Annotated in this window: 147 protein-coding genes and 6 pseudogenes; 89 read left to right on the forward strand and 64 right to left on the reverse strand. The window is 63.3% G+C overall.

The annotated features are described in order from the left end of the window. From bcsA to bcsR, 3 genes and pseudogenes are all read left to right on the forward strand, one after another. On the forward strand, positions 1 to 2389 hold a 2389-nt coding region (bcsA, locus tag NCS58_RS25805), incomplete at its 5' end, for a UDP-forming cellulose synthase catalytic subunit (RefSeq protein WP_409241829.1). A gap of 57 nt (positions 2390 to 2446) precedes the next feature. Continuing rightward, positions 2447 to 4012, forward strand: coding sequence for a cellulose biosynthesis protein BcsG (gene bcsG, locus NCS58_RS25810; protein ID WP_061116253.1), 1566 nt, complete (start codon positions 2447 to 2449; stop codon positions 4010 to 4012). Next, positions 4009 to 4191 (forward strand): annotated as a pseudogene (gene bcsR, locus NCS58_RS25815) (BcsR/BcsP family cellulose biosynthesis protein); the annotation flags it as partial. The gene bcsG and the pseudogene bcsR, both read left to right, overlap by 4 nt. Before the next feature lie 188 nt (positions 4192 to 4379). Here bcsR and NCS58_RS25820 read toward each other — a convergent pair. The 3 genes from NCS58_RS25820 to NCS58_RS25830 form a co-directional block, all read right to left on the reverse strand. Then, on the reverse strand, positions 4380 to 5162 hold the full coding sequence (locus NCS58_RS25820) for a DUF4239 domain-containing protein (RefSeq protein ID WP_061116254.1): 783 nt from the start codon (positions 5160 to 5162) through the stop codon (positions 4380 to 4382). A 122-nt stretch (positions 5163 to 5284) separates the two neighbouring features. After that, a complete protein-coding gene (locus NCS58_RS25825) occupies positions 5285 to 5911 on the reverse strand; it encodes a dihydrofolate reductase family protein (protein ID WP_061116255.1) in 627 nt (208 codons plus the stop codon). A gap of 184 nt (positions 5912 to 6095) precedes the next feature. After that, a complete protein-coding gene (locus NCS58_RS25830; RefSeq protein ID WP_061116515.1) occupies positions 6096 to 7133 on the reverse strand; it encodes an SGNH/GDSL hydrolase family protein in 1038 nt (345 codons plus the stop codon). A gap of 377 nt (positions 7134 to 7510) precedes the next feature. Here NCS58_RS25830 and NCS58_RS25835 point away from each other — a divergent pair. From NCS58_RS25835 to NCS58_RS25885, 11 genes and pseudogenes are all read left to right on the forward strand, one after another. Beyond that, a pseudogene (locus tag NCS58_RS25835) lies at positions 7511 to 7807 on the forward strand (phosphopyruvate hydratase); the annotation flags it as partial. 115 nt (positions 7808 to 7922) lie between these two features. Next, positions 7923 to 8117, forward strand: a complete 195-nt coding sequence (locus tag NCS58_RS25840) for a hypothetical protein (RefSeq protein WP_250477792.1) — start codon at positions 7923 to 7925, stop codon at positions 8115 to 8117. Positions 8118 to 8373: 256 nt separating this feature from the next. Further along, positions 8374 to 9570 (forward strand): annotated as a pseudogene (locus NCS58_RS25845) (type VI secretion system Vgr family protein); the annotation flags it as partial. Next, positions 9563 to 11566, forward strand: a pseudogene (locus NCS58_RS25850) (ImcF-related family protein); the annotation flags it as partial. The pseudogenes NCS58_RS25845 and NCS58_RS25850, both read left to right, overlap by 8 nt. Continuing rightward, positions 11563 to 13143: a type VI secretion system protein TssA gene (gene tssA, locus NCS58_RS25855; RefSeq protein ID WP_061116262.1), complete on the forward strand. Its 1581-nt coding sequence runs from the start codon at positions 11563 to 11565 to the stop codon at positions 13141 to 13143. The pseudogene NCS58_RS25850 and the gene tssA, both read left to right, overlap by 4 nt. A gap of 7 nt (positions 13144 to 13150) precedes the next feature. Next, positions 13151 to 14998 carry a type VI secretion system baseplate subunit TssF gene (tssF, locus tag NCS58_RS25860; RefSeq protein ID WP_250477793.1) on the forward strand — a complete coding sequence of 616 codons (1848 nt, stop codon included), beginning with the start codon at positions 13151 to 13153 and terminating at the stop codon, positions 14996 to 14998. Continuing rightward, positions 14995 to 16092, forward strand: coding sequence for a type VI secretion system baseplate subunit TssG (tssG, locus tag NCS58_RS25865; protein WP_250477794.1), 1098 nt, complete (start codon positions 14995 to 14997; stop codon positions 16090 to 16092). Before tssF ends, tssG begins: the two co-directional genes overlap by 4 nt. A 31-nt stretch (positions 16093 to 16123) precedes the next feature. Next, positions 16124 to 16645, forward strand: a complete 522-nt coding sequence (gene tssJ / locus NCS58_RS25870) for a type VI secretion system lipoprotein TssJ (RefSeq protein WP_311394679.1) — start codon at positions 16124 to 16126, stop codon at positions 16643 to 16645. Continuing rightward, entirely contained in the window at positions 16642 to 17358 is a 717-nt protein-coding gene (locus NCS58_RS25875) for a hypothetical protein (protein WP_250477795.1), read from the forward strand. Before tssJ (NCS58_RS25870) ends, NCS58_RS25875 begins: the two co-directional genes overlap by 4 nt. A gap of 21 nt (positions 17359 to 17379) precedes the next feature. Further along, positions 17380 to 18135 (forward strand): type VI secretion system lipoprotein TssJ, encoded by a 756-nt coding sequence (tssJ, locus tag NCS58_RS25880; protein WP_061116266.1) that lies wholly within the window; start codon positions 17380 to 17382, stop codon positions 18133 to 18135. Between the two features lie 44 nt (positions 18136 to 18179). After that, complete coding sequence (locus NCS58_RS25885) at positions 18180 to 18698, forward strand: OmpA family protein (protein WP_061116267.1); 519 nt, start codon at positions 18180 to 18182, stop codon at positions 18696 to 18698. A gap of 217 nt (positions 18699 to 18915) precedes the next feature. Here the strand turns inward: NCS58_RS25885 and NCS58_RS25890 are convergent, their stop codons facing one another. After that, positions 18916 to 19965, reverse strand: coding sequence for a glycosyl hydrolase family 28-related protein (locus NCS58_RS25890; RefSeq protein ID WP_061116268.1), 1050 nt, complete (start codon positions 19963 to 19965; stop codon positions 18916 to 18918). Between the two features lie 260 nt (positions 19966 to 20225). Here NCS58_RS25890 and murJ point away from each other — a divergent pair, with 260 nt between their 5' ends. Further along, complete coding sequence (gene murJ, locus NCS58_RS25895; protein WP_250477797.1) at positions 20226 to 21596, forward strand: murein biosynthesis integral membrane protein MurJ; 1371 nt, start codon at positions 20226 to 20228, stop codon at positions 21594 to 21596. A 59-nt stretch (positions 21597 to 21655) separates the two neighbouring features. Here murJ and NCS58_RS25900 read toward each other — a convergent pair whose 3' ends face one another. Next, positions 21656 to 24793, reverse strand: a complete 3138-nt coding sequence (locus NCS58_RS25900) for an acetoacetate--CoA ligase (RefSeq protein WP_250477798.1) — start codon at positions 24791 to 24793, stop codon at positions 21656 to 21658. A 423-nt stretch (positions 24794 to 25216) separates the two neighbouring features. Between NCS58_RS25900 and NCS58_RS25905 the strand changes: the two genes are divergently transcribed. The 6 genes from NCS58_RS25905 (at position 25217) to NCS58_RS25930 (ending at position 31465) form a co-directional block, all read left to right on the forward strand. Beyond that, the gene (locus NCS58_RS25905) at positions 25217 to 26029 is read left to right on the forward strand and encodes an alpha/beta hydrolase (protein ID WP_250490618.1); all 813 of its coding nucleotides are present in this window, start codon (positions 25217 to 25219) and stop codon (positions 26027 to 26029) included. A gap of 98 nt (positions 26030 to 26127) precedes the next feature. Further along, entirely contained in the window at positions 26128 to 26565 is a 438-nt protein-coding gene (locus NCS58_RS25910) for a MarR family winged helix-turn-helix transcriptional regulator (RefSeq protein ID WP_061116272.1), read from the forward strand. Positions 26566 to 26621: 56 nt separating this feature from the next. After that, positions 26622 to 28091 carry an efflux transporter outer membrane subunit gene (locus NCS58_RS25915; RefSeq protein WP_061116273.1) on the forward strand — a complete coding sequence of 490 codons (1470 nt, stop codon included), beginning with the start codon at positions 26622 to 26624 and terminating at the stop codon, positions 28089 to 28091. 28 nt (positions 28092 to 28119) lie between these two features. Continuing rightward, on the forward strand, positions 28120 to 29313 hold the full coding sequence (locus NCS58_RS25920; protein WP_061116274.1) for an HlyD family efflux transporter periplasmic adaptor subunit: 1194 nt from the start codon (positions 28120 to 28122) through the stop codon (positions 29311 to 29313). A 58-nt stretch (positions 29314 to 29371) separates the two neighbouring features. Next, on the forward strand, positions 29372 to 30925 hold the full coding sequence (locus NCS58_RS25925; RefSeq protein WP_061116275.1) for a DHA2 family efflux MFS transporter permease subunit: 1554 nt from the start codon (positions 29372 to 29374) through the stop codon (positions 30923 to 30925). 345 nt (positions 30926 to 31270) lie between these two features. After that, on the forward strand, positions 31271 to 31465 hold the full coding sequence (locus NCS58_RS25930; RefSeq protein ID WP_035505105.1) for a hypothetical protein: 195 nt from the start codon (positions 31271 to 31273) through the stop codon (positions 31463 to 31465). A gap of 145 nt (positions 31466 to 31610) precedes the next feature. Here NCS58_RS25930 and NCS58_RS25935 read toward each other — a convergent pair whose 3' ends face one another. Next, positions 31611 to 32438, reverse strand: a complete 828-nt coding sequence (locus NCS58_RS25935; RefSeq protein WP_061116276.1) for a MetQ/NlpA family lipoprotein — start codon at positions 32436 to 32438, stop codon at positions 31611 to 31613. 213 nt (positions 32439 to 32651) lie between these two features. Here NCS58_RS25935 and NCS58_RS25940 point away from each other — a divergent pair, with 213 nt between their 5' ends. The 4 genes and pseudogenes from NCS58_RS25940 to NCS58_RS25955 all read left to right on the forward strand — a co-directional run. Next, positions 32652 to 33638, forward strand: a complete 987-nt coding sequence (locus tag NCS58_RS25940; RefSeq protein ID WP_086960749.1) for a sulfonate ABC transporter substrate-binding protein — start codon at positions 32652 to 32654, stop codon at positions 33636 to 33638. Between the two features lie 156 nt (positions 33639 to 33794). After that, positions 33795 to 34943, forward strand: coding sequence for an FMNH2-dependent alkanesulfonate monooxygenase (gene ssuD / locus NCS58_RS25945; protein WP_061116277.1), 1149 nt, complete (start codon positions 33795 to 33797; stop codon positions 34941 to 34943). Beyond that, positions 34940 to 35722, forward strand: a complete 783-nt coding sequence (gene ssuC, locus NCS58_RS25950; RefSeq protein ID WP_061116278.1) for an aliphatic sulfonate ABC transporter permease SsuC — start codon at positions 34940 to 34942, stop codon at positions 35720 to 35722. The genes ssuD and ssuC overlap by 4 nt, the downstream gene beginning before the upstream one ends. Then, a pseudogene (locus tag NCS58_RS25955) lies at positions 35686 to 36516 on the forward strand (ATP-binding cassette domain-containing protein); the annotation flags it as partial. The gene ssuC and the pseudogene NCS58_RS25955, both read left to right, overlap by 37 nt. A gap of 39 nt (positions 36517 to 36555) precedes the next feature. Here the strand turns inward: NCS58_RS25955 and NCS58_RS25960 are convergent. Then, a complete protein-coding gene (locus NCS58_RS25960; protein ID WP_061116280.1) occupies positions 36556 to 37029 on the reverse strand; it encodes an Lrp/AsnC family transcriptional regulator in 474 nt (157 codons plus the stop codon). A gap of 178 nt (positions 37030 to 37207) precedes the next feature. Here NCS58_RS25960 and NCS58_RS25965 point away from each other — a divergent pair, with 178 nt between their 5' ends. Next, complete coding sequence (locus NCS58_RS25965) at positions 37208 to 38581, forward strand: amino acid permease (RefSeq protein ID WP_061116281.1); 1374 nt, start codon at positions 37208 to 37210, stop codon at positions 38579 to 38581. 166 nt (positions 38582 to 38747) lie between these two features. On the opposite strand, the gene NCS58_RS25970 is transcribed toward NCS58_RS25965, so the two are convergent. The 4 genes from NCS58_RS25970 to NCS58_RS25985 form a co-directional block, all read right to left on the reverse strand. Continuing rightward, positions 38748 to 39953, reverse strand: a complete 1206-nt coding sequence (locus tag NCS58_RS25970; protein WP_061116282.1) for a benzoate/H(+) symporter BenE family transporter — start codon at positions 39951 to 39953, stop codon at positions 38748 to 38750. A gap of 17 nt (positions 39954 to 39970) precedes the next feature. Continuing rightward, the gene (catC, locus tag NCS58_RS25975; RefSeq protein ID WP_061116283.1) at positions 39971 to 40249 is read right to left on the reverse strand and encodes a muconolactone Delta-isomerase; all 279 of its coding nucleotides are present in this window, start codon (positions 40247 to 40249) and stop codon (positions 39971 to 39973) included. A gap of 33 nt (positions 40250 to 40282) precedes the next feature. Beyond that, positions 40283 to 41410, reverse strand: a complete 1128-nt coding sequence (locus NCS58_RS25980; protein ID WP_061116284.1) for a muconate/chloromuconate family cycloisomerase — start codon at positions 41408 to 41410, stop codon at positions 40283 to 40285. 105 nt (positions 41411 to 41515) lie between these two features. Next, positions 41516 to 42439, reverse strand: coding sequence for a LysR family transcriptional regulator (locus NCS58_RS25985; protein WP_061116285.1), 924 nt, complete (start codon positions 42437 to 42439; stop codon positions 41516 to 41518). 177 nt (positions 42440 to 42616) lie between these two features. Here NCS58_RS25985 and catA point away from each other — a divergent pair, with 177 nt between their 5' ends. From catA to NCS58_RS26020, 7 genes are all read left to right on the forward strand, one after another. After that, a complete protein-coding gene (gene catA / locus NCS58_RS25990) occupies positions 42617 to 43552 on the forward strand; it encodes a catechol 1,2-dioxygenase (RefSeq protein ID WP_061116286.1) in 936 nt (311 codons plus the stop codon). 115 nt (positions 43553 to 43667) lie between these two features. Continuing rightward, a complete protein-coding gene (locus NCS58_RS25995; RefSeq protein ID WP_061116287.1) occupies positions 43668 to 45026 on the forward strand; it encodes a Rieske 2Fe-2S domain-containing protein in 1359 nt (452 codons plus the stop codon). Further along, positions 45023 to 45511, forward strand: a complete 489-nt coding sequence (gene benB, locus NCS58_RS26000) for a benzoate 1,2-dioxygenase small subunit (protein WP_061116288.1) — start codon at positions 45023 to 45025, stop codon at positions 45509 to 45511. Before NCS58_RS25995 ends, benB begins: the two co-directional genes overlap by 4 nt. Positions 45512 to 45546: 35 nt before the next feature. Further along, positions 45547 to 46575 carry a benzoate 1,2-dioxygenase electron transfer component BenC gene (benC, locus tag NCS58_RS26005; RefSeq protein ID WP_061116289.1) on the forward strand — a complete coding sequence of 343 codons (1029 nt, stop codon included), beginning with the start codon at positions 45547 to 45549 and terminating at the stop codon, positions 46573 to 46575. Then, on the forward strand, positions 46572 to 47348 hold the full coding sequence (benD, locus tag NCS58_RS26010; RefSeq protein ID WP_061116290.1) for a benzoate diol dehydrogenase BenD: 777 nt from the start codon (positions 46572 to 46574) through the stop codon (positions 47346 to 47348). Before benC ends, benD begins: the two co-directional genes overlap by 4 nt. 20 nt (positions 47349 to 47368) lie before the next feature. Further along, the gene (locus tag NCS58_RS26015; RefSeq protein WP_061116517.1) at positions 47369 to 47764 is read left to right on the forward strand and encodes a RidA family protein; all 396 of its coding nucleotides are present in this window, start codon (positions 47369 to 47371) and stop codon (positions 47762 to 47764) included. A gap of 232 nt (positions 47765 to 47996) precedes the next feature. Further along, positions 47997 to 49343, forward strand: a complete 1347-nt coding sequence (locus tag NCS58_RS26020; protein WP_061116291.1) for an MFS transporter — start codon at positions 47997 to 47999, stop codon at positions 49341 to 49343. Between the two features lie 26 nt (positions 49344 to 49369). Here NCS58_RS26020 and NCS58_RS26025 read toward each other — a convergent pair whose 3' ends face one another. Beyond that, positions 49370 to 49564 (reverse strand): hypothetical protein, encoded by a 195-nt coding sequence (locus tag NCS58_RS26025; protein WP_061116518.1) that lies wholly within the window; start codon positions 49562 to 49564, stop codon positions 49370 to 49372. A 162-nt stretch (positions 49565 to 49726) separates the two neighbouring features. On the opposite strand from NCS58_RS26025, the gene NCS58_RS26030 reads away from it, so the two are divergent. From NCS58_RS26030 to NCS58_RS26040, 3 genes are all read left to right on the forward strand, one after another. Continuing rightward, on the forward strand, positions 49727 to 50767 hold the full coding sequence (locus NCS58_RS26030) for a zinc-dependent alcohol dehydrogenase family protein (RefSeq protein WP_061116292.1): 1041 nt from the start codon (positions 49727 to 49729) through the stop codon (positions 50765 to 50767). 97 nt (positions 50768 to 50864) lie between these two features. Continuing rightward, entirely contained in the window at positions 50865 to 51338 is a 474-nt protein-coding gene (locus NCS58_RS26035) for a universal stress protein (RefSeq protein WP_250477801.1), read from the forward strand. Positions 51339 to 51512: 174 nt separating this feature from the next. After that, positions 51513 to 51818, forward strand: coding sequence for a DUF1488 domain-containing protein (locus NCS58_RS26040; protein WP_061116294.1), 306 nt, complete (start codon positions 51513 to 51515; stop codon positions 51816 to 51818). A gap of 43 nt (positions 51819 to 51861) precedes the next feature. On the opposite strand, the gene NCS58_RS26045 is transcribed toward NCS58_RS26040, so the two are convergent. The 4 genes from NCS58_RS26045 to NCS58_RS34390 form a co-directional block, all read right to left on the reverse strand. After that, entirely contained in the window at positions 51862 to 52953 is a 1092-nt protein-coding gene (locus NCS58_RS26045; protein ID WP_086960712.1) for a PAS domain S-box protein, read from the reverse strand. Positions 52954 to 52999: 46 nt separating this feature from the next. Further along, positions 53000 to 53230 (reverse strand): hypothetical protein, encoded by a 231-nt coding sequence (locus NCS58_RS26050; RefSeq protein WP_061116296.1) that lies wholly within the window; start codon positions 53228 to 53230, stop codon positions 53000 to 53002. A 57-nt stretch (positions 53231 to 53287) separates the two neighbouring features. Next, complete coding sequence (locus NCS58_RS26055) at positions 53288 to 53548, reverse strand: hypothetical protein (RefSeq protein WP_061116297.1); 261 nt, start codon at positions 53546 to 53548, stop codon at positions 53288 to 53290. Positions 53549 to 53676: 128 nt separating this feature from the next. Continuing rightward, positions 53677 to 54069 (reverse strand): hypothetical protein, encoded by a 393-nt coding sequence (locus NCS58_RS34390; protein ID WP_250477802.1) that lies wholly within the window; start codon positions 54067 to 54069, stop codon positions 53677 to 53679. Between NCS58_RS34390 and NCS58_RS26065 the strand changes: the two genes are divergently transcribed. Both NCS58_RS26065 and NCS58_RS26070 read left to right on the forward strand, forming a co-directional pair. Further along, on the forward strand, positions 54056 to 55570 hold the full coding sequence (locus tag NCS58_RS26065) for a pyrrolo-quinoline quinone (RefSeq protein ID WP_250477803.1): 1515 nt from the start codon (positions 54056 to 54058) through the stop codon (positions 55568 to 55570). The genes NCS58_RS34390 and NCS58_RS26065 overlap by 14 nt on opposite strands. Positions 55571 to 55637: 67 nt before the next feature. Beyond that, on the forward strand, positions 55638 to 56210 hold the full coding sequence (locus NCS58_RS26070; protein ID WP_061116299.1) for a DUF1993 family protein: 573 nt from the start codon (positions 55638 to 55640) through the stop codon (positions 56208 to 56210). A gap of 12 nt (positions 56211 to 56222) precedes the next feature. On the opposite strand, the gene NCS58_RS26075 is transcribed toward NCS58_RS26070, so the two are convergent. The 4 genes from NCS58_RS26075 to NCS58_RS26090 form a co-directional block, all read right to left on the reverse strand. After that, positions 56223 to 57548, reverse strand: coding sequence for an MFS transporter (locus NCS58_RS26075; protein WP_061116300.1), 1326 nt, complete (start codon positions 57546 to 57548; stop codon positions 56223 to 56225). Positions 57549 to 57690: 142 nt separating this feature from the next. Next, the gene (locus NCS58_RS26080) at positions 57691 to 58623 is read right to left on the reverse strand and encodes a 3-keto-5-aminohexanoate cleavage protein (protein WP_061116301.1); all 933 of its coding nucleotides are present in this window, start codon (positions 58621 to 58623) and stop codon (positions 57691 to 57693) included. A 17-nt stretch (positions 58624 to 58640) separates the two neighbouring features. Continuing rightward, a complete protein-coding gene (locus NCS58_RS26085) occupies positions 58641 to 59432 on the reverse strand; it encodes an SDR family oxidoreductase (protein ID WP_061116302.1) in 792 nt (263 codons plus the stop codon). Between the two features lie 108 nt (positions 59433 to 59540). Then, entirely contained in the window at positions 59541 to 60260 is a 720-nt protein-coding gene (locus tag NCS58_RS26090; protein ID WP_061116303.1) for a GntR family transcriptional regulator, read from the reverse strand. A gap of 182 nt (positions 60261 to 60442) precedes the next feature. Between NCS58_RS26090 and NCS58_RS26095 the strand changes: the two genes are divergently transcribed. The 8 genes from NCS58_RS26095 (at position 60443) to NCS58_RS26130 (ending at position 68397) form a co-directional block, all read left to right on the forward strand. After that, on the forward strand, positions 60443 to 61132 hold the full coding sequence (locus NCS58_RS26095; RefSeq protein WP_061116304.1) for an ABC transporter ATP-binding protein: 690 nt from the start codon (positions 60443 to 60445) through the stop codon (positions 61130 to 61132). Continuing rightward, the gene (locus tag NCS58_RS26100) at positions 61129 to 63672 is read left to right on the forward strand and encodes an FtsX-like permease family protein (RefSeq protein WP_061116305.1); all 2544 of its coding nucleotides are present in this window, start codon (positions 61129 to 61131) and stop codon (positions 63670 to 63672) included. Before NCS58_RS26095 ends, NCS58_RS26100 begins: the two co-directional genes overlap by 4 nt. Continuing rightward, positions 63672 to 64757 (forward strand): lipocalin-like domain-containing protein, encoded by a 1086-nt coding sequence (locus NCS58_RS26105; RefSeq protein ID WP_061116519.1) that lies wholly within the window; start codon positions 63672 to 63674, stop codon positions 64755 to 64757. The genes NCS58_RS26100 and NCS58_RS26105 overlap by 1 nt, the downstream gene beginning before the upstream one ends. A gap of 141 nt (positions 64758 to 64898) precedes the next feature. Further along, entirely contained in the window at positions 64899 to 66038 is a 1140-nt protein-coding gene (locus NCS58_RS26110; protein WP_061116306.1) for an iron-containing alcohol dehydrogenase, read from the forward strand. A 136-nt stretch (positions 66039 to 66174) separates the two neighbouring features. Then, positions 66175 to 66381 (forward strand): hypothetical protein, encoded by a 207-nt coding sequence (locus NCS58_RS26115; RefSeq protein WP_061116307.1) that lies wholly within the window; start codon positions 66175 to 66177, stop codon positions 66379 to 66381. A gap of 131 nt (positions 66382 to 66512) precedes the next feature. Further along, positions 66513 to 67424, forward strand: a complete 912-nt coding sequence (locus tag NCS58_RS26120; protein ID WP_061116308.1) for an urea transporter — start codon at positions 66513 to 66515, stop codon at positions 67422 to 67424. Next, the gene (locus tag NCS58_RS26125) at positions 67402 to 68178 is read left to right on the forward strand and encodes a class II aldolase/adducin family protein (protein WP_061116309.1); all 777 of its coding nucleotides are present in this window, start codon (positions 67402 to 67404) and stop codon (positions 68176 to 68178) included. Before NCS58_RS26120 ends, NCS58_RS26125 begins: the two co-directional genes overlap by 23 nt. A gap of 33 nt (positions 68179 to 68211) precedes the next feature. Further along, entirely contained in the window at positions 68212 to 68397 is a 186-nt protein-coding gene (locus tag NCS58_RS26130) for a 4-oxalocrotonate tautomerase (RefSeq protein WP_016347879.1), read from the forward strand. A 51-nt stretch (positions 68398 to 68448) separates the two neighbouring features. Here NCS58_RS26130 and NCS58_RS26135 read toward each other — a convergent pair whose 3' ends face one another. The 5 genes from NCS58_RS26135 to NCS58_RS26155 all read right to left on the reverse strand — a co-directional run bounded on the left by NCS58_RS26135 (position 68449) and on the right by NCS58_RS26155 (position 76818). Next, positions 68449 to 70626 (reverse strand): malate synthase G, encoded by a 2178-nt coding sequence (locus tag NCS58_RS26135; RefSeq protein ID WP_061116310.1) that lies wholly within the window; start codon positions 70624 to 70626, stop codon positions 68449 to 68451. Between the two features lie 487 nt (positions 70627 to 71113). After that, positions 71114 to 73342 (reverse strand): xanthine dehydrogenase family protein molybdopterin-binding subunit, encoded by a 2229-nt coding sequence (locus NCS58_RS26140; RefSeq protein ID WP_061116311.1) that lies wholly within the window; start codon positions 73340 to 73342, stop codon positions 71114 to 71116. Positions 73343 to 73363: 21 nt separating this feature from the next. Further along, positions 73364 to 74368, reverse strand: coding sequence for a xanthine dehydrogenase family protein subunit M (locus tag NCS58_RS26145; RefSeq protein ID WP_061116312.1), 1005 nt, complete (start codon positions 74366 to 74368; stop codon positions 73364 to 73366). 10 nt (positions 74369 to 74378) lie between these two features. Beyond that, positions 74379 to 74945, reverse strand: a complete 567-nt coding sequence (locus NCS58_RS26150; protein WP_096031945.1) for a (2Fe-2S)-binding protein — start codon at positions 74943 to 74945, stop codon at positions 74379 to 74381. A gap of 556 nt (positions 74946 to 75501) precedes the next feature. Next, positions 75502 to 76818 (reverse strand): MFS transporter, encoded by a 1317-nt coding sequence (locus NCS58_RS26155; RefSeq protein ID WP_061116313.1) that lies wholly within the window; start codon positions 76816 to 76818, stop codon positions 75502 to 75504. Positions 76819 to 77012: 194 nt separating this feature from the next. Between NCS58_RS26155 and NCS58_RS26160 the strand changes: the two genes are divergently transcribed. From NCS58_RS26160 to NCS58_RS26170, 3 genes are all read left to right on the forward strand, one after another. Further along, complete coding sequence (locus tag NCS58_RS26160; protein ID WP_061116314.1) at positions 77013 to 77909, forward strand: LysR substrate-binding domain-containing protein; 897 nt, start codon at positions 77013 to 77015, stop codon at positions 77907 to 77909. Positions 77910 to 78005: 96 nt separating this feature from the next. Then, the gene (locus tag NCS58_RS26165; protein ID WP_061116315.1) at positions 78006 to 79199 is read left to right on the forward strand and encodes a M20 aminoacylase family protein; all 1194 of its coding nucleotides are present in this window, start codon (positions 78006 to 78008) and stop codon (positions 79197 to 79199) included. 10 nt (positions 79200 to 79209) lie between these two features. Beyond that, on the forward strand, positions 79210 to 80277 hold the full coding sequence (locus NCS58_RS26170; RefSeq protein ID WP_061116316.1) for a M14 family metallopeptidase: 1068 nt from the start codon (positions 79210 to 79212) through the stop codon (positions 80275 to 80277). Here the strand turns inward: NCS58_RS26170 and NCS58_RS26175 are convergent. Next, the gene (locus tag NCS58_RS26175) at positions 80274 to 81146 is read right to left on the reverse strand and encodes an endonuclease/exonuclease/phosphatase family protein (RefSeq protein WP_061116317.1); all 873 of its coding nucleotides are present in this window, start codon (positions 81144 to 81146) and stop codon (positions 80274 to 80276) included. The two genes, NCS58_RS26170 and NCS58_RS26175, sit on opposite strands and share 4 nt — an antisense overlap. A 170-nt stretch (positions 81147 to 81316) precedes the next feature. Between NCS58_RS26175 and NCS58_RS26180 the strand changes: the two genes are divergently transcribed. Next, positions 81317 to 81823 carry a DUF4019 domain-containing protein gene (locus NCS58_RS26180; RefSeq protein WP_061116318.1) on the forward strand — a complete coding sequence of 169 codons (507 nt, stop codon included), beginning with the start codon at positions 81317 to 81319 and terminating at the stop codon, positions 81821 to 81823. A 7-nt stretch (positions 81824 to 81830) separates the two neighbouring features. Here the strand turns inward: NCS58_RS26180 and NCS58_RS26185 are convergent, their stop codons facing one another. The 3 genes from NCS58_RS26185 to NCS58_RS26195 form a co-directional block, all read right to left on the reverse strand. Then, positions 81831 to 82136 carry a high-potential iron-sulfur protein gene (locus tag NCS58_RS26185; protein WP_061116319.1) on the reverse strand — a complete coding sequence of 102 codons (306 nt, stop codon included), beginning with the start codon at positions 82134 to 82136 and terminating at the stop codon, positions 81831 to 81833. A gap of 721 nt (positions 82137 to 82857) precedes the next feature. Beyond that, positions 82858 to 82995 carry a hypothetical protein gene (locus NCS58_RS26190; RefSeq protein ID WP_061116320.1) on the reverse strand — a complete coding sequence of 46 codons (138 nt, stop codon included), beginning with the start codon at positions 82993 to 82995 and terminating at the stop codon, positions 82858 to 82860. A gap of 21 nt (positions 82996 to 83016) precedes the next feature. Next, positions 83017 to 84414: an OFA family MFS transporter gene (locus NCS58_RS26195; RefSeq protein WP_061116321.1), complete on the reverse strand. Its 1398-nt coding sequence runs from the start codon at positions 84412 to 84414 to the stop codon at positions 83017 to 83019. 532 nt (positions 84415 to 84946) lie between these two features. Here NCS58_RS26195 and adh point away from each other — a divergent pair. Together adh and NCS58_RS26205 are read left to right on the forward strand one after the other, a co-directional pair. Beyond that, positions 84947 to 86467 (forward strand): aldehyde dehydrogenase, encoded by a 1521-nt coding sequence (gene adh / locus NCS58_RS26200; RefSeq protein ID WP_061116322.1) that lies wholly within the window; start codon positions 84947 to 84949, stop codon positions 86465 to 86467. Between the two features lie 56 nt (positions 86468 to 86523). Beyond that, the gene (locus NCS58_RS26205; RefSeq protein WP_061116323.1) at positions 86524 to 86913 is read left to right on the forward strand and encodes a DUF779 domain-containing protein; all 390 of its coding nucleotides are present in this window, start codon (positions 86524 to 86526) and stop codon (positions 86911 to 86913) included. Positions 86914 to 86918: 5 nt separating this feature from the next. Here the strand turns inward: NCS58_RS26205 and NCS58_RS26210 are convergent, their stop codons facing one another. The 5 genes from NCS58_RS26210 to NCS58_RS26230 all read right to left on the reverse strand — a co-directional run bounded on the left by NCS58_RS26210 (position 86919) and on the right by NCS58_RS26230 (position 91660). Next, positions 86919 to 87698 (reverse strand): enoyl-CoA hydratase, encoded by a 780-nt coding sequence (locus NCS58_RS26210; protein WP_061116521.1) that lies wholly within the window; start codon positions 87696 to 87698, stop codon positions 86919 to 86921. 14 nt (positions 87699 to 87712) lie between these two features. Next, positions 87713 to 89356, reverse strand: coding sequence for an acyl-CoA synthetase (locus tag NCS58_RS26215; RefSeq protein WP_250477806.1), 1644 nt, complete (start codon positions 89354 to 89356; stop codon positions 87713 to 87715). A gap of 93 nt (positions 89357 to 89449) precedes the next feature. Beyond that, entirely contained in the window at positions 89450 to 90085 is a 636-nt protein-coding gene (locus tag NCS58_RS26220) for a glutathione S-transferase family protein (protein WP_061116325.1), read from the reverse strand. A gap of 16 nt (positions 90086 to 90101) precedes the next feature. Further along, positions 90102 to 90728 (reverse strand): glutathione S-transferase family protein, encoded by a 627-nt coding sequence (locus NCS58_RS26225; RefSeq protein WP_061116326.1) that lies wholly within the window; start codon positions 90726 to 90728, stop codon positions 90102 to 90104. Positions 90729 to 90844: 116 nt separating this feature from the next. Beyond that, complete coding sequence (locus NCS58_RS26230) at positions 90845 to 91660, reverse strand: NAD(P)H-dependent oxidoreductase (RefSeq protein ID WP_061116327.1); 816 nt, start codon at positions 91658 to 91660, stop codon at positions 90845 to 90847. A gap of 92 nt (positions 91661 to 91752) precedes the next feature. On the opposite strand from NCS58_RS26230, the gene NCS58_RS26235 reads away from it, so the two are divergent. Together NCS58_RS26235 and NCS58_RS26240 are read left to right on the forward strand one after the other, a co-directional pair. Beyond that, positions 91753 to 92649, forward strand: coding sequence for a LysR family transcriptional regulator (locus NCS58_RS26235; RefSeq protein ID WP_061116328.1), 897 nt, complete (start codon positions 91753 to 91755; stop codon positions 92647 to 92649). Between the two features lie 331 nt (positions 92650 to 92980). After that, positions 92981 to 94117, forward strand: coding sequence for a porin (locus NCS58_RS26240; RefSeq protein WP_250538910.1), 1137 nt, complete (start codon positions 92981 to 92983; stop codon positions 94115 to 94117). 7 nt (positions 94118 to 94124) lie between these two features. Here NCS58_RS26240 and NCS58_RS26245 read toward each other — a convergent pair whose 3' ends face one another. Continuing rightward, a complete protein-coding gene (locus tag NCS58_RS26245) occupies positions 94125 to 95150 on the reverse strand; it encodes an aldose epimerase family protein (protein ID WP_250477807.1) in 1026 nt (341 codons plus the stop codon). A 13-nt stretch (positions 95151 to 95163) separates the two neighbouring features. Further along, positions 95164 to 95838: an HAD family hydrolase gene (locus NCS58_RS26250; protein WP_061116331.1), complete on the reverse strand. Its 675-nt coding sequence runs from the start codon at positions 95836 to 95838 to the stop codon at positions 95164 to 95166. 166 nt (positions 95839 to 96004) lie between these two features. Between NCS58_RS26250 and NCS58_RS26255 the strand changes: the two genes are divergently transcribed. Next, entirely contained in the window at positions 96005 to 97123 is a 1119-nt protein-coding gene (locus NCS58_RS26255; RefSeq protein ID WP_061116522.1) for a 3-deoxy-7-phosphoheptulonate synthase, read from the forward strand. A gap of 100 nt (positions 97124 to 97223) precedes the next feature. On the opposite strand, the gene NCS58_RS26260 is transcribed toward NCS58_RS26255, so the two are convergent. Both NCS58_RS26260 and NCS58_RS26265 read right to left on the reverse strand, forming a co-directional pair. Then, entirely contained in the window at positions 97224 to 102098 is a 4875-nt protein-coding gene (locus tag NCS58_RS26260; RefSeq protein WP_061116332.1) for a response regulator, read from the reverse strand. Between the two features lie 63 nt (positions 102099 to 102161). Beyond that, positions 102162 to 102551 carry a hypothetical protein gene (locus NCS58_RS26265; protein WP_143756270.1) on the reverse strand — a complete coding sequence of 130 codons (390 nt, stop codon included), beginning with the start codon at positions 102549 to 102551 and terminating at the stop codon, positions 102162 to 102164. A gap of 103 nt (positions 102552 to 102654) precedes the next feature. Between NCS58_RS26265 and NCS58_RS26270 the strand changes: the two genes are divergently transcribed. Beyond that, a complete protein-coding gene (locus NCS58_RS26270; protein WP_061116334.1) occupies positions 102655 to 102909 on the forward strand; it encodes a DUF6723 family protein in 255 nt (84 codons plus the stop codon). Positions 102910 to 103198: 289 nt separating this feature from the next. Beyond that, positions 103199 to 104593: an MFS transporter gene (locus tag NCS58_RS26275; RefSeq protein ID WP_061116335.1), complete on the forward strand. Its 1395-nt coding sequence runs from the start codon at positions 103199 to 103201 to the stop codon at positions 104591 to 104593. Between the two features lie 160 nt (positions 104594 to 104753). Here NCS58_RS26275 and NCS58_RS26280 read toward each other — a convergent pair whose 3' ends face one another. The 5 genes from NCS58_RS26280 to NCS58_RS26300 form a co-directional block, all read right to left on the reverse strand. Next, positions 104754 to 105707: an ABC transporter permease gene (locus NCS58_RS26280; protein ID WP_061116523.1), complete on the reverse strand. Its 954-nt coding sequence runs from the start codon at positions 105705 to 105707 to the stop codon at positions 104754 to 104756. Positions 105708 to 105714: 7 nt separating this feature from the next. Continuing rightward, entirely contained in the window at positions 105715 to 106695 is a 981-nt protein-coding gene (locus NCS58_RS26285; protein WP_061116336.1) for an ABC transporter permease, read from the reverse strand. After that, positions 106685 to 108247, reverse strand: coding sequence for a sugar ABC transporter ATP-binding protein (locus NCS58_RS26290; RefSeq protein ID WP_250477809.1), 1563 nt, complete (start codon positions 108245 to 108247; stop codon positions 106685 to 106687). Before NCS58_RS26290 ends, NCS58_RS26285 begins: the two co-directional genes overlap by 11 nt. A 69-nt stretch (positions 108248 to 108316) precedes the next feature. Next, on the reverse strand, positions 108317 to 109324 hold the full coding sequence (locus NCS58_RS26295; protein WP_061116524.1) for an ABC transporter substrate-binding protein: 1008 nt from the start codon (positions 109322 to 109324) through the stop codon (positions 108317 to 108319). Positions 109325 to 109450: 126 nt separating this feature from the next. After that, positions 109451 to 110539, reverse strand: coding sequence for a LacI family DNA-binding transcriptional regulator (locus tag NCS58_RS26300; protein ID WP_250477811.1), 1089 nt, complete (start codon positions 110537 to 110539; stop codon positions 109451 to 109453). 211 nt (positions 110540 to 110750) lie between these two features. Between NCS58_RS26300 and NCS58_RS26305 the strand changes: the two genes are divergently transcribed. Together NCS58_RS26305 and NCS58_RS26310 are read left to right on the forward strand one after the other, a co-directional pair. Continuing rightward, positions 110751 to 111551 (forward strand): phytanoyl-CoA dioxygenase family protein, encoded by an 801-nt coding sequence (locus NCS58_RS26305; protein ID WP_061116339.1) that lies wholly within the window; start codon positions 110751 to 110753, stop codon positions 111549 to 111551. After that, the gene (locus tag NCS58_RS26310; protein WP_061116340.1) at positions 111548 to 112480 is read left to right on the forward strand and encodes an aldose 1-epimerase; all 933 of its coding nucleotides are present in this window, start codon (positions 111548 to 111550) and stop codon (positions 112478 to 112480) included. The genes NCS58_RS26305 and NCS58_RS26310 overlap by 4 nt, the downstream gene beginning before the upstream one ends. 12 nt (positions 112481 to 112492) lie before the next feature. On the opposite strand, the gene NCS58_RS26315 is transcribed toward NCS58_RS26310, so the two are convergent. The 3 genes from NCS58_RS26315 to NCS58_RS26325 form a co-directional block, all read right to left on the reverse strand. Further along, positions 112493 to 112801, reverse strand: a complete 309-nt coding sequence (locus tag NCS58_RS26315) for a hypothetical protein (RefSeq protein ID WP_250477812.1) — start codon at positions 112799 to 112801, stop codon at positions 112493 to 112495. A gap of 299 nt (positions 112802 to 113100) precedes the next feature. Beyond that, positions 113101 to 113394 carry a hypothetical protein gene (locus NCS58_RS26320; protein ID WP_086960751.1) on the reverse strand — a complete coding sequence of 98 codons (294 nt, stop codon included), beginning with the start codon at positions 113392 to 113394 and terminating at the stop codon, positions 113101 to 113103. Positions 113395 to 113542: 148 nt separating this feature from the next. Beyond that, a complete protein-coding gene (locus NCS58_RS26325) occupies positions 113543 to 113764 on the reverse strand; it encodes a hypothetical protein (RefSeq protein WP_061116342.1) in 222 nt (73 codons plus the stop codon). Positions 113765 to 113881: 117 nt separating this feature from the next. Between NCS58_RS26325 and NCS58_RS26330 the strand changes: the two genes are divergently transcribed. Further along, the gene (locus NCS58_RS26330) at positions 113882 to 115093 is read left to right on the forward strand and encodes a putative DNA modification/repair radical SAM protein (RefSeq protein WP_061116343.1); all 1212 of its coding nucleotides are present in this window, start codon (positions 113882 to 113884) and stop codon (positions 115091 to 115093) included. Next, positions 115093 to 116508 carry a UdgX family uracil-DNA binding protein gene (locus NCS58_RS26335; RefSeq protein ID WP_250477813.1) on the forward strand — a complete coding sequence of 472 codons (1416 nt, stop codon included), beginning with the start codon at positions 115093 to 115095 and terminating at the stop codon, positions 116506 to 116508. Before NCS58_RS26330 ends, NCS58_RS26335 begins: the two co-directional genes overlap by 1 nt. A gap of 13 nt (positions 116509 to 116521) precedes the next feature. On the opposite strand, the gene NCS58_RS26340 is transcribed toward NCS58_RS26335, so the two are convergent. Next, positions 116522 to 117310: an SDR family NAD(P)-dependent oxidoreductase gene (locus NCS58_RS26340; protein WP_061116345.1), complete on the reverse strand. Its 789-nt coding sequence runs from the start codon at positions 117308 to 117310 to the stop codon at positions 116522 to 116524. 386 nt (positions 117311 to 117696) lie between these two features. Between NCS58_RS26340 and NCS58_RS26345 the strand changes: the two genes are divergently transcribed. From NCS58_RS26345 to NCS58_RS26365, 5 genes are all read left to right on the forward strand, one after another. After that, positions 117697 to 118506, forward strand: coding sequence for a DUF4410 domain-containing protein (locus tag NCS58_RS26345; protein WP_061116346.1), 810 nt, complete (start codon positions 117697 to 117699; stop codon positions 118504 to 118506). Between the two features lie 78 nt (positions 118507 to 118584). Beyond that, a complete protein-coding gene (gene cls, locus NCS58_RS26350) occupies positions 118585 to 119856 on the forward strand; it encodes a cardiolipin synthase (RefSeq protein WP_061116347.1) in 1272 nt (423 codons plus the stop codon). Between the two features lie 106 nt (positions 119857 to 119962). Further along, positions 119963 to 122032 carry a bifunctional diguanylate cyclase/phosphodiesterase gene (locus NCS58_RS26355; protein ID WP_061116348.1) on the forward strand — a complete coding sequence of 690 codons (2070 nt, stop codon included), beginning with the start codon at positions 119963 to 119965 and terminating at the stop codon, positions 122030 to 122032. A gap of 171 nt (positions 122033 to 122203) precedes the next feature. Further along, positions 122204 to 123082, forward strand: coding sequence for a ParA family protein (locus tag NCS58_RS26360; protein WP_250477814.1), 879 nt, complete (start codon positions 122204 to 122206; stop codon positions 123080 to 123082). Further along, complete coding sequence (locus tag NCS58_RS26365; protein WP_250477815.1) at positions 123079 to 123468, forward strand: hypothetical protein; 390 nt, start codon at positions 123079 to 123081, stop codon at positions 123466 to 123468. The genes NCS58_RS26360 and NCS58_RS26365 overlap by 4 nt, the downstream gene beginning before the upstream one ends. 5 nt (positions 123469 to 123473) lie before the next feature. On the opposite strand, the gene NCS58_RS26370 is transcribed toward NCS58_RS26365, so the two are convergent. Further along, positions 123474 to 125015, reverse strand: coding sequence for a DHA2 family efflux MFS transporter permease subunit (locus NCS58_RS26370; protein ID WP_061116351.1), 1542 nt, complete (start codon positions 125013 to 125015; stop codon positions 123474 to 123476). A 143-nt stretch (positions 125016 to 125158) separates the two neighbouring features. On the opposite strand from NCS58_RS26370, the gene NCS58_RS26375 reads away from it, so the two are divergent. The 3 genes from NCS58_RS26375 to NCS58_RS26385 all read left to right on the forward strand — a co-directional run bounded on the left by NCS58_RS26375 (position 125159) and on the right by NCS58_RS26385 (position 128078). Then, positions 125159 to 125602, forward strand: a complete 444-nt coding sequence (locus NCS58_RS26375) for a MarR family winged helix-turn-helix transcriptional regulator (RefSeq protein ID WP_061116352.1) — start codon at positions 125159 to 125161, stop codon at positions 125600 to 125602. 134 nt (positions 125603 to 125736) lie between these two features. After that, positions 125737 to 126024, forward strand: coding sequence for a DUF4148 domain-containing protein (locus tag NCS58_RS26380; RefSeq protein ID WP_250538911.1), 288 nt, complete (start codon positions 125737 to 125739; stop codon positions 126022 to 126024). 146 nt (positions 126025 to 126170) lie between these two features. Beyond that, on the forward strand, positions 126171 to 128078 hold the full coding sequence (locus NCS58_RS26385) for a M60 family metallopeptidase (RefSeq protein WP_061116353.1): 1908 nt from the start codon (positions 126171 to 126173) through the stop codon (positions 128076 to 128078). A gap of 80 nt (positions 128079 to 128158) precedes the next feature. On the opposite strand, the gene NCS58_RS26390 is transcribed toward NCS58_RS26385, so the two are convergent. Both NCS58_RS26390 and NCS58_RS26395 read right to left on the reverse strand, forming a co-directional pair. Next, positions 128159 to 129043, reverse strand: coding sequence for an EAL domain-containing protein (locus NCS58_RS26390; protein WP_061116354.1), 885 nt, complete (start codon positions 129041 to 129043; stop codon positions 128159 to 128161). Positions 129044 to 129342: 299 nt separating this feature from the next. Next, positions 129343 to 130464, reverse strand: coding sequence for an ABC transporter ATP-binding protein (locus NCS58_RS26395; RefSeq protein ID WP_061116355.1), 1122 nt, complete (start codon positions 130462 to 130464; stop codon positions 129343 to 129345). A 175-nt stretch (positions 130465 to 130639) separates the two neighbouring features. On the opposite strand from NCS58_RS26395, the gene NCS58_RS26400 reads away from it, so the two are divergent. Genes NCS58_RS26400 through NCS58_RS26430 form a run of 7 tightly spaced genes read left to right on the forward strand, consistent with a single transcriptional unit; the run spans position 130640 to position 137790 of the window. Continuing rightward, complete coding sequence (locus NCS58_RS26400) at positions 130640 to 132010, forward strand: sugar ABC transporter substrate-binding protein (protein ID WP_061116356.1); 1371 nt, start codon at positions 130640 to 130642, stop codon at positions 132008 to 132010. 28 nt (positions 132011 to 132038) lie between these two features. Continuing rightward, positions 132039 to 132968: a carbohydrate ABC transporter permease gene (locus NCS58_RS26405; RefSeq protein ID WP_250477816.1), complete on the forward strand. Its 930-nt coding sequence runs from the start codon at positions 132039 to 132041 to the stop codon at positions 132966 to 132968. 11 nt (positions 132969 to 132979) lie between these two features. Next, positions 132980 to 133831: a carbohydrate ABC transporter permease gene (locus NCS58_RS26410; protein WP_061116528.1), complete on the forward strand. Its 852-nt coding sequence runs from the start codon at positions 132980 to 132982 to the stop codon at positions 133829 to 133831. Positions 133832 to 133877: 46 nt separating this feature from the next. Continuing rightward, complete coding sequence (locus NCS58_RS26415) at positions 133878 to 134858, forward strand: sugar-binding transcriptional regulator (protein WP_061116358.1); 981 nt, start codon at positions 133878 to 133880, stop codon at positions 134856 to 134858. A gap of 10 nt (positions 134859 to 134868) precedes the next feature. Next, complete coding sequence (locus NCS58_RS26420; RefSeq protein WP_061116359.1) at positions 134869 to 135615, forward strand: SDR family oxidoreductase; 747 nt, start codon at positions 134869 to 134871, stop codon at positions 135613 to 135615. 29 nt (positions 135616 to 135644) lie between these two features. Then, complete coding sequence (locus NCS58_RS26425) at positions 135645 to 136682, forward strand: NAD(P)-dependent alcohol dehydrogenase (RefSeq protein WP_061116360.1); 1038 nt, start codon at positions 135645 to 135647, stop codon at positions 136680 to 136682. A gap of 34 nt (positions 136683 to 136716) precedes the next feature. Beyond that, on the forward strand, positions 136717 to 137790 hold the full coding sequence (locus NCS58_RS26430) for an alcohol dehydrogenase catalytic domain-containing protein (protein ID WP_061116361.1): 1074 nt from the start codon (positions 136717 to 136719) through the stop codon (positions 137788 to 137790). Positions 137791 to 137795: 5 nt separating this feature from the next. Here the strand turns inward: NCS58_RS26430 and NCS58_RS26435 are convergent, their stop codons facing one another. From NCS58_RS26435 to NCS58_RS26450, 4 genes are all read right to left on the reverse strand, one after another. After that, on the reverse strand, positions 137796 to 138161 hold the full coding sequence (locus tag NCS58_RS26435; RefSeq protein ID WP_061116362.1) for a VOC family protein: 366 nt from the start codon (positions 138159 to 138161) through the stop codon (positions 137796 to 137798). 84 nt (positions 138162 to 138245) lie between these two features. Then, entirely contained in the window at positions 138246 to 139370 is a 1125-nt protein-coding gene (locus NCS58_RS26440; protein ID WP_250477818.1) for a VIT1/CCC1 transporter family protein, read from the reverse strand. A gap of 116 nt (positions 139371 to 139486) precedes the next feature. Continuing rightward, on the reverse strand, positions 139487 to 140053 hold the full coding sequence (locus NCS58_RS26445; RefSeq protein ID WP_061116364.1) for a cytochrome b: 567 nt from the start codon (positions 140051 to 140053) through the stop codon (positions 139487 to 139489). A 79-nt stretch (positions 140054 to 140132) separates the two neighbouring features. Then, on the reverse strand, positions 140133 to 140309 hold the full coding sequence (locus NCS58_RS26450; protein ID WP_250477819.1) for a hypothetical protein: 177 nt from the start codon (positions 140307 to 140309) through the stop codon (positions 140133 to 140135). Between the two features lie 58 nt (positions 140310 to 140367). Here NCS58_RS26450 and NCS58_RS26455 point away from each other — a divergent pair, with 58 nt between their 5' ends. Together NCS58_RS26455 and NCS58_RS26460 are read left to right on the forward strand one after the other, a co-directional pair. Next, positions 140368 to 140958, forward strand: coding sequence for a chromate transporter (locus tag NCS58_RS26455; protein ID WP_061116365.1), 591 nt, complete (start codon positions 140368 to 140370; stop codon positions 140956 to 140958). A 4-nt stretch (positions 140959 to 140962) separates the two neighbouring features. Then, a complete protein-coding gene (locus NCS58_RS26460) occupies positions 140963 to 141490 on the forward strand; it encodes a chromate transporter (RefSeq protein WP_061116366.1) in 528 nt (175 codons plus the stop codon). Between the two features lie 10 nt (positions 141491 to 141500). On the opposite strand, the gene NCS58_RS26465 is transcribed toward NCS58_RS26460, so the two are convergent. After that, on the reverse strand, positions 141501 to 142505 hold the full coding sequence (locus NCS58_RS26465) for a zinc-dependent alcohol dehydrogenase family protein (protein WP_061116367.1): 1005 nt from the start codon (positions 142503 to 142505) through the stop codon (positions 141501 to 141503). Between the two features lie 100 nt (positions 142506 to 142605). On the opposite strand from NCS58_RS26465, the gene NCS58_RS26470 reads away from it, so the two are divergent. The 4 genes from NCS58_RS26470 to NCS58_RS26485 all read left to right on the forward strand — a co-directional run bounded on the left by NCS58_RS26470 (position 142606) and on the right by NCS58_RS26485 (position 147716). Continuing rightward, complete coding sequence (locus tag NCS58_RS26470; protein WP_250477821.1) at positions 142606 to 143481, forward strand: LysR family transcriptional regulator; 876 nt, start codon at positions 142606 to 142608, stop codon at positions 143479 to 143481. A 264-nt stretch (positions 143482 to 143745) separates the two neighbouring features. Continuing rightward, positions 143746 to 144201, forward strand: a complete 456-nt coding sequence (locus NCS58_RS26475; protein ID WP_061116368.1) for a (2Fe-2S)-binding protein — start codon at positions 143746 to 143748, stop codon at positions 144199 to 144201. A 1-nt stretch (position 144202) separates the two neighbouring features. Continuing rightward, entirely contained in the window at positions 144203 to 146437 is a 2235-nt protein-coding gene (locus NCS58_RS26480) for a xanthine dehydrogenase family protein molybdopterin-binding subunit (protein ID WP_250477822.1), read from the forward strand. A gap of 10 nt (positions 146438 to 146447) precedes the next feature. Next, the gene (locus NCS58_RS26485) at positions 146448 to 147716 is read left to right on the forward strand and encodes a cytochrome c (RefSeq protein ID WP_061116370.1); all 1269 of its coding nucleotides are present in this window, start codon (positions 146448 to 146450) and stop codon (positions 147714 to 147716) included. Here NCS58_RS26485 and NCS58_RS26490 read toward each other — a convergent pair. Continuing rightward, entirely contained in the window at positions 147713 to 148162 is a 450-nt protein-coding gene (locus NCS58_RS26490) for a DUF1488 family protein (RefSeq protein ID WP_250477823.1), read from the reverse strand. The genes NCS58_RS26485 and NCS58_RS26490 overlap by 4 nt on opposite strands. 369 nt (positions 148163 to 148531) lie before the next feature. Between NCS58_RS26490 and NCS58_RS26495 the strand changes: the two genes are divergently transcribed. Further along, the gene (locus NCS58_RS26495) at positions 148532 to 148873 is read left to right on the forward strand and encodes a DUF3331 domain-containing protein (RefSeq protein ID WP_250477829.1); all 342 of its coding nucleotides are present in this window, start codon (positions 148532 to 148534) and stop codon (positions 148871 to 148873) included. Between the two features lie 346 nt (positions 148874 to 149219). Further along, a complete protein-coding gene (locus NCS58_RS26500; RefSeq protein ID WP_061116373.1) occupies positions 149220 to 149693 on the forward strand; it encodes an H-NS family nucleoid-associated regulatory protein in 474 nt (157 codons plus the stop codon). An 8-nt stretch (positions 149694 to 149701) separates the two neighbouring features. Here NCS58_RS26500 and NCS58_RS26505 read toward each other — a convergent pair whose 3' ends face one another. From NCS58_RS26505 to NCS58_RS26530, 6 genes and pseudogenes are all read right to left on the reverse strand, one after another. After that, positions 149702 to 151174 carry an amidase gene (locus tag NCS58_RS26505; protein WP_061116374.1) on the reverse strand — a complete coding sequence of 491 codons (1473 nt, stop codon included), beginning with the start codon at positions 151172 to 151174 and terminating at the stop codon, positions 149702 to 149704. A gap of 27 nt (positions 151175 to 151201) precedes the next feature. Beyond that, complete coding sequence (locus NCS58_RS26510; RefSeq protein ID WP_061116529.1) at positions 151202 to 152161, reverse strand: LLM class oxidoreductase; 960 nt, start codon at positions 152159 to 152161, stop codon at positions 151202 to 151204. 103 nt (positions 152162 to 152264) lie between these two features. Beyond that, positions 152265 to 153746, reverse strand: coding sequence for a monocarboxylate uptake permease MctP (mctP, locus tag NCS58_RS26515; RefSeq protein ID WP_061116375.1), 1482 nt, complete (start codon positions 153744 to 153746; stop codon positions 152265 to 152267). Then, positions 153743 to 153943, reverse strand: coding sequence for a DUF3311 domain-containing protein (locus NCS58_RS26520; protein WP_061116376.1), 201 nt, complete (start codon positions 153941 to 153943; stop codon positions 153743 to 153745). Before NCS58_RS26520 ends, mctP begins: the two co-directional genes overlap by 4 nt. Before the next feature lie 211 nt (positions 153944 to 154154). Beyond that, a pseudogene (gene mnmD, locus NCS58_RS26525) lies at positions 154155 to 154871 on the reverse strand (tRNA (5-methylaminomethyl-2-thiouridine)(34)-methyltransferase MnmD); the annotation flags it as partial. A gap of 3 nt (positions 154872 to 154874) precedes the next feature. Further along, positions 154875 to 155582 (reverse strand): YceH family protein, encoded by a 708-nt coding sequence (locus tag NCS58_RS26530; RefSeq protein ID WP_061116378.1) that lies wholly within the window; start codon positions 155580 to 155582, stop codon positions 154875 to 154877. Positions 155583 to 156001: 419 nt separating this feature from the next. Between NCS58_RS26530 and NCS58_RS26535 the strand changes: the two genes are divergently transcribed. Next, positions 156002 to 157474: a circularly permuted type 2 ATP-grasp protein gene (locus NCS58_RS26535; protein ID WP_061116379.1), complete on the forward strand. Its 1473-nt coding sequence runs from the start codon at positions 156002 to 156004 to the stop codon at positions 157472 to 157474. Between the two features lie 72 nt (positions 157475 to 157546). Then, positions 157547 to 158566: an alpha-E domain-containing protein gene (locus NCS58_RS26540; RefSeq protein WP_061116380.1), complete on the forward strand. Its 1020-nt coding sequence runs from the start codon at positions 157547 to 157549 to the stop codon at positions 158564 to 158566. A 10-nt stretch (positions 158567 to 158576) separates the two neighbouring features. Here NCS58_RS26540 and NCS58_RS26545 read toward each other — a convergent pair whose 3' ends face one another. Then, positions 158577 to 159650, reverse strand: a complete 1074-nt coding sequence (locus NCS58_RS26545) for a putative zinc-binding metallopeptidase (RefSeq protein WP_061116381.1) — start codon at positions 159648 to 159650, stop codon at positions 158577 to 158579. Between the two features lie 161 nt (positions 159651 to 159811). Here NCS58_RS26545 and NCS58_RS26550 point away from each other — a divergent pair, with 161 nt between their 5' ends. The 3 genes from NCS58_RS26550 to NCS58_RS26560 are packed head-to-tail and all read left to right on the forward strand — an operon-like array spanning position 159812 to position 166802. Continuing rightward, positions 159812 to 163246, forward strand: coding sequence for a DUF2126 domain-containing protein (locus tag NCS58_RS26550; protein ID WP_061116382.1), 3435 nt, complete (start codon positions 159812 to 159814; stop codon positions 163244 to 163246). Positions 163247 to 163284: 38 nt separating this feature from the next. Next, the gene (locus tag NCS58_RS26555; RefSeq protein ID WP_061116383.1) at positions 163285 to 165909 is read left to right on the forward strand and encodes a circularly permuted type 2 ATP-grasp protein; all 2625 of its coding nucleotides are present in this window, start codon (positions 163285 to 163287) and stop codon (positions 165907 to 165909) included. Next, on the forward strand, positions 165906 to 166802 hold the full coding sequence (locus NCS58_RS26560; protein ID WP_250477827.1) for a transglutaminase family protein: 897 nt from the start codon (positions 165906 to 165908) through the stop codon (positions 166800 to 166802). Before NCS58_RS26555 ends, NCS58_RS26560 begins: the two co-directional genes overlap by 4 nt. A gap of 164 nt (positions 166803 to 166966) precedes the next feature. On the opposite strand, the gene NCS58_RS26565 is transcribed toward NCS58_RS26560, so the two are convergent. Beyond that, a partial coding sequence (locus NCS58_RS26565) for an IS30 family transposase (RefSeq protein ID WP_250477828.1) occupies positions 166967 to 167475 on the reverse strand: 509 nt, incomplete at its 5' end.

The raw sequence follows: 167475 nt of genomic DNA on the forward strand, positions 1-167475 counted from the left end.
GCGCGTGGGGGGGGGTGGGTTGGTGTGGGGGGGGGGGGGGCTGTGGGGCGTCACCCACGGCCGCCGGCGGGGGGGGGGGGGGGGGCGCGCGCCCCCCCCCCCCCCCCCCCCCCGCGCCCGCACGCTGTCGATGGTCGAGCGCGTGCGCGCCGCGCTGGACCGCATCGAGCGCATTCTGTCGCCGGGGGTCTATGCGTTCGTGTGGATCAGCCGGCGCGCCGGCGCGCTGCTCGACGCGCTGCCTTGGGCGCGCTGGGGCGACGAACTCGAAGGCGGCGCGAAGCGCGTCGGCCGCGCACGTGTCGTGCTGCCGGCGGTGGTCGCGGCGGGCGCGCTGCTCTGGACCGTGGTCGGCACATCGCCGCTCGCCGCAGGCGGCCAGTTCGTGTTCTTCGCCGTGCTGACCGGAATCGCGCTGATGATCCGCCGCCTGCCGGGCCGCATGCCGGTGCTGATTCTCGCCTCGCTCGCGCTGCTCGTGATGGTGCGCTACGTCTGGTGGCGCACCACGCAGACGCTCGACTTCCGCACGCCGGGAGAGGCCATCGTCGGCTATGCGCTGTTCGGCGCGGAAGCCTATACGTGGATGGTCATGCTGTTCGGCTTCGTCCAGACCGCGTGGCCGCTGGCGCGTGCCGTCTCGCCCCTGCCCGACGACCCCGCCGACTGGCCGAGCGTCGATGTCTACATTCCGACCTACAACGAGCCGCTTTCCGTCGTGAAGCCGACGCTGTTCGCCGCGCAGGGCATCGACTGGCCCGCGGACAAGCTGCGCATCTACCTGCTCGACGACGGCCATCGCCCCGAGTTCGAGGCGCTCGCGCGCGAGGCGGGCATCGGCTACGTGACGCGCGACGACAACCAGCATGCCAAGGCGGGCAACATCAACCGCGCGCTCGCGAAGACCCAGGGCGAGTACATCGCGATCTTCGACTGCGATCACGTGCCGACGCGCTCCTTCCTGCAGGCGACGATGGGCACCTTCTTCGCCGATCCGAAATGCGCGCTCGTGCAGACGCCGCATCACTTCTTCTCGCCCGACCCGTTCGAGCGCAACCTGAGCACGTTCCGCCGCGTGCCGAACGAAGGCAACCTGTTCTACGGGCTCGTGCAGGCCGGCAACGACCTGTGGAACGCGACTTTCTTCTGCGGCTCCTGCGCGGTCATCAAGCGCGCGCCGCTGGAAGAGGTGGGCGGCATCGCCGTGGAGACCGTGACCGAGGACGCGCATACGGCCCTCAAGCTGCACCGGCGCGGCTACACCACCGCGTATCTGCCCACCGTGCAGGCCGCGGGCCTCGCCACCGAGAGCCTCGCGAGCCACATCAAGCAGCGCACGCGCTGGGCGCGCGGCATGGCGCAGATCTTCCGCATCGACAATCCGTTTCTCGGCCGCGGGCTCGGCTTCTTCCAGCGCCTTTGCTACGGCAACGCGATGCTGCACTTTTTCTATGGCATCCCGCGTCTCGTCTTCCTGACGATGCCGATGTGGTACCTCTTCTTCGGGATGTACTTCATCAACGCGGCCGCGACGACCATCGCGAGCTTCGTGCTGCCGTATATCGTCATCGCGAATATTGCGAACTCGCGCATGCAGGGGAAGTTCCGTCATTCGTTCTGGGCGGAGGTGTACGAGTCCGTGCTCGCGTGGTACATCGCGCTGCCCACCACGATCGCGTTCTTCAGCCCGAAGCACGGCAAGTTCAACGTGACCGACAAGGGCGGGCGCATCGACGAGACCTACATCGACTGGGCGATGAGCAAGCCCTATCTCGTGCTGCTCGGCGTGAACGCGCTCGCGATGGCGTTCGGTCTGCTACGCCTCGTGTCGGGCGCGGGCGACGAAGGCCCCACGATCCTGATGAACGTGTTCTGGACCATCTACAACCTGGCGATGCTCGGCGCGGCGGTGAGCGTCGCGCGGGAGGCGAAGCAGGTGCGCGTCACGCACCGCATCGCCATGCGCATGCCGGCGACGCTGGTGTTCCCGGACGGCAGCACGCTCGCGTGCAGCACGAGCGACTACTCGACCGGCGGTCTCGGCCTCGTCGTCGATGCGGACCTGCCGCTGCAGCCGGGCGACACGCTCGGCGTGGTCGTGAGCCGGGGTGAGCGGCAGTTCCACTTTCCGGTGCGCGTGACGCGCAGCGCAGGCTCGCATCTCGGCGTGCGCTTCGACGCGCTGAGCCTCGAGGACGAACGGCGCCTCGTGCAATGTACGTTCGGGCGCGCCGACGCGTGGCTCGACTGGGACGAGCGCACCGACGAGGACGCACCGCTCAAGGGGCTCAAGGAAGTGCTGCTGATGGGAGTCGAAGGCTACGTTCGGCTGTTCGAAGGCGCGCGTCGCGCGCTCGCGGCAAGACTCGCGCCGGAACGCGCGCCATAAAGATTCGGCCGTTCGTGCCGAAGAACAGCTGCGAACAAACGCATAGAAAATTCGACGATGACGTTCTGGAACCTGTATTTCATCATCAAGCTGGCATTGTTTTCGACGGGCCACCTGAAGCCGCTGTGGTTTGCGAACATCGGCTTTGCGGTCGCGCTCGCGGCAAGCTCGCCGGTGCGCTCGCGTGCGATGCGCGCGTTGCGGCTCGTCGCGGGCCTCGCCATCGGCCTGCCGCTCATGTACCGCGAGGCAAACGTGCCGCCGTTCGCGCGCGTGATCGAGGAGTTCGGGAACCTCGGCACCTTCAGCTTCGGTTACTGGATGGAACTGCTGCCGCGCTTTCTGCCGCCGATGGTGCTCGGCGTCGGGCTGTGCGTCTTCGTCGCGTACCTGATCGTCAACCGCTGGCTGCGCGTCGCGACCTTCGTGATGATCGCGCTCGTCGTGCTGCCCATGTGGCAAGGGGCGAACGCCGTGCTCGCGCGCATGCAGGCGAATCCGCAAGGCGCGGCGGCCGTCGCGGCCGCACAGGCGAACGGTCAGCCCGCGGGCCCGGCCGACTACGAGGCGACGCTCGCCGCGTTCCGCAAGACGGAGGCGCCGCGCCAGGTGGCGTTCGGCCATCTCGCCGCCGATCCCCAGTCGCAATTCGACGTGATCGTGCTGCACATCTGCTCGCTCTCGTGGGATGACCTCGATGTCGCGAAGACGCGCAATCATCCGATGCTGTCGCACTTCGACTATCTGTTCACCGACTTCAGCACGGCGGCGAGCTACAGCGGCCCGGCGGCAATCCGCGTGCTGCGCGCGTCGTGCGGCCAGCAAGCGCACGCGGACCTGTACAAGGACACGCCCGCGCAATGCCATCTGATGGCGGATCTCGCGCAAGCGGGCTTCACGCCGCAGGTCGCGTTCAATCACGACGGCCACTTCGACAACTTCACGCAGGTCGTGAAGGACAACCTCGGCGTGCCCAACGTGCCGTTCATCTCGAATACGTCGGTGCCGGTCGCGATGCACGCGTTCGACGGCTCTCCGATCATGGACGATTACGGGACGCTCGCCCACTGGTATGCGCAGCGCGCGCAGGTGCCGGGGCCGGTCGCGCTGTACTACAACACGATCAGCCTGCACGACGGTAACCGCCTGCCCGACAGCAAGCTGTCGAGCCTGGATTCCTATCCGATTCGCGTGAACAAGCTGATGAGCGACTTCGACCGTTTCGCGGATCTCGTCAGCCAATCGGGCCGGCGCGCGGTGATCGTCTTCGTGCCGGAGCATGGCGCGGCGCTGCGTGGCGACAATAACCAGGTCGCGGGCCTGCGCGAGATTCCGACGCCGAGCGTCGTGCACGGGCCGGTCGGCGTGCGTCTCGTGGGCTTTAACGGCGATCACGGACCGACGACGGTCATCGATCAGCCGACGAGCTTCCTCGCGGTGGCGCAACTGCTGTCGAACCTCGTGTCGAACAGCCCGTTCAAGCCCGGCGTGACGCTGTCGCAATACGCGGCCAGTCTGCCGCAGACGCAGATGATCGGCGAGAACGAAGGGACCGTCGTGATGAAAACGGCGGCGGGCTATGTCGTGAAGACGCCGGACGGCGTATGGGTGGAGCAGAAATGAGCGCGGAGACCGGCACGCTCGACGCTCAGGCGCAGGCGCGCGGCGTGCATGACGTCGCGGCGCTCGCCAGGAAAGTGAGCGGGTTCGATGCCGGGCGCTATTTCGATGCGCAGGCGCAGAATGAATATCACGGCGCGCTCGAGCGCTGGCCCGTGCTTGCGCGGCTCATGGGGCTCGCGCCGCCGTCCGCGGCGCAGAAAGCGCTTGCCCCGCGCGAAGAAGGTACGGCGCGAACACCCGTCCCTTACGCTTCCGAAGCCTGCCCTTGACGGGAACGAGCGACCCGGCAGGGATGAGTCGAACACTGTCCGACGCATGGAACCGGCCTGCGAATTCGGAGAGTCTTTATTCATGCCATCGGCGGCCGTCACCGATCCTCGGGGATGACCTGCCAAAGCGGATCGGGCGACACGGCTATCGCGCCCAAGAACGGGCGGTCGTGCGACAGGATCAGCAACACGGTCGTGGCGAGGCTCGCGCAGAACAGGCCGATCGCGAGGGCGGACGTCAGGCGGTTTTCGCAATGAATCAGGGCGATCGCGAACACGAGGCAGGCGGCGAGAAAACTCAGGCATAGCCACTTGACGCCGCTGACTTCGGAGCGGCTCACCAGAATGCGCTGGCGACGAGCTTCGAGCGCCTGTTCGAGCGACACCGCCACCTGGCGCTGCGCGGTCTGCTGTCCGGGCGTGTTCGCCGGCAGCGAGAGCGTGAACTGCAGCGCCTTGTTCAGTGTGGGCGGGCTGATCTTCAGCGTGGCGGCGCCTTGCGCCATCGACGTCCATTCGATCGTGGCCGTGTACTCGATGTATTCGCGGATCAGCGATCGCAGTCGCATCTGCGCGTCTTCCGGGAAAACGGCGGACAGGACGACCACGGAGCGAAGCGCGCCGGCTTCCGTGTCGACGGCGGCGTTGGCCTGCGCCGTATCGTTCCAGACTTGCGCGGCGGTAAAGGCGATGAGCAGGCCGAAGATGACGCCGATCGGAGAAAGCAGGCCGGGCGAAAGCGCGGTGAACGACCGCCGGTGCCCACTCGCGGCGAGCCGGCGGCCCACGAAGTGGATGCCCGCTCCCACGATGCCGACCGCGCCGAAAACGACGACGGTCATTTGCCATAAGGGAAGGCTATGCAACCAGGTGCTCGTCATCGGGCGCGCTCCGCGGACACACGACGAATGGACGCAGACCTCACGGCGTCCCGGCCAAACAGAAAGCACATTTAATCACAAGCGGGGCCGGCTCGACGCCCGCGCGGCCGACGGCCCGTGCGTCACTCGGCGTCTTCGAACGTGCCCGTGCGCACCTCGCCGTCGCGGACATAGCGGGTGATGAGCACACCGCCGGGCGTCTGCGTCGAATGCGCCAGCGTGAACGCGGACACGTGGGCGTCGTCGCCGAACATGCGCTTGCCGCGTCCCAGCATGACGGGATAGATCAGAAGACAAAGGTGGTCCACGAGGCCGGCCGCGAGCAGTTGACGCACCATGTCGCCGCTACCGAAGGTCAGCAGGTCGGGGCCGTCCTGTCGTTTGAGCGCGCGGACCGCGTCGGCGAGATCGCCTTGCAGCGCGCGACTGTTCTCCCAGTCGAGATCGTCGGGCCGATGCGTGGCGACGTGCTTCGCGACACGGTTGAGCACCTCGGCAATGGTGCGGCTCTTCGAATCGGCCGGGACGTGCGGCCAGTACGACGCGAAGATGTCGTACGTGCAACGTCCGAGCAGCAGGTCGAACGGCTGCGCGAGCAGGCTCTGCACGTGCTCGCCGATGGCTTCGTCGGCGTAGGGCACGATCCAGCCGCCGAGACGGAACTCGCCGCTCGGATCTTCTGTCGGGCCGCCGGGGGCCTGAGTCACGCCATCCAGGCTGATGAAAGCGGAAACGATGAGCTTGCGCATGAACGTTCTCCATGTTCGCGGACGCGATCCGTTTTTATAGACGACGAACGAAGCGCCGGAAATCGACAGGCTATCGGGTCGACGACGCGCAGCCGCGAGATATCGAATCGCGAGCGCTCTTCATCGAGATTCGCCGCGCCGGGTTTTCGCTTTCGACGCGCGGCGAAACACGCTCACGCGCGAGTCAGTGCCCGAGCCCGCTCGCCGCGAGCTGCTGCTCGACGTATTGCGCAAAGAGCAGATGCATGCGCGTCGTCGGGTGAAGATTGTCGGCGAACATGTAGGTCTGGTCCGCATTCGACGAGACGTAGGTCGCCGGTGAGCAGAGCAGCGACGTGTCGTGCGGAGTTCTCGATGCGTCGCAGGCCTGCCCGGTGTTGGACACGGTGAATCCATTGGCCTGATAGTTCCCGATGGTCTGCGTGGTCCATGCGTACGAGTCGATCACGATGACCTTGCCTTGCAGACCGTTGGATTGCAGGGCGGCGTTCAGCGTCGCATTGAAAAGCTGCGACAGTTGCGTGAGGTTGCCACCGCCATCCGACGACTTGATGCCATCGGGCGAAAGGCCGATATTCGGCACGTTGACCACCACGACATGCGCGGCTCCGCTCTGCACGATCTTCGCGACGAGTTGCGCGAGCGTGGTCGCCGCGGTCTGCACCGTCGCGTTTGCGGCGGGCGGACTGCCCGCGCGCAGGACGTCGTTCGCGCCGGCCCAGACGAGCACGAGCTGGCCGGAATTGAAACTGCCGTGAGCGGACAGATAGCTCGAGATTTGCTGATTGACCGGCATTTCGACATCGCCGATCACGTCGGTGAGGAATTGATTCTGGTCGGCAGGTGTTGCGACCGTCGATCCGCCTTGCGCGTACCCCAATCCGCTTTGCGGCTTCAATTCGTGCCCGAGGTCGATCGTGAACGCGGCAGTGAGCGTGTCGCCGTAATACTGCGCGACGTCCTGCGTCCAGACCTGGCCCGGATTCGTCGTGAAACGGCCGCCGCCGACCGCGCTCGCGACGGGCGCATACGTGCCGACATCCGACAGGCTGTCGCCGAACGCCACGACCTGCAGCTTGACGCCGCCCGCAGGTGCCGACGAAGTGCTTCCGCCCGAGTCGCTTCCGCCCGAGTCGCTTCCACCGCCGCATGCGGTAAGCAGTGCAATCAGCGCGGCAGAAATTGCGTGACGAATGCCGGGTGTGATTCGGATATGACGCATCGCTCCTCCGTGCCGCCCTTGGCCGGGGCGGGTTTGCCCCTCGGTGGCGGTTCGCCGCGGGCGCGCGTGAGTGGCGGCCTCGACCATCGTTAAGCAAGAAAGATGCGCCACGGGTGCCACGCCGCGCCGACGGAACCGATGCGCGTGCTGTGAGGGCGCTTCGAGCGTTGATGGCTCGCTGAACGGGCGAGCGATTCGGCTACCATTGGCCGACGGCTCGTTCGGATTCCGGCCGCGAGGACGGCAAAGCGGATCCCTGTATCGATCTTGCTGACGACCCCCGCGCGCTGGCGCACCTGCTGCGCCGACTTCGCCTGGCCCATGAGACGGCGCGCACGCGCGAAGCGCTCACTCATGGCGATGTCAGCCCGAAGAACATGCTGCTGGGATCGGCCGGGCCGGTGTTGCTGGACGTGCTGGTCGCGTCGATCGAAGCGGCGGGGTTCGTTCCGGGCGCGGACGTGGGCATCGCTCTGGATATTGCCGCATCGGAGTTCGGCAAAGGCGGGCAGTACACGCTCGGGCTGGACGACGTCCGGTTCGACACCGACGCGATGATCGAAAAATTGTTGAAGTGGATCGAGCGATACCCGATCGTCTCGATGGAAGACCCGCTGTCGGAAGACGATGAAGCGGGCATGATCGCGTTCACGCGCGCGGCGGGAAGCAAGGTGCAGATCGTGGGCGACGACTTTCTCGTTACGCGCGCCGCGCTCGTCGATGAAGCCGCCACGAACGTAAACGCTCGCCGCGCTAGAGGCCGCGCGAAGAAACGGCTATGCGTCGATTGTGTCAGCGAGATCGGGGGAGACCGAGGACGTCACGATAGTCCACCTCGCGACCGGCTGGAACGCGGGGCAGTTGAATGTCGGAGCGTTCTCGCGGGTCGAGCGCATGGCGACGTGGAACGACGGCATTCGTATCGAGGATGGTAGGGATGCGCCGGCGAGGTTTGCTTGTGCGTCGGTGTTGTTTCGAGGCTGAAGGGTTGCGCGTTGCGCGGGCGGGAAGCGCCTTCCATTGCCGAGGCGCATGGCGCAGAACTCCAGGGGCGCCTCGCTCACCGGAAAGGATTCGGACTATTCTGAAAATTGAAGATCCCGTAATATCCACGAGTTTTTAATCGTATGTAATCCTTCGCAAAACATTCGGACCGCGAGATTTCGAAACATCCTGAAAGAGCATTTTTGGGTAATAATTCCCGGCGCTAAACGGCGCCACTTCAGGGAGCTTCTTTCGCATGTCGATGGTCGTACCGGGTCAGGCATACAGCTTGACCCTCAAGCCGCAACCGGGGCCGATTTCGGTCCTTCGATTCAATGGCCGCGCAGACATCAGCGCGCTGTATGAATATCGAATCGAATTCACGAGCCCCGCTGCCGACATTCCGATGGATGAGGTTGTAGGCAGACCCGCGACGTTCACCATCGAACCTGTCGATCCAGCGCAAGGTTATCTGGAGCAGATGTTCGGGTTGCGCTGGAAAGATTTCAGCAAGATGCCGTTGAAGTACGCGACTCACGGCATTATCCAGCGCTTCGAGAACCTCGGTTCATCGGCCGACGAGACGCGGTATCGTGCCACGCTCGTGCCCAAGATCGCAGATTTGGCGAGAGCGAGGAAGAGCAGGCTGTTTCAGAAACAATCGGTGGTGGAGATCATCACTGACACGTTGCGCCACTACGGCTATCGCTTGGGCGTCGATTTCGATTTCAAGAGCCTGCGCGGCAAATACAAGCGATTCGAATACGTTACTCAGTTTCACGAAACCACATTCGCTTTTATTCAACGGCTCTGCGCTGAATCGGGGATCTGGTTCCGCTTTGAGCAGAAGCACGATCGCACGGTCATCATCTTTGGCGATGATCTGGATGCGTACGCCCGCAAACAACGTGTCGTGCCGTTGCGCTCTCATTCGGGCTTGGAAAGCGCAGGTGCGGAGTCCATTCGGTCTCTACGGACCATCACGCAGCGCGTGCCTGAAGCAATTCAACTGAACGACTATAACCATCGTCAGTCGGATGTGTCGCTATTGGTCGAGCAGAACGCTGCGCCCGGCGACAAGACCACGGATGGCGTGGATAACCACTGGGGCGAGCATTACGAGACGCTGGAAGAAGGTCGCGAAATCGCGCGCCGGCGTCATGAAGAGCATCTGGCCACGCAGATCAGCTACCGGGGCCGGGGCAATCCCTTCTCGCTCGAAGTAGGCGAGGTGATGGGGCTTGACGTGAATCCCAAGGATGCGCCGCACGGGTTGTTCGTCACGTCGATCCGCTGTGGTGGTGGACGTGGCACGTCGTACTGGACGGCGTTCCGTGCGATTCCGGCGGATCGTCGGTGGCGCACGAGCATCGACTCGGTCAAGCAACCGAAGATCGAAGGCATTCTTCCGGCACGAGTCGATTCTCCCGGAAAATACCAATACAGCTGCCTACGACACGCTGAAGACGTACTTGATGCTCGCGCATCCCGAGCACGCCGATGCCGCGTTCCTGAGCACGCAACTGCTGGCGACCAACGCACCGGCGCGTCCTCAGAATGCGTCGATCACGCCCGGCACCTGGGAAGACGTGCGCCAGCATGTGATTGCGTTCTATGCGAGCCACCTGAAGCGCGACGCGACAACTGCAATAACGCCAGACGTCGGACTTGTGGCGTCCGCCCGTCAGACGATCGTCGGGGTGCGGGGCTTGCAGAACTCGACCGATGCGATCTACCAGCAGATCATTGAGGAAGCGAAACCGAAGTACCCACCGATCACGCTGGCGACGCTCCTGGGCGATCACCCGAGCCGCGGCCTCTTCAACACGACGGCCACCGTCGCCGGCGTATTCACCCGCGCCGCATGGGACGAGCGCATCCCGAAAGCAATCGACGAAGCGAGCGAACATCGCACCGTCACAGGCGACTGGGTGTTGTTCGATGCGAAGATCGACAACACAGCGCCCTCTACGCTCAAAGCCGAACTACGCCAACGCTACTTCGATGACTACGCCCGTGCCTGGGCGCAGTTCCTGAACAGCATCCGCTGGCAAAGCACGTCATCGCTGTCGGGCACGGTGGATCAGTTGACGCTGCTGGGCGATCCTCAGCGTTCGCCGCTCGTCGCGCTCATGAACGCAGTCGTCTATCAGGCGAGCGCGGGTGCCTCGACGCAATCGCTGTCGGACAATCTGATCTCGAAGGCCCAGTCATGGGTTGGCAAAGACGAAAAGGATCCGTCCAAGCAGGCGCAGCCGCAACTCGCGCCCCTTGCTGCGGCGTTCGGTCCGATCCTGCGATTGACCGGCGCCGATCTCACCGCGCCCGTGCCCGCGAACGGCAAGACGTCCGTACAGACCGCCGCCTTGGGTGAACTGAGCCTCCCTCGCTATCTGGAACGTGTGACGGCGATGCGCCTGAAGACGCAGCAGATGATGCAGAGCGCCGACCCCGACGCGATGTCGCGCGCCGCCGCCCAGGCGGTGCTGCAAGGCAAGACGTCGGACATCGCCGACAGCCGCGACTACGCGAGCCGTCTGGCGGCCAGCCTCGGCGAGCAATGGTCCGGCTTTGGCAAGCTCTTCGAAGCGCCGCTCGATCAGACATGGCAAGTCGTCGTGCAGCCCGCTTCGTCAAGTCTGAACGACATCTGGCGCACGTCGATTCTGGCGGACTGGAATCGTGCCTTCGGCGGGCGCTATCCATTCGCGAACTCGGACAACGACGCCTCGTTGCCGGACATGGCGCGCTTCATGCGCATCGACAACGGCGTGATTGCAAAGTTCGTCTCGACGCAACTAGCGGGAGTGATCGAACTCCAGGGCGATCACTGGGTGCCCGCACAGGGCGCGAACCAGGGAGCGCTGACACTCGATCCAGCGTTCCTCACGGCGCTCAACACGCTCACGCGTGTCTCAACCGTGCTGTTTCCTACGGGCGACGCCCGCCTACGCTTCGAACTGCGCGGCGTGCCCACGCCGGGCATCACGGACATGAAGCTCGTGGCATCCGGACAACAGCTGCACTACTTCAACCAGATGGAGCAGTGGGTGCCCTTCGAGTGGCCGGGGCAGGCGCTGGACAACAACGCTCAGTTGCAATGGCAAACGGAGGAGGGCGGCCTGCGCTCGACGATGTACGCGCAGGGCCGCTTCGCGCTGATTCGCTTGTTCGAACGCGCGAGGGTGACGCAGCAGGACAACGCGCGTTACGTGCTGTCATGGATGCCCGATCAGGGGCTGAGCCCGCCGCTTTCGGTGCAACTGCGTGCAGAGGCGGACGCAGGGCCGCTGAATGTGCTGCAGTTGCGTCACTTCACCCTGCCCACGCGGATCTTCGTGACGAAGACCGCTGCAGACAAACCAACAGGGCCGACACCTCCGCCTCTGCCGCCGGGCGCGCTCGCCGCCGCGCAAAAGGTCGGCGTGCCCTTGCCGGAGACGAAATGATGTTGGCTGGATTGTTGAAGACGTTGCTCCCGTCGCGCGATGCAGAGCAAATGAACCGTGCGCGACTCGAAGCATGGAGCGGATGGCTCACGCCATTGGCAGGCGATGTCGCTGTCGGCCGCGACCCTGGCTACGAAGACGCCTTTTTCGAGCTGAAGGATGAAGCGGGCAAGCTGTCCGATATCGACGACGTCCTGATCATCCGCTCCTGCGAGCAACTGACCATGGATGTCGGCAAGGATCTGCGCGTCGCGGGTTTCTACGCGTTCGCGCGCCTGCGCCAGGACGGCACGGCCGGTTTCGCCGACGGGCTGGAGCTCGCCGCCGCGCTGATCGATCGTTTCGGCGAAGCGCTTCACCCCGCGCGCGCCGAAGCGAAGAAAGGCGCGCTCGACATGCTCGCGACGACGCGCATCCTCGATCTGCTCGATGCACGCGGCGCATTCGCACCCGCCGATCTGGCGCGCGCGATCGCCGCGCTCGATGTGATCGTCGGGCGCACGAACGCGTGGAACGACGCTGCGCGCCCGAATCTGCAGACGCTCGTCGCGCGTTTCGAGCGTAAGGACGATGCGGTCCAGAGCGCCGAGCCGAGCGCGACCGCTCCCATTCCGGTCAGCTCGACGCTGCCGGCATCGGGCCCGATCGCCTCCACGCGTGATCTGCTGGATCAGGCGCGCACGATGGCCGCCTGGCTGCGCGATCAGGAGAACGGCTATCTGCCATCGGCGCGGCTCGTGCGCGGCATCCGCTGGGACACGCTGCATGAAGTGCCGCCCGCGGACGCCAGCGCACGCACGCGGCTCGTGCCGCCGCGCAGCGAGATCCGCCAGCAATTCAAGCGGCTCGTGCTGCAGAAGCAGTGGAACGAACTGCTCGAACGCGTCGAAGGCGCATTCATGGAAGGCGTCAATCACCTGTGGTTCGACCTTCAATATTTCCAGCACGTGGCGCTGGATAACGTGGGCGCACCTTACGCCGCATGGCGCGATCTGCTGCGCGCCGACTTCGCCCTCTTTCTCGAGCGCTTGCCCGGCATCGAGCGGCTCGCCTTCAACGACGGCACGCCCTTCGCCGACGACACCACCCTCGAATGGATCGCGCGGCACGCAGTCGTGCGCGATCTGGAAGCGGGCGAGAGCGTGGCGACGTTGCCCGTGTCCGCCGATCAGGACGGCGCGACGAGCGACTGGCCCGAGATAGAGGCGCAGGCGCGAGATCTCTCGACGCGCGAGGGCATCGAAGCCGCTTTCGCGTGGCTCGAGGCGCTGCCCGGCATGAAAACGGAGCGCCATCGTTATTTGCAGCGGCTCGTGATGGCGCGCGTCGCGGACAACGCCGGGCGCGTCGATACGGCGCTCGCCCTCCTGACGGAACTCGACATTGCTGCCAACGCGTTGCCGCTCACCCGTTGGGAGCCGGCGCTGATCTTCGAGGTGAAGCAGCAACTGATGCGTGCGCTCAAGGCGCAAGCCACGCGCAAGGACGCCGACAAAACTGCGCTGGCAAATCGTGTCAACGAATTGCGTAACGAACTGACCGTGCTCGACCCGGCGCGCGCCCTGACCTTGTCGTAACAACCCAATGAATAAAGACACATCGATCGACGTCCACAACGACGCGGCTCAACCCGACCCGGTCCTGCGCTACTACGAAGCCGAGATGCGCTACCTGCGAGAAGCGGGCCGCGAATTCGCGCGCGCGCATCCGGACCGTGCACGCATGCTCAATCTCGATCGCGTCGGCGACCGCGATCCGTATGTCGAGCGCCTCTATGAAGGGTTTGCATTTCTGACCGGGCGGCTTCAGCAAAAGCTCGACGACGAATTGCCCGAACTCACCGAAGGCCTCGTGAGCCTTTTGTGGCCGCACTACCTGCGGATGATTCCATCGCTTTCGATCGTGGAGTTGAGTCCGCTCGGCGAGAAACATCAACGCACCGAGCACGTGCCGGCGGGCGTCGCGGTGCGCTCCGCGCCGATTCCTGTCGGCAAGGATTCGAGCGACGGCTCGTCCGCGAAGACCGTGCAGTGTCTGTATCGCACGACGCAGCCGGTCGATCTGCATCCGTTGCGGCTGTTGCGCGCAGGACCGTCGGTGCGCCACGATGGCCGCTCGGTGATTCGCCTGGCCTTCGAGCTGGACCATTCGGCCAATCGCAAGGAAACGGATCTCTCGCGCCTGCGCCTGCACCTGAGCGCGGATCTGCCGACGGCGTTTGCCATGCATCTCGCGCTCACGCGTCAGGTGCACGCGATCGAATGGCGCATCCCCGAAGTGCGCGATGGTGAAGCGCTGCCGCTGGCTGGCGTGACGATCGAACCGGCGGGTTTCGCGCCCGGCGAACGCCTGTGGCCCAAGTCCGATGCCGCGTTCTCCGGCTATCAACTGCTGCTCGAATATTTCACGTTCCGCGAGAAGTTCCTGTTCGTCGATCTGTGCGGGCTCGACCTCGACGCGCTTCCCGAGAATTCGACGCACTTCGAACTGGAGATCGTGCTCGACCAGACGTATCCTTCCGATCAGCGCTTCAGCAAGGACAACGTCAGGCTCTTTTGCACGCCGGTCATCAATCTGTTCGAACTGGATGCTGAGCCGGTCGTGATCGATTATCACGAGACCGAGTATCGCGTGGTGCCGGCAGGGCATCAGGGCGAGCACGTCGAAACCTATTCGGTCGATGCGGTCGAAGCGTTCGATCACCTCACCTCCGAGCGATACGAGTACGTGCCGTTCGCAACCTTCCGGCATCGCGGCGGCATGTTGCGGCACGAATCGCCCGAACGGTATTTCCATACACGCGTGCGCCCGGGCATGGATGGACTGCACGAGACGTGGCTGATCCTCGGCGGCAACGCATGGGAAGCCATGGACGACTTGCCCGAGGAAAGCGTGTCATTGAGAGTAACCGGCACGAACGGCATGTTGCCGCGCAAGGGTATGCGCGAAGCGCGCCTCGACGAGCTCGCGGAAAGCACGCCGAACGTGGCAGGCGTGAGGAACCTCATCGCGCCGACGCTGCCGCTGTATCCGCCCACGGGCGACCGCTTCCAGTGGCGCGTGCTCTCGCATCTGGCGCCGAACTTCCTGTCGATGATGAACGCGGAAGTGCTGCGCGGCGCCCTCGCGCTTTACGACTGGACCAATGACGAGCTCAATCGACGGCGTCTGGAGGGCATCCTGCACGTGTCGGAAGAGTTGCTCGAAGAGGTCACGGGCGGGGCGGTGGAGCGCGGCGTGCTGATCGAAGTAACGCTCGACTCGCAAGCGTTCTCGGGCGAAGGCGACGTGATGCTCTTCGGCGAACTGCTGCATCGCTTCTTCGAGCTGTACGCCGAGGTCAATCTGTTCACGAAGCTCGCGATCGTGAGCCTGCCGACGCAGGCGCGCATCGTTTGGCCGCGCAGCAAGACGCATCGGGTGCCGCTATGAAGCCGCGCGTTATTCCCGACGTCGAGCCCCTGGTCGCGGCGCTCCTTGCGCGCGCCCCGCGCATGAACTTCATGCAGTTGTGCAGGCTGCTCGAAGCACGCGCGCCGGATCAGCCGGGCTTCGGCCAGCGTGACACGCCCGAACACGAGCCAGTGCGATTCCGGCCACGCCCACGGATGGGTTTCCCGGCGGGCGAGATCGCAGGCGTCGAGTTCGACGACAGCGACGACGACTACAGCGCCCCCTTGCCGCCGACCGTGCGCACGACCTTCATGGGTCTATACGGCGTGGACGCGGTGATGCCCACGCACTACCTCGACGATATCGTCCAGCGCGAGGAAGGACACGAAGCGGTCGAAGCGTTTCTCGATCAGTTCAATCACCGCATCGTCACGCTGCTGTACCGCGCGTGGAAGAAGTATCGCTATCCCGAGACGTTCCGCCACGGCGGCGCGGATGCGCATTCGCGCAATCTGCTGTGTCTGGCGGGCCTCGGATGGGGTAACAAGCCCGCAAGATCGGGCTTGCCCGATGCGCGCGCGCTGGCGCTGCTCGGGTTGATGATCCAGCGCACGCGTACACCGGAGGGACTGGCGGGCGTGGTGGCGTTGGGCGCGCCGGGCATCGATGTGCGTGTCGATGAATTCTGGCCGGTGGCCAGGCGCGCGGGCAAGGCGCAGCCGTTGACGGCGAAACGCTCGAACGAAAGCGACAAGCGAGGCGGTCTCGGCGGTGCCTACGTCCTCGGCAAGCGTCTGCCTTATCGCAGCCGCGCGGTGCGCGTAACGCTCGCCCCGCAAGACGCGCAGCAGGCGCGGGACTTGTTGCCCGGCGCATGGCTGCATCGCGATGTCATGGCGCTGCTCAAGCTCTATATCGGCACCAAGGCGGACGTTCATCTGCGTATGCAGATGTCGTCGCGCTTCGCGCCGGAACCGGCGGTGGGCAAGCAGCGGACCGAAGTCGCGCCGCGTCTCGGCTGGACGGTCGTGCTGCCCGCGCAGCAAGAGCGCGTCATCACAGTGGAACTGGGCGTGTGCGAGGCGTTTCCGTCGCCGCAGCACAATCCGTATCTGCAACATCGCGCCGCCTGAAAGACCAGCAACCATGTTGAATCGACAAACAATGGCCCTCGCGGCCTCAGTGCTCGTGACGCTCTCACTGTCGGGATGCGGCGCGTGGCAAGCCGCTTCCGACTCGACGGTGGCCGCCTACGACACGGTGTTTCACAACCGCGGCAAGACCGTCGACGTCGATCTGACCGCATGCGCGGACCCGAATCAGGATGACGCGGGCCATGCGAGATCGGTCGCGGTGCGCGTCTATCAATTGAAGGACCGCAAACGTTTCGATGACGCCTCGTACAACGACCTCCTCAACAGCGACAACGCCGTGCTCGCACAAGATGTGCAGGCGAGCATGGCGGCAGTGATCAATCCCGGCGGATCGGCAAGCACGTCACAGCCGATGGAACGGGACACGAAATTCGTCGCGATCGCCGCGTTCTACCAGACCGCCGCCAGGACAGGAACGTGGAAGCTCGTCGTCCCCAAAAAGAAGCTGCCCGACGATGCGCCGCTGAAGCTGACCGTGTCGGGCGGAACGCTCGACATCTCCGATGACCACACGAAAGCCGGCAAGAAATGACCGATGTCTCGTCTTCGGAAGGCAACCTGAATCTGGAGAGGCGGCGCGCGCGGCGAGCGCTTCTTCAAGACGGTTTGCAACATCTTCAAAGCGTCGCTCGTGAACGCAACGGCGAATGTCTCGATACCGCTTACTCTGGACCGCAGAGCTACTACAAATTCCGCTGCGCCGAAGGGCATGAATGGGAGCAGACGGCCGTCAAGACATTTCAGGGCAATTGGTGCAAGACCTGCGTGAGGCTCGAAAGGCAGACGCCGCTCGGCGTGATGCACGCAATCGCCGCGTCGCGGGGGGGACGTTGCCTCTCGGTGGAGACGCAGACGGCCAAAGGCATATTGACCTGGAAATGCCGCCTGGGTCACGTGTGGGAGGGCCGGCCGGAAAGTATCAGACACGGCGCCTGGTGTCCGGAGTGCGCCGCGCTTGAACGCCAGAAGCTCCGCGCGAATCACGTCCGCGACGCGGCGCTGCAATCTCGAGCAAGAGCGGCTGCTGCTGACCCATCACTCCATCCCGCATTGGCAAGATTGCGTGAATACGCATCCAGGCTCGGATGGCGCTGTCTCGCTCAGGCATGGTCCGGCTACTACACGCACTACGAATTCGAATGTGCGAACGGTCATCGACAGATGCGCGCAGGGGCGCAATTCCTGTTCGGCAAGCGTCATCGTCCTCGATGCGCTCAGTGCGAATCCAGTCAAAAAACAACGTAGCGAAAGCAGGATCACGAAACGATGCAAAACAGATTCAACGCTTCAGGCAGTCGAAGTTTCATCACGTGCGCGCGCGGGCGGCTTGTCACGGCGGTCGCCATCGCGACCCTTGGGCTGTCCGCCTGCGGCGCATGGCAGGCCACGAAGGACAGCACCGTCGACGCCGCGCAATGGCTCTTCACGACGCAAGTCAAAACGATGAACGTCGATCTCGACGCGCGCGCCGCATTGAACGAAACCACGAGCGGTCGGCCGCTCTCGACCGTCGTGCGGCTCTACCAGTTGAAGGACTCGAAGACCTTCGCGCAGCTCGAATACGTGCAGTTGCAGAACAACGACCTCGAGTTGCTCAAGACGGATCTCGTCGCGACGAAAGACGTTGTGATCCGTCCCGGCGCGAGCGCGAGCATCAGCGAGCCGATGGACAAGGACGCCGGGTACGTCGGTGTGGTGGCGTTCTTCCGTGCGCCGGGCAGCGACGGCGTATGGAAGCTGCTGATTCCGAAGCGGCAATGGAAAGACACAGATCCGGTGAAGATTCATGTACAAGGAAACCGGCTCGCCTATGAGGGCGCGAAACCCAGGCCTGTGACACGCGATACGCCGCAGCAGTCCGTCCCCGCTGTGGCAGCGTCGGCGGCATCCGGTGTTTCGGAGGCTTCGGCGGCGGCCAAGGCTGCGTCGCCAAGCCTCGAGTCCGCGGCCGATTCGGTCAAGAGTGCGAAAGCGGGCGCGAGCGCCGTGGCCCGCAGCGCCGGCGGACTGCTCTCGAACTGAGCCGTGTCTGAATCTCAACCTTTACCACCACATCAGGAAGCAAGATGAAGCAGTTCCTCTCTCTCACCGCGTGCGCGCTTTCGATATCCCTCTTGGCAGGCTGCGCCACCGGACCGGATCGCGACAAGGAAATCGCCCTCAATCAGCAGGTGGGCATCGAAGTGACGCAAACGACCGAGGGCGTGCAAGTGCGTCTGCCCGACCGCGTGCTGTTCGACTTCGATAAATCGACGCTGCGCAGCGATTCGGGAACCGCCATCCAGCGCGCGGTCGTGCTGCTCGAGCGCAGCAAGAAGTCCGTGATCGTCGAAGGGCACACCGACAATACCGGCACGCACGAGTACAACCGGGCGCTCTCCGAAGAGCGTGCGCAGACCGTCGCGAGCGCACTGGAGGAGCGGGGCATCGCGTCCTCGCGCATCGCCACGAAGGGTTTCGCGTATGACCGGCCGGCGGCGAGCAACGACACCCCGGAGGGGCAGGCGAAGAACCGCCGCACGGAAATCGTGGTGATCGGCGAGTCGCTCGACGCGATCATGGGCAAGGCGGCGACGCGGAATTGACGAAGGCTGCGGTCGGCGCATGCTGAACGTTCATGCCGACGAACACATGCGCCTGAGCGCTGCTCACCAGTCCGATACCGAACACCGTAGCGACAGCGACATAACCGATCTATTTCATGATCCTTCTCCGGGAAACGCGGTGCGGCGTGTTCGCGCATCGGTCGAGAAGGATTCTGGACGTCGGGAATGAGCGCATGAGGGCGGCCGCGCAACGCGCTCATTCAGTGCCGCAGTCGTTGCAGGTGTTATCGATATACCTGGCGGGCTTTCCGCGCTCCGGCGGGCTGACCTGCATATAGCCGCCGTCGAGGATGTTATGCCGCACGACGTTCCCGCTATAGTCCACGCCGCCCTCGCCATTGGACCCGCCGGTGATATTGCCGCCGTTGATCATGCGGTTGCATTCGAGGACGTTGCCGCCGGAGTCCTGCGTGGCGTCGTTGTTCTCGGGACCCATGCGGCAGTTATCGGCCAGATTGTAGGCAACGCGTCCTTTGACCGACCCCACCAGCGCAATGCCGTAAAGCGGGCAGTTGGCGAACGAGTTGAACACCAGCACGGCGCCGGTTCCGCCGCCTTGCCCTTCGGTCTGAAACATCGACTGGCCGAAGAAGTCGCGGAAGCTGTTGCCCGCGAGCGTGAAGTTGTCCACCGCGCCGTTGGTCTGCACAGGAATATCGTAGTGTCCGGGTTTTTCCCAGTCACGGATGCGGGTCGGATTGGCACCCACGAAGTTGCAGCCGACGAGACTGTTCCCCGTCGACGGACCCTCGAAGTTGAACATGTTGCTGTCCTCGCGGACCGTCTTTTTGAGCGTCGCGCCGGGCTCGCACTGGATATGCCGGTGACTGGCCGTGATGACGACCGTGTGATTGAGCAGATACGTTCCGGCGGGCACGAGCACGTCGCCGGCATCGACCGCGGCCTGGAACGCCCTGGTGTCGTCGGTTTTGCCGTCGCCGGTCGCGCCGAACGCCTTCGGGCTGCGCGGGTCGACCAGTTTGGGCGGCGTGAAGGACGTCTCCGGGCAACTCGCCGTCGCCGGGACGGGCGAACGGGTGAGGCTCGCGCGATAGCCGCCGCTGTCGCGCCCGTCTCTGAACTCGCGCCACCAGCGCATGACGTTGCTCAATGTAAGGCGATCGAGGATGCGGCCATCGTCCCAGGCAGCGTAGACCGTCTGAAAATGCCTCGTCACGCCTGGCGTATCGATCACGAGCAAGGAAACGACAATCACTATCACGCCAACCACGATCGATTTCTTCATTTACATCCCATGCACGCTTTGATTTTCACGATGACGAGGCTTCGGTAAGGCGTCTCGCAGCCGCAACTCTCGCACCTATGATCGCGGACTTCTGCCCGGTAGCACACCAGGCGAGGCGCGAAAATGCCCGCGCAAAACTGCATCATCGCGCGCCGGTGGCATGGCGAACAGTCCGACCGTTGCGTTTGATGCACGCTCCCTCGGTGCGCAGGCGGCCAGCCGGTCCTGCGCGGATCGAGATCCAAATTGCCGGAGGAAGTGTGCTGACCGCAACAGTGCAATCGCTAAGAGAGCGTCTGCTTGGCGTTCATCAGGACCACAAGCGCATAGCAAGGAGCGCCTTCGTCCTGCTGATATTCGTGCTCGCCGGGAAGTTCATCGGCGCATCGAAGGAAATGGCGATCGCGTATCGGTACGGGATCAGCGGCACCGTCGACGCCTATCAGCTCGCGCTCACGCTCGTCACCTGGCTCCCCGCGACGATCACGAACCAGTTGAGCGTGCTGCTCGTTCCCGCGCTCGTCGCGCTCAGAAACGACAAGGCCCGGCAGAACCAGCTTCTCGGCGAACTCGAAGGAGCGGGGCTTGCCATCGGCATCGTGTTTTCGCTGCTGCTGTACTTTTTCTGGCCTCACATGGTGGGCTTCTTCTCGGGAAGCCTCGCCGAGTCGACGCGCGAGATGTGCCGTCAAATGGTCGTCGGCATGACGCCGGTCGGCGTGCTGGCCTTCACGATCTGTATCTCGGCGGCGCGGCTCCAGGCATCGGAGAAGCACATCAACACGCTGCTGGAATGCGTGCCGGCCATTGCACTGCTCGTCTTCGTGCTGAGCGCGCGCGACAACACGTCGGTCATGCCGCTCATCGTGGGGACGACGATCGGCATCGTGATTCAGGCGGCGTGGCTGCGGATTCTCGCGAAACGCGCCGATGCCGTGCCCGCGCGTCCGCGTCTGTCGCTGCGCGCGAAGGAATGGCCGGGCATGACACGCTCGATGGGCATGCTGCTGATCGGCTCGGTGGTCGCGAACCTTTGGCTTCCCGTCGATCAGTATTTCATGGCGCATATGGGCGATGGCGCCATCGCGACGCTCGGCTACGCTAACCGCCTGCTCTCGCTGCTCGTGAGCATGGGGGCGATCGCCATCAGCCGGGCAACGTTGCCGATTCTTTCGGAAATCCTGCATCGAGGCGATCATGCGCGGGCGCGCAGCACGGCCATCAAATGGTCGTTCGTGATGCTGGCGGTGGGATCGATCGGCGCCGCGCTCGCCTATCTCCTCGCGCCGTATGCGATCAAGCTGTTCTTCCAGAAGGGCGCATTCACGAGCGAGGACACGATTGCGGTCACGAGCCTCTTTCGCTTCGGGCTTTCGCAGATACCGTTCTCTTTCGGGATGTGCGTGCTGATCCAGTTGTTCGCAAGCGAAGCGCGCTACAAGGCCATCACCGTCATCTCCGTGCTTGGCTTCGCGACCAAGCTGGCCGCCAATGCGGTGCTGATTCGCTTTTACGGTCCGCTGGGCGTGCCGCTCGGTACCGGCGTGGGCGCAGCCAGCGTGCTGGCCTGCTATCTCTTCTGGACCCGCTTCGCGCCGCCTTACGTCGGAACCGGCGAGCAAAGGTCATAACGGCCGCTGGTCGTCAGCCGCTCATGTCTGCGAGCGGCTGACGATCCGGCCACTGCTTCTCACGCGCCCCGCACCATGACGCCGTGACCGCGGCGCTGCACTTCCGACTCGTCCTCGACGCTGTAGTCCCTGTCCAGCACGGCCGCGGCGGCATAGACGCCCGGTTCCTCGATGACGCCCGCGTGATTACCCGGCACTTCCGCGACCGTCAGCCCGCCGCGTGCAATCTTGCGATACAGCGGCAGCGGGTCGCCCCGGTCCTCGTCGCGCAAGGCGGCGCGCACATAGACGATCCGTCCGCCCGCATACGGCTTCGGCCGATAGTTGTTCATCGCGGTGCGACACGTATCGCGCATGCGCCGCAACACCGGCGGCATCGGATCGGCGAGCGGCGCGGCCTGCGCCTGCGCCTGCGGCACGCGGCCGAGCCGCATCGATACCTTGTTCACGGCGGCGCGAAACTTGCCCGCCGCGAAAGTCACGCGCGCTTTCGGCGGCATGCCCGAGAGCGTCTTCCACAGCCGGCTCGCATAATCGCGCCGGAATTCGAGCAACGAGAACCACGGCAGCCAGCGCTCCTGGACGTAGGTGTCGAGCAGGCACACGAACTCCGTCTGCTCGCCCGCGCCGAACAACTGCTGCGCGATTTCGAGCGCGACCAATCCGCCGAAGGAGAAGCCGGCGAGCGCATAAGGCCCGCTCGGCTGTACCTTGCGAATCTCCTCGACGTACGTTTTCGCCATGTCCTCGACGCGGCGTTGCGGCGGCGTTTCACCGTCGAGTCCGAGCGCCTGCAGACCGTACACCGGACGCTGCTTGCGCAGACTCCCGATGAGCTGGGTGCATTCGAGCACCGAGCCCGTCACGCTGTGCACGAAGAAGAGCGGCGCGCCGTCGCCTTCGCGCATCGGCACGAGCACTTCCGATGTCTGTGGCAGCGCGCCGTTATCGATCACGTCGGCGAGTTTCGCGATGGTCGGCGCACGCAGCATGGTCGCAAGCGGAATCGGGCGTCCGATGATCGGCTGCAGTTCCGCGAGCAGCCGCGCCGCCAGCAGCGAATGCCCGCCGAGCTCGAAGAAATTGTCGTCGCGGCCGATCGGTGCGAAGGCGAACAACTGCTCCCATTTCGTCTGCAGCAGCCGTTCCAGTTCTTCGCGCGTGGCGTAGGACTGCGGCGATTCGGCCGGGCGGGGTTGCAAGGCGGGGTGCGCGCGGATTGCATCGAGCGAGGCGGGATTGCGCAGCGCGGCGGCGTTGGTCACGTCGAGTCCGTTGACCGCGTTGCGCACCGCCGCTTCAGTGAGCTTGCCGCTATGCGTGACCGGCAGGTCGTCGACGGCCGCGATCACATCCGGCACGTGCGCCGCGGACGTGCGGCGCACGAGATCGCGGCGAATCCGCGCGATCAGCGGCCCGCTGAGCCGCGCGCCCGGCTTCAGCGTGACGAGCAGCACGAGACGCTCGCCGACGGGATTGCCCGGTCCATCGGCGTTGGCGGCATCGCGCATGCGTTGTTGAACGACGATGCCCTCGCGTATCTCCGGAATATCGTTCAGCACGCCGTAGATCTCGCCCGGTCCGACATTGATGCCGCGCACGACGAGCACGCCATCGCTGCGCCCATGCATACGCGCGGTGCCTTCCGGCGGAAGCTCGATCTGGTCGCCGTGTGTCCATACGCCGGGATTCGCGCTGAAATACGCCTTGTGGAACCGCTCGCCGTCCGGGTCGTTCAGGAACCCGAGCGGGCGCGACGGGAACGGATTCGCGCACACCAGTTCCCCGGTTCCTTGCGTGCGCGCTCCGTCGCGCCACGCCTGAACGTCGAATGCGAGGCTCTTGCACTGCGCTTCGCCCGCGTACACGGGCAGGTTCGGATTGCCGAGCACGAAGCAGCCGAGGATATCGGTGCCGCCTGAAATGGATTGAAGCCGCAGCGGCTTCACGTTGTCGCGCACCCATTCGAACTGGGCGTCGAAGAGGATCGCGCCGGTCGACATCATCGCGCGCAGGGCGCTCAGGTCGAATTCGCGCGATGGCACGAGTCCGGCGTCCTCGCACATCTTCAGGTACGCGGGGCTCGTGCCGAACACGTCGACGCGTTCTTCGGCGACGAGCCGCCACAACGTATCGACCGATGCGATCGGCCCGTCGTAGGTCACGATTTCGACGCCCGATGCGAGGGCCGACAACTGCCAGTTCCACATCATCCACGCGCAACTGGTGTGGAAGAACATGCGATCGCCCGGCTTCAGATCGCAGTGCAGCCGGTGCTCCTTCAGATGCTCGATCAGACTGCCGCCCGTGCCATGCACGATGCACTTGGGCTTGCCGGTCGTGCCCGAGGAGAACATGACGAAGAGCGGATGATTGAAGCCGAAGCGCTTCCATTCGACGCGGCGCGGATCGCCGGCGGCGAGCAGCGCCTCGAGCGATTTGACGGGCGGCGCGGCGCGCACGGCCGACGGATCGCCGTCGAGGCAGACGACGCCCGCAAGCGTTGGCAGCGCGTCGGCGAGGATCGACAGCTTGTGCGCGAGCGGCGTGCCGGTGTCGAAAGACTGTGCGGCGGTATGCGCGAACAGGAAGCGCGGTTCGAGTTGCGTGAAGCGGTCGAGCAGCGTTTCGATGCCCATTTCGGTCGCGGCGGTCGACAGCGTCGCGCCGATCGCGGTCACGGCAAGCGCGGTGACGATCGCATCGGCGTCATTGCGCATCACGCCCGCGACGCGGTCGCCTTCGCGCAAGCCCAGTTGGGTAAGCGCGTCGGCGAGGCGAGCCACGCGCGCGCGCAACTCGCCGCGCGTGAGATGCACGCGGCGTCCGTCGGCATGGCAGGCGGTGAGCGCGGGCGCATCGGCGGGTGCGATGGAAAACCCGAGCAGGTTCTCGGCATAGTTCAGCTTGACGTTTGGAAAAAAGCTTGCGTGCTCGCATAGATCGCCGACGCACACGGGCTCCGCTTCGCCCGACCACTGCAGTCCATGCGTCCATTGCATGAAGCACTTCCAGAAAACGCGAAAGTTCCTGACCGAGAAGTCGTGCAATTCGCTGTAGCGCGTGAAAGGCTGACCCGTGTGTGCCTGCAGCGCCGCGGTGAACGCGGTCATCTGTGACTGTGCGGTGCGAACGGGGTCGTGGTCGAAAATCGGCAGACGTGTTCTCGCCTCGTTGGGCGATTCCGAACGATCCATGAAATGCTCCCTCAGCGGTTATGGCAATACCGGGTCCCTTCGGCTTGCCTTCTGTTTTTTCTTGACTCTTCGAGTTATGCGCGGCGCCTCTGGGCGCTCTGATTCGTCGAGGTCCGATTCCGGGCGGACGCGTGTCATCGACGATGAAGCGTATCGAGCCGAATCGCGCCGTAATGTGCGCAGAGGAACAAAAGACGTGGGCTGGCTGAAGGCGTCTGTCGGAAATCGGTAGGATTGACGCGGCTGTTGTGCAACAGATTGGAGAACGAACTATATGCTTGCAATAACCTTTCGAGCGGTCGATCGGCAGTGCGCTCTGAACGATGTCTTGCGCACGGACGCTTGCATGTTTCACATCGTCTAATGACTGTCTGAAAGAAGAGGTTCGACGGCAACATGTATTTCCCGGCACGAAGAAAATTCATGACCCTGGCACTGGCAGCATGCGTGGGTGGCGTGGTCGCGAGTCGCGCGTTCGAGCGCGATGGCGAGCGGGCGGATGGCATCGCCTATGGCAAGGCGCAACGCGAGCGGCTCGACGTCTATGCACCCGAATCGCGCGCGCGCGCGAACCTTCCCGTGGTCGTGTATTTCTACGGCGGCGGCTGGCAAAGCGGGCATCGTTCGGATTCGCGCGACATTGGGGAGGCGCTCGCCGAGCATGGCATCGTGACGGTAGCGCCGGATTACCGCATTTATCCGGACGTCGTTTTTCCGGGCTTTCTCGATGACGCCGCCGCGGCCGTGCGCTGGGCGCGCGATCACGCGGCCGAATTCGGCGGCGATCCCCGGCGCATCTTCCTGATGGGTCATTCCTCGGGCGCGCACATGGCCGCGATGCTCGCAACCGATCCGCGCTATCTGGCCGCGCAGGGCATGGCGAACACGTCGCTTTCGGGAATGATCGGACTCGCAGGCCCATACGCCGCCATCCCGACGAGCGACCCTCACATGGACGAGATCTTTCCGGCGGCATTGCGCCAGAGCGCGCTGCCCATCGCGTTCCTTTCGGGCGACAAACCGCCGATGCTGCTCGCCGCGGGCACGGCGGATACCGATGTCGATCCGCGCAACAGCGATCGTTTCGCCGACGCGTTGCGCGCGCATCACGACGCCGTCGTCCTGAAAAAATATGCGGGATACGGCCACGATACGATCATCAAGTCATTCTCGGCGAAGCGGCGCAAGGACTCGCCCGTTCTCGCCGATGTCACCGCGTTCATCGACGCACACTGAGCACATGGCGGTCTCCGAGCACAGAAATAAACTTTGACAAAATCTGACTTTGCAGTAAAGTTACGTGCCATGGCGGTTCGCCGCACCGGAGAACAGGCATGGACCATTACACGCCCGAAAACTTCACCCTCACCCAGAGCGTCGGTTTCGCCGTCAACAAGGCGCGCAACCTTCTGGCCGCGGAACTCGACGCCGCCCTGAAAGATCTCGGCATCACCGCGCAGCAAATGGGCATTCTCATGTCCATGCGCGGCGGCGAGACGCAGACGCCGTTCGAACTGTCGAAACTGCTCGGCATCGACACGGGCCTCATGACGCGCATGCTCGACAAGCTCGAAGACAGAGGCCTGCTGCAACGCACGCGCAGTCTGGAAGATCGCCGCGTCGTGAATCTCACGCTGACGCGGGCCGGCGAGAAAATCGCGGAGGAATTGCCGCATATCGCGCCGGTCGTGGTGAACAGGCGTCTCAGGAAGTTCACCAAAAGCGAGTTTCAGGAATTCCGCCGGCTGCTGAACAAGTTTCTCGAAGACTGAGCGCGCGGCGCAAGGCGTCCGCGCATTTTTTCTCCATTTATCTGACGAGTCAGAAAATGAAAAAGCAACTAAATCGCCGTACGTTCGGTTTGCGGGTCGCGAGAACCGGCGTCACGCTGATGTTCGCCGCTGTGCTCGCGGCGTGCGCGAACTATTCCGGCATCCATAGCGACAAGGCATTGGCGCAGCCGCAAGACTACGCGACGCAGCAGAGCCTGCCCGCCGGCGAGGGCCGCTGGCCGGCGTCCGACTGGGCCGATCAGTTCGGCGATGCGCAACTGCGCGCGCTGCTCGACGAAGCACTCGCCGGCAGTCCGACGCTCGAACAGGCGCGCGCCCGCATCGCGGCGGCGTCGGCGTATAGCGAAACCGCGAAGGCGGGCACGCTGCCGCGCGTCGATGCGTCCTACTCCTACACGCGCCAACGCTATTCCGAGAACGCGCTCGTGCCGCCGCCGTACGCCGGTTCGTGGCAGTCGGAGAACAAGGGGCTCCTGTCCGCTTCCTACGATCTCGATCTGTGGGGCAAGAACCGCGCGGCGCTCAAATCCGCCGTGTCGCAAGAGCAGGCGAGCCGGGCCGATTCGGAGGCGGTGCGGCTCGCGCTCGACACGTCCATCGCGCGCACGTACAACCAGCTCGCGCGGCTCTATGCGTTGCACGACATCGCGCAGAACGAAGTCGACGAGCGCGAAAAGATCATGCGTATCACCGCGGGCCGCATCGCCAACGGGCTCGATACCGAAGTCGAACGCAAGACCGCGGAGGCCGACCTCGCATCGAGCCGTTCGGCGCTGTCCGCGCTCGATGGCCGCATCGTCGTGACGCGCTATCAGATCGCGGCGCTGCTAGGCAAGGGTCCGGACCGTGGCTTGTCGCTCGCGCGTCCGCAGCTCGGCATCGGCGATGAAGTGCGTCTGCCCGGCAATCTGCCCGCCGACCTCGTGAGCCGCCGGCCGGATATCGTCGCGGCGCGCTGGCGTGTCGGCGCAATGACGCACGACATCAAGGAGGCGAAGGCGGAGTTCTATCCCGACATCAATCTGAGCGCATCGCTCGGACTCGACGCCTTCGGTTTCGGCCGGCTGCTGACGGCAGCGAGCCGGACGATGTCGGCGGGCCCGGCGATCCATCTGCCGATCTTCGACGGCGGCGCGCTGCGAGCACAACTCAAGGATCGCTACGCCGAATTCGACTATGCCGTCGCGACCTATGACCAGACGCTCGTCACCGCACTGAGCGAGGTCGCCACGAACCTCTCGCAGATCCGCTCGACGGATGCGCAACTCGTCGATGCAAACGTCGCCCAAGACGCCGCGCACGGCGCGCAACAACTGGCGCTCACGCAATATCGCGCGGGCCTCGCGAATCAGTTGACGGTGCTGAACGCGCAGACCAACGCACTCGCGGCCGACCGCGCGGTCGCGAATCTGAAGATGGACCGGCGCGATCAGCAGATCGCGCTCGCGGCCGCACTGGGCGGCGGCTATACGGATACATCAGCCGATGCGCTCGCCGCGCGCTGATCGACAAACAGGGAACCGGAGCACCGACATGAGCGACATCACCACCACCGAACGCACGGACGCGAATCAATCGCCATCCGACACGACGACTCGCCCCCGCAGCAAGCGCAAGCTGCTGCTCTCGCTGCTCGCGGCGGCCATCGTGATCGGCGGCGCGGGCTGGGGCGGCTATTACTACACGACGGGCCGCTTCTTCGAATCGACCGACGATGCGTATGTCAGCGGCAATCTCGTGCAACTGACGCCTCAACTGAGCGGCACGGTGATTGCCGTGAACGCCGACGACACGCAGATCGTCCATCAGGGCGCGCCCGTCGTCACGCTCGACGCCGCCGACGCGAAAGCCGCGCTCGCCAATGCCGAAGCGAATCTCGCGCAAACGGTACGGCAAGTGAGCAGCCTGTACGTCAACAACGCGTATTACGCGGCGACGGTCGCGCAGCGCCAGTCCGATCTGACGCGCGCGCAGGCGGACCTGAAGCGCCGCATGGCGGTCGCCGACACCGGCGCGGTCTCCGTCGAAGACATCGCTCATGCGCGCGATGCCGTGAGCGCCGCGCAGGCCGCGCTCGACGCCGTGCGTCAGCAATCCGAGGCGAATCACGCGCTGACCGACCGCACGTCGATCGAACGCCATCCGAACGTGCAGGCCGCCGCGGCGAAGGTGCGCGACGCGTGGCTCGACAACGCGCGCAACACGCTGCCCGCGCCGGTGACGGGGTACGTCGCGCGCCGCTCGGTGCAGGTCGGCCAGCGCGTCGCGCCCGGCACGCCGCTCATGGCAATCGTCCCGCTCGACGGCGTCTGGGTCGATGCCAACTTCAAGGAGGTGCAGCTCGCGCATATGCGTATCGGCCAGCCGGTCACGCTGACCGCCGATGCGTACGGCTCGAAGGTGAAGTACCACGGCCATGTCGAAGGTTTTTCGGCGGGCACGGGCGCGGCCTTCGCGGTGCTGCCCGCGCAGAATGCGACCGGCAACTGGATCAAAGTAGTGCAGCGTCTGCCGGTGCGCATCCGGCTCGATCAGCGCGAACTGGACGCGCATCCGCTGCGCATCGGCTTGTCGATGCAGACGGAAGTGGAGACGCGCGATCAGTCCGGCACGCAGCTCGGCGCGGCATCGACGACTTCGTATCGGACCGATGTCTTCAGCCACTACGGCGCCGAGGCGAACGCGGAAATCGAACGGATCATCGCCGGGAACGTGACGGCTCATTGACGCGCATTTTTTCGTCGAAATATCTGACAGGTCAGTCATTAACGAATCAGGTAATGCCATGAACCCGACCACGCAACCCGCGCCGCTGCAAGGCGGCAAGCTCGTCCTCGCGACACTTGCCGTCGCGCTCGCGACCTTCATGAACGTGCTCGACTCGTCGATCGCCAATGTCGCGATTCCGACGATCGCGGGCAATCTCGGCGTCTCGGTCGACGAGGGCACGTGGGTCATCACGCTGTTCGCCGCCGCCAACGCCATTTCGATTCCGCTGACGGGCTGGCTCACGCAGCGCGTCGGCCAGATCAAGTTGTTCGTCTGGGCGATCCTGCTGTTCGTCGTGTCGTCCTGGTTGTGCGGCATGGCGCCGAATCTGCCCGTACTGCTCGCGGCGCGCGTTCTGCAAGGCGCGGTGGCCGGCCCGCTGATTCCGTTGTCGCAGGCCATTCTGCTCGGCTCCTATCCGAAGGAGAAAAGCTCGACCGCGCTCGCACTCTGGGCGATGACCGCGACCGTGGGCCCGATCGCAGGCCCGGCGCTCGGGGGCTGGATCACCGACAGCTATTCGTGGTCGTGGATCTTCTACATCAACATTCCGGTCGGGCTGTTCGCGGCGGGCGTGACATGGGCGATCTATCGCGAGCGCGAAACGCCGGTGAAGCGCGTGCCGATCGACAAGGTCGGGCTGATCTCGCTGATCGCGTGGGTCGCGTCGCTGCAGATCATGCTCGACAAGGGCAAAGACCTCGACTGGTTCAATTCGCCGGTGATCGTTGCGCTGGGCGTTTTCGCGCTCATCAGCTTCGTGTTCTTTCTGATCTGGGAGCTGACGGAGCGAAACCCCGTGGTCGATATCAAGCTGTTCGCGGGGCGCAACTTCCTGGGCGGGACCGTCGCGATTTCCGTCGCGTATGCGGTGTTCTTTTCGAACCTCGTGCTGCTGCCGCAATGGATGCAGGAATATCTCAACTACCGTTCCGTCGATGCCGGCCTCGTCACCGCGCCGCTCGGCATCTTCGCCGTGATCCTCGCGCCGGTGATGGGCAAGCTGATGCCGCGCTCAGACGCCCGGGTGCTCGCCACGCTCGCGTTTCTCGGTTTCGCCGCAGTGTTCTTCATGCGCTCGCACTACACGACCGGCGTGGACACCTTCACGCTCGTCGTCCCGACACTGCTGCAGGGCATTCCGACCGCGCTCTTCTTCGTGCCGCTGACGGCCATCATCCTGTCCGGCCTGCCGCCCGCGAAGATACCGGCGGCGGCGGGCTTGTCGAACTTCGTGCGCGTGTTCGCGGGCGCGGTCGGCACATCGCTCGCGAGCACGGGCTGGAATGACCGGACCATCCTGCATCACTCGCAACTCGTCGAGCAGGCGAGCGTGCATAACCCCTTGTTCGTCGATGCGATCGCTTCGGTGCAGAGCACGCTCGGCGGCAGTCCTTCGCAGGCGCTGGCGTTCTTCGAGCGTTCGTTGACGGCGCAGGCCGCGATGCTCGGCCTCAACGACATCTTCTGGCTGTCCGCGGTGATCTTCATCGCGATCGTGCCGCTCATCTGGCTGACCAAGCCGGCCAAGGGCACGGGGGCGGGCGCGGCAGGCGCTGGCGGGCACTGAGCAGTGGCGCGGGATCAGTGCTCGCCGCGAAAGACTGTTCGGCGAGCAGCCTCGCTTCGATCATCGAGGGGACACGCGCCGATACGGTGGACTGCGAAAGCCCGATGCGTCGAACGCGGCGTGCGCCTGTAAATGTCGCGTGATTTTCTCCGCTATCAACTCTCAATATCCGGGACGACCCGAATTGCCGGGGATGAGACGCCCGTCCTACTATCAAATCCCGCTGCCATCGCGGCCCGAGGTACCCCCGGGTTACACGTCCTGAAGCGCGCGCTGAAATCATGCGCGCCCCGCCTTCAGCCGACGCAAACCTACATTAGTTATTCGAACAATCGGGAGACAGGTATGCTCAGCGCACACGAATTCGCAACGCTCATGCTAGTCAAGGATGCCGCCGACCAGATCGGCGACCGCCACGAACTGGACACGCTTCTCGAACGTCAGCTCATCGCGATGGAGCAGCTCGTGAGCGGCGCACGGCTGCCTCGCATTACCGAAGACGGCGATCTGCTGCTGCGTGCGGTGCGGCGTCTTCATTGAAGTGTCGCGTGGGGCCCGCGTCATAGGCCTGATCGACGCTCCCCCGCGCGAATGCGCTGCGGGCCGGCAAGCAGCCGGCGTCATTCCCTGTCCCACGCCGCCGTGAGCGTCGCTCGTGCGTCGCGGCGGCATCCATGGGAGCGAGTCAACGCTGCGGTGCGCCCTCCCACGCGGGCAGCGTCGCACCGTGATACACGCTCAGAATCGACGAGGCGACATTGGCCTGCTGATAGCTCTCGACCAGGGCCTTGACCCACGGCGCCTGCGCATCCTTCGCATTCACCGCGATGAAGTTGCGATACGGATTGTTCGGCACCTTTTCCTGCGCGATGCGTTCCTGCGGAATCTTGATGCCGGCCTTGATCGCCCAGTCGGTGTTGACGACGGCCGCGTCGAGATCACCGATCGCGCGGCCGACGATGCCCGCATCCAGTTCCTTGATCTGCACGTGCTTCGGGTTGCTCGCGATATCGCGCGCGGTCGGCAGCAGGCCGACATTGTCCCGCAGCTTGATCACGCCGTTGGCCTGCAACAGCAGGAGCGCGCGCCCTTCGTTGCTCGGGTCGTTCGGCACGCCGATGGCCGCGTTCTGCGGCAGCGCATCGACTGATTTCCATTTGCGCGAATACAGGCCGATCGGCTGCACATAGGTGTAGCCCACGGGCACTATGTCGTAATGACGGGCCTGGATCTGCGCATCGAGATAAGGCTTGTGCTGGAACGAGTTGGCGTCGAGGTCGTGCTGCGCGAGCGCTTCGTTCGGCTGCGTGTAGTCGGCGAAGGTCGTGACCTTCACCGTGATGCCGTGCTTTGCGGCATTGGCGGCCACGGCGCGCCACACATCCTCGTCTTCGCCGGACATGATGCCGACGCGCACGGTCTGATTCGCCGCGAGCGACGGTTGCGCGCTCACGACGCCGCACGCGAGCAGGATCGAGAACAGAGTGGCTTTAAATGAATGCTTGATCTTCATGATGCACACGCATGCTGATGGAGGGAAGCGTGATGCTAGAGGCGCCGCGCGTGCACGACAAATAATATCGGGCACTATCGATATGCGTGACGAAGGAGGTTCGCGGCGAGCACTATCGATAGCACGATTTCTCATTTAGCCGCACAGGCGCGCGTTGTTAACATCGTCGGCGTGGGCATCGATAAAGATGCTTTTTTGAACGAGGAACAACGCATGTCCGACCGAAAGAACACGCCCTTCATTCCCGCGCGTCGCCGCACGCTTTTCACGCTCGCCGCGCTCGGTGCGGGGCTGTCGGGCGGACTCGCCGGGCGCATCGCGCAGGCCGCCGATGCGCCGAAGACCTTACGCATCGGCTACCAGAAGTACGGCAACTTCGTGGTGCTCAAGGCGCGCGGCTCGCTCGACAAGCGTCTCGCCGCGCAGGGCGTCAACGTGCAATGGCTCGAATTTCCCGCCGGGCCGCAACTGCTCGAAGGGCTCAACGCGGGCGCGGTGGATATCGGCACGGTGGGTGAAACGCCGCCGATCTTCGCGCAGGCGGCAGGCGTCGACTTCGTCTATATCGGGCACGAGCCGCCCGCGCCGCACGCCGAGGCCATCGTCGTGCCGAAGGATTCGAAACTCCAGTCGGTGGCGGAATTGCGCGGCAAGAAAGTCGCGCTCAACAAGGGATCGAACGTTCATTATCTGCTCGTCGAGGCGCTCAGAAAATCGAACCTGACGTGGTCCGACATCCAGCCGGTCTATCTCGCCCCCGCCGATGCGCGCGCCGCGTTCGTGCAGGGCAGCATCGACGCATGGGCGATCTGGGATCCGTATCTCGCCGCCGCCGAGAAGCAGGCCAGCGCCCGTCAGCTCACCGACGCGAGTGGGCTCGTGCGCAACGTGCAGTACTACCTCGCGACGCGCAAGATCGCCACGGCGCAGCCGCAACTCGTGCATGCGGTGCTCGAAGAACTGGATCAGGTCGATCGCTGGGCGCGTGACAACGTGCCGGCCGTGGCCGCGCAACTGTCTCCGCTCGTCGGGCTCGATACGGAGATCATCGAAACCGCGCTCAGGCGCACGTCATACGGCGTGCAGGCGATCGAGCCGGCCACGCTCGCTTATCAGCAGCAGATCGCCGATACCTTCACCGGGCTCAAGCTGATCCCGAAGAAGCTCGACGTGACCGAGGCGCGCTGGAACGTCGCCTGATCGCGGTTCCGGCGTTAGCACGATCGCGCATATCCTTCACGCGAAACGTTGGTTCGGCTGCGCGCGGTGCGTCGTTAGACTCGTCGGAGCGCCGCTGCCATCGCGCGCGGCAAGCACTCTTTCAACATACGACGAACAGACGAGGCAGATTCCGCGATGAATGTTTTCTGGTTCATTCCCACTCACGGTGACAGTCGCTATCTCGGCACGTCGCAAGGCGCGCGCGCTGCGAATTACGATTACTTCCGCCAGATCGCGGTAGCCGCCGATACGCTCGGCTATGAAGGCGTGCTCCTGCCCACGGGCCGTTCCTGCGAGGACGCATGGGTGGTCGCGTCGAGCCTCATTCCCGCGACGAGGCGCCTCAAGTTTCTCGTCGCGATCCGTCCGGGCCTGAGCTCGCCGGGATTGTCGGCGCGCATGGCATCGACATTCGACCGGCTTTCGAACGGGCGTCTGCTCATCAACGTCGTGACGGGCGGCGATCCGAACGAGCTCGCCGGCGACGGCGTCTTCCACGATCACGACACGCGCTACGAAATCACCGACGAATTCCTCACCATCTGGCGCGGCCTGCTCGAACAGTCGCACGACAACGGCAGCTTCGATTTCGACGGCAAGCACCTGCAATCGCAAGGCGGCAAGGTGCTCTATCCGCCGGTGCAGAAGCAGCACCCGCCGCTGTGGTTCGGCGGTTCGTCGGCGGCGGCGCATGAGATCGCGGCGAAGCACATCGACACGTATCTGACATGGGGCGAGCCGCCCGAGGACGTCGAAAAGAAGCTGGCCGACATTCGCCGCCGCGCCGCCGACGAAGGCCGCACGATCAAGTTCGGCATTCGCCTGCATGTGATCGTGCGCGAGACGGAGCAGGAAGCATGGGCGGACGCTGACAAGCTCATCAGCAAGCTCGACGATGAAACCGTTCGCCGCGCGCAGGCGCAGTTCGCGAAGATGGATTCGGAAGGCCAGCGCCGCATGGCCGCGTTGCACGGCGGCAACCGCGACAAGCTCGAGGTGTATCCGCATCTGTGGGCGGGCGTCGGGCTCGTGCGCGGCGGCGCGGGCACAGCGCTCGTCGGCAATCCGGAGCAGGTCGCCGGCCTCATGAAGCAATACGCGGAACTCGGCATCGACACCTTCATCCTGTCGGGCTATCCGCATCTGGAAGAGTCGTATCGCTTCGCCGAACTGGTGTTTCCGCTGCTGCCCGGTCGGCAGCGCGAACAGGCGAGCGGGCCGCTTTCGGGGCCGTTCGGTGAAGTCATCGGCACGTCGGAGCTGCCGAAGGTATCGGCATCATGACGCTGAATTCCATCGCTCGCCGCGCGCTGCCGTGGCTCGTGCCGGTGCTGATCCTGATCGCATGGGAAAGCGCCGCGCGCACGGGCGGGCTGTCATCGCGCGTGCTGCCCGAGCCGCTCGCGGTGGTGAAGGCGGCGTGGTCTCTGATCGAATCGGGCGACCTGTGGGCCAATGTCAAGGTCAGCGCGGGCCGCGCGCTCGCGGGCTTCGCGATGGGCGGCGGCATCGGCTTCGTGCTCGGTCTGGCGACCGGTCTCTTCAAGCCCGCCGAGGTCGCGCTCGACTCGACCGTGCAGATGATCCGCAACATCCCCGCGCTCGCGATGATTCCGCTCCTGATCCTGTGGTTCGGCATCGGCGAGGAAGCCAAGCTCGTGCTGGTCGCGCTGGGCGTGTTTTTTCCGGTCTACGTCAACACGTATCACGGCATCCGCTCGGTCGATCGCGATCTGATCGAGATGGCGAAGAGCTACGGGTTGTCCGGCTTCGCGCTGTATCGGCATGTGATCCTGCCGGGCGCATTGCCGTCGATTCTCGTCGGCGTGCGCTTCGCATTCGGCCTCATGTGGGTGATGCTGATCGTCGCCGAGACGATTTCCGCGCAATCGGGCATCGGCTACATGACGATGAACGCCCGCGAGTTCCTGCAAACCGATATCGTCGTGGTCGGCATTCTGCTCTATGCGCTGCTCGGCAAGGTCGCCGACATGGCCGCGCGTGCGATCGAACGCGCGACGCTGCGCTGGCATCCGGCCTATCAAACGAAGGCGCAATCATGAATCTCATCGACATCGACACACTGGCGCCTGCGTTCAGGCGCGTCGACACGCAAACGCCGCACGCACGCGCGCCATTCGCGGGGCGCGACCTCGCCGTCTCGCTGCGTGGCGTGGAGAAGCGCTTCGGCGAGCGCCGCGTGCTGGATCAACTGGATTTCTCGATCGAGCGCGGCAGCTTTGTGTCGATCGTCGGGCGCAGCGGCTGCGGCAAGTCGACCTTGCTGCGGCTCGTCGCCGGTCTCGATCGGGCGACGGCCGGCGTCGTGCAGCGCCATGCACCGGCGGCGGCGCGCGAACTGCAAGTGCGCATCATGTTTCAGGATGCGCGCCTCTTGCCGTGGAAGAGCGTGCTCGACAACGTGATGATCGGATTGCCGCGCAGCAAGCGCGATGACGCCCGCGCGACGCTCGCCGAAGTGGGTCTCGCCGAGCGAGAGAAGGACTGGCCGTCGCGACTGTCGGGCGGGCAGCGTCAGCGTGTGGCGCTCGCGCGGGCGCTCGTGCATCGGCCTGATCTGCTTCTGCTCGATGAGCCGCTCGGCGCGCTCGATGCGTTGACGCGCATCGAGATGCAGGGGCTGATCGAGCGCCTGTGGCGCGAGCACAAGTTCACCGCGTTGCTCGTGACGCACGATGTGCAGGAGGCGGTGTCGCTCGGCGATCGCATCGTGCTGATCGATGCAGGGCGCATCACGCTCGATACGGCGGTGTCGTTGCAAAGGCCGCGCACGCGCACGGCGCCCGGCTTCGCCGAACTGGAAGAGCAGGTGCTTTCGCGCGTGCTTCAACGTAGCTGACCGTGCGGTGCGCGCTTTGCGCGAGCGCGGGCCGCACTATGCATCCAGCGGCACCGCGCTGACGCACTTCAATTCGTCGAGACACACGCTCGACTTCACACCGCTCACGCCGGGAATGCGCATCAGCGTGTCGAGCAGAAACTCCGACAGGCCCTTCAGGTCCCGCGCGATCACCTTCAGCATGTAATCGATATCGCCGGTCACGGCGAAGCATTCCTGTATCTCCGCGAGCTTGCCCACGACGCTCTTGAATTTCGCCAGATCGCGCACGTGGCCGCGCTCCATCGTCACCTGGATGAAGGCCACCACGCCGAAGCCGAGCACCTGCGCATCGAGCCGCGTCTCGTAGCCCTTGATGACGCTCAGTTCCTCCAGCCTCCGATGACGCCGCAGCGTCTGCGCGGGCGACAGATTGATCGCTTCCGCCAGCTCGAGATTGGAAATGCGGCCGCGAGACTGCAGAATCCCGAGCAAACGCAGGTCGATACGATCGAACTCGATAGTCTGCAATTTTCTTTCTCCTATATCCTCAATGACGAAATCCGGATGCGGAAACTAGGGTTTGTCTGCGCGTCGTAGGAAATCATATTGTGGCGTAACAAATTTACACTGATTCCCCTAAATCGAGCGGGGACGTCCGAGGTCGGAGGCGTCCGGAATTCACCGCAGCACACAAGGAGAGAGACACGTGGCACATGAGGGAAAAGGCACGCTCAAGCGCGGCCTGAAGAACCGTCACATTCAGCTGATCGCGCTGGGCGGCGCGATCGGGACCGGGCTGTTTCTCGGCATTGCGCAGACGATCAAATCGGCGGGACCGTCGGTGTTGCTCGGCTACGCGATCGCGGGCATCGTCGCATTTTTCATCATGCGTCAGCTCGGCGAGATGGTCGTCGACGAGCCGGTTGCGGGTTCGTTCAGCCACTTCGCGGACAAGTACTGCGGGCAATACGCGGGCTTTCTGTCGGGCTGGAATTACTGGGTGCTCTACATTCTCGTGTCGATGGCCGAGCTTTCGGCCGTCGGCATCTATGTGCAGTACTGGTGGCCGGGCATCCCGACGTGGGTATCCGCGCTCGTGTGTTTCTGCTTGATCAACGCGATCAATCTCACGAGCGTGAAGTCGTATGGCGAGCTGGAGTTCTGGTTCGCGATCGTGAAGGTGGTCGCGATCGTCGGCATGATCGGCTTTGGCGGCTATCTGCTCGTCTCGGGCAGTGCGGGACCGGAAGCGAGCGTCACGAACCTGTGGCGTCATGGCGGCTTCTTCCCGAACGGCGTCTCCGGTCTCGTGATGGCGATGGCCGTCATCATGTTCTCGTTCGGCGGGCTGGAGCTCGTGGGCATCACCGCGGCTGAAGCGGATGACCCCACGCACACCATTCCGCGCGCGACCAATCAGTTGATCTACCGCATTCTGATTTTTTACGTGGGCGCGCTCGGCGTGTTGCTTTCGCTGTATCCGTGGCAGAAGGTCGTGACGGGCGGCAGCCCGTTCGTGCTGATCTTTCATGCGATGAACAGCAACTTCGTCGCGCATGTGCTCAATGCGGTGGTGCTCACGGCGGCGCTGTCCGTCTATAACAGCGGCGTGTACTGCAACAGCCGTATGCTCTACGGTCTCGCGCAGCAAGGCAACGCGCCGCGCGCGCTGCTCAAGGTGAACAAGCGCGGCATTCCGCTGATCGCGCTCGGCGTTTCCGCCATCGCGACGGCCGCGTGCGTGCTCATCAACTACCTGATGCCCGGCAAGGCGTTCGAGTTGCTGATGGGCCTCGTCGTATCGGCGCTCATCATCAACTGGGCGATGATCAGTCTTATCCATCTGCAATTCCGCCGGGCGAAGGCGCGTGCCGGTGAGACGACGGTGTTCAAGAGCCTTGGCTATCCGCTTACAAACTATCTGTGTCTTGCGTTCCTTGGCGGCATTCTCGTGGTGATGTGCATGATTCCCGATTTGCGCATTTCGGTGTATCTGATTCCGGTTTGGCTCGTCGTGCTGGGCGTGGGGTATGCCGTTCGCAATCGTCGTCGCGCGAGTGCGGCGTTGTCGCGCGTTTGAAGGGGGCCGTCATGTTCGAACACATCGAAGCCTATCCCGGCGATCGGATCCTTTCGCCGCCGGCTGCCGCGTGCCGCATGCCGGGCAGGGTAAGGTGAATCGGCATGCGGGGAAGGAAGACTTCGCATGCAGCGCGTCGAAGAACCCGCCAATCCCTAACACGGCTCTAGCTCTTCTCTTTCGCGCTCCCGAGAACCAAATGCGCGAGCGTCCCCAACACAATGCCCCAGAACGCCGACCCCAGCCCCAGAAAACTCATATTCGAAGCCGTCGCGAGAAACGTAATGAACGACGCTTCGCGATGCGCCTCATCCTTCACCAGCCCGACGACATTGGCCACGATCGCACCCAGCAACGCAAGACCCGCGAGCACGGCAACGAACGCATTCGGCAGCGCGCCGAACAGCATCACGACCGTTCCGGCGATGCATCCGCCCACGAGATAGAAGAGTCCGTTCGCGATCCCGGCGACATAGCGGCGCGCCGGGTCGCGATGCGCATCGGGTCCGGTGCACAGTGCCGCCGTGATCGCCGCGATGACGATCGTGATGCCGCCCGAGAACGCCACCAGCATCGACGCGAGGCTCGTCGTCATGAGGACCGGCCGCGTCGGCGTGTGATAACCGGAGGCGCGCAAGATCGCGAAGCCGGGCAGGAACTGACCCGTCAGACTGACGATGACGAGCGGCACCGCGAGACTCACGACCGACTGCCAGGTCCACGTCGGCATCATGAATACGGGGCGCGTGAGATGGAAGCTGACCGACGAAAAATGCGTCAGGCCGAGCGCCACGGCCAGCGCGACACCGGATGCCAGAACCAGAATCAGGCAATAGCGCGGCGCCCATCGGCGGAAAACGAGGAAGCTCGCCAGCATGCCGAGCGCGAGCCAGGGCGTGACGGCAACAGACTTGAACAGGCTGGTGCCGAACTGAAACAGGATGCCCGCCATCATCGCGCAGGCGATGCCTTTCGGTATGCGCTCGACGATCTGGTCGAACCACCTCGACACGCCGAGCACGAAGATGCATGCCCCCGCGACGAGATACGCGCCGATCGCCTCGCTCACCGGCATGCCGGGGAACAGCGTGACGAGCAAAGCCGTGCCGGGAGCGGACCAGGCCGTGATGATCGGCTGCTTCAGCCACAAGCTCAATGCGATGCCCGAGACGGCCGCGCCCATCGAAATGGACCATACCCAGGACGCGATTACATCGTTGCCGACATGCGCCGTATGCGCGGCCTGAAAGAAGATCGCGAGCGGCCCCGCATACGAGATGATGACCGCAAGCAATCCGGCGCTCACCGCCGCCACGGACCCGCTACCCTTCGGCGCGGCCGACATCAAACCGGGTTCCGTGTCGCGCTTCATGAAATCCTTTCGCCGATTCAGCGGATGGACGAAGGATGACGCGCGAGCGCGGTCACTTTCATCGTCATATACGCAAACAAGGGCAGGCCCGAGAGGATGGTGTGCAGTTCATCGTGCGAATCGACATCGAAGACGCTGTAGTTCGCATACTCGCCGACGATGCGATGCAACTGCTGCCATTTGCCTTGCCGTTGCAGTTCCTGAGAGTACTCCTTCTCGCGCGCCTTGATTTCATCGGCCTTCGCGGCGGGCATGTCGTGCGGCAGGTGTACGTCCATTCTTACGAGATAAAGCATGTCGTCCTCGGATCAGGTGTTGAGTGTGAGCGTTCAGGCGCGTTTGTCGCGGCGATAGAACGCGAGCTTTTCTTCATCGATCTGCAGACCGAGGCCCGGGCCTTCCGGCATGTGCAGGTCGAAGTCGCGATATTGCGGGCGCGCCGTGACGATGTCGTCCTTCAACAGCAGCGGCCCGAACAGCTCGGTGCCCCATGCGAGTTGCGGTAGCGCGCTGAAGCCATGCGCCGATGCAATCGAGCCGATGCTGCCTTCGAGCATCGTGCCGCCGTAAAGCGACACGCCCGCCGCATCGGCGATGGCGGCCGTGCGCATCATCCCGTAGATGCCGCCCGACTTCGCGATCTTCAGCGCGAACACGTCGGCGCATGCATGACGCACGAGTTCGAGCGCGTCTTCCGGTCCCGTCACCGCTTCGTCGGCCATGATCGGCACGATGAAACGCGCCGCGAGCCGCGCGAGCGCTCCGCGCTGCTCGCGCGGAGTCGGCTGCTCGATGAGATCGATGCCGGCCGCTTCCAGCGCTTCGATGCCGAGCGCCGCATCGGTTTCGCTCCAGGCCTGGTTCACATCGACAGTGACCTTGGCGCGGTCGCCGAGCGCGGCCTTGATCTTCGCTACATGCGCGACGTCATCGCGAACGCTGCGCCGGCCGATCTTCAGCTTGAACGTGTTGTGACGACGTTCGGCCAGCAACATTTGCGCTTCTTCGATATCGCGCTGGGTATCGCCGCTCGCGAGCGTCCAGAGCACGGGCAGCGTCTTGCGGACCGCGCCGCCGAGCAGTTCGGCTATCGGCACGCTCAGGCGCTTGCCCTGCGCATCGAGCAGCGCGGTTTCGATCGCGGACTTCGCGAAGCGGTTGCCGCGCGCGACCTTGTTCAGCCTGAGCATCGCGCCGTTGATGTTGGTCGCATCCTGTCCGACGAGCGCCGGCGCGAGATAAGTATCGATGGTCAGCTTGATGCCTTCGGGACTTTCATCGCCGTAAGACAGGCCGCCGATCGTCGTGGCTTCGCCAAGGCCCTCGATGCCGTCGCTCGTGCGCAGACGGACGATGACGAGGGTCTGGTGCTGCATCGTCGCCATTGCGAGTTGATGCGCGCGAATGGTCGGGAGGTCAACCAGGATCGCTTCGACGGAAGTTATTTGGGCGTTCATACCTGAAATGTCGGAATGGAAGGGTTGATGGAGTATTGCGCGCCCGTTTGCCGCCTGTCCAACACCGTTGACGTCTAGTGCCATACCCCCGAGGTATGACGCGCGTCATCGCCCCCGATCTGTGCGCGGCGTATAGACGATCCGCTCCTCCTCGTACAGCCGGTAGATGAGTTCGAGCATTTCCTTGATGTCGCGCGACTCGTCGAGCGCGCGCATGCTCATGATGATGGGCGACACGAGCGTCGGGTCGTCCAGTTCCTTGTAGCTCACGTCGTCGCGTTTCAGGCCGTAGACGCTGCTCGGCACGACGGAAATGCCTTCGCCCGCCGCGACGAGCCCGAGCGCGATCTGCAACTCGCGCACTTCATAGATCTTGCGCGGCGCGAGTGCGCGGTCCTGGAAGGCGGAGAGCACCTGATCCGCATAACTGGGGCGCGGCGCCTTCGGGAAGATGATCAGCGTCTCGTTGACGAGATCGCGCAGCGACAGCACGGGCTTCGCGAGCGAGAGCGGATGGCCGACCGGCAGCGCGACGATCATCTGCTCCTCGCGCAGAATCACGCGGCGGATGTTCGCATCCTCATGCCGAATGCGGCCGAAGCCCACATCGATGCGGCCGTCCTTGAGCGCGCGGATCTGGTCCATCGTCGACATTTCGTGAAGACTGAGCTCGACGGTGGCGTTCTCGTCCCTAAAGCGCCGGATGATCTTCGGCAGCATCCCGTACAAGGTCGAGCCCACGAAACCCACCGACAGACTCCGTTCGATATTGCCCACGCGACGCGTCATCGATTCGAGCTCCGCGGTCTGCGCGAGCAGCTGCACCGCGTGCGAATAGAAGAACTTGCCCGTCTCCGTGAGCTTGAGCGGGCGCGAGTTGCGTTCGAACAGTTGCACGCCTAGCGTCTCTTCGAGTTGCTGTATCTGACGGCTCAAAGGGGGCTGGGCGATATGCAGCCGCTGCGCGGCGCGCGTGAAATTCCGTTCTTCTGCCACCGCTACGAAATAGCGGAGATGTCGCAGCTCCATCTCTATACCTCCTGGATATGGCCCAATACTAAATCAGTGTTGGACTGGCCTTCTTTAGGTCCATTATCCTGCCTTCACGCTCTGTTTCAACACCCGACTATACCTTCCGAGCATATCTACACCGGTGCTGAAGCAAGGGTTAACCCCACCAGAAAATTGCGAGATTCAGGAGCAGACATGAGCATCGAAGTGTTCGATACGAAGGAAGTGCAGGAACTGTTGAAGGCCGCTGCCAATCTCGGGAGTCAGGACGGCAGCGCTCGCGCCAAAGAGATTACGCATCGCCTGTTGAGCGACCTGTTCAAGGCCATCGACGAACTCGACATGACGCCCGATGAAATCTGGGCTGGCGTCACTTACTTCAACAAGCTGGGTCAGGACGGCGAAGCTGCGCTGCTCGCCGCCGGCCTCGGTCTGGAAAAGTATCTGGACATCCGCATGGATGCCGAGGACCGCGAGGCCGATATCCACGGCGGCACGCCGCGCACCATCGAAGGCCCGCTGTATGTCGCCGGTGCGCCGGTGCGCGACGGCGTGTCGAAGATCGACCTCGATCCCGATGCAGACGCGGGTCCGCTCATCATTCGCGGCACCGTCACCGGCGCAAACGGCAAGCCCGTCGCGAATGCCGTGGTCGAATGCTGGCACGCCAACTCGAAGGGCTTCTATTCGCACTTCGACCCGACCGGTGCGCAGAGCGACTTCAACCTGCGCGGCGCGGTCAGGACGGGCGCCGATGGCACCTACGAATTCCGCACGCTCATGCCCGTGGGCTACGGCTGTCCGCCGCACGGCGCGACGCAGCAGCTGCTGAACGCGCTTGCGCGTCATGGCAATCGTCCCGCACACGTGCACTTCTTCGCGACCAGCGAGAACCATCGCAAGCTGACGACGCAGATCAATATCGAAGGCGATCCGCTCATCTGGGACGACTTCGCTTACGCGACTCGCGAGGAACTGGTGCCGCATGTCGTCGAAAAGACGGGCGGCACGGCGCTGGGACTCAAGTCCGACGCGTACAAGGAAATCGTGTTCGACATTCAGTTGACGCCGCTTGTGCAGGGCAAGGACAACCAGATCGTCCATCGCCCGCGCGCCGCAGCCGCTGCGTAACAGCGCGAAGCGCGCCTGAAGCGGCGACAACTCTGTCGCCGCCAGAATCTCTGCACCAATCATTCGACACCGATGCATGTGCTCCGTCACGGGAACGCGCATAGGGAGAACTCATATGTCCGCCATCACCGACAAAGCCAGTCAGCTCGACGAACTGCTGCAAACGGCCGTTCAGGACGACAAGGAAAGCGGCGTATTCCGCTGCCGCCGCGATATCTTCACGAACGCCGATCTCTATGAACTCGAGATGAAGCACATCTTCGAGAGCAACTGGGTATATCTCGCGCACGAAAGCCAGATCCCCAACAACAACGATTACTACACGACGTGGATCGGCCGCCAGCCCGTGGTCGTCACGCGCGACAAGACCGGTGAACTGCACGCGGTCATCAACGCCTGCGCACACAAGGGCGCGATGCTGTGCCGTCGCAAGCATGGCAACAAAGGCAGCTTCACGTGCCCGTTCCACGGCTGGACCTTCTCCAACACCGGCAAGCTGCTGAAGGTGAAGGACGAAAAGACCACCGAGTATCCGATTCAATTCAACACGCACGGCTCGCATGATCTGCGAAAAGTGCCGCGTTTCCAGAGCTATCGCGGTTTCCTGTTCGGCAGCCTCAATGCGGATTCGATGCCGCTCGAAGACTACCTCGGCGAGACGAAGGTCATCATCGATCAGATCGTCGATCAGGCGCCGAACGGACTCGAAGTGCTGCGCGGCAACTCCTCGTACATCTACGACGGCAACTGGAAGATGCAGATGGAGAACGGCTGCGACGGCTATCACGTCAGCACCGTGCACTGGAACTACGCCGCGACGATGGGCCGCCGCAAGGTCGAAGGCACGAAAGCGGTCGATGCCAACAGCTGGAGCAAGTCGGTCGCGGGCGTGTATGGCTTCGATCATGGCCACATCCTCTTGTGGACCCGGACGATGAATCCGGAAGTGCGGCCGGTCTACCAGCATCGCGAGGAGATCAAGGCGCGCGTGGGCGAAGTGCAGGCGGATTACATCGTCAATCAGACGCGCAATCTGTGCCTCTATCCGAACGTGTTCCTGATGGATCAGTTCAGCACGCAGATTCGCGTGGTGCGGCCGCTCGGTGTCGACAAGACCGAAGTCAGCATCTTCTGCTTCGCGCCGAAAGGCGAGAGCGCCGAGGACCGCGCGACGCGCGTCCGCCAGTACGAAGACTTCTTCAACGTGACAGGCATGGGCACGAGCGACGACCTCGAAGAGTTCCGCGCATGTCAGTCGGGTTATGCGGGCATCACGGCCATGTGGAACGACCTTTCGCGTGGTGCGCCGCTGTGGGTTCACGGTCCGGACGAGAACGCGAAGAACATGGGTATCAAGCCGCTCATTTCGGGCGAACGCAGCGAGGACGAAGGGCTTTTCGTCGTGCAGCACGAATACTGGGTGAACGTGATGCGTGACGCCCTGAAGAAGGAACAAGGGGAGGCACTGGCATGAGCTTCGATTACCAGAAAATCTGCGCGACGCTGTATCGCGAGGCGCGCCTGCTCGATGACCGTCAGTGGGACGAGTGGCTGGGCTGCTATGCGGAAGACGTCACGTACTGGATGCCCGCATGGGACGACGACGATCAGCTCACGGACGATCACGAGAGCCAGATCTCGTTGATGTATTACCCGGATCGCGGCGGACTCGAAGATCGCGTGTTTCGCATCAAGACCGAGCGCAGCGGCGCATCCATGCCCGAGCCGCGCACGAGCCACAACGTCACCAATGTCGAAGTGCTCGCCGAACGCGAGAACGAGGTCGACGTGCGCTACAACTTCGACACGCTCAATCATCGCTACAAGATCACCGACCATTTCTTCGGCACGATTTTCCTGACGCTGCGAAAGGCCGACGACATTCTGCTGATTGCGCACAAGAAGATTGTGCTTAAGAACGACTATATCCGTCAGGTGCTCGACGTCTACCACGTCTGATGCCCCCGGTGATGAGACACGAAGTAGGAGGCAACATGTCCAGCTACAACATTGCACTCAATTTCGAAGACGGCGTGACGCGTTTCGTCGAATGCAAGGCGGGCGAGAAGGTGCTCGACGCCGCGTTCCGCGCCAAGATCAACCTGCCGATGGATTGCTCCGACGGCGTATGCGGCACCTGCAAGTGCCGCGCCGAAAGCGGCAGCTACGATCTCGGCGACGACTACATCGAAGACGCGCTCTCCGACGACGAGAAGGAAACCGGTCTCGTGCTCACTTGCCAGATGGTGCCGTCGAGCGATTGCGTGATTGCGGTGCCGGCTTCGTCCACCGCATGCAAGACCGCGCAAAGCAAGTTCGCCGCGACGGTCACGAAGATAGAGCCGCATAACGATGCCGCCGTCGTGCTCGAACTGGACGTCGATGCCGCCACGCCCGCGCCTGTTTTTCTGGCGGGCCAGTACGTGAATATCGACGTGCCCGGCAGTGGTCAGCATCGTTCGTATTCGTTCTCGTCCGCGCCGGGGCAGACGAAGATCAGCTTCCTCATCAAGAAGATACCCGGTGGCGTGATGAGTACGTGGCTCGAATCCGCGCGGGCGGGCAGCACTGTCGAGTTGACGGGACCGCTCGGCAGCTTCTATCTGCGCGCCGTCGAGCGGCCGCTTCTGTTCCTCGCGGGCGGCACGGGCCTCGCGCCGTTCCTGTCGATGCTCGAAGTGCTCGCGCGCGCCGGCTCGCAGCAGAAGATTCACCTGATCTACGGCGTGACACGCGACCTCGATCTGGTGCAGGTCGACGCGATCGAGGCGTACACGGCGAAGCTGCCGAACTTCACGTTCAGCACCGTCGTCGCCGATGCGGACTCGAATCATCCGCGCAAGGGCTGGGTGACGCAGCATATGCCCGCAGAATCGCTGAATGACGGCGATGTCGATGTATACCTGTGCGGTCCGCCTCCGATGGTCGATGCAGTGCGCAAGCACTTCGACGACAACGGGGTGAAGCCCAACAGCTTCCACTACGAGAAGTTCACTCCCAACGCCGCGCCGGTGACCGCATGAGCACACAACGATTTGCCGGCAAGGTGATGATCGTCACCGGCGCGGCGCAGGGCATCGGACGCGGCGTGGCGCTGCGTGCGGCCGCCGAGGGCGCGAAGGTGCTGTTCGTCGATCGCGCGGACTTCGTATCCGAAGTGTCCGCCGAAGCGCCGGGCGCGGAGACGGCAGGCTTCGTCGCGGATCTCGAGACCTATGAAGGCGCAGCCTCGGCGATGGCTTTCGCGGCGCGCAAATTCGGCGGCATCGATATTCTCGTGAACGGCGTCGGCGGCGCGATCCGCATGCGTCCATATGCCGAGTTCGAGCCCGCGCAGATCGACGCCGAAATCCGACGCTCGCTCATGCCTACGCTCTACGCCTGTCACGCGGTGTTGCCGTATCTGCTCGAGCGTGGTCGCGGAACCATTGTGAACGTGTCTTCGAATGCCACGCGCGGCATTCGACGCGTGCCCTATTCGGCCGCGAAGGGGGGTGTCAACGCGATGACGCAGGCATTGGCGATGGAATACGGCGAGCGCAATATTCGCGTGGTCGCGGCCGCGCCGGGCGGCACCGAAGCGCCTGTGCGACGCGTCCCGCGCAACGCGAGCGGCGATAGCGAGCAGGAAAAAATCTGGATGGGCGAAGCGGTGAAGCAGGTCACCGAATCGACCTTCTTCAAGCGCTACGGCACGCTCGAAGAACAGGTCGCACCGATTCTCTTCCTCGCTTCGGACGAAGCGAGTTATATCACCGGCGCGGTATTGCCGGTCGCCGGCGGCGATAACGGTTGAGTCTGCAGGAGACACATGCCATGAGTGAACACAAAGCTATCGTTCCGGCGGGAATGGAAGCGGTCTATGAAAAGATTCGCTACGCGCCCGCGATCAAGGCCGGCAACACGATTTACGTGTCCGGGCAGATCGGTCGTGATGCGGCCATGCAATTGGTCGAAGGCCGCGAGGCGCAGATCGTGCAGGCATTCGAGAATCTGAAGCGGGTGCTGGAAGCGGCGGGGGCGTCATTGAGCGATGTCGTCGACGTGACCACCTTCCACACGGACATGCGCGATCTGCCTTTGTTCATGCAGGTGCGCGACCGCTATCTGAACACGCATCCGCTGCCTGCGTGGACCGCCATCGGCGCGCACATGCTGGGCGGCGCGGCGGGTTATGTCGTCGAAATCAAGGCAGTCGCGGTATTGCCTTAGTCAGGAAACTGAACGCCGCGCAATTCCCGGCCGCATAGCGGGAAACCAGACCGGGAACGGACGCTGGTATCAGATAAGAACGTCAACGCGGGTATTCATCGGTGAGCCCCGGCTTTTTGCTGCGCTTTCAGTGCGGCAAGGGAAGCGCGCGTGCGCGTGCATCGAGCCGTCGAATCAATCCAGAAAGAAAATCGCGGAAATCAAAGCAAGTCCTACATTAATGGAGACAACCATGCGTCCTATCGACGTTCAGAAGTTATGCGACGATGCCCGGTTCACGAAATTTCATTTGCTACTGCTTTTCTGGTGCGCGCTCATCATCATTTTCGATGGATACGATCTCGCGGTCGTCGGCATTGCGCTTCCATCGATCATGAGCGACATGGGCATTCAGCCGACGAGCGCCGGATTCATGGTGAGCTCCGCCTTGCTCGGCATGATGCTCGGCGCGGTGTTCCTCGGAACGATCGCCGACCGGATCGGCCGGGTGCCCGCAATCGTCATTTGTCTCGTGCTGTTCAGCGTCTTCACGGCCGCCGCGGGACTGACCCGGGACCCCGTGATCTTCGGTGTTGCGCGCTTCCTTGCGGGACTCGGCATCGGCGGTGTCATGCCGAACGTCGTGGCGCAGATGACGGAGTATTCTCCGCGCAAGATCCGCAGCACCATGGTGACGTTGATGTTCAGCGGATACTCCGTCGGCGGCATGCTTGCGGCGCTCGTCGGCAAGGGCATGATCGAGCGCTACGGCTGGCAGTCGGTGTTCATTGCCGCAGGCGTGCCCGCGCTTCTTGCTCCGGTGATTCTCAAGTACATGCCCGAATCGCTCGCGTTCCTGGTGCGAAACAATCGCGCGGAAAGCCTGAAGAGCATTCTTGCGCGCGTCAATCCCGCCTACGTGCCGCAGCAAGACGACACCTTTTCGCTTTCCGACCGCGAAGCCGCGCCCGGTTCGACGATCGCAAGGCTCTTTGCCGAGGGCCGCGGACTGAGCACGGTCATGTTGTGGATCGCGTTTTTCATGTGCCTGTTCATGGTCTACGCGCTGAGTTCGTGGCTGACGAAACTCATGGCGGGCGCCGGACACAGCCTCGGCTCGGCCCTCACGTTCGTTCTCGTCCTGAACTTCGGTGCGATGATCGGGGCGATTGGCGGCGGATGGCTCGCTGACCGCTTCAACATCAAGCACGTCCTCATCGCGATGTACGCGCTCGCGGCCATCTCCATCAGCTTGCTGGGCGTGAAGGTTCCGACAGGCGTGCTGTTTGTCCTGGTCGGGCTCGCGGGCGCTTCGACCATCGGCACGCAGATCGTCACCTATGCGTTTGCCGGACAGTTCTATCCGATGGCCATTCGATCGACAGGCATCGGCTGGGCGTCGGGCATCGGACGCAGCGGCGCGATTCTCGCGCCCATTGTGATCGGCTTTCTCGTCAGCAGGGCGCTGCCGCTCCAGCAGAACTTCGTCGCCATTGCCATTCCCGGCGTCATCGCGATGCTGGCGGTCTGCCTGATCGATTCACGTCGTTCCAGGCGCGACGCTGGCCCGGCCGTCGCGCCACAGGCCGATCCGGTTTGACGCACTCGCCCGAGCACGCCCCGCACTCATTCCTTTCGGGATGTCGGCTGCCGGGGCTTCTGTGGCTCGGAAGGCGCGCCGCGTTGCGTCGGCGCTCGCGTGCACGCGTCCGGCGGCGTGACATAGGGCAAGTCGTCGCAGCAGCATGCGTAGACCGGAAAGCCATACGCGTTGGTGCGGATGATGGTCGTCGGCCCGTGCAGCGGGCACACCGCTTTCATGGCGCCTCCTGAAATTCGATAGTCGACGCGTCTATCGTACACGGCGCGCGCGGTCATCGGCGCCAATGCGCTGCCGATTGACCCAAGTCAAATTCCCGCTGCGGGCACCGCGATAAAGTCGGAAACGTTCATCCACTTCGCGCCATGCCAGGGAGCTCGCAGATGAAGGCACTCGTCTATCACGGTCCCGGAAACAAATCCCTCGACGAGCGGCCCCAGCCGACGCTTGCCGCGGCCACCGATGCGATCGTCCGCGTGACGCGCACGACCATCTGCGGCACCGATCTGCACATCCTCAAGGGCGACGTGCCCACCTGCGAGCCCGGGCGCGTGCTCGGGCACGAAGGCGTGGGCATCGTCGAGGAGGTGGGCGCGGCGGTATCGGCATTCAAGCCGGGCGATCACGTGCTGATCTCGTGCATTTCTTCGTGCGGCAAATGCGAAGCGTGCCGGCGCGGCATGTATTCGCATTGCGCGACAGGCGGCTGGATCCTCGGTAACAAGATCGACGGCACGCAGGCGGAATTCGTGCGCATCCCGCATGCCGATACGAGTCTCTATCCGATTCCGGCGGGCGTCGAGGAAGACGCGCTCGTCATGTTGTCGGACATTCTTCCGACGGGCTTCGAATGCGGCGTGCTCAACGGCCGCGTGCAGCCGGGCAGCACGGTCGCGATCGTCGGCGCGGGACCGATCGGTCTGGCCGCCTTGCTCACGGCGCAGTTTTACGCGCCTGCGCAGATCATCATGATCGACCGCGACGCGCATCGGCTCGAAGTCTCGCGCACGTTCGGTGCGAGCGCGTGCATCGACATCACGGGCATGGAGCCGGTCGCCGAAATCATGCGTCTGACCGATGGCGCGGGCGTCGACTGCGCGGTGGAGGCGGTCGGCGTTCCGGCGACCTTCGAGCTATGCCAGCAGATCGTCGCGGCGGGCGGGACGATCGCGAACGTGGGCGTGCACGGCGTGAAAGCCGATATCCATCTCGAATCGCTCTGGGATCGCAACATCACGATCACGACGCGCCTTGTCGATACGGTCAGCACGCCGATGCTGCTCAAGACCGTGCGTGCGGGACGGCTTCAGCCGAAGCAACTCATCACGCACCGCTTCACGCTCGAGCGCGCGCTCGATGCTTACGATACCTTCAGCCGCGCGGCGCAAACCCAGGCGCTGAAGGTCATCATCGAAGTGGCGTGACCATGGAAAGCGTGAGCGTGCCGACAGTGCTCATCGGTGTCTTCGTGGAGCGCATCGAACGCAAGCTCGGGCGCGTCGACAATCTGAAGGGGGCGGCGTGAGCGGAAGCAAAGGCCGGGTGACCATGTACCGCAAGATCATGGTGGCGCTCGATGGCAGTGCGTGTTCGCAACGCGCGCTCGACGAGGCGATTCGCATCGGCGCGCGCGCGAGGGTGCGGGTCGTGCACGTCATCGACGTGGCCGCGCTTTCGTCGTATCCGGCGCAGTACCGTGTGAGCGTTCGTGAGCAAGGCGCGCACGCGCTGGAGATCGCGTATGCGCGTGCGCTCGATGCGGGCATCGAATGCGAAACCGAACTTGCCGAAACACGCGATGTGACCGACACGATCGCGAAATGCCTGCAGCGCCGCGCGGTGCAGATGCTCGCGGACGTCGTCGTCATGGGCACGCACGGCCGCACCGGATTGCGCAGGCTTGCGCTCGGCAGTGTCGCCGAAGCGTTCGTCAGGCGCTCGACGTGTGCCGTGCTGCTCACGCGCGAGACGAGCGGTGCGTCGGGACATGCGTGAGGATCGCATGCTCTGACCGGAGAAGCGGCCGGCTCACGATCAAAACTCGTCTAACGCCGGTCCACGCGGCCGTATTGATCCAGATCAATACGCACCACGAATCCGTGGCAGAGACTGAGGGGATATGTCCTGAACGTCGAACCACCCCGCATCGATGCACCACGAGGTATCGGCATGAACATTACGTTTGCAAGCCAGCCGCCCGTCTATCAGGGCGATGTCCCTTCACTCACCTTCGCCGCGTTCGCCGACGGCGAGCGCATCGCGTGCACCATTTCCGCCGAGGCGCTGGAGGATCACTTCGGCGCGGCCTCCTGGCGGGAGGAAGATTTGCAGCAGGCTTTCGAAAGCCATCGCTCGTCGATCGAAGGCGCTGCCGAACACCTGCTGAACCGCGTCGGCGGCACATCGGTCATGCTGCGCAGCGGATTTTTCCGGTTTCGCCGGGCGCGCGCTCAGACGTCGTCGAGCCGGGCCTGACCGGGAAACCGCACGCACGCGCGATCCGCCGCGTTCGACTGACTCAAGGTGACGCCGGGACGCCGTTGTCGGCGCGACGTGTGAGCGGAATTTCCACGAGGATGCGAAAGCCTTCGCCGGGCGCGCTGCGAAACTCGATGACGCCGCCCAGCTGACGTACGCGCTCGCCCATTCCGAGCAGGCCGAACGTCCCGGCGGCGCGCCCGCGTGTGACGTCGGCGCCGCAACCGTCATCTTCGATCGTCAGCGTGCAGCGCGACCGCGTGCAGGCGATCGCGATGCGTACTTCGCTCGCCTGCGCATGGCGCACGACGTTCGTGAGCGCTTCCTGCACCAGCCGGAAAACCGACGTGGAGGCGCTCGTGTCGATTCCGCCTTCCTCACCTTCGATATGCAGTTGGATCGTCAGATCGTAACGCCGGCGAACGTCGCAGACGAGCCAGTCGATCGCGGCGAAGAGCCCGAGATCGTCGAGCACGGGCGGGCGCAGGCCAGCCGCGATTCGCCGCACCGATCCGATGATCGTGTCGATCTGCGTCTGCATCGCGGCGATCTGCGCGCCGGCGTCGAGCGTCGATAACTGCATCTTCAGCGCGGCGAGCTGCTGGCCGAGATCGTCGTGCAATTCGCGGGCAATCGACGCGCGCTCGTTTTCGAGCGCGCTCTGCACGTGCGCGGACAGTTCGCGCGCGTGCTGCAACTCGGTGAGCCGCAGCCGGTCGGTCATGTCGCGCGTGACCTTGGCGAAGCCGAGCAGATTGCCGCGCGCGTCGCGCAGTGCCGTGATGACGACATTCGCCCAGAAGCGGCTCGCATCCTTTCGGACGCGCCAGCCTTCGTCTTCCACGCGACCGGCCTGCGCCGCTATCGAAAGCTCGTTTTGCGGCTTGCCCGCCGCGATGTCGTCGGGCGGATAGAAGACGGAAAAATGACGGCCGACGATCTCCCGCGCGTCATAGCCTTTGATCCTCTTTGCGCCGGAGTTCCACGTCGCGACGTTGCCGTGGGCGTCGAGCAGGAAGATCGCATAGTCTTCGACGGCCTCCACGAGAAGCCGGAAAGACGCATCGTTCTGCAGCGCGGACGAGAGCGGGGCGCGTGGATCGTCGGGTACGGCTGCTGAGGCGTTCGTCATCGTTGCTGGGCCCGGTCGCGCAAGCAACGTCCGACGCGTTGCAATGCTATTGCGTGGTCAACGTGAAAGGCGGCAACGGCATATCGTCACCGTCCAGAAAAGCGGTCGCACAGCGAACCGCGAAACCGAGCGCGCCATCCCTGCTCGCGAAGGCGCCGAGATTGCCGAGCGAGGTGGCATGGCCGTCCTCTTCCAGAATGGACGCGGTTGCGACGAATGCATTGCCTACTTGAGTGACGGAGGGCTGAAAAGCCGCTCCCCGATGATAGATGATCATAGATTGTGCCGAAGTGGTCGAAGCGCGAGCGGCATGCATGCCGCCGGGTGCGCGGGATCAGGCGTGCTGGACAACGCGAGCGCCGTTCGAATGGGGCGGATGTCGCATGGATTGTCGATGATCGATTTCGGCCATGCCATAGGCAAATGCATAGCGCACGGCGCCTGTCGCGCTCGTAAATTCGCCGAGCATGCCGCTCGAACGGCGCGTGCCGTCCGGTTCGCGCACGATGAGCATTGCCGTGTAGCGATCCTGTTCCAGCACGGCCGTCGCGCTCAGCACGTGGCCTTTGTAGATGAGATCTGTGGTTTGGGTCATCGGTCTCTCAGGTTTTATGTTTTCGATGTACCGCGTGTCAGTCCTACATTTCGTAAGCAATAAGCCTAACCGTTCAATTTTTGTCGTCTTACCCGATTTAAGCTTTTTTACTTTTTTCCGGTGATCGCTTAAGTCGGATGAAATAAATACGCGTGGACATGGATCGCGCGCATCGTTCCGCCAATTCCTAGCCGTCGCCCGACGATCTTTTCCCTTGTTAAGCCGGCACAGACAATAATCGCCACAGCACCGGGTCCGAGCCCGGTGAACGGAGATCCACAGATGAAAGGGCATTTATCGGTTGGCGTAACCGCAGTTGCCATTGCAGCGATCATCGGTGGATGCAGCGGGGGAAGCTCCAGCTCCGATCCGTCCACGGCTTCGGGAGGCTCGTCATCGGCATCCGGCCCGGCTGCGGCGTCGGGTCCATCGTCGCCGGCAAGCGGCGCGAGCGCGCCGTCCAGTGCAAGCACGCCCGCGACGACCAAGCCGTCCGCATCGACGCCGATGGATGTCACCACGTATCACAACGACATCCGGCGCACCGCGCAGCAGCTCGCGGAGACCCGGCTCACGCTCGCCAACGTGAACGCATCGACGTTCGGCAAGCTCGGCTTCTATACCGTCGATGGCCCCGTCGATGCCCAGCCGCTCTTTCTCGGCAACGTGCCGATCGCGGGCGCAGCGCATAACGTGCTGTACGTCGCAACCGAGAAAGCGAGCATCTACGCGTTCGACGCCGATACGGGCACCGTGCTCTGGCACGTCTCCACGCTGCTCGCGGGCGAAGTGCCGAGTGACGATCGCGGTTGCGACCAGACCACCCCGAGCATCGGCATCACGGCGACGCCCGTCATCGATCGCGCGCGCGGGCCGAATGGCGCGATGTATGTCGTCGGCATGTCGAAGGACAGCGGCGGCGCGTATCACCAGCGCATTCACGCGATCGACATCGCGACGGGCGCGGAACTCTTCGGCGGCCCGACGGAAATCACCGGCTCGTATCCCGGCACCGGCTCGGGCAGCGTGAACGGCGTCGTGCCGTTCACGCCCGCTCAGTACATCGAGCGGGCGTCGCTGCTGCTCTTGAACGGCGTCGTCTATACGGCATGGAGTTCGCATTGCGACGCGTTGCCATACACGGGCTGGGTCATGGGCTACAGCGCGGACACGCTGAAGCAGACGGGCATCCTGAATGTCACCCCGAATGGCCAGATGGGCGGCATCTGGATGGGCGGCGCGGGTCTCGCATCGGATGGCACGTCGATCTATTTCCTCGACGGCAACGGTACCTTCGATCCGACCACCAACGCGCAGGAGATGCCCAACAAGAACGACTTCGGCAATGGCTTCCTCAAGGTCACGCCGACGCCTGCGCTGGCACTTCGGGTGACCGATTACTTCGAGCCGTCGGACACCGTCGCGGAATCGAACGCGGACCTCGACCTCGGCTCGGGCGGCGTGCTGGTCCTGCCCGATGTCACCGATATCAACGGCAACGTGCAGCATCTCGCGATAGGCGGCGGCAAGACGCGCGTGCTCTATGTCGTGAATCGCGACGCGATGGGCAAGTTCGATTCGAATGCCGATCACATCTATCAGCCGCTGTACTCGACGATCACCGGCCCGCTGTTCACCGCACCCGCGTTCTACAACAACACGATCTATATCGGCCCGGCGGGCGATCACCTCAAGGCGCTGCCGGTCGTGAACGCGGTGGTGGCGGCGGCCGCGTCGAGTCAGACCACGAGCCCGGCGGGCAACTGGAATTTCCCGGGTCTCGCGCCCGTCATCTCCGCGAACGGCAACACGAACGGCATCGTATGGGGCGTCGAGAACACGTCGCCCACGGCCGTGCTGCATGCGTACGACGCGAGCAATCTCGCGACCGAGCTCTACAACAGCAATCAGGCGGGCACGCGAGATCAGTTCGGCAATAACAAGTTCATCTCGCCGACGATCGCGAACGGCAAGGTCTACGTGGGCACGAAAACCGGCGTCGCCGTATTCGGCTTGCGATGAAGCGTTCCGTATGGGAAACGTCCGCATCGGGATAAGATCGCGGAACTTCAACCCGTGGAGCGATTTCATGCAACTGACCCGTCTTCTCGTTCCGACCTTCGTCCAGACGCTGAAGAACCTTTCGACGTGGCTCGACAAGGCGGCGGCGCAGCAGCAGGAGAAGGACGCGAACCCCGATGCGCTCATGACCCTGCGTCTCGCGCCGGATATGTATCCGCTCGCGGCGCAAGTGCGCTTCGTGTGCTTTCAGGCGCAGGAGCCGGCGTACAGATTGCGCGGAGAAAACGTGCCGCAGAGCTTGCTTGGCGTGCGTGAAGAAGGATGGAAGTCGAACGAGGAGCCCGGCTCGTTTGCTGACGCGCAGGCGCGCATCGCCGGGGCGATCGCATTTCTTTCGAGCCTTGCGCCCGATGCGCTCGATACCGGAACCGACGCGCAGATCGCGCTCGATCTGCCGAACGGCATCGTCTTCGATATGACCGGCGAGCAGTACGCGCGCGACTGGTCCTTGCCGCAGTTCTATTTTCACGCCGTGACCGCGTACGCGATTCTGCGCCATCACGGCGTGCCGCTCGGCAAGCCGGATTACGTCGCGCATATGTTCGCGTATATCCGGCCCGGCACGTTGCCGCAGGGTTGAAGCGTCAGGGCGTCACGCGTTCGACATCACGCCGCGTTGGTCGTCGGCACGATCCTCGTTGCCGTGACGCAGGCGCGTGCTGCACACCGCGGCGAACAGCAGCGCGATCGCGAGACACACGAGCCCGTTCATCGCGCGGCCGGTCGTCTGTTCGATGATGCCCATCACCGTCGGTCCGACGAAGCCGCCCAGCAGGCCGCACGAATTGACGAGGCCGAGGCCGCCCGCGAGCGCACTGCCCGAAAGACGCGACTGCGGGAAGGTGAAGATGATCGACTGCACCACGAAGAACATCAGCGCAGAGAGGCACACGCCGAGCAGCCCGATCACCGGCGACGCCCATGCCGCGATCAGCATGCCCGAGGCCATGATGACGAGCCCGGCGATCAGGATGCGACGGCTCTTCGACGAATCGCTCGCGAAGCGCGGCAGCGTGGCTGCGCCGATGGCGGCGGCGACCCACGGCGTCGCGCTGAGCAGGCCGATCGTCAGCGGAGAAAATTTCCCCGACGCGCCGATGATGCCCGGCAGGAAGAAGATCACCGTGTAGATCGTCAGCTGATGGCAGAAGTAGACGAGAATCGCGAGCCACACCTGACGGTCGCCGAGCACGCTGCGCAACGCGCCCGTGCCGTGGCGGCCGCCCTGCGCGTCCTGTTCGGCGGCGAGGCGGCGTTCCAGCGCAATGGCGTCCTCGCGTGAAAGCCACGGCGCGCTCGTCGGGCGATCGGGCAGCATCTTCCACACGACGAACGCCAGCAGGATCGCGGGTACCCCTTCGATCACGAAGAGCCATTGCCAGCCGTGAAAGCCGAGGCTGCCGTCGAGTTCGAGCAGCGCGCCGCCGAGCGGACCGCCGACGATATTCGCCACGCACACGCCGAGCAGGAAGTAGCCGGTGGCGCGGGCGCGTTCCTCGCGTCCGAACCAGTACGTCAGATAGAGCATCACGCCGGGGAAGAGTCCGGCTTCGGCCGCGCCGAGCAGGAGGCGCATCACGTAGAACGAAGTCTCGCCGGTGACGAAGGCCATCGCGACGGAGAGCGCGCCCCACGTCACCATGATGCGCGTGATCCAGAAACGCGCGCCGACCCGGTGCATGATCAGGTTGCTGGGAATCTCGAAGGCCGCATAGGTCAGGAAGAACAGACCCGCGCCGAGTCCGTATGCCGCGGCGGAGATGCCGAGATCGATGCTCATCGAATGCTTCGCGAGCGCGATATTCGTGCGATCGAGAAAGCTGATCACATAAACGATTACCAGCAGGGGCATCAGCTTGCGCAGCATCAGGCGGTTGAGCGACGCGTGCGAAGCGCTCGTCGTGGTGGGCTTGGACATGATGACTCCCGGAATCAGAATGGGCGCGGGATGCGCGCGGGTAATGCGGTGTCGGGAAGGCGTTTCAAGAAAGTGTCTCCGTAAGCGTTGTATTTTTAATGGCGTGAGCACGCGCCGATCGCGCGGCGCGTGCGCTCGAAAATCAGAAGTTCACGTTGTCGCCGCCCTTGAGCGAGAGCATCTGACGCGCTTCGGCGGGCGTCGCGACGTCGAGCGACAAGCCTTCGATCACTTGACGGATCTTGCGTACCTGCGCCGCGCTCGACTCGGCGAGCTGACCCGGCCCGATCCACAGCGAATCTTCGAGACCCACGCGCACGTTCGACCCCTGAGCGACGCCGATCGAGCCGAGCGGAATCTGATTGCGCCCCGCGCCGAGAATCGACCAGACATAGTCGTTGCCGAAAAGACGATCGGCGGTGCGCTTCATGTGCGCGAGATCCTCGGGATGTCCGCCGATGCCGCCCAGCAAGCCGAATACGCTCTGCACGAAGAACGGTCCCTTGACGAGCCCGCGATCGACGAAGTGCGCGAGGTTGTACAAATGCGAGATGTCGTAGCACTCGAACTCGAAGCGGGTGCCATTGGCCGAGCACGACGTCAGGATGTATTCGATATCGGCGAACGTGTTCTTGAACACGAGATCGCGGCTCTTCTCGAGATGCTGGCGTTCCCAGTCGTGCCTGAGTTCCTTGAACCGGTCGAGCATCGGATAGAGGCCGAAGTTCATCGAGCCCATGTTCAGCGATGCCACTTCCGGCTGGAAGTGATGCGCGGGCTTCAGGCGTTCCGCGACCGTCATGTGCGGACTGCCGCCCGTCGTCAGGTTGATGACTGCATCGGTCTGCGACTTGATGCGCGGCAGGAAGCGCTGGAACACGGCGGGGTCTTGCGTCGGGTGACCGTCTTCGGGATCGCGCGCATGCAGATGCAGAATCGCCGCGCCTTCCTTCGCCGCGGCGAGCGCGGCTTCGGCGATCTCGTCGGGCGTGACCGGCAGGTACGGCGACATCGAAGGCGTATGGATCGCACCCGTCGGTGCGCACGTAATGATGACCTTGCGTTTCGTTGCCATGTGATCCTCGATGTTCTTCAGAGTGTTTCGACGTTGCCGCAGACGGAGAGCGCCTGACCCGAAATCGCGCTGCCCGCGGGCGAGCTGAGATAGAGCACGCTCGCGGCGATTTCCTCCTGCGTGACCATGCGGCGCAAGGAAATTTTCGCGAGATACTGCTTCTCCATCTCCTCGTAACCGATGCCGAGCTGTTTCGCGCGCGCGGCGATCACGCCTTCCATGCGCGGGCCCTTGACGATGCCCGGCTGCACCGCATTCACGCGAATGTTGTCGGGACCGAGCTCGATGGCGAGACTTTTCGCGAGACCGACCACGGCCCACTTCGTCGCGGAATAGGGCGTGCGAAAGCCATAGCCGAGACGACCCGCGACCGACGACATGAACACGATCACGCCGCCATCGATCGCCTCGCGCAGCATCGGCACGGCCTCGCGCGAGAAGTAGTAGTGGCTATTCAGATTCACGTCGATGGTCTTTTCCCAGTCGTCGGAATCGATCGCGTCGATGCCGCCCGTCGGGCCCGCGATGCCCGCGTTGTTGATCAGCACGTCGAGGCCGCCGAGTTCGCGCCGCACGTCTTCGAAAACGCGCTTCACGTCGTCCTTGTTCGCGACGTCCGCACGCGTGCCGGTGATCGACGGCGAAACGGTCGAGACCGCGTCGATGGCTTTCGGATCGACATCGCAGACATGCACGCGCGCGCCCGTCGACACGAACGCCTTGGCAATCGCGAGACCGATGCCGGACGCGCCGCCCGTGATCAGCACACGCAGGCCTGCGCGCGGGGTGAGCAGTTTCATGAAATCCATCGGGTGACTCCTTTGTGGTTATGTTTTGCGGGACGTGCGCCGTCCTCGCTCGGGGCGATCAGTCATACTAAAAATCGTGTGAACAGGCGCGTCTTGCGCCTTCTTCGTTCAGCTTTGCGCGTGACGCCGCACGCGCGTCTCCTGCGAACGAAGATGCGCTTCGAGATCGCGCGCGGCGTCGCGGATGTCCTTTGCGATACCTTCGCGCGCGGCGGCGCCGTCGTGTTTCCACAGCGCATCGATGATCTGCCGGTGCGCCTGCATCGACACGCGCATGTGCGCCACGTCGGGCGCCACCATGTTCAGGAACGGACCGATGCGCATCCACATGTTCTGGATCGTCGCGAGCGTCATGTCGCTTGCACCGTGCCGATAAATGCGCGTATGGAACGCGAAGTTGCAGCGCAGATAGGCGCGTGCGTCGCCGGCTTCGACGTGTGCATCCATTTCGTCGAAGATGCGCTGAACGGCGGCGACGTCGTCGTTCGTCATGCGGGCGGCCGCGCGTTCGGCGACGCAGCCTTCCAGCGCGACACGCACGTCGCGCAATTCTTCGAGCAGCTCGAGCGTCATCGGCGGGACCATCAGGCCGCGCGACGGGCCATCCACTAGCGCGCCTTCCGCGCGCAGACGCGTGAGCGCGGCGCGCACGGGCATCGTCGAGAGGCCGACTGCTTCCGCGACGCCGCGCAGGCTTAGCGGCTGACCGGCGGCGAAGCTGCCGCTCATGATCGCTTCGCGCAGTTGCTGATAGACCTTGGTCGCCATCGTCTCCGTCGCGATGACTTCGAGCTGCGGCAGGGGTTGTGTCAGAGAGCGGGGCGCCAAGTGTGTTTCCTTGCTGATCTATGATCTGTGATCACAGTTTGATTTCGCGACGAGGTTTAGTCAATGCGAACGGAATCAGGGATAACCCGACAGGGCGCGCAACGCATTTGGGCTGAAAGTGCGAGCGTTGGGCACAATGCTTGCGGACTCCCGAACCGCGACATCGCCCCCGCCAATCCGCAATGCGACCCACCGACTCCGACGTTTCTCCCGCCCTCGAATGCCGCCGCCTCACGAAGAAGTACGCTGGCGGCCGCATCGTGCTCGACGCGCTCGACTTCGCGCTCGGCGCGGGCGAGTTCGTCGCGATCATGGGCGATTCGGGCGTCGGCAAATCCACGCTGCTCAATCTGATCGCGGGTCTCGATACGGCCGACAGCGGCGACGTGCTGATCGACGGCACATCGATTTCCACGCTTTCCGACGATGCCGCCACGCGCCTGCGCCGGCAAAAGCTCGGCTTCGTGTTCCAGGCGTTTCATGTGCTGCCGCATCTGACGCTCTATCAGAACGTGGCGGTGCCGCTCTTGCTGAACGGCATGCCGCCCGCGCCGGCGTACGCAATGCTCGCCGCGGTCGGCCTCGACGGACGCGGCGACGACATGCCGCGCCAGCTTTCCGGCGGCGAACTGCAACGTGTGGCGATTGCGCGCGCGCTGGTGCATCGGCCGCGATTGCTGCTTGCCGACGAACCCACGGGCAATCTCGATCCGCAAACCGCGCACGAAGTGCTCGAATTGCTGCGCGCCGAAACGCGGGCGACGCGTGCCGCGACCGTGATGGTCACGCATTCGGAAGCGGCGGCCGCCTTTGCAGATCGCATCGTGATTCTGAGCGATGGCGCGTTGCACGCCGCGACGCTCGCGCGATGAGCGATAGGGCGGTCCCGCGCCGCGGATTCGACACACTCACGCGCTGGCTGCTCGGCGCGCAATGCCGCAGTCACCGGGGACGAGCGCTCGTCGCCATGCTGACAATCGCGCTGGGCGTCGGACTGGGCTATGCCGTGCAGCTCATCAACGGCGCGGCGTTCAACGAGTTTTCCGCCGCCGCGCGAAGCCTGTCGGGACAAGCGGACTTGCAGGTGCGCGGCGCGCAGCTTTTCATCGACGAGAACATCTATCCGCAACTCGCGACGTATTCGGGCGTCGCGGTCGCGAGTCCCGTGCTCGAAGTCGATGCCGCCGTGCCCGGCAGGAACGCGCCGCTCAAGGTGCTCGGCATCGACGTGTTCCGCGCGAAACGCGTCGCGCCGGATCTGACCGGCGTGCCGCGTCCGCAAGCATCGCTCGATGTGCTCGCCGGCGACGCCATCTTTCTTTCTTCGGCCGCAAAGACGTGGCTCGGCGCGCACGATGACGGATACGTCGAGTTGCAGAGCGGGACCTCGCCGGTGAAGCTGCGTGTGGCGGGCGGCATCGCGCGTACGCGTCCCGGGCAGCGCATCGCGGTGATGGATATCGCCGCGGTGCAGACGCATTTCGCGCTCGTCGGCAGGCTGTCGCGCGTCGATCTGCAACTCGCGCGCGGCGTCGATCGCGACGCGTTCCGGCAGACGCTGCAACGCGAACTCGGCGCGCGCCTCGTCGTGACGGAAACGCAGGATATCGAAAGCCGGACCGACCGCCTCTCGCGCGCGTATCGCATCAACATGAACGTGCTTGCGCTCGTCGCGCTCTTCACCGGGGCGTTTCTCGTCTTCTCCACGCAGGCGGCGGGCGTCGTGCGCCGCCGCGCGCAGTTCGCGATGCTGCGCGTGCTCGGCATGACGCGCGCGTCGCTCGTGCGGCAGATCATGCTCGAAGGCGCGCTGCTCGGCGTCGTGGGCGGCGTGCTCGGCATCGCGCTCGGCTTCACGGTCGCGGCGCTCGCGCTGCGCTTTTTCGGCAGCGATCTCGGCGGCGGATATTTTCCGGGCGTCGAACCGCGCGTCGTCTTCGAGCCCGTGGCCAGCGCGATCTTTCTGGCGCTCGGCATCGGCGTCGCGCTCGCGGGCACGCTCGTTCCGGCGCTCGAAGCGGCGCGCGCGCGTCCCGCGCCGGCGCTGAAGGCGGGCAGCGAGGAAGCCGCGCTCGCGCCGCTCGGCAGGCCGTGGCCCGCGCTCGCGTGCCTGGCAGCCGGCGCCGCGCTGACGCAGGCGCCGCCTGTCTTCGATGCGCCCGTTGCCGGATATCTCGCGGTCGCGCTGCTGCTCGTCGGCGGCATCGCGTTGATGCCTCGACTCACGGCGATCGTGTTTCGTCGCGCGATGAAGCCGCGCGGCGCCGTCGCGACGCTCGCGCTCGCGCGTCTTGCCAACGCGCCCGGGCAGGCGTCCATCGCGATGGGCGGCGTGCTGTCGAGCTTCACGCTGATCGTCGCGATGGCGATCATGGTGACGAGCTTTCGCGTATCGGTGGAAGACTGGCTCGTGCATCTGCTGTCGGCGGATCTCTATGTGCGCATGGCATCGAGCGGCGATACAGGCGGATTGCGGCCCGATCAGCAGATGCAGCTCGCCGCGGCGAACGGCGTCGCGCATGCGGCATTCACGCGGGCGTCGAAACTGACGCTCGATGCCGCGAAACCGCCTGTCGCATTGATCGCCCGCGAGCTCGACGCCGCCGATCCCGGCGCGACATTGCAGATGACCGGCGCGGTGTTGCCGCCTTCCTCATGGCGCGCCGATGAAACGCCGGTCTGGGCCTCGGAAGCGATGGCCGATCTGTACGGCTATCGCGTGGGCGAGCGCGTGACGCTGCCTGTCAGCGAGGCGAACGAGCGCTTCGTCGTCGCGGGAATCTGGCGCGACTACGTGCGCCAGACGGGCGCGCTGCAAATGCGTATCGCCGATTACCGCAGGCTCACCGGCGACACGACCGCGACCGATGTCGCGATCACGCTGCGCGCGGGTTCGAGCGCGGCGCAGGTCATCGGCGCGATCAGGAAACTTCCCTTCGGCGATGCGCTCGAGTTCTCGCAGCCCGGCGAGATTCGCGCGCGCACGCTGACCATCTTCGATCGCAGTTTCGCCGTGACGTACCTGCTGGAGGCGGTGGCGATCGTCATCGGCCTTTTCGGCGTCGGCGCGACGTTTTCGATGCAGACGCTCGCCCGCTCGCGCGAATTCGGCATGCTGCGGCACGTCGGCGTGACGCGCGCGCAGATTCTCGCGTTGCTGGCATCGGAAGCGGGGTGGCTCACGCTGCTCGGCATCGCGATGGGCTGCGTGCTCGGTTTCGCGATCAGTCTGATTCTCGTGTTCGTCGTGAATCCGCAGTCGTTTCACTGGAGCATGTCGCTGCATGTTCCATGGACGATGATCGCGATCATCGCGTGCGTGATGCTGGCGTCGTCGTGCGCGACTGCGGTGCTGTCGGGCCGCCGCGCCGTGTCGGTGGATGCGGTGCGCGCCGTGCGGGAGGACTGGTGATGCGCATTCTGCTGCTCGCGTGGCTGTTCTTGCCGTTGGCCGCATTCGCCGATGAACCGACGTTCGCGCCCGTCACGCCGGGACACGCGATCGAATGGCCGAAGGATAGCGGCGCGCATCCGCCGTATCGCACGGAATGGTGGTACGCGACGGGCTGGCTCGAGACGCCCGATCATCGGCCGCTCGGTTTTCAGATCACGTTTTTTCGCTCGAATACGGGACAGAAGCAGGGCGCGAGCGCGTTCGATCCCTCGCAACTGATCATCGCGCACGCGGCGCTGTCGGATCCCGCGTACGGACGGCTCGTGCACGATCAGAACGTCGCGCGGCAGGGCTTCGGCCTGGCGTATGCGAAAGACGGCAACACGGACGTCAAGCTCGACGCGTGGCGCATGACGCGCGAAGCGGACGGCCGCTATAAGGTCGTTGCCGATGCCGCCGGTTTCGCGCTCCATCTCACGTTCACCCCGACGCAGCCGCCGATGATCCAGGGCGAGCAAGGTTATTCGCGCAAGGGCCCGTCGCCGGAACAGGCGAGCTACTACTACAGCGAGCCGCAACTGACGGTAACGGGCAGTGTCACGCGGCCCTCGGCATCGGGGAAGGCGAATGCGAGCGTCGCCGTGACGGGGCGCGCGTGGCTCGATCACGAATGGTCGAGCACGCTCTTGTCGTCCGATGCGGCCGGCTGGGACTGGCTGGGCGCGAATCTCGACGATGGCTCGGCGCTGATGGCCTTCAAGGTCCGCGCGCGTGATGGGCACGCGGTGTGGGCGCATGCCGCGATGCGCGACCGCGACGGTCGAACGCGGCAATTCGGCCCGGGCGATGTGGAGTTCACGCCGGAGCGGCGGTGGCGCTCGCCGCGTACGGATACGGTCTATCCGGTGGCGATGAATGTGCGCGTTGGTGGGATGCGGTGGCGGTTGACTCCGCTGATCGACGATCAGGAGCTCGACTCGCGCGACTCGACGGGGGCGTTGTATTGGGAGGGTGCGGTCACGCTGGCCGGTGACGGCTCGAATGGACGGGGATATCTCGAACTGACCGGGTATGCGAAGACGCTGGAGGTGGAGAAGCGCTGACCGCGGCTGGAACACGATGCGAGAAAAAGCCGTCGATCCGGCGCCCCGATGCACGCTCTGTTACAGGCACCTATACTGACTCCGCCGGAGGTCACCAAAAAAGGCCCCACGGCAACGACGATAACCTTCAGCCAGAAACCCATGTCCCTCATCAACTACATCACGCAGATTCAGTTCGATTTCGGCGCGGTGCGCCTGCTTCCCACCGAGTGCGAGCGCATCGGCATCCGCCGTCCGCTGATCGTCACCGACGCCGGGATTCGCGCAGCGGGCCTGCTCGATACGGTGATCGATGCGCTCGGTGCGTCATCGCCCGTGCCGGTCTTCGATGCAACGCCGCCCAATCCGAACGAGGCCGCCGTGCGCGAAGCGGTTGCATTGTTCAAGGCGAATCAGTGCGATGGCGTGATCGCGGCAGGCGGCGGCTCGTCGATCGATCTCGCGAAGGGCGTGGCCGTGTGCGCGACGCACGATGGCCCGTTGCAAAGCTTCGCGGTCATCGAAGGCGGCCTCGCGCGCATCACGGCGAAGACCGCGCCTGTCATCGCCATCCCGACGACCGCGGGCACCGGCAGCGAAGTGGGCCGCGGCGCGATCCTGATCCTCGACGATGGCCGCAAGGTCGGCGTGATCTCGCCGCATGTCGTGCCGAAGGTTGCGATCTGCGATCCCGGGCTGACGATGGGCCTCCCGCCGGCGCTCACCGCCGCGACGGGCATGGACGCGATCGCGCATTGCCTCGAAACCTTCATGGCGCCCGTGTTCAATGCACCCGCCGACGGCATCGCGCTCGACGGGCTGTGGCGCGCGTGGCGCCACATCGAGCGAGCGACCCGCGACGGCTCCGACCGCACCGCGCGCTGGAACATGATGAGCGCATCGATGCAGGGCGCGCTCGCATTCCAGAAAGGCCTCGGTTGCGTGCACAGCCTGAGCCACTCGCTCGGCGGCATCAATCCGAAGCTGCATCACGGCACGCTCAACGCAATCTTTCTGCCGGCGGTGATCGCGTTCAACAGCAGCGCGCCGACGATGCAGGACGAAGGCAAGCTCGACCGCATCGCCCAGGCGATGGGCCTGACGTCCGGCGATGAAGTCGGCGAGGCGGTGCGCCGGATGACCGCGACGCTCGGCTTGCCGCGCGGCCTCTCGGAACTTGGCGTGACGCGCGAACTGTTCCCGCGCATCATCGCGGGCGCGCTGAAGGACCACAGTCATAAGACGAATCCGCGCGAAGCGTCGAGTGAAGATTACGAGGCGATGCTCGAAGCATCGATGTGACTCTGCCTCAACGCGTCCGGCGAAAGAGGGCCGGAGCGCTAACGCAATAACGGCGGCGCATTTGCGGCATTGCAACATGCTAGTAGGGGAAAACCCTTAAGTTTGTTAAAATGTCGCAAAGTTTGAGGACCCGATCATGCGCCGCCGTTACGAAGTACTGGAAAAAATCGCCTTTGCGTTGCTCACGCTGTCCGCCGTCATGGACGCGAGCTACATCACTTGGGAAAAGCACCCCAATTTCCGCGAAAACGTCACGCAAATCGTGAAAATAAGCACAGAGCTGTCGTTGGCCAATCCCGGTGTGGGCGATCAGACGCCGCTGGTGCCGATGGCCTTCAACTAAGCCTCAACGCCTGCCGGCGCGACGTTCGTCGCGCGCTCTGCTTCAACTCGCATACAGGTTATTCGGCCCGCCGCCGCACGGCGCGCCGGGCTGCTTTATGCTGGCGGCTTCCCGTGCCGTCGTCGCCCAGCATGACCTCCGCTCTCCATTCGAACGCCGCCTTCGGCGATCAACTTCGCAGCTTCGCCCGCGCGATTGGGCAAATCGTGCTCCAGCGCAATGCCGCGACCGGCGCGCTGCTGTTTCTCGCGGTCCTCTGCGCGAGCCCGCGCCTCGCGTGCGGCCTTCTGATCGGCACGCTGACGGGCAACGTCATCAGCGTGATCATCGAAGATGAGGAGGCGCCCGCGTTCCGCGCCGATCTCTACGGCTTCAATGGCGCGCTCGCGGCGCTCGCCGCGTTCGCGTTCATCGGCGATGCATCGCAAGCCGCCGCCGTCGCGATCGTCGCGGCGATGTTCGCGACCGTCCTCGCCGGCAAGCTCACGCGCATACTCTCCCAATACCGGTTGCCGGCCTTTTCGAGCCCCGCCATCATCGTCACCTGGTGCTGGCTGCCGCTGTTCGCTGATTGCGGCGATACGGGCGCGATCCCGCAAGTCGCCGCCGGTGTCATCCCGATGCTTCAGGCCGCGTTCGCAGGTCTTGCGCCGATCACGTTCGCGACCGGCGCGCTCGCGGGCGCATTGACCGCAGCGGGATTGTTCGCGTCGCGGCCGTCGCGGGCGGGCTGGGCGCTCGCGGGCAGCGCGCTCGGCGCGGCACTGCACGGGCTCGGCGGCGCGAGCGATGCGGTCGTGCTCTCGGGCGCGTGCGGCTTCAACGCGGCGCTTGCGGCGCTCGCCGCCGCGCCGCTCGGCAAGCGCTATGCGATCATCGCGATCGTCGCGGCGGTGCTGATCGAACGCTTGATAGATTGCATCGGCATTGCTGCATTGACCGCGCCGTTCGTGCTGGCGTCGTGGGCCGCGATCGCCTTGCAGCGGCGCCTGTCGGGAACATCGGAACAAGGAGATTCGCATGTCGTTCACCCACACGCCTGAGCGCAGGATCGCGGAAAGCGGGCCTCGTTCGGCGGCCGAAGCCGCGACACGCGTCGAGCTCGCGGCCGCGTATCGCCTCGTCGCGCTCAACGGCTGGGACGATGTCGTCTACACGCATATTTCCGCGAGCGTGCCGGGCGAGCCGGGGCGCTTTCTGATCAATCCGTTCGGGCTTTCATTCGATGAAGTCACGGCGTCGAATCTCGTGAAGATCGATATCGACGGCAACGTGATCGGCGCGAGTGCGCATCCGGTGAACGCAACGGGCTTCGCGCTGCACGGCGCCGTGCACGCCGCGAGGCAAGACGCCGCGTGCGTGATGCATCTGCACGTGCGCGAGGCGATCGCCGTCTCGGCGCAGCCGCATGGCCTGCTGCCCGCCTCGCAACACGCGATGCGCTTTCACGGCCATCTCGCGTATCACGACTACGAAGGCCTCGCGTTTTCGCCGGCGGAAGGCGAACGCCTCGTCGCGAGCCTCGGCGTGCATCGGGCGATGCTGCTGCGCAATCACGGGCCCCTCACGCTCGGGCGCACCATCGCCGAGGCTTATGTGCTGATGGATATGCTCGTCAAGGCATGCGACATTCAACTTCGCGCGCTCGCGGGCGTGAGCAAGGTGATCGTGCCGACGCCGGACGTCGTCACGCGCACGGCGGCGCAATTGCACGACGACGACGCCATCGAAGGCGCGCTCGAATGGCCTGCGCTATTGCGCAAGCTCGACCGCATCGATGCGTCGTATCGCGACTGATTACCGGTTCAACTCAAACAGGAGATCAACGGCATGCCGACATTCAACATTCAATTGTTCGAAGGCCGCACGGCGGAAGAGAAGCGCAAGTTCGTCGAGGCGATCACGCGCACGACGTGCGAGACGCTCGGCTGCGAGCCGGGCTCGGTGGACATCATTCTGACGGACGTGAAGCGCGAGAACTGGGCGACCGCGGGCAAGCTCTGGTCGGAGCAGTAAGTCGTCGATGCGCACATACGGCGCGATGCCGCATGTGCGCGATCTATCGCGTTACGTCGATGCCTTCACGGCGAGACGGAACTTGTGCAGCAGCGGTTCCGTATAACCGCTCGGCTGCGTGCGTCCTTCGAACACCAGCGCGCACGCGGCCTTGAAGGCGAACGAGCTGTCGAACGAAGGCGCCATCGGGCGATAGTACGGGTCGGCTTCGTTCTGCTTGTCGACGACCGCGGCCATGCGCTCGAGCGTCTGGCGAACCTGCTCTTCCGTGACGATGCCGTGCCGCAGCCAGTTCGCGATGTGCTGGCTGGAAATGCGCAAAGTCGCACGGTCTTCCATCAGGCCGACATCGTGAATGTCCGGCACCTTCGAGCAACCGACACCCGAATCGACCCAGCGCACGACATAACCGAGGATGCCCTGCGCGTTGTTCTCGATCTCGTTCCTGATGTCATCTTCCGACCACGTGGGCTTGTCGACGACGGGAATCGTCAGCAGGCCATCGAGCAACTCGTTCTTCTGGCTGTCGTAGTCGACGCTTTCGAGTTCCTGCTGAACCTGCTGCACATCGACCATGTGATAGTGCAGCGCATGCAGCGTGGCTGCCGTGGGCGAGGGCACCCATGCGGTGTTCGCGCCGGCCTTCGGATGCGCGATCTTCTGCTCGAGCATCGCGTGCATCAGATCGGGCATCGCCCACATGCCTTTGCCGATCTGCGCGCGCCCGCGCAAGCCGGTGTTCAGGCCGACGAGCACGTTGTTGCGCTCGTACGAGCTGATCCATTTCGACGACTTCATGTCGCCCTTGCGCATCATCGGGCCGGCTTCCATCGACGAATGCATCTCGTCGCCGGTGCGGTCCAGGAAACCCGTGTTGATGAACGCGACGCGCGCGCCCGCCGCAGCGATACATGCCTTGAGGTTGACGCTCGTGCGACGCTCCTCGTCCATGATGCCCATCTTGATCGTGTGGCGCGGCAGGCCGAGCAGATCTTCGACGCGCGAAAAGAGCTCGTCCGCGAACGCGACTTCAGCGGGGCCGTGCATCTTCGGCTTCACGATATAGATGGAACCCGTGCGCGAGTTCATCTGGTTCTTCAGATCGTGCATCGCGCCGAGCGTGGTCATCACGGCGTCGAGGATGCCTTCGGGAATCTCGTTGCCGTCGCGGTCGAGCACGGCGGGGTTCGTCATCAGATGGCCGACGTTGCGGATGAACAGCAGCGAACGTCCGTGCAGCTTGATGGTCGAGCCATTCGGCGCGGTGTATTCGCGATCCGGGTTCATGCTGCGCGTGAAGGTCTTGCCGTTCTTCGTCACCTGCTCGGCGAGATGGCCCTGCATCAACCCGAGCCAGTTGCGATAGAGCTGCGTCTTGTCGGCGGCATCGACGGCCGCGACCGAATCTTCGCAGTCGATGATCGTGCTCACCGCCGCTTCGATCAGCACGTCCTTCACATGCGCGGCATCCGTCTTGCCGATGGAGTGGCTCGCGTCGATCTGGATCTCGAAGTGCAGGTCGTTGTGCTTGAGCAGAATGGCGGACGGTTCTTTCGCGTCGCCCTGATAGCCCGCGAACTGTTCGGCGTTGGCAAGGCCGGTCTTGACGCCGTCCTTCAGCGTGACGACGAGCTTGCCTTGCTCGACGCTGTACTTCGTCGCATCGGCATGCGAGCCGTGGTCGAGAGGCGCGTTGTCGTCGAGGAATGCGCGCGCATAGGCGATCACCTTCGCCCCGCGCTTCGGATTGAACTGCGCGGTGCGCTCGGCGCCGTCGCTTTCGTCGATTGCATCGGTGCCGTAGAGCGCATCGTAGAGGCTGCCCCAGCGCGCATTGGCGGCATTGAGCGCATAGCGCAGGTTGGAGAGCGGCACGACCAGTTGCGGGCCGGCCTGCTCCGCGATCTCGCGATCGACGTTGGCGGTGCTCGCCTGCACATGCGCGGGCGCGGGCACGATATAGCCGATCTCTTCGAGAAACTTGCGATAGGCGCGCAGATCGCGAACCGGGCCGGGATTGCTGCGATGCCAGTTGTCGAGCTCGGTCTGGAGGCGGTCGCGCTCGGCGAGCAGCGCGCGGTTCTTCGGCGCGAGATCGTGAACGATGGCATCGAATCCCTTCCAGAAGGACGCGCTGTCGACGCCCGTGCCGGGGATGGCTTCTTCATCGACGAATTTCGCGAGACTCGCGTCGACCTGCAGGCCGTGTTGTTTGATCATGTCGGTCATGGGCACTCCGGCTGAGTTTGCTGCTGCACAGGGTTTGGGGATGGGCTGGGCTCTATGGTAGCGCGTCTTGAGGGAGGATCGAAGCGCGGGGGATTTGCAAGTCGCGTGCCTGCAGGGGTGCGTGGCACGCGCGGGGCATCGGAGGCGCAAGCAACTGAAACGGCACCTCGGGATACGCTCGATCGCCGTGCGGACGTGGTCGACGTACTCGGGCAAAGCCGATGCGTCTCGGCTCATGCCGGAACGGCACCTGCAATGTTTGCATCGCGCGTGCGATCAGGTAGCGCGCGGGGGGATCTTCGCGCGATGAGCTTTTAGGGCGATCGAATGCACGTATCTTCGGTTCGGTCGCACGGGGTGAAGACCTTCAGTGAATGCAGCTTCAGTCCGGGTGCCAGATCGTTCTCAGCCAGGAATGGACGGCTGTCCGAGCCCGGCATTCGTGCCGATGAAAGACACGAAACACCGGGCTCAACGAGATCTACAGCTACGCCTTCAGCAAATCTTCAATCATCACCGGCAGCTTTCTCACCCGCACGCCCGTTGCGTGATACACCGCACCGGTGATCGCCGCCGCGATCCCCGCGAGCCCGATCTCCGCGATACCGCGCGCGCCCAGCTCGTTGAAGACCGTGTCCGGATGATCGAGGAAGGTGACGTCCATCTTCGGCGTATCGGCGTTGGTCGCGACGACGTAATCCGCAAGGCTGCTGTTGACCGGCGCGCCGCTTCGTTCGTCGTAGACGGTGTGCTCGAAGAGCGCCATGCCGACACCCATCACGACCGCGCCTTCGATCTGATTGCGTGCCGCACGCGGATTCAGGATCTTGCCCCCGTCGATGACCGTCACGACGCGGCTCACCCGCAGCCGCGCGGTCGCCGGCTCCCACGTCACTTCGGCGAAGTGCGCGCCGTACGAGTGGATCGACCACTTCTTCTTCAGCGGATCGTCGAAGCCGCCTTTCGCACTGCCGCTGCCCGATGCCGCATGCAGCTTCGCCGCTTCGAGAATGCGCGCGTACGGCACGCCGCTTTCGGGCCGCTCGTTCTTGCGATGCACGTAGCCGCCGCTCATCGCCAGCTCTTCGGCTTTCGCGCCCGCGAACGGCATTTCTTCCGCCTTCACGGCGCGCGCGAGGAGCGTCTTGATCGCCGCACGAACGGCATCCGATACCGCCGGGATCACCGATGCGGTCGCCGCCGATCCGCCCGATACCGGACCGAGCGGCAGCGACGTATCGCCGAGGCCGACTTCGATCCTGTCGAGCGGAATGCCCGTATGTTCCGCGACGAGCTGCGCGAGGATCGTGTACGTGCCCGTGCCGATATCCTGCGTCCCGCACGCGACGCGCGCGGTGCCGTCCGAACGCAGATCGACGGTCGCCTCCGCCGAAAAGCGCAGACCCGGCCAATTGCACGCGCCGACGCCCCAGCCGAGCGTGAGACCGTCGCGCGTCATCGAGCCGACTTCCGGCGTGCGCTTCGACCAGCCGAACTTCTCCGCGCCCGTCTTCAGGCACTCGACGAAATGCCGCGACGAAAACGGCAGGCCGCTGCTTTCGTCGACGCTCGGTTCATTGCGCAAGCGCAGTTCGACAGGGTCGATCTTCAAGGCGACGGCCAGCTCGTCCATCGCCGATTCGAGTGCGTACAGGCCGGGCACCGCGCCTGGCCCGCGCATCGACGTGGGCGAGCCGACATTGCGTTTCACGGTGCCGCCCGTCACGCGCAAATTCGGCGTGCTGTACATCGACGGCGTCGCTTCGCCGCAGTCTTCCAGGTAATCGTCGGCGATGGCCGCGTGGTTCAGGAAGTCGTGCCGCAGCGAGACGAGCTTGCCGTCCTGCGTCGCCGCGAGCCGCACGCGTTGCTGCGTCGTCGGCCGGTGCCCGACGTTCTGAAACATCATCTTGCGCGAAAGCACGAGCTTGACGGGACGCTCCAGTTGCCGCGTCGCCGCCGCGGCGAGCAGCGAATGCGGCCACATCCACAACTTGCCGCCGAAGCCCGAGCCGAGATAGCGCGAGATCACGCGCACTTTTTCTTTCGGCAGGCCGAGCATCTGCATGAGCGTGCCCTGATGGTTGGCGACGGCCTGACTCGTTTCATAGAACGTGTAGCGCTCGCCGTCCCAGTGCGCGACGGTCGCATGCAACTCGATCGGGTTATGCGTTTCGACGGGCGTCACGTAGGTTTCATCGACCTTGACGGGCGCGTCGTCGAATGCCTTGTCGGGATCGCCGCGCTCGCTCTGGATGTCGGGCTTCTCGTTCGCGTCGAGCGTCGTGCTCACGTCGTGCGGGGTCTTGTCGTAGCCGACCTTGATCGCGGCAGCCGCGGCGCTCGCCGCTTCGAACGTGTCCGCGACGACGAGCGCCACGTACTGCCCGTAATAGCGAATGATGTCGTCTTCGAACGGCGGCCGGGTCTCGTCGACGAAACCGGTATCGATCGAATTGCCGGAGATGCGATAGAAGCGGCCGATATTGCCGCGATGAAGAATCAGCTTCACGCCGGGCATGGCTTGCGCGGCGGCGAATTCGAGCGACGTGATCCTGCCGCTCGCGATGGTGGCGCCGACCGGCACGGCGTGCAGCATGCCGGGCAGGTCGACGTCGGAGGTATAAGTCGCGCGGCCGCAGACCTTCAGCGGTCCGTCGATGCGCGACTGGGGCCGTCCAATAAAAGACTGCGTGATGTCGGGCGCGGTGGACATATTCGGGTTCCTCGGTCGGGTTCAGGACGTTTGCGTGACCATCTTGAGCGTATGCACGATGCATCGCTTCGATAGCTCGACCTTGAAGCCGTTCTCGCTTTGCGGCTTCGCACCGGCGAGCGCGGCATCGGCGGCGCGCCTGAACGTGGCTTCGTCGGGCGCGGCGTCCTGCAACTCCTTCTCCGCCTCGCGCGAGCGCCACGGCTTCGTGCCGACGCCGCCGAGTGCCACGCGCGCATGCGCGATGCGCCCATCCTTCACGCCGATCACGACACCTGCCGACGCCAGCGCGAACTCATACGACGCGCGATCGCGCAGCTTGAGATAGGCCGAGCGCGTACCTTCGACCGGCGGGGGCAACGTGACGTGCGTGATCAGATCGCCGGCATCGAGCACGTTCTCGCGATCGGGCGTGGTGCCGGGAACGAGAAAGAATTCATCGATGGGAATCGCGCGCTTGCCGGCCGTGCCTTCCACGTGAATCGTCGCTTCGAGCGCCTGCAGCGCCACGCACATGTCCGACGGATTGCTCGCGATGCACGACTCGCTCGTGCCGAGAATCGCCATCATGCGATTGAAGCCCTGAATCGCGGAACAGCCGCTGCCCGGCTCGCGCTTGTTGCACGGCGACGTCGTGTCGCGAAAGTACACGCACCGCGTGCGTTGCAGGATATTGCCGCCCGTGGTCGCCATGTTGCGCAACTGCACGGACGCGCCGGAGAGCACCGCTTGCGACAGCACCGCATAACGATCGCGAATCAGCGGATGATGCGCGAGATCCGAGTTGCGCGAGGTCGCGCCGATACGCACGCCGCCGTCGTTCGTTGCCTCGATCTCGTCGAGCGGCAGGCGGCTGATATCGATGACGCGCATCGGCCGCTCGACGTTGAGCTTCATCAGGTCGAGCAGCGTCGTGCCGCCCGCGAGAAAGCGCACTTCCGCGCCTTGCTGCGCGGTATGCGCGAGTGCGCCCGCATTGATCGCATCGCGCATGTCGCGTGCGCGGGAGAGTTGGAACATGTCCATGTCGCTCTCCTTATTCCGACGACGACTTGTTCGCCCGCACCGACTGGATCGCGCCGACGATGTTCTGATACGCGCCGCAGCGGCACAGGTTGCCGCTCATCGCTTCGCGCACGTCGTCGTCCCTCGGGCCGATGGGTTCGTCGAGCAGCGCCACCGCCGACATCAGCTGGCCTGCCGTGCAGTAGCCGCACTGATAACCATCGCATTCGACGAACGCGGCCTGCAGCGGATGCAGCGCGTCGACTTCGCCAATGCCTTCGATCGTCGTGATGGTGTCGCCTTCGCAGGCGGCGGCGAAACACAGGCACGAATTCACGCGGCGGCCGTTCACGTGAACGGTGCATGCGCCGCATTGGCCGTGATCGCAGCCCTTTTTCGTGCCGGTGAGGTGAAGATGCTCCCGCAGTGCATCTAATAAGGTCGTGCGCGGATCGAGGGAAAGCGTATGGCTCGCGCCGTTGACAGTAAAGGTGAACGTTGCGGCCGAGTCGTCCGCCTTGGCCGGCAATGGCGCCAGTGCCTTGTTCGGCGTATCGGCGTGTGTAGTTTTCGATTGGGGGGTATGACGTTGTGGCATCGGGCAATCTCCTGGAAATGTGCAGCACGCGCTGCACGAAACGCGGCGATGACGCGGCAAAGCGTGGGAGAGACGAAGATGCGGCGAAGCGTGTCGAGCGCGATGGCGCGAAGGAAAGGCGGCGAAAAGGGTCTGTGCGGGGCGCGCAGGACCTTCGGGCGCGGGCGATGCGGCGAAAGACGACACTCAGCCAGTATAGGCACCTGACGCGAAACTTTCCCGACCGAAAGCTCGCGCGCGGGCCACGGGATGCTGCGGGCGCACGAAGCATGCCCACAGCGCGGAAAGGATTCAGTGCGTGATGCCGGCCCGCGCGACGAGCGAAAGAAGGAACACGCCGACCGTGGTGAAGACCACGAGCGCCACGAGGATCAGGAACAAGCGGACGATCATCTGCACCGTGTCGCTCCAAAAAAATGGCCGCTTGCGCGGCCGGAAGGAGGGGTGGGTCGGTCAGTCCTCAGCCTAAGCGCGCTTTCTTAATTCAGACTTAAGCGGGCCGGACTTCCGTGCGGGCAGCCCATTCTCCTTCGTTTGCGAACACCATGCAGCAGCCTTACCGCAGCGCTTCGCTATAGCGGTCGCGCAGCGGGAGGATCGTCAGAAGCGCGACCGCGCTGCCGAAAATCACGTAGTAGCAGATCGAAAGCGGGTCGCCCGTAGTCATCGTCAGCCATTGCACGATGGCCGGCGCGAAGCCGCCGAAGATCATCACCGCGACGTTGTAGCTCACCGAGATGCCCGTCGAACGCACGCTCGACGGCAGCAGTTCGGAGATGAACGCCGGATAGCAGCCCTGGAAGATGCCGAGGTAAGTCATCAGAAGCGCCTGGCAGACGACCAGCATCGGCAGGCTCGGATGCGCAGTGAGCACGGCGAAGATCGGATACGCCGTGACGAGCGACAGCGCGAGCGCGGTCGCCATCAGCTTCTTGCGGCCGATGCGGTCCGAGAGCCGGCCGAAGATCGGGCAGCAGACGAGATACACGAGCGCGCCGATCGTCGAGCTGATGAGGCCGTCGGTCAGCGCCATGTGCAGGACGCGCGTGGCGTGCGTCGGCAGATACAGCAGGAAGATGTATGTGCCGATGGTGCCGAACACCGTGAGGCCGAAACCCGCGAGCACGGGCATCCAGTGCTTCGTGGCGGTGTCGCGGATCGGACGCGCGCTCAGTTCGTTCTTCTGCGCCTTCTCGACGAACACGGGCGACTCATCCAGTTTCGAGCGCAGATACAAGCCTACCGGCACGATCAGGAGGCCGATCACGAACGGGATGCGCCAGCCCCAGCTGTTCAGATGCTCGGGACTCAGCGTGCGCGTGAGCACCGCGCCGAAAAACGAGCCCGCGAGACTCGCCGCTGCCTGCGCGACCATCTGGAAGCTGCCGAAATAGCCGCGTTTGTTGGCGGGCGCGTATTCGACGAGAAACGCCGTCGCGCAGCCCACTTCGCCGCCCGCCGAGAAGCCCTGAATCAGGCGGCCGAGCAGCATCAACAGGGGCGCGGCGATGCCGATCGCCGCATACGTCGGCGCGAACGCGATGATCGCGATGCCGACCGCCATCAGCGAGATGGTGAGCGTGAGCGCCGACTTGCGTCCGACGCGGTCCGCAACCGCGCCCAGCACGATCCCGCCGAGCGGCCGCGTCAGAAAGCCGACGCCGAACGTCGCCCAGGTCGCGAGCAATGAGATGGTGGGATTCGTTGCGGGAAAGTACAGCTTGGCGATGATGACGGCGAAGAAGCCGTAGACCATGAAGTCGAACCATTCGAGCGCGTTGCCGATGGTCGATACGACGATCGCTCGTCGGCCGGACAGATTGAGCGCGGCGTTCTGTTCGGCCGCGTGGGCTGCAGGTAGTACGGTGCTCATCGAATGCACTCCGTGGGCGTGGGGCGATTGATCAGGGCGACGACATCCGGTCTTTTACTGGCTCGCGCCGCGGGAGGCGCGCGAGCCGCTGCAACACGCAAACATTACGCCGAGTTGAAATAAGAAAATATAGAATTTCTGAACTGACACTCAAGGAAACCTGATCGAACGGTTCGGGTTGTCCCCAAGACACGATGAGCAACATTCGCTTTTTGCGCACCTTCATCGCCGTCGCGCGTTACGGCTCTTTCGCCGCCGCCGCCGAGAAAGTGGCGCTCACGCAAGCCGCCGTGAGCATGCAGATGCAATCGCTCGAAGACGATCTGAAGCGGCCGCTCTTCGACCGCGTGGGGCGCACCAACCGGTTGACGAGCATCGGCAAGCAGGTTTTGCCGCAGGCGGAGCGCATCGTCGCGCTCTACGACAGCATGCGGCTCACGGGCCTCGACGATGAAATCGCGGGATCGGTTGCCATCGGCGCGGTCGATTCGGCGATGGGCGCGCTCGCGTCCGTCGTCACCGAATTGAAAGGCCAGTATCCGCGCCTCGATGTGCGGCTTTTCACGGGCAAGGCGCTTGCCCTCGCGCCGCAGGTGGAAGCAGGCGAGATCGACGCGGCGGTGATCGTCGAGATGGCGGGCAAGACGCCGGCGAGCCTCAACTGGACACCGCTCTATGCGGAGCCGCTCGTCGCGATAGGAACGCCCGGCAGCGCCCCCGCCAGCGCAGCCGACATGCTCGCGAGCCGGCCGTTTCTGCGTTTCGATCGCGCGCAGCGAACGGGCGCGCTGATCGATCGCGCGTTGAAGCACAACCGGCTCGTCGTGAACGAGTTCCTCGAACTGAATTCGCTCGAAGTGATCGTCGAACTCGTGCGGCAGGACGCGGGCGTTTCTGTCGTGCCGCTGCTCGAATACGGCTCGTGGGCGAGCGATCCGGCGTTGCGCGTGCTGCCGCTCGCGAAGAATACGCCGCGGCGCGTCGTCGGCATGCTGGAGCGCAAGATTCACGACCGGCACGCGGTCATGAGCATCGTGCAGGAGCGCATCCGCATGCGTTCGCGCGGTGCCATACCGCCGCGCGAAAGCTAAAGCTTTCCTTAAGTCACGGACAAGGAATATCAGCTTTCGCTGTTATTTCCGGCCATCGACAATGCTTCGGGTCACTCACTCACACATGAGGAAAGCATGTCGATCATTCCCGAGATCGCCCGGTCGCGCGACGAGATTCAATCCATTCGCCGCGATATTCACGCGCATCCCGAACTCTGCTACGAAGAAGCGCGCACGGCGGAACTGGTCGCGCAAAAGCTCGAAAGCTGGGATATCGAAGTGACGCGCGGGCTCGGCAAGACGGGCGTGGTCGGTGTGTTGAAGAAAGGCGCGAGCAAGCGCGCGATCGGCCTGCGCGCCGACATGGACGCGCTGCCGATTCCTGAGCTGAACACGTTTGCGCATGCGTCGCGTCACGAGAACAAGATGCATGCGTGCGGCCACGACGGCCACACCGCGATGCTGCTCGGCGCTGCGCAATACCTTGCGAACCACCGTGATTTCGACGGCACGGTCGTCTTCATCTTTCAGCCCGCCGAAGAAGGCGGGGGCGGCGCGAAAGCGATGATCGAAGACGGCCTCTTCGAGCGCTTTCCCGTCGATGCCGTGTTCGCGCTGCACAACTGGCCGGGCATGGCGGCGGGCGAATTCGGTGCGCGTGTGGGCGCGACGCAGGCATCGAGCAACGAGTTCGAGATCCGCATCGAGGGCGTGGGCGCGCATGCGGCCATTCCGCACGATGGCGTCGATCCTGTGTTCACCGCGCTGCAGATCGGCACGGGCTTGCAGAGCATCGTGACGCGCAACAAGCGGCCCATCGACGCGGCCGTGCTCTCGATCACGCGCATGCAGGCGGGCCACGCGATCAACGCGATCCCGACGACCGCGACGCTCGGCGGCACCGTGCGCACGTTTTCCACCGACGTGCTCGATCTGATCGAGACGCGCATGAGGGAGATCGTCGCGGCAACGGCGGCGGCTTATCGGTGCAAGGCTGAAGTTAGTTTCGTACGCAACTATCCGCCGACGGTGAACACGCAGAGCGAGACGCAATTCGCGCTTGGCGTGATGCGCGATGTCGTCGGTGCGCAGAAGGTGAACACGAACGTCGATCCGACGATGGGCGCGGAGGACTTCTCGTTCATGCTGCTGGAACGGCCGGGCTGCTACGGGTATATCGGCAACGGACTGGGTGAGCATCGCGAACACGGTCATGGCATCGGACCGTGCATGCTGCATAACAGCAGCTACGATTTCAACGATGACGTGCTCACGCTCGGCTCGACGTACTGGGTGCGTCTGGTCGAAGCGTTTCTTTCGCGCGCGTAGGGAGGTGAGCATGTTTTCATCGACGTATCGCGAGGCGCGTCAGCGGTTTCTCGACACGGCCGCCGCGCGCAAACTCGCGGTCGATACGCGCGTGCTCGAAGGCATCGACGGTCTGGAAGGCGAGACGCTCGCAACCGATGTCGTGCGTATCGGCCCGGCCGATGCGAAGCGCCTGCTCGTGCTCACGTCCGCGACGCATGGCGTCGAAGGCTTTTGCGGCTCGGGCGCACAGATCGCGTTGATGCGCGACGACGTATTGCCCGCGCTGATGGAGAGTCTCGGCGTCGCGATGTTGCTGGTCCATGCGATCAATCCGTATGGCTTTTCGTATCTGAGCCGCACGACGGAAGGCAATGTCGATCTGAATCGCAACAGCGTGGATTTCGCGGGGCCGTTGCCGCAAAACCCCGGTTACGCGGAGCTGCACGAGCTGCTGCTTCCGGCGAGCTGGCCGCCTGACGAAGCGAACATCGCGGCGATTCGCACCTACATCGAAACGCGCGGGCAATGGGCGTATCAGCAAGCGGTGACGACGGGCCAGTACACCCACGCGCAGGGCATGTTCTACGGCGGCGCGCAAGCCGCGTGGAGCACGCGGACGATGCGCAGTCTGCTCGCGGAATACGGAGAGACGTGCACGGCGATCGGCTGGATCGATTTTCATACGGGACTGGGGCCGAGCGGCTTCGGCGCGAAGATCTGCGTCGGCGATGTGGCGCGTGCGCGGCGCTGGTGGGGCGCGGACGTGACGAGCCCGTTGGATGGCACGTCGATCGCGGCGGATGTCGCCGGGCCCTTGCTCGATACGCTGCGGCAGACGTGCCCGCATGCCGCGATTGCATCGATTGCGATCGAGTACGGCACGGTGCCGCTCACGGACATGCTCGACATGCTGCGCGCGGATGTCTGGGTGCGCCATCATGCGCACGCGCCCGCTGCGCTGAAGGCCGACATTCGCCGCCAGATTCGCGCGGCGTTTTACATCGACGACGATATCTGGCGCGGGATGATCGTCGGGCAGGCGCGCGCAGCGGCGTTGCAGGCGCTATATGGCCTTTCGCGCGAAGAAGGCGCTTAACGAAGTTCGAGCCACATCGGCTGATGATCCGATGATCGGCTCGACTGGTCCGCTTCGCATCCCGCGATGCGCGGCTTCAGGTCTTCGGTGACGAAGATGAAGTCGCAGGCGAACGGCCCATCGGGCCATTGATCGTGATCGTACAGGCCGACGGTCGCCGCGCGCGGCGCGTTCGGATGCGCGCAGGTCCAGGCATCGAGGAACGCCGGTGCATCGGCGAGCGGCGCCAGCATCGCGCGATACGCCGAGGCGTCGAACGCACTGTTGAAGTCGCCGCAGATAATCGCGGAAGTCGGCCGCGCGGTGTCGGCGAACGGGCTCGCCTGACTTTCTGCCCTCGCGGGCTGACGCGCGTGCGCGCACGCTTCGGCGTGCAGTTCGCGCAAACGCGCGACTTGCGCGAGCCGCTGCTTCTCCGAATAAAACTCGAGATGCGTGCTGATGATGCGCAGCGGGCCTACGTCCGTCTCGATGACGGCTTCGAGCGCGACGCGCAGCATCGACGGCTTCGCGGGATCGGCGGGCCACGGCAGCGAATGGCGCAACACCTGACGCACCGGCAGGCGGCTGACGATCGCGTTGCCGAACTGACGGCGTGCGAGCCCGGCGCCCACGGGCGGCAGATCGGAGCCGATTGCGTCGATGACGGTCGCGCCGGGAATCAGCGTTTCGAGCTCGGCGAATTGGTCGGGGGCCGGTCGGCCACCGAGTCCGCCCGCCTGTTCGCTTTCGTGAAAGCCGCGCGTCACTTCCTGCAGGCACAGGATGTCGAAATCGTGCAGCGCCTTTGCTTCGGCGACGATGCGCGCGAGATCGACGCGGCCATCCACGCCGCGTCCCCATTGAATGTTCCAGTCGACTAGCCGCATGTCGAACCTCGGCGAAAAGCGTTGGAAGCCACTGTTCAATCCTTAAGCAAGACGTGTGCTCGACCGCACATGCTCGCGGCTCCGTGCAAATTTCCGAAACTAAGTATTTCTTACCGTTCGCGTCGCGGACGGCGATACAATCTGCGCCGTGGAAACGAACGTCGTCCGTCATGAAATCACGCTTTTCCGTCTCTCTCGCCGCGTTCCTGCTCTTTTCAGCGGGCGTCGCGTGCCACGCGCAACAAACTCAGCCAGCACAGCAAGCGGTTCAACCCGCCGCAACGCGCTCGCTCACGAAGGAGCAGCAGGCGGCGCTCGATCAGCAGGACCGGGATATCGCCCAGGTCGCGTCGAGCATCATCAGGCTGATCGACCAGAACAAGGCGGGCGACGTATGGGATCAGGCCTCGCCCATCGCAAAACAGATCGTTTCCCGCGAAGACTTCATGAAGAAGATCGCGCGCGACCGTTTGCCGCTGGGCGCTCCGGGCCTGCGCATGCCGATGGGCGTAAAGCACTATCGCTACGACGGCACCGGCAACATGCCCGCCGGCGCGTACATCAACATTCTCTTCGACACCCAGTTCAGTCAGGCCAGTCAGTCGTCGCGCGAGATGGTGACGTTCATTCTCGATTCGGACAAGGTCTGGCGGTTCGTCGGCTATTCGGTGCGCTGAGCCGGCCTCACATGTTCGTGTAGGACGCGCACCATCCCTTGCCGGCCACGAGTTTGTCGTTGAAGAGCGAGCAGCCGCCCCAGGCATCGCTCGATTTGCCCTGATACAGCGAGCAGTTCGCGCATGTCTGTCCCGCCGCGAAGGCGGGATATTTCGCCTTGTCCACCTTGGCGGCGTCTTCCGTGTAGCCGACGGCGACGGCCGCCGGATCCGCTTCGCTCAAGTGCGGCACATCGGCGCGGGCCCGCGTGAGCCATAGCGTCGTGCCCATGCCGATGCTGAAAATCATGAAGCTGCGGCGGGAGGTGTTCATTGTCGTGGACCGTTTTCTTGTCTGCGGGGAATGTCGTCGTGCGCTCTCGGGCGCTAGTCGAACGATACGCCGACGCGCGCCGCCTTGCCCGCATCGCGGCGTTTGCAAGCCACACGTTTGCGAAATCGTACGCGCGATCGGTTTCTTGACGCGTCGCTTTCGCATTCTCCTTGAACGTGTTGCCAACGTCGTTCATTCCAGCGCGCTAAACCTTTGCGCGCGCGTGCCGTAAATCAGGCCAGAACGCAGTTGCATCGCGTGACCCCGTGGCGCCCCGGCCGCGGTTTAATCAGAAGGAGAACCACCGTGAGTGAATTGGACTGGATGATGGCAGGCGTGTATATGGCGGCGCTCGTGTGCGGCACGCTTCTCATGAGCGTGCTCGCGCGCCGCAGCCTGAGCAGGGTGGAGGATCGCGGGCACTGACAACATCGGGAATAGCCGTCTGGCATGCCCCCGTGCTCGTCGATACCAATCCTTGGAAATATCGACGGTCAGTCAATGGGGGAATGTCATGCCGATGCCCATCGGACTCGGCACGGGAACACAGCGAAGCTTGTCTGCACAGGACGTTTGCGCCGGCTAGCGGAAGGTGCCCTTCGTCAAGGATGCCGGGGACATGATTCGGATCGTGCGGATTCAACGCGGATTCAATGAAGCGCGCGCCGTGAACCGATGAATCGCATCGGCCGTCCGGCGCGCGGAAATGTCACCTTTCAGATTACTGAAACAGCTTGATCGCCTGCGTGAGCGTGTTCGTAACGCCCCAACCGAGCGGAATCAGCACATACGCCCAGAACAACAGAAGCAGCCCATTATTCGACGGGTGAACTGCCTGAGTATCGATGCGGTCATTCATCGCGGATCTCCTCTTTGACTTTTAGTTCGCCGTCTGCGGCGACGTGTCCATGTGGTGCTTCTCATGCACGCGCGTGACGAGCAGATTGCAGATGAAGCCAACGACGAGCAGCACGGCCATGATGTGCAGCGTCATCGTGTACGCTTCGGCGCCGACGACGCCATGCGCCACCTGATAGGCACGCACGTAGTTGACGAGCACCGGACCCGCGACGCCCGCCGCCGCCCACGCGGTCAGCAGCCGGCCGTGAATCCCGCCGACGAACGCCGTGCCGAACATGTCCGCGAGGTACGCGGGAATGGTCGCGAAGCCGCCGCCGTACATGGAAAGGATGATGCCGTAGGCCAGTACGAAGAGCGCGATGTTGCCCGCGCCCGCAAACTGCGGCACGAGGAAGTACAACACCGCGCCCAGCGCAAAGAACACGAAGTAAGTGTTCTTGCGCCCGATCCAGTCCGACGCCGACGCCCACACGAAGCGCCCGCCCATGTTGAAGAGCGACAGCAGCCCGACGAAGCCCGCCGCCGCACCCGCCGTGATCGAGGCCTTGAAGCTCTCCTGGATCATCACCGAGGCCTGCCCGAGCACGCCGATGCCCGCCGTCACGTTCAGGAACAGGACGAGCCACAGCAGATAGAACTGCGGCGTCTTCAGCGCCTGATCGATGTCCACGTGATTCTTCGTGATCATCTTGTTGGCGGTCACAGGCGGCGTCCAGCCAGCCGGCTTCCAGTCCGCCGGCGGGATGCGGATCGCGAGTGCGCCGATCGTCATCGAGATGAAATACAGCACGCCGAGCACGACGAAAGTCTCGGCGACGCCGGCGCTCGTCGCGCTCTTGAAGTGGTTCATCAGCGCGACGGAACCGGGCGCCGCGATCATCGCGCCGCCGCCGAAGCCCATGATCGCCATGCCCGTCGCCATGCCGCGGCGGTCCGGGAACCAGCGGATGAGCGTCGATACCGGCGACACATAGCCGAGCCCGAGCCCGATGCCGCCGATCACGCCGTAACCGAGATACAGCAGCCAGATCTGATGCAGATGGACGCCGAGCGCCGAAACGAGAAAGCCGCCGCCGAAGCAGCAGGCCGCGGTGAACATCGTGCGGCGCGGGCCGACCTTCTCCAGCCATTTGCCTGCGAACGCGGCGGACAAGCCGAGAAATACGATCGCGAGCGAGAAGATCCAGCCGAGCGTCGTCAGTGACCAGTCATCGGGTGCCGAACTGGTGATGCCGATGATCTTCGTGAGCGGCGCATTGAACACCGAGAACGCATACGCCTGCCCGATGCACAGGTGAACAGCCAGCGCGGCGGGCGGCACCATCCAGCGCGTGAACCCGGGCCGGGCGATGGTCGCCTGCTTGGAAAAAAAGCCTGTCGGGCCGTGCACGGCCCCTTGATTGATTGTGCTGTTCATCGTGGTCTCCGTGGCGCGTCATGCATGCACGTGCGCGCGCATCGTTTGCTTGAGGTGCTGCGCCGGGGTCGCCGGACACGAGCAGCCCGCCGTGGTCATGCGAGTCGATGCGGTCTTCATCGACTGATCGCAAGGCCATTCGCGCCGCCCAAACATGCGATGCAACGACATATGGGGTGCGGCGCTTTGCCACGGCTGGCATGACCATAGACAAGTGTGAAGGGCTTTGCAATATGAACACTCGTGCCATAAGCGTTTGCCCGCAGCAAATCATGCTTGTGCAGGGCGCCCGGACACGCGATCTGCGTTGCGTCGCATCGCTACAGGTGGGAGCAGGTGTTCTGAATGTGAACAGTTCACATCGGCCTCGTATAAACCCTGACGATGCGCCCCGAAACCGCATGCCGATGCGGCTTGCGCGCCGCTTGCGACATCGCGCGCGCGATGGCATGGAACTCGCAATCAAGAGCGACCGGCGCCGGACACATGCAGTACCGGCCCATTCACGTCGACATGCGAGGAGCACACACAAATGAATCACGCAGAGATGCAGTTCCTGAGCACCGAATACCCCTACAAGAAGCAGTACGGCAACTTCATCGGCGGCAAGTGGATGCCGCCCGCGGGCGGCGAGTATTTCGACAACATCTCGCCGATCACCGGCGAGCCCTTCACGTCGATCCCGCGTTCGCGCGAAGCCGATATCGAAGCCGCGCTCGACGCGGCGCACGCGGCGAAGACGTCGTGGGGCAGGACATCCGTCACCGACCGCGCGAACCTTCTGCTGAAGCTCGCCGATCGCATGGAGCAGAACCTGTCGCGTCTCGCGCTCGCGGAGTCCATCGACAACGGCAAGCCGCTGCGCGAGACGATGGCCGCGGACATTCCGCTCGCGATCGATCACTTCCGCTATTTCGCGAGCGCGGCGCGTTCGCAGGAAGGCGGCATCTCCGAGATCGATCACGATACGGTCGCGTATCACTTCCATGAGCCGCTCGGCGTCGTCGGGCAGATCATTCCGTGGAACTTCCCGATTCTGATGGCCGTATGGAAGCTCGCGCCCGCGCTCGCCGCCGGCAACTGCGTCGTGCTGAAGCCGGCGGAGCAGACGCCCGCGTCGATTCTCGTGCTGCTCGAGGTGATCGAAGATCTGCTGCCGCCGGGCGTGCTCAACGTCGTGAACGGCTTCGGTCTGGAAGCGGGCAAGCCGCTCGCATCGAACAAGCGCATCGCGAAGATCGCGTTCACCGGCGAGACCACGACCGGCCGCCTCATCATGCAGTACGCGAGCCAGAACCTGATTCCCGTGACGCTCGAACTCGGCGGCAAGAGCCCGAACATCTTCTTCGAGGATGTGCTGAGCGCCGACGACAGCTTCTTCGACAAGGCCCTCGAAGGCTTCACCATGTTCGCGCTGAACCAGGGCGAAGTGTGCACGTGCCCGTCGCGCGCGCTTGTGCAGGAATCGATCTATGAGCGCTTCATGGAACGCGCGTTGAAGCGCGTCGCGGCGATCGCGCAGGGGCATCCGCTCGACACGAAGACGATGATCGGCGCGCAGGCATCGCAGGAGCAGCTCCAGAAGATCCTGTCGTACATCGATCTCGGTAAGCAGGAAGGCGCGGAGTGCCTCTCAGGCGGTGAGCGCGCGACGTTCGATGGCGAGCTGAAGAACGGCTACTACATCAAGCCGACGGTCTTCAAAGGCCACAACAAGATGCGCATCTTCCAGGAGGAAATCTTCGGGCCGGTGCTGTCGGTGACGACTTTCAAGACCGAGGAAGAGGCGCTCGAAATCGCGAACGATACGCTCTACGGTCTCGGGGCGGGCGTATGGACGCGCGATGGCACACGCGCGTATCGCTTCGGCCGCGCGATTCAGGCGGGACGCGTATGGACCAACTGCTATCACGCGTATCCGGCGCACGCGGCGTTCGGCGGCTACAAGCAGTCGGGCATCGGACGTGAGAATCACAAGATGATGCTCGATCACTATCAGCAGACGAAGAACATGCTCGTCAGCTACAGCGACAAGCCGCTCGGCTTCTTCTAAAGCCTGCGGGGCCGCCGTCCTTTGCGACGGCGGCCGGCTCGAACAACGGGGACATCATGAGCGAACAGGAAGTGCAGCGCGTGACCGCGACGCCCGCCGCGATCGACTTGATCGAAAAGCTGAAGGCCGAGCACGGCGAGGTGCTGTTCCATCAATCCGGCGGATGCTGCGACGGCAGCGCCCCGATGTGCTTTCCGGTCAGCGAATTCATGGTGGGCGGCTCGGACGTCAAGCTCGGCGCGATCGGCGGCGTGCCGTTCTACATGACCGAATCTCAGTACGAGTACTGGCAGCACACGCAGCTCATCATCGATGCCGTGCCGGGCAACGGCGGCATGTTTTCGCTGGAGCGTCCGTCAGGTTTGCGCTTTCTCACGCGCTCGCGCTTATATAGCGATGAACAGAACGCGTGGCTCGAAAAACATCCGGTCGAGCACGTGAGCTAAGCGATTCAGTCCCATCGCGGCGGACGCTTCTCGATGAACGCCTGCGTTCCTTCGAGCGTGGCGTCCTGCATCATGTTGCAGGCCATCGTTTCCGATGCGAGTGCGTATGCAGCTTCGATGCCGGTTTCGAGTTGCCGATAGAACAAACCCTTGCCCGCCGCTACTGCTTCGCGCGGCTTGGCGGCGATGGTCGCGGCAAGCGTGCGAACGGCATCGTCGAGTTCGACTGGCGACGCGACGCGATTCACGAGGCCGCGTTCGCGCGCGGTGGCTGCATCGATGAACTCGCCGGTAAAAAGCATCTCGAACGCGGCCTTGCGCGATACGTTGCGCGACAGCGGCACGCCCGGCGTCGCGCAGAAAAGCCCGAGATTCACGCCCGACACGGCGAAACGCGCGTCGCTCGATGCCACCGCGAGATCGCACATTGCGACCAGTTGGCAGCCCGCCGCGGTGGCAATGCCATGCACGCGCGCGATCACCGGTTGCGGCATGCGCTGGATCGTCAGCATCATGCGCGAGCAGCGCGCGAAAAGCTCGCGATAGTAGTCGAGCGCGGGTTCAGCGCGCATCTCTTTCAGATCGTGGCCTGCGCAGAACGCGCGTCCCGCGCCCGCGAGCACGACGACACGCGCATCCGATCCGGCGATCTCCTTCAGCCCTTGTTCGAGCGCTTCGAGCATGGCTTCCGATAATGCGTTGAACGCATCGGGCCGATTCAGTGTGAGTTTGACGACGCCGTTGGTGTCATACGCATCGCGTTCGATCAGAACGAGTTCGCTCATGCTCATGCTCTCCTTCAAACGTCGATCGCGGCGACCGAGCCCGCGCGCTTGCGCAGTTCGAACTTCTGAATCTTGCCGGTGGACGTTTTCGGCAACTCGCAGAACTCGATCGCGCGTGGCACCTTGAAGCCCGCGAGATGCTTTTTGCAATGCGCGATCAAATCCTCCGCACTGACTTGCGCACCGGACTTCAGCTCGACGAACGCGCATGGCGTTTCGCCCCAGCGCGTATCGGGTTTCGCGACGACCGCCACGGCAAGCACGGCAGGATGCCGGTACAGCACATCCTCCACTTCGATGCTCGATATGTTCTCGCCGCCCGAGATGATGATGTCCTTGCTGCGATCCTTGATGCGCACGTAGCCATCGGGATAGGCCACCGCGAGATCGCCTGTATGGAACCAGCCGCCGCGAAACGCTTCTTCGGTCGCAGCAGGGTTCTTCAGATAGCCCTTCATCGCGATGTTGCCGCGAAACATGATCTCGCCGATCGTCTCGCCGTCCGAAGGCACGAGTTCCATCGAAAGCGGATCGCGCACGGTCACGGCATCCTGCAGGTGATAGCGCACGCCTTGCCGCGCATTGAGCCGCGCGCGTTCGCCGATATCGAGCGCGCTCCATTCGGCCTGCTGCGGACAGACCGTGGCCGGTCCATAGACCTCGGTGAGGCCGTAGACGTGAGTCAGCTCGAAGCCCATGCGCTCCATGCCTTCGATCATCGCGGCGGGCGGCGCGGCGCCCGCGACCATCGCGTGAACCTTCTGCTCGATGCCGGCTTTCATCTCGTCGGGTGCGTTGACGAGCAGGTTCTGCACGATCGGCGCACCGCAGTAATGTGTGACGCCTTCGTTGCGAATGAGATCGAAGATGGCCTTCGCATCGACGCGGCGCAGGCACACGTTCACGCCCGCGCGGGCGGCCACGGTCCACGGGAAGCACCAGCCGTTGCAATGGAACATCGGCAGTGTCCACAAGTACACGGCATGCTTCGGCATGTCCCATTCGAGGATATTGCTGACCGCATTCGTGTACGCGCCGCGATGGTGATAGACGACGCCCTTCGGATTGCCCGTCGTCCCCGACGTGTAGTTCAGACAGATGGCGTTCCATTCGTCCGATGGCGGCGACCATTCGTATGCCGGATCGCCGCTCGCGAGCAACGCTTCATACTCGATTTCGCCGATGCGCTCCCCCTCGCCCGTGTACTGCGAATCGTCGACATCGATGACGAGCACGTCTTGCGGCACGTCTTTCAAGGCTTGGAGCATGACGTCGGCGAACTCGCGATCGACGATCACGGCTTTCGCTTCGCCATGCGCGAGCATGAAGGCGAGCGTGGCGGCGTCGAGCCGCGTGTTGAGCGTGTTGAGCACGGCGCCCGTCATCGGCACGCCGAAGTGCGCTTCGACCATTTCGGGCGTGTTCGGCAGCATCGCGGCGACGGTATCGCCGGGACCGATGCCACGCGCCGCGAGCGCCGACGCGAGCCGCCGCGTACGCGCGTAGGTATCGGCCCAGTTGCGCCGCACCTCGCCGTGCACGATCGCGGGGCGCGTCGGATACACGGATGCCGCGCGCTCGATGAACATGAGCGGCGTCAGCGCCGCGAAATTGGCGGCCGTCTTGGGAAGGCCATCGTCGTACATGCCGGCTGTCATCGTCGTCTCCTGTGCGCGCTTTTCGATGCGCTTTCTTCGATTATGCCCGCGAGCCTTACACACGACTGACGCTGGCGCTGCGATCCGGTTCCGTCAGACGAGATCGTCGAGCTTCACCTCGAAGCCGCGTTTGACGCCCGGGCGCGCAAACAGCGCTTCATACCAGCGCTTGACGCTGGGGTAATCGTCGAGCGAGACCTGATGACGTTCATGCCGCCACGCCCAGCCGAGAATCGCGAAATCGGCAACTGATAATACGCCCGCCACGTATTCCACCTGCGCGAGACGCTTGTCGAGCACGCCATACAGACGGCGCGTTTCATCGGAATAGCGCTTCAGCGCATAGCGCCGATCGCATTCCGCCTCGACCATGCGGAAGTGATGCACCTGTCCCGGCATCGGGCCGAAGCCGCCCATCTGCCACATCAGCCATTCGAGCACGGGCACGCGCTCGCGCAGGCTCGCGGGCAGGAACTTGCCGGTCTTCTCACCGAGATAGAGCAGGATCGCGCCGGATTCGAAGATGCTGATCGGCTGGCCGTCGGGGCCGTCCGGATCGACAATCGCCGGAATGCGGTTGTTCGGGCTGATGCGCAGAAAGTCGGGTGCATGCTGCTCGCCCTTCGTGATGTTCACTGTCTTCACGGTGTAGGGCAGTTGCATTTCCTCCAGCGCGACGCTGATCTTGCGTCCGTTGGGCGTGTTCCACGTATGCAGTTCGATTGTCATGGCGATGCGTCCCGGTTCAGGTCAATTCAGGCGACACATAACGCTGAAAACCCGCGCGTTGGGTAATGCCTATATACCAGCGTTCGAGCTCGGGGAGCGCGGGCCGCACGAGCTCGGCGATGCCGAACCAGCGGCGCGCATAGGCGGCAATGACGAGATCGGCGAGGGTGAACGTGTTGCCTTCGAGATAGTCGCGGCCTTTCAGATGCGCATCGACGAGGCGCCAGAGCTTTTCAACTTCGTTCGCAGCGGCGGCGAGTTGCCCGACGTCGCGATCCGCCGCGCTCGTGCGGATATAGCCCCAGAAAAGAGGGCGTTCGGCCGGTTGCAGCGTGGAGAGTGCCCAGTCGAGCCAGCGGTCAGCGCTTGCCCGGACCTTCGGCTCGGCGGGGTAGAGCGTGCTGGCCGCGCCGTACTGCATCGCGAGATAACGGATGATCGAATTCGATTCCCACAGCACGAAATCGCCATCGACCAGCGTGGGCACGCGGCCCATCGGGTTCATCTCGAGATAGCCGGGTTCGTTGTTGCGCCCGAATTGCAGGCCGGCGTCGATTCGCTCGTACGCAAGGCCCACTTCATCGCAGCACCACAGCACTTTCTGCACATTGACCGAGTTGGCTCTGCCCCAGATCGTCAGCATTCGATGTCATCCTCCGTTGGTGTCGCGTTGCGCGTCGAAGGATCAATCTTAGAGTGAGTCGGGGACTTTCGCTAAAAAATGCTTATGCGTTGGACGCAATGGCATCCGGCGAATACCTATCGACCTTCTATTAGCCGTGTTTCGCGCGTGCCGCCTGAGTCGATGTGCGCCCCGAATCCGCTCTGTCCCGCGGCGAGTTCGTCGCGCAGCGTGAGGCGGGGAATCGCGTAATCGCCGTGATTCTGCTTGCGAAACGCGATGGGCGTGTCGTCAAAGAGCCGGTCGAGACGCTGGCCCAACTTATGGAAAGTTGCATCCAGACGCGCGCCGTCCATCGTACTCGTGTGATAGACGACAAAAGGCGGCAGCACGTCGAATCCGGGATAAAACAGCACGCCATGCTGGATCGGAAACAGGATATCCTCGATCGGACCGTTGATGCCGCGCGGACCGTAATGCGACTCCCAGCCGCCAGTCGTGACGACGATCATCGCGCGCTTGCCCGCCATCATGCCTTCGCCGTAGCGATCGCCCCAGTGCGTGTCCGAGTGCTCGCCCACCCCATAGCCGAAGCCATACGCATACACGCGCTCGACCCAGCCCTTCATGATCGCGGGCATCGAGAACCACCACATCGGGAATTGCAGGATCAGGGCATCGGCCCAGCGCAGCTTGTCCTGCTCGATCTCGATATCGCGGCTTTGCAAACCGTTCTCGAACGCATGCTTCGAATCGAGGCTCGCATGGAACGGCGCGTCGCGGTTGCGTTCGCGGATGTCGTTGGCGTCGAGCGCGGCTTTCCAGTTCATCGCGTACAGGTCGGAAACTTGCACGTCGTGGCCATTGGCCCGCAGGCCTTCGACGGTGAAATCATTGATGGCGCCGTTCAGCGAGCGGCGTTCCGGATGGGCATACACGATCAGCACATTCATAAGGCATTCTCCAGTTCGATACAGACATGGAGGCCAGCTTAAAGACCGAGCGGGTATATTGGAAATGAATATCCGACATTGCAGGCATTGCCATGAATAATATCTTGAGAAGACTCGATCTCAATCTGCTCGTCACGCTCGATGTCCTGCTCGCCGAGCAGAACGTCACGCGTGCAGCCGAGCGACTTCATTTTTCGCAGCCGTCCGTGAGCGTGCATCTCGCCAAGCTGCGCGATATCTTCGACGATCCCTTGTTGTTGCCCGGACCACGGGGCATGCGGCCGACGGCGCGCGCCGAAAGCCTGCGCGAGCCGTTGCGCGAAGCGCTGGCGTCGCTCGAACGCGCGGTGTCGCCGCAAGCCGCATTCGACCCCGCGTCCGCCGACAAAACATGGCGCATCGCCGCCACCGACTACACTGAATCGACCGTGCTTCTGCCTGCGTTGAGCGGCTTGCGCGCGGCCGCGCCGCGTACGCGCATCGCGGTGCTCGAAATCATGCCGCCGCGGCTCGCGAAGCAGGCGGAGAACGGCGAGATCGACCTTGCGTTTCACATTGCATCGCCTGAGACCGCCGGCTTTCACCAGCAGGCGCTCTTCACGGAAAGCTATGTGCTCGTGGGGCGCAAGGATCATCCGCGATTGAAACGGCGGCCGACGCTCGCGCAGTTCTGCGCGCTCGACCACGTGATCGTGTCGCCCGATGGCGGCGGGTTCTCCGGTCCCACGGATGCCGCGCTCGCGACGCTCGGCATGAAGCGGCATGTGGCGCTGTCCGTGCCGCACTTCCTGTTCGTACGTTCCGTGCTTGCGACGACCGATCTCGTTTCGATGCAACCGCTCAGGCTCGCGAAGCACTGGCCCGAGTTGCGCATCGTCGCGCCGCCCGTCGATATTCCCGGCTACGAGATGTCGATGTACTGGCACGAACGCGTGCATCGCGATCCGGCGCATCGGTGGCTGCGCGAGTTCATCGCGCAAGCTGTCTGAAAGCATCGCGGATCATTGATGACGTTTTCGCATGACCGTCTCTATCGGTATTACTGATTCAGCGCATGTAACGCGAGTGCTCCTCGAAGCGGTGCCGTCCGAGCCCATGCAGGCGAAAGTGTGAAGCGCGTCTTGCGAAGCTAAACACTTGCGCCTGTTGCATAAAACACCACACGTATTGCACGAAGCCACGCATCGCGACAATTGATGTGTTAAAAATCCGCGTGCTTTCATGCGTCACGCGACGCTGCTTTCGTTCAGACAGTGAACTGAAAGGCGACGCATGGAAGTCGATCAAAAATCGCTAATAAATAGACGCTCACAACACATCATGAAGACAATCACATCGCGTGCCATCGCAGGTATGGGGGCATCGGTCATCGCGCTCGCCTGTCAATCCGCATTCGCGCAAAGCTCGGTCACGCTCTATGGGGTCGCCGACGTCAGCGTGCGTTATCTCACGAACGCCAACGCCAACAACGACGGCAAGGTGTTCATGACGAACGGCGCCATCACCAACAGCCGTTTCGGTCTGAAGGGCGATGAAGATCTCGGGGGCGGCCTGAAGGCGATCTTCCGGCTGGAAAGCGGTGTGGAACTGGAGAACGGCCAGTACGCCGACAGCGCGCGCGCATTCAACCGCGCGGCCTATGTCGGTCTTTCGAGCGGCTATGGCACGCTGACGCTCGGCCGTCAGAAGACGCCGCTCTTCGATATGCTCGGCGACACTTACGATCCGCTCACCGTCGGCAATTACTTCGAGAACGCATGGCTGCCGGTTGCACTCGGCGCGGGACTCTATGCGGATAACGCGGTGAAGTACAACGGCACGTTCGCGGGCCTGACGCTCGGCGCGATGTACTCGTTCGGCACGAACTACACATCGACCGGCGCCGGCGGCTTCTCGGGTCAGGTGCCGGGCCATATGGGCGCGGGCAACATGTACGGCTTCACGGCGTCGTATGCGATGGGTCCGCTGTCCATCGGCGGCGGCTATCAGCAGAACAGCGACAACTCATCGAACAAGCAGAAGATCTGGAACGCGAACGCGGTCTATACGGTCGGCGCGGCGAAGCTCTATGTCGGCTATCTGCATTCGACCGACGACACCGGCTTTGTCGACAGCATCCTGCAGCAGCGCGGCCTCGCGTCGGGCACGGATATTCTGAAGGGCTCGGGCCGCCGCGACGACGGTCCGTTCGCGGGCATCACGTATCAGGTCACGCCGGCGCTGTTGCTCACGGGCGCGTTCTACTACGACCACATGAAGAACGCGGCCATCGGCGGCGGCGCGACGGGCAGCGGCAATCGCTACACAGGTGTGGCGCTGGCGGAGTATGCGCTGTCGAAGCGCACCGAAGTGTATGGCACCATCGACTTCAACAAGGTGACGGGCGCGGCCGATGTCGAATTGCCGGGCCGCTCGAATCAGACCGGCGTGTCGATCGGCTTGCGCAACCTCTTCTGATTGCCGGTCAGCGCACGCGCAACGTATAGCGCGTGCGCTGACGATACACCGCGCCGGGACGCAGGACGGCGCGCTCGCCGTCCATGTTGATCTCGTCGGGAAAGCCACCCGCTTCGAGACACAGCCCAGCATGCTTGCGATAGCGCGAACCATCGCGAGCGGGCACGCCTTCCAGATAATTCCCCGAGTAGAACTGCAAGCCGCGCGCATCCGTTGCGACGCTCAGCTCGCGTCCGCTCGACGGGTCGAACAGCACGGCGACCGTGCGCGGTTCGTTTGCGTTGCCGTCGAATACATAGCAATGGTCGAAGCCGCCCGCGAGCGCGAGTTGCGGATGAGATGCATCGAGACGCGTCCCGATCGATGCAGGCTCGCGCAAATCGAACACGCTGTTCGTTACCGCTTCGAGTGCAACGGGAATCGACTTCGCATCGATCGCGAGAAACGTATCCGATGCAATCGATATTTCATGATCGCGAATGCTCGCGTCATTGCCCAGATTGAAGTACGCATGGTTCGTGAGGCTGACGGGCGTCGGCGCATCGGTGCGCGCTTCGTAATCGATCGATAGCATGCCCGCGTCGTTCAGTGCATAACGCACGGTCACATCGAGATTGCCGGGAAAGCCCGCCGCGCCCGAAGGCGAATGCAGCGTCATGACGAGCGCGTCATCGGCCACGTCCACGCGCCACATCTGCCGATGAAAACCCGCCGAGCCGCCATGCAGATGATTGGCGCTTTCATTGCGCTCGACCTGATACGCAAGGCCGTCGAGCAGGAAGCGCCCATCGCGGATGCGGTTGGCCCAGCGCCCGATGATCGCGCCCATGAACGCGCTGCCGTTCAGATAGTCGGCGGGCGTGTCGTGACCGAGCAGCACATCGGCGAAATGTCCTTCACGGTCGGGCGCGAGCCATGAGACGAGCGTCGCGCCCAGATCGCTGATCTCGACGCGCATGCCGGATGCATTGCGTAACGTGTAGAGATGCGCGTCGTCCCAGGGACGAATATCGATGAGAGAAGAGGAGGTCATGCGCGCGATCATCTCACGGACGCGCCGCGACTTCATCGAGATGCAGCAGCAGATCCGCAGGATCTTCGTACACGCGCAAGGCGCCCGAGCGCTCCAGTTCGTCGCTGCCATAACCGCCCGAGAGCAGGCCGACGCCGAGCGAGCGGCATCGGCGCGCGGCCAGCATGTCCCAGATGCTGTCGCCGACGACGACCGTATGCTCGATCGGCACGTTCAGGCGCGCGGCAGCGGCAAGGAAGAGGTCGGGATCGGGCTTCGCGTACTTCACCATGTCACGGGTGATGACCACTTGCTTCGAAGGATCGACGCCCAATGCTTCGAGATTGACCTGTGCGGTCTCCATGCGTCCGCTCGTCGCGATGGCCCATTTCGTCCCTGCCTGCGTGAGCGCTTCGAGCAGTTCGCGCGCCCCCGGCAGCGGGCATACCTGCACGCGCAGCCGCTTGTAGGCTTCTGCATGCAATTGACGCAGCCGCTCGACGCGATCCGCGCTGATCTCGCCATGCGTCTCGCGCAACAACTGATTCGTGAAGAGCCCGCCGCTCATGCCGATCTTGCGATGAATGCGCCACACGGACAATTCGATGCCTTCCGCGTCGAGCGCTTCCTTCCACGCGAGCACGTGCTGATAGACGCTATCGACGAGCGTGCCGTCGAGGTCGAACAGGAATGACGTTTCGATGCGCATGATCTACTCCCTTTGATTGTGTCGTGGCGTCTTCATCATACGCACGATCGGGCGAGCGGGCTGCCGCAGGTGCGATAATGGATGTTTGCGCCGCGCCCGGGTTACCTCGCGGAAAACACGCATAGATCCCTGAATTTTGCATCAATCACGCATGACGGAGCCTATCTTGACCCGCATCGACAATCCCTCCCGCGATCAGGAGGCAGGCGTGGCCGACTCCACGCAAGACACGACCCGCATCGACGATACGCGCATCGGCGCCGTGCGTCCGCTGATCTCGCCGGCCTTGCTGCTCGACGAACTGCCTGTGACGCCCGGCGTGCAGACGCTCGTGGAGGAAAGCCGCGCGGCCATCGCGAACATATTGCATGGCCGCGATGACCGCCTCGTCGTGGTCGTCGGCCCGTGCTCCATCCACGATCACGATCAGGCGATGGAATACGCGCAGCGCCTGAAGCAGGTCGCGGACCGGCTGCGCGACGATCTCTTCATCGTGATGCGCGTGTACTTCGAAAAGCCGCGCACCACGGTAGGCTGGAAGGGCTATATCAACGATCCGCGTCTGGACGGCAGCTTCCGCATCAACGAAGGCCTGCGTCGCGCGCGCGAACTGCTGCTCGACATCAGCGGCCTGGGGCTTCCGACCGCAACCGAGTTTCTCGATCTGCTGAGCCCGCAATACATCGCCGATCTGATCGCGTGGGGCGCGATCGGCGCGCGCACGACCGAGAGCCAGAGCCATCGTCAGCTTGCATCGGGTCTCTCGTGCCCGATCGGCTTCAAGAACGGCACCGACGGCGGCGTGCAGGTCGCGGCGGACGCGATCGTCGCGGCACGCGCGAGCCACGCGTTCATGGGCATGACGAAGATGGGCATGGCCGCGATCTTCGAGACGCGCGGCAACGACGACTGCCATGTCATTCTGCGCGGCGGCAAGAAGGGGCCGAACTATGACGCGCAAAGCGTTGCGGCGGCGTGCGGCGCATTGACGAAGCTCGGCCAGCGCGAGCAGGTGATGATCGATTGTTCGCACGCCAACTCGAACAAGTCGCATCTGCGCCAGGTGGATGTCGCGCAGGACATCGCGCGGCAACTGGAAGCGGGCGAGCGGCGCATCACCGGCGTGATGATCGAGAGTCATCTGGAAGAGGGCCGTCAGGATCTCGAGCCGGGCGTGCCGCTCAAGCACGGCGTGTCGATCACCGACGCGTGCCTCGGCTGGACGCAGAGCGAGCCGGTGCTCGAACTGCTTGCGCAAGCCGTGAGAAAACGCCGCGCGGGCTGATTCGGCGCTGCGCGGAAGAAAGGGACATGAGCGAAGCACACAGGCTTCATTCAAGCAAGACGCTCATGTCCCTCAGGCGATGCGTCGCAGGGGCAATCGCTTACCTCGCCACGGCCGCATTCAACGCATTGATCAACGCCAGCGGGTCGAAAGGCTTGCGCACCTGAACGGACCTCGGCAAGGCGCGGCGCTCGTCGTCGCTGAGCGCGAGATCGTAGCCGGTCACGAATACGACGCCTAGCTGCGGCGCACCGCGACACGCGGCGATCGCCAGCTCCACGCCGGATTGCCCCGCAAGATCCACATCCGTCAGCAGCAATTCGAAGCGATGCTCGCGCAACAAAGCGAGCGCCTCGTCAACGCTGCCCGCATCGATCAGATCCAGTCCGAACGTGCGCAACATCTCAGCGGTGCTCGTGCGCACCAGTTCGTTGTCTTCGACGAACAGCACGCGCATGCGCGACAGCGCATCGTCCGGGGCGTTACGCGGCACACCCGTGTCGATGTCCGCCACCGCGGCCGCCGAGGTGTGCCCGGCTTGGCCGAGCACATGCCGCACCTTGCGCGCCAAAGCTTCATGCGTATAAGGCTTGCTCAACAGATCGATGCCTTCATCGAGCCGCCCCGCGTGAACGATCGCATTATCCGTATAGCCCGACGTGAACAGCACCGCGATGCCCGGCACGCGTTCGCGCGCCTTGCGCGCAAGCTCCGTGCTGCGCAACGGCCCCGGCATGACGACATCGGTGAAGAGCAGATCGATACGCACGCCGCTCTCGACGATCGCAAGCGCGCTCTGCGCATCCTTCGACCGCAACACGCGATACCCGAGATCCGCGAGCATCTCGACGACGGTCGCGCGCACTTCTTCATCGTCCTCGACCACGAGAATCGTTTCACTGCCGCCTTTGGCCGGACCGGCGTCGATATTGGCTTCAAGGTCTTCTTCCTCACGCGCGCGCGGCAGATAGATGCGCACCGTCGTGCCGTGTCCTTCCTCGCTGTACACCTTCACGTGCCCGCCGGATTGCTTGACGAAGCCGTACACCATCGACAGCCCGAGACCCGTGCCCTGACCCTCGCGCTTGGTCGTGAAGAACGGCTCGAACGCGCGTTCCTGCACTTCGGGCGACATCCCCGAGCCCGTGTCCGTCACGGCGACCATCACATACTGGCCGGGCGACACCTCGGCGTGGCGCATTGCGTAGGCTTCGTCGAGCGATGCATTGCCCGCTTCGATCGTGAGCTTTCCGTGACCGTTCATCGCATCGCGCGCGTTGATCGCGAGATTGAGCAGTGCGTTCTCGACCTGAAACGGATCGACGAGCGTATTCCACAAACCGCCCGACACGATGGTCTCGATTTCGATGCCATCGCCGAGTGCGCGCCGGAACATGTCGTCGAGGCCGCGCACGAAGCGGCCCAGATTCACGACCTTCGGCGCGAGCGGCTGCCGTCTGCCGAATGCGAGTAGCTGCGATGCGAGATTCGCGCCGCGCGCGACGCCCGCGAGCGCGTTCCTCACGCGCTGCTCCGGCTTGTCCTCGCCGGCGACGTCCTTCGCGAGCAATTGCAGATTGCCGCCGATCACTTGCAGCAGATTGTTGAAGTCGTGCGCGACGCCGCCCGTCAGCTTGCCGATCGCTTCCATTTTCTGCGCCATGCGCAGCGCTTCCTCGGCCTGACGCAGCGCCTCGGCGGTTTCGCGATCCGCCGTGACGTCGCGGCCCACGCCGTGAATGCGCCGCGTGCGCGGGTCGAGCGATACCGTCCACGCGATCCAGCGCCAGCCGCCATCCGAGCGGCTCAGCCGGCATTCGTAGCGCACCGGCACGCCGTTCGCACGCAGGCTGCCGAGTTCGGCGGTGGCCGCGTGAACGTCGTCCGGATGCACGAGGTCCATCACCGTGTGCGAATGCAGGCGATGCGAATCGAAGCCGAGCACCGTCGTCCATGAAGGACTCACGCGCAGCAGCGCGCCCTCGAAGCTCGCGACGAAGAACAGGTCCTCGCTCAGTTCCCACAGGCGGTCGCGGTCGGCGACGGCATCGGCCACACGGCGCTCCAGCGTCTCGTTCAGATCGCGCAGCGCCGCCTGCGCCTTCGTGCGTTCCGCGATCTCGTCCTGCGCCGCCTGATAGAGACGCGCATTGTCGATGGCGATCGCCGCCTGCGATGCGATGCCTGTGAGAATCCGCTCAGCGCGCTCCGTGAATACGCCCGGCTCAGGATGTCCGAAGAAGAGCCCGCCGAGCACTTCGCCCGTGCGCGAGATGACCGGCGCGGCGAGATAGCTGCACACGGCGAGATGGCCTTTGGGCATGCCGTGATGCGGCGCGTTGTGGCCGTAGCGTGGATCTTTCGTGATGTCGTCCGAGCGCACGATGCCTTCGCCCGCAAAGGTCGGACCGAACACGGCGGTGTTGCGCGGCATCGGGAACCGGTCGAACGTGTCCTTGGGCACGCCCGACAGCGCGTAAAGGGTATAGCGTGCGCCCTTGTCGTCGAGCACGTTGTAGAAGAACGAGCCGAAGGCGGCGCCCGTCAGCTCGGTCGCGGCATCGACGACGATCTGCACCGCGCGGCTCAGCTCGAGCTCCCCCGCGACCGCCGTGCCGACGCGGTTGAGGATCTCCAGCGTGCGCGATTCGTCACGCAGCTTCTGCTCGGTCGCGCGACGCAATCGCGCGAGGCGCAGATTGCTCGACACGCGCGCGACCAGTTCGCGCGCGGGGAAGGGCTTGGTCAGATAGTCGTCCGCGCCCGCTTCGAGGCCGCCAACGCGCGCCTCCTCGCCCGCGCGCGCCGACAGCAGCACGACCGGCGTGTCGCGCAGCGCCTCGTCCTCGCGCACCGCCTGCAGGAGCGCGAAGCCGTCGAGGCGCGGCATCATCACGTCGGAGACGATCACCTCGGGACGCACGGAACGCGCCATCGCGAGCGCGGCCTCGCCATCGGCGGCGACGCTCACGTCGTGGCCTGCCGCGCTCAGCATGCGGCGCATGTAGTCGCGCAGGTCGGCGTTGTCGTCGACTATGAGCACGCGGCCCGGCAGCGCGTCCGCGGGCGTCGGCTCGGCGGTTGCCGTCGCGCCGAGCGGCGTGTCTTCCTCGCTCTCGGCGACCGGCTGCTCATCCGCGTCAGGCATCCAGCGCATGGCGGCATCGACATACGACCGGGCGCGATTGCTCGCCTCGGCATGCGGCGCGCCGGGCGCGTCGAGCGCGGGCTCGAGCGGGGCGGGCAAGGTCACGGTGAAGCACGCGCCGTGGCCGGACGTGCTGTCCACGCGGATCGTGCCGCCATGCAGCTTGACGAGCTCCTGCACCATCGCGAGACCGATGCCGCTGCCTTCCATCGAACGGCCCGCCGCACCCGCGACGCGATGAAAGCGCTCGAACACGCGCGCGAGCTCCTGTTCCGGAATGCCGATGCCGGTATCGCGCACGCTCAGTTCGATGCCGTGCTCCGCGTTCGCGTGCAGCGAAATCCGGATGAAGCCGTCGAACGTGAACTTGAACGCGTTCGACAGCAGGTTCATCACGATCTTTTCCCACATGTCGCGGTCGATGTTCGCGATCACGGGCGTCGATCCGATGTCGATCTCGAGGCGCAGGCCGGCCGATTCGATCGCCGAGCGAAAGAGCGAGGCGAGCTCGGCGGTGAACACGGCGATGTCTGTCGGCTGGCGATGAATCTCGATGCGCCCGGCCTCGATGCGCGAGAAGTCGAGCAGTGCGTTGACGAGCTTCAGGAGCCGCAAGCCATTGCGATGCATGACCTCGACGACGCGCATGTCTTCCCGGCTCACGCGGTCGGGGCTCGTGAGCAGTTCTTCGAGCGGGCCGAGCATCAGCGTGAGCGGCGTCCTGAACTCGTGGCTGATATTGGAGAAGAACGTGGTCTTCGCGCGGTCGATTTCGGCGAGTGCTTCGGCGCGCCGGCGCTCTTCGTCGTAGGCGTGCGCGTAGCCGATCGCCGCGCCGATCTGGCTCGCGACCAGATTCATGAAGGCGCGATAGCCATCGTCGAACAGCCGATAGGGATTGAGCGCGGCGATCAGCACGCACGCGGGACCGGTTTCGCCCGAAGGCGCGATGGGCACGATCACGGCGCTCGCCGGCGCGACGCTCCATGCGCCGGTGGGCAGAGGCGCATCGATGATGCGATCCAGGTTCGTGACGATGCGTGCCTCGTTGTCGCGCAGCACGTCCTGGAAGGGCCACGGGTTCTGGCGCGCGGCATGCAGGACCGCGGGCGCGGCGCGATGCTCCGGCTCGATGCCGCACGCGCTGACGAGCGTCGCCGTATCGCCGCCCGGCTCGACGGCATAGAGCAGCGCGAAAGGCATGTCGCGCGACGCCGTCTGCAACGCGCTCATCGACCGTTCGCACGCTTCGCGCCAGGTGCGCGCGTCGGCCGCCGATGCCGCCAGCTCGCGCAGCACGTTCAACTGGCGCTCGCCGAGCACGCGTTGCGTGTCGTCGCTGTTCGCGCAGATGATGCCGCCCGCGCCGCCGCGATCGTCGGGAATCGGGCTGTAGGAGAACGTGTAATACGTTTCTTCCGGAAAGCCGTTGCGCTCCATGATGAGGAGCTTCTGTTCGACGTACGTGCCTTCGACGCCCGCGAGCGCGGTGTCGAGCAGCGGACCGATCTCGTTCCAGATTTCGCGCCACACGACCGAGGTCGGCCGGCCGAGTGCTTGCGGATGCTTGCCGCCGATGATCGACTTGTACGCGTCGTTGTAGAAGAAGAGCAGGTCGGGGCCCCAGCCGACCCAGATCGGCTGGCGGGAGGTGAGCATGATGCGGATGGCCGTCTTGAGACTTTGCGGCCAGTGCTCGGGCGCGCCGAGCGCCGTTTGCGTCCAGTCGAGCGCACGGATGAGCGCGCCCATTTCGCCGCCGCCCAGGAGGAAGCTCGGGTCGAGACCGTCCATCCTCGTATCCGCGATCAGATTGTCAGCTTTCATCGACGCTTGGTCTCCTCGCCCGGTCTCTCGATGCGGCGACGTCATGTGGCGGCAATGCCCGAATTAACGCTCGAATCGCCCGCGCGCCGCGTTTGCACGGCGCGCAGGCGATTTCGAATTCTCGCACGGAAAACGCTTCGCTTCGCGTCGGCCCTGCGCGTGTGAGGCCCGTCCGCAAACGCGCTCAGGGCGCGGCGACGAATCGAGGCCCGTTGCGCGCACCGTGTCCTGCGCCTGCGTCGACCCGAGAAAGCGCTGCAGCGCGTGCGCCTCGTCCGCATGCTCCACGCCGACCGATTGCACTTCCTCCGGAATCCGCCCGACGAATTGCGCGCCCGGCACCGATAGCAATTCGCCGGCCTGCTGAACGCCTATGTCGTCATCGCCGCTCGCGACGAGCGATGCGACCGGGATGGTCGGCACCATCTCCAGCAAGGCCGCACGCGCGCGCAAGGCAGGGCCGCGTGGGCCTTCGGAACGCTTTTTGCTGAACCGATGCAGCACAAGCACATTGCGTACTCACGCTGCCACGACGTTCGAGAACATGTCCAGACCGATGCCTAGAACCACACTCAACTCCGAAGCCGGAATCTACGAAGGCTTCGATATCTACGCGTCGTATGTGGTCAACGCGACGGGCATGCACATTGGCACACTCAAAGTAGTTCGCAAACGGGACAAGCGCGTGCTCTATCCCTTCGACGGCTGCGAGACCATCGGCCCGTTCGAATCCAGCGAGGATGCGCGGCGCGCCGCCGAAGAACTCGGCAGACGTATCGTCACGGCGGATATCGCAAATCCGGAGCGCTGATCGCATCGCTTGCTAATGTCCTATGACGCTTGTCGACGAAACGGCACGATGCGCGGATATCCACACAGTCGGCAGGCCCGACCGCCCGAATCGGAGCAACGCGGTAAATAGCCCCGCGTATGCGCGGTCGATCGGCAAGAATCGCCCGCGTTTCGGGGAAAACCCCAGCGTTGCGATCGTCCTAGGACATGCCAGCCGTGCCGCATGCGTCTGTATCTTGACCTCAAGGCGGTGCGTGGCGCGCAACTCAGGCGCAGCACCGGGTCACTGACGCATCCGGACAACGACTATGAGTTACCTGCAACCATCCACGAAGCCAGACGCGCAGGCGCGCGGACCCATCAGACGCGCCATGGCGGCCTCGGCCATCGGCAACGCGACCGAGTGGTTCGACTACGGCATCTACAGCTACGGCCTCACTTATATTTCGGCGGCGCTTTTTCCCGGCAGCACCGCGCAGGCCACCCTCTTCGCGCTCGCGACCTTTGCGATTTCCTTCCTTGTCCGGCCGCTCGGCGGACTCTTTTGGGGGCCGCTTGGCGACAGGCTCGGCCGCAAGCATGTGCTCGCGCTGACCATCATCATCATGTCGGTGGCCACGCTGCTCGTCGGCCTCTTGCCGTCGTATGGAAGCATCGGCTTATGGGCGCCGGCGGCGCTCGTCGCGCTGCGCATGATCCAGGGCTTCTCGACGGGCGGCGAGTACGGCGGCGCGGCGACGTTCATGGCGGAGTACGCGCCCGATGACAAGCGCGGCTTTTGCGGCAGTTTCCTCGAGTTCGGCACGCTAGCGGGGTTCTCGCTCGGCGCATTGCTGATGCTCGGATGCTCGGTTCTGCTCGGCAACGACGCGATGCACGCATGGGGCTGGCGCCTGCCGTTCCTCGTCGCGGCGCCGCTCGGTCTGATCGGCCTGTATCTGCGTTCGAAGATGGAAGATACGCCGGTGTTCCGCGAGTGCGCCGAAGCGTCCGAACGCGAACATCATGCGGGCGTGCCCTTGGGTGAGCTTTTCGCGCGCTACTGGAAGCCGCTGCTTCAATTGGGCGGGCTGGTCGTGGCGCTGAACGTGGTGAACTACGTGCTGCTCGCGTATATGCCGACCTTCATGAAGAAGGAACTCGGCATGAGCGATAACCTTTCGCTGCTGCTGCCCTTGATCGGCATGTTGTCGATGATGGTGCTGCTGCCGTTCGCGGGCGCACTGTCGGATCGCATCGGGCGAAAGAAGGTGTGGTGGCTTTCGCTCGCCGGTATCTTCGTCGCGGCCGTGCCGATGTTCACGTTGATGTCGCATGGCATCGCGGGCGCGCTGATCGGGCTGGGCGTGCTGGGGCTGCTTTATGTGCCGCAACTGGCGAGCATCTCGGCAATGTTTCCCGCGATGTTTCCGACGCAGGCGCGTTATGCGGGCATGGCGATCGCCTATAACATTTCGACGTCGATCTTCGGCGGCACTGCGCCGATGGTGACGGACTGGCTCATCGGGCGCACGGGCAGCACGCTGGTTCCGGCGTATTACATGATGGGTGCTTGCGCGGTCGGCGCCATTGCGTTGTTGTTCGTCACCGAGACCGTGGGATGCTCGCTGCGCGGGCGGGACATTCCGGGCGCGAAGGCAGTGTCAGGGACGCGTCGGGAGGATGCGGGGGTTGAGAGGCTGCCGGAGCATCGGCACGCTTGATGGATTTTTCTTGATTGGTTCGCGGCCCGGCGATTTTTTGCTCGGGCCGATTTTTTTTTGCCGTTACTTCGTGAGGCTCGATTCTCGTTCGTCAGCTATTTGATGCGCAGCAGGCAGGCTTGTCGACGCCGCCGGGGGCAACTGCATGCACCCCCATCCCTCAATGTGCCACCTTCACCGCCTTCTTCCCACCCAGAACGCGCGCCTGCAACACGATCACAAGCAACAAAAACAGCCCGCGAATCACCGACTGCCAGTAAGCGGAAAGCGAGATGTACCCCAGCCCGTTTTCGAAGTTCAAAAGATTGAACACAAGACCAAGCAGCGCGACGCCGGCGATCGTCATCGCGATGGAACCTTCGCCGCCTGTCAGGCGCGTGCCGCCGAGCACCACGGCCGAAATCGCGAACAACTCCCAGCCGACGCCCTCGTTCGGCTGGCCCGCGCCGAACTGCGCGGCGAGAATGGCGCCGGCGATGCCGGCGAGCAAGCCGGAAACTGCATAAACCAACACCAGCGTGCGATCGACATTCAGACCCATCAATCGCGAAGCTTCTTCGCTGCCGCCGATCGCGAGCGCATGCCGCCCGAACCGCGAGCTGCGCAACGCAATCCAACCGATCACGGCCGCCGCCGCACAGACGATTCCCGGAATCGGCAAACCCAGAAAATCGCCTTGCCCGAATGCGGCGAAGTTCATGTCCGACGATATCGCCACCGCATCGTTATGACCGAGCAAGAGCGCGAGCCCATGCGCGCCGAGGCTCGTCGCCAGCGTGACGATGAACGGCAGGATCCGCATGTGCGTGATGACGAGTCCGTTCAACACGCCTACCGCGAGCCCGGCGAGCGATCCCGCGATCACGCCCGCCCACGCCCCGTGCGGGCTCGCCAGCGCCGATACGACGCTCGCGAGCGCAGCCACAGCACCGACCGACAGATCGATGCCCCCCGTGATGATCACGAACGCCATGCCGATGGATATCAGCAGGAACATCGAGTTGTATCGCCAGAACGACGTCACGTTATACGCCGACAGGAAATGCTCATAGCGCATGACGCCAAGCACGAGCAACGCGACGAGCGCGATCAGAATGGGCAAGTTCTTTTTCATGGCAAAGTCAGCCTCGCTTGCGTTGCACATACACCGCGGCGATGATGATCGCGGCCTTGAGCACGAGCGCGGCGGCATCCGGAATGCCGTGCGCGAGTAGCGTGTAACGCAATAACTGAATGATGAGCGCGCCGATCAGCGTGCCCGTGATGTACGCCTTGCCGCCCGTCAGCGCAGTGCCGCCGACCGCCACCGCCGCGATCGCATCGAGTTCGACGCCCAGACCCACGACGTTCGCATCCGACGATGAATTCACCGATATCGAAATGAGCCCCGCGAGGCCCGCGAGCGCGGCGCATGCCGTGTACGCGATCATTTTCACGCGCGCGGTCGGAATGCCGGAGAGATACGCGGCATCCTCGTTGCCGCCCGTCACGAGCAGGTATTTGCCGAAGAGCGTCTTGCGCACGATCCATGTGAACGACGCGACGAGCGCGAGCATCAACAGGATCTGGAACGGCACGCCCGCGACCTTGCCGAGCGCGATCCACTGAAACGCCGGATTGTTGAACGCCTGCAGACTGCCATCGGTGACGACCTGCGCGATGCCGCGTCCCGCGATGAACAGCACGAGCGTTGCGACGATCGGCTGCACGTTCAGGCGCGTCACGAGAAAACCGTTGAAGACGCCGCACGCGGCAGCGGCGATGACCGGCAACGTGAACGCGAGCAGAACGCCGGGTGGCCCGTCGATATTCATGAAGAGCATCGGCGCGAGCGCACCGGCGATCGCCATCGAAGCACCAACCGACAAATCGATGCCGCCTGTTGCAACGACGAGCGTCATGCCGATGCCGACGATCACGATCGTCACCACTTGCGTGAGGTTCACGTTGAACGTCTGCAACGAAAGAAAGTGCTGCGTGAAGATCAGGTTGAAGACGATCATCGCGAGTAGCACGGCGACTTCGCGCTGAATCGCGACGCCGCGTTTTTTCTTCACGGGCGCCTGCGCGATCGGCGCGGCGCGTTGGGTGTCATCGATCATGTCTGGCTTCCTCCACCGCTTCGGCGAGTGTCGATTCCGCGCCCGCGCCGTAAGCGATCGCGTCCATGATGGAGGCCTCGTTCATCTGCGCACCGTCGAGTCGCGCGACCGTTTCGCCATCGCGTATCACGACCGCGCGATCGGCCACGGCGGTGAGTTCTTCCAGTTCCGATGCGGACAGCAGCACCGCAAGGCCCGCATCGCGCAGCTCACGCACGATCTTTGCGACATCGGCTTTCGCGCCGACATCGATGCCGCGGGTGGGTTCATCGAGCAGCAGCAGGCGAGGGTGCGTCGCGAGCCAGCGCGCGAGCAGTACCTTCTGCTGATTGCCGCCCGAGAGTTCACGTATCGGCTGGTCCGGCGAACGCAGCTTGATGCCGAGCGATTCGACAAAACCATCGACGATCTCGCGCTGCTTCGAGACGTCCACCACGCCGCGCTTCGTCAACGCAGGCAGGCACACGAGCGTGAGGTTGTCGCGCACGGAGAGCTCCGGCACGATGCCTTCGGCCTTGCGATCTTCCGTCAGATAAGCGATGCCGCGCGCGATCGCATCTTTCGGCGATTTGAACGCGGCGCTCTCGCCGCCGACAGCGAGCACGCCCCTCGCCGGACGATCCGCGCCGAAGAGAAGGCGCATCGTCTCCGTGCGTCCCGAGCCGAGCAATCCCGCGAGACCGACGGCTTCGCCCGCGTGCACATCGAGCGATACGTCCGTGACTTTCGCGCCCGCGGCGAGGCCTTGCGTGGAGAGCACGACGGGCCCGCGCTTCGCTAGATTCGCTTCTTTCACCGCGCTGTCCTCGTGCACCACGGCGGCGAGCGTGCGGCCGAGCATCGTCGTGACGAGCTTCAGCTTGTCCATCTCCTGCATCGAATTTTCGGCGACGGTCTGACCGTCTCGCATCACGGTGACCCGATCGCACAGTGCATAAAGTTCATCGAGCCGATGCGACACGAAGGTCACCGCGCGCCCGTCATCGCGCAAACGGCGCACGACGTTGAAGAGCAGTTCGACCTCGCGTTCGTCGAGCGAAGACGTCGATTCATCCATGATGACGAGCTTCGCATCCGACGACACCGCGCGTGCGAGTGCGACCATCTGCTGAATGGCGGTCGAATACTCGCGCACGGGCTTCTTCACATCGATGCGTAATCCGAATGATTCGAGCAATTCAGCCGCACGCCGCTGCACGGTCTTCCAGTCGATGAGACCGAAACGGCGCGGCTCGCGTCCGAGAAATATGTTCTCCGCGACCGAGCGGAACGGCACGAGATTGATCTCCTGATAGATCGTGCTGATGCCCGCTTCGCGCGCGTCCTTGGGCGTGCGGAAATCGACCTCGCGGCCATCGAAGCGGATCGTGCCCGCACTCTTGCGATATGCGCCCGTGAGAATCTTGATGAGCGTGGATTTGCCCGCGCCGTTCTGGCCGATGAGCGCGTGCACTTCGCCGGCCGCAACTGAGAGGCGCGCGTGTTTGAGCGCCGCGACGCCGCCGAACGCGATGTCGATGTCCTGCATGTCGAGAAGGGGAGTCTGAGCCATGCCGTGAGTCCGTCGAAATGAAAAAGCGAGCGCCTTCGATCAGGCGCCCGCAAGACACACACGCTTCGCTCAATACCCGTACTGCATGCTCGCGTCGACGTTGCTCTTGTCGTAGAAGCGATCCGAGACCTTTACCCACGGCGGAATCGTCTCGCCCTTCGCGTACTTCTGCGCGACATCGCATGCGAGCGGCCCGAAGAACGGGCTCGACTGCACGCTCGCGCCGAGTTCGCCCGCCTTGATCGCCTCGAGGCCGCCCTTGGTACCGTCGATCGTCACGAGGACGATGTCCTTGCCCGGCTGCTTGCCCGCCGCCTTGATCGCGGCGATCGCGCCGAGGGCCATTTCGTCGTTATGGGCGTAGACGGCGGTGACATCCGGATGCGCCTGCAGAAGCGTCTCCATCACCTGGCGGCCCTTGTCGCGCGCGAAATCGCCGCTTTGCGACGCGACGATCTTCATGCCCGGATTCTTCGCGATGACTTCGTCGAAGCCCTTCTTGCGATCGTTCGCCGCGGAGGCGCCCGTCGATCCTTCCAGTTCGATGATCGTCGCCTTGCCGTTCGTCGCCTTCACGAGCCAGTCGGCGGCGCGGTGCCCCTGATCGATGAAGTCCGAGCCGATGAACGTGATGTAATCCTTGCCCGCCTTCGCCATCGACTGGTCGATGTTGCGGTCCACGAGAATCACCGGAATGCCCGCCTTCTTCGCCTGCATCACGACGGGCACGAGCGGCTTCTCTTCACGAGGCGGGAACACCAGCAGATCGACATGCTGCGCGATCATGCTCTGGATGTCCGAGACCTGTTTGGCCGCCGAGCTGTTGGCATCGGTCATGACCATCTGCCAGCCGCATTTCGCGGCGATCTCCTTGAAGCTCTTGGTTTCCGCGAGTCGCCACGGGTTGTTGCTCTCCGTCTGGGCAAAGCCGACCTTCAACGGCTTCTTGTTCGGGATTTTCGGCAGTCCGTCATCGGCGGCGTGGGCGGCGGTGAAGCCGGCTGCGAGCGTCAGTGCGGTCAGTGCGGCGGCGAGCGGGCGCAGGCCCATGCGCGATTTCTTCTCTAGCGACAGCATGTCTTCCTCCATAGGATGGTTTGCCTTTTTGGTCGTGCCGATGCTTGTGTTGCCCGGTCTGCCTGCTGCGAGAGTAGTCATGCGTACTACGACTTCGGCGATTGTTTCATTGCCGTTTATTAACGTCTAATCACTAATAATATTAATTGCGAGTTGCCGGGCTTCGGCGATTTCCCTGACAGAGCCGCGCTCGATCAGCGGTCCGTCGAGTTTCACGGTGCGACGCCGCACCGGCGCGCCTGCGGCGCGGTTCTCTTCCTCCTGTAGCAGCGTCTCGACCGCCCAGCGCCCAAGCTCGTAGTTCGGCAGCACGACGGTGGAAAGCGGCGGATGCGTATGCCGCGCGATCTCCTGATCGTCATACCCGAGCACGGAGACGTCGTCCGGCACGCGCAGGCCGAGCTGCTTCAGCGCCTCGATTGCGCCGAGCGCCATCAGGTCGTTCGCGCAGAAGATCGCGGTCGGCGGGCTCGGCTCGCGCATCAGCGAGAGCGTGTGCTCGAAGCCGGTGTCCGGGCTCCAGTCGCCTTCGCGCACGAGTTCGGGCGCGAACGGCAGATCGGCCGTCGCGAGCGCGGTCCGGTAGCCCTTCAGCCGGTCGCGCGCCGCGTCCTGCCACGGTTCGCCGTTGATATAGCCGATGCGCTTGTGGCCCGCGGCGAGGAGATGATCCGTCGCGGTATGGCCGCCCGCGACTTCGGCGGGCACGACCGACGACACGCTTGCATCGCTCGTATAGCAGTTGAGCAGCACGGTCGGAACTCTGGCGAGCACCGCTGGCAGCGTCACCCGGCGCGTGTAGACCGTCGCGTAGACCACGCCCAGCACGTTCGGATTGCCGAGCGTCGCGTCGAGCACGCGCGCCTCGATTTCCGCGTTGCCGTGCGTCGAATAGACCGCGAGCATGCGGCCATTGGCAAAGGCGGCATCGCGTGCGCCGTCGATGCTGACGACCGGATGCGGGCTCGTCGAAATTTCGTCGGCGAGATAAACGATCAGATTGCGTTCGCCCTGACTCTTCAGTGCCGTGACCGGCTCGCGCTGCGTCATGCGATAGCCGAGTTCCTGCGCGGCGCGCAGCACCTTGTCGCGCGTGGTGTCGGAAAACTTCGCGCCGCTTGCGTTGTTGAGCACGAGCGAGACCGTCGATTGCGACACTCCGGTGAGCTTCGCGATGTCGGTCATCGTCGGGCGGCGTTGCGTGGATTTTTTCATCGTGTGCGCTGCGTGCGGCGTCTGGACCCTGCGCGGACGACGTCGCGCGGGACGGAAAAACTTGCCATTAATATTAGTGATGAACGACGCGGAAAGCACGTGTTTATTGGGCATTTCAGATCAGGGTTTTCACCGGTTATGACTAATAATATTGACGAACGAATTACACGCGTGCGATTCTGTTCTCACACTCGCAATGAGGAGATTGCGCATGCGCAAATACGACGAGACCACGCGAGACGCGTTCGCCGAAGCGTTCGAACGAGACGGCTTTCTGCTTCTGCGCGACCATTTCCCGCGTGCGGCGCTCGAAGCCTGGAGGGATGCGTTCGCGCCGCTTCTGCAACCGCACGTCGATGCGGCACGCGAAGCATCGACGAGCGGGAATCGCGGACCGGGCCGCTACTACGTCACGCTGCCGTTCGAAGGCGTGTTCGCGGATCCCTCGATCTTTTGCGATGAAGACATCGTCGGCATCGTCGAGCGAGTGGCCGGGCGCGATCCGGTAATGTGCCAACTCGCCACCGATACGCCCGTAGCCGGCTCCGAGTACCAGGACTGGCATCGCGATACACCGCCGCTTTTCGACGACGCACCCGAGACGCCTTCATTCCAGCTTGCGGTGAATTTCCCGCTCGTCGATGTCGATGCGCGCAACGGCCCGCTGGAAACGACGCGCGGCACGCATCGCATGTCGCGGGACGAAGCGCTGGCGGGCCTCGAAGCAGGGCGCTTCGCTGCCGAGCAAGTGCCGATGAAAGTCGGCGACGTGATGATTCGCGATGTTCGCGGGCTGCATCGCGGCACGCCGAATCTGAGCGGCGATCCACGTCCGATGGTGGTGATCGGCTACAGCCGCGCGTGGTACTTCCGGCCCGAGGTGCATATCGACGTGCCGCGCGACGTGTTCGCCGAACTGCCTGCGCGAGCGCGGCGTCTGTTGCGCTTCAATCCCTTGGTCGAGAAGACGGCGCGCACCTTCGACGAAAGCTACCGGCAGTTCGCGTATTGAGCGCCGCGCCGTCGGATACGCTCGTCGAGCTGCGTCACGGCACCCGGCGCGTACTGCTCGCGCCGCACGTGGGCGGATCGATCGCGGCCTTCGACGAAACACGCGATGGCCGTTCGATCGACTGGCTGCGTCCCGCGACGCCTGCCGCGCTCGACGCGCGCGATCCGCTCGGCATGGCGAGCTTTCCGCTCCTGCCGTATTGCAACCGCATCCGAGATGCGCGTTTCAGTTTCGGCGGTGCGATCGTCGATCTGTCCGGCGACGGCAATGCCTTCGCTCATGCGCTTCATGGCAACGCATGGCGCTTGCCGTGGAAAGTGGTCGAGGGGTCGAACTCGCGCGCGCGTTTGCATTTTTTGCACGCGCCTTCGGGTGCAGCGGGGCATCACTGGCCGTTCGCGTATGAAGCGACTCAGGACATCGTGCTCGATGCACACACGCTAACCGTCACGATCTGCGCGCGCAACCTGTCCGATCGGCCGATGCCCTTCGGCATGGGGCATCACCCATACTATCCGCGCACGCGAAACACACGCGTTCACGCACGCGTCGCCGCGATGTGGCATAGCACGCCGGATCTGCTGCCGACGCACGCGGGCGCGCATCCGTGCGTCGATGCGATGGCGTCGAAAGAAGGCATGTGCCCGGATGCGTTCGATCTCGACAACAACTTCGCGGGCTGGTCGCGTACGGCGACAATCGCGTGGCCGGACGAAGGGCGCGCGATCACGTTGAGCGCCGAGGCGCCGTTCGATCACATGGTGGTGTACGCGCCGGCGTCGCATCCCGATTTGCTCTGCGTGGAGCCGGTGAGCAACGTGGCGGATTGGGTCAATCTCCATGTCGATCACGCGATGAAGGGCGGCGCGGTGTTGAAGCCGGGCGAGTCGGTCACCGCGTCATTCGCGTGGACGACTCGCTTCGGGTAGAACTCCGCTCGCTTACTGACCGAAGAAGATGTCGCAGCGCGGCGTCGCGGCGCAGCCGGTCTGAGCGCGCCCGCTCGCGGATGCGCCTGCGCCGGCGGTCATGCCGCCGTAAGCGGCGTCATCGGCCTGGGCCGCGGGCATGGCGGCCGTCTGCTGCTCCGGCGCGGCCTGCGACATGTACATCGGGCGCATCGTCTGAACGAGTTGCTGCGCATCGGCGGGCATGCCCTCGGCATGTGCCGCACCGATGCCGCCGACGTTGGCGACGACCGCGCATGCGGCCATCATCGCGAAAAGTGTTGGACTGACTTTGGACTTCATGCTCCAGCTCCTTGAACGAAATGCACAAGCAGCCGGGAACACGATTCTCGGACTCCTTGCCGCTTTGTCGATGGATGGGTTCGAGCGCAACGGCCAATGGCAAAAGATGCGCTACCCGGCGCGACGAAAGAAGACGCGTCGAGTGCAACGCATGGCGCTCAGTGGCTACGTTACGGCGATGAAGGAGCGGGAGAAATCCCTATTTGGTAGGGATGCTTCGGTAGGGTGCTGAAGAACATCAAAAACGCGCTCGGGCAAGCAAGTAGCCCGAGCGCGTTGAAGCAACGACTTCCAAACGCTTAGTATGACTTGGCAGCGCCGCCGCTCGACGTACCCGAGTCGGAACTGCTCTTCTTGTTCTTGTGCATCTTGCTGCTTTGGGACGAGTCCATTGTGTTTGCGCCCGATGCGCCCGAGGTCGTGCCCGTCACACCGTTGGCGTTGGGCGTGCTCATCCCGGTTCCGCCTTGACCCGCTCCGTTGCCACCCGCCGTGCCGCCACCTGCGCCGCCGCCCGCGCCTTGCGCGAACGCCGCGCCCGACAGACTCAGAATCATGGCCGAAACAAGCAGACTTCTCTTTGCGTTTTTCATGGTTTCCTCCCGTTGATCGATGGTCTCGATACGCTCCGCCTCGCAGAATGCTGCAGCGTCGCCGTTTGACTTGCGCAATCGCCGTGCCGCCCGCGAGCGCGCGGCAATGGCGGTGCATCAGACCATGCTGCGGGAAACGACGCGATCGTTACGCAAGCGCCTCGTCACACCATTCGATGGCCCACGCGCGCGCGCAATGCACGGCATCGGATTCGGTCGCGAACGCATCGAGTTCGCCGGATTCGAAAACTTCCACGTGCGCCGCGTGTTCGTCCGGCAGATGCGTGATCTTCGCGTGAGCGTAGTAGCTGCCGTCCTGGTCGTGACGCGCGGTGCAATCGATATGGAAAGTCTTGTAGTCGAATCGCATAAAAAAGGCTCCGGGAAATGTGTTTCGCGGGCAGGCGCGAAGCGTGCGCAAGCGTATTTGCGTTTGACTCCTCACCTCTCGTGACATACTGTATATACATACAGTATCATATGCAAGATGGACCTTTCCGAAAAGCTCGAAATCCTTGCGGACGCCGCCAAGTACGATGCTTCATGCGCGAGCGGCGGCGCGCCGAAACGTGAGTCGCGCGGCATCGACGGTCTCGGCGCCAGCACCGGTTCGGGCATCTGCCACAGCTTCACGCCTGACGGCCGCTGCGTGTCGCTGCTCAAGATTTTATTGACGAACTTTTGTCTTTACGATTGCCGCTATTGCATCAACCGGCGGTCCAGCAATGTGCCGCGCGCCCGTTTCACGCCGGAGGAAGTCGTCAGCCTGACGCTCGACTTCTATCGCCGAAATTACATCGACGGACTGTTCCTGAGCTCCGGCGTGATTCGTTCTTCGAACTACACGATGGAGCAACTCGTCCTCGTCGCGAAGACGCTGCGCGAGAAGCATCACTTTCGCGGCTATATCCATCTGAAGACGATTCCCGATGCCGACCCGGAGATCATCGCGCAAGCGGGACGCCACGCCGACCGCCTGAGCGTGAACATCGAGTTGCCGACCGAAATCAGCCTCGAGCGTCTCGCGCCCGAAAAAAGCGGCCGCACGATCAGGCTGGCGATGGGCAACATTCGCGTCGCGCGGGAGGAGTCGGAAGTCGAGCCGCGTGCGCCGCGTTTCGCGCCGGCGGGGCAGAGCACGCAAATGATCGTCGGCGCCGACGAAACCGACGATCGCACGATCCTCGGCACCGCTGAGACGCTATACGGCTCATATCAGTTGAAGCGCGTGTATTACTCGGCGTTCAGCCCGATTCCCGACAGCCCGTCGGGGGTGCCGTCGCAAGCGCCGCCGCTCCTGCGCGAGCATCGCCTGTATCAGGCGGACTTTCTGATGCGCGGCTATGGATTCGGCGCCGCCGAACTGCTCGGCGATGCCGGCAATCTGCCGCTCGATGTCGACCCGAAGCTCGCGTGGGCGCTCGCGCATCGCGACCGCTTTCCCGTCGATCTGAATGCCGCGCCCGCGCGCATGATTGCGCGTGTGCCCGGCATCGGCATGCGCAATGCGAAGCGCATCGTCGAGCTGCGGCGTGCGCGGCGCGTGCGTTATCAGGATCTCGTGAAGTTGCGCTGCGGCATGGACAAGGTGAAGCCTTTCGTCGTGACGGCGGATTACCGGCCGCCGCTTGCCGAGTCGCCGTCCGAAAATCTTCGGCGCGCGCTGGCCACCGGTCCCGTGCAGCTTTCGCTGATCTGATGCACGTCATCGTCATCGACGACGATTTCGACGCATGGCGCGTCGCCGCGCTCGATGCGCTCGCGCAAGGACTCACGCCCGAAGCGATCGACTGGCGCACGCCGGAGGCGCAGCCGGCGCTGTTCAGCGAACCGGCGCCCGCGGCCAACGCAGCTCACGGGCCGCAAATCCGCGTGTCACGCGAACTCGCGTCGCTTTTGAAGGACGCCGCGCATTTCCGCGATGCCCGCCGCTGGAGCTTCCTCTATCGCGTTCTCTGGCGCTGGGCGCAAGGCGACCGCGCAGTTGCGTCGCCCGCCGATGAAGACGGCGCGCGCCTCTACAGGATGGCGAAGGCGGTGCGCCGGGCGCAGCACGACATGATCGCGTACGTGCGCTTCCGGCAGCGCGAGGCATCGCTCGGCGCCCCCGAATATGTGGCGTGGTACGAGCCCGGCCACGACGTCCTCGCCTGGGGCGCGGAGCATTTCGCGGCACGCATGGGACGCTCGACGTGGCTCATCGCGACGCCCGACGGCGCCGCGATGTTCGACGGCGAGCGCCTGCAACTGGAACGCCGCCCCGCGCTCGCATCGGATCATGCGAGCGATACGCCCGACGCGGCCGAAGCGCTCTGGATGACCTACTACCGCAGCATCTTCAATCCCGCGCGCCTGAACGAATCCGCACTCGAACAGCACATGCCGGTGCGTTTCTGGAAAGGGCTGCCGGAAGGTGCGCTGATTCCGCAACTCGTGAGCGCTGCGCGCGGCGGCGCACGTCGCGTCGCGCAGGCGCAGCGCGTCGGCGCGCTCGGCGGCAAGGCGGTGCAGGTACAGGCGCGGGACGCACAACCCGAACGCGACGCGCCCACGTCGCTCGACACGTGCCGCCGCTGCGATCTGTGGCGCAACGCGACGCAGGCGGTGCGCGGCGCGGGCCCGGCCGATGCGCGCATCATGCTGCTCGGCGAACAGCCCGGCGATCAGGAGGATTTGAAGGGCGAGCCGTTCGTCGGCCCGGCGGGGCAACTGCTTCAAGAAGCGATGCAGCGCGCCGGCATGCCGCGCGAGCAGGTCTATCTGACCAACGCGGTGAAACATTTCAAGTGGGAGCCGCGCGGCAAGCGGCGTCTGCACAAGACGCCCGCGCAACAGGAAGTCGAAGCGTGTTCGTACTGGCTCGAACAGGAATTGCACGAGGTCGGCGCGCGCGTGATCGTTACGCTCGGCGCGACGGCGTTGACGGCGCTTTTCGGACGACGCGCGACGCTATCCGCGCATCTGGGACGCGTCGTGCCGTATCGGGATAAACAGGTTGTCGCGACGTATCACCCGTCGTATGCGCTTCGGCAGAACGACGAAGCCGCGCGCGAGCGAACCGTCGCGGCCATCGTCGAGGCGCTCGAACGGGCGCGCGAGCTCATCGGCAGATAAGCCCGGAACGAGCTCAGAACGCCGCGCGAATCACGCCGCCGTCCGCGCGCAACGCCGCGCCGTTCGTCGCCGATGACAACTCCGAGCACACATACGCCACCATGTTCGCGATTTCCTCGGGCGTGATGAAGCGCTTGAGAATCGAGGTCGGCCGCGCTTCTTCGAAGAACTGCGTCTCGAAGTCCTGAAAGCTCTTGCCCCCCGAAAGTTTTTCGACGAACTCGGTGACGCCCTCGGAACTCGTCGGCCCCGGCAGCACTGAATTGACCGTGACGTTCGTGCCCTCGCACGTTTCCGCGAGACCGCGCGCGAGGGATATCTGCGCCGATTTCGTCATGCCGTAATGAATCATCTCGACGGGAATCTGGATGCCGCTCTCGCTGCTGATGAACACGACGCGGCCCCAGTTCTTCTCCTTCATCTTCGGCAGATACGCACGCGACAGTCGCACGCCCGACATGACATTGGCATTGAAGAAGCGCAGCCATTCCTCGTCGGGGATCTCCTCGAATGGCTTCGGATCGAAGATGCCCATGTTGTTGACGAGAATATCGACATGCGCAAAGCGCTTCACGAGGTCGTCGACCTGCGCGGCGTCCGAGACGTCGCCCGCGAAGCCTTCGGCCTGCGCGTTCGGCACGAGTTCGCGCAGCTTCGCGAGCGCCGCGTCGACGGACGCCTGCGAGCGGCCGTTGATGATCACGCGCGCGCCTTCACGCGCCAGCGCCACGGCGATGGCATGCCCGATGCCTTTCGTCGAACCGGACACCAGCGCGAGCCTGTTGGCGATCTTGAGATCCATTTCTGCTCCTTCGAACGAGTTTGCGGATTGCGTCGACGTCCAGGCGCGACGGGTTCGGAGGATGGTAACCAGAACCGGGCTGGTTTGCAGAAGTCACGCGCATCAGCGGTCGACGTGCCCTGGTTAGTTAGGAAAACAAATGAATATGTTGCCCTTCGGAAATGCGGTCCCTCGCATGATTTGTATCTGTCAGAGGATTGCGCGAACATCCCGCGCGGCCCATGAAACTCCGCGACATAAATGCCCGATGGCCAGCGCTGCGGCCTTCGGCCATAGTTGCACCTGCGTGATCGAGAGCGAAAACAGCACAGAGAACCGAGAGCCGCATCACGCATCCCGAATCCACTCATTCATGATTCCCGGCGCGGCCGGTACGGAGGTGCAACATGTCCAACCCGATCAAATTCTCGTCGCTCAATGCGGTCTTCAAGAAAGCGCGCGGCGCGGCGCTGGCCGGATTCATCGTCGGCACGGCGCTGCTTGCCGGATGCGCGAGCAATCCCGCACAAGCCTCGGGCCAATACAACCAGTACGGCGGCCAATACGTGCAGACCGTCGCGGCCGTGCCCGCCGTGCGTCCCGACACCATCTACGTCTATACCTTCGCGAGCGATTCCAGCGACGTGAAGCTCGACAATCACGGCCTGATCTCGAAGATCGGTTCCGCAATGTCCGGTGATTCGCAGGCGCAAAAGCAGGCGCAGGACGCCGTCGCGGCGCGCGATGAGGTCGCGAACGAAATCGTCGCGAAGCTTCAGTCGATGGGCCTTCGCGCGGTCCGCGCCGACGTGCCGCCGCCGCAAGACCAGAACGTGCTCGAGGTCGTTGGCAACATCAGCACGATCGACGCGGGCAATCGTCGCCGCCGCATGGTGATCGGCCTCGGCGCGGGCGAAAGCAAGGTCGGCGCGACCGTGCAGCTCGTCTTCAAGCCGGCGCACGGCGCGCCGCAACTGCTCGAACAGTTCGACGCGAAAGCCGACAGCGGCCACGCGCCGGGCGTCGCGGAAATGGCGGGCATCGGCGCGGCGGCGGGACATGTCGCGACTTCGATCGCGGTGTCGGGCGGGCTGCATGCCCTATCGGAGACAAAGCACGCAGGCGTGTCGTCCGATGAAAAGCGTCTCGCCGACACCATCGCCAAACAGATCGTGAAGCTCGGCCAGGAGCAGGGCTGGATGGCGGCGAAGAGCTGATCGAAGTCGAAACATGCGTGGTCCGGAAGCTGCTTGCACTATGATTCCGGACGAATGTTCGCTTTGCGAGGCCCGCGCATGCTGACGATTGCCCTGATTGTCCTGACCGTTGTGGCGACGCTCGTCGTCGTGCTCGTGATTGCGAATCTGACGAGTGGCGAGAAGAAGATCGAGCACAAGATCGAACGGCTCTACGCGAGCGACGATCCGCAATTCATACGCTCGATGGGTCTGCTGCTCGGACCGCCCGTCATCGGCGGAAACCGCTTCGAGGTGCTCCTGAACGGCGACGCGATCTTTCCGTCGATGCTCGAAGGCATCCGCGCGGCGCGAGAAACGATTACCTTCGAGACCTTCATTTACTGGTCGGGCGCGATCGGCGAGCAGATTGCCAGCGCACTGTCCGACAAGGCGCGCTCGGGCGTCGCGGTGCATGTGCTGCTCGACTGGGTCGGCTCGTCGAAAATGGACAAGCGCTACCTGCAGATGTTGCGCGAGGCGGGCGCGGAGGTGATCCAGTATCACAAGCCGCACTGGACGGGACTCGGGCGCATGAACGACCGGACTCACCGCAAGCTGCTGGTGATCGACGGGCACATCGGGTTCACGGGCGGCGTCGGCATCGCCGAGGAATGGACCGGGCACGCGCAGGACGAAAAGCACTGGCGCGACACGCATTTTCGCGTCGAAGGCCCCGCGGTCGGGCAGATGCAGGCGGTGTTCATGGACAACTGGGTCAAGGCGACGGGCAACGTATTGCACGGCCCCGCCTATTTCCCGCATATCGACGCCGCGGGCGACGGCTTCGCCCACATGTTCAGCAGTTCGCCCTCGGGCGGCAGCGACGACATGCAGTTGATGTACCTCATGGGGATCACCGCCGCCACGCACTCCATCCATTTGTCGAGCGCGTACTTCGTGCCGGACAAGCTGACCATCAACGCGATCGTCGAGGCGGCGAAGCGCGGCGTGCGCGTGCGCATCATCACGCCGGGCAAGCGCATCGACACGCACACGGTACGCGAGGCGTCGCGCGCGTGCTGGGGCGATCTGCTCGCGGCGGGCGTCGAGATGTACGAGTATCAGCCGACGATGTTCCACTGCAAGCTCATCGTGGTCGACGAATATCTGGTTTCGGTCGGCTCGACCAACTTCGACAGCCGCTCGTTCAAGCTCAACGACGAAGCCAACCTCAATATCTACGACCGCGATTTCGCGCGTCGCCAGACAGCGATTTTCGACGACGACGTCGCCCAGTCGAAACGCATCACGCTCGATGACTGGCGCCGCCGTTCGCTCCCGGAAAAGCTGCTGGAGCGCGTTGCCGCGCTGCTCGATTCGCAGCTTTGATGTCGGCACGAAGCACGTAGCGAATATTTGTCAGCCGGGCCTCAAGATCGCGGGACGCAAGCCGATAAGACGCTCACGCAATCGAGCCTTCGGGCCATCGGCAACCATGCACGGCACTTACAACTTCTGGCTGGTCGCGGCGTCGCTCGTAGTCGCGACGCTCGCTTCCTATACCGCGCTCGACATTTCGGGCCGGATCGCCTCGCTTTCGCGATCGCGCATGCGGCACATCTGGCTCGCGGGCGGGGCGGCGTCGATGGGCATCGGCATCTGGTCGATGCATTTCATCGGCGTGCTCGCCTTCGAATTGCCGATTCGACTCGGCTACGATTTCAAGATCACTGCCGGGTCGCTCGGCATCGCGGTGCTCGTGTCCTTCTTTGCGCTGCGTGTCATCACGAGCAAGCGGCTGACGGCGAGACGCCTCGTCGCGAGCAGCGTGCTGATGGGTGCGGGCATCGCGGCGATGCACTACACCGGCGATGCCGCGATGCGCATGCAACCGGCGATCGTGTACGATCCGCGCCTTTTCGCCGCGTCGATCGCGATAGCGGTGATCGCGTCGGGCGCGGCGCTGTGGATCGCGTACACGCTCTCGGATGCGAACCAGACGAACGTGCTCGTCAAGCGCATGGGGTCCGCGCTGGTGATGGGCATCGCGATCACCGGCATGCACTACACGGGCAACGCGGCGGCGGAGTTCTTGCCGGGCTCGATCTGCGGCGCGGCCAATGACGTCGATGCGCACTGGCTCGCGACCACCATCGTGCTCTTCACGCTGGCGATTCTGATCATCACGCTCGTGCTGTCGCGCTTCGACGCGCGCACAGCGCTGCTTGCCGGCTCGGTGTCGCGTCTGAATGGCCAGATCGTGCGCATGGCGACCTTCGACACGCTCACGGATCTTCCGAACCGCCGCACGATGAACGAGCGCTTCGATCGGGCTATGCGGAACGCGAAGCACAGCGGCGGCCGCTTCGCGATTCTCTTCATGGACCTCGACGGCTTCAAGACCATCAACGATTCGCTCGGCCATACGGTCGGCGACGAAGTGCTGAAGGCGTTCGCGCGGCGCCTGCAGGAATGCGTGCGCGGCGGCGATACGGTGGCGCGCCTCGGCGGCGACGAGTTCGTCGTGATGCTGGAAAACCTGCACGCACCGACCGATGCCGAGAAGATGGCCGAGCGCATTCTCGACGAGATGAAGAAAGGCCTGCTCGTCGGGAATCATCCGTTGCAGGTGATGCCGAGCATCGGCATCGCGCTGTTTCCGCAGGACGGCGACACCGTCGAATCGATGCTCAAGCACGCGGACTTGGCGATGTACGAGGCCAAGCGTGGCGGGCGCAGCACGTATCGCTTCTTCGAGGCGAGCATGAACGAGGCGGCGGTGCGGACCTTGCAGATACAGCAGGCGTTGCACGAGGCGTTGAACGGCGGCCACTTCTATTTGCTCTTCCAGCCGAAATTCCGTGGCAAGAGCGGCGAGCTGGCGGGCGCGGAGGCGCTGATCCGGCTGGACCATCCAGAGATCGGCACGCTGACGCCGCTCGAATTCATTCCGATCGCCGAGCGTTCCGGTCAGATCGTGGAAATCGGCTATTGGGTCGTGCACGAGACCTGCCGCCAGCTTGCGCGCTGGCGTGATGAAGGGTGTCCGCCGGTGAAGGTGGCCATCAACCTGTCGCCGCGACAATTGCACGAGGCGGATCTCGTCGAGAACATCATGATGATCGTGCGCGCGGAAGGCGTGCAGAGCGAGCAGATCATGTTCGAGATCACGGAGACGGTGGCGATGCAGGACGCGCCGCGCACGATCGAAATGATCCGCGCGTTCCAGGAGAATGGTTTCGAGATCGCCATCGACGATTTTGGCACGGGGTATTCGAGCCTCGCCTATTTGCAGCGTTTTCGCGCGAAGCAGTTGAAGATCGATCGCTTTTTCACGAACGGGCTCGACGAGAACGGGCAGGAAGGGCGCGCGATCGTGTCGGCGATCATCGCGCTCGCGCATTCGCTCGATATGGATGTGGTCGCCGAAGGAGTCGAGACGGGTTCGCAGCTCGACCGGCTTCAGGACATGATGTGCGACGAGATGCAGGGCTTTTTGCTGGCGATGCCGCTTTCCGCCGATGCGTTCGGGGTGATGCTGGAGCAGGGAGAGGTGAGCGCGTAGGCGGGCGTGGTCTGGTTCGAGGTGTCCTCGAATTTTGACTAACAATATTACTTAGTCATCCTTTCCGATATGTAAAAATCCTCACGTTCGCGGCGAGACATCGTCGCGGCGTATCGACGAGGCTAATAAAACATAGGGGTCAGGATGGTCAAGGGAAATGCGCCGCATATCTTGAGTTTCATCAATCTCAAGGGAGGCGTCGGCAAGACGACAACGGCGGTGGCCGTCGCGGAGATTCTCGCGCTCGAAGCGCGCCAGCGCGTGCTGCTGATCGATCTCGATCCGCAGACCAATGCCACGGTGAATCTGATTTCCGAAGTCGAGTGGGGCGAGCGCGACCACGCCGGGCACACGATCGCGCAACTGTTCGAGGACAAGATCAACAATCAGCTTCCGCCCAAGTTCGATATCGAGTGCGCGATCATACGCGGGGTGTCGACGGTCGACGGTGGCATCGAAGGGCTCGATTTGCTGCCTTCCAGCATTCGCCTGATCACGTTGCAGGACCACATTCCCGGCGTCGCGATGAAAGGGCACTTCACCAACAATCCGCTCGATATCCTGAAAAAGGCCCTGCATCCCGTCATCGACCGATACGACTACATCATCATCGATTGTCCGCCGAGCCTCGGCGCGGTCACGCACAATGGCCTGCGCATCTCGACCGGTTACGTCATTCCGACCATTCCCGATATCGTGTCGACGTGGGGCATCTATCAGATCGTCGACCACGTCCGTGGTTTCGCCGCCGACCTCGGGCAGAAGATCGAGCCGCTCGGCATCGTCGCGACGAAGGTGCAGAACAACAAGCTCCACGAACGTGTCATGGACGATCTGGCGCATGGCCGCCTCGGCAAGTTCAACCCGTCGGGCGTGCCGCAGCCTCATTTCTTCAAGAACTGGATTCCGCAATCCGTCGATGTTGCGCGCGGTGCGGATCACGAAGCCCATCTGCGCACGCTCAACAACAAGTACGGACCGAACGCGTATGCCGCTTTGCAAGGACTCACACGGGAAATCCTGACACTATGCGAAGCAAACACCCAGTGATCGCGCTGCTACAAGGTCTCTCCGCCTTGCTTGACGATGAAGCGTCGAGCAATCCTGCTTTTGCGGCAAAACTCGACGCGTTGATTCGCCCGCCCGAAAAACCATCCGGCGCGCGTCCGAAAACGTCGACCAAGCCCAAGGGCATCGACGTGCCCGACGTCCATGCCGAACTCGCAGCGCGTGGCGACGAAGACTTCCGCGCGTGGCTATGCACGCAGCCCGCCGATGTCCTCAAGGCCATCATCCGCCGGCAGGACCTCGATCCCTCGCGTCGTTCCTCGAAGTGGAAAGACGAGAAGAAGCTGGCGAACTTCATCGCGGACGGGTTGCGCGCCCGCCTGTCGCGAGGCTCGGCGTTCATCGGCCGGACACTTGACCCAAGCTGACGCCCTCAATCCATCGCCGCATGCGCGACCGATTCATCCCCGAGAGCGTTGCGCGCCGGGCGAATCAGCAACAGCAACGGCACTACCAGCAACGTCGCGACGAACATCAGCTTGAAATCGTTGAGATACGCGATCATCGACGCCTGCTGCGTGATGGTCTGATTGAGCATCGCCATGTCCTGCACGGAGCCGCCCGACAGGATCGATTGCATCGCGGGATTGAACGGCGTCACCTGCGCGGCGAGGTCCGCGTGGGCGACCTGCGTGTTGCGCGTCATCAGCGTCTGCACGATCGAAATGCCGATACTGCTGCCGATATTGCGCATCAGACTGTAGGTGGCGGTGCCGTCGGCGCGCAACTCGGGCGTGAGCGTCGAGAACGTCAGCGCCGACAGCGGCACGAACACGAGCCCGAGTCCAAAGCCCTGAATCACGCCCGGCCACACGATATCCGATGCCGACAGAACGATCGTGTAGTGCATCATTTGCCAGAGCGCCAGCGCCGAAATCAGGAAACCCGACAGCAACAGCAGACGCGCATCGATGTGCTTCAGAAGCCGCCCGGCGACGAGCATCGCGATCATCGTGCCCGCGCCGCTCGGCGCAGTGACGAGCCCGGTCGTCGCGACGGGATAGTTCATCAGGTTCTGCAACATCGGCGGCAATAGCGCGCGCGTCGCGTACATGACCGCGCCGATCACGAAGATGAAGCACGTGCCGGTCGCGAAGTTGCGGTCTTTCAGCAACTGGTATTTGAAGAACGAGCGCGCACCGGCCGTCGCCGTATGCGCGATGAAGAAGATGAAACTCAGCGCCGCGAGCAGCGCTTCGATGCGAATCTCCATCGAGCCGAACCAGTCGAGTTGTTCGCCGCGATCGAGCATCGCCTGAAACGCGCCGATCGCGAGGCCGAGCGTCGCGAAGCCGAATGCATCGAACTTCACCGCACGCCGCGCGACCTGCGCGGGCAGGAACGTCAATACGCCAAAGAGCGCGAACGCACCGATCGGCACGTTGATGAAGAACACCCAGCGCCAGTTGTAGCTGTCGGTGAGCCAGCCGCCGAGCGTCGGACCGAGAATCGGCCCGACCATCACGCCCATGCCCCAGACGGCCATCGCCTGGCCCTGTTTCTCGCGCGGATTGATGTCGAGCAGGATCGACTGCGACAGCGGCACGAGCGATGCGCCGAAAACGCCCTGCAACAGCCGCGACGCGACGATCTGCGCCAGCGTCTCCGACAGCCCGCAAAGCGCCGATGCGACCGTGAAGCCCGCGATCGAGACGCACAGCAGCTTCTTCACGCTCAACTGGTCGGAGAGCCAGCCGGTGAGCGGCGTCGCGATCGCCGCCGCGACGATGTAGGACGTCAGCACCCACGTGATTTCGTCCTGGGACGCCGACAGGCTGCCCTGCATATGCGGCAGCGCGACGTTTGCGATCGTGCTGTCGAGCGTCTGGATCAGCGTCGCGAGCATGATCGAGACGGTCAGCATGCCGCGGTTCAGGGGCGCCGCGGCGCGTTCCGTGGAGACTTCGGAGGACATGGAGGTGGCCGCGGGAAGCGGCTTTCATAAGTAGGGTGATGATAAGCAGGCTTATTATAGGGCGGGCGCATTGCGGCGCAATTCGGTCGATTACGGAGTGTGCGCAACGTGCCGCGCTGAAAGCTCTTCCATATAATCGCGCGATGGAAACCCAACTCGACAAGCGCTTCGGCTTTCTGGTCGCGGACGTGGACCGCCTGTGCGGCAATCGTTTCGACGTATTGGCCAGGTCATCGCTCAATCTCACGCGCGCGCAATGCCGCGTGCTCGCCTATCTTTCGCATTACGGCGAAGTGAATCAGGCGCGGCTCGCGGGGCTACTGGAAGTCGCGCCGATTTCCGCCGGACGGCTGCTCGACCGCATGGAAGAGGGCGGCTGGATCGAGCGTCGCCCGAATCCCGACGACCGCCGCGAACGCCAGGTCCGCATGACCCCGAAGGCGGAAAAGGCGCTCGACAAGGCGCGGCGCGTCGGCGACGAGATCGCGTCGGAGGCGCTCGCGGGCTTCAGCCGGCAGGAAAGCGAGCAGTTGATCGCGCTGCTGCAACGCGTGCGCGGGAATCTGAGCCGCATCGTCGACCGGTGACCGATCGCGGCGCATGCCTTCGCTGCCGGTTTGCGCGCGCCGTGCTAACGTGCCGCGCATGGATCGCCGATTGCTTGCGCGATCCGCGCAAGTGTCGTCGTCAACTGTCGCCATCCATCCGGAGAAGATCGATCATGAACAAACGAACCGCATCGTTGGCCGTCATCGCCCTGTCCGTCGCCGCGTTCGTCGCGATGCCCGTCGCGCAAGCGCAGGACACGGCCGCCTCCACGCCGAAGCAGATCAAGAAAGCCCAGCGCAAGGAGGCGCGCGCGAAGAAGAACGCCGAGCTGAAGCAACTGGAGCAGAACGGCTACAACCCGGCTGGCGAACAGACGAACTATCCGCAGAATCTGCAGAACGCGCAGGCGAAGATCAATGCGCAGAACGCCGGGAAACCGGCCCCGGCGTCGGCCCCGTAATCGATTCATCGTGTGGCGAAGACGCGGGAGACATCCCGCGTTTTCCGCCGACTGCCTTCGGCATAGAAGGCAACACGCAAGGTGCAAGTTCCCGATCGTCGACGAAGCGCCGCGGACACGGCCGATGAAGCGCGGAGGATACGAGCATGCGGTGGCGATCGTGGCTGTTGATCTTCGCGTTGTGCGACGCGCATGCGGCATCGCGCTACTACGCGCCGATGTCCTTCTATCCGCACGACGCCGTGCGCATCTCGCGCTTTGCAGCGGCGCCGGGCGCCATGCAGGTGCCCTACGGCGCGGGCGCGAGAGTCGGAGAAGGCGACTTCTACATCGTTTCGAACGCTACGTTCAAGGCATTGACGGCGCACATGCAACCGGACGGCACGATCGCGCTCGTTCAGTCGAAATGGACGCCGGAACTTGCCGCAAGTCAGGTCTGGACCGTCGATAAGGAAGGCAGCGGCTTTCGCCTGTATTCGAAACTCTACGGACGATACGTGACGCTCGGTGCGCGCGTGGGGCTCGAAGCGGCGTCGGGCGAAGCGCGGCAGAACTGGAGCATCGAAGCCGACGCGAACGCGGTGACCATCGCGGCAAGCGGCACGAAGACGGGGCTCGTCGTCACGCGTCACGCCCTGCGCGACGGCGCGTTCGTCGAAGTGAGCGCGCAGGCCGGGCAATGGCGTTTGTACGAGGTGCACAACGAAGGTGCGGATCACGCGTATCGCACGCACGATGCAGCCCTGCAATCGACCTACGACAACGCGGCGAAGCGCTATCACCTGAGCGCCTATGCGCCCGATGCGATCGAAGCCGACCGGCTCGGCGGCTTTCGCTGGACCGACTATCATCCGTCGGGGCTGTATGTGTCGAAGGGAGAGTCCGTCGTGATAGATGTGAGCGGTCTCGCCGACGATGGTCCGGATGGCCTCGTCATCATGGTCGGCAACAAGAACGGCTTCTACAGACGTCAGCCCGCGGGCGATCCTCAGATGATCCTCGCGACGGAAGGGCGCAACGAATTCGTTGCGTCGCGCGATGGCTTGCTTTACTTCGAATACGTCGATAGCGGATTCAACGAGCGCCCGCGCATGTCGATCGATATCTTCGTGCGCGAAGGCGGCAAGCCTGTGCCGTTCTATACCGAGGCCGCGACGACGCTCGTCGAATGGCGCGCGATGCTGCAACGTTACGCCGATTCGCCGCTCGTCGAGATGGTCGGCAGGCGCACGATGTTCACCGTCGCGCGCTCGATGTATGACAAGGCGGGCGCGGCGGACCCGGCCGCGCTGCTCGGCTATATCGGGCGGATCATGGGCTATCACGACGAGGTGTCCGGACTCGATGATTCGAGTGCGCTCGATGCACCCTCGCCGCTGCGCGTGCATTTCGTGCAGGACGCGATTTCCACGCACGCGGAGTTGCAGAACGCGTATATGTACGCGACGTACTACATGATCGGCCTGCCGCTGAACAGTGCCGCCGAGACCTTGCTACAAACCGCGAAGGCCGATGAATGGGGCGTGTGGCACGAGATGGGCCACATGTATCAGCAATGGGACTGGACGTGGCCCGGCGTAACCGAGACGACCGTGAACATCTATTCGCTGCACGCGCTGCAACGTCTCGGTACGCCGATGGCCTCGCCGTTGATGCAAGTCGTCGATGCGCGCGGCAGAAAGAACCGGATCGAGCTCGCGGCGCTTTATCTTGCGCAGCCGTCGCGCAATTTTCTCGACGATGCATCGTTTCCACTGCCTTCCGAGGCGCTGTGGATCAGGCTCGTGATGTACGAGCAGTTGCGCCGCGCGCTCGGCGACGGCTTCTATGCGCGGCTGCACAAGTTCTATCGGCTGCATCCGCTGATGGAGGATGAAGGCGGCGACAGGCGCGCGGTGCAGACCTTCATACTGCGCGCCTGCATTGCGGCGAATCTCGATTTGAGGGCGTTCTTCGAGCGATGGGGCTTGCCGGTCGATGCGGGTACGCACGCGGCTATCGGCAAATTGAAGCTGAATGCGCCTGCGACGGATTTGACGCGCACGCGGATCTGACGCGCAAAAAAACCGCCGACGCGCGAGGCGGTCGGCGAAGTTCTGGCTCTTGCGAGGGCTGCCAGAAACGCTTCGACCATTCATGCCGCATCGGCTAGCCGGATGTCGCTGCGCCCGTCCCGCCGCGTGGCTCTGCGCCGCGTCATCGCACGACCTATGCGCGCGCCCGGCACGTTATCGATGCCGAATGCGGGCCGCGCGAGAAAGAAACCCTGCGCGAGCACATGCGGCCACTGCGCGATCCACTGCGCCTGCGCGGCCGTCTCGACACCTTCGACGACAATTGCCACCTTGAGCCGCGTCAGCAGCGCGAGCACCGACGAAAACACCATGCACGCATTCGGGCTGCGCGGCGCTTCGGCCAGCAGCTCCTTCGCGATCTTCACCGTGCCGAAGTCGATCGGACCGAGTGCGGCGAGACACGAGTAGCCCGTGCCGAAGTCGTCCATCGCGACGCTCACGCCCTTGTGCTTGAGATGACTCACTACCTTCGGCATCGACGGCATGCGCGCCAGGTCTTCGCTTTCGAGCAATTCCAGCTCGATGCAATCGGGGGTGACCCCGTGCGACCGGCAAATCGAGTCCATGCGGTCCGCGAATCCCGGCAGCGCCGCGACCGATGGCGGCACGTTCACCGCGACCGAATAATGCGCGCCGCCGCGCGCCCGCCACGCCCCGATTTCGGACGCAACGACGTTCAGCACGAACCACGTGAGTTCGCGCATGAGGTCGGCGTCCTTGAAGGCCTCGCTGAATGCGCCCGGCAGCAATACGCCGTACTCCGGATGACGCCAGCGAATGAGCGCTTCCATTTGCGCGAGTTCGCCACTGTCGACTCGGTAGATTCCCTGATAGGCGATGCAGAATTCTCCGGCCTCGAGGCCGTCGAGTATGCGATGCCTGAATGCATGATCTGAGTTCGGCGCGGCTTTCGCGACAGGCGAGCCGTGTGTCGTTCTGTTCATGCTTGAGCCACCCCTCCCAGTTGGTCGTGGAGGCGGTTGCACGAGTCGTGCCAGACTTGCAGACTGTGCGCAATGCGAAGCCTCACAACGTTTGCGCGCCGGCGCATGCTGTCACGATTGCGGCACGAGGCGTCACGCCGCGTTCAGGGTTGCGTACCGATTTCGTGACGCCTTCTGCTGTGTGGGCTGGCGCACATAAGCCGAGTTCGCGTCCGCCTGCATCGGCATGCCGTTTTGAAGCTTCTGCTCAATAATTCTGGAACGTTTGTAATCCGGACCGATGCCGAAAGAATGGCTGGTCAGGCGGTTGCGGTCTGCGCGACTGGCCACATGCGTTCGAGCGCGCTGCCATCCTCGCGGAACAGATGCACATGGCGAATGCTGAAGCCCGCATTGAGGCGCTGCCCTTCGACGGCCGTCGATTCGCCCGAACCCTTCACCTGAATCACGAGTTCGTTTGGCAACCGCACATGCAGCAGCGTCTCGCCGCCGAGATGCTCGATCACCATGACTTCGCCGGAGAGACCGCTGTCGATATCGCCGCCGCCTGCTTCGACGAAATGCTCGGGCCGGATGCCGAGCGTGAGCGTTTCGCCCGCTCGCACGGTCGACGCCGCAAAAGGCAGCGTAAGCGGCTCGCCGCCGGGCAGCTCGATGGTGACCCCGGCGGCATCGACCCGCATCACGCGCACGTCCATGAAGTTCATCTTAGGCGAGCCGATGAAGCCCGCCACGAAGCGATTGTGCGGCGTGCGATACAACTCGAGCGGCGAGCCGATCTGTTCGACGCGTCCGTGATTCAGCACGACGATGCGATCGGCCATCGTCATGGCTTCGGTCTGATCGTGCGTGACGTAGATCATCGTCGCATTGAGCTGCTTGTGCAGCTTGATGAGTTCGAGACGCATCTGCACGCGTAATGCGGCATCGAGATTGGAAAGCGGTTCGTCGAAGAGAAAGACCTTAGGCTCGCGCACGATCGAACGTCCAATGGCAACGCGCTGACGCTGCCCGCCCGACAATGCGCGCGGACGGCGTTCGAGCAGCTGGCCGATCTGCAGAATCTCCGCCGCGCGATGCACGCGCTCTTTGATCTGCGCTTCGGGCAACTTGAGCATGCGCAGCCCGAACGCGATGTTTTCGTAGACCGACATGTGCGGATAGAGCGCGTACGACTGAAACACCATCGCGACGCCGCGTTGCGAAGGCTCGAGCTCGGTGACGTCTTCGCCGCCGATCAGTACTTGCCCCGAGTCGCTGCGTTCGAGACCTGCGATGGTGCGCAGCAAGGTGGACTTGCCGCACCCCGAGGGACCGACGAAGACCATGAACTCGCGATCTGTCACCTCGATGTCGACGCCCTTCAACACATCGACGCCCGCGAAGCTCTTGCGGATCTGCTGCAAATGGACTGCGCTCATACGTTGTCTCCTGTTTGCTGCGGCAGCGCAGCATCGGACGCATCGTCGAATTTGTTCTTGACAACCTGCTCGCGCCAAAATATACAATTGTAAAACCGAAATTACAAGTGAAACGACGCACGACAAAGCCGAACCCGTAAGCCTTACCCGCTCGATAAAAACCAAGGAGACAGGCATGAAGAAGCGCTTCATCCCGGCCACGCAGCTCGGCCCGATCAAACACGTCGCGGCGGTCGCGCTGCTGGCGGCGAGCGCAGCGTTCGCCGCATCGAACGCGCAGGCCTGGACTTTGAAGGAAGCGGCGCAGCCATACTCGGGCACCACGATCAAGGCCATCTTTCTCGATCGTCCCGGCTACAAGGCCGCGCAGCAACTGATCCCGCAGTTCGAGAAAGAGACGGGCATCAAGGTGCGCTGGGAAGTGATTCCTTACGAGAACACGCGCGAGAAGGAAGTGCTCAACTTCGTTGGTGGCGGCGATCAGGACATCGTGCTCGTCGATGTCGTGTGGATCGGCGAATTCGCGAGCAACAAGTGGCTCGTGCCGATCAAGAAGTTCACCGACGATCCGAAACTCGCCGACCCGAACCTGAACCTCAAGGGCTTCTTCCCGATCCTGCTCGATTCGTTCGGCACGTGGGACAAGGTCACCTACGGTCTGCCGTTCGATAACTATTCGGGCCTCATGTTCTACAACAAGTGCATGTTGAAGGACGCGGGTTTCGACGAACCGCCGAAAACCTGGGACGAGTTGCTCAACACGTATGCGCCGAAGCTCACGAAGGGCGACAAGTTCGCGTTCGCGTTGCAGTCGCGGCGCGGCGAGACGCAATCGGCGGATAGCTTCATGCGCGTGCTGTGGCCGAATGGCGGCTCGCTGCTCGATGCGAAGTTCAAGTCGAATCTGATGTCCGCGCAATCGCAGGCGGGCCTCGAATATCGGCAGAAGCTGATGAAGTACATGCCACCGGGCATCGTTGATTTCGATCATGCGGAAGCGGTGAACGCACTCGCGCAAGGCCAGGTCGCGATGATCACCGAGTGGTCCGCGTTCTATCCGACACTGACCGATCCGAGCAAGTCGAAGCTCGGCAACTGTCTCGCGATCACCACCGAGCCGAAAGGTTCCGCTGGCCTCAAGCCGGCGCTCGGCGGCTTCTCGCTCGCCGTGAACGCGAAGTCGAACGCGAAGAAGCAGGCGGCGTCGTGGCTGTTCATTCAATGGATCACGTCGGAAGCGATGGCGAAGCCCTACCTCGAAGCGGGCGGCGTGCCGGCGCGCACGGCGGTGTATCAGGACAAGGCCGTGCAGGACAAGTATCCGTTCGTGAAGCCGATGGTCGAATCGTGGCAGGGCGGCGTGCCGGATTATCGTCCGCGCTTCCCGGAATGGCCTGCCGTGTCGGAGGTCATCGGCGAATGGGGCAGCAAGATGATGCTCGGCCAGGTGACGGTGAAGGAAGGCGCGCAGACCATCGGTCAGAAGACCGAGGACATCCTGAAGAAAGCGGGCTATTACGACGGCAAGAAGCCTTTGCTGAAGTAACTTCATTCAAGGAACCGGAGGCGTTCGAATGGCTTCACCTGCAATGCGTGCGCGTGGACCGCGCAAGCCCGCGCGCTACTTCGGCATCGTGCCGCGTTCGCCCGCTTTCTGGTTCCTGATACCCGCAATCGCCGCGCTCGCGGTCATCGGCATCTATCCGCTGCTGCTTGCGCTCTATAACTCGTTCCATCAGTACAAGCTCGCGGATCTGGGTTCGGGAACGCCGTTCATCGGTGTCGACAATTACATCGCGACGCTGACCGATCCGAGCTTCTGGGGCGCGCTCGGACGCACCGCGTTGTTCCTCTGCGTGACCTTGCCGATCGAGATCGCGCTCGGCCTCTTCGCCGCGCTTTTGCTTCATCGCACGGAATTGCCGTGGATGCGTGCGGCCGCGCGTGTGAGCCTTGTCATTCCCATGGCGACGACGTATGCGGTCGTCGGCCTCATCGGGCGGCTGATCTTCAATCGTCAGTTCGGCGTGGCGAACTATCTGACCGGGCTCGTCGGCATTCCGCCGCAAGACTGGCTCGCCGATCCGACGCTCGCGTTCGTCTCCGTGATGATCATGGATATCTGGCAATGGACGCCGTTCTGCGCGCTGATCCTGCTCGCCGGACTGTCGATGGTGCCCAAAGAAGCCGAAGAAGCCGCGCGCCTCGAAACGCCGAAGTGGAGCATGATTCTCTGGCACCTGCAGCGTCCGTATCTGCTTCCGGGTCTCACGGCCATTCTCATTCTTCGCTCGGCCGACATGCTCAAGATGTTCGATGCCGTCTTCACGATGACGCGCGGCGGGCCCGGCGCCGCGACGGAATTCATCAGCGTCTATATCCAGCGCGTGGGCTTTCGTCTCTTCGATCAGGGCATGGCGTCCGCGCAGGCGATCATCCTGCTCATCCTGACGATCGTGCTGTCGCGTCTTTATATCCGTTTCGTGTATCGGGAGGCTGCGTGAGTTCGATCAATATGCCAGTCACGCAACGCGCGAAGCGCGCACGGGCCGCAAGAAAACGCGCCACTGTATGGCATTTTATCGGTCTGGTGGTCGTGTTTCTGTCGTCGGTGTTTCCGTTCTACTGGATGGTGACGACGAGCCTGAAAAGCCAGGCCGATGCGCTCGCGTATCCGCCGAAATGGCTGTTCTCGCCCACCTTCCATCACTACACCGCGGCGCTCTTCGAACATGACGTGGCGGGCAGCCTGCTGAACTCGCTCATCATCGCGTGCAGCACGACGGTCCTCGCGATCCTGCTCGGCACACCCGCCGCCTATGCGCTCGCGCGCTACGAATTCCGCGGCAAGGAAGACTTGTGGTTCTGGTTCATCTCGAACCGCATGGTGAGCCCGGTCGTGCTCGCGGTGCCGTTCTTCCTGATCGCGACGAAGCTCGATCTCGTCGATACGCATATCGTGCTGATCCTGCTGTATCTGACGTTCTCGTTGCCGATCGTCGTATGGATCTGCACGGACCAGTTCCGCAACATTCCAGTCGAGCTCGACGAAGCCGCGCGTCTCGACGGTGCGTCGCCGTGGCGCGTGTTCTGGCGCATCAATCTGCCGCTCGCGATGCCGGGCATCGTCGTCTCGGCGATCTTCGCGTTCATTTTCTCGTGGAACGATCTGCTCTATGCGCTCGTGCTGACGCGCAGCGACGCGATTACATCGCCCGTCGCCGCAACGAGCTACATGAGCGGCTATGAATTGCCGTGGGGCGAGATCATGGCGACGGGCACGCTGATCGTGCTGCCGATGGTGGTATTCGCGCTGCTCGTGTCGGGCCGACTCGTGCAAGGCCTGACGATGGGCGCGGTGAAATAAAATCCCGCAGCCTTTCATTGAACAACGGAACAGCATGACCATAAGCATGAGCAAGAGCGCACCGTCCATCGCCATCGCGGAAGCGGACGAGTCCATCGATTCGGAAGAAGAACTCCAGGCGCGCGTCGCGTGGCACTACTACGTCGGCAATCTGACGCAGCAGGAGATCGCGCAACGCATCGGCAGCAACCGCGTGCGCGTGAACCGGCTGCTCGCCGCGAGCCGCGAATCCGGCCTCGTGCAGATCACGATCAACAGCAAGATCGCGCCGTGCGTCGCGCTCGAAGAAGCGCTCGCGAAGCGCTTCGGCCTCGAATGCGCGGTCGTCGTGCCGACCGGCGCGAACAACGAAGCGAACAATGCGGCGCTCGGCATCGGCGCAGCTTCCTACTTCGCCAAGCAGATCGTTGCAGGGCAAACCATCGGTCTCGGCTGGGGCCGGACGATTCGCGCGGTGCTGCGCGCGATGCCGCAGCGCACGTATGGCGCGGTGTCGGCGGTGTCGTTGCAGGGCGGCTTGTCGCATTGCCCGAGCATCAATACGTTCGATATCGTGTCGGACTTCGCGAACATCTGCCGCGCCGATGGCTATCTCTTCGCCGCGCCGATTTACGTGAGCAGTCAGAAAGCGCGCGACGTGATCCTGCAGGAAGAGACCGTGCGGGAAACATATGAACTCGCGCGCAACGCCGACCTCGCATTGCTCACGTGCGGCGATCTGACGGAATCGCTCGTCGTGACTTACGGCATCGACAATCCCGAGCAACTGCGCACGCTGCAAAAGGCGGGCGCGGTCGGCGACATGCTCGGTCATTTCATGGATGAAGACGGCGAACTGATCGATCATCCGCTGAACCGTCGCACCGTCGCGATCACGCTCGATGACTTGCGACGGGTGAAGCGCGTGATTCTGGTGAGCGGCGGCCAGAAGAAATTCCATGTGACGCGCGCGGCGTTGCGCGGGCGCTATCCGTCGGTGCTCGTGACCGACGAGGACACCGCACGGCGTCTGTGCGACGAGCCTTGAAGACGACACCATGACAGCTATCGACAGAAACCGCGAGTTCGCGGGCAAGACCGTGCTCGTCACGGGCGCGGGCAAGGGCATCGGTCATGCGACAGTGCATCTGCTGATCGAGCGCGGCGCGCGCGTGATCGCATTGAGCCGCAGCGCCGCCGACCTCGATGCGCTGAAGAATGAGACCGGCTGCGAAACCATCGCCGTCGATCTCGCCGATGCACACGCTGCGCGCGAAGCCGCGCGCGCGGTTCAGCCCGTGGATCTGCTCGTGAACAACGCGGGCATCGCGATACTGGAGCCGTTCCTCGATACGTCCGTCGAAGCCTTCGACCTCACGATGAACGTGAACCTGCGCGCCACGATGATCGTCGCGCAGGAGTGCGCGAAGAGCATGATCGCGCGCGGCGTCGGCGGATCGATCGTCAACGTGTCGAGCTTGTCGGCGAATGTCGGTTTTGCGCTGCATGCGGCCTATTGCGCATCGAAAGGCGGGCTCGACGCCATGACCCGCGTGATGGCCAACGAACTCGGTCCGCATGGCATTCGCGTGAACGCCGTGCTTCCCACCGTCACGATGACGCCGATGGGCGAACGCGCGTGGAGCGATCCCGCCAAGGCCGGGCCCATGCTCGCGCGCATTCCGATGAATCGTTTCGTGCAGCCGGTGGAAGTGGCGCGAACGATCGCGTACCTGCTCTCCGACGATTCAAGCATGGTGAGCGGCGTGAGTCTGTTGGTCGATGGCGGATTCCAGTCCTGCTGATGCCGCTTATCTCTCTCAAAGGAACGACGATGGAAGCACTGGTTCTCGAAGAAGCAAGACGCATCAGCTTGCGTCCGTTCAGCTTGCCGCAGGTCGTGGGCCCGCGCGACGTGCGCATCAAGATTCATACGGTCGGGATTTGCGGCAGCGATATTCACTACTATCAGCATGGCCGCATCGGACCCTTCGTCGTGAACGAGCCGATGGTGCTCGGGCACGAGGCATCGGGCACGATCGTCGAAGTCGGCGAGGACGTAAAGCATCTGAAGGCGGGCGATCGGGTATGCATGGAGCCGGGCGTGCCGGACATGGAATCACGCGCATCGCGTGAAGGCCTGTACAACCTCGATCCGAAAGTGCGCTTCTGGGCGACGCCGCCGGTAAATGGCTGCCTCGCGCCTTATGTGGTGCACCCGGCCGGCTTCACGTACAAGTTGCCGGATAACGTGAGCTTCGCGGAAGGAGCGATCGTCGAGCCGCTGTCGATCGGTTTGCAGGCCGCGAAGAAAGCCGCGATCAAGCCGGGCGACGTGGCCGTCGTGCTCGGCGCGGGCACGATCGGCATGATGTGCGCGCTCGCCGCGCTCGCGGGCGGATGCAGCCGCGCGATCGTCTGCGATCTCGTGCAGGAGAAGCTCGACCTGATCGGCGGTGTGCAAGGTGTGACCCCCGTGAACATCCGCGACAGGCGTGCTCTCGATGTCGTGCATGAACTCACGGATGGCTGGGGCGCGGACATCGTGTTCGAGGCGAGCGGCAACGAGAAGGCGTTCGACGGCATCGTCGATCTGCTGTGCCCGGGCGGCTGCCTCGTGCTTGTCGGCATGCCGCAGCGCGCGATTGCGCTGGACGTGGTCGCGGTGCAGATCAAGGAGGCGCGGATCGAATCGGTATTTCGCTATGCAAATATCTTCCCGCGTGCGATTCAGTTGATCGCATCGGGCAGGCTCGATGTGAAGCCGTTCATCTCGCGCACGTTCCCGTTCGCGGAAGGCATCAAGGCGTTCGAGGAAGCGGCGAGCGGCGTGCCGACCGACGTGAAGGTGCAGATCGTCCTGGAAGAGTGAGTTCGTCGTTCATATAACGAAAGGGAGACACGTCATGGCCGATGCAGAGATGACAGCGATCGTATGCCGCGCGCCGAAGGACTATCGCGTCGAGCGCGTGCAGCGTCCGAGTGCTGCGAGAAACGAGCTCGTGATCCGCATCGCCGCCTGCGGCATCTGCGCGAGCGACTGCAAATGCTGGTCGGGCGCGAAGATGTTCTGGGGCGGCCCGAATCCGTGGGTCAAGGCGCCGGTCATTCCCGGGCATGAGTTCTTCGGTTATGTCGAGGAGCTGGGTGAAGGCGCCGAAGCGCACTTCGGCGTGAAGAAGGGCGACCGCGTGATCGCCGAGCAGATCGTGCCTTGCGCGAAATGCCGCTATTGCAAGTCGGGCGAGTACTGGATGTGCGAAGTGCATAACATCTTCGGCTTTCAGCGCGAAGTGGCCGATGGCGGCATGGCCGAATACATGCGCTTTCCGCCGACGGCGATCGTGCACAAGATTCCCGATGGCATTTCGCTCGAAGACGCCGCGATCATCGAGCCGCTCGCATGCGCGATCCATACGGTAAATCGCGGCGATATCCAGTTGAGCGACGTCGTCGTGATCGCGGGCGCGGGACCGCTCGGGCTGATGATGACGCAGGTGGCGCATCTGAAGACGCCGAAGAAGCTCGTCGTGATCGATCTCGTGGACGAGCGTCTCGCATTGGCCCGCGAGTACGGCGCCGATATCACGATCAACCCGAAAACCGACGATGCGCTGGAGACGATCCGCTCGATCACCGATCGCTACGGCTGCGACGTATATATAGAGACTACTGGCGTGCCGGCCGGTGTATCACAAGGGCTGGAACTGATTCGCAAGCTCGGCCGTTTCGTCGAGTTTTCGGTATTCGGCGCGGATACGACCGTCGACTGGTCGATCATCGGCGATCGTAAGGAACTTGATGTCCGCGGTGCGCATCTCGGGCCGTATTGCTATCCGATCGCAATCGATCTGCTCGCGCGCGGGCTCGTAACGTCGAAGGGCATCGTCACGCATGGCTTCACGCTGGACGAGTGGGACGAGGCCATCAAGATCGCGAATTCGCTCGACTCGATCAAGGTGCTGCTCAAGCCGAAATGATTGCGTCAGAACGGCACTTCGCCCACATGCCATAGCACGCCCGAAGGATCGAACACGAAGCCGACTTTCATTCCCCACGGTTGGATCGCGGGCGCGCGCGCTGGCTTGACGGTGAAGCGCTCGCTCAGTTCTTCGGGTTTCATTTCGCGCCACCACGCGTCGACATCGCGCACGAGCATTTGCAGCATGCAGTTTTCCGCGAACTCCTTCACGTAGAAGTTTTGCAGAATGAAGCTGAAGCTTTCGGCTTTGAGCATCGCGATGTCGTCGTCCTGATGCGTGACGCGAAAGCCCAGTGCTTCATAGAAGCGCCTGGACAACTCGAAGTCTCTGGCGGGAACGAATGGGCGCAGCGCGAGAAGTTGGTTCATCGGGATGATTCAGTGAGATGGGAGGGCGTAGTGTACCGTCCCGCCCAATGGCCTCACGATGCCGATGAATGGGGCCGCGCTCGATCATGAAAGCGACACGCCCAGCAACTTGCCGAGGCCGAACGTGCAGCCTGCGGCGATCATCCCGATCAGCACTTGCCGCGTTGCCGAAAAGAGTGCGCTACGTCCATTAAAGAGCGATGTGAACATGCCGATACCCGCCAGTCCGAGCCCGCTCAAGACAATGCATTGCGCGATGCCCTCGGCGCCGCGCGCCCATAGAAACGCGATTCCCGGAATGATCGCGCCCACCGCGAACAACGTGAAAGATGCGAGCGCGGCGGTCCACGGATTGCCGCCAAGCTCGCGCGGATCGAGGCCGAGTTCTTCGCGCGTGAGCGTATCCAGCGCCTTGTCCTTGTCGCGCATGATCTGGGCGGCGACGCGCTTCGCTTCCGCGGCATCGATGCCCTTCGCCTGATAGATGAGCGCGAGCTCGTGACGCTCCGCATCGGGCATGTGGTCCAGCTCGTCTTTCTCTTTTGCGATTTGCGTGCGCGCGAGTTCGCGCGCGTTGGTCACGGAGAGCCACTCGCCCAGCGCCATCGATGCGGCCCCCGCCATGAGGCCCGCGAATGCGGTGAGAAGCACCGTCTTGCTGTCGCTGCCCGCGCCGGCGACGCCCATGATGAGGCAGAAGTTCGACACGAGGCCGTCGTTCGCGCCGAGCACGGCCGCCCGCAGATCATTGCCCGACGCCACGCCGCGATGCCACGATTCGGCCGCTGCGATCGCGCCTCCCTTGCTCAGACCTTTGCTGCGATTCGCCACGTCCTGAACGATATCCGCGTGATGCCATTCTTCCGCCGACATTTGCGCCGCATCGGGCTGTCCCGCGTACTTGTCGCGATCGGCCATTTCGTTTGCGGCGACGGAGCGCAACACGAAGTCCGGCCCGAACGCACGGGCCAGCGCGCGCATGATTCGTGTCTTCGCGCTGATGCGATGCGTTCGCACGGAGACGCCGTTCTCCCGCAACTTCGCGGCCCATATGTCGGCATGACGGCGCTCTGCCTCGGCCAGCTCCGCATACACGCGCCGTTTCCCTTCCTGCGTTTCTGCTTGCGCGAGCGTGTCGTAGAGCGCGGCGCTGTCGAGTTCGTCGGCGAGATTAGCCGTAAAGCGTTTGAGTTCGGTCTGGGACGCCATGACGTCACCTTTTATCGTTCGTCTCGATCATCCAAGAGTAAAGAGGAACGCCACGTCTTATATTGAATAACCCTACGACATGCGATGAGTGAGAATGGAATCGCGTCTCATCGTCGTCATTGTTTCGATGCAACCCGCTTGCGTTGCGACGGCAGCATGCGGGTCAGCGTTTCATCGTGCAACACGAATTGATGAAACAGTGCCGCGCCGACATGCAAGCCTGCGAGCGCAAGCAGCACCCATGCGAAGACGCGATGCCAGTCACCGAGCGCGTGCCCGACGGGCGATCCGGCGGGCGAGAGCGGCGGCATCGGAATGGAGGCGAGCAGCGTAACGGGCCAGTCGCGCGACGATGCATTGGCCCATCCCATCAACGGAACCGCGATCAGCAGCAGGTAGAGCAACCAATGCGTGTAGCGCGCGAGCGCGCGCAAGGGGGCGGGCAAATTGCCGGCCTCGGGCGGCGCGGGATGCACGCTGCGCCAGAGCAGGCGCACGAGGACGAGCAGCACGATCACGACGCCGACGCCCAGATGCCATGCGATCAAACCCACGGGCTTCGTGTCGCGATGCACGTCCGGCATCGCCCAGGCAAGCACATATTGAACGAGCAGCAGCAGGGCCGTGGCCCAGTGAAAGAGACGAGCGGGCGGGTTATAGACCGATGCGAATTCCTGGCGCATGACATGTTTCTCCGACGAGACGAGACGAGGCGCGGTCGTGCAAATGCGACCGCAACCCTTGATGATGGGGACAAAATGCTTAGGCGAGCCTTAGCGCCTCGAAAGAAAGGGGCATCGACACGCCGAATTTCTGATGGGCGATGACCACTGGCCCTGCGGCATCGAAGTGAATCGCGCTACACTCGAAACCTTCCTGCGCGATCATAACTCTCAAGTGTTGTCGAAACGCCGCTTGAGTGTCGAAGATGTCTTTCACCCGGCTTCGTTCGAAATGGCCAGGTTATAGCGCGCTTCTTACGACAACGCATATCACGATGACTGCCCCCACCGCCGCCTCGTCGAGCGAAATGACCACGCCCGGCGTGCCGCCCGTGCCCACCTCGTTCGCGCTTTTCAAAGCTTTCTTTTTCATTGGCCTGACGGGGTTTGGCGGTGTGTTGCCGTGGGCGCGCCGCATGCTGGTGGAGCGTCTGGGCTGGCTCACGAGCCGTGAGTTCGCGGAGTTGTTGCCGCTCGCGCAATTACTGCCGGGGCCGAACGTCGCGAACATCGCGACCGTGCTCGGGCGGCAATATCGCGGCGCGAAAGGTGCGGCAGTCGCGGTGTTCGCGCTGTATCTCGCACCGACCATCATCACGATCGGGATCGGTTATGCGTATGCCCGATGGGGACATGCGCCGGTCACCGCACATCTCTTCGCGGGACTCATGCCTGCTGCGACGGGGCTCGTCATCGCGACCGTGCTCAAGCTCGTGACGAGCTTGCCGCGTGGCGTGGCCAGCATCGTGCTCGTGGCCGCGACGTTCATCAGCATTGCGCTCATGAAGATTCCACTTCTTATCGTGCTTGCCGTGCTGGGGCCGCTCGGCACGATCACGATGCTACGGCGCGCGCAGAAGGATTAATGCGATGTGGAGCACGCTCGCCGATCTATTCGTGCATGGTTCGATCTGGTCGCTGCTCGCCGTCGGCGGCATGAATGCAACGCTCGCCGATATCCAGCGTTATGCAGTCGATACGCGTCATTGGGTCACGGGCGAGCAGTTCGTCACGTTCTTCTCGATCACGCAGGCCGCGCCGGGTCCGAACGGCATGGCGGTCGCGTTGATCGGCTTTCAGGCGGCGGGACTCTCCGGAGCACTCGTTTCGACGATCGCGAAGATCTTGCCTTCTTCGTTGATGGCCTATTTCGTGAGCGCATGGGTGGAGCGCAGGCAGGACTCGCGCATCGTCGCCGCGGTTCGCAAAGGACTCGCTCCGGTGACCGTGGGCTTGCTCGTATCGGCCGCTTATGTGTTTGCGCGCGAGACCGATGTGAACGTGTCGCGCGCGCTTTGCACGCTCGTGTGCGCAGCAGTCGCTTATCGCAGCAAGCTCAATCCGATCTATCTCGTCGCGGCGAGCGCTCTCCTCGGGCTGGCAGGCGTATTCGGCTGATAACCATTACCTAGCCGGCAAGCGCCGCATCGACATCGACGATGATTTTGCCGCGCGCCGTGCCATCCAGCAGCGCCTCATAAGCACGCTCCGCGCTATGGAAATCGAAGCGTCGCGCATCGACGCGAGGCGCGAGCTTGCCCGCTTTGGCGAGCCGGGTCGCTTCGTACAACATCTCGCCATGATGCGCGCGATGCTGTCCCGTCAGTAGCGGATGCAGCGTGAACACGCCCGAATAACTCGCTTCGCGAAACGACAGCGGCGCGAGCGCATGCGTGCCCCATCCCAACGCGCTGACGACATGACCGAAGTGCTTCACTGCTGCGAACGATGCATCGAGTGAAGCGCCGCCGACGGTATCGACGACGAGATCGAAGCCGGAGCCGTTCGTATGCCTGGCGACGTATTGCTCGACGCTCGTATTGCGGTAGTCGATCGGCGTCGCATCGAGGCTATGAATGAAGGCGTGATCGCGCTCGCTTGCGGTAGCGAACACATGTGCGCCGAGTGCGCGCGCGAGTTGCACGGACACGTGCCCCACGCCACCGGCTCCGCCTTGCACGAGCACGGTTTGCCCAGCTTGCAATTTCGCGCGATCGACGATGCCCGCATAAGACGTGATGAACGCGAGCGGCAGGGCGGCCGCGTGGCGCATCGAAAGATTCGCGGGCTTATGCGCGAGAAGCGCGGCATCGACTGCGGCGTATTGCGCGAGCGAGCCCTGAATGCCGCCGACTCCGCCGGTCATGCCGTACACCGCATCGCCCGGCTTGAATGCATCGACGCCTGCACCGACTGCTTCGACGACACCGGCCATATCGATGCCGAGCACGAGCGGCAAGGGATGTTTTGCATGTGCCGCGGCGCCCGCGCGAATCTTGGTGTCGAGCGGATTGAGCCCGCTCGCGGCGATACGCACGAGTACTTGTCCCGGGCCCGCTGCGGGACGATCGATTGCGACGAGTTCGAGCGGGCCGTTGTGACGATCGAGAATGAGGGCTTGCATGGTGGACATCGTCGACTCCGGAAAGGTTGAAGGCTGATGGCAGTGCGCCCATACTCGGCCATGCACCCAAGCATGTAAATCGACAGAGTCGCACGATGATCATACGAAAATGAATGGGCCAAATCTCGAATGGAGTGACGTTCGCATCTTTCTTGCGATAGCGCGCAGCGGCACGCTCGGCGCGGCCGCAAGAATGATCGGCCAAACCCAGCCGACGATGGGGCGGCGACTGCGCGCGCTTGAAGAATCGCTGGGTCACGTGCTTTTCCAGCGTACGCGCGACGGCTTCGTGTTGACCGACGAAGGCGCGGCCGTGCTGTCGTATGCCGAACGCATGGACGAAGAGGCGCTCAGCTTCACGCGCGCGCTCGCGGGACAGGATGCGAAGCTCACGGGTGTGCTGCGAGTGTCATCGTCGGACTGGTTCGGCGTGCATGTGCTTACACCGATATTCGCGCGCTTTCTCGCGAAACATCCCGAGGTATCGATCGAACTCGTCACCGATGCGCGGCGCTATAACCTCGCGCGACGCGAAGCCGATCTCGTGTTTCGAATCACGCCCTTCGACGAACCCGACGTCATACAGCGCAAGCTCATGCATATCGATTACGCGTTATATGGACGTGCCGATCTGACATCGCCCAAAGCGGGTGACGGAAAAGGGCAGACGCTCATCAGCATGGATAGCGCATTCGATCAGTTGCCGGATGTGCTTTGGGTAAAGCGCATGTTGCCCAACGCGAAGATCGTTTTCGGCAGCAATAATCGCGACGCGCAAGCGCAAATGTGTGCACAAGGTACGGGCTACGCGGTTTTGCCATGCCCGCTAGGCGATGGCGACGCGCGCCTGGCTCGCTTCGATGTTGGAGAAGCCCCGCCCGGAAGGGACGTATGGCTGGGTTATCACCGCGATCTGAAACGCGTGGCTCGCCTGCGCGCATTGCTGGACGAAACCGTGGCGGCGCTTCAGCGGGATAACAGTTGATTATCGATGCAACTAACTGTCCTATCCGCCAACCTTCATTAAATTGATCGCGTTACTGCCCGCATATTGGAGTTTCAGGCAATCGGGAAGACCCAAAGCGCGCGCAGCAATCTGAAGCGCAAGCGCAAAGTTATGCGTAAACGCGCCGTCATCCAAGCCTGATTTTTAAAGCGGCGCTACAATCCCGGTGCCTGAAAACCGACTGCCACTGCACGCAGTTGGCCATGGCGATATCCGCCGAAACCTTATAAGCCGGAGCCGCTCATGAGCACGCTTTCCATCAATGGCGAGAATCACACGATCGACGTACCGCCCGACATGCCTCTTCTTTGGGTATTGCGTGACATCGTGGGACTGACGGGAACCAAATTTGGCTGCGGCATCGCGCAATGCGGTGCATGTACCGTTCATCTCGATGGCGTCGCCGTTCGTTCATGCGTGTTGCCGATCGCAGCGGTCGGCGATCGCAAGGTGACGACGATCGAAGGCGTCGGCGACACGCCTGCCGGCAGGAAAGTGCAAGAGGCATGGCGTCAACTCGATGTCGTGCAATGCGGTTATTGCCAGTCCGGACAAGTCATGTCCGCGGCGGCATTGCTCACGACCGTCCCCGATCCCAACGACGCCGATATCGACGCCGCAATGGCAGGCAACATCTGCCGCTGCGGCACCTATCACCGCATCCGCGCTGCCATCAAGCAGGCCGCGAAGGAGGCGTGACATGTCGCAAGGATTGATCGAAGCGGGACATCACGCGGCTCGCGCGGGGTTATCGCGCCGCACGTTTCTGAAGCTCGGCGTGACGGCGGGTGTCGCCGCAAGCGGCGGATTGCTGATCGGCTTCAGCCTGCCAGCCGCCAGCCAGGACCGGAGCAAAGGCAAGTCCGTGATCGGCGGTGATGCCATCGAGTCTCCGCAAGACGGCATATTCGCGCCGAATGCGTTCGTGCAGATCGACAAGAGCGGCAAGATCGTGCTCATCATGCCGAAGGTCGAAATGGGTCAGGGCGTCTATACCGCGCTGCCCATGTTGATCGCCGAGGAGCTTGAAGTACCGCTCGACAGCGTCACGATCGATCATGCGCCGCCCAACGAAAAGCTCTTCACGGACCCGCTATTGGGCGGCCAATTGACGGGCGGCTCGACATCCGTGCGCTATGCATGGGAGCCGTTGCGCAAGGCCGGTGCGGCCGCGCGCATGATGCTCGTCGCGGCGGCGGCGCAGCAATGGCAATGCGATCCGTCGTCCTGTATGGCGCAAGGCGGCAAGGTGTTGCATGCATCGGGTGATCGCAGCGCGAGTTATGCCGAGCTCGCCGAAGCGGCCGCGAGATTGCCCGTGCCGCAAGACATCAAACTCAAGGATCCGAATAGCTTCAAGATAATCGGCACGCCGGTCAGACGTCTCGATTCGCCGGAAAAAGTCGACGGCACCGCGATGTTCGGCCTCGACGTGCGCCTGCCCGACATGGTGTATGCGGCGATCGTCAATTGCCCGGTATTCGGCGGCACGCTCGCATCGGTCGACGACAGCAACGCGAAGAAGATTCCCGGCGTGCGCCAGGTAGTGAAGTTCGACAATGGCGTCGCGGTGATCGGCGAACATACGTGGGCAGCCAAGCGAGGCGCAGCCGCATTGCAGATTCAATGGAACGAAGGCCCGAGTGCCAGTGTATCGACGAAGCAGATCGTCGATGACATGGCGCATGCGTCGCAGCGCACGGGCGCTGTCGCGCGCAAGGAAGGCGACGTGAACAACGCGTTTTCCAGCGCGAAAACGCGCGTCGACGCAGTCTACGTTCAGCCGTTTCTCGCGCATGCGACGATGGAGCCGATCAACTGCACCGTACATGTGCGCCCCGATGGCTGCGATATCTGGCTCGGCACCCAAGTGCCCACGCGTATCCGCGATGCCGGAATGAAAGCCACCGGCTTGCCCGCCGACAAGATCTTCGTACATAACCATCTGCTCGGCGGCGGCTTTGGCAGGCGGCTCGAATTCGACATGGCCACGCAAGCGCTCAAGATCGGCAAGGCGCTCGGCGTGCCCGTGAAGGTGACTTGGTCGCGCGAGGAAGACATTCAGCACGACATGTATCGGCCGTGCTACTACGACAAGCTATCCGCCGGACTCGATGCGAACGGCAAGCCGGTAGCATGGACGCATCGCATCGTCGGGTCGTCGGTGCTCGCGCGCTTTGCGCCGCCCGCTTTCAAGGACGGTATCGATCCCGATGCGGTCGAAGTGGCATCCGATCTTCCCTACGACCTGCCTAATCAGCTCGTCGATTACGTGCGCCTGGAACCGCATGACGTACCCACCGCGTTCTGGCGCGGCGTAGGACCGACGCGCGGTACCTTCGTCGTCGAGAGCTTCATCGATGAACTGGCGATTCAGGCGAAAGCGGATCCGGTGGAATACAGGCGCGCTCTGCTCGGCAAGTCGCCGCGCGCACGTAACGTGCTCGACGTCGCGACACAGGCGGCCGGATGGGGAAAGCAATCGGTGCCGCAAGGACAAGGACGCGGCGTCTCGGTCATGCATGCGTTCGGCAGCTTCTTCTCGATCGTCGCGGATGTCGCGGTCGACAAGGACGGCGCGGTGAAGGTGAACCGTATCGTGTGCGCGGTCGATTGCGGCATGGTCGTGAATCCCAATACAGTCGAAGCGCAAGTGCAGGGCGGCATCATCTTCGGTATCACGGCTGCGCTTTACAGTGAAATCACCATCAAGGACGGGCGCGTCGAGCAAAGCAATTTCACTGATTATCGAATGCTGCGCATACACGAAACGCCGCCGGTGGAAGTGCATATCGTCAAGAGCATGGAGTCCCCGGGCGGCATTGGCGAGCCGGGCACGGCGGCGCTTGCGCCGGCTATCACCAATGCGATTCACGCAGCGACGGGCAAGCGGCTGAGGCAGTTACCGGTTGGCAATCAATTGCGTAGCGCTTGAGGAGGCCATCATGAAAAATGCATCGAAGCCTCTCTTTGCGGTGTTGTTCGCTTTCATGTCTTCGGCTTATGCGGCCGACGATGCGCTCGTCGCGCGTGGCGCGTATCTCGCGAGGGCGGGCGATTGCATTGCGTGCCATTCGGCGCCGCGCGGCAAGCCACTTGCGGGCGGCTTGCCGATGATGACGCCCTTAGGCGCCATCTACACGACCAATATCACGCCTGATCCGGACACGGGTATTGGCCGCTATACAGAGGAGGAATTCGCGCGAGCATTGCGTGAAGGCGTGGCGAAGGACGGCCACAATCTCTATCCGGCGATGCCGTATCCGTCTTATGCAAAGATCAACGACGAGGACATGCATGCCCTCTACGCGTATTTCATGCATGGCGTCGCGCCTGTCAAGCAGGCCAATCGTGAAGCGGATATCAAGTGGCCGCTCAATATGCGCTGGCCGTTGAAGCTCTGGAATGCGGTGTTCCTCGAAAAAGGAGTCTATCGAAGCAAGGCCGGCCAGGATGTCGCCTGGAATCGCGGCGCGTATCTGATTCAAGGCCTCGGGCATTGCGGCTCGTGTCATACGCCGCGCGGCATCGCGTTTCAGGAAAAAGGACTGGACGAGAGCAGCAGCGCATATTTGACGGGCGGTTTGCTCGATAACTGGTTCGCTTCCAATCTGACAGGTGAACACAATACCGGACTTGGACGGTGGTCCGAGCAGGACGTCGCAACGTTTCTCAAGACAGGCGCGAATGCGCACGCGTCGGCATTCGGCTCAATGACGAGCGTCATCAATAACAGCACGCAAGCGCTGAGCGACGCCGATGTCGCCGCAATGGCGCGCTACCTGAAGTCTTTGCCGGCGGCGGGCGGCAGTGGCGGCGCGCCGTATTCATATGATCAGAAAGCGACCAAAGTGTCATTGACACGCCCGGCCGCGACGGACTCGGGTGCGCGTGTCTACACCGCTTACTGCATGCATTGCCACGGCGCCGACGGTCGCGGGTTCGCGCCGATGCTCGCACCGCTTGCGGGTAATCCGAACGTTCTGGAGAAGGATCCTTCGTCGCTCATCAACGTGACGCTTAACGGCACTGACGATCTCGTGCTGAATGGCGTGCCGGCGCCTTATCCAATGCCTCGCTATTCGCCCGTGCTGAATGATCAGCAAGTCGCCGATGTGCTGACTTTCATCCGCGGCGCCTGGAACAACAACACGCCGGCGGTCCAGGCAGAGGACGTTGCAAAGATGCGCAAGGCGACGCAGGCGGCACGCTAGGACGAAAAATCCATGACATCCAGATGAACTGAACTGGATGGATGCGCAAGGAACTTTCGATGCACCCTAGCGCTGATCCGTTCATAGCCGTCGCTCAGCGCTTTCAGCAGGCGTTCGTCGCTCGCCCCGGCCGGCGCCCAGAAACACTGCTCCAATGCCTTGCGCGTGATGTTGCATTGAATTGCTTGCTCGCGCGAAAACGCGACAAAGCTGACGGAGGCGCGGTCCGCCGAAATGGTGGCATGGATCGAAAGCTTGCTTGTCATGATTCGACAGGAGAAGTGCGGTTCGCTGGTTTTTATTGTGTCAGAAATCGGCGAGTTCGCGCATCCCCGATTCAGCCCGAAACGTGCGCGAACGGCCAGAAGCGGGCGTTCGTCGGAGCGGCGACGCACAGACTGTTGCGCAATGCCTTGATCTTTAAATCGAACGTTCGTTCGAATCATCTCGGTTAGAGTCTAATGTTTGGTGCGGTTGCACCCGATAGCGCGACAGAGTGCCAGCGAATTCGAAATGTCAAAGCTGACATGTCTTTACTGTGGCGTGGAAAAATGAAAACAAAAGCATGCTCAGGTGTACTACTCTAGGAACGATCATCCGAAGCGGCGCGGCAGACCGGCTCAGGAAGCGGGTCGTGCGGCGCATTCCCCGGAACTCCACCGGCAACGTCCACCCGGCTTCTGCCGCGGCAAGCGTTGTCGCCTGCAGGAGCGATTATGAAGCTTCCATCGTTGATGGATCCCTGGAGCCGTACCCTGGCTTTGCTCGACAGCTGTCCCAGCCGGCCGTCAGAAGCGCACGAGAAAATGGCGGTGATGACACGATCGCTCGTGCGCAACGTGCCGGGCAAGGGTACGTGCATCGGACCCGGTGAAGAGCATTGCGTCAATATCCGCGTGCTGGAGCGTCTGAGCGAATCGACGCTGGCGCTCTCATGGCACGATCCCACATCGTTCAACTACTCGGAGCAGGTCTGGGCGCTTTGTACCGCCCGCAAGCGCGGAACGTGCGCGTTGAGCGGGCAGGCGATCAGGCGTGGGCAACCGGTCTATAGGCCGAGGCGTGTCGGCAGCTCAGTGCCGCTCAACAGTGGCGCGATGATTCTCGCGCTTGCTCTCACACCGGCTGAACAGGAAGCGAGCCTCGTTTCCGAGTGATAGCGGCTTTACCGCCGCGTCACGCGTGCGCAACGCACGAGTCCTTGTCGTTTGTGCCCGCCCGCGCGGGCACGGCCTTGCGTGAACCCCGTGCTAGACAATTCATGGACTAAGCGCTTTTCGCTAAATGTCTGACGAGGATGTCGTTGAGAAATGAATCAACTGCTTTGCGGGTGAGGTTCAGGCCATGCACTTTAGAAAGATTGAAGTATTCGAGATCAATCTTTTAACAAGAGTGCTTAGGATCGACATAACCATATAAGATTTGCATGTAGGAGAAGTCAGGCGTCAAGCGAACTCATTAGACAGACGCCTTGTGATCCACAATGACGATCCGGGAGGGGACATGGCTACATTGGCGCAATTGGAAAGTCAGATTCGAAAATTGCAGCGCCGCGCGGATGCCTTGCGGGAAAGAGAGTCGGTCCAGGTGATCGCTCAGATCCGGGCGATGATGGATGAATATGGCTTGACCACGGCGGATCTCGCCAAAGCAGGCTTAGGCGCGGCGAAGCAACGCGGCCGTAAGACGGGATCGAAGAATTCAGCCGGTTTAAAGAATGGCGCCATGAAGCCCAAACTTCCACCGAAGTATCGTGACCCGCTATCAGGCGCGACCTGGAGCGGTCATGCGCGGCCGCCGGCATGGATCAAGGATGCGCCTGACCGCAGCGTGTACCTGATCGATGCTGCATCAGGCAAGAACGGCGCGGCGAAAAAAGGTGGTGCGCGAAAGGGCCGTGCGGCATCCGTAAAGCGGGCTGGACGCACGACCGCCAAGAAAGGCGCGCACAAGAGCGTGCAGCGCGCCGTCGCCTGAATGTGGCTTTAGCCAAGCAAGGGGCTGCGCGCGTTCGAGAATCCACTTGCGCGATCGTAAGCGAGCCCAATCTGCAGCACGCCGAGATCGCCTTGTGTCGGACCGATGATCTGCAATCCGGCCGGCAAGCCGTCGGGGCCGAAGCCGGCCGGCGCGCTCAACGCGGGCAGCGAAGCCATCGTTGCCGGAACCACAGTTTCCATCCAGCGATGATAGGTATCCATCTCCCGGCCGGCGATAGCATGAGGCCAGTCTAGCTCCGCATCGAAAGGAAAGACCTGAGCCGACGGCATCAACAGATAGTCGAAGCGATCGAATAGCGCGTTGATCGCCTGATAGCAGGCCGCGCGGTCGCGAACTGCGCGCGAAACATCTTCTCCCGATAGTTTGAGGCCCCGTTCTATCTCCCATACCGCTTCGGGTTTAAGCAGCTTGCGCTTCGCGGCATCGCGATAAAGCGACGCGTTGGTGCCGGAGAAGGTGAGGCTGCGCAGATCGATCCATGCATTCCAGAGGCGGCCGATATCGAAGTCGATCCTGGCGGGTTCGACGGTGCAACCCACTGTTTCGAAGTGACGCAGCGCCGATGCGTAAGTCTCCATCAAGCCCGTTTCCATCGGCAGATGTCCGTTCAGATCGCCCAGCCAGCCGATGCGTGTGCCGCGCATGTCGCGTTCGAGCGCATTCGCGAAATCAGCGGGATTGTCGCTTCTGCGGGACAGAGGCGCACGCCTATCGAAGCCCGCCTGCACCGACAATAGCAAGCCGAGATCCGGAACGTTTCGCGCGATCGGACCGGCGACGCTGAATTGCTGAAAGAATACGTCGTCACTGGGCGCATAAGGCACGCACCCCGGTGTCGTGCGAAAGCCGAAGACGTTATTGAATGCGGCGGGCGTGCGCAAGGAGCCCATCATGTCGGAGCCGTCCGCGCACGGCAGCATGCGCAGCGCGACCGAGACGGCTGCGCCGCCGCTGCTGCCGCCTGCGGAGCGCGAGGGCTCGAACGCGTTGCGCGTGGTGCCGTACACCGGGTTATAGGTGTGTCCGCCCAAGCCGAATTCCGGCGAATTGGTGCGGCCGATGAATATCGCGCCTGCTTTACGCATGCGTTCGAATACGACCGCATCGACTTGGGTGATTTCGCCCGCAAATATAGGCGAGCCTTTCGTCGTGACCATGCCGGCGACGGGCAGGATATCTTTGGGCGCTTGCGGAAAGCCGTGCAGCGGTCCGAGGCTTTCGCCCCTGGTTAACTGCGCATCGCGTTCGCCCGCAATCGCGTGCAGCGCATCGCGATCCTGCATCGCCACGATCGCGTTGACCGCAGCGTTGATGCGATCGATTTGCGCAAGATAAGCGTTCATGACTTCGCCGCAGGAAACAGCGCGTGCTTGAATCGCACGAGAGAGAGCGACGGCGTCGAGCGAAACGATATCGTCGCCGGGCAAGGACGCGGAGTTTGCATCGAGTGCGGTCATGGTCGTGTCGTGAATAAGAGAACGGATTCAGCGATGAAACTCGGGAAGCACATATGCGGCGACTTCCTCGATGATATCGCGCGCAGGCCTTCGTTCCGGTGTGATGTTGAGCGTCACGTGATGCGTGCCGCTGTCGCGCATCTCATGCAGGAGCGCCATGAGCGAGCGATGGCCCGTGCGATAACCGAGCGAAATATCGGTTGCGGGCTCATCGGCGTCGTCGCTGAGATCGAGCCGCATTGCGACGCCGAACGCACGAAAGGCCCCGGACGCCGCACGATCCACTGCCGCGCGCCACATGCTGTATCGCCCGCGCTGCGCTTGCGGCTCGCGATGATAAGTCATCCAGCCAAGCGAGTGACGCGCAATCCAGTCGACGCTCTGTCCGCCGGAACCGACGGCAAGCATTGGAATGGAAACGCTCCGGCGAGGCAGCAAATAGAACTCGGGCGCGCCTTCGGGTGCCTGATCGGGAATCACGCGAGAGGGCACGGTAACGGCTGCGGCGAGGGTGGCCCAATGCTGTTTGTACAGTTCCCGCCGGTTATCGGGATCACGGCCGAAAGCCGCATATTCCGGCGGACGATCGCCTGAACCGACACCGAGAATGAAGCGTCCCTGCGATAGCGTGTCGACGGAAATCGCGCCTTTCGCGACGTGAAGCGGATGTCTGAGTGTCAACACGATCGCGCCGCTGATCAGCGCGATGCGTTCGGTATTGGATGCGAGCGCGCCGAGTAGCACCCACGGGTCGAGATGCCCGACCGGGTCCGGATAATCGATGCTATTGAGCGGCACGTCCCGAACCCACAGCGCTCGAAAGCCGAGCTTATCGGCGAGTCGCGCGAGCGCGATCTGCTCGTTGAAGTCGACTGCGGTTTGGTTATCGCATGTGATCGGCAATGTGATGCCGATAGAGAGCTTGTCTTGCGCAAACACCGCATTCGCGATGGAAGACGAGGCCAGAGTGTTTTCGCTTGCGGTCATGACACGCATTGCGTCAAGTAGAGGGCTTGACGCCGATGGTATCACTGCATGTGCAAACAATGCCCGGCGCAATGAGGCACGGGCATTGTCGAGCTTTGGGCGCTCAGGCCGAAAGCGCCACGCTGCGTCGCGTGACCAGGGAAACGACATACGTCACGGCGATATTCACGACGAGCGCAATCAGGCCGATATAGACCGGCCATGAAGCTTCACCGACATGCACCGCATAGACCGGCTTGAGTCCTTGCGAGATCGCGAGGCCTGTGCCCAATACGATGCCGATCAGCCAGCCGAGAAAGAGGCCAGGCGTCGTCAGCCGGCGCGTGAACAGCGTGAACACGATCGCCGGGAAAATCTGCAGGATCCAGACGCCGCCCAGCAACTGCAAGTCGATTGCATACTGCGTCGGAAGGAACACGATGAATAGCAACGCGCCGAACTTGACGACGAGCGACACGAGCTTCGCGGTCGATGCTTCGGCAGCGGACGACATGTCGGGCGAAACGAGCGGACGCCACAAGTTGCGCGTGAACAGATTCGCCGCGCCAATCGACATGATCGCCGCCGGTACGAGCGCGCTGATCGCGATGGCCGCAGCCGCGAAGCCCACGAACCACGATGGAAACAGCGCACCGAACAAGGCGGGCACGACATCCGATGCGGACTTCACGCGCACGCCCGCCGCGATCGCCATATAGCCGAGCAGCGCGATCAGACCGAGCAGCAGCGTATAGGCGGGCAGGAAGATGGCGTTCTTGCGCACCGTCGTCGCGGACGATGACGAGAGCACCGCCGTCATCGTATGCGGATACATGAATGCGGCAAGCGCCGAGCCCAGCGCGAGCGAAGCATACGCCGTGAATTGACCCGGCTTGAGGATGATGCCTGTCGGGCCGCCCTTCGCCTTGAAGTATTGATCGGCCGAATCGAACACATGCGCGTACCCGCCGAGCTTCGCTGGAATGAGCCATACCGCAGCGATCACGACGATATAGATCATGATGTCTTTCACGAACGCAATCATGGCGGGGGCGCGCAGCCCGCTCGTATAGGTATAGAGCGCGAGGATCACGAATGCGATGATAAGCGGCAGTTCGCCCGTCACGCCGAGACCCTTGATGACCACTTGCATGCCGACGAGTTGCAGCGCGATATAAGGCATGGTCGCGACGATGCCCGTGATCGCCACCGCTGCGGGGAACCATTTGCCGCCGTATTCACCCTGCACGTAATCGGCGCCCGTGATGTGATTCTTCGCATGAGCGATCTTCCACAACCTGGGCATCACTGCGAATACGAAAGGATAGACAATGATCGTGTAAGGCAGCGCGAAGAAGCCGTACGCACCTACTGAATAGACGAGCGCCGGCACAGCAATCACGGTATAGGCGGTATAGAAATCGCCGCCGACGAGGAACCACGAAATCAACACGCCGAATTGGCGGCCGCCCAGGCCCCATTCGTGGAGCTGCGTGAGATCGCCGCGTTTCCAGCGTGCGGCAAAGAAGCCGACGACGGTCACGAGCGCAAAGAACGCGATGAAGATCGTCATCGCAACTGGATCGACGGGCGTGAGATCGTTCATTTCAGGCCCCTGTACACGATATAAAGCAGGAGCGACGTGAGCGGCACCCAAAGGAACTGATACCAGTAGAAGAACGGAAAACCCGCGAATGAAGGGTGCGTGTCGTTATAGAACGGCAGCCAGAGCAGCGCGACGTAGGGTATCAATAGCGCGACCCAAAGCCATGGGCTGGCGGACGCATCGTTGTTGGATTCCAAAACATCTCTCCTCGTGAATCAGCGCCGAAAGAATGTGCCGCCGCGCGGCCTCGACGTTCATTTTGCTGATACGAGCACGGGCCGCGCTGCTAACGGCTGCGCATTATCCAACTAATTCTGCTTTGTTGCCCGGGCCGTAAAACGAGGGAGAAGCTATCTGCTTTCACGAAAGCACGATCGATGCTTACGAATCAATGACTGACCGGGAATGAGCTCGCTTGCCGACGAGCATCGCGCGCTTTCCGCCGAAGCCCGCGACCTTGCGATAGTCGAATCCGTTGTCGATGAGTGCGCGCTTGACGTGGCCCGAGCTGGTATAGGTTGCGAACGTCGCATCGTCTTTGGCAATGCGCGCCAGCGACGCGAAGATGGCGGGCGTCCACATGTCAGGGTTTCGGGCTGGCGCGAAGCCGTCGAGATAGATGGCGTCCGCTGTGAGGCCGTGATCGGCGAGGCGTGGCAAGAGATCGTCCGCAGCACCGAAAGCGAGTGTCAACGTGACCGCGCCAGGCACGAATGCAAGCCGATGCACGCCGGCCTCGAGCGGCGGCCATGCCGAAGCGAGAGCATCTGCGAGCGGCGCAACAGCGGTGTCGTCGATGATTGCCGCGTGCGCGGCGCGCAAATCGTCCGCGCTGAACGGATGCTTTTCTATCGACACGAATTCCAGTGCAGACGTGCGTTGCGGATCGTCGCGCCATGCCGCCCATGTCGCGAGGAAATTAATACCCATGCCGAAGCCGGTCTCGAGCACGATGAAGCGCCGCTTTACGCGCCAGCGCGCGGGCAGGCCATTGCCATCGAGAAAGACATGGCGCGCCTGCGCGAGCGCGCCCGCTGCGCTGTGATAGATGTCATCGTGGCGCGGCGAGTACGGTGTTCCGTCGTCGCGAAACACGAGCGGTGCGGGAATCAGCGGCTCATCCATCGCTCAGGCATCGGACGACGATTGATTCAATGTAATGCCCAATTCGCTCGCCATTTGCTCGACCATCGCCCGCAATTGTGCGACTTCGTGAGTCAGGCGCTTTTGCTCGGACTTCAGCGCTTCGAATTCGGAAAGCGAATAGGTTTCTGCGCCCTGCGTTTCACGCGAAGGGATATCGCTGACGCTCACTTCGCCGCATAGCAAATGCATCCAGCGGCTCTCGCGCTCGCCGGGCGTGCGTGACAGCTTCACGACACGCGGCGGATCATTTGCGGCGAGTTCATCGAGAAAGCTTTCGACCGATGATATGTCCGCAAACGAATGCAGCCGGGCACTGTTCGCGCGCAGTTCCGCTGCCGTTTGGGGTCCGCGCAAAAACAGGGTTGCAAGCAGCGCAACCGACTGGCTGGGCACGCCGAGCACGCGGTTCACGTTGTGTTCGAAGCGCGGCACCCGGCTGCTGCTTCCCTCGAAAACGAGGCTCAGACGCTTCAAGCCATCGATGGTCGTCAGCACTTCGTCCTCGCTCACGTTCATCACGGGCGAGCGCGCGGTCTTTTGATTGCACCCCGATGTCAGGGAATTTAATGAAAGAGGATAGGTGTCCGGCACTGTATGCTGTTTCTCGACAAGGACGCCGAGCACGCGCGCTTCGAGAGGTGTGAGTTCGCGTAGCGTGGGACGGGGAGCGGCTTCGGAAGGGGTGTTCATAGGTGTAGTTGACGTGCGATAAGACGCTTATGATACCGGCGCAGCGCAAGGTTTTCGTCTTTCCGCGCACCGTCATGCAGCATGAAGATCAACCTCTGCTCGTGCAGGGTTCGTTCACAAAGCGCTTTTTTGGTGCACGCTCTCGGGAATCCGACATCCGGACGTGCCTTATTCATGGAGGTGAACCGCTCAGACCATTGGCATTGAAGTTGCTTTTTCTCATTCGGCACTGGGCTGCCCGCGCAATCGATGCTCCGCAGGGATCAAAGAGCATCGCGCTACGAGGTCGCCTATCGACGTAATCCATGGCATCGGATGCGCCGCGTCTTTCGGGCTCTTCAAGCGTTTCGCGAGTGCAACCAGAATAACGAGCCAAGGGAACCGCCACCCCGGCATGCACTTCATTTGGAAGACCGGTTATGACGCAAGCATTCTTCAACGAAATGTTCGAGCGCAGCGATCTGGAGGCGCGCGGCGTGCCGGCGGCGGCATTTCGCGGCGTAGGCGATCCACGCACGCACTACCGCGATTTCCTTGCCTGGCTCTCCGCGCAAAGCGAGCAGCAGATCGAGATCAAGCGCGCGGAAGCGGATCTCAACTTCAGACGTGTCGGCATTACCTTCGCGGTCTATGGAACGAGCGATTTGCCGGGCATCATTCCGGAGCGCACGATTCCCTTCGATGTCATTCCGCGTATCTTTCCCGCCGACGAATGGCGCGCGCTGGAGCGCGGACTGCGGCAGCGCGTGAATGCGCTCAACCGCTTCATCCACGATATCTATCACGAGCAGGACATCATCCGCGCGGGCATCATTCCCGAGGCGCAGATACTCGGCAACGCGCAATACCGTCCCGAGATGCGCGGCGTCGATGTCGCACGCGATATCTATGCGCATATCGCGGGTATCGATATCGTGCGAGCGGGACAGGGCGAGTTCTACGTGCTCGAAGATAACTTGCGCGTTCCATCCGGCGTCTCTTACATGCTGGAAAACCGCAAGATGATGATGCGGCTCTTTCCCGATCTTTTCGCGCGCAATCGCGTTGCGCCGGTTGCGCATTACCCGGACTTGCTGCTCGACACCTTGCGCGCGGCCGCGCCGGCTGCCGCCGAGAATCCGACCATCGTCGTCATGACGCCGGGAATGTATAACTCGGCTTATTTCGAGCACGCGTTTCTCGCGCAGCAGATGGGCGTCGAGCTGGTCGAAGGACAGGATCTCTTCGTCGACAACGACTATCTGTACATGCGTACTACGCAGGGGCCGCAGCGCGTCGATGTGATCTACCGCCGCGTCGACGATGACTTTCTTGATCCGCTCGTGTTCCGGCCGGATTCGACGCTCGGCGTGCCGGGATTGATCGGCGCATATCGCGCGGGGAATGTCTCGCTGTGCAATGCGGTCGGCACCGGCATAGCGGACGATAAATCGATCTATCCCTACGTACCGGACATGGTGCGTTTCTATCTCGGCGAAGAGCCGATTCTGAACAACGTCCCGACGTGGATGTGCCGAAAGCCCGACGATCTCGCCTACGTGCTCGATCATCTGCCCGAGCTCGTCGTGAAGGAAACGCATGGCGCGGGCGGTTATGGAATGCTTGTCGGGCCTGCGTCGAGCGCGGCGCAGATCGCGGAGTTTCGCGCGGTGCTAGAAGCCCATCCGGAGAAATACATCGCGCAGCCGACCCTTGCGCTTTCCACATGTCCGACGTATGTCGAGGCGGGCATCGCGCCGCGACATATCGACTTGCGTCCCTTCGTACTGTCGGGTACTGACGTGCGCATGGTCCCGGGCGGGCTGACGCGGGTCGCGTTGCGAGAAGGCTCGCTCGTCGTCAATTCATCGCAAGGCGGCGGCACGAAGGATACGTGGGTATTGGAACGCTGAGGAGACGCTGAGGAAAAGTCCTGAAGAAAGCACTGCGTCACTCAAGACAACGACAAACAACCGGGAACACCCATGCTGAGCCGTACCGCGGATCATCTCTTCTGGATGGCGCGCTATACCGAACGCGCCGAAAACACTGCCCGGATGCTCGATGCGAACTATCAGCTCTCGCTCTTGCCGCAGTCCGATGAATATGCGGAACTTGGCTGGCGCGCGATGCTGTCGATATCGGAACTGAGCGGCATCTATTCGGCCGCGCACCACGGCATGAAAAGCCGCGACGTGATCGACTTCATGGCGCGCGATTTATCGAACCCGTCGTCGATCGTCAGTTGTTTGCGCGCCGCGCGTGAGAATGCGCGAGCCGTGCGCAGCTCCACCAATAGCGAGTTATGGGAATCGCTCAATACGACGTGGCTCGACTGTCAGCGCATGCTTGCCGACGGCATTCTCGAACGCGAGCCTTATACGTTTTTCGAGTGGGTAAAGTTTCGCTCGCACCTTTCGCGCGGCGTGCAGCTCGGCACACTCGTCAAGGACGACGCATTCTATTTCATGCGTCTCGGGACTTTCATCGAACGAGCGGACAATACGGCGCGCATTCTCGACGTCAAGTTCGAAATGATGGAACAACGCGCCGACACTTCAGCACAACCGTTCGATTATCACCATTGGGTGGCGGTGCTCGGTTCGGTGTCAGGCTTCGAGGTATATCGCCGGGTCTATCGCGATGTCATTACGCCTGAACGCGTGGCGGGACTCCTGATTCTCTATCGCGACTGGCCGCGTTCGCTTGCGGCGAGCATCGCGGAAGTGGAGCAGCTAATCGGACAGGTGACGAAAGGGCGCGATACGGAAGCGACGCGGCTCGCGGCGCAACTGAGCGCGGAACTGAAGAACGGGCGGATCGGCGACATTCTTAAAGGCGGCTTGCATGCCTATCTCGTCGATTTTCTCGCACGCGTGAATGATCTCGCGGGTCGCGTAAGCCGCGAGTTTTTGTTGCCGATCGCGCAGGAGCCGCCCGCGCAAACGCAGTCTCAAACGCAGACGCAGTCACAAGGTCAGACGCAGTCGCAAGGCAAAGAATGAGCGCGGGTTATCAGCGCTTGGCCGACGCCGCCGCGACGACGCGATGCACAAAGCGCAGTTTGTCGATGACGGCCGGCGCAAGCGTAAAGGGATAACCGTCGGGCATGCCAAGGCTGCGATTCAAACTGTTCAGGACATAAGTGAGCGGAAACCATCGTTTCATCAGGTTATCGAACGTCGTTTCCTCGACCGGCGTCTGGTCGGTGAGCGTCGGCTCGTGCGGGCTGTCGGGCACGAGCACGAGGCCGCACGATACTGCGGTGTCGAGCGTATCGACGATATGCAGGTAATGCGCCCATGTTTCGGCCCAGTCTTCCCACGGATGCATCGTGGCATAGGCGCTGATGAAGTTGTCTTCCCACTGAGCGGGCGGGCCTTCCTTGTAATGACGATCGAGCGCGGCGGCGTAGTCGGCTTGCTCGTCGCCGAATGCGGTGCGAAACGGCGCAATGCGCGCGGTGTCGGCGATCAGGCGATCGAAGAAATAGTGCCCGGACTCATGACGGAAATGACCGAGCAAGGTGCGATACGGCTCGTGAAGCGCGGAGCGCGTTTTCTCTCGATGAGCGTCGTCGGCTTCGGCGATGTTGAGCGTGATGATGCCGTTGTTATGACCGGTCATTACGCCGTGGCCTTGCGCATCGCCTTCGAGGAACTGGAATTCGAGGCCGCGTTCAGGGTCTTCCTGACGCGACTTCACAGACAGGCCCAGTTCCGAGAAGGTGTAAAGCAGGCGGCGCTTGGCGGCTTCGATGCGATACCAGTAGACGCGGTTCTCCGGCGTCGAGAGATTGGGAATGGTGCTCGTCAGCTGGCACGAACAGCAGAGTGCCTCGGGCGTATCCGGGGCGGGTGCGGGAACGACCCAGTTGCAGACGTTTTCCACCGCGTAGTTATGGCACGGCCGATAGAAGAGATCTTTCGCAAGCGGATGCAGGCTGCGCCAGCGGCCGTCGTCGGTTTCCTCGAACGCGCTGATCTGATTGATCTCGGGCACGTAGCCGAGCCGCGCGTCACAGTTTTCGCAATGCGTGTTTTCGAAAAAAACGAGTTGATTGCAACGGTTGCAGTGAAAGGTCTTCATCGTGTGGCCGGTGGAAGTGTTATCGCGCGATGTGCTGTGCGCGTTGTTGGCGGTGTAGACGCAAACATCATGCCGCGAAAAGGCCGTTTTTCCATGACAAGCAGAAACCGCATTGCAGCGCGCGTTGCGTGCACGGCGTCAATTTAATAAAGGAGTCCGGCGTGTCCATTCGTGTCGCATTGAACCATGTCACGCATTACCGATATGACCGGCTCGTCGGTCTTTCGCCGCAAGTCGTGCGACTGCGGCCGGCGCCGCATTGCCGCACGCCGATCGTGTCGTATTCGATGCGCGTCGAGCCCGAGGATCATTTCATCAACTGGCAGCAGGATGCCTTTGCGAACTATCAGGCGCGCCTTGTTTTCCCGGAGAAAACGCGCGAATTCAAGGTGACGGTCGATCTCGTTGCCGAAATGGCCGTGTACAACCCGTTCGATTTCTTTCTCGAACCCGCCGCCGAAAAATTTCCATTCGCGTACGCGCCTGAATTGCTGCACGATCTAGCGCCCTACATGGTCAAGCGCGAGCCGACTCCGCGCTTCGCGGCATTCGTCGAAAGTATCGATCGTTCGCCGCGCGCCACGATCGATTTCCTCGTCGAGCTCAATCAGCGGCTTTCGCATGAGATTCGTTATCTGATCCGCATGGAGCCGGGGGTGCAGACGCCGGAGGAAACGCTCGAAAGCGCGGCCGGCTCGTGCCGCGATTCCGGGTGGCTGCTCGTCGAAACTCTGCGTCATCTGGGCCTCGCCGCGCGTTTCGTGTCGGGTTATCTGCTGCAACTCGCGCCCGATACGAAATCGCTCGATGGCCCGAGCGGAACTGAAGTCGATTTCACCGATCTGCATGCGTGGTGCGAAGTGTTTTTGCCCGGTGCGGGCTGGATCGGTTTCGATCCGACGTCCGGCCTGCTTGCGGGCGAAGGACATATTCCCGTCGCGTGCACACCGGAGCCGAGCAGCGCGGCGCCTGTTTCCGGCGCGGTGGACGAATGCGAAGTCGAATTCGTTCATTCGATGTCGATCGAACGCGTGCTCGAAACGCCGCGCGTCACGAAGCCGTATAGCGAGGAAGACTGGAGCGCGGTGCTGCGTATGGGCGAGCAGGTGGATGCGCAATTGAATGCATCGGACGTGCGCCTCACGATGGGGGGCGAGCCCACTTACGTCTCGGTGCGCGACCGCGACGAGCCGGAATGGAACACCGACGCGCTCGGACCGACGAAGCGCGCCTACGCTGTTTCGCTGATGGACAAGCTGCGCGCGCAGTATGGCGCGCGTGGCTTCCTGCACATCGGACAGGGCAAGTGGTATCCGGGCGAGCAGTTGCCGCGCTGGGCGCTGTCGCTGTTCTGGCGGGCGGACGGCGAACCGTGCTGGCACGATCCGGCGCTCTTCGCGGATGAACGGCAGGCTGCGTCGTACACGTCGGATGACGCCGCGCGATTCATTCGCCATCTCGCGGGCAAGCTTTCTTTGGATTCAAAATACATTCAACCGGGGTACGAGGACACGTGGTACTACCTGTGGCGCGAGCGGCGTTTGCCGGTCAACGTCGATCCGTTCGACTCGCGCCTCGGCGACGAACTGGAACGTGCCCGCCTGCGTCGTGTGTTCGATGCGGGTCTGCCGTCTGTCACGGGCTACGCATTGCCGATCGCGCGTGAGGACGGCGGCGGCATGCAGCCGGGACGCTGGATAAGCGGGCCGTGGTTCTTCCGCGACGAGCGCATGTTCTTGGTTCCGGGCGATTCACCCATGGGATACCGCGTGCCGCTCGACTCGCTGCCGTGGGTTTCCGAAGGCGATTATCCGTGGCAGCACGCGCACGATCCGTTCGCGCCGTCCACGCCATTGCGTACGGCGACTGAATTACGCATGCAATATGCGGATCTGGATAATGAATCGCGCACGCAAAATGCCAGTGCGGACGTGACGGGGCACGCCGGCGCACCGGGTCAATCGCGGGAGCGCAAGCCTCAGCGCGGCGAGTCGGCCGGCTGGATCGCACGCATCGCGCTGTGCGTGGAAGCGCGCGATCCTGCGCGGGCGGCCGGTCCCAAGGCGGAGGCCGACGCACTCGAGAAGCTCGGCAACGGCAACAAGCTCATGCATGTCTTCATGCCGCCGCTCACCTCGCTCGATGACTATCTCGATCTTCTGTCTGCCGTCGAAGCAACCGCCTCCGATCTCAAGATTCCGGTGATCGTCGAAGGCTATCCTCCGCCGCGCGATGCGCGCCTGAAGATGTTGCAGGTGACGCCCGACCCGGGCGTGATCGAAGTGAACATTCATCCGGCGGCCAACTGGAACGATCTCGTCGAGCACACGGAGTTCCTGTACAACGCGGCCCACGAGTCGTATCTGAGCCCGGAAAAGTTCATGCTCGACGGCCGTCACACCGGCACAGGTGGCGGCAATCACTTCGTGCTCGGTGGCGCGACGCCCGCCGACAGTCCTTTCCTGCGCCGCCCCGATCTTCTCGCGAGCCTGATCCGGTATTGGCACAACCACCCATCGTTGTCGATGTTGTTCTCCGGCATGTTCATTGGCCCGACGAGTCAGGCGCCTCGTGTCGATGAAGCGCGCAACGATCAGGTGTATGAACTGGAGATCGCGTTCTACGAATTGCAGCGTCAACTCGATCTGCTCGGCGGCCGTGACAGTGCGACCGTGCCGCCCTGGCTCATCGACCGCATCCTGCGAAACATCCTGATCGATGTGACGGGTAATACACATCGCGCGGAGTTCTGCATCGACAAGCTGTATTCGCCCGATGGCCCGACCGGGCGGCTCGGCTTGCTGGAACTGCGCGGCTTCGAGATGCCGCCTCACGCGCGCATGAGTCTCGTGCAGCAACTGCTGTTGCGCGCACTCGTCGCGCGATTCTGGAACACGCCGTATACCGCGCGGCTCACGCGCTGGGGCACGGAACTGCATGATCGCTTCATGCTCGGCACCTTCGTGCAGATGGACTTCGATGACGTGCTCGCCGAACTGCGCGAATCAGGCTTCGCATTCGAGCAAAGCTGGTTCGCACCGCACTTCGAGTTTCGCTTCCCGCTCGTCGGCGCATACGATACGAACGGCATCGCGCTCACGATTCGCAATGCGCTCGAACCGTGGCATGTGATGGGCGAAGAGGGCGCGATCGGCGGCACGGTGCGTTTCGTGGATTCGTCCGTCGAACGACTCGAAGTGCGCGTGCTCGGCCTCAATGGCAATCGACACGTCGTGTCTGTGAACGGACAAGCATTGCCGCTGCAACCGACGGGACGCGTAAGCGAATACGTCGCGGGCGTGCGCTTTCGCGCGTGGTCACAGGCGGCATCGCTGCATCCGACGATCGACGTGCATGCGCCGCTCACCTTCGATATCGTCGATACATGGACGGGACGCGCCATCGGCGGGTGCCAGTATCATGTCGCGCATCCGGGCGGGCGTAACTATCAGACCTTCCCCGTCAACGCTTATGAAGCGGAAAGCCGCAGGCGCTCACGCTTCTTCGCAACCGGTCATACGCCCGGCGCAATGCACGTCGAAGCCCGCGAACGCAGCCTCGAGTTTCCGTTCACACTCGACCTGCGCTATCGTTGAAAATGCAATCATCGTTCGAATAAAGAGCAGAGACGACATTGGCCTATCAATCGACCTTGCCCTTCGACATCGCCGCGGCACGCATCGATGCGCTGGCGTTGCTGCGCACGTTGCCTGCGCGAGAAGGGCATTGGGACGAACTGCGCGATGCGGCGGGCCAGTTGCGCGAGCCGTGGCGGCACTTCTTCGAATTGCTCGGCGAGCAGGGCATCGCGCGGCTCGACGATGGTGTCGATGCCGTTGCACAGCAAGTGCGCGACAACGACATCACGTACAACGTTTATGCCGATAACGGCAAGCCGCGCGCGTGGTCGCTCGATCTCCTGCCGCTCATCATCGATGAAAAAGAGTGGGCGGTAATCGAACGCGGCGTCGCGCAGCGCGCACGGCTGATGGAAGCGATCGTCGCCGATGTCTACGGCCCGCAGACGCTGCTGCAACGGGGGCTCTTGCCGAGCGCGCTCGTGTTCGGACATCCCGGCTATTTGCGCGCGGTGAAGGGCTTCGTGCCGCCCCTCGGCCGCTTTCTGCAGATCGTCGCGGTGGATCTCGCTCGCGCGCCATCGGGCGCGTGGACCGTGATTGCGCATCGGACGGAAGTGCCGTCGGGCCTCGGCTATGCGCTGGAAAACAGACTTATCGTCGCGAGCCTGTTTGCCGATCCGTTTCGTGCGATGCGCGTGAGCCGTCTCGCCGAGACCTATGCGCAACTCATCGCGACCATCGCGCAGGCCGCGCGCGCGACGATGCGCGATGACGAAGACGGCCGCAGCGATGCATCGAACGATGCGCCGCATATCGCGTTGCTGAGTCCTGGCCCGTTCAGCGAAACGTACTTCGAGCATATATTTCTTGCGCGGTATCTCGGCGTGACGCTCGTCGAAGGAAAGGATCTCACCGTTCGTCATGACAAGCTCTATCTCAAGACACTCGCCGGCTTGTCGCGCGTGCATGCGGTGGTGCGGCGCCTGGACGATGCGTTCTGCGATCCCGTTGAATTGCGCGCGGACTCGACGATAGGCGTGCCGGGTCTCTTGCAGGTGATGCGCGCGGGCAACGTGATGGTGTCGAACATGCCGGGCGCGGGCTTCACGGAATCGCCTGCGCTCAATGCATTTCTGCCCGGCATAGCGAAAGCGTTGCTGGACGAAAGACTCGAGTTGCCGACCGTGCCGACATGGTGGTGCGGCGAGGAAGCCGCGCGCCGCGAAGTCTTCGAGCGCGTCGACAGCGCCCTCATTGCGCCGACATGGCCGGGCGCGCAGGCCGATCACGCACCGGGCATCGATGCTGGCGTGCAGGACATCGCGGCATGGCGCGAGCGCATCGAACGTGCGCCGGATGTCTTCACGGTGCAGGAGAATCTGCCGTTTTCCACCGCGCCGCGCTTTCATGACGGCGCGATCGGATCGCGTCCCTGCGTGCTGCGCGCCTATGCAATCGCCAACATCGACGGAAGCTGGAGCGTGATGCCCGGTGGCTTCACGCGGCTCGCGGCCGACAAGCGCGCGACGGTGTCCATGCAGTTCGGCGGCAGCAGTGTCGATACATGGGTGATGTCGAGTCAGCCGGGCGGCGCGGTATCGTTGCGTCCCACGCCGATGAAGCCGGGCGATTTGCGCAAGCATCGCATCGTATCGAGCCGCGCCGCGGAGAATCTGTTTTGGGCGGGGCGTTATGGCGAGCGCGCTGAAAACAACGTGCGCTTGTGTCGTCTTTTGCTCGGGATGCTCGATGGCAGTGTCGCCGAAGAACTCTTTCCGACGCTCGCGGAACTCGCATCGGAATGCGGGCTGATTCCATCGGGCGATACGCTCGCGCGCAGCACGCCGCAAGCGTTCGAACGCGTGCTCGTTGCAGGGCTGCCGGAATCGGGCAGGGCGACGAGCATCGGCAGCAATCTCGCGGATCAGGCGCGCGCATGCGGCGAGATACGCGACCGGCTTTCGACGGATCACTGGCGCACGATTCTCGCATCACGCAATGACTTTCGCGATGCGCTCGCGCGCCTCGTGTTCAGCGATAGCGCTGACGAAAGCGCCGTGCGCATCGGTCGCGACTACGATCGTTTGATGCTCGCGAACGCGCTCGAACATCTTGCAACGCAACTCTGCGCGATCAGCGGCGCGCAGGGCGATCGCATGACGCGCGATGAAGCATGGCGGCTCCTCTTCATTGGACGGCACATCGAGCGCGTCTCGACGATGGCGACGATTCTGCGCGTGGTCGCCGAGCGCGGGACGCTCGCATCGCCCGCTGGCTTCGATCTGCTCTTGCAGTTCTTCGACAGCACGCTCACGTATCGTTCGCTCTATCCGGGCAGGCTCGAAGTGCCGGCGCTCATCGATTTGATCGTAGTCGATCAGACCAATCCGCGCGGGCTCTATGGCGTTTATGCACGCCTGCGCACGAAGCTCGACGAGATCGCGGCCGCTGCCGGCGGTGCACGCCGCGCACAAGCGACGCGTTTCGCGGACCTGCTCGTTCACGCCGATGCATTGCCGGATCTCGCCGCGCTGTGCGGCACGAATGAGAACGGCCGTCATGATGCGTTGATCGCGCTGTGCGACAGACTCGTCGCGTCGGTTTTCGCGGCATCGAATGAAGTCAGTGCCCGCTACTTCAGTCATGCGAACACGCTTTGCGCACAGGTGTCGTCATGACGCTCGGCATGAACGATACCGTGCTCGCGGTGACGCATCGGACGACATATCGCTATTCGACGCCGGTTGAAATCGCGCAGCATCTCGCGACCATTCGTCCGTTGCATTGCCCGTGGCAGCAGGTTATCTCGCATACGGAGCGCATCGAGCCGGTGCCGTCTTATGTGCATAGCCGCGTCGATGCATTCGGCAATGACGTGCTGTACTTCTCGCTCGACGCGTCGCACGAACGTCTTTCGATGACGAGCGAAACCACGGTGCGGCTCACGCCACGGTGGAATGCGCTCGATGCAGACGCCACGCCGCCGTGGGAAGACGTCGCCGAGCGGCTGCGCTATCGTGCCGGTGAGTCGTTTTATCCGGAAAGCGAGTTTTGTTATGCGTCGCCCAATATCTCGCTCGATCATGAATTGCGCGCTTATGCGCAAGCGAGTTTCGATGCGGGCACGCCGCTCGTTGCGGGCGCTATCGATCTGATGCATCGCATTCACGAGGATTTCGACTACAAGCCCTCGGCCACTGCGTTCGATACGCCCGCATCGCGCGCGTTCGAATTGCGGCATGGCGTGTGCCAGGACTTCTCGCAAGTGATGATCGGCTGTCTGCGCGCGCTCGGGTTGCCGGCGCGCTATGTGAGCGGATATTTGCGCAACGATCCGCCGCCGGGGCATCCGCGTCTCATCGGCGCGGATGCGTCGCATGCGTGGGTGTCGGTGCATTGTCCGCAAAGCGGATGGATCGATCTCGATCCGACCAATGACGTGCTGGCGGACCTCGATCACGTCACGCTTGCGACGGGGCGCGATTATAGCGATGTGTCGTTATTGCGCGGGATGATTCTCGGCGGCGGTGCGCATCATGTGGATGTGGCGGTAAATGTGCTGGCATTATGAGATGCACGTGTCTTGCTCTGGAAGCCTGCGGCTAAAATCGAACGGATTGACTTGATTGAAGCTAGTGGAGAGCACGATGGATCTTGCTGTTTTAGTGTACGTCGACAACCACCCAACGATGCTCGAAGAGTTGGCGGTTTCAAGGATGAAGTGCAACAGCGGGTTTAGTGTTTAGAGTCGTGAGGCTGGCTTGCTGATGCAAGGGTCGCAGCAAAGACCTCGAATGGTGAATGAAAGGCGTGAGTCGCGCGTGGCCTGCTGTTCAGACTGTCGGCAATTGCATCGAGTTCGTCCTGACTGTAGACCGAGAGGTCCGTGCCTTTGGGCAGATACTGGCGCAGCAGCCCGTTGGTGTTCTCACAGGTGCCGCGTTGCCAGGGACTGTGCGGGTCGCAGAAGTACACGTTCACGCCGGTTGAGGCGGTCAGTTCCTTATGCCGCGACATTTCTTTGCCCTGGTCGTAGGTAAAGCTCTGCCGCAGTGGCGCGACAATCGAATTGAGTTTGGCAGAGAAGCCCGCCAGCGCGGACGCGGCGGTGGCATCTTCCATCCTGGCAAGCAGCACCAGGCGGCTGGTCCGTTCGACCAGAACGCCGACTGCGGACTGGTTGCCGGCACCTTTGATGAGATCGCCTTCCCAGTGTCCAGGCAGCAGTCGGTCTTCGATTTCAG

This window comes from Caballeronia sp. INML3B, assembly GCF_023631305.1.
Classification (GTDB): Bacteria; Pseudomonadota; Gammaproteobacteria; order Burkholderiales; family Burkholderiaceae; genus Caballeronia; species Caballeronia turbans.

Excerpts from the sequence above, each read along its gene's own strand:
- bcsG (WP_061116253.1), top strand. The coding sequence starts at position 2,447 with ATGACGTTCTGGAACCTGTATTTCATCATCAAGCTGGCATTGTTTTCG.
- NCS58_RS25820 (WP_061116254.1), bottom strand. The coding sequence starts at position 5,162 with ATGACGAGCACCTGGTTGCATAGCCTTCCCTTATGGCAAATGACCGTC.
- NCS58_RS25825 (WP_061116255.1), bottom strand. The coding sequence starts at position 5,911 with ATGCGCAAGCTCATCGTTTCCGCTTTCATCAGCCTGGATGGCGTGACT.
- NCS58_RS25830 (WP_061116515.1), bottom strand. The coding sequence starts at position 7,133 with ATGCGTCATATCCGAATCACACCCGGCATTCGTCACGCAATTTCTGCC.
- tssA (WP_061116262.1), top strand. The coding sequence starts at position 11,563 with ATGATGTTGGCTGGATTGTTGAAGACGTTGCTCCCGTCGCGCGATGCA.
- tssF (WP_250477793.1), top strand. The coding sequence starts at position 13,151 with ATGAATAAAGACACATCGATCGACGTCCACAACGACGCGGCTCAACCC.
- tssG (WP_250477794.1), top strand. The coding sequence starts at position 14,995 with ATGAAGCCGCGCGTTATTCCCGACGTCGAGCCCCTGGTCGCGGCGCTC.
- tssJ (WP_311394679.1), top strand. The coding sequence starts at position 16,124 with ATGGCCCTCGCGGCCTCAGTGCTCGTGACGCTCTCACTGTCGGGATGC.
- NCS58_RS25875 (WP_250477795.1), top strand. The coding sequence starts at position 16,642 with ATGACCGATGTCTCGTCTTCGGAAGGCAACCTGAATCTGGAGAGGCGG.
- tssJ (WP_061116266.1), top strand. The coding sequence starts at position 17,380 with ATGCAAAACAGATTCAACGCTTCAGGCAGTCGAAGTTTCATCACGTGC.
- NCS58_RS25885 (WP_061116267.1), top strand. The coding sequence starts at position 18,180 with ATGAAGCAGTTCCTCTCTCTCACCGCGTGCGCGCTTTCGATATCCCTC.
- NCS58_RS25890 (WP_061116268.1), bottom strand. The coding sequence starts at position 19,965 with ATGAAGAAATCGATCGTGGTTGGCGTGATAGTGATTGTCGTTTCCTTG.
- NCS58_RS25900 (WP_250477798.1), bottom strand. The coding sequence starts at position 24,793 with ATGGATCGTTCGGAATCGCCCAACGAGGCGAGAACACGTCTGCCGATT.
- NCS58_RS25905 (WP_250490618.1), top strand. The coding sequence starts at position 25,217 with ATGACCCTGGCACTGGCAGCATGCGTGGGTGGCGTGGTCGCGAGTCGC.
- NCS58_RS25910 (WP_061116272.1), top strand. The coding sequence starts at position 26,128 with ATGGACCATTACACGCCCGAAAACTTCACCCTCACCCAGAGCGTCGGT.
- NCS58_RS25915 (WP_061116273.1), top strand. The coding sequence starts at position 26,622 with ATGAAAAAGCAACTAAATCGCCGTACGTTCGGTTTGCGGGTCGCGAGA.
- NCS58_RS25920 (WP_061116274.1), top strand. The coding sequence starts at position 28,120 with ATGAGCGACATCACCACCACCGAACGCACGGACGCGAATCAATCGCCA.
- NCS58_RS25925 (WP_061116275.1), top strand. The coding sequence starts at position 29,372 with ATGAACCCGACCACGCAACCCGCGCCGCTGCAAGGCGGCAAGCTCGTC.
- NCS58_RS25930 (WP_035505105.1), top strand. The coding sequence starts at position 31,271 with ATGCTCAGCGCACACGAATTCGCAACGCTCATGCTAGTCAAGGATGCC.
- NCS58_RS25935 (WP_061116276.1), bottom strand. The coding sequence starts at position 32,438 with ATGAAGATCAAGCATTCATTTAAAGCCACTCTGTTCTCGATCCTGCTC.
- NCS58_RS25940 (WP_086960749.1), top strand. The coding sequence starts at position 32,652 with ATGTCCGACCGAAAGAACACGCCCTTCATTCCCGCGCGTCGCCGCACG.
- ssuD (WP_061116277.1), top strand. The coding sequence starts at position 33,795 with ATGAATGTTTTCTGGTTCATTCCCACTCACGGTGACAGTCGCTATCTC.
- ssuC (WP_061116278.1), top strand. The coding sequence starts at position 34,940 with ATGACGCTGAATTCCATCGCTCGCCGCGCGCTGCCGTGGCTCGTGCCG.
- NCS58_RS25970 (WP_061116282.1), bottom strand. The coding sequence starts at position 39,953 with ATGAAGCGCGACACGGAACCCGGTTTGATGTCGGCCGCGCCGAAGGGT.
- catC (WP_061116283.1), bottom strand. The coding sequence starts at position 40,249 with ATGCTTTATCTCGTAAGAATGGACGTACACCTGCCGCACGACATGCCC.
- NCS58_RS25980 (WP_061116284.1), bottom strand. The coding sequence starts at position 41,410 with ATGAACGCCCAAATAACTTCCGTCGAAGCGATCCTGGTTGACCTCCCG.
- NCS58_RS25985 (WP_061116285.1), bottom strand. The coding sequence starts at position 42,439 with ATGGAGCTGCGACATCTCCGCTATTTCGTAGCGGTGGCAGAAGAACGG.
- catA (WP_061116286.1), top strand. The coding sequence starts at position 42,617 with ATGAGCATCGAAGTGTTCGATACGAAGGAAGTGCAGGAACTGTTGAAG.
- NCS58_RS25995 (WP_061116287.1), top strand. The coding sequence starts at position 43,668 with ATGTCCGCCATCACCGACAAAGCCAGTCAGCTCGACGAACTGCTGCAA.
- benB (WP_061116288.1), top strand. The coding sequence starts at position 45,023 with ATGAGCTTCGATTACCAGAAAATCTGCGCGACGCTGTATCGCGAGGCG.
- benC (WP_061116289.1), top strand. The coding sequence starts at position 45,547 with ATGTCCAGCTACAACATTGCACTCAATTTCGAAGACGGCGTGACGCGT.
- benD (WP_061116290.1), top strand. The coding sequence starts at position 46,572 with ATGAGCACACAACGATTTGCCGGCAAGGTGATGATCGTCACCGGCGCG.
- NCS58_RS26015 (WP_061116517.1), top strand. The coding sequence starts at position 47,369 with ATGAGTGAACACAAAGCTATCGTTCCGGCGGGAATGGAAGCGGTCTAT.
- NCS58_RS26020 (WP_061116291.1), top strand. The coding sequence starts at position 47,997 with ATGCGTCCTATCGACGTTCAGAAGTTATGCGACGATGCCCGGTTCACG.
- NCS58_RS26025 (WP_061116518.1), bottom strand. The coding sequence starts at position 49,564 with ATGAAAGCGGTGTGCCCGCTGCACGGGCCGACGACCATCATCCGCACC.
- NCS58_RS26030 (WP_061116292.1), top strand. The coding sequence starts at position 49,727 with ATGAAGGCACTCGTCTATCACGGTCCCGGAAACAAATCCCTCGACGAG.
- NCS58_RS26040 (WP_061116294.1), top strand. The coding sequence starts at position 51,513 with ATGAACATTACGTTTGCAAGCCAGCCGCCCGTCTATCAGGGCGATGTC.
- NCS58_RS26045 (WP_086960712.1), bottom strand. The coding sequence starts at position 52,953 with ATGACGAACGCCTCAGCAGCCGTACCCGACGATCCACGCGCCCCGCTC.
- NCS58_RS26050 (WP_061116296.1), bottom strand. The coding sequence starts at position 53,230 with ATGATCATCTATCATCGGGGAGCGGCTTTTCAGCCCTCCGTCACTCAA.
- NCS58_RS26055 (WP_061116297.1), bottom strand. The coding sequence starts at position 53,548 with ATGACCCAAACCACAGATCTCATCTACAAAGGCCACGTGCTGAGCGCG.
- NCS58_RS26065 (WP_250477803.1), top strand. The coding sequence starts at position 54,056 with ATGGATGTCACCACGTATCACAACGACATCCGGCGCACCGCGCAGCAG.
- NCS58_RS26070 (WP_061116299.1), top strand. The coding sequence starts at position 55,638 with ATGCAACTGACCCGTCTTCTCGTTCCGACCTTCGTCCAGACGCTGAAG.
- NCS58_RS26075 (WP_061116300.1), bottom strand. The coding sequence starts at position 57,548 with ATGTCCAAGCCCACCACGACGAGCGCTTCGCACGCGTCGCTCAACCGC.
- NCS58_RS26080 (WP_061116301.1), bottom strand. The coding sequence starts at position 58,623 with ATGGCAACGAAACGCAAGGTCATCATTACGTGCGCACCGACGGGTGCG.
- NCS58_RS26085 (WP_061116302.1), bottom strand. The coding sequence starts at position 59,432 with ATGGATTTCATGAAACTGCTCACCCCGCGCGCAGGCCTGCGTGTGCTG.
- NCS58_RS26095 (WP_061116304.1), top strand. The coding sequence starts at position 60,443 with ATGCGACCCACCGACTCCGACGTTTCTCCCGCCCTCGAATGCCGCCGC.
- NCS58_RS26100 (WP_061116305.1), top strand. The coding sequence starts at position 61,129 with ATGAGCGATAGGGCGGTCCCGCGCCGCGGATTCGACACACTCACGCGC.
- NCS58_RS26105 (WP_061116519.1), top strand. The coding sequence starts at position 63,672 with ATGCGCATTCTGCTGCTCGCGTGGCTGTTCTTGCCGTTGGCCGCATTC.
- NCS58_RS26110 (WP_061116306.1), top strand. The coding sequence starts at position 64,899 with ATGTCCCTCATCAACTACATCACGCAGATTCAGTTCGATTTCGGCGCG.
- NCS58_RS26115 (WP_061116307.1), top strand. The coding sequence starts at position 66,175 with ATGCGCCGCCGTTACGAAGTACTGGAAAAAATCGCCTTTGCGTTGCTC.
- NCS58_RS26120 (WP_061116308.1), top strand. The coding sequence starts at position 66,513 with ATGACCTCCGCTCTCCATTCGAACGCCGCCTTCGGCGATCAACTTCGC.
- NCS58_RS26125 (WP_061116309.1), top strand. The coding sequence starts at position 67,402 with ATGTCGTTCACCCACACGCCTGAGCGCAGGATCGCGGAAAGCGGGCCT.
- NCS58_RS26130 (WP_016347879.1), top strand. The coding sequence starts at position 68,212 with ATGCCGACATTCAACATTCAATTGTTCGAAGGCCGCACGGCGGAAGAG.
- NCS58_RS26135 (WP_061116310.1), bottom strand. The coding sequence starts at position 70,626 with ATGACCGACATGATCAAACAACACGGCCTGCAGGTCGACGCGAGTCTC.
- NCS58_RS26140 (WP_061116311.1), bottom strand. The coding sequence starts at position 73,342 with ATGTCCACCGCGCCCGACATCACGCAGTCTTTTATTGGACGGCCCCAG.
- NCS58_RS26145 (WP_061116312.1), bottom strand. The coding sequence starts at position 74,368 with ATGGACATGTTCCAACTCTCCCGCGCACGCGACATGCGCGATGCGATC.
- NCS58_RS26150 (WP_096031945.1), bottom strand. The coding sequence starts at position 74,945 with ATGCCACAACGTCATACCCCCCAATCGAAAACTACACACGCCGATACG.
- NCS58_RS26155 (WP_061116313.1), bottom strand. The coding sequence starts at position 76,818 with ATGAGCACCGTACTACCTGCAGCCCACGCGGCCGAACAGAACGCCGCG.
- NCS58_RS26160 (WP_061116314.1), top strand. The coding sequence starts at position 77,013 with ATGAGCAACATTCGCTTTTTGCGCACCTTCATCGCCGTCGCGCGTTAC.
- NCS58_RS26165 (WP_061116315.1), top strand. The coding sequence starts at position 78,006 with ATGTCGATCATTCCCGAGATCGCCCGGTCGCGCGACGAGATTCAATCC.
- NCS58_RS26170 (WP_061116316.1), top strand. The coding sequence starts at position 79,210 with ATGTTTTCATCGACGTATCGCGAGGCGCGTCAGCGGTTTCTCGACACG.
- NCS58_RS26175 (WP_061116317.1), bottom strand. The coding sequence starts at position 81,146 with ATGCGGCTAGTCGACTGGAACATTCAATGGGGACGCGGCGTGGATGGC.
- NCS58_RS26180 (WP_061116318.1), top strand. The coding sequence starts at position 81,317 with ATGAAATCACGCTTTTCCGTCTCTCTCGCCGCGTTCCTGCTCTTTTCA.
- NCS58_RS26185 (WP_061116319.1), bottom strand. The coding sequence starts at position 82,136 with ATGAACACCTCCCGCCGCAGCTTCATGATTTTCAGCATCGGCATGGGC.
- NCS58_RS26190 (WP_061116320.1), bottom strand. The coding sequence starts at position 82,995 with ATGAATGACCGCATCGATACTCAGGCAGTTCACCCGTCGAATAATGGG.
- NCS58_RS26195 (WP_061116321.1), bottom strand. The coding sequence starts at position 84,414 with ATGAACAGCACAATCAATCAAGGGGCCGTGCACGGCCCGACAGGCTTT.
- adh (WP_061116322.1), top strand. The coding sequence starts at position 84,947 with ATGAATCACGCAGAGATGCAGTTCCTGAGCACCGAATACCCCTACAAG.
- NCS58_RS26205 (WP_061116323.1), top strand. The coding sequence starts at position 86,524 with ATGAGCGAACAGGAAGTGCAGCGCGTGACCGCGACGCCCGCCGCGATC.
- NCS58_RS26210 (WP_061116521.1), bottom strand. The coding sequence starts at position 87,698 with ATGAGCGAACTCGTTCTGATCGAACGCGATGCGTATGACACCAACGGC.
- NCS58_RS26215 (WP_250477806.1), bottom strand. The coding sequence starts at position 89,356 with ATGACAGCCGGCATGTACGACGATGGCCTTCCCAAGACGGCCGCCAAT.
- NCS58_RS26220 (WP_061116325.1), bottom strand. The coding sequence starts at position 90,085 with ATGACAATCGAACTGCATACGTGGAACACGCCCAACGGACGCAAGATC.
- NCS58_RS26225 (WP_061116326.1), bottom strand. The coding sequence starts at position 90,728 with ATGCTGACGATCTGGGGCAGAGCCAACTCGGTCAATGTGCAGAAAGTG.
- NCS58_RS26230 (WP_061116327.1), bottom strand. The coding sequence starts at position 91,660 with ATGAATGTGCTGATCGTGTATGCCCATCCGGAACGCCGCTCGCTGAAC.
- NCS58_RS26235 (WP_061116328.1), top strand. The coding sequence starts at position 91,753 with ATGAATAATATCTTGAGAAGACTCGATCTCAATCTGCTCGTCACGCTC.
- NCS58_RS26240 (WP_250538910.1), top strand. The coding sequence starts at position 92,981 with ATGAAGACAATCACATCGCGTGCCATCGCAGGTATGGGGGCATCGGTC.
- NCS58_RS26245 (WP_250477807.1), bottom strand. The coding sequence starts at position 95,150 with ATGACCTCCTCTTCTCTCATCGATATTCGTCCCTGGGACGACGCGCAT.
- NCS58_RS26250 (WP_061116331.1), bottom strand. The coding sequence starts at position 95,838 with ATGCGCATCGAAACGTCATTCCTGTTCGACCTCGACGGCACGCTCGTC.
- NCS58_RS26260 (WP_061116332.1), bottom strand. The coding sequence starts at position 102,098 with ATGAAAGCTGACAATCTGATCGCGGATACGAGGATGGACGGTCTCGAC.
- NCS58_RS26270 (WP_061116334.1), top strand. The coding sequence starts at position 102,655 with ATGCCTAGAACCACACTCAACTCCGAAGCCGGAATCTACGAAGGCTTC.
- NCS58_RS26275 (WP_061116335.1), top strand. The coding sequence starts at position 103,199 with ATGAGTTACCTGCAACCATCCACGAAGCCAGACGCGCAGGCGCGCGGA.
- NCS58_RS26280 (WP_061116523.1), bottom strand. The coding sequence starts at position 105,707 with ATGAAAAAGAACTTGCCCATTCTGATCGCGCTCGTCGCGTTGCTCGTG.
- NCS58_RS26285 (WP_061116336.1), bottom strand. The coding sequence starts at position 106,695 with ATGATCGATGACACCCAACGCGCCGCGCCGATCGCGCAGGCGCCCGTG.
- NCS58_RS26290 (WP_250477809.1), bottom strand. The coding sequence starts at position 108,247 with ATGGCTCAGACTCCCCTTCTCGACATGCAGGACATCGACATCGCGTTC.
- NCS58_RS26295 (WP_061116524.1), bottom strand. The coding sequence starts at position 109,324 with ATGCTGTCGCTAGAGAAGAAATCGCGCATGGGCCTGCGCCCGCTCGCC.
- NCS58_RS26300 (WP_250477811.1), bottom strand. The coding sequence starts at position 110,539 with ATGAAAAAATCCACGCAACGCCGCCCGACGATGACCGACATCGCGAAG.
- NCS58_RS26305 (WP_061116339.1), top strand. The coding sequence starts at position 110,751 with ATGCGCAAATACGACGAGACCACGCGAGACGCGTTCGCCGAAGCGTTC.
- NCS58_RS26315 (WP_250477812.1), bottom strand. The coding sequence starts at position 112,801 with ATGAAGTCCAAAGTCAGTCCAACACTTTTCGCGATGATGGCCGCATGC.
- NCS58_RS26320 (WP_086960751.1), bottom strand. The coding sequence starts at position 113,394 with ATGAAAAACGCAAAGAGAAGTCTGCTTGTTTCGGCCATGATTCTGAGT.
- NCS58_RS26325 (WP_061116342.1), bottom strand. The coding sequence starts at position 113,764 with ATGCGATTCGACTACAAGACTTTCCATATCGATTGCACCGCGCGTCAC.
- NCS58_RS26330 (WP_061116343.1), top strand. The coding sequence starts at position 113,882 with ATGGACCTTTCCGAAAAGCTCGAAATCCTTGCGGACGCCGCCAAGTAC.
- NCS58_RS26335 (WP_250477813.1), top strand. The coding sequence starts at position 115,093 with ATGCACGTCATCGTCATCGACGACGATTTCGACGCATGGCGCGTCGCC.
- NCS58_RS26340 (WP_061116345.1), bottom strand. The coding sequence starts at position 117,310 with ATGGATCTCAAGATCGCCAACAGGCTCGCGCTGGTGTCCGGTTCGACG.
- NCS58_RS26345 (WP_061116346.1), top strand. The coding sequence starts at position 117,697 with ATGTCCAACCCGATCAAATTCTCGTCGCTCAATGCGGTCTTCAAGAAA.
- cls (WP_061116347.1), top strand. The coding sequence starts at position 118,585 with ATGCTGACGATTGCCCTGATTGTCCTGACCGTTGTGGCGACGCTCGTC.
- NCS58_RS26355 (WP_061116348.1), top strand. The coding sequence starts at position 119,963 with ATGCACGGCACTTACAACTTCTGGCTGGTCGCGGCGTCGCTCGTAGTC.
- NCS58_RS26370 (WP_061116351.1), bottom strand. The coding sequence starts at position 125,015 with ATGTCCTCCGAAGTCTCCACGGAACGCGCCGCGGCGCCCCTGAACCGC.
- NCS58_RS26375 (WP_061116352.1), top strand. The coding sequence starts at position 125,159 with ATGGAAACCCAACTCGACAAGCGCTTCGGCTTTCTGGTCGCGGACGTG.
- NCS58_RS26380 (WP_250538911.1), top strand. The coding sequence starts at position 125,737 with ATGAACAAACGAACCGCATCGTTGGCCGTCATCGCCCTGTCCGTCGCC.
- NCS58_RS26385 (WP_061116353.1), top strand. The coding sequence starts at position 126,171 with ATGCGGTGGCGATCGTGGCTGTTGATCTTCGCGTTGTGCGACGCGCAT.
- NCS58_RS26390 (WP_061116354.1), bottom strand. The coding sequence starts at position 129,043 with ATGAACAGAACGACACACGGCTCGCCTGTCGCGAAAGCCGCGCCGAAC.
- NCS58_RS26395 (WP_061116355.1), bottom strand. The coding sequence starts at position 130,464 with ATGAGCGCAGTCCATTTGCAGCAGATCCGCAAGAGCTTCGCGGGCGTC.
- NCS58_RS26400 (WP_061116356.1), top strand. The coding sequence starts at position 130,640 with ATGAAGAAGCGCTTCATCCCGGCCACGCAGCTCGGCCCGATCAAACAC.
- NCS58_RS26405 (WP_250477816.1), top strand. The coding sequence starts at position 132,039 with ATGGCTTCACCTGCAATGCGTGCGCGTGGACCGCGCAAGCCCGCGCGC.
- NCS58_RS26410 (WP_061116528.1), top strand. The coding sequence starts at position 132,980 with ATGCCAGTCACGCAACGCGCGAAGCGCGCACGGGCCGCAAGAAAACGC.
- NCS58_RS26415 (WP_061116358.1), top strand. The coding sequence starts at position 133,878 with ATGAGCAAGAGCGCACCGTCCATCGCCATCGCGGAAGCGGACGAGTCC.
- NCS58_RS26420 (WP_061116359.1), top strand. The coding sequence starts at position 134,869 with ATGACAGCTATCGACAGAAACCGCGAGTTCGCGGGCAAGACCGTGCTC.
- NCS58_RS26425 (WP_061116360.1), top strand. The coding sequence starts at position 135,645 with ATGGAAGCACTGGTTCTCGAAGAAGCAAGACGCATCAGCTTGCGTCCG.
- NCS58_RS26430 (WP_061116361.1), top strand. The coding sequence starts at position 136,717 with ATGGCCGATGCAGAGATGACAGCGATCGTATGCCGCGCGCCGAAGGAC.
- NCS58_RS26435 (WP_061116362.1), bottom strand. The coding sequence starts at position 138,161 with ATGAACCAACTTCTCGCGCTGCGCCCATTCGTTCCCGCCAGAGACTTC.
- NCS58_RS26440 (WP_250477818.1), bottom strand. The coding sequence starts at position 139,370 with ATGGCGTCCCAGACCGAACTCAAACGCTTTACGGCTAATCTCGCCGAC.
- NCS58_RS26445 (WP_061116364.1), bottom strand. The coding sequence starts at position 140,053 with ATGCGCCAGGAATTCGCATCGGTCTATAACCCGCCCGCTCGTCTCTTT.
- NCS58_RS26455 (WP_061116365.1), top strand. The coding sequence starts at position 140,368 with ATGACTGCCCCCACCGCCGCCTCGTCGAGCGAAATGACCACGCCCGGC.
- NCS58_RS26460 (WP_061116366.1), top strand. The coding sequence starts at position 140,963 with ATGTGGAGCACGCTCGCCGATCTATTCGTGCATGGTTCGATCTGGTCG.
- NCS58_RS26465 (WP_061116367.1), bottom strand. The coding sequence starts at position 142,505 with ATGTCCACCATGCAAGCCCTCATTCTCGATCGTCACAACGGCCCGCTC.
- NCS58_RS26470 (WP_250477821.1), top strand. The coding sequence starts at position 142,606 with ATGAATGGGCCAAATCTCGAATGGAGTGACGTTCGCATCTTTCTTGCG.
- NCS58_RS26475 (WP_061116368.1), top strand. The coding sequence starts at position 143,746 with ATGAGCACGCTTTCCATCAATGGCGAGAATCACACGATCGACGTACCG.
- NCS58_RS26480 (WP_250477822.1), top strand. The coding sequence starts at position 144,203 with ATGTCGCAAGGATTGATCGAAGCGGGACATCACGCGGCTCGCGCGGGG.
- NCS58_RS26485 (WP_061116370.1), top strand. The coding sequence starts at position 146,448 with ATGAAAAATGCATCGAAGCCTCTCTTTGCGGTGTTGTTCGCTTTCATG.
- NCS58_RS26490 (WP_250477823.1), bottom strand. The coding sequence starts at position 148,162 with ATGATTCGAACGAACGTTCGATTTAAAGATCAAGGCATTGCGCAACAG.
- NCS58_RS26495 (WP_250477829.1), top strand. The coding sequence starts at position 148,532 with ATGACACGATCGCTCGTGCGCAACGTGCCGGGCAAGGGTACGTGCATC.
- NCS58_RS26500 (WP_061116373.1), top strand. The coding sequence starts at position 149,220 with ATGGCTACATTGGCGCAATTGGAAAGTCAGATTCGAAAATTGCAGCGC.
- NCS58_RS26505 (WP_061116374.1), bottom strand. The coding sequence starts at position 151,174 with ATGACCGCACTCGATGCAAACTCCGCGTCCTTGCCCGGCGACGATATC.
- NCS58_RS26510 (WP_061116529.1), bottom strand. The coding sequence starts at position 152,161 with ATGACCGCAAGCGAAAACACTCTGGCCTCGTCTTCCATCGCGAATGCG.
- mctP (WP_061116375.1), bottom strand. The coding sequence starts at position 153,746 with ATGAACGATCTCACGCCCGTCGATCCAGTTGCGATGACGATCTTCATC.
- NCS58_RS26530 (WP_061116378.1), bottom strand. The coding sequence starts at position 155,582 with ATGAACACCCCTTCCGAAGCCGCTCCCCGTCCCACGCTACGCGAACTC.
- NCS58_RS26535 (WP_061116379.1), top strand. The coding sequence starts at position 156,002 with ATGACGCAAGCATTCTTCAACGAAATGTTCGAGCGCAGCGATCTGGAG.
- NCS58_RS26540 (WP_061116380.1), top strand. The coding sequence starts at position 157,547 with ATGCTGAGCCGTACCGCGGATCATCTCTTCTGGATGGCGCGCTATACC.
- NCS58_RS26545 (WP_061116381.1), bottom strand. The coding sequence starts at position 159,650 with ATGAAGACCTTTCACTGCAACCGTTGCAATCAACTCGTTTTTTTCGAA.
- NCS58_RS26560 (WP_250477827.1), top strand. The coding sequence starts at position 165,906 with ATGACGCTCGGCATGAACGATACCGTGCTCGCGGTGACGCATCGGACG.